This is a genomic window from Streptomyces sp. NPDC059499 (assembly GCF_042749285.1).
In the GTDB taxonomy this organism is placed as follows: domain Bacteria; phylum Actinomycetota; class Actinomycetes; order Streptomycetales; family Streptomycetaceae; genus Streptomyces.
The window spans coordinates 494,484-717,704 of record NZ_JBHYTT010000003.1 but is presented as its reverse complement, the minus strand read 5'-3'; the positions used below and the strand labels follow the sequence as shown (position 1 = coordinate 717,704).

Here is a 223,221-nt window from a genome sequence, read left to right as displayed (position 1 = left end):
CGCCCGGTTACATTCCGAACCCGGAAGCTAAGCCTTTCAGCGCCGATGGTACTGCAGGGGGGACCCTGTGGGAGAGTAGGACGCCGCCGAACAATTATTCCGGGAAAGCCCCGTGCCCTTGTGGCACGGGGCTTTTCTGCGTTCTGGACCTGTTCACGACCCCTTACGGGCCGCGCGGTACCGCACGGGGCACTGCACTAAAGTCGGCCGGCGGCCTTGAGCGCGAGGTAGGCGTCAGCCAGCGCCGGTGCGAGCGCATCCGGAGTGGCATCGACGACCACGACGCCATGACGACGAAGCTGATCCGCGGTCCTGCGGCGCTGAGCCTGAGTTCGGGTGCCGGCAGCGGCGTCGTACACCGCGTCCACTGTGCCCCTGGCGCGAGTCATCTCTTCGATACGGGGATCCGCGACGGCCGCTACCAGGACCGTGTGCCGCTGGGTGAGCTGAGGGAGTACCGGGAGCAGGCCTTCCTCGATGGGCGCGGAGTCCAGGCTTGTCAGCAGGACGATCAGGGAGCGCCGAGGGGCACTCGCCAGCGCGGCTGTGCTCAGGCCACGGGCGTCCGTCTCCACGAGCTCCGGCTCCAGCGGGACCATGGCGTCGACGATCGCCGACAGGACGTCGCCGCCGGCTGCCCTGCCCGCGACCTGGGCGCGGATCCGCCGGTCGTAGGCGAGGAGGTTCACCCGGTCGCCCGCACGTGTGGCCAGGGCTGTGAGGAGCAGTGTCGCGTCCATGGCCGCATCGAGACGGGGCACATCGCCCACTCGTCCCGCTGAGGTGCGACCGGTGTCGAGGACGATGAGGATGTGGCGGTCGCGCTCGGGGCGCCATGTACGCACGGCGACAGCGGACTGGCGTGCGGTGGCTCGCCAGTCGATGGACCGGGTGTCGTCTCCCGGCACGTAGGCGCGCAGGCTGTCGAACTCGGTGCCCTGACCCCGGGTGAGCACGCTGGTGCGGCCGTCGAGTTCGCGGAGCCTGGCGAGCCGCGAAGGCAGGTGCCGTCGGCTGGTGAAGGGAGGCAGGACCCGGACCGTCCACGGGACGTGGTGATTCCCTTGCCGGGCTGCCAGTCCCAGTGGGCCGAAGGAGCGGACCGTGATGCGTTCCGCCCGGCGGTCGCCACGACGGGAAGGGCGGAGGAACGTGGTCAGACGACGCCGCTCGCCGGCGGGAACAGTGAACGCGTGCCGGGATGACGCCTGTTCGGCTTCGGTGCTCCAGGTACTCGGAGGCCAGGCGTCGCGGAGGTGCGCGCGAAGTCGGCGACGCGAGGGATTGGTTACGGTGAGTTGCACTTCTGCGTTGTCACCGAGTCGAACGGATGTATCACCGGATCGGGTGAACTGGAGCGTACGTACTGGCGCGGCCAGGGCGTAGTCGCACAGAATTGCCAAGGAGAGAGGGGCGTTGACCGCGAGCATGCCGGTCCAGCTCGGGGCAAGGATGCCTACGGGGAGTGACCCCAAGGCGGCCAGCAACGCGGTTCGTCCGGTGAGGGCCATGGTCACCGCCTCATCGGGGGACGGGGACGTGGGCGAGGACAGCGGTGATGACGGAGTCGGCGCTGACCCCTTCCATTTCCGCTTCCGGCCGTAGCTGGATGCGGTGGCGGAGTGTGGGGAGTGCCAGGGCTTTCACATCGTCAGGGATGACGTAGTCCCGGCCGGTGAGCCAGGCCCAGGCACGCGCTGTGGAGAGCAGCGCGGTGGCTCCTCGGGGGGAGGCCCCGAGGGTGAGCGAGGGGGATTCACGAGTGGCACGGCAGATATCCACGACGTAGGCGGCGATCTCGGGGGAGACCGTGGTCTTGGCGACGGCGGAGCGGGCGGCTTCCAGATCTGCGGGGCCGGCGACGGGCCGTATGCCTGCCGCCTTGAGGTCGCGCGGGTTGAACCCGTCGGCATGACGCCTCAGGACGCTGATCTCGTCGTCACGTGACGGCAGAGGCACGGTCAGCTTCAGGAGGAACCGGTCCAACTGGGCCTCGGGCAGCGGGTAGGTGCCCTCGTATTCGACGGGGTTCTGGGTGGCTGCGACGAGGAAGGGGTCGGGCAGCGCACGAGGGGTGCCGTCGACGGTGACCTGGCGTTCCTCCATGGCCTCCAGGAGAGAGGACTGCGTCTTGGGAGGCGTGCGGTTGATCTCGTCTGCGAGCAGGAGATTGGTGAACACCGGGCCGGGCTGGAAGGAGAACTCGGCGGTGCGGGCGTCGTAGACGAGTGAGCCCGTGACGTCACTCGGCATGAGGTCGGGCGTGAACTGTACGCGTTTGGTGTCCAGTTCGAGGGAGGCGGCAAGGGCGCGCACCAGGAGGGTCTTGGCGACTCCGGGGACGCCTTCGAGCAGGACATGGCCTCGGCAGAGCAGCGCGACGACGAGTCCGGTGACGGCGGGGTCCTGGCCGACCACGGCCTTGGCGATCTCGGAACGCAGAGCTTCCAGGGATGCGCGGGCGCTGTCGGAAATCACGGGGGCCACAAGGGTCCCTGCGGATGCCGCAGGCTCGTTGGGCTCCGGGGTCGGGGCGCTCATGAAGTGCGTACCTCTCTTTCGAGGGCGTCGAGTTGGTCGGTCAGAAGAACGAGTGCGGTGTCGTCGGCCGGGGCCGGCCCGAAGAGCAGGGTGCGGAGATCCCTGTCCGTGGTGGTGAGACGCGCGGAGACGGCAGACAGGAGGACCTCGGGGGAGTCGGTGTCGCGGGAGGACACACCGAGGAGTGGGGCGATGCGGTTACGGGTGGCGGAGCGCAGGGCGTCGGCGGCCCGGTCGCGGGCGTTCGCCTTGCGGTAGAGGCGGGCCCTGCCCTCGGTGGACTCGGAGGCCCTGATGGCCACGGGCAGCCGTTCGGTGACCAGGGGGCCAAGCCGCCGAGCACGCCAGACGGCTGCGAGGACGGCGGCGACGGCCAGTTGGAGCGTTCCCCAGAGCCAGCCGGAGGGGATGAGGTCGATGAACCCGCTCTCGCCGGCCGACTCGGTCTCGCCGTCCTCGCTTCCGCCGTCGGCGCTGTCGCCCGCATGTCCTTCGGAGGCGGAGGGATCAGTGAGCGAGGGGAGGTACCAGACGAGATGCGGTCGGGAGCCGAGGAGTTGGAGAGCGAGGGAGGCGTTGCCCTCCTGGTCGAGGCGGTCGTTGTGGAGGATGTCGGGGGAGCCGAGCAGGACGGTGTCGCCGGTTCCCCTGTCAGGGAGGAGCAGGAGGGTGGGGAGCCCGTCGTCCGGGTAGCAGGCGGTGGCTCCGTCGGCGTCCGTCGTGTAGCGGATGCCGCCCGTGTCGGCTGTTCCGGACGTGCGTGCGGCCGGGAGTGCGCAGTTCGGCGGTCGTGGGGTCACCCGGCTTGCGGAAACCGCCCGTACACCGGGGGCGAGCCGGGCAACGGACGGTGGGCCGGGAGCGACGAGAACGGTGCGGCCCGTGGCGTCACCGGTCGCCGTCCGGAGCAGGTGCTGCTGGTACGTGGTCAGCACGTTGGGGCCGGCGACGAGGAGGGTGGTGTCGGGTCCCGCCGCGCCGATGGCCTCGTCGAGCGTGGTGACGACGCTGACGGAGACACCACGGTCCTTGAGGAGTTCGGCGACGGCCCGGCTGCCGTACGGGTCCGCGGAGCGGGGATCGAGGCGGCCGTGCTGGTCGCCGGAGCGGAGCGCGGCGAAGGTGATGCCCGCGACGACGAGAATGAGGAGGGCGAGGAGCAGGCCTCGGACCCGGAGCCAGACCTGGTGCGGCGTGCGGGAGGCGGAGGTGGTGGCGATGGTGGTGGCCTCGGTCATCCGGCTGCCCCTGGTGTCGCGGGAGCGGTCAGCAGGGGCTTGGTGTCCTCGAGGTCCTGGTCGAGGGCGCACAGGTTCAGGTACGCGGCCCGGTCGGCCGTACGGCCCCCGTATGTGACGTCGTCGAAGACCCGGGCGGCGGTACGGAGCCGGGTGGCATGGGCGGGCAGGAGCCTGCCCGCGTCGGCGGCTGCCTCGTCGGCGGTGCGGCCCGGTCGCGGGTCGAGTACGGCCCGGTCCTCCAGGGAGCGTACGACTGCTCGCATGCGTTCCTGGACGGCTTCGGTCCAGCGGAGGGCCTCCGCGTGCGCCTCGGCTGCGGTGCGGTGCTCCGCCGCGCTGCGGGCGCCGCTGCCGAACAGGGCGTCCGACGGACGGACGGAGCGCCGGGGTGTGCCGAGCCGCCACCAGAGGGCCGCTCCCAGGGCGATGACGACGAGGGCGATGACGACGAGCCCGAGCGGGCCGCCCGGGGCGGATCCGGTGGCGCCCTCGAAGAGGTCGCCGACCCATTCCCAGAAGCGGTCGAGTGCGCGCTGGAGGAGGTTCGGATCGTGTTCGTGGTACATCGGGTCGGACAGTTCGTCCTGTGCCGCTTCGCGGGCGGGGACGCGTGGGATGTCCACGGGTATGTCCTCGCCCGCCCGGATGAGTCTCTGTGCTGCTGTGGTGCCCCCCGCCCCCGTCACCGCATCAGCTCCTGGGGGTGTCGTAGCCGGGGACGCCCGCGGCCCGGGCGAGGTCGAGGTCGAGCGCTTCGCGGCGGATGCGCTGGTCGACGTAGAGGAGGGCGATCACTCCTGCGGTGAACGGGTAGGTGAGCGTCGAGATGATCACTTCACCGATGCCCGTGATGATCAGGAAGGGCCATCCGAAATCGGTGGAGCTGCTGTTGAGGAACTCGCTCAGGCCGTCGCTGTCCACGGTCACGGCGATGATGCCGAACGGGATCACGATGATCAGGGCGACGACGATGACCAGCAGGTACGTGAGAGCGAGAATGCCGAACGTCCGCCACCAGGTGCCCCTGACCAGCTTCGCCGAACGGCGCAGCGAGGTAAGGACGGACTGCCGCTCCAGCATCAGCGCCGGTGCGGCGAGCGAGAAGCGGACCATCAGCCACACGACGACGACGCAGGCGGCGGCGAAGCCGACGAAGGCGAGGGCGATGCCGGCGCCGCCACCCAGCAGCAGGCCGGGAAGCAGTCCCACCATCAGCACGGCGGCGCTCAACAGACTCATCAGCAGCGTCAGCCCGAGGAGCGGAAGGAGCCGGGGCCGGGCCTCGGCCCAGGCGTCGGAGAGTGTCGCCTTGCGGCCGAGCACGGAGCGGCTGATCACCACGGTGAGCACCGAGGTGATGAAGAGCGTGGCGATCATCGAGATGAGCGTCGCCGGGGCGCTGCTGAGCAGGCTCGACTGCGCCGAGTCGGCGGCCTGGCGGATGGCCTCGGCCCCGACGGCGTTCGAGTCGACCGATGTCGGCTCCGGCAGGAGGTAGCGCTGCAGGAGGATGACGGCGATCTCGGAGATCACGGAGACGGTGAGGCTGATGCCCAGCACGGTGCGCCAGTTGGCGCGCATGGTGGACACGGCGCCGTCGAGGATCTCTCCGACGCCCAGGGGGCGGAGGGGGATGACGCCGGGCTTCGCCGCCATGGGCTGACGGCCCCATCCGGGGCCCGGGCCCTGCGGGGGAGCCGCGCCCCAGCCCTGGGCGGGCGGGGGTGTGCCCGGACCGCTGCCGGGAGCGCTCGGTGGGGACCACTGACCCGGAGGCGGCTGTGCAGGGGACCACTGTCCGCCGGGGCCGCTTCCGTCGACGGGCGAAGAAGGCCGGGGGATGCCCGCCTCCTGGCCGTCGGAGGGTGCAGATCCGGGCGTAGCCCAGCCCGGAGAGTCGTTCATTGTCGCTCCTTCACGGTCCTGACCGCTCATCGGGGCGGCAGGTTGGCAGCCATCGTGCCACGCGGTGCTCCGGTGCGGGCAGGCGCTGTATCTCCTTCTCGCCTTCGTGTGCGGGCGGGTCAGCGGGCAGACTGGGCAGATGGCTGATCAGGACGCGCAATCGCCGGTGGGCATCGAGCCTCCGGCTCTCTCCGTACTCCGTTGGGACGAGCCACCGGAAGGCCCCGCGGTGGTCCTCCTCGACCAGACCCGGCTGCCCTCGGAGGAGGTCGAGCTGGTGTGCGCCGATGTGCCCGAGCTGGTCCGGGCGATCCGGACGCTGGCGGTGCGCGGTGCGCCCCTGCTGGGCATTGCCGGTGGCTACGGCGTGGCACTGGCCGCTGCCCGGGGTGACGACGTGGTGCGGGCCGCGGAGCTGCTGGAGGCGGCGCGGCCCACCGCGGTCAATCTCGGGTACGGGGCGCGGCGTGTGGCCCGGGTGCACGGGACGGCTGTCGCCAACGGTGCCGGTCCCCAGGAGGCCGCCGGGGCCGCCCTGGCGGAGGCGCGGGCCCTGCACCGGCAGGACGCGGCCGCCAGCAGGCGTATGGCGCAGTACGGTCTGGAGCTGCTGGCGGAGCTCCTGCCCGACGGTGGGCATCGGCTGCTGACCCACTGCAACACGGGGGCGCTCGTGTCGGGGGGTGAGGGCACGGCCTTCGCGGTGGCTCTGGGGGCCCACCGGGCGGGTAGCCTGCGGCGGCTGTGGGTGGACGAGACCCGTCCGCTGCTCCAGGGAGCGAGGCTGACGGCGTTCGAAGCGGCACGCAACGGCATGCCGTACAGCTTGCTCACCGACAACGCGGCGGGTTCGCTGTTTGCCGCGGGGGAGGTGGATGCCGTACTCATCGGGGCGGACCGCATCGCCGCGGACGGCTCGGTGGCCAACAAGGTGGGGAGTTATCCGTTGGCGGTGCTTGCCAAGTACCACCATGTGCCGTTCATCGTCGTGGCACCGACCACGACGGTTGATCTGGACACCGCGGACGGCACATCCATAGTTGTCGAGCAGCGTTCTGCGGTAGAAGTGACGGAGCTCACATCGCGACGCAACGTCTCGGCCGAGGGTGAGGGGGGCGGGCAGTCGGTGGCACCCCCCGGAGCCCAGGCGTACAACCCCGCATTCGACATCACGCCGCCCGAACTGGTCACGGCGATCGTCACGGAGGAGGGCATCATTTCCCCGGTAACGGGGGTCGGACTGGCAGAGCTGTGTGCCAGGTCATCGCAGGTAACGATTAGCTAATGGGATGATGTCGTTTATGAAGGGACGCGTCCTTGTCGTCGACGACGACACCGCACTGGCCGAGATGCTCGGCATTGTGCTGCGGGGAGAAGGTTTCGAACCGTCGTTCGTAGCGGACGGCGACAAGGCACTGGCTGCATTTCGTGAGGCCAAGCCGGACCTGGTGCTGCTGGACCTCATGCTGCCCGGACGGGACGGCATCGAGGTCTGCCGGCTGATCAGGGCCGAGTCGGGTGTGCCGATCGTCATGCTCACTGCCAAGAGCGACACGGTCGATGTGGTGGTGGGCCTGGAATCCGGGGCCGACGACTACATCGTCAAGCCGTTCAAACCGAAGGAGTTGGTGGCCCGGATCAGGGCACGTCTGCGGAGGTCCGAAGAGCCCGCGCCGGAGCAGCTGGCGATCGGGGACCTGGTCATCGACGTGGCCGGTCACTCGGTGAAGCGGGAGGGGCAGTCGATCGCCCTCACCCCGCTGGAGTTCGACCTGCTGGTCGCGCTCGCCCGCAAGCCGTGGCAGGTCTTCACCCGCGAGGTGCTGCTCGAGCAGGTATGGGGCTACCGCCATGCCGCCGACACCCGTCTGGTGAATGTGCATGTCCAGCGGCTGCGCTCCAAGGTCGAGAAGGACCCGGAGCGTCCGGAGATCGTTGTGACCGTCCGCGGTGTCGGTTACAAGGCCGGACCGAGCTGACATGACCCTGGGCAGCGCTGCTCCGAAACCCGGGGGGCCGGGAGTCCGTACGGAGCGGGCTGCCGGTCCGGCACGGAGGTCATCCCGGTACAGCCGGTTCCGCCAGGGCGGCCGGTTGTTCCAGGGCCGGACGCCCGGTGGTCCCGTGCTGCGTCTTCTGATGCGGTGGATCCGGCGTCCGCTGCTGCCCGCCGTGCGGCTGTGGCGGCGCAACCTGCAGCTGCGGGTCGTCGCCGGCACCCTGCTGATGTCGATCGCCGTGGTGCTGGTGCTGGGCTTCGTCGTGATCGGGCAGGTCCGCAACGGCCTGCTCGACGCGAAGGGCAAGGCGGCGCAGACACAGGCGGCCGGCGGGTTCGCGGCCGCCCAGGCGAACGCGAACGCGCCGCTCGTCCCGGGTGGTCAGGGCGACGAGGGCGCCGACGGCATGACAGCCAACACCTCGTGGCGTACCGAGCTGGTCGATCAGCTCGCCAGCGGTGGCACGAACGCCTTCAACGTGGTGGCGCTCAGTGCCGACTCCCCTGCGCAGAGCGCGACCAGCCGTGCACCGCGCGGCTCGGGCAGCGTGGAGGCGTCCAGCGTGCCGCAGAGTCTGCGCGAGGCCGTGGACAAGGGGCCCGGGGCGTTCCAGACGTACTCCCTGATCCGCTACTCGTACGGGAAGGATCCGCAGCCCGGACTTGTCGTGGGCAAGCGGCTCTACGACATCGACCACAATCCGTACGAGCTGTACTACCTCTTCCCGCTCACGCAGGAGGAGAAGTCGCTGACGCTGGTCACGACGACTCTGGCCACCGCGGGCCTGTTCGTGGTCGTGCTGCTGGGGGGCATCGCCTGGTTCGTCGTACGCCAGGTCGTCACCCCCGTGCGCATGGCCGCGGGGATCGCCGAGCGGCTCTCCGCCGGCAGGCTCCAGGAACGGATGAAGGTCACCGGCGAGGACGACATCGCCCGGCTCGGTGAGGCCTTCAACAAGATGGCGCAGAACCTGCAGCTGAAGATCCAGCAGCTGGAGGAGCTCTCCCGTATGCAGCGGCGTTTCGTCTCGGACGTCAGTCATGAGCTCCGGACCCCGCTGACCACCGTGCGGATGGCCGCCGACGTCATTCACGACGCGCGCGTCGACTTCGATCCGGTGACCGCGCGTTCCGCGGAGCTTCTGGGTGACCAGCTCGACCGTTTCGAGTCGCTCCTGTCCGACCTGCTGGAGATCAGCAGGTTCGACGCGGGTGCCGCGGCTCTGGAAGCCGAACCGATAGATCTGCGTGCCGTCGTACGGCGCGTGATCGGCGGTGCCGAGCCGCTGGCCGAGCGCAAGGGCAGCCGCATCAGGGTCATCGGCGACGAGCAGCCGGTGGTGGCCGAGGCAGATGCGCGCCGTGTCGAACGGGTTCTGCGCAACCTCGTCGTCAACGCCGTCGAGCACGGTGAGGGCCGGGACGTCGTGGTGCGCATGGGGGTTGCCCAGGGTGCCGTGGCTGTGGCCGTCCGGGACTACGGGGTGGGGCTCAAGCCGGGCGAGGCGACCCGGGTCTTCAACCGTTTCTGGCGGGCCGATCCGGCCCGCGCGCGGACGACCGGAGGGACCGGACTGGGCCTTTCGATCGCCGTCGAGGACGCGCGGCTGCACGGCGGCTGGCTGCAGGCATGGGGCGAGCCCGGTGGCGGTTCGCAGTTCCGCCTCACCCTGCCCCGCACGGCGGACGAGCCGCTGCGCGGGTCGCCGATACCGCTGGAGCCGGAGGATTCGCGCCGCAACCGGGAAAACCGTGAACGGGCCGAGGCGGCCCCGCCGGCGGCCGACCACCGGTTGATGTCCGTACCGAACCAGACCGGGTCCGCGGCGCGGTCGCAGCTGCCCGTTCCGGCGCGCACCCCGGTGGCGCAGCGCTCGGCTCCCGTTTCGGTGCATCCGGCGGCCCTGCCGGGCAGTGGCGCACGCGTGGTGTCGCGTCCGGCCGGGGAGCGGCCGGGCGGGGGTGGCCAGGAGACGCAGGATCCGGACCAGGAGGACACGACTCGTGGAAACTGACCGCCGTCGGGGTGGGCATGGACGTGCGGTGCGGGTTTCCGCCCTGCTGGGCTGCGGCATCGTGGTCCTGTCCGCGTGCGGAGCGATGCCGGTCACCGGTGACGTCAAGGCGGTCGATGCCTCGCAGCCGGGCGATTCCCAGGTGCAGGTGTACGCCGTGCCGCCGAGGGAGGGCGCCGCGCCCCTCGAGGTCGTCGACGGCTTCCTGGAGTCGATGACGAGTGACGACCCCGATTTCAGGACGACCCGCAAGTACCTGACCGAGGAGGCGGCCCGCACCTGGAAGCCGAGCCACGGCACCACGGTGCTCGCCAAGGCACCCAACCGGAACGGTCCCTCGCTCCACGACAAGGAGCGCAGGAGCACGGAGACCACCTACACCCTCACGGGCGACCAGGTGGCAGCCGTCGACGCGCAGAGTTCCTACCGGCCGCTCGCGCCGACGGACTATTCCCAGATGCTGCACCTGGTGCGGCAGAAGGGGGCGGACGGCAAGCAGGAGTGGCGCATCGACATCGTGCCGGACGGTCTGGTGCTCGGGCAGTCCGACTTCAAGCGGCTCTACCGGTCCGTGAACAAGTACTACTTCGCCGCCGGGCGGGCGGACAGCGACTCCGCACTGGTCGCCGACCCCGTCTACGTACGGAACCGGACGGATCCCGTCACGCGGATGGACACGGCGACCCAGACTGTCCGGACGCTCCTCGAGGGGCCGTCCAACTGGTTGAGGCCGGTCGTCGATTCCAGCTTTCCCACCGGTACGGCACTGAAGCGCGGGGTCACCTCGCTCGCGCCCGACGACCAGAACGTCCTGAAGGTGCCGCTCAACAAGAAGGCCGACAAGGTCGGCCGGGGTGCCTGCCGGATGATGGCGGCCCAGGTGCTCTTCACCTTGCGGGACCTGACGTCCGCGCGGGTCGGTCAGGTCGAGCTCCAGGGCGGGCGGGGGCCGCTGTGCTCCCTCGGGGCGGACGAGGCCGACGAGTTCGCTTCGGACGACTCCTCCGGTCCCCCCGACAGCCAGTACTTCGTGGACGACAAGGGGCACGTGCAGCACCTCCCCGGCGTCAACAAGGGCAGCGGTGACCCGGAGCCGGTGATCGGTCCGTTCGGCGCCGGGCCGGTGGCGATGAGCGCCGTCGGCGTCGCCCGGGACGAGCAGCAGGCTGCCGCTGTCTCGGCCGATCAGAAGGATCTCTACGTGTCCTCCCTCGTCACGGAGAGCGAACCGGCCGAACCAGTTGTGAGCAGCCGGGCCAAGAAGGCCGAGGACCGGCTGTCCGCGCCGAGCTGGGACGACCGGGGCGACCTGTGGATCGCCGACCGTGATCCGGCCGGCCCCAGGCTGCTGCGGCTGACGGACGGAGAGGGCGAACCGCAGGAGGTCGAGGTGCCCGGCCTGGACGGCGGGAGGATCGAAGCGCTGCGGATGTCGGCCGACGGGGTTCGGATCGCGCTCAGGGTGTTCGAGGACGGGCATACGACGCTGAAGATCGGGCGGGTCGAGCGGACCGGGTCCGGGGAGGCCGAGCAGGTCTCGGTGCAGGACCTGCGCCAGGCGGCGCCCCAGCTGGCCGATGTGACTGCCGTTTCCTGGTCGGGCCGCAGCCGCCTCGTGGTGGTCGGCAGGGAGGAGGGCGGTGTCCAGCAGGTCCGCTATGTGCAGGCTGACGGTTCGACGTCGGCCTCCGGTGTCCTGCCCGGTGTGAACCAGGTGACGGCGATCGCGGCGGCCGACGACGAGCAGTTGCCGCTGATGGCGGACACCGAGGTCGACGGGATAGTGAAGCTGTCGCCCGGCGACAACTGGCAGACGGTCCTCAAGGACGGATCCTCGCTGGTCTACCCGGGCTGACCAGCTGGACCGGGCGGAGTTCCGGCCGCGCCCGGTCCGAGTTGTCCACAGGCGTTGTCCACAGGGCTGGCCGGGTGTTCGCTGCCCGGGCACAGTGGGGCCGTGCGGGGATGGTGGCGGGAGATCGCGGGCCTGGTCCTGCCGGCGGCCTGCGGTGGCTGCGGCAGACCGCGCACGGAGCTGTGCGGGCAGTGTGCCGCGGCGTTGGCCGCAGGCCCGCGGCGTGTGAGGCCCGATCCCGAGCCCGCGGGACTTCCGGTGGTCCATGCCGCGGCGCCGTACGAGAACGCGGTACGCGCGATGCTGCTGGCCCACAAGGAACGAGGGGCACTCGGGCTCGCAAGGGCACTCGGCGGGGCCCTGGCGGGCGCTGTGAGGGCCGGGGCGGGGCAGTCGGGTGACGAGGGACCCCTGCTGCTGGTGCCCGTACCGTCGGCGCGGCGGGCCACGGCTGCGCGCGGCCACGATCCCGCGCGGCGGATCGCACTGGCCGCCGCGGCGGAGCTGCGGCGCGGCGGGTCTGCGGCACGGGTGGCCGCGGTGCTGCGGCAGCGGCGTGCGGTGGCGGACCAGGCGGGGCTCGGGGCCCGGGCGCGGCAGGTGAATCTGGCAGGTGCGCTGGAGGTCGCGGCCGGTGGGCGCCGGTTGCTCCGGGGCGGCCGGGTGGTGCTCGTGGACGACCTGCTCACGACGGGGGCGTCGCTTACCGAGGCGGCACGCGCTGTCCGTGCGGCGGGAGGCGCCGGACATGGTGCCGCGCCCGTCCTGCGGGCTGCGGTTGTCTCAGCTTCTCCGTCTGCTTTCGAATTAAACCGGAACTGACAGAAGAATTGCATCGTTGCAGGTAGTGAGTGGGTAAAGGGCCCTGATCGGAGGTACGCGCGAGTAGCGGGTGCCGACACGGTGGTGGGCAGGCTATGTTCGGTTGTGAGGAACGGTGAATGCCGCACCTCGATGAATGCACCACCAGGTTTCGGGCAGACAACTCACCGGTAGGCCAGAAGCACGGAAGTTCGGTGGGGTGGAGACCCTGCCGACGGGGGAGGAGGAGGTGGAAGTCACCGAGTCCGAGGCTCCGGCGATCACCGGGGCCTGGTGCAAAAGGGAGATGCTCCGCCGCTGAAGCGGAGCGATCCGGGAACGGAGTTCTGCGTGGACATCGTCGTCAAGGGCCGCAAGACCGAGGTGCCCGAGCGGTTCCGCAAGCACGTGGCCGAGAAGCTGAAGCTGGACAAGATCCAGAAGTTCGACGGCAAGGTGATCAGTCTCGACGTCGAGGTGTCCAAGGAGCCGAATCCCCGTCAGGCCGACCGTGCGGCACGGGTGGAGATCACACTCCGCTCGCGCGGGCCGGTCATCCGGGCGGAAGCTGCGGCAGGCGACCCGTACGCTGCGCTGGACCTGGCCACCGACAAGCTGGACGCGCGACTGCGCAAGGAGCACGACAAGCGCTACAGCAGGCGAGGCAACGGCCGCTTGCCCGCATCCGAGGTGGGCGAGGTCGTTCCGGGCGCCGCATCGTTCAACGGGGACGGCGAGCTGATCCCCGAGGAGACGCCGTCGGCCGTGCCCACCACCAGGATCGGTTCGCTCGAGGTTCAGGGCGAGGGACCGCTCGTGGTGCGCGAGAAGATGCACGTCGCAGCACCGATGACGCTCGACCAGGCGCTCTACGAGATGGAGCTGGTCGGGCACGACTTCTACCTTTTCGTCGACTCCGAGACCAAGGAGCCCAGTGTCGTCTACCGACGGCACGCCTACGACTACGGTGTCATTCATCTGAGGACCGACCCGCTCGCCTCTGACGAAGCGGGCGGCGCGGGCGGTGCGCTCGGCGGCTGACGCCATCCCTTTCGTGGTGCCCCTGGAAGCGCTTGCGCGCCCCCGGGGGCACCCGCGTGCGACGACAGGATCACTGCACCGGCGCCCGGGCATGAAATCATGGCGTCCCAAAAGCCAATCGGTGTTCTGCAAAGTGCCGTTGGCGGGCAGCCTGTGACCTCAGGCCGTGGCCTTCAGGGGGAGGAACGATGGCGGACACCTTCGGGCCCGTGCGTGATACGAACGCCGGCGACGACGCGGCCGGTACGGATGCCGGTGCGGACGACGGCAGTTCCCGCAAGGAACCCATCCGGGTTCTTGTGGTCGACGACCATGCGCTGTTCCGCAGAGGTCTGGAGATCGTCCTCGCGCAGGAGGAGGACATCCAGGTCGTGGGCGAGGCGGGTGACGGTGCGGAGGCGGTCGACAAGGCCGCGGACCTGCTGCCCGACATCGTGCTGATGGATGTACGGATGCCCAAGCGCGGCGGCATCGAGGCCTGCACCTCCATCAAGGAGGTGGCACCCAGTGCCAAGATCATCATGCTGACGATCAGCGACGAGGAGGCCGACCTCTACGAGGCGATCAAGGCGGGCGCCACCGGCTATCTCCTCAAGGAGATCTCCACCGACGAGGTGGCCACGGCCATTCGCGCGGTGGCGGACGGGCAGTCCCAGATCAGCCCGTCGATGGCTTCCAAACTGCTCACCGAGTTCAAGTCGATGATTCAGCGCACCGACGAGCGCCGGCTGGTCCCGGCGCCGCGGCTCACGGAGCGGGAGCTCGAAGTTCTCAAGCTCGTGGCGACGGGGATGAACAACCGCGATATCGCCAAGGAATTGTTCATTTCCGAGAACACCGTGAAGAACCACGTCCGCAATATTCTGGAGAAGCTCCAGCTGCACTCCCGGATGGAAGCCGTGGTCTATGCCATGCGGGAGAAGATCCTCGAGATCAGATAGCGGACCACGCCCGGCCGCCGCCCGTCGGCCTCACGCAAGAATGCGGGCGATTTCCGCCATGAGCGGCTCCCGCAGTTCCGGCGCGTCGACCCGCTCCAGCCGGACATCCGTGCAGCCGACCCAGGAGGCGGCTTCGACGAGCGCCTCGGCCATCGGCGGCACGGTCTTCCCGCTCTCCAGCGACACCTGGCGGGCGACCAGCGTGGTGCCCTCGCGTGCCGGGTCGACCCTGCCCCGCAGGCTGCCGCCCGCCAGCAGGGGCATCGCGAAGTAGCCGTGGATCCGCTTGGGCCTGGGCACATAGGCCTCCAGGCGATGGGCGAAGCCGAAGATCCGCTCGGTGCGTGCCCGCTCCCAGATGAGTGAGTCGAACGGCGACAGAAGCGTCGTACGGTGCCGTCCACGGGGCTCGGAGGCCAGTGCCTCCGGGTCCGCCCAGGCCGGCTTGGCCCAGCCCCGCACCGACACCGGGACCAGCCCCGAGTCCGCCACCACGGCGTCGAACTGCTCGCCCTTGAGCCGGTGGTAGTCGGCGATGTCCGCCCGGGTCCCGACCCCCAGGGAACGGCCCGCCAGGGCCACCAGCCGGCGCAGGCACTCGGTGTCGTCCAGGTCGTCGTGGAGCAGGGGCTCCGGAATCGCGCGCTCGGCCAGGTCGTAGACGCGCTTCCAGCTGCGCCGCTGGGTGCACACCACCTCGCCGTACATCAGGGCCCGTTCGACGGCGACCTTCGACGCCGACCAGTCCCACCACTCCCCGCCGTTCTTCGCGCCGCCGAGCTCGGTCGCCGTCAGTGGGCCCTCGGCACGCAGCTGCTTGATCACCGTGTCGTACGCCCCGTCGGGCAGGTCGTGGTTCCAGTGGGGGCGTGCGCGGTAGGCGCGGCGTCGGAACGCGAAGTGCGGCCATTCCTCGACCGGCAGGATGCATGCGGCGTGCGACCAGTACTCGAAGGAGCGGCCACCCGACCAGTACGCGTCGTCGACCGTGCGCCGGCCGACGGCGCCGAGACGCGCGTAGGGCACGAGCTCGTGCGAGCGGGCCAGGACCGAGATCGTGTCGAGCTGGACGGCCCCGAGGTGACGCAGCACCCCGGGCACTCCGCCCCGGCGGTCGGGAGCCCCCAGGAAGCCTTGCGCCCGCAGGGCGATCCGGCGCGCCTGGTCGGCGGAGAGTTCGAGGACGGGAGGCGGCGCAGACGTCATGCATCGAACCCTAGAGGGCCGCACCGACATCCCGCCCGGGTCTTCGGGTCTGCTCCTACCGCCGGGCCGGAGCGGCTCAGGAACGGGCCGGCAGGTACGGCTGGGTGCCGGGCAGTCCCAGATCTGCCGGGATCAGCGACCCGGTCCATGTGTCGCGCCGTATCCCCTTGTTGACCAGTGCGGACCGCTGCTCGCCCTCCATGCGGAAGCCCGTACGCCGGGCGACGGCCCGGGACGGCTCGTTGCCGACTTCGGCCCGCCATTCGAGGCGGTCCGCTGCGAGGACGGTGAACGCCCAGTGGGCCCCGCCGAGGACCGCTTCCGTCGTGAAGCCGAGGCCGCGGTGCTCCCGGGCCGTCCAGTAGCCCACCTCGTACGTTCCCGGGTGGCTCAGTCGGGTGAGGCCGAGGGCGCCGACGAGCTGCCCGTCGTCCCGCAGCACCACGGCGAAGTTGTACGCCGAGTCCTCCTGCCAGCCGGCCGGGGACAGTTTTCCGGTGAAGAGCTCCGCGTCGGCGCGCGTGTACGGGGAGGGAACGACCGTCCACCGCTGGATGTCCGGATCCTGGCAGGCGATGTACGCCCTGTCCGCGTCCTGGGGCCCGAAGGGCCGCAGGACCAGGCGTTCCGTGGTGAGGGTGATCGGTTCCATGCGGGGATTGTGGTGTTCCGGCGCGCGGGAAGCGAGCACTTTTGGGGCTTCCCGGCACCTTCCGCACCTCTGGGCCGTTGTCCTGGAAGGGTGCGGCGGGGGCAACGCTGTGGCAGCCCTCCCGGCGCGGCGGGGTCCTCGCTTACGATGGCCGTTGCGGTGGGGCCGACCTGCCGTGCCCGCGCCAGAGTCCATAACACGACCCAGTGCCAGGCCCGACCGGCAAGGAGACCAGCCTCAGTGTCCGTCTTCAACAAGCTCATGCGTGCAGGCGAAGGCAAGATCCTGCGCAAACTGCACCGCATCGCGGACCAGGTCAGCTCCATCGAAGAGGACTTCGTCAACCTCTCCGACGCCGAGCTGCGGGCGCTCACCGACGAGTACAAGGAACGGTACGCGGACGGCGAGAGCCTGGACGACCTGCTTCCCGAAGCATTCGCGACCGTCCGTGAGGCCGCCAAGCGCGTCCTCGGACAGCGCCACTACGACGTTCAGATGATGGGCGGAGCCGCCCTGCACCTCGGCTACGTGGCCGAGATGAAGACCGGTGAGGGCAAGACCCTCGTCGGCACCCTGCCCGCTTATCTCAACGCGCTCTCCGGCAAGGGAGTGCACCTGATCACGGTCAACGACTACCTGGCCGAGCGTGACTCCGAGATGATGGGCCGGGTCCACAAGTTCCTCGGTCTCGATGTCGGCTGCATCATCGCCAACATGACCCCGGCGCAGCGCCGTGAGCAGTACGCCTGCGACATCACGTACGGCACGAACAACGAGTTCGGGTTCGACTACCTCCGCGACAACATGGCGTGGTCCCAGGACGAGCTCGTCCAGCGCGGCCACAACTTCGCGATCGTCGACGAGGTCGACTCGATCCTCGTCGACGAGGCCCGTACGCCGCTGATCATCTCCGGCCCGGCCGACCAGGCCACCAAGTGGTACGGGGACTTCGCCAAGCTGGTCAGGCGTCTCACCAGGGGTGAGGCGGGCAACCCGCTGAAGGGCATCGAGGAGACCGGCGACTACGAGGTCGACGAGAAGAAGCGGACCGTGGCCATCCACGAGCCCGGTGTCTCGAAGGTCGAGGACTGGCTCGGGATCGACAACCTCTACGAGTCGGTGAACACGCCGCTCGTCGGGTACCTCAACAACGCCATCAAGGCCAAGGAACTCTTCAAGAAGGACAAGGACTACGTCGTCATCGACGGCGAAGTCATGATCGTCGACGAGCACACCGGACGTATCCTCGCCGGCCGCCGTTACAACGAGGGCATGCACCAGGCCATCGAGGCGAAGGAAGGGGTGGACATCAAGGACGAGAACCAGACCCTCGCCACGATCACCCTGCAGAACTTCTTCCGCCTGTACGGCAAGCTCTCGGGCATGACCGGTACGGCGATGACCGAGGCCGCCGAGTTCCACCAGATCTACAAGCTGGGCGTCGTGCCGATCCCGACGAACCGCCCCATGGTCCGTGCCGACCAGTCGGACCTGATCTACCGCACCGAGGTCGCGAAGTTCGCGGCGGTCGTCGACGACATCGCCGAGAAGCACGAGAAGGGGCAGCCGATCCTGGTCGGCACCACCTCGGTCGAGAAGTCCGAGTACCTCTCGCAGCAGCTCTCCAAGCGGGGTGTCCAGCACGAGGTGCTGAACGCCAAGCAGCACGACAGGGAAGCGCCGATCATCGCCCAGGCGGGCCGTAAGGGTGCCGTCACCGTCGCCACGAACATGGCCGGACGAGGCACCGACATCAAGCTCGGCGGCAACCCCGACGACCTCGCGGAGGCGGAGCTGCGCCAGCGTGGCCTCGACCCCGTCGAGCACGTCGAGGAGTGGGCCGCGGCGCTGCCCGCCGCGCTGGAGAAGGCCGAGCAGGCCGTCAAGGCCGAGCACGACGAGGTCAAGGAGCTCGGGGGGCTCTACGTCCTGGGCACCGAGCGGCACGAGTCGCGGCGCATCGACAACCAGCTGCGCGGTCGTTCCGGCCGTCAGGGCGACCCGGGCGAGTCCCGGTTCTACCTCTCGCTGGGCGATGACCTGATGCGGCTGTTCAAGGCGCAGATGGTCGAGCGCGTCATGTCGATGGCGAACGTTCCCGACGACGTGCCGATCGAGAACAAGATGGTGACCCGCGCGATCGCCTCCGCGCAGTCGCAGGTGGAGCAGCAGAACTTCGAGACGCGTAAGAACGTCCTGAAGTACGACGAGGTGCTCAACCGGCAGCGCGAGGTCATCTACGGCGAGCGTCGTCGTGTCCTGGAGGGCGAGGACCTGCAGGACCAGATCCGTCACTTCATGGACGACACGATCGACGACTACATCCGGCAGGAGACCGCCGAGGGCTTCGCCGAGGAGTGGGACCTGGACCGGCTGTGGGGTGCTTTCAAGCAGCTCTACCCGGTGAAGGTCTCGGTCGCCGAGCTCGAGGACGCCGCGGGTGACCTGGCCGGGGTCACCGCCGACTTCATCGCCGAGTCGGTCAAGGACGACATCCACGAGCAGTACGAGGAGCGCGAGAAGTCGCTCGGCTCGGACATCATGCGCGAGCTGGAGCGGCGCGTGGTCCTGTCCGTCCTGGACCGCAAGTGGCGTGAGCACCTCTACGAGATGGACTATCTCCAGGAGGGCATCGGCCTGCGGGCCATGGCGCAGAAGGACCCGCTGGTCGAGTACCAGCGCGAGGGCTTCGACATGTTCAACGCCATGATGGAGGGCATCAAGGAGGAGTCCGTCGGCTACCTGTTCAACCTGGAGGTCCAGGTCGAGCAGCAGGTCGAGGAGGTTCCGGTGCAGGATGCGGCGGAGCGGACCTCGCTCGCGAAGCAGGGCGCTCCTGTGGCGGCCGCCGCGCGTCCGGAGATCCGGGCCAAGGGCCTGGACGCCCCGCAGCGTCCGGACCGGCTGCACTTCTCCGCTCCCACGGTGGACGGGGAGGGCGGCATCGTCGAGGGCGACTTCTCCAACGGGGACAGTGACCGGTCCGAGGGCGACGGCATGACGCGTGCGGAGCGCCGCAAGGCGCAGAAGAGCGGTGGCGGCGGGCGTCGCCGCAAGAAGTAGCGCTCATCGTTCGAAGGGCCTGGGCCGGACACCACGTGGTGTCCGGCCCAGGCCCGTTTCTCTTCCGGGCCGCTGAGGGTGCGGGGGCCGTGGCGGGCCGCCGAGGCCCCGTGGAGCCCTGCGCGGACACGTGGCGGCCCGGTGGGCCCGCGGTGGACTGTCCGCCTCGCAGGGCGCCGGGTGCGGGTCGTGGCGGCGGGCGGCGCGCGGCGGGCGGCGGGCGGTGCGGCCCGTCGCGGCGTCAGTCGCCGGGCCGGCGAGATCCGGTGCGGGTCATCCGACGGCGGAGAGGCGTTCGCCTCCGAGGTCCACCGCGGCGCAGCGCCAGCGGAGGTCGGGGCCCCGTTCCAGGCGGAAGGCCATGGCGCGCACCTGTTCTCCCGTCGCGATGCTGGCGAAGGCCTCGACGACGCCGGTGGCCGGCTGTGTGCCGTGGCAGGTGCGCACGACGGGGCGCCTGCTCCCCGCTCCGAGCGGGGCGCCCGGAGCGAGTTCGGCCAGCTGGTCGTACGCCTCGCCGATCGTGTGGCCGAGCATCCAGTGCACCGGGCGCTGGCCGCTGAGGACGGCGAGCAGGCGTTCGGCGAACCACTGGTGCGGGCGCAGTGGCTGCCGTGGCCGGTGGGGTGCCCGCTGCGGCGGTACGGTGCCCGGCCTGGACCGGTCGCGTCGTCCGGCGGGCCTGGTCTTGTCCGTGCTCATGGTCGTAGCCCCCGTGCTGTCCGGAGCCCGGTCGCATACCGAGTGATACCGGGCGGTAACTTCTGTTGGGGACCCTTCTACGGGGGCGGCCCCCCGGCCCGCAACCCGCGTCCTGCGCGGAACGGGCCGCCGGAGAGATCACCTATCCGGGTGGCGGGCCCCGTGCCGCAAGGGGACCGGCGGGGGTGACGGCCGTTGCGGGGTGGACAGGAGGGGGTGGCTCGCGAACCCCGATGGGGGACCTCCCACGTATCCTGAGGACGTCGTCGACTACGGAAGCGGTCAGCCATGCGTGTGTACGTCCCTCTGACCCTCTCCGGTCTCGCAGCGGCACACGGGGCGGGCGAGGTCGGTCCCGGACCGCTGACCGCCTATGCGGTGACTCCCGGGCTGCGCGAGTGGTACGTCTCGGACGACATCGAGGAGCTGGAGTACGCGGCGCTCAACCGGGCCGCCTCCGCGTCCCTGCGGATGATCGCCGGGAAGCCGGACGAGTCCCGGCGCCGGGTGGTCGTCGCGCTCGACGTGGCGGACGGGGCGGCGGTCGCCGACCCGGATCACATCCTGGACGCGGCATCGCTCGGAGAGGTGCGCATCACGGACCCCGTGGCCCTGTCCAAGGCCGCCGCCGTGCATGTGGACGCCGATGACGCCGAGAAGGACGTCGCGGCGGCGGCGGCCGCCCTGGGGGCGGCGGACCTCGGTGACGACGACGCGCAGTTCACGGTGGACGGTGCGGAGGACCATGAGCTGCTGTGGTTCGGGATCCAGGAGATCCCCGGCCTGATCGGCTGAATGTCGTACCCGGCGAGTATTTTTCTTTCCATGGCGACTCCGGGTACGCAACACACTCATCTGGTCTGGGACTGGAACGGCACACTGCTCGACGACATCCACGCGGTCATCGGGGCGACGAATGCCGCCTTTGCCGAGATCGACCTGGCGCCGATCACCCTGGAGCAGTACCGCGAGACGTACTGCGTGCCGATTCCCAAGTTCTACGAGCGCCTGCTGGGCCGGCTGCCCACCGAGGCCGAGTGGGACCGCATGGACGGCATCTTCCACCGCCACTACGCCGAACAGCGGGTCGCCTGCGCGCTGACCGAGGGAGTCGAGGAACTGCTGGCGCAGTGGCGGCGGGCGGGCCACAGCCAGTCGCTGCTCAGCATGTACGGCCACGAGCAGTTGGTGCCGGTGGTGCGGGGCTACGGCATCGAGAGCCACTTCGTGCGCGTCGACGGCCGCACCGGGCCGTCCGGCGGAAGCAAGGCGCAGCACATGGAGCGGCACTTCGCGGCCCTGGCGGAGATCTCCCGGATATCGCCCGAGCGCGCGGTGGTCATCGGGGACGCGGTGGACGATGCCGTGGCAGCGGCCCATGTCGGGGCGCGTGCCGTGCTCTACACCGGTGGTTCGCACAGCCGTAGCAGCCTGGAGGCGGCGGGGGTGCCGGTGGTGGACACCCTGGCCGAGGCGGTCGCCCTGGCCGAACTGATGGGGGTCTGACAGGGACCGGCGGGCCCTCGGGGCCTGCGGGATCCGGCGGGCAGGGCATGCCGCGTCGGCCGATACGTACCGGAACGCCCCCGCGCGATGTCCAGAGTGTCAAAGTTCGGGTTCGTATTTTGTACATATGCGGCTCATGACGGTTGTGGGTGCCGGGGGGATAGCCTGGTGCCGTGATCAGCGCGATACGCCTCGGGGGCAGCGAAGCCCCCGGCCTGCGCCCGGAGTGCTACAGCACCCGGGCGATCCGCGATCTCCGCACCCCGGGCCGACTGCCGAAAATGGCCAATACGGTCCCGGGTATCTCCCATGGCGGCATAGCGTCGACCGAGACCGGAAATCCCGTGTCGTGGCGGTACGTCGCCCTTTCTCACCTACGTCACGCAACGGCGCGCGACAGGAGCCAGAGGACATGCAGACCAAGCTGGACGAAGCCAAGGCCGAGCTGCTCGCACGGGCGGCCCGGGTAGCTGACAACAGTCCGGGCGGTGGTGTCGGCGGCCCGGGGGGTACCCCGCGGGTGCGCCTTGCCGAGGCCGGCAGCGGGGCCGATCAGAGTGAGCGGCCGGGCCAGGACATGCTGCTCGCCTACCTCCAGCGCTACTACCTGCACACCGCTCCGGAGGACGTCACCGGCCGCGACCCGGTCGATCTCTTCGGGGCTGCCTCTTCCCACTACCGCCTCGCGGAGAACCGCCCGCAGGGCACCGCGAACGTCCGGGTTCACACCCCGACGGTCGAGGAGAACGGCTGGACGTCCAGCCACTCCGTCGTCGAGGTCGTCACCGACGACATGCCGTTCCTGGTCGACTCGGTCACCAACGAGCTGTCCCGGCAGGGCCGGGGCATCCACCTTGTGATCCATCCGCAGGTCGTCGTCCGCCGCGACCTCACGGGCAAGCTCATCGAGGTCCTCGCCGACGACAGGCACCGGGCCACCGGTGTGAAGAGGGGCAAGGGCCGCAAGGACGCCGAGGCCGAACTGCCGCACGACGCGCTCGTCGAGTCGTGGATCCACGTCGAGATCGACCGGGAGACCGACCGCGCCGACCTGAAGCAGATCACCGCCGATCTGCTCCGTGTCCTGTCCGACGTGCGGGAGACCGTCGAGGACTGGGAGAAGATGCGCGACGCCGCTCTGCGGATCGCCGACGAGCTCCCCGCCGAGCCCCTCGACGAACTCGGTGACGAAGAGGTCGAGGAGGCCCGCGAGCTGCTGCGGTGGCTCGCCGCCGACCATTTCACCTTCCTCGGCTACCGCGAGTACGAGCTCAGGGACAGCGACGCGCTGACCGTCGTCGCCGGCACCGGACTCGGCATCCTGCGCTCCGACCCGCAGCACAGCGAGGACGAGGCGCACCCGGTGAGCCCCTCCTTCGACCGGCTGCCCGCCGATGCCCGTGCGAAGGCCCGTGAGCACAAGCTGCTGGTCCTGACGAAGGCCAACAGCCGCGCGACCGTCCACCGCCCCAGCTACCTCGACTACGTCGGGGTGAAGAAGTTCGACGCCGACGGCAACGTCATCGGTGAGCGGCGCTTCCTCGGACTGTTCTCGTCCGCCGCGTACACCGAGTCCGTACGCCGGGTGCCGGTCGTGCGCCGCAAGGTCGCCGAGGTGCTCGAGGGCGCGGGCTTCACGCCCCACAGCCACGACGGCCGCGACCTCCTGCAGATCCTGGAGACGTACCCGCGCGACGAGCTCTTCCAGACGCCCGTCGACCAGCTGCGCTCCATCGTCACCTCCGTGCTCTACCTCCAGGAACGCCGCAGGCTGCGGCTGTACCTGCGCCAGGACGAGTACGGGCGCTACTACTCCGCGCTCGTCTATCTGCCGCGCGACCGGTACACCACCGGTGTGCGGCTCCGGCTGATCGACATCCTCAAGGAGGAACTGGGCGGCACCAACGTCGACTTCACCGCCTGGAACACGGAGTCGATCCTCTCCCGGCTGCACTTCGTCGTCCGGGTCCCGCCGGGCACCGAGCTGCAGCACCTCACCGACGCGGACGCGGACCGCATCGAGGCCCGACTCGTCGAGGCCGCCCGCTCCTGGGCCGACGGCTTCCAGGAGGCGCTCAACGCCGAGTGCGGCGAGGAACGCGCAGCGGAGCTGATGCGCCGCTACGGGCACTCCTTCCCCGAGGGCTACAAGGCCGACCACTCGCCGCGCGCCGCCGTGGCCGACCTGGTCCACCTCGAAGCGCTCAAGAGCGAGCGGAAGGACTTCGCGCTCAGCCTGTACGAGCCGGTCGGTGTCGGCCCCGGCGAGCGCCGCTTCAAGATCTACCGCACCGGCGAGCAGGTCTCCCTCTCCGCCGTGCTCCCCGCGCTCCAGCGGCTCGGCGTCGAGGTCGTCGACGAACGTCCGTACGAGCTGCGCTGTGCGGACCGTACGCACGCCTGGGTCTACGACTTCGGCCTGCGCATGCCCAAGGCCGCCGGCAACGGCGGTTACCTCGCCGACGACGCACGGGAGCGTTTCCAGGAGGCCTTCGCCGCCGTCTGGACCGGCAGGGCGGAGAACGACGGCTTCAACTCCCTCGTGCTGGGCGCCGGGCTGGACTGGCGTCAGGCGATGGTGCTGCGTGCCTACGCGAAGTACCTGCGCCAGGCGGGTTCGACCTTCAGCCAGGACTACATGGAGGACACCCTCCACAACAACGTCCACACCACCCGGCTGCTGATCTCACTCTTCGAGGCGCGGATGTCGCCGAGCCGCCAGAAGGCCGGCACGGAGCTGATCGACGGGCTGCTGGAGGAACTGGACGGGGCCCTGGACCAGGTCGCCTCGCTCGACGAGGACCGGATCCTGCGCTCCTTCCTCACCGTCATCAAGGCCACGCTGCGGACGAACTTCTTCCAGCTGGCCGACGACCACGAGCCGCACGACTACATCTCGATGAAGTTCGACCCGCAGGCCATCCCGGACCTTCCCGCGCCCCGCCCGGCGTTCGAGATCTGGGTGTACTCGCCTCGTGTCGAGGGTGTCCACCTGCGCTTCGGCAAGGTCGCCCGCGGTGGTCTGCGCTGGTCGGACCGGCGGGAGGACTTCCGTACGGAGATCCTCGGCCTGGTCAAGGCGCAGATGGTCAAGAACACCGTGATCGTGCCGGTCGGCGCCAAGGGCGGCTTCGTCGCCAAGCAGCTCCCGGACCCGGCCGTCGACCGTGACGCCTGGATGGCGGAGGGCATCGCCTCCTACAAGACGTTCATCTCGGCGCTGCTCGACATCACCGACAACATGGTGATGGGCGAGGTCGTGGCGCCCGCCGATGTCGTACGCCACGACGAGGACGACACCTACCTCGTCGTCGCCGCCGACAAGGGGACCGCGAAGTTCTCCGACATCGCCAACGACGTCGCCGTCGCGTACGGCTTCTGGCTCGGTGACGCCTTCGCCTCGGGCGGCTCCGCCGGCTACGACCACAAGGGCATGGGCATCACGGCCCGCGGTGCCTGGGAGTCCGTCGAGCGGCACTTCCGCGAGCTGGGCCACGACACCCAGACCGAGGACTTCACCGTCGTCGGCGTCGGCGACATGTCCGGTGACGTGTTCGGCAACGGCATGCTGCTCTCCGAGCACATCCGGCTGGTCGCCGCCTTCGACCACCGCCACATCATCATCGACCCGAACCCGGACGCCGCCACCTCGTACGCCGAGCGGCGCCGGCTCTTCGACCTGCCGCGCAGCTCCTGGGCCGACTACAACAAGGACCTGCTCTCCGCGGGCGGCGGGATCCACCCGCGTACCGCCAAGTCGATCCCGATCAACGCGCACATCCGTGAGGCTCTCGGCATCGAGTCGAAGGTCGCCAAGATGACGCCCGCCGAGCTGATGCAGAACATCCTCAAGGCGTCGGTCGACCTCGTGTGGAACGGCGGCATCGGCACGTACATCAAGTCGTCCGCCGAGTCGAACGCCGATGTCGGCGACAAGGCCAACGACGCGATCCGGGTCAACGGCGAGGACCTGCGCGCCCGGGTCGTCGGCGAGGGCGGCAACCTCGGGGCCACGCAGCTCGGCCGCATCGAGTTCGCCCGGGCCGGCGGCCGGATCAACACCGACGCGATCGACAACAGCGCCGGTGTGGACACCTCCGACCACGAGGTGAACATCAAGATCCTGCTCAACGGCCTGGTCCGGGACGGCGACATGACCGTCAAGCAGCGCAACAAGCTGCTCGCCGAGATGACCGACGAGGTCGGCCGGCTGGTCCTGCGTAACAACTACGCGCAGAACATCGCCCTCTCCAACGCCAGTGCCCAGGCACCGTCGCTGCTGCACGCACAGCAGCGCTTCATGCGCAGGCTCGGCCGCGACGGGCATCTGGACAGGGCGCTGGAGTTCCTGCCGAACGACCGGCAGATCCGCGAACTGCTCAACCACGGCAAGGGCCTGAGCCAGCCCGAGCTCGCCGTGCTGATCGCGTACACCAAGATCACGGCAGCCGACGAGCTGATCTCCACCAGCCTGCCGGACGACCCGCACCTGCAGAAGCTGGTGCACGCCTACTTCCCCGAGCAGCTGAGCGAACGCTTCCCGGAGGCTGTCGACGGGCACGCGCTGCGTCGCGAGATCATCACGACGGTGCTGGTCAACGACACCGTGAACACCGCGGGTTCGACGTTCCTGCACCGGCTCCGGGAGGAGACCGGGGCGTCGTTGGAGGAGATCGTGCGGGCGCAGTTCGCCGCCCGTGAGATCTTCGGCCTCTCCCAGGTGTGGGACGCCGTCGAGGCGCTCGACAACCAGGTGGCCGCCGATGTGCAGACCCGGATCCGTCTGCACTCCCGTCGGCTCGTCGAGCGCGGTGCGCGCTGGCTGCTCGGCAACCGGCCGCAGCCGGTCGAGATCGCGCAGACCGTCGAGTTCTTCCGCGACGGTGTCGGGCAGGTCTGGAACGAGCTGCCCAAGCTGCTCAAGGGCGCCGACCTCGAGTGGTACCGGTCGATCCTCGAGGAGCTCACCTCGGTGGGGGTCCCCGAGGAGCTGGCGGTGCGGGTGGCCGGGTTCTCCTCGGCCTTCCCGGCGCTGGACATCGTGGCGATCTCGGACCGTACGGGCAAGGACGCGCTGTCGGTGGCCGAGGTCTACTACGACCTCGCGGACCGGCTGGGCATCACTCAGCTGATGGACCGGATCATCGAACTGCCGCGCGCCGACCGGTGGCAGTCCATGGCCCGCGCCTCCATCCGCGAGGACCTGTACGCGGCGCACGCCGCGCTGACGTCGGACGTGCTGTCCGTCGGCAACGGGACGTCGACGCCCGAGCAGCGGTTCACGGCCTGGGAGGAGAAGAACGTGGCGATCCTGACGCGTTCGCGGTCCACCCTGGAGGAGATCCAGGGCTCGGACTCCTTCGACCTGGCGAACCTGTCCGTGGCCATGCGGACGATGAGGACGCTGCTGCGTACGCACGCGTGAGCGGGGGCGGCCGTCGGCCGCCACGACCGCGACCGCCGGACGGGCCGATGGGCCCGTCCGGCGGTCGTGTCATTTCTTGGACTTCGCGGGGGCGGTGAACTTCTCGTACTCCGCCACGACGTCCTTGGCCGGGCCGTCCATCCGCAGCGTGCCCGCCTCCAGCCAGAGCGCCCGGTCGCAGGTGTCGGTGATCGAACGGTTGCTGTGGCTGACGAGGAAGACCGTGCCGGCCTCCTTGCGGAGCTCGAGGATCCGGTCCTTGCTGCGCCGCTGGAACTTCGCGTCGCCCGTGGACAGGGCCTCGTCGATCAGGAGGACGTCGTGGCTCTTGGCGGCCGCGATCGAGAAGCGCAGCCGGGCGCCCATGCCGGAGGAGTACGTCCGCATCGGCAGGGTGATGAAGTCGCCTTTCTCGTTGATGCCGGAGAAGTCGACGATGTCCTGGTAGCGCTCGCGGATCTGTTCGCGCGTCATACCCATGGCCAGCCCGCCGAGCACGACGTTGCGCTCACCGGTCAGGTCACTCATCAGGGCGGCGTTCACGCCGAGGAGCGACGGCTGGCCCTGGGTGTGGACCCGGCCCTTCGTCGGGGGCAGCAGACCGGCGATGGCCTTGAGGAGCGTCGACTTGCCGGATCCGTTGGAACCGATCAGGCCGATGGCCTCACCCCTGTACGCGGCGAAGCTGACGCCCTTCACGGCGTGCACCTGGCGGGCGCCGCGCGGCTGCCCGCGCGACACGATCCGGTTCAGGGCGGAGGTGGCGCTGCCCTTCCCGGTGCGGGCACCGTTGACCGTGTAGGTGATGTGGACGTCGTCGACGACGACGGTGGGGACACGCGTGTCCGTGTCGGGGGTGTCAGCCACGTCCGTACCGCTCCTCGGCCTTCCAGAAGTACACGAAACCGCCGATCCCGCAGACGAGCGCCCAGCCCGTCGCGACGGCCCACACGTGCGGGGGCAGCTGGGCCCCGGTGAAGCTGTCGATGAGCGCGTACCGCATCAGGTCGATGTAGACGGCGGCGGGATTGCACTCGAGGGCCAGCAGGACGAACTGCGGGACCCGGTCGCCCGTCAGCAGGGTGTCGAGGCTCCACATCACGCCCGACGCGTACATCCACGTCCGCAGGACGAAGGGCGTCAGCTGGGCGATGTCGGGAGTCTTGGCGGCCAGCCGTGCCATGACCATGGAGATCCCCGTGTTGAACAGGGCCTGCAGGGCGAGAGCCGGGACGGCCAGCAGCCAGGACGGCCTCGGGTACTGGCCGAACACGAGAAGGATCATGAAGAGCGCGCCCAGCGAGAACAGCAGCTGCTGGAGCTGCTGGATGGCCAGGGCGATCGGCAGGGAGGCACGGGGGAAGTGCAGGGCGCGCACGAGTCCGGTGTTGCCGCTGATGGCCCGGGTGCCCGCCGTGATCGAGCTGGCGGTGAAGGTCCAGATGAAGACGCCGGTGACGAGGAAGGGCACGTAGTCGGGGACTCCGTGCTTGGTGTTCATCAGGACGCCGAAGATGAAGTAGTAGACCGTCGCGTTCAGCAGCGGGGTCATGATCTGCCAGATCTGGCCGAGCTTCGCCTGGCTGTACTGAGCGGTCAGCTTGGCGGTGGCGAACGCGGTGATGAAGTGCCTGCGCCCCCAGAGCTGCCGGACGTACTCCACGAGGGAGGGCCGGGCCCCGCTGACGGTCAGCCCGTGCCGGGCGGCGAGCGCGGCCAGCTCGCCGGGTTCGTGGACGGGGAGGAGGGCGGGAGGAGCGGGGTCCACCGGGGCCGGCGGTGCTGCTGTCTGGCTCACCACGATCGCTTTCGACGGAGGCAGGAGGAACAGGGCGAGCGGGCTCGTCGGATGGGACGGCACCGTATCGTCGCAACGCTGACACTAGGACGTTTGTACGTCGCAACGCAACCGTTTCGTCGTTACGGACTATCATGCGGTCCATGACCACCGAACGGGGAACCAGGCGCCGCACCCCGGCAGGCGCCGCCGTGCTGCGCGAGGACGTGACCGACGCCATCCGCGGTGCCGTCTTCGAGGAGCTCGCCGCGGTGGGTTTCGCGCGGATGTCCATCGAGGGCATCGCCCGCCGCGCGGGCGTCGGCAAGACCGCCGTCTACCGCCGCTGGAAGTCCAAGCTCCACCTCGTCCTGGACCTGGTCGCGGCCGTCGCCGCCCAGGGGATGCCGGCACCGGCGACCGGTTCGCTGTACGGGGACGTGCGCGCCGTGCTCGAACTCGCCGCGTACGCCCTGCGCCACCCCGTCGCCTCGCAGGTGATCCCGGACCTGCTGGTCGAGGCGGCGCGCAGCCCGGAGATCTCGGACGCCATCAAGGCCGCCCTGCTGGATCAGCAGCAGGGGGTGGCCGCCGTCGTCGTACGCGCGGCCGTGGCCCGGGGCGAACTGCCCGAGGGCAGCGATCCGGACCGGGCCCTGGACCTGATCGTCGGGCCGCTCTACTGGCGCCTCGTCGTGGTCCGCGGTGATCTGCCCAAGGGGTATCTCGACGACCTCGCGGCATCGGCGGTCCGGGCGCTCAAAGCCTGAGAGGGCCGCCGGGACGGCCGGCCGTGCTCAGGCGCCGTCGCCGAGCAGGCGGTCCGCGACCCGGCCCGCCGCCCCGCCGTCGTCGAGGTCGCAGTGTTCCCGCCGGAAGCTCTCCCGCGCGTCCGCGTGCAGGGCTGCCGTCGCCGGGGTGGCCCGCAGGGCCCGTGCCACCTCGTTCGTGGTGACGAGCAGGGGGCCCGGCGCACGGGCCTCGAAGTCCAGACAGAAGCCGCGCACGGTGTCCCGGTAGTGCTCCAGGTCGTAGGTGTGGAAGAGCACCGGGCGGCCGGTGAGTGCGAAGTCGAACACCAGGCCCGCGTAGTCCGTGACCAGGACATCGGCGATCAGCAGCAGCTCCGCGGTGCGGAGGTGCGTGGAGACGTCGCGCAGCGCCGGGTCGGCCGGCAGGCTGCCCGTCACCCGCGGATGCCTGCTGACGAGGACCGTGGTGCGACCGTCGAGCTCCCCCACCAGCGCCGGCAGGTCCAGTGCGGGCTCCCAGCGGTACAGCCGGGGCGAACCGGCCGGCAGGCTGCCCGGGGCGTGGGCGAGATGGTCGCGGTACGTCGGGGCGTACAGCACGACGCGGTCGCCCTCCGGGATGCCGAGCTGCCGGCGTACCCGTTCGGCGGTCTTGTCCCGCCCCGCCGCGAACAGCAGGTCATTGGCGGGTGAACCCGCCTCCAGGACCTCCCCGCCGTAGGCCAGGGCGCGCCGCAGGTGCGGGGTGGCGAAGCGGCTGGGGGAGACCAGGACCGACCACTGGGCGGAGCGGTGCGGCAGTGAGGCGAGGTCCTGGTGGTCGGCGTACAGGGTGTCGGCCAGGTCCAGGCCGAACCGGCCCAGCGGGGTGCCGTGCCAGGTCTGCACGACCGTCTGCTCCGGACGGCGCTCGAACCAGGCGGGCAGCGGACCGTCGGTGACGATCCGGCGGGCCCGCGCCAGCGCCTCGTACCAGGCGGTGCCGTGCTCCACGACGGGAGCGGCGGTGGGAGGTACCCGGTCCTCGCCCGCGGCGGATCCGTCGGTGACCCACAGGTGCTCGACATCGGTGCACCGGCGGACGAGCTCGGCGTGCACGGCGCGCGGGGAGTCACCGCCGGCGTACAGGACGGCGTCCCGGAGCGGCATCCCGCGCTGCGCCGGATAGTGCGCCGTACGCAGTCGGCCCTGGCGGTACGCCCCCCGCTCGGACTCTCCGAGCGCAGGTTCCGCGTGCACGGTCAGCCGGTCGCCGTGACGGCGGTCGAGCCGGAAGCCGGGGGCGGACCCGGCCGTCGGCCCGGCGGCGTGGACCGGTAGCCGGGCGGCGAGCGCTGCCCCCACGCGTACGGGCCTGCCGTCCAGGTGTACCTCCCAGTCGCCCTCGCGGGGCGGGCGGGGGAGCAGCGCGGCGAACCTGTCCCCCCGCCGTTCGGCGGGGACGGCCACCGTCCCGCCCAGGGTGCTGTGCCGCAGGACGAGCTCCCCCGGGGTGTGGGGGAACCCCTCGATGAGCAGCCCGCCGCCGGGCGCGGGCTCCGCGTGGTCCACGAGCGGGTGGCCGGCCACATCGACCACCAGGTGGCCCGCCGCGTCCGCGAGGGCCGGTGGCGGCAGGTCCGGGGCAGCGGCGAGCGGGACGTGGACGCCGCCGGTCACGAGGGCGGCGCGCCACCGGGTGCCCGGCTCCTGGGTCACCTCACGGGGGGCGCGGTGCGCACCGGCCGGCTCGGCGGCCAGCCGTGCGAGGGGGATCCGTACGGTGAACCGGCCGTCGTCGCCGTGCCGCACGGGGACGCTGTGCTCGGCCGCTCCGTCCCGGGTCAGTACCAGGGCGGTAGGGCGGGCGGTCCCGTGCAGCAGGCCGGTCAACTCCAGGGTGTCGCGCCCGCCGTCGTGCGTGAGGGCCAGGGCGGGCAGCTGCGTGACGGTCAGTTCGAGCCTGCCGTCCCGGTAGCCGAGCACCGCCCGCCGCCCGCCCTCCAGGTCGTGGACGAGCGGTTGTGCGGAGGCGGCGTCCACCGCGCGCAGGGCCGCCCGCCGCACGACGCCGTGTCCGGCCACCACCACACCCACCAGCCGGCTGCCCGGTCCCAGCCGCTCCGGGTCCAGGACCATGTCGAAGCCCGCGTAGTCGTAGCAGTGCAGCTCCTGACCGGAGTCGGCGGTCGCCCCGGGCATCCGGACCGTGCGTACGGGCACGGCCCGCAGCCGCCTGCTTCCGGCCGTACGGAGCACTCCCGCCTTCAGCGAGTGCCGGGCCGACTCCGCCGGGAGGTTGCGGATGTACGCGTACCCGCGGAGTGTCAGCTTCCCGTCCTCACCCCAGGCGGCCCCCACCAGCCGCGCCACCACGGGGAGATCGCCCCGGCCCAGCCGTGCCCCGGCGCCCTTGCCGCCGGAGACCTCCGGGTGCGTCGCCCGGCGCCGCCCCGGCAGGCCCTTCACCGCGAACGTCCCCACTCCGTTGGTCCGTTCGAAGGCGAGGACGGCCAGCAGTTCGTCCAGCCTGCGCTCGCGCACCAGCTGCCACCTGATGCGGGCCTCGGCCGGCAGCCCGGCCGGCACGGCGCTGTCCGCACGGTCGAGGAAGGCGCCCGCGCCGGCCATGAACGCCGCGCGGTAGGCGGGGCCGCCCATGGTGAGCCCCTCCAGGAAGTACACGAAGTCGTCGCGCAGACAGGACGCGTCGTACCGCCGCTGCTGCACGGGGTCGCGGTCCGCCAGGAACGCGCTGACCTGTTCACAGGCCTCGATCCGGTCCCGTACGCCCTTCACGTCCGTACGCCGCCGGGTGATCGACCCCTCCCGCACCCGCCAGTAGTAGACGTGTTCGCGCAGCACGTCCACCGATCCGGCGAGGTAGTGCGCCGGGATCATCACGGGGGTGTCCTCGTAGAGCTTTCCCACGGGGAAGGCGAAAGCGTGCCGGTCCCAGAAGGAGCGCCGGAACACCTTGTTCCAGGCGACCCGGTCGGACAGCAGCCGGGCGTCGCGGGTGATGTGGGTACGGGGGTGGTCGGCGGTCAGCCACCGGTACTGCCAGGCCTGTTGCCTTCCCTGCTCGTTCAGCCGCCACACGTTGCCCGTCGCCAGGTCGGAGCCGGTCGACTCCAGGGACGCCACCATCCGTTCGTACGCGTCGTGCACGACGATGTCGTCGCTGTCGGCGAACGCCAGGTAGGGGACGCCGGGGGTGGTGCGGGCGACCCCCGTGTTGCGGGCGGCGCTCAGTCCCGCGTTGGGCTGGTGGACGCAGCGGAAGCGCGCGTCCCGGCGGGCGAAGTCCTCCGCGATCCGGCGGCTGCCGTCCGTCGAGCCGTCGTCGACGAGCACCACTTCGAGCGCGTCGAGGGACTGGCCGGCCAGGGAGGCGAGGCACTCCTCCAGGTACTCCTCGACGTTGTGCACGGGGACGACGACGCTGAGGAGTGGCTTCATGTACGGCTCAACCCGGGTGAGCGCCCCGGGTCACCGGCGCTAACCCGAACGGGTGAATGTTCGTCCCGGGGGGTGCGGGGTCCGCACTACGCTCGGCTGCCATGCTCCTCAGTGTTGTCGTGCCCGTCCACCGCGTTCAGGGGTACCTGAGGGCGGCCCTGGAGTCCGTGATCGCCCAGTCGTTACGGGACTGGGAGCTGATCGCCGTCGATACCGGCCCGCCGGACGGCGGCCTGGCCATCGCACAGGAGTTCGCCGATCGGGACTCCCGGGTGCGCGTGCTGCACAGGGACGGTCCCGGAGCGCCGGCCGCTCCCGGAGACCTCGGCGCTCCGGGGGGCCCGGGCGGTCCCGGTGGTCTGGGCGCCGCCCGCAACGCCGGGGCCGCCGAGGCGCGCGGAACCTACCTGCTGTTCCTCGACGGGGACGCCCTGCTGCTTCCGGGCGCGCTGGCGGAGATCGCGGAACGGGTGGCGGCGGACCGGCCGGACGTACTGAGCCTCGGCCACGACCGCGTCGACTGGTGGGGCGAGGTCCTGCCGGGAGACGCTCTTACCGCGGCCCGCAAGCAGCTCTTCCGCCGCGCGTTCTGGACCGCCCACGGGCTGCGCTTCACCGAGGGGCCGTACGACGACGTCGTGCCCGTCCACCGTGCGGCCCTCCTCGCCTCCGACGCGGGCACCCTCGCCGCACTCGACCGGGTCTGTGTGCGCCACCACCTGCGCCGCACCGGCACGTTCGCCACGACACCCGGCCGCGCGCACTTCGCCGTCATCGACGTGTACGGGCATCTGGTCGCCGAGACCGGCGGCGACCCCCGGATCCGGGCCGCCCGCACCGCGTACCTGAGAGCGGTGCTCGACGACCCCGGCCGGATCGCCCCCGCCGACCGCGCGGATTTCTTCCGCGCCGCGGGGCTCCCCGGCCGGTACGCCGCACACCGCGCCAGGGGAGCCGTCCTGGCCCGGCGCACGCGGGCGCGAGCCGCCCTGCGCGCGGGCAGGAAGTCGCTGCGCGCCCGCGTGATGCGGGCCGTCTACCGACTGGACCTGAGGCGGCCGCTGGACCCCGGCCTCGCCGTGTACGGGGCCTACTGGAACCGGGGCGTCGCCTGCAATCCGGCCGCGATCTACGCCAAGGCCCGTGAACTCGTCCCGCACATCCGCGGGGTCTGGGTCGTCTCCTCCCGCCACCGCGACCGGATGCCGCCCGGGGTGCCGTACGTGATCGAGGGCTCCCGCGCCTACTGGCGGACCATGGCCACCGCCACGTACCTCGTCAACAACTCCAGCTTCCCCGGGGGCTTCACCAAACGCCCCGGCCAGATCTACCTGCAGACCCACCACGGGACGCCGCTGAAGACCATGGGCCTGGACCAGCGCCCGTATCCCGCCCTCACCGGCGGTGTCAGCTTCGAGCGGATCGTGGCCCACACCGACCAGTGGGACTTCAGCCTGTCGTCCAACCCGCACACCACCGAGGTCTGGGACCGGGTCTACCCCTCCTCGTACGAGCACCTGCCGCTCGGCTATCCGCGCAACGACATCCTCTTCACGGCCACCCGGGAGCGGACCGAGGAGATCCGGGCCGGTCTCGGCATCGCCCCCGGCCGGACCGTCCTGCTGTACGCGCCGACCCACCGCGACTACCGGAAGGGCTTCGTCCCCCGCCTCGACCTGGAGCGCCTCGCCCGCGCTCTGGGGCCGGAGTACGTGGTGCTGGTGCGGGCCCACTACTTCTACGGGCGCGCGGCCGGACCGGTCGTGGGGGAGCGGGTCGTCGACGTCACCGGACACCCGCGGGTCGAGGAGCTCTTCCTGGCCTCCGACGGGCTGATCACCGACTACTCGTCCCTGATGTTCGACTACGCCTGCCTGGACCGCCCGATCATCACCTACGCGCCGGACTGGGCCGCCTACCGTGCCGCACGCGGCACGTACGTCGATCTGTTTTCCGGCCGCCCCGGCGACGCCCCGGGGGCCGTCGCCACCACGGAGGACGAGCTGCGGGAGCTGCTCCTCGGCGGGGAGTGGCGGTCTCCGGACGCGGCCGTGCTGCGTGCCGCGTTCCGCAGCCGGTTCTGCCCGTACGACGACGGGCACGCGGCGGAACGCGTGGTGCGGCGGGTTTTCCCCGCCGTCCCGGAGTGAACCCCGCACTCACCCGCAGGAGGCGATCCCTCCGTGCCCCTGCGTGCCCCTGCGTCGTTGTGTCCAACAGCGCGCGCACACCGCAACGTTGGGAGAAGGCCATGCACAGGTCCGCCTACGAGCAGATGGAACTCTGCATCCAGGAGTATCTGCCCAAGTCCCGCAGGCACCGCGTGGTCGACCTCGGTTCGCGGATCTCCGGCAAGCAGACCCGTACGCACCGGGGGCTGCTGGCGGGCCATGACATCGACTACTTCGGTGTCGACGTGCTCGACGGGCCCAACGTCGACGCCGTGATGGGGCGGCCCTACCGGATCCCCGCCAAGTCACGCAGTGCCGATGTCGTCCTGTCCGGCCAGGCGTTCGAGCACATTCCGTTCTTCTGGGTGTCGATGCTGGAGATCGCGCGGGTGCTGAAGCCCGGCGGCTACGCCTTCATCACCGCCCCCTCGCGCGGGCACGCCCACGATGCGCAGGACTGCTGGCGCTACTACCCCGACGGGTTCCGTGCGATGGCCGCGCACTCGCGCCTCGAACTCTGCGAGGCGTATACGGACTTCCCGCCCACGAAGGGCATCTGGCACGACTACGGGTCCATCGACACGAAGGCCGCCTACTGGGGCGACTCCGTCGGCGTCTTCCGAAGGCCGCAGGGTCATCCCCGGCCGGTGGCCCGGCTGAGGAACCGGCTGGCGATGTTCGCCGTGCGGGAGACGGCCGTGTGGTGGGCCAACCGGGTCGGTGGAGTGGACCGGGTGCCGCTGCCGCGTCCGCTGGACGGGCGTGAGCGGTGCGGGCGCCCGGAGAGCCGGCCCGTCACATCAACGACAGGTTGACGAAAGATGACATGAGCCGCAAAACGCGCGTACCCTCCGGCGGCATGGCTTGGCGCAACGCCGTCAACGGCGTCCTTCAGCAACTCACCGGGTACCAGCTCAGTCGCGCGGCCGTGCCCGCTCCCCGCTCCGCCCCGGCACCGACGACGGGCGGCACGGCGGACCGGCAGCCGGGGACGGCGGTCCCGACGGACCGGCCCGCGGCGAAACTGCCCGCGGCGGCGAAGAAGCCGGCAGCCAAGGCCGCGCCCCGGTTCCCGGCGGACTACGACGACGAGGCGAAGGACATCATCCGTGCGGTGAAGCCGTACACGATGACCTCGCCGGAGCGGCTCAACGCCTTCGTCCTCGCCACCCGGCACATCGTCAAGCACGACATCCCCGGCGACATCGTCGAGTGCGGTGTCTGGCGCGGCGGTTCCATGCAGGCCTGCGCCAAGACGCTGTTGTCGCTCGGTGAGACCGGTCGCGACCTGTACCTCTTCGACACGTACGAGGGCATGACCCCGCCCACCGCGGAGGACCTGCGGCGTGACGGCCGGCCGGCCCAGGAGCTCCTGGACGCCCAGGGCAGGGACCGGCCGATCTGGGCGGTGGCCTCGCTGGAGGACGTACAGGCGGGGTTCGAGAGCGTCCCGTATCCGAAGGACCGGGTCCACTACGTGCAGGGCAAGGTCGAGGACACCGTCCCGGAGCAGGCGCCCGGGCAGATCTCGATCCTCCGGCTGGACACCGACTGGTACGCCTCGACCAAGCACGAGCTGGAGCACCTCTACTCGCGTCTGGTGAGTGGCGGGGTGCTCCTGATCGACGACTACGGTTACTGGCAGGGTTCGCGCCAGGCCGTCGACGAGTTCCTGGACGAGACCGGCGCACAGCTGCTGCTGCTGCGCATGGACGAGGGCCGGATCGCCGTCAAGCCCTGAGCGGTCCGCCGGTACACGCGAGCCCCGTGCCTCCCCGGCACGGGGCTCGTTCGTTAAGCAGAAGACCTGTTGCAGAAGACCAGTTGAGGTTGTCCGCCCGGAAGGATCGTGCGCAGCGCATGGCACCCCGTCTCACCGTCGTCGTCCCGCTCTACAACGTCGAGGAGTACCTCGGAGCCTGCCTGGACTCGCTGGCCGAACAGACCATGACCGATCTCGAGGTGGTCATGGTCGACGACGGTTCGACCGACAACAGTGCCGGTGTGGCACTGGAGTTCTCCAGGAGGGACTCGCGGTTCCGGCTGATCAGGCAGGAGAACGCCGGGCTCGGCGCCGCGCGCAACGCCGGGGCCGGACAGGCGCACCCGGACGCGGAGTTCCTGGCGTTCGTCGACAGCGACGACATCGTCCCGCCCGGCGCCTACGAGCGGATGCTCGGTGAACTCGACAGTTCCGGCTCGGACTTCGCCACGGGGAACGTGCTCAGGCTGCGTGCGAACGGCGCGCTCGAACAGTCCCCGATGTTCCGCAAGCCGATGGAGAGGGCACGCAGGGCCACGCACGTCACCCGGGACTGGATCCTGCTCGGCGACCGCATCGCCTGCAACAAGGTGTTCCGCAGGTCGTTCTGGGACCTGCACTCCTTCGCCTTCCCGGCCGGAGTCCTGTACGAGGACATCGCGGTGGTCCTCCCCGCGTACTTCCTGGCCCGCTCCGTTGACGTCGTCGAGGAGCCCGTCTACCACTGGCGGGACCGCGACGGTTCGATCACCACCCGGCGCGCGGTGGCCAGGGGCATCCGCGACCGGGTCACCGCGGTCTCCACCGTGAGCCGGTTCCTCGCCGACCGCGGCATGACGGAAGCCCGGCGCCGCTACCACGAGCACGTGCTCTCCGGCGATCTGTGGCTGTTCATCGAGGCGCTCCCGGACGGCGACGCCGCCTTCCGGGAGGCCTTCCTCACGCACGCGAACGCCTTCGCCGACACCGTCGAACAGGCCGTCCTGGACGCGCTGCCCCTGCATCTGCGGGTCAAGTGGCAGCTGATCCGGGAACGCAGGATGACGGAGCTGCTCGCGCTCCTCGGCCATGAGTCACGCGACCGGGACACCTTCCACGTCCGTGGCCTGCTGCGCCCGAGGGCCCAGTACCCGGGCGTCGAGGGAACTCTCCCGCGCCGCGTCACCGCGCTCACCGGCGCGGACCTCCCCGTGCACGCGCATCTCACCGAGGCCGTGTGGCGGGACGGGCAGCTGCACCTCAAGGGGTACGCGTACGTCCGCAACGCCCCGGGGAAGTCGGCCGGGGCCGGCTGGCTCAGGTCGGGCAGACGGCTGATTCCGCTCCGGATGCGTACGACGGCGACGGACGAGGCGGCGGCGGGATCGGGGCGGTCGCTGCACCACTACGAACGGTCCGGATTCGAGACCGTCGTCGACCCTCGCCGGCTCGCCGCCCGAGGGACGGGCCGGGGCACCCGGACGGTCTGGAAGCTGGAGTCCGTCGTCGTCGGCGGGGGACGGCCGCGCCGGGGGCCGATGCGGCTGCTCGGCAATCCGGCGGCACCGGCGGTGCGGTACGTCGACGAGCGCACCCGGATCGTCCCCGTGCTCTCCGGGAACAAGCTGGAGCTGCGGGCCGAGCGGATCGGCGCCGTCCTCGCCGGCCACCGGGCGACGGTCGACGGCGACGGTGTCCGGATCGCGGTACGGCTTCTCAGGGGCGGGGCGCCGACCGCCCTGCGGATCCAGGAGTGGCGCACGAAGGAGACCCGGGAGTTCCCCCTGGTGCTCAGCGAGGAGGGGGCGGGCCCGGACACCGTCTTCGCCGAGGTGCCGCTCGACGCCTTCCGGGGCTCCGACGGCGACTGGGGTGTCCAACTGGTCGGAGGGGGAGGCCGGCTGACGGTGGCCGCCCGCCCGGAGACCGAAGCCGGCCGGTATCCGCTGGCCGGGGGCCGTGAACTGTATGCCGCGGCCAACCCCTCCGGCGACCTGGTCCTCACCGACCGGACCGTGCAGGCCGTCGCCGTACGCCTGTCGTGGACGGACGGCGACGGTCTCGTCGTCGAGGGGAGTCTCCCGGTGGCCGCGGGCCGCCGGGCGGAGCTGTGCCTGCGCCACAGCGGTCACCAGGAGGAGGCCGCCTTCGCCGTGGAGCGTGTGGACGCCGGATTCCGTGCGGTGCTCTCTCCCGCGGCCGTCGAGGGAACCTGGGGCACCCTCCCGCTCGCCGAGGGCCGTTGGCACCCCTTCCTGCGCGAGCAGGGCGAGAGGGACCCGGAGAACTACCTGCCGCTGCGTGTGGCACCCCAGCTCCACGCCGGTCTGCCGATGCACCGGGAGTCCGGGGGGCGCGCCTTCACCGTGGAGCGCCTCTCGCACGACCGGCTCGCACTGCGGTCCGGGAGCGCCCTGGATGTCCGGGACCGGGGCGCCTACGGGCAGCGCCGGCTGCGCGAGCGCTACGCAGCCGCGCGCGGAGGGGACCTGCGTCCGGCCGTGCTGTACTCCAGCTTCGACGGGCGCCAGTACTCGGACTCGCCGCGTGCCGTGCACGAGGAGCTGGCGCGGCGCGCCACCGGTGCCGAGCACCTCTGGGTGGTCCGCGACCAGCAGGCCGCCGTGCCCCCCGGGGTCCGCGCCGTGACCCTGTACAGCGCCGAGTGGTACGAGGCACTGGCCCGCAGCCGCTGGATCGTCACCAACACACAGCTGCCGGAGTGGTTCGAACGGGCCGAGGGCCAGTTCGTCGTGCAGACCTGGCACGGCACCCCCCTCAAGCGCATCGGCCAGGACTTGGCAGGCAGCTCCTGCGCGGACACCGCGTACATGGCGTCCCTGCCGCGGCGGGCCGCCCAGTGGAGTGTCCTCGTGTCCCCGAACAGCTTCTCCACCCCGGTCCTGCGCCGTGCCTTCGGCCACACCGGTGAGGTACTGGAGTGCGGCTACCCGCGCAACGACCTGCTGTACGCCCCCGACCGGGAGAAGGTCGCGGCCTCCGTACGGGAGTCGCTCGGTGTACCCGAGGGCAGGCGCGTCGTCCTGTACGCCCCCACGTGGCGCGAGGACGGGCCCAGACGGAGCGGCCGGTACGGCCTCGATCTCCAACTGGACCTGGAACAGGCACAGAAGGCACTCGGTGACGACCACGTCCTGCTGCTGCGCCGCCACTACATGGTCGGCGGGAGCGTCCCGGAGAGCGACTTCGTCCGCGATGTGTCGCGCTATCCGGACGTCGCCGGACTGATGCTGATCAGCGATGTCCTGGTCACGGACTACTCGTCCCTGATGTTCGACTTCGCGCAGACCGGCCGGCCGATGCTCTTCCACACCTACGACCTGGAGCACTACCGCGACACCCTGCGCGGCTTCTGCTTCGACTTCGAGGCCAGGGCCCCCGGCCCGCTGATCCCCACCTCGGCCGGTGTCGTCGATGCCCTGCGCGACCCGGAGGGTGCGATCGCCGGCCACCGTGACGCGTACGCCCGGTTCCGTGAGTCGTTCTGCGATCTCGACGACGGTACGGCGGCGGCGCAGGTCGTGGACCTGATGCTGAAGGGGGCGCAGGCGTGAACGCCCCCGACTTCAGCTGTGTGGTCACCGCTGCCGCGGACTCCACGGACGCCGCGGCCCTGCGTGCGTCCGTGGAGTCCGTGCTCGACCAGAGCCTCCGTTCCGTCGAGGTTCTCGTCGTCCTGCCCGCGGACGGCGACGCCACCGTCCGCGCGGCGGCCGAATCCCTCACCGGGCTCTCCCCGGACCGGGTCCGTCTCCTCGTCGCCGAGCCGCCGGCCCGCTCCACCGCCGCTCTGCGCAACACCGGCCTGGACGCGGCCCGGGGCACCTACGTCCTCGTGCTCGGCGGCGGCGAACGCCTCCAGCGGCACGCCTGCCGCGCCCTCCTGGAGGCCGGCACGCGCACCCGCGCCGACCTGGTCGCCGGGTGCTGGAGCCGGCTGACCGGGGACGGGGTGAAGGAACAGGAACCGGCCTGGCAGCAGACGCTGTTCGCCCGCTCGCGGACTCTCGCCCGATTCACCGACGCCCCCGAACTCTCCGTGCACGACGCGCTCGTGACGGGCTTCTGCCTGCGCCGCGAGGCCCGGGAGCGGCACGGGCTGCGCTACGACGAGGACCTCACCCACAGCGAGATCATGTTCGGCCCCCTGGCGGCGGCGGTGGTCGGCCGGATCGCGCTGGTGCGCCGCCGGATCGTCTCCGGGCAGGCATTACCCGACCGCGGCCCGGGACTCGCAGGACTCGTCGAGGCCCACCGGCGTGTGTGCCACGTGCTGGTGGCCCAGGGGCTCACCGAGCTGTGCGAGCAGCGCGAGCGGGCCTTTTTGACCGACCGTCTCGTGCCGCTGGTGCGGTTGTTCCCGGAGCTGCCCGCCGCCGAGCGCGACCGGATCGCCCGGAGGGCGGCCAGAGTCCTGCCGGAGTGCGTACCCGAACCCGCCCTGCTCACCCTGGCGCCCGTCGAACGCGTGGGTGTCCGGCTGCTGGAGCGCGGTGACGCGGACGGGGTGCTGGCGGCGGCGTACGCGCTGCGCAGGCGGGGCACGGTGGCCGCACCGCTCACCGCGGGGGACGACGGGCGGGTGTACTGGCAGGGCGAGGAGCGGGATCCCGCACTGGACGTCACCGAACTCGGCCACCAGCACCGTACGTTCGGTGAGCTGAAGCTGATGAACAGACTCACCCGGTACGAGACCGGGGGCGGCCGGGTCCTCCTCGAGGGCCGCCTCGTCCTGCCCGCGCACACGGGCCCGGGGGACTCTCCGAGCGCCCGGCTCGAGTTCCGGGTACGGGACGGCTCCCGCACGTTCGGCCTGCCGGTCGACGAACTCCGGCGCGACGCCACCGGAATCAGCTGGCGGACCCGCGCCGACCTCACCCGGATCCTGCGCCCCCTCGGGGCCCGCGACACCGTGTGGGACGCCAGGATGGTGCTGGAGGACGGCCCGGTGCGCTCGGTCAGCGACCTGTTCGCAGCCCACGACCTCGTGGGCCCGGCGGACCGCTCTCCCGCCCTGCCCCGCCTCGGCCGGGCAGCCGGGGACACCTGGCAGCCCTATGTCACGCTCAAGGACCACCTGGCGCTCCGGCTCGAAGCCCGCCGACGCCCCGCCCGCACGGTGCGGCGACTGGTCCACTACGCGACCCACTTCCGCCCCGCACGCAGGGCGAGGCTCCTGACGCGCGCCCTGGGCAGGCGCCGCGACCGGCTGCACGCCCGGGGGCTGAAGGTCTCCGTCTACCACTCCTGGTTCCTTCGGCTGCCCGTACGCAAGGGGTCCGTGGTCTTCGAGAGCCACATGGGCACGTGTTACGGCGACAGCCCCCGGGCCATTCACGAGGAGGTCCGCGGCAGAGGGCTTCCGCTGCGCTGCGTCTGGTCGTACGAGAGCTCCACGGACGGCTTCCCGGACGGCGCACGGCTCGTACGCCGCTGGTCGTGGCGGTATCTGTGGGCGCTGGCCCGGGCCGAGTACTGGGTCGACAACCAGGGCTTCCCGCAGTCCCTGAGCAAGCCCTCCCGCACCACCTACCTGCAGACCTGGCACGGATCGGCGTACAAGCGCATGGGCTTCGACGAGACCCGGGTGCGCCTGCAGAACGCCCCGCAGCGTGAGCGGCTCCAGGATGCGGTGCACCGCTTCGACCACTTCCTCGTCCGCTCCGAGCACGATGTGCGCACCCTCGCCCGCGCCTACCGGCTCCCGGAGAAGGCGCTGCTGCGCACCGGTTATCCGCGCAACGACGTCCTGGTGGCCGCACGTGCCAGGGACGAGGCGGAGGGACGGCTGCCGCGTCCGGCGCTCGCCGGGGAACTGGGCCTGCCCGACCACCGCAAGGTGGTGCTCTACGCGCCGACGTTCCGGGGCGGTCCGGGGAAGCGCAAACGCCGACGGCTGCTGCTGGACGCCGCGCGTTTCGCGGAACGCTTCGGGGACGAGTACACGCTGCTGGTCCGTGCGCACTACCTGGAGGCGGCGAGTCTGCCTCCGTGCCCGCCGGGGACGGTCGTGGACGTCTCCGACCACCACGACGTCAGCGAGCTGCTGGCGCTCGCCGACGTACTGGTCACCGACTACTCGTCGATCATGTTCGACTACGCCCTCCTGGACCGGCCGGTCGTTCTCTTCGCGCCGGACCTCGACGCGTACGCCGCCGAGCGGGGCAGCTACTTCGACCTGCGGGCCAAGGCACCGGGGCCGGTGGTGGAGACCGAGGACGAGCTGTTCGGTGTGCTGGCGCGCCTGAAGGCGGCGGACACCGGTTTCGAGGCGGAACGCAGGTCCTTCGCGAAGGAGTTCGGCGCCTACGACCGGGGAGACGCGGCACGTGCCGTCGTGGACACCGTGTTCGCCCGCCATGTGTCCGACGCGCGTACCGGGGAGGTCGGCCGATGAGCCGCAGCCGTGATGTCTTCATCGTCGCGAACAGCACGGACGAACTCGGGGGTGTCACCGCGTGGATGCACCGGACGGCCCAGCTGTTCCTGGAGCAGGGCCACCGGGTCCACACCATCGGCATCCACGCGGCCGAGCTGAGGATGGCCCTGCCCGAACCGCCGGGCTACCCCGTCACACCGCTGTACCCGGCCCATCCGCCGACCCCCTGGGCCCCCCGGGGGGTGCGGGACCGTTTCCGGTTCACGGCCCGGCGCGACGAGGCGGCCCGTGCGGCCCGCAAACGGCAGGCGGTGGGCCGGCTCTCGGAGATCTTCCGTGGCGCCCGGCCCGGCGGAGTGGTGATCGTCAGCCAGGTCTGGGCGATGGAATGGGTCGGCGAGGCGGACACCGCCGGACTACGGGTCATCGGGATGAGCCATGAGTCCTACGACTACTCCCGTGCGAGTCACCGCTACCGCTGGATCAAGAACCACTACGCGGGGCTCGACCACTGGCTCGTCCTGACCGAGGAGGACGCCGACATCTGGGCGGGCGACGGGATGAACAACGTCGGCTTCATGCCCAACGCCCTGGCCGCCCTGCCCGAAGTGCCCTCCCCGCGCCGCGAGAAGGCGGTGGCGAGCATCGGCAGGCTCACCGACCAGAAGGGCATCGACATGCTCCTGGACACCTGGGCGCTGGTGGCCCCGCGTCGCCCCGACTGGCGTCTGGACGTGTACGGGGCGGGCGAGGACGAGGCGGAGCTGCGGGCACAGTGCGCGGGCCTGGGCCTGGACGGCTCGGTCGGGTGGAAGGGCCGCACGGACGACGTTCCCGGCGCGCTCGCGGCCTCCTCCGTCTTCGTGCAGTCCTCGCGAGGCGAGGGATTCCCGCTGGCGCTGATGGAGGCCATGGCGAGCGGTGTCCCGTGTGCCGCGTTCGACTGCGCACCGGGAGTGCGGGAGATCGTGCGCGACGGTGAGGACGGGCTGCTCGCGCCCGCCGGGGACATCGGCGAACTCGCCGACCGGCTGCTGCGGCTCACCGGCAATCCACGGATGCGGGACGCGATGGGGGACCGGGCCCGGGCCAACGTCCAGCGGTTCTCCGAGGCGGAGATCGTGCGCCGCTGGGAAGAACTGTTCGCGTTCCTGGAGCGCTGAGCGTTCCAGGAACGCCCAGCGCTCCACGGGTGAGGTGTGCGGAGGCGGGTTCGCCCCCCGCACACCTCACCCGTTGGTGTACTCCCGCACGGTCACCTGCCGGGGCACCCCCGTGGGGCCCCGGCCGCCCGTCGGCAGGGGCAGCGGCAGCCCCGAGGTGTCGCCCAGGAAGACCCGGCGCACCACCCGCTCCGCCGCGTGCCCGTCGTCGTACGGGCAGAACCGGGCCCGGAACGCCGCCCGCCGCTGCGCCGAGCGCGGGCCGCGCCAGTGGTCCGTGGCGAAGATCTCGTGCAGCTCGTCCTGGCTGCGCGCCACCGCTCCCGGCGGGAAACCCTCCAGGTCGAAGTAGGTGCCGCGCGCCGCCTCGTAGGCCTGGCTGTCCTCGAGGTGCAGGACGACCGGCCGGTCCAGGTTGACGTAGTCGAACATCAGCGACGAGTAGTCCGTGATCAGTGCGTCCGAGGCGAGACAGAGTTCCTCGACGGAGGGATGGGCGCTGACGTCGATGATCTGCGGGTGAGGGGTGCGTCCGGCGATGGTGCGGGCCGCGGATTCGGTGTCCAGGTAGTGGGAGCGGGCCAGGATCACGAAGTGCGGGCCCAGGACGCGGACGAGCTGGTCCAGGTCCAGGGTGTGCTCCTGGTCGCGCCGGTAGTCGCGGTGCGTCGGGGCGTACAGGACGGCGGTGCTCCCCGCCGGGACGGCCAGGCTCTCGCGGAGCTGCGCGATCCGGGCGGGGCCGGTGCGGCGGAAGACGTCGTTGCGCGGATTGCCGTACTCCAGCGTGGTGTAGCCGGAGGGGTAGGTCCGCTCCCACACGAGGGTGGAGTGCTGGTTGGCGGAGAGCGAGAAGTCCCACTTGTCGACGTTGCTCAGCAGCGTCCCGAAGTCCATGGAGCCGGCCGCGGCGGGACGGTGCACGAGGTCGATGCCCATCGTCTTCAGGGGCGTTCCGTGATGGGTCTGCAGCAGCACCTGGCCGCGGCGCTTCACCAGCCGCCGGTCGAAGTTGACGTTGTTCACGAGGTACTTGGAGCGGGCCAGGGCCGTCCAGTAGGCAAAGGTTCCCGGGTGCAGCACCTGGGTGGCCGCCGGCACGGTGTGCGCGTCCTCGGGGCGGCAGATCCAGGAGGTGCGCAGCCCGGGGACCAGTGCGCGGGCCGTCTCCTCGACGGCTGCGGGGCTGCAGGTGTAGCCGCGGTTCCAGTAGGCGGCGAACACCGCGTCCGAGGGCCGGACCGGAAGGCGCAGCTGGACGCGGTAGTGCAGCTGGAGGACGGCCCCGCGCACCACCCGGCGCAGCGCCGCCGTACCGCGGCGCAGCCGGCCGCGCAGCTGCTGTGCGGACCACAGAGCGCGGTAGGTGCGGTGGGCGCCCAGCCGGAACAGCGCGTGCCGCAGCCGGGCGCGGCGCGGTACGGGGGCGCCCGGGGTGCGGTAGCGGCGGCAGTGGGCGCGGGCGAGGCGGAAGAACTGGCCCCGTGTGCCGCGGGGGAGCCGGCCGCGGGAGGTGAACAGCGTCGAGAAGTGGTCGAGCATCCGGCGGAACATCACCGGTCGCCAGACGGCGAGTTCGGGCCGTGCGTCGATGAAGTCGAAGACCCGTTCGTACTGCTCGAAGACGTCGAAGTGCCTGCGGGTGGTGGTGGAGAGGATGTTGCCCCGGCGCCGCTGGCGGTATCCGACGCAGACCGCGTCCAGGACGGCGATCGATCCGGCGGCCATCAGCACCGGATAGGTCCAGGGGGTGTCCTCGTAGTAGCCGGGCGGGAAGGTGAAGCCCTCGGCCTCGATGAACTCGCGGCGGTAGGCCTTGTTCCAGACGACCATCAGGACCTTGAGCAGCTCGGGGCGTTCCGCGAGCCGGAAGGAGGCGGGTCCGGTCTCGGCGAGGTGCTGGGCGAAGGTGTTGCGTACGCTCTCGCCCGACCAGTACGTGCGGGCGTAGTCGTAGACCAGGACATCGGGGTCGCCGGTCGCGGTGAGCCGGTCGGCGATGGTCTGCAGCGCTTCGGGGGCGAAGGTGTCGTCGCCGTCGAGGAAGAGCAGGTAGTCACCGTTCGCCCTGGCCACCCCGGCGTTGCGGGCCGGTCCGAGACCGGAGTTGTGCGGGAGGTGGACGGCGCTGACCCGGGGGTCGCGGGAGGCGTACTCGTCGGCGATCGGGCCGCAGGCGTCCGGTGAACAGTCGTCGACCACGATGATTTCGTAGTCCTTGAAGGACTGGTTCAGCACGGAGTCGAGACACGCGTGCAGATACGCCTGGACCCGGTACGCGGGCACGATGACACTGAACCGGGGCACAACACATCCAGGGGTCGCTCGCGGGCGGGCAGGTGGCCCGCAAACGGCCGATGGAGTGACTTGGTTACGCCGGATGTGGCATTCGGGGGAAGTACGAGGTAGGGCGGCCCGGTCAGGAGTGACCGGGCCGTCGCGAGGTTGACGAACGTATGTACGTCGATGGTGTGGTGCCGGGGTGCCGCTACTTGACGGCGCCCGCCATCACGCCGGAGACGAACTGCCGCTGGAAGGCGAAGAACACCGCCAGCGGGATGACCATCGACACGAAGGCGCCGGGCGCCAGGACGTCGATGTTGTTGCCGAACTGGCGGACCTGCTGCTGCAGGGCCACGGTGATCGGCGGGGACTCCGAGTCCGCGAAGATCAGGGCGACGAGCATGTCGTTCCACACCCACAGGAACTGGAAGATCCCCAGCGAGGCGATCGCCGGGCCGCCCAGGGGCATCACGACGCGGGTGAACAGCCGGATCTCGCCCGCTCCGTCGAGCCGTGCGGCCTCCAGCAGTTCGCGAGGGATCTCCGCGAAGAAGTTCCGCAGGAGGAAGATGGCGAACGGCAGGCCGAACGCCGTGTGGAACATGATCACGCCGAAGGTCGTCTCGAAGATCCCGATGGTGCCGAAGAGCTCGGAGACCGGGATCAGCGCGACCTGCACGGGGACCACCAGCAGTCCGACGACCACCAGGAACCACCAGTCGCGGCCGGGGAACTCCATCCAGGCGAAGGCGTATCCGGCGAGCGAGCCGATCACCACGACCAGGAACGTCGTGGGGACGGTGATCAGTACCGTGCTGAGGAGCGAATCGGTGATGACCGAGTTGTCCAGCAGGCGCTGGTAGTTGTCGAAGGTGAGCTCCGAGGGGGCGGTGAAGATCTTCCACCAGCCGGTGGCCGCGATGTCCTCGGCCCCGCGCAGCGAGGACAGCAGCAGTCCGATGGTCGGCATCAGCCAGAACAGGCCCACCAGGACGAGGAAGACCCGCATGACACCGCCGCCCGCGCGGGCCGCTGCCCGCGAGGCGAGGGACGGCCTGGTCCTCACCGGCTCGGCCGTGGCAACGGGGACCTCTGTGGCCCTTACCGGCTCGGTCGTGGTCATCGGCGCCCCTCCTTGCGTATCCGGCGGACATTGAAGAGCATCACCGGAATCACCAGCAGCAGCAGGAGCACGGCGATGGCGCTGCCGACCCCGAGGTCCGCGTCCGTGCCGAACGAGGACCGGTACAGCTGGAGCGCGAGGACGTTCGCGTCGTCCTGGGTGGAGCCGGGCGCGATGATGAAGACCAGGTCGAAGATCTTCAGGACGTTGATCATCAGGGTGACCAGCACCACCGCGAGGACGGGCGCGAGCATCGGGACGGTGATCCGGCGGAACACCTGCCACTCGTTGGCGCCGTCCACCCGGGCCGCTTCGAGGAGTTCGCGCGGCAGACCTGCCAGTCCCGCCGCGATCAGCACCATCGCGAAGCCCGCCCACATCCAGACGTAGCTGCCGATGATCCCCGGTGTCACGAGGGACGGGCCGAGCCAGTCGACCCCGTTGTACGGCTCCCGGAAGTTCGTCGCGGGCAGCCGTAGCTCCGCGCCGTCGGCCGATGCGGGCAGGGTGAACACGCCGTCCGCGCCCGCTGTCGCGGAGGCGACGACCTTGCCGTCCTTGACCGCTTCGACCGTGATGCCCTTCAGGCCGAACTCCTTCGGGTCCACGACGTTGGGTTTTCCGCCGCCTCCCTTGGTGAAGTCCAGCCACGCGGTGCCGGTGATCTTCCCGTCCGCCGCGGTGGCGGCCTTCGCCGGTTCGGCGTCGCCCGGCATCTTCGCGGGTGCCACACCGACCAGCGGCAGCTGGACGGGGGTGCCGGCCCGTACCGGTTCCTTCGTGACGAAGGAACCGCCGCCGCCCGCCTTCAGCGGATGGACGGGCAGCGGATGTGCCTTCGGGAAGCCCGACGACTCGGCGAAGGTGTCGTGCACGCCCACCGCCACGGCGTTGGCGACCCCACGCTCCGGCGCCTGGTCGTACACCAGGCGGAAGATGATGCCCGCGGCCAGCATCGAGATGGCCATGGGCATGAAGACGATCAGCTTGAACGCCGTGCCCCACCGGATGCGCTCGGTCAGCACCGCGAAGATCAGCCCGAGCACGGTGGAGACCGTCGGCGCGAGGACGATCCAGATCAGGTTGTTCCCGACCGCGGTACGGATGGTGTCGTCGGTGAACAGCGACGTGTAGTTGTCGATGCCCGCGAAGCCCGTGCCCGGCTGGTCGAGGAAGGACCGGTAGACGGAGTACACGATCGGATAGACGACGAGTGCGCCGAGCAGTACCAGGGCGGGCAGCAGGAACGCCGCCGCGAACACCCTGCGGGTGCCGGTCACGCTCCTGCGCGTGCGTACGGGCTTCGGCCCGCCGTCAGGACGCTTGTCGGCGGGGGGCACCGCTCCGGCGCCCCCCGCGGTCGCTGTGGTCATCCCGTCAGCTCTTGTACGCCTCGGCCGCGTCGGACTCCAGTTTCGCCTGAGTCCCCGCGATGTCCTTCGGGTTCTTCAGGAAGTCCTGGAGTGTCTTCCACTCACCCTTCCCGGGGGTCCCGCCGAACGACTGGGGCGCCTGGTCGGACATGTCGAACCGGACGTCGTCGCCGGCCGCGATCAGCGCCTCGGCCATCTTGCGCTGCACGTCGTTCGGGTACGCGGCCACGTCCAGGCTCTTGTTGGGCGAGATGAACCCGCCCGCCTCGGCCCAGATCTTCGCCGCGTCCGTCGAGGCCAGCCAGGTCAGCAGCGCCTGGGCGCCCTTGCTGTCCTTGAGCGCCACGGCGGCGTCACCGCCCGTCACCACGGGGGAGTCCGCGCCGACCGCCGGGAACGGGAACACCTTGGCGTCCGTACCGATCTTCGCCTTGGTCTGCGCGATGTTGATGGAGACGAAGTCGCCCTCGAACACCATCGCGCCCTTGGGCTGGTCCCCGCCGGTGAAGGTCTGGGTGACGGACGCCGGGAACTCGGTCTGCAGCGCGCCGTCGGCGCCGCCCGCGATCAGGCTCGGCTTGCCGAAGAGCTCGGCGAGCGTGGTCAGCGCGTCCTTGACGGACGGGTCCGTCCACTTGATCTCGTGCTTGGCCAGCTGGTCGTACTTCTCCGGGCCGGCCTGCGAGAGGTAGATGTTCTCGAACCAGTCGGTGAGCGTCCAGCCGTCCGCGCCGCCGACGGAGACGGGGGTGACACCGGAGGCGGAGACCGTCTCGGCGGTGGCCAGGAAGTCCTTCCAGGTCTTCGGCTCACTCGCGCCCGCGTTCTCGAACGCCGCGGCGTTGTACCAGATGAGGGACTTGTTGGCGGCCTTGAAGTAGACGCCGTACTGGGTGCCGTCCACCGTGCCGAGGTCCTGCCAGACCTTCGCGTAGTTCTTGCTCAGCTGGGCCTTCGCCTCGGCCCCCACCGGCTTCGCCCACTTCTTCGCGACCGCCTGCTGGATGGCGCCGACCTGCGGGATCATCGCCACGTCCGGGGGCTGGCCGCCCGCGATCTTCGTACCGAGGAAGTTGACGATCGGGTCCTGCGCCGGAACGAAGGTCACCGTCGCGCCCGTGCGCTTCTCGAACTCGTCGAGCACCTTGGTGAAGTTGGCCTGCTCCGGCCCCGTCCAGACCGCGGCGACCGAGACCTTCTCGCCGTCCAGTTTCGGCAGTTCGACGTTCGACGGACTTTCCTTGCCCGAGCCCTCGCCCGCCTTGTCCTTGGCGCCGTCGCCGTCACCGCATCCGGTGAGGGCCAGTGCCCCGATCGCGGTGAACACCAGTGCGGCCCTACGCATTCGAAGGGTTGTGCGCATTCCGTCCCCGTCTCTCCTGCGCGCATGTGCGCGGACCGGCACCAACGGTGGGACTTGCGGGTGCTGCTCACGTCACACATCGTGCGGTTCACATCGTCCGTGCGCACAGTCCTACGCCGGGTGTACGGGCGCCGCAATACCACCCTCCGCCTCAACCGGTTGATCGTGATGGGCTCGTGACGTGAGGCCAATGCGCTTGAAGGGGTGCGGAGTTCAGGACTGCGACACGGGGACGGGGTCCAGACGGGTGACGTGGGGACGGGGTTCAGGACGGCGATGCGGGGAACGGGATCAGCGGGGGCAGCCGCTCGGCGTTCACCGAACGGGCCGCCCGCTCGAGGGCGCTGGCCAGCAGAGCCAGGTCCGTCGGCCCGTTGCCCAGCTCACGGACCGGGCGCCGGGTCGGCGGATCACCCATCCGCTCCCACTCCAGCGGGACGACGGTGGGCCGCAGCGTCGCCGTCCGCGGGATGCGGCCGGTGACCCGGCCGCCCTGGAACGGGGTGACCCTCCCGTCCGGATGGCCCAGTCGGCCACGGCCCGGTGAGGCCTCGTCCGGTGACGGCGGCACGACGGGCGGGTCGAGCACGATGCGCAGCCTGGCCCCGCGGGCCAGCTCCGTGTCCTCGGTGCGGTCGGGGCGGGCGGAGGTGGCCACCAGATGGACACCGAGCCGTCCGCCGTCCCTGGCCACGGCCTCCAGCGCCCGTACGACGGATCCCGCTGCCGGGCGGCCGGGGCTGCCGAGCGCGGGGGCGACCAGGGCGTCGAAGTCATCGGCCAGGACGACGAGCCGGGGCAGCGGAGAGGGGCCGGGATCCGTGGACCGGGCGGTGGTCCGCAGCCGCAGGGTGCCGCTGGCGGGTGATTCGATGTCGCCGCGCTGTTCGACGATGTCGGCGGGGCGGCGGCCGACGAGTGCCTGCGCCTCCTCGTACCGCGTGTGCCACGCGGTGAAGTCCAGGGGGCCGAGCAGCTCGGCCCGGCGCTTCAGCTCGCCGCCGAGCGCCTGGGCGAACTCCCGCATCCGTACGGGGTCGGAGGCGACCAGGTGCGTGAACACGTGCGGCAGCTCCGTGCAGGGGCGCAGACCCTCGCCGCGCTCCCCGTGCTCACCGCCCGCCCCGTCGATCAGCAGGATGCCGAGCCGGTCGGGCCGGGCGGCGGACGCCAGCGACGCGGCGACGGCCCGCAGCAGTTCCGTACGGCCGCTGCCGGCCGGTCCCTCGACCAGCAGGTGCGGCCCCTCGTCGGCCAGATCGACGGAGAGGGGGCCGCGGGGCCCGGCGCCGAGCACGATCACGGGCCGCCCGGCATAGCCGGAGGACACGGCCGCGGCGGACGCCTGCGCCTCGCGCCGCTGTTCGGGCACGCCGGTCGCCTGGGAGTACGCGGAACGCCCCGACCCGGAGCTGGTGGGGCCGCTGCCCCGGAACGGCGTGTGCCCGGGGTCGGAGGCCGCACGCTGCTGCCCCACCCGGGGGCCGGTGCTCAGGGTGCGGCCGGAACCCGTCGGGTCCAGGTCCGCGCCCGCGGGGGCGGCCGTGCGCACCGTGGCACCCGGTTGCTGCTCCGCCGTGGACGCCCATCGGGCCATCAGGGAGGCCGGGGTGGCCCTGGCGAGGCCCAGCTCGTCCAGCAGCCGGGCGGACGGGGGCAGCGCGGCCGCCGCCACGGGCCTGCCCGGCAGCGCGGCCGAACCCTCGTCGCGCAGCGGGGCCAGGGCGCGTCCGAACCGCTCCGCCCAGGCCGCCGACACCGCGTCCACCGCGGCGACGGTGCCGTGCCCGGCGGCCTGGCCGCCCGCCGTACGCAGCAGCCGCAACGCCGTCGCCACGTCGCCGCTCAGCATGCCGACCGCCCCGCACTCGCGGAAGGCGATCGAGGCCCGGCACGCGGTGTCGTAGGTCGCGGCCACCGGAGAGGTGGGCGAAGCCGCCGGGGTCTCGGCCAGGCAGATCAGATGGATCCCGGCCGCCGCCCCCGCACCGGCCATTGCGGCCGTGCTCTCGCGCAGCGCCGCCGATCCCGGGTCGCCGTCCACGATGACCACCGTGTACGGCCCCGTGTGGTGGCGGGCGGCCTCGGCCACCGCGGCGCGGTCCGCGCTCGCCCAGCCGGGGCCGAGGGGCCCCTCGTACAGGCGGCGCACCAGCTCGGCCGTACGCGCTTCGGCCTGTTCCCTGTCGTAGGCGAGGAGCAGCCTGCAGTCCTGGCCGTGCATGGGGCGCAGATGCGGCAGCCAGCCGAGCCAGGACCACTCCCGCCGCCGCTCGTCGGTGCCGCGGGTCCGGTCCGTGCTGATCAGCACGATCTCCAGGTCGAAGGGGGAGTGCAGCGCGGCGAGCTGCGCCACCGTCGAGCGGACGAGTCCGGACAGTCGTGCCCTGGGGCCCGCGAGCCCGAGCGAACCGGCCTCCCGCAGTCCCACGGTGACCGGCACGGCAGGCAGGTCGGCCCGCTCCGTCGTCCCCAGCCGGACGACCAGGGCCTCCGGGTGGGCCGCGTCGCGCTCCCACAGGCGCGGGCCGGGGCCGAGCGCCGTGAGGAGAACGGTCGCGGGGTCGGGCCAGGTGCCTGCCGGGGCCGAGGGAACGCGTGGGCCCACGGAGGGGCCGAGAAGGTCCTGCTCGGCGCCGTGGGCCGGAGGCGGCCCACCGGCCGCCCCGTTGCCCGGGTCGCCCTTGCCGCCGGTCAGTCGCCGCGCCCAGGCACCTATGCCGGCGCGGCGCGGGGCGTCGCCCTCGGGGAGGGCGTCGCCGCGGCCGTGGGCGGGCTGCGGCCGGGCGACGGCCGGTCCGCTGCGGTGTTCGCCGTGTCCCGCGGGGGTGTCGCCGTACGTCTCGTCCGCGCCGTGGCCGGAGTTGTCGGCGGCGGGGCCGTAGGCATGGCTGTGCCCTCCGCGGCCGCCGTGCTCCTCCCGGTCCCCGTCCCCATGGATGCCCGCACCGGCTCCCGCCGTGCCCCGGGGGTCCGCCCGGGTGACCCTCAGATGGCCCTCGCCGTCGGGTGCCGTCGCCAGCGCCGGCGTACGGGTGCCCGCGGTGAGCCGGAGCGTCGACTCGCCGAGGCGCAGCAGTGCGCCCGGGGTCAGTGGGACCGGGCGCTCGCCGATCTCCGTACCGTCCAGGGCGGTGCCGTTGGTGGAGCGGAGGTCGGCCACCGATACGCGGCCGTCCTCGGAGACCGTCACCGCGCAGTGCAGCCGGGACACGTCCGGGTCGTCGAGCGGCACGTCGGCGTCGGCGGAGCGGCCGATCCGGATCTGCCCGCCGTGCAGCAGATGGACCCCGCCCGCGTCGGGCCCCGCGATCACGTGCAGCTGCGCGGGGACGGCGTCGTCCGCCGTCTCGTCCTCACCGGGCACCTGGAGGGAGAGCACCGCGCCGTCGACCAGGGGCGGCTCACCCAGGGCGCAGCGCTGCGAGTCGAGCCGCTCGCGCCCGGCGTACAGCACGACGGCGCCGCCTCCCAGGGAGCCCTCGGGCCCGGACACCGCCGAGGCCAGGCTGGAGGCGACAGCCGCGAGAGCCGTCCCCGCGGGGGCGGTGACGAGCACGTCGCAGGCGCGCGTGGGGGTCTGGCCGCTGCGCGGCGCGAGGACGGTCAGCCGGATCTGCATCGCCGTCATCGGTCCCTTCTGCGCGGGTGCCCGGCAGGGGGTGGTGCGCTGTGATTCCCCCCACCCGGCACGGACGCGTCGTCCGGTACAGGTCGTCACGGAGCGCGAGGTTCCCAACCTCACAGGTCCGTGCTCGAGGCATCCTCGCACCTGCCACTGACAACACGCCCGGGGGTGACCGCTTAGTGATCTTGAATGGCCGACTGTGCGTGCAAAAGTGACTGCTTGGTCCTGCCCGCGGTGTGCTGCACACTCGTTCGGCAACCAACTGTCCCGCCTGTGCGTCTTCCCCGGACACGGCGGCGGCCACGACCTGAGGACGACCCGCCGGTGCCCCGTACGGCGGCACTAGAGTGGGCCGGAACATCCGGGCGGGCCCGGGGACCGCAAGCACAACGATCAGCAGGGAGCGCGTGACGTGCGGCCAGTCGGCAGCAAGTACCTGCTCGAGGAGCCGCTCGGACGCGGCGCCACGGGCACCGTCTGGCGAGCCCGCCAGCGGGAGACCGCGGGTGCCGAGGCGGCTGTCGCCGGGCAGCCCGGCGAGACCGTCGCGATCAAGGTCCTCAAGGAGGAGCTCGCCAACGACGCGGATGTCGTGATGCGGTTCCTCCGTGAGCGCTCCGTGCTGCTGCGGCTCACCCACCCGAACATCGTGCGGACCCGGGACCTCGTCGTCGAGGGCGATCTGCTCGCCCTCGTGATGGATCTGATCGACGGCCCGGACCTGCACCGTTACCTGCGCGAGAACGGCCCGCTCACCCCGGTCGCCGCTGCCCTGCTCACCGCACAGATCGCGGACGCGCTCGCCGCCAGCCATGCCGACGGCGTCGTGCACCGCGACCTGAAGCCCGCCAACGTGCTGCTCGACGAGCGGGACGGTGCGATGCACCCGATGCTCACCGACTTCGGCATCGCGCGCCTCGCTGACTCCCCGGGCCTGACCCGGACCCATGAGTTCGTCGGCACGCCCGCCTACGTGGCGCCCGAGTCGGCCGAGGGCCGTCCGCAGACCTCCGCCGTGGACATCTACGGCGCGGGCATCCTGCTGTACGAACTGGTCACCGGACGCCCGCCGTTCGCCGGGGGCACCGCCCTCGAGGTGCTGCACCGGCACCTCAGCGAGGAGCCCAGGCGGCCCGGCAACGTTCCCGAGCCGCTGTGGACGGTCATAGAGCGCTGCCTGCGCAAGAACCCCGACCAGCGGCCCAGCGCCGTGAGCCTGGCGCGCGCCCTGCGTACCGTCGGCGCGGGTGTCGGGGTGCACGCGAACTCGGCGCAGATCGCCGCGGCCGAGGGCGTCGGCGCCCTGCTCGCGCCCGATCCGGCGCCCGCCGCCGTACCGGAGACCCCGGGGGCGGCCGATGCGACGCAGGTGCTGCCGAGCAACGCCGGGTCCTACGACCCGGCCGCCCCGACCAGCGTGATGCAGCAGACCCCGGGAGGCGGCCACGCCGACCCGACCGCGGTCATGCCTCCCGTGCCCCCGCGTCCCGCCGGCGCCCCGTCCCCCGACGAGCCGCATCCCTGGCAGTCCCAGCTCAGGGCCGCCCGCGACCGCAACGAGCAGACCCAGGTCCAGTACCTCGACCCGAGCCAGGACCCGCTGCGCCGCCGCCCGCAGCGCCAGCAGCAGCCCCCGCAGCGCCAACAGTCCCCGCAGCCTCAGCAGCAGCGCCCGCAGCCCCAGCGCGCCCAGCAGTACCCGCAGCAGCAGCCTCAGCGCTACCAGCCGCAGCAGCACCAGCCGCAACACCAGCCTCAGCGCCAGCAGTACGCGCCCCCGCAGCAGCCGGCGCCCCAGCCGCCGGCCCCGCGCCAGCCCAGGCAGCGCAGCTCCAACCCGATGCGGATCCCCGGACTCGGCTGCCTCAAGGGGTGCCTGTTCACCCTGGTGCTGCTGATCGTGGCCGGCTGGCTGGTCTGGGAACTGACGCCCCTGCAGGACTGGGTGGCCCAGGGCAAGGGGTACTGGGAGGCGATCGGGGACGGGATCTCCAAGGTCTCCGGCTGGTTCGAGGATCTGGGCGGCAGCAGCGGTGACGTGCCGCCCAGCGGCCAGTAACGTCACCCACTCTGTGCCTTTGTCGACTTCTGCGGGCCTATTTGGCCCGCAGAAGTGAAGGTTGGCGCCATCCAGGGCACGCAACACCCCGGTAGCCGCGTAACTTTGTCGACCGGGGGGTCAACGCCAGCCGCTGAGGGAGCAGTCTTGGCACGGAATATCGGCAGCCGGTACACCGCCCACCAGATTCTGGGGCGCGGCAGCGCCGGCACGGTGTGGCTCGGCGAGGGGCCCGAGGGGCCCGTCGCCATCAAGCTGCTCCGTGAGGACCTCGCGTCCGACCAGGAGCTCGTGGGCCGGTTCGTGCAGGAGCGCACAGCCCTGCTCGGGCTCGATCATCCGCACGTGGTCGCCGTGCGCGACCTCGTCGTGGACGGCAACGACCTGGCGCTGGTCATGGACCTCGTACGGGGCACCGATCTGCGCACCCGCCTCGACCGGGAGCGCCGCCTCGCGCCCGAGGCCGCCGCGGCGATCATCGCGGACGTGGCCGACGGTCTCGCGGCCGCTCACCGCGCCGGGGTGGTCCACCGCGACGTCAAGCCGGAGAACATCCTGCTCGACATGGAGGGCCCCCTGGGCCCCGGGGGCTCGCACCCGGCACTGCTCACGGACTTCGGTGTCGCCAAGCTGATCGACACCCCGCGCCGCACCAAGGCCACCAAGATCATCGGTACGCCGGACTATCTGGCGCCCGAGATCGTCGAGGGCCTCCCGCCGCGCGCCGCCGTGGACATCTACGCCCTCGCGACGGTGCTCTACGAGCTCCTGGCGGGCTTCACGCCCTTCGGTGGCGGCCACCCGGGCGCGGTGCTGCGCCGCCACGTCACCGAGACGGTCGTCCCCCTCCCGGGCATCCCCGAGGAGCTCTGGCAGCTGCTGGTCCAGTGCCTGGCCAAGGCCCCCGCGTCCCGGCTGCGCGCCTCCGAGCTCGCGGTCCGCCTGCGCGAGCTGCTCCCGCTGCTGTCCGGGATACCTCCGCTGGACGTGGACGAGCCGGACGCCGAGGCCGAGCCGCAGATGTACGACGAGCAGCAGTACACACCCGCCCAGGACGAGCCGCGCCGCCGCGGCGCGGTCCCGCTGGTTCCCGGTTCCTCCCCGGACTCCAACCGGGACACCCATACGAGCATGCGCGTCCCCGCCCCCGACGAGCTGGCCGGCGGCCCCCTGGGCACGGCCCGCGCCCCGCGCTCCCCGGGACGTCCGAGGCCCGGATCCGCACGCAACAAGTCCGCGGCCGTCCGCAAGCGCCGCATCACCCTCGGTGCCGCGGTGGTCGCCCTGTGCCTGGCCATAGGGGTGGGCGGCTGGCTCGCCACGAGCGGTGACGACGCGGGCGCGACCCCCCAGGACACCGAGAATTCGGCGCCGGCGGCGCCCTGAGGACCACCCCCGGGACGGCCCGGTCACGGGGGAGGAACAGGTTCACCCGTCCAGCCGTTAGGCTGGACCCGTGGCAGTCGTCGATATTTCCGAAGAGCTGAAGTCCCTCTCCTCGACCATGGGGTCGATCGAGGCCGTCCTGGACCTGGATGCGCTGAGGGCCGATATCGCCGCGCTCGAGGAGCAGGCGGCGGCGCCGTCCCTCTGGGACGACCCGGAGGCGGCGCAGAAGATCACCAGCAAGCTTTCGCACCTCCAGGCAGAGGTCCGCAAGACCGAGGCCCTGCGCGGACGCATCGACGACCTCTCCATCCTCTTCGAGCTCGCCGAGGACGAGGGCGACGCCGACGCGCTGGCCGAGGCCGAGTCCGAGCTGGAGTCGGTCCGCAAGGCGCTGGACGAGATGGAGGTCCGCACGCTCCTCTCCGGTGAGTACGACGCGCGCGAGGCCCTCGTCACCATTCGCGCCGAGGCCGGTGGCGTCGACGCCGCCGACTTCGCCGAGAAGCTCCAGCGCATGTACCTGCGCTGGGCGGAGCGTCACAACTACAAGACCGAGGTCTACGAGACCGCCTACGCCGAAGAGGCCGGCATCAAGTCGACCACCTTCGCGGTGGAGGTGCCGTACGCCTACGGCACGCTCTCCGTCGAGCAGGGCACCCACCGCCTCGTCCGGATCTCCCCGTTCGACAACCAGGGCCGCCGCCAGACGTCCTTCGCGGGTGTCGAGGTGCTGCCCGTGGTCGAGCAGACCGACCACGTCGAGATCGACGAGTCCGAGCTCCGCGTCGACGTGTACCGCTCCTCGGGCCCCGGCGGCCAGGGCGTCAACACCACGGACTCCGCGGTGCGCCTGACCCACCTGCCCACCGGCATCGTCGTCTCCTGCCAGAACGAGCGTTCGCAGATCCAGAACAAGGCGTCCGCCATGAACGTCCTCCAGGCGAAGCTCCTCGAGCGCCGCCGCCAGGAGGAGCAGGCGAAGATGAACGCGCTCAAGGGCGACGGCGGCAACTCCTGGGGCAACCAGATGCGTTCGTACGTCCTGCACCCGTACCAGATGGTCAAGGACCTGCGTACGGACTTCGAGATGGGCAACCCGGAAGCGGTGTTCAACGGCGAGATCGACGGCTTCGTCGAGGCCGGGATCCGCTGGCGCAAGCAGAGCGAGAAGTAGCCGTACCCGTACGGCAGTCGGGCCCGGGGCAGGGAAACCTCCCCCGGGCCCGTTCTCGTTCTCCCGTCACGTGAAGGTGAGTTGAGGGGACCGTGTGGTGAATGCGTCACAGTCGTGGTCCCGAATAGCCGTCAAGAACCCCCATAGCGACGCTTATCCCCCGGAACGGCCTTGACGTAGTCCTTAACTCTGGCCAGGCTGCTGGAGCAGCATGCGTATGTCTGGGACAGGTGTGATCGGGGGCGGGCGGGATGACCACGGTACGGCGTGGCCCCGCGGAGTGTGACCCCGCAGGGCCGCGGACCGCATACGGCTGCTCCATCGACAAGATCAGCTACTGGGGGTAGCAACAGATGACCAAGAAGACGCGACTCCTCGTCGCGCGGATAGCCGCCGGCGCGGTTATCGCCGCGGGAGCCTCGCTCACCGCTGCGGGTGCGGCTCAGGCCTCGGGCCTCGGCCTCGGAATCGGTATCGGTGTGGACGCCGACGAGACCGGCGTCAGCGCCAAGGCGACTGCCCGTGATGCTGCCGACGGCGGTCTCCTCGGCGGGGTCGACGGCGGTGCCGATGGCGGTGTTGACGGCGGTGCTGACGGCGGTGCTGACGGTGGCGCCGACGGCGGTGCTGACGGCGGTGCCGATGGTGGCGCTGACGGCGGTGCCGATGGTGGCGTTGACGGTGGCGCCGATGGTGGCGTTGACGGTGGCGCCGATGGTGGCGTCGACGGCGGTGCCGATGGTGGCGTTGACGGCGGTGCCGATGGTGGCGTTGACGGCGGTGCTGACGGTGGCGTCGACGGCGGTGCCGATGGTGGCGTTGACGGCGGTGCTGACGGTGGCGTCGACGGCGGTGCCGATGGCGGTGCTGACGGTGGCGTTGACGGCGGTGCCGATGGCGGTGCTGACGGCGGTGCTGATGGTGGCGCTGACGGCGGTGCTGATGGTGGCGCTGACGGCGGTGCCGATGGTGGCGCCGACGGCGGGACCACCGGTTCCGCGACCGGTGACACCGACGGAACCGGCACGGACACCGACAGCGTCGGCAACCAGCCGGTCGAGCAGGGCAAGGGCAAGGACGAGCTCGCCGAGACCGGTGCGGCCGAGACCACGTTCCTGCTGCTCGGCGCCGCGACGATGATCGCCGGTGGTATCGGCTTCCGCATCCTTCCGCGCCTGGTGAACGGCCGTACGGTCGCCTAGCCACCGCTGACGGTGCACGTACGTACAGAGGGGCCCGGTCCGCTTCCCGCGGACCGGGCCCCTCTGCGTGTGGGTGGCGGGGGCGTCGGGTCGTGGCGCCGGCTGCCGTATGGGCTTCCTCGGGCGCGGCAGGAGTCGCCGTACGCGCCCCTGGAGGCCTGTGAGGCGCTGCGGACGCACCCGTGGGGCCCGTCAGGCGCGGCTCCGGCTCCGTGGCGCGACTACGGAGTGCCAAGGGGCCCCGTCGGCCCGGGGGCGTGCATGGCGGCCGGGAGGGGGCCGCGTAGGGAGTTCTCGCCCCGGCCCGCCTGTCAGGCAGCGTTCGGCCGGGCGGAATGGATCGGGGCGCACAGCCGGGCCTGAAGGGATCACTCCGCGCCGGTATGTCTACGCTCAGTGATCAGCTGTCGCTTGCTTGCGCATGGCCCGCTCTTTACACGGCCTGGTGCGCCAGCAGTGCCAGGGCGGCCACCAGGATCACCATCAGGGCGATCAGCATCGCCGGATTCAGCCCCGCGAACGGGCCCTCCTCCTGCATGCGCTCCCGGCTCGCCCGGCAGACTCGGCAGCGGCCCTCGCTGATGGGAGCCGCGCAGTTCGCGCACACCAGTCGGTCATAGGTCATGCGCTTTCCTCCTCCCGCGCGGCGGAGCCGCATACGCTTTCTCTCCGCACAACGCTCCGGGAAACGCAACCGTTCCCCCTACCACTGTGCCAGCTCGCGGCGGTTTCGGCGCGGCCCGCCGGACAAGGCCCGGCACGCCCCGATTCGTACCCGGTCGCGTTCCGTTACATATCGCCCATTGCTGGACGCCGACTGCACGCGTCAGCCCGGTTCGCGTATGGTCACGCACACCTACTCCCGGCCGACCGTGGTGCATCCGTGATCCGATTCGACAACGTCTCCAAGACCTACCCGAAGCAGAGCCGTCCAGCTCTCCGGGATGTCTCTCTCGATATCGAGAAGGGTGAGTTCGTCTTCCTGGTGGGCTCCTCAGGCTCCGGCAAGTCCACCTTCATGCGGCTCATCCTCCGTGAGGAGCGCGCCAGCCAGGGCATGGTTCATGTGCTCGGCAAGGACCTTGCGCGGCTGTCCAACTGGAAGGTGCCGCAGATGCGTCGCCAGCTGGGCACGGTCTTCCAGGACTTCCGGCTCCTCCCCAACAAGACCGTGGCCGAGAACGTGGCCTTCGCGCAGGAGGTCATCGGCAAGCCGCGCGGCGAGATCCGCAAGGCCGTGCCGCAGGTGCTCGACCTCGTCGGTCTCGGGGGCAAGGAGGACCGGATGCCCGGTGAGCTCTCCGGTGGTGAGCAGCAACGCGTCGCGATCGCCCGTGCGTTCGTCAACCGCCCCATGCTGCTGATCGCGGACGAGCCGACCGGAAACCTCGACCCGCAGACCTCCGTGGGCATCATGAAGCTGCTGGACCGGATCAACCGGACCGGCACCACCGTGATCATGGCGACCCACGACCAGAACATCGTCGACCAGATGCGCAAGCGCGTCATCGAGCTCGAGCAGGGCCGTCTCGTACGTGACCAGGCGCGCGGCGTCTACGGCTACCAGCACTGAGCACCTGCACGAGCATCGAGTACTGAAAGGACGCCATGCGCGCCCAGTTCGTCCTGTCGGAGATCGGCGTCGGTCTTCGTCGCAACCTCACGATGACCTTCGCGGTCGTGGTCTCCGTCGCCCTCTCGCTCGCCCTGTTCGGCGGTGCGCTGCTGATGCGCGAGCAGGTCAGCTCGATGAAGACCTACTGGTACGACAAGGTCAACGTCTCGATCTTCCTCTGCAACAAGAGTGACGCCAAGGACGTACCCAAGTGCGCCAAGGGTGCTGTCACCGCGCAGCAGAAGAAGGAGATCAAGGCCGATCTCGAGAAGATGGAGGCCGTCGAGAAGCCGGTCCTCTTCGAGACGGTCGACGAGGCGTACAAGCACTACCAGGAACAGTTCGGCGATTCGCCGATGGCCGGCAACATCACGCCGGACCAGATGCAGGAGTCGTTCCGGGTCAAGCTGAAGGACCCGCAGAAGTACAAGGTGGTCGCGACGGCCTTCGCGGGCCGTGACGGGGTGCAGTCCGTCCAGGACCAGCGCGGCATCCTGGACAACCTCTTCGAGATGATGAACGGCATGAACATGGCGGCGCTGTTCGTGATGGCGCTGATGCTGGTCATTGCGCTGATGCTCATCGTGAACACCGTGCGTGTCTCGGCGTTCAGCCGGAGACGGGAGACGGGCATCATGCGCCTCGTCGGCGCCTCCGGCTTCTACATCCAGATGCCGTTCATCATGGAGGCGGCGTTCGCCGGACTGATCGGCGGTCTGCTCGCCTGCGTGATGCTGCTCGCCGGCCGGTACTTCCTGATCGACGGCGGTCTCGCGCTCCAGGAGAAGCTGAACCTGATCGACTTCATCGGTTGGGAAGCGGTGCTCAGCAAGCTCCCGCTGGTCCTCGCGATCGGCCTGCTGATGCCCGCAGTTGCGGCTCTTTTCGCATTGCGCAAGTACCTCAAGGTGTGACGAGCGCCCCGTGCGGCATGCGGCCAACGAGCCGTGTGGCGCCGGGGCGTTGTCCTAGACTCGGCGCCATGCCGGGCCTCACGCACCGATTGAACCCCCGCGGTGTCTACCGCGGGGCGGCCCTGACATTGGTTTTCGCGAGCGTGCTCGCCACTGCCGCTGCCACCGGGTCCCTGCCGCGGGAGGAAGGCACCGCGGCGGAGATAAAGACCCGTTCCGTCTCCTCCACCGTCGGTTCCGTCGACCGTGAGGAGATCGCGGAGGCGGCGGCCGACGCCGAGGCCGACGGGAAGTCCGGGACGGACGCCGCGGCGGAGGTCGTCAGCCGCAGCGGGGACCGCTGGGGCGCGGTGTACGACGAGCGCGAGTACAAGGACTTCGAGCAGGCACTGGACGGCTCGTACACCGGAGTGGGTATCTCCGCGCAGCGCTCGGCCCGCGGGGATGTCGTCGTGACGGGCGTCCAGCCGGGCGGACCCGCGGACCTGGCCGGTGTCCGCAAGGGCGACCTGCTGCGTACGGTCGACGGCCGCCGGGTCGAGAAGCGCCCTGTCGCCGACGTCGTCGCCCTGCTGCGCGGCGACCGCTCGGGAGCGGTCGAGGGCACCTCCGTGGTCCTCGGGCTCCGGCGAGGTGCGCGCTCCTGGACCGAGACCCTGTACCGGGCCCGGCTCGCCACGCAGGCCGTCACCGTGCGGCGGCTGGGCGGGGAGCCCTCCTCCGCCGTGCTGATCAAGGTCGCCGCCTTCACCAAGGGCGCGGGCACCGCGATCCGCGACGCCGTGCGCACGGCCCCGGGGGAAGCGGGGATCCTCCTGGACCTCCGGGCCAACTCGGGCGGACTGGTCACCGAGGCCGTCACGGCCTCCTCGGCCTTCCTGGACGGCGGGCTCGTCGCCACCTACGACGTGCACGGCGAGCAGCGCGCCCTCTACGCCGACCCCGGCGGCGACACCGACCGGCCCGTGGTCGTCCTCGTGGACGGCGGCACGATGAGCGCGGCCGAGCTGCTGACCGGTGCCCTGCAGGACCGGGGCAGGGCCGTGACCGTCGGATCGCGCACCTTCGGCAAGGGCTCCGTGCAGATGCCCAGCAAGCTGCCGGGCGGCTCGGTCGCCGAGCTGACCGTAGGGCAGTACCGCACTCCGGCGGGCCGCAGCGTCGAAGGACACGGCATCACACCGGACGTCGGGGCGGGTTCCAGGGCCCAGCAGCGGGCCGAGACAGTATTGATTGGCCTCGGGGGTGGGTCGTAGTGCGAAAATGACCGCACTATGGCCAAGGAAAAAGACACAGGGCGCAAGATGATCGCGCAGAACAAGAAGGCGCGGCACGACTACCTCATCATCGATACCTACGAGTGCGGACTCGTGCTCATGGGCACCGAGGTCAAGTCGCTGCGGATGGGCCGGGCCTCGCTGGTGGACGGTTTCGTCCAGATCGACGGCAATGAGGCGTGGCTGCACAACGTCCATGTCCCGGAGTACGTGCAGGGGACCTGGACCAACCATGCGGCCAAGCGGAAGCGCAAGCTGCTGCTGCACCGGGCCGAGATCGACAAGCTCGCGTCGAAGACGCAGGAGACGGGCCACACCATCGTGCCCCTCGCGCTGTACTTCAAGGACGGCCGGGTCAAGGTCGAGATCGCGCTCGCGAAGGGCAAGAAGGAGTACGACAAGCGCCAGACGCTGCGGGAGAAGCAGGACACGCGGGAGACGAACCGCGCGATCTCCGCGGTCCGCCGGCGCCAGCGGAGCGCGTAGTACGGGCTCCCGCCCCGGAGCCGTCGTAATAGGGTGGCCCCGGCATGCGTCGGTCACGTACGATGGGCCGTGCACCTCACAGAGGGTGCGCGCATTTGAAAAAACAACATGGGGATGATCGGTTTCGACAGCGGATGTCGAGGCAGGGGAAGCGAGTCGAGGAAGCGGCAATGATCTCGTTAACCATATGTCGCAACCAATAATCGCCAATTCCAAGAGCGATTCCCAGTCCTTCGCCCTCGCTGCCTAATAAGCAGTGAGTGAGGGACCCTTAATGGGTGTCAGCCCGGGAGTGTTCCCGACCCGGATCCTGGCATAATCTAGGGGACTAAACCACTGAGTCCGGTCACGGGGCTCGGTGGGAAATCAAACAGTGACTGGGCCTGTCGGAGACTTGTTCGCGAGATCTCCGGGGCCGAGAAAAGCGTAGCGAACTGCACTCGGAGAAGCCCTGGTTCTGCACCGTTGGACGCGGGTTCGATTCCCGCCATCTCCACAATTCCCATGTGAACGAGGACCCCGTTGCCGCTGGCAGCGGGGTCCTCGTTTTTTCTGTGTGCGTCCGCGTTCAGGCCCTGCGTGTCCCGGCCGCCGCCACCACCAGCGCCAGCGCCGCCGCACACATCGGCACCGCGTAGCCGGTCACCGTCCCGGAGTGCTCCACCAGCCGGCCGCCGACCGCGGCGCCCACGGCCACTCCGCCCAGCAGTGCGGTGACCGAGAGCGTCATTCCCTCGTTGAGCTGCGCCTGCGGGGTGAGCCGCTGCACCAGTGTCATCACGGTGACCATGGTGGGTGCCGTCGCCGCACCCGCCAGCAGCATGCAGCCCGCGAGGACGAGCAAGGAGCCGGACGTGGCCGCGGCTATCAGGGGGAGCGACATCAGCGCGGTCATCGCGGCGAGGCAGACCATCAGCCGGCCCCGGACGTCCACGGCGGGGCGCAGCGACCCGTACAGCAGTCCCGCCACGCAGGAACCGCCCGCCTGGAGGGCGAGGACCGCACCCCCGGCGTGGGCGATCGTCACGAGCTCCAGGGCGCCGAACACCGCACCCGTCGCGAGGAAGGTCGCGAGCAGGGCGGGCATGCCGGGGGTCCGCAGCGGAGAGGCCGCGCGGATGCGGGGCGCCACCGGGGGCTCGGTCGCCCGTTGCGCGGCGAAGATCAGGACGCCGGCCATCATGAGGATCGCGCCGGTGAGGGTGCCGGCCTCGGGGAACAGCGCCCCGCACAGAGTGGCGGCCAGTACCGGGCCGAGCATGAAGCACAGCTCGTCGGCGGCCTGTTCGAAGGAGTTCGCGGTGTGCAGGGTTGCCGGATCTCCCTGGTGCAGATGAGCCCAGCGGGCCCGGGACATGCCTCCGGTGTTGGGGGCGGTGGACGTGGCGGCGTACGCGGCGAAGAGCGTCCATACCGGGGCGTCGTAGTGCACGCAGAGCAGCAGGGCGAGTGAGCCGAGTGCGGCGATCGTGGTGGCGGGCACGGCGATCCTGGCCTGGCCGTGCCGGTCGACGAGCCGAGCGGTCCAGGGGGCGACCACGGCGGTCGCGGCGAGGCCGGTGGCGGTGACGGCACCCGCGAGGGCGTACGAACCGTGCGCCCCGGCGATCATGATGATGGCGCTGACGCTGAACATCCCCATGGGCAGCCGGGCCAGGAGGTTTCCCGCGGTGAAGGCGCGGGCGCCGGGGGTGGCGAGCAGACGGAGGTACGGGTTGCCTGCGGGGGAGGCAGCGGTTTTCTGGAGCACGGATCAACCCTCACCGCGTGTGGTCCGTGCCGTCCAACACCTGCTCCGCACAGATTCACGCACCGCTGTTGTAAATTCCGACGTGTGTCCGTCTCCTCGACCTCCGATACCGATCCCCGGCTGCTGCGCGCCTTCGTCGCGGTGGCCGAGGAGCTGCACTTCACCCGTGCCGCAGCCCGGCTCTACGTCGCGCAGCAGGCGCTGAGCCGGGACATCCGCCGACTGGAGCGCGAGCTCGGCACGGAGCTCTTCGAGCGCACCACCCGCCAGGTGTCGCTCACCCCGGACGGGGAACGTCTCCTCCCGTACGCCCGGCGTGTGCTCGACGCCCACGCGGAGCTTGCCGCCGCCTTCGACGACCCGGCGGCCCGCCCGCTGCTCGTCGACCTCAACATCGACGGGATGACCGCGGCGCGGGTCCTGGCCAGGGCGCGGGAGCTCGCGCCGGAGTGCGAACTGATGGCCCGCTTCGAGAGCGGTCTGACCTGGGCGGCGGGCGAGGTGCTCGCGGGGCGGCTCGATGCCTCCTTCGGCCGCGCGGCCGGGCTCGAGCCCGCCGTCCTCTCCCGGCTCTCGGTACAGCCGGTGCGGTACGAGCCGATGGCCGTCCTGCTGCCGCACGATCATCATCTCGCAGGGCACCGGGTCGTCGCGTTGGACGAACTGTCCGGGGAGACCGTCTACGCGGGGGCGGGCAATACGCGCACCCGGGAGTGGACCGAGCTCGCCGCCCGGCTCTTCGGTGAGTGGGGCATCGAGCTGGCCCCACCGGCTCCGCTCGCCGTCGGAGTGGCTGAATTTCAACGGGTGATGGCCAAGTCCAGGCATCCCGTCCTGACCGTCGTCGACTTCCCGCCGCTGCCGGGGGCGGTGGTGCGCCCGTTGGTCCGTCCCGTTCCGCTGTCTCCGCTGCTGCTGGTGTGGCGCACCGGGGCGAGGCACCCCGGTCTGGACGCGCTACGGGCTGCCGCGGCCGAACTGGCTGCGACAGAAGGATGGATGGTCAGGCCACCCGATTCGTGGCTGCCCGAAGCCGATGTGTCACTCATGCGTCACCGTTCATGAACAACACCTCACAGGGGAGCCTGACGGTCACCGGCGTGCGCTACATTCAATGTTTCCGGGTGCACCGCGTGGGGGCGTACGGACAGGGTGGGGGCCCGGTCCGACGGCAGAAATCCAGTCATTCGCGCGCACCCGACTCATTGAGTGGGGGAAGTGCGAACACCTGTGGAAAATTGGCGCGAAGGTACCCGTACCGGGCACACGCACGAGCCGAACGACGTCACGGTCCAGCTGGACGGACTCGGCCGGCAGCTTTCCGAACTGCCTGTTGAACCGACTCCGCCGGACAGTGCCGACGGTCCGGTCTTCGTCGACGAGAGCGGCCGGCGCAGCAAGACGTACCGGCGCCTGGGCTGGATACTCGCCGCGATCTGCGCCGTCTACGCGGTGACCCTGGTCGTCGCGGTGATCGGCGGCAACTCCAGCGCTCCCTGGCTCCCTCTCTCCGGACAGGAGGAGAAGAAGTCGGGCGAGGTGGAGGTCCGGCCCGCCCCGAGCGACGGCACGGGATCGGTGGCCGGGACACCCGGGCCCACGCCCAGCTCCACCGCTTCCGGTCCCGGCCCCAGTACGACTGCGACCGCCTCCGGCGGCGCGTCCGCCGGTCCGGCCTCGTCCGGTGCGGCTGCCTCGGCCTCCGCGAGCAAATCCCCGTCCAGGGGCAACGGCGTCGCCACGCAGCCCGCTCCCGGGACGTCGGCCTCCGAGACACAGCCCGCCAGCCCCCCGCCGTCGACCGACCCCGGGCCGGCCGAGTCGAGCCCGCCCCCGCCCGAAGAGTCCTCGGCCCCACCGGTGGTCCAACAAGAAGGCGCACAGTAGAAAATGACAACCCCCGTCCCGCGGGGCAGGCACAACCGGAAGAAGAAGCGGACCGTACGGCGCAGGCTTCCCATGCGCTACCTGCTTCCGTCGCTCCTCCTTGTCGCCCTGCTCGCCATGCTGATGCTGCGCGGATACGTGCACAGCGAGATCCTCGCCGACCACCGCATCCAGGCCCCGGCCCCCACCACCCAGGTGCCGGACAGTGTTCTCGAAGGCGGTCCGGTCATCGACGCCCGGGCCCGGGGCGGGGCCGCGAAGACCCTGCGCATACCCGATCACAAGATCGTCCTGACCTTCGACGACGGCCCCGACCCGGTCTGGACCCCGCGTGTCCTGGACGAGCTCAAGAAGCACCACGCGCACGGCGTGTTCTTCGTCACCGGCACCATGGCCTCGCGCTACCCCGACCTCGTGGAACGCATGGTCGACGAGGGGCACGAGGTCGGGCTGCACACGTTCAACCACCCGGACCTGTCGTTCCAGTCCACCAGCCGCATAGACCGGGAACTCTCCCAGAACCAGCTGGTGCTGGCGGGCGCCGCCGGTATCCGTACGTCGCTGTTCCGGCCGCCGTACTCCTCGTTCTCCGACGCCATGGACAACAAGTCGTGGCCGGTCACGCAGTACATCGGCAGCCGCGGCTACCTCACCGTCGTGAACGACACCGACAGTGAGGACTGGAAGCGCCCCGGTGTGGACGCGATCATCGAGCGAGCCACGCCCAAGCACGGCAAGGGCGCCATCATCCTGATGCACGACTCCGGCGGCAACCGTGCCCAGACCGTGGCCGCCATCGGGAAGTTCCTGCCGCAGATGCAGGAGCGGGGCTACGCCTTCACCAACCTCACCGCCGCTCTCGGCGCACCCAGCGCGCACACCCCGGTCACCGGATTCGCGCTCTGGAAGGGCAAGGCGTTCGTCACCGCCGTGGACATCTCCGAGCAGGTCACCAGCGTGCTGGTGGTCGGCCTCGCGGTGATCGGCGCGCTGGTCCTCGCCCGCTTCGGTCTCATGCTGCTGCTGTCCTTCCTGCACGCCAGGCGGGTGCGCCGCAAGGACTTCAGCTGGGGCGAACCCTTCACCCGCCCGGTGACGGTCCTCGTTCCCGCGTACAACGAGCGCGAGTGCATCGCCGCGACCGTGCGCTCGCTGGTGGCGAGCGACTACCCGATCGAGGTCATCGTCATCGACGACGGCTCGACGGACGGTACGGCCGACCTCGTCGACGAGATGTGGATCCCGAACGTCCGCGTCGTCCGCCAGCGCAACGCGGGAAAGCCCGCGGCGCTGAACAACGGCATCGCGAACGCCCGCTACGACATCGTCGTGATGATGGACGGCGACACGGTGTTCGAACCCTCCACCGTGCGCGAGCTCGTACAGCCCTTCGCCGACCCCCGGGTCGGAGCGGTCGCGGGCAACGCCAAGGTCGGCAACCGTGACTCGCTGATCGGCGCCTGGCAGCACATCGAGTACGTGATGGGCTTCAACCTCGACCGCCGCATGTACGACATGCTGCGCTGCATGCCCACCATCCCCGGTGCGGTCGGCGCGTTCCGCCGGGACGCGCTGGACCGGATCGGCGGCATGAGCGAGGACACCCTCGCCGAGGACACCGACGTCACCATGGCCCTGCACCGCGACGGCTGGGACGTCGTCTACGCGGAGAACGCGCGGGCCTGGACCGAGGCCCCGGAGTCCGTGCAGCAGCTGTGGTCGCAGCGCTACCGGTGGTCGTACGGCACGATGCAGGCCATCTGGAAGCACCGCCGCGCCGTCATCGAACGGGGCCCCTCGGGCCGCTTCGGACGGGTCGGACTGCCGTTCGTCTCCCTGTTCATGGTCGTCGCCCCGCTGCTGGCGCCCCTCATCGACGTCTTCCTGCTGTACGGACTGGTCTTCGGCCCGACGGGGAAGACGGTCGCCGCCTGGTTCGGCGTCCTGCTGGTGCAGGCGGTCTGCGCCGCGTACGCGTTCCGGCTCGACCGGGAGCGCATGGTCCACCTGATCTCCCTGCCGCTCCAGCAGATCCTCTACCGGCAGCTCATGTACGTGGTGCTGCTCCAGTCCTGGATCACCGCTCTCACCGGCGGCCGGCTGCGCTGGCAGAAGCTGCGCCGTACCGGAGCGGTGGAAGCGCCCGGTGCGACGCAGAGCCGCCGCAACGACGCGGGCAGGGACCGGAGGCCGGTCGCATGACCTACCCGAACCAGCCCCGGCAGGACGGCCCGTACCCGCCGGACGGCGAGTACGGCCACACCGGCGAGACCGGCCGGCACGGTGAGTACGTTCAGTACCCGCCGGCCGGCAGGCCCTTCGCCGCGGAGCCCGCCGTCCCCGCACAGACCGTTCCCGCACCGACCGCCCCCGGCGCCCGCCCGGCGCACACCGGAGCGTTCCCGGACCCGACGCGGACGGCCCGCCATGCCGCCCCGCCCACCGCTCCGTCGCCCGTGCCCGGCCGGGCGGCCGGCGCCGGGGCCGCCCCGGCCGCCAAGCCGGGACGGGACCGCTACCTCGACGTCCTGAGGGCCGTGGCCCTCGTCCGCGTCGTCTTCTTCCACCTCTTCGGCTGGGCCTGGCTGACGGTCCTCTTCCCGTCCATGGGCGTGATGTTCGCCCTGGCCGGTTCGCTGATGGCCCGCTCGCTCGCCCGCCCCGCGGGAAGCGTGATCCGCAGCCGGCTGCGCAGGCTGCTGCCGCCGATGTGGGCGTTCTCGCTCGTCGTCGTGCCGGTGATGTTCGCGCTGAGCTGGAAGCCCGTCCGCGAGGAGGGGGTGTGGTGGTTCATCAAGATCGCCTACTACATCTTCCCGGTGGGCACCCCGCCGTACCCGGAGGAGAGCGGCTCGACCGGCGGCTGGCTGGAGCTGACCTGGGCCGACCAGGCGGCGGGCCCGCTCTGGTACCTCCGCGCCTACCTCTGGTTCGTGCTCGCCTCGCCCCTGCTGCTGAAGGCGTTCCGCAGGCTGCCGTGGGTGACGCTGCTCGCCCCGATCGGCCTCACGGCCGTGATCGGCACCGGCCTGGTGACGGTCCCCGGCACGTTCGGTGAGGGTCTCATCGACTTCGCCGTCTTCGGCTCCTGCTGGATCCTGGGCTTCGCCCACAACGACGGGCTGCTGAAGGAGATCCCGCGCTACCTGGCGGTGTCGTCCGCCGCGATCGTCATGGGCTTCGGCCTGTGGTGGGCGTCCGGCCACCTCACCGAGGAGGGCTGGAACCTGGACGAGATCCCGCTGGCCCAGGCCACCTGGTCCCTCGGCTTCTGCGCGATCCTGCTCGTGTACGCGCCGTCCTGGCAGAAGCTCCCCGGAAGGCTCGCCGGGTGGGACAGCCTGGTCACGCTGGCCAACAACAGGGCCGTGACGATCTACCTGTGGCACAACATGCTGCTGATGGCCGCCGTGCAACTCGTCGACGAACTCTGGTCCGTCCCGTGGTTCGGCGACACGTTCGGTACGTACATAGAGCAGTCGTACGAGGTGCTGGTCCTCATCGTGATCTGGCCGCTGATAGGGCTGGCGATCCTGGCGTTCGGCTGGGTCGAGGACGTGGCCGCGAAGCGCCGGCCCCGCCTGTGGCCCAACGGGGCGGACAAGCGCCGGGCCTGAGGCCGGTGACAGGGGTGCGGCGGGCCCGGCTCACCGCACCCCCGACGGCCGAGTGAGAGCAAGGTTGCGCACCGGTCACCTCACGGCACCGCACCGAAACGCGGCTTCCATAACGTCGGCAGGACAACACCCCGACCCCTGTGGAGGCGCGTGATGGCCGGTCGTTGGATCGAACAGTGGGAGCCGGAGGACGAGACCTTCTGGCGCGAGTCCGGCGAGCGTGTGGCACGGCGGAACCTGTGGTTCTCCGTGCTCTCGGAGCACATCGGATTCTCGATCTGGTCCCTGTGGTCCGTCATGGTCCTGTTCATGGGACCGGAGTACGGGATCGACCCGGCCGGGAAGTTCTTCCTGATCTCCACGGCCACCCTGGTCGGTGCCATCGTCCGGGTGCCGTACACGTTCGCGGTCGCGCTGTTCGGAGGGCGCAACTGGACCGTCTTCAGCGCGCTGACGCTCCTGGTGCCGACCGTCGCCGCCTTCATGGTGATGGAACCCGGGACCTCGTACACCACCTTCCTCGTCGTCGCGGCGCTCACCGGCATCGGCGGCGGCAACTTCGCCTCGTCGATGACGAACATCAACGCCTTCTTCCCGCTCCGGAAGAAGGGCTGGGCCCTCGGGCTCAACGCGGGCGGCGGAAACATCGGCGTCCCCGTCGTCCAGCTCATCGGCCTGCTGGTGATCGGTACGGCGGGCGCCGCGCACCCGCGGATCGTGCTCGGGGTCTACGTACCGCTGATCATCGTCTCCGCAGTCTGCGCCGCCCTCCGGATGGACAACCTCCGGCCCGTCCAGAACGACACCGGGGCCGCTCTCCAGGCCGTACGTGAGCCGCACACCTGGATCATGGCGGTGCTCTACATCGGCACCTTCGGCTCGTTCATCGGCTACAGCTTCGCCTTCGGCCTCGTCCTGCAGACGCAGTTCGGCCGTACCCCGCTGCAGGCCGCCTCGCTCACCTTCATCGGACCGCTGCTCGGCTCGCTGATCAGGCCCGCGGGCGGCTGGCTCGCCGACCGCTACGGCGGCGCCCGGATCACCCTGTGGAACTTCGCGGCGATGGCCGCGGCGACCGGAGTCGTCGTCTACGCCTCCGGGATCGAGTCGCTCTCCGTCTTCCTCGTCGGATTCATCGCCCTGTTCGTGCTGACGGGACTCGGCAACGGCTCGACGTTCAAGATGATCCCGGGCATCTTCCACGCCAAGGGGATCAGCCAGGGCCTGCGCGGCGAGGAGGCAGCGGCGTACGGACGGCGGCTGTCCGGCGCGGCCATGGGGCTCATCGGGGCGGTCGGCGCCCTGGGCGGCCTCGCGATCAACCTCGCCTTCCGCCAGTCCTTCGCGACCTCGGGCGCCGGGACGGCCGCCTTCTGGTCCTTCCTGCTCTTCTACGCCGTCTGCTTCACCCTCACGTGGGCGGTATACCTTCGCCGGACCGCGCCCGTGCCCGCGAAGCCCCAGCTCAGCTATGCCGAGGTGTGAGGATGGCCACAAGGCGTCAGGCGACGTAACGGGCGGGAAATACAGGTGAACCGAGACTGTCACGCAGGGTTGGCAGTCTCGGTCCTCCGCACCATCGAGCAGCAGCGGGACGAGAGCCGGGTATCACGCCATGCACGACGACGCACAACACGGGCCCCTCGCGGGCTTCACGGTCGGGGTGACCGCCGCCCGTCGCGCCGAGGAGCTCGGAACGCTCCTCCAGCGGAGGGGCGCCGCGGTCCTGCACGCCCCCGCCCTGCGGATCGTGCCGCTCGCCGACGACAGCGAACTCCTGGCCGCCACCAAGGAACTGATCGACGACGCACCCGATGTCGTGATCGCCACCACGGCGATCGGCTTCCGGGGCTGGGTGGAGGCAGCCGACGGCTGGGGCATCGGGGACCAGCTCCTGGATCTGCTGCGCGGCGTCGAACTGCTCGCCCGCGGCCCCAAGGTCAAGGGCTCCATCCGGGCCGCCGGACTCACGGAGGCATGGTCGCCCGGGTCCGAGTCGATGGCCGAGGTGCTCGACCGGCTGCTCGGCGAGGGCGTCGACGGACGCCGGATCGCCCTCCAGCTGCACGGCGAACCGCTGCCCGGCTTCGTCGAGGCGCTCCGGGCGGCGGGCGCGGAGGTCGTCGGCGTACCCGTCTACCGGTGGATGCCCCCGGAGGACATCGCCCCGCTCGACCGGATGCTCGACGTCACGGTCGCCCGCGGTCTGGACGCCCTCGCCTTCACCAGCGCCCCCGCCGCCGCCTCGTACCTGAACCGGGCCGAGGCACGAGGAATGCTCCCCGAGGTCCTGTCCGCACTGCGGCACGACGTCGTCACGGCCTGCGTGGGGCCGGTCACCGCGCTGCCCCTGCAGGCCCGGGGCATCGACACCGTCCAGCCGGAACGCTTCCGGCTCGGCCCGCTCGTCCAGGTGCTCTGCACCCAGCTGCCCGCCCGTGCCCGCACGCTCCCGGTCGCCGGGCACACGCTCGAGATCCGCGGGCAGGCCGCGCTGGTCGACGGCGCCCTGCGCCCGGTGCCGCCCGCGGGCATGGCCCTCCTGCACACACTGGCCCGCAGGCCGGGCTGGGTGGTGTCACGCGCCGATCTGCTGCGGGCGCTGCCCGGCAGCGGCACGGACGAGCACGCGGTGGAGACGGCGATGGCCCGGCTCCGTACGGCGCTGGGCGTGGCCAGGCTGATCCAGACGGTCGTCAAGCGCGGCTACCGGCTGGCGCTGGACCCGTCCGCCGACACCAAGTACGCGGATTCCTGACGGGTCGCTACCGTGCGGGGATGATCAACGACATCCATCCCCTGGTCGCGGGCGTCCGGCTGAGGCCTGTGACGCCCGGTGACGCCGAGTCCCTGGCCGAGACCCTGACCCGCAGCCGCGCCTACATGCGCCGCTGGGAGCCCGTGAGGCCGGAGGCCTTCTACACCCCGCGGGGCCAGGCCCAGCGTCTGGCCGGACTGCTGGCGGACCGGGACGCAGGGCGTGCCATGCCCTGGGTACTGGCCGACGAGGAGGACCGCGTGGTGGGCGCGATGACGCTCGCGTCGATCGAGCGGGGTCCGTTCCGCAACGCCAGGCTCGGCTACTGGGTCGACGTCGGCCGGGCGGGCCAGGGGCTGGCGACCGCCGCCGTCGGCCGGGTCTGCGAGGTGGCGCGTGACGGGCTCGGTCTGCACCGGATCGAGGCCGGGACGGTCGTGGACAACACGGCCTCGCAACGGGTGCTGGCGAAGGCCGGGTTCGAGCTCATCGGTACGGCGTCGCGCTATCTCCACATCAATGGCGCGTGGCAGGACCACCGGATGTTCCAGCGGATCCTGCACGACGGACCGCCGCAGCACTGAACGGTGCGTGCCGGACGTGCCGGTGGCCGTCGAGCGGGTACTGCGGCGGCAGGGCGGGGATGACCTCGGCGAGCGGGTAGCCGGCCTTCTCCGCGACCCTGCACGACGCCTCGTTGTCCACCTGGTGGAGCAGCTCCAGCCGCCGCAGGCCCTCCGCGGCGAACGTGGTGAACGCCCAGTCGGTGAGCGCCTGGAGGGCCCGTGGGGCCACGCCGCGGCCGCGTGCCGCCGCCGTGGTCCAATAGCCCGCCTCGGCGCTCTCAGCACCCGGTACGGGGCGTTTCAGGGCGAGGTTGCCGACGAGCCGGCCGCCCCGCTCCGTATCGGTCACGGCGAAGCTGAAGCGGCTGGCCGGACGCCCAGCCGTCCCGCTGGGCCGCCAGCCACCGCTCAGCGTCCGCGACTTCGGTCACCTGGGTGAGCAGCCACTGTCGCATCGCCGGGTCGTCGTACGCCGCGAGAAGCGCCGGGATGTCGTCCGGGCGCCAGGGGCGCATCAGCAGCGGTCCGGCCGTCAGGGTGACCGTCTCCTCGTTCACGGGGACACGGTACGTCGGTGGCCCGGGCGGCAGGAGGGGTTCCGGGCGGGGCCGGGGACGGGCACTCTGGAGGCGACTCCCACGGTGACCCCAGGGCGGTGACAGGCGCATGGCGGCGGGCACGAGCTCGTACGGCTGGCGTTTCGACGCGGGCCGAATCTGTCTGGATCTGGTGGCGACGGGGGTGGGGAGCTCCGGAACCTGTGAGCAGCTGGACCGTCCCGCCCGGCTCGCCGACTGGCTGGTGGCGTCCGGGCTGATCCCGAGGGGGACGCCACTGACCGCCGTGGACGACGACTGGGTGGCGCGCTTCTGGGAGTTACGGGCGGGCATCGACCTGCTGGTGACGGCCGAGCTGGCCGGCCGCGGCGACGACGGCGCCCTGGACCGGATCAACGCGCTCGCGGCCGTGCCGACCCCCGGATTGCGGGCCGTACGGGGCAAGGGCGGCGTTCTCGTACGGGCGCTGAGCGCCGGCCCCGCGTGCGACGGGCTCCTTGCGGCGGTGGCCCGGGACGCCGTGGACCTGCTGACGGATCCGGTGGCCAGGGAGGGGTTGCGCCGCTGCGAGGGCGATGCCTGCCGGCGGCTCTACCTGGACACGTCGCGGGGACGGCGACGGCGCTGGTGCTCCAGCGAGGTGTGCGGCAACCGGGAGCGGGTGGCCCGGCACCGCCGCCGGGTCAAGGCCGTTCCCCAGGACGCGAGTCGCAAAAGAAAGTTGTGAGTTCGTTGAATGAACCGGAACCCGCGTGCGTATCGATGGTCACAGAGCTCGACAGGGTCTCGACCAGGAGGATCGTGTGCGCAAGGATGCGGCCGTGGCCGATGACCGTCCGCACAGGGCTCGACATCGCAGTGAACCGCCCCGATCTCCCTCCGACGTCCCCGACGAGGAGCTGATGCGGGCGCTCTACCGCGAACACGCCGGTCCCCTGCTCGCCTACGTACTCCGCCTTGTCGCGGGTGACCGCCAGCGGGCCGAGGACGTTGTGCAGGAAACGCTCATCCGTGCCTGGAAGAACGCCGGTTCGCTCAACCGGGCCACCGGCTCAGTCCGCCCCTGGCTGGTGACGGTCGCCCGGCGCATCGTCATCGACGGCCACCGCAGCCGGCAGGCCCGGCCCCGCGAGGTCGATCCGTCGCCGCTGGAGGTCATTCCCGCGGAGGACGAGATTGACAAGGCGTTGTGGCTGATGACGCTCTCGGACGCGCTCGACGATTTGACCCCGGCTCACCGGGAAGCATTGGTCGAGACCTACTTCAAGGGCCGTACGGTCAACGAGGCCGCCGAGGTACTCGGCATCCCCAGCGGGACTGTGCGATCCCGGGTTTTCTACGCACTTCGTTCGATGAAGCTCGCACTCGAAGAGAGGGGGATCACGGCATGAGCGACCGCGAGTGGCAGCCGTTCGGGCCCCGGCCGACGGGCCCCCGCGGCCCCTCGGGGCCGTCAGGCCCCCCACGCCCGTCCGCGGGCCCCTTCGAGTTCCCCGTGGAAGGCCCGGAGCACGACGCCGCCGGTGCCTACGTCCTGGGCATCCTGGACGACGCCGAGGCGAGCGCCTTCGAGGCGCATCTGGCCGGCTGTGCGCTGTGCGCCGCCCACCTCGACGAATTCGCCGGGATGGAGCCCATGCTGGCGATGCTCGCGGAGGCCCCCGCGGCCCTCCCCGGTGCCCGTCCCGTCCCGCACGTCCCCGACAGGCCGGCTCCGCGACTGCTGGACAGCCTGGTCGACGAGGTCGCGCAGAAGCGGGCGCAGCGGCGCAGGCGCAGCAGGTATCTGATCGCGGCGGCCGCGGTTCTGGTGATCGGCGGCCCCGTGGTCGCGGTCACCGCCACGGGCGACGACACCGCCGGGAAGTCGGTCCAGGCAGCCGATCCCCATCCGACGAGCCCGGCCGAGGACGCCTTCTTCCACCACATGACGGAGAAGCTGCAGGCGACGGATCCCACCACCCGGGTCGACGCCACGGTCGGAATGGAGCCCAAGGCCTGGGGGACGCACACGGTCCTGCAGCTGAAGAACGTCAAGGGCCCGCAGAAATGCAGCCTGATCGCCGTGTCCAAGACCGGCGAGGAGGAGATCGTCACTTCCTGGTCCGTTCCGAAGTGGGGATACGGAATCGAGAATTCCACCCACGCGAGTGCGAAGGACCCGCTGTACGTGCACGGCGGCGCGGCGATGGCGCGCAACGACATCGACCACTTCGAGGTGCGGACCTTCGACGGCGAGCGGCTGGTGGAGATCGACGCGTAAACGCAATACGGGCGGCAGGTGCGCCGGGGGCCCCTCTTCGCGTACGGTTGACGGCTGCCCAATGCACGTCAGAAGGGGGCCTCGGTGGCCGCGCAGGATGCCGCTGTCGATTCGTTGCGGGACCGGGAAATCGGTGTCGAACAAGTACATCTGGACCGGGTCTACCACCGTCTCGAAGAGAAGATCGACGAGGCGGAATTTCTCATGCACGACGCCGGTAAGCGGGGGCAGGTCGGTACGCCGGGCGCGCTCGCGGAGCGGGACGCCCAGGTCTTCCGTGCCGGGGTCCACCTCAACCGGCTGAACAGTGAGTTCGAGGACTTCCTCTTCGGGCGGATCGACCTCCTCCACGGGAAGGACGGCGAACGCGGCCCGGACGGCGCCTTCACCTCGGTCGAGCCCGCCGACGACGCCGTACGGGAGGACAGCACCGCCGATGTCGCCGAGACGCTGCACATCGGCCGCATAGGAGTACTCGACTCCGACTACGCGCCCCTGGTGATCGACTGGCGTGCTCCGGCCGCCGCGCCGTTCTACCGGTCGACGCCCAAGGACCCGGGCAGGGTCGTACGCCGAAGGGTCATCCGCTCCAAGGGCCGCAAGGTCCTCGGGGTCGAGGACGACCTGATGCGTCCGGAGCTGACCGCGTACCTGGGCGGCGACAAGCTGCCCGTCATCGGCGACGGTGCCCTGATGGCCGCGCTGGGCCAGGCACGGAGCCACACCATGCGGGACATCGTCTCGTCGATCCAGGCCGAGCAGGACATGGTGATCCGCGCCCCCGCCGCCTCCGTCACGGAGGTCTCCGGAGGACCCGGGACGGGCAAGACCGCGGTCGCCCTGCACCGGGCCGCGTATCTGCTCTACCAGGACCGGCGCCGGTACGCGGGCGGCATCCTCGTCGTCTCGCCGACGCCGCTCCTGGTCGCGTACACCGAAGGGGTGCTGCCCTCGCTCGGCGAGGAGGGCCAGGTCGCGATCCGTGCCGTCGGCTCGCTGTCCGACGAGGCGGCGGGCATCGAGGGCGCCACCACGTACGACGAGCCGGCCGTGGCCCGGATCAAGGGCTCCTCCCGGATGCTGCACGTGCTGCGCAAGGTCGCCCGCGGGGCGCTGGAGCAGCCCGCGCCCCGGCCCGCCTCCCAGGAGGGGCAACTGGCGTTCGGAGAGGCGGAGGCCCCGGACGCGGCCGCCACCCCCACCCAGCTGAGGGTGGTGGCCTTCGGCGCCCGCGTCGAGCTGAACGGGGACGAGCTCCGGCGCATCCGGCACAACGTGCTGGGCGGCACCGCTCCCGTCAACCTGCTGCGCCCGCGCGCCCGCAAACTGCTCCTGGACGCCCTGTGGAGCAAGTCGTCGGGCCGGGGCCGCTACACCGACCCCGAGCTCGCCGCGGAGCTCCGTTCGTCCTTCGACGAGGACGTCTCCACGGAGACACCGTTCCTCACGTTCCTGAACGCCTGGTGGCCGGAACTCACCCCTCGTGGGGTGCTGGCCGCGATGGCCGACGAGCGGCGGCTGGGCCGTTGGGCGCGCAGGATCCTCAATCAGGGCGAGGTGCGCCGTCTCGCCCGTTCGCTGAAGCGGCTGGACGGGGACGGCAAGGGTCCGCTCTCCGTCCATGACGTGGCGCTCCTGGACGAGCTGCAGACGCTGCTGGGAACTCCGCACCGCCCGAAGCGGAAGCGTGAGCTCGACCCGCTGGACCAGCTCACGGGTCTGGAGGAGCTGATGCCGCAGCGCGAGGAGACCCAGCGCGAGCGGGCCGAGCGGCTGGCGGCGGAGCGCACGGAGTACGCGCACGTCATCGTCGACGAGGCGCAGGACCTGACGCCCATGCAGTGGCGCATGGTCGGCCGCCGCGGGCGGCACGCCACGTGGACGATCGTCGGCGACGCGGCGCAGTCCTCCTGGTCCGATCCGGACGAGGCGTCGGCGGCCCGTGACGAGGCGCTCGGCAACCGGCCCCGGCGCCGGTTCACCCTCACGGTCAACTACCGCAACCCGGCGGAGATCGCCGAACTCGCGGCGAAGGTGCTGGCACTCGCCATGCCGGGAATGGAATCCCCGACCGCGGTCCGCTCGACGGGGGTGAAGCCGCGCTTCGAGACCGTGCGGGGCGGGGATCTCGCCGGGACCGTCCGCGAGGAGGCGCGCAGACTCCTCGGCGAGGTGGACGGCACCGTGGGCGTGGTCGTGGCGATGGACCGGCGCGCGGAGGCCCGTGCCTGGCTGGCGGAGCTCGGTGAACGGGTGGTGGCGCTGGGCAGCCTGGAGGCGAAGGGCCTGGAGTACGACGCCACGGTCGTCGTCTCGCCCGCGGAGATCGCGGACGAGTCCCCGGCCGGCCTGCGGGTGCTGTACGTGGCGCTCACCCGCGCGACGCAGCAGCTGACCGTGGTCTCGGGGGAGCGTGATCTGCCGGATGCGGACGGCGTTCCCGACCTGCTGAGGGACTGAGGGGAAGCCGGTTCCTGCGGGCGGCGGTACTTTTCCGAGTCAACCCGTCGCGCAGGAATCACTTCTCCAGGGTGTTTGTTAGCCTGGTGTTGGCACCGGCTCGATCCAAGCCCCCGGGCCCAACCTTCGTCGCTACGAGCGACCACTTGCCGCGAGGCGAGCATGGCGGGTCGGTGCCACCTGAGTGAAGAGACAGACCCGCGTCACCCGAGGGTGGCGCGGGTCTGTTGTCGTTTCCACGGGGTGCGCGGCACCGGCAGGGGTTCCCTCGAACGAGTAGCTTCTCGTATGGTGGAAAAAACTTTCCGAAAGGTGGCAGTCATTACCGGCTACCGGCCGGTAGGTGCGACGATCGGAACGCGCGTACGGGGTGGATCCCATGTGCGCGCGACAGCAATGAAGCTCAGGAAAGCGAAGGACTCGGCCATGGCAACGGCGCCCAGCGTCTCGTACTCGATGACGGTCAGGCTGGAGGTGCCCGCGAGCGGCACAGCGGTCTCCCAGCTCACCACGGCCGTGGAGTCCTCCGGCGGTTCGGTCACCGGCCTCGATGTGACCGCTTCCGGCCACGAGAAGCTGCGGATCGACGTCACCATCGCGGCCTCCTCGACCTCGCACGCGGACGAGATCGTCGAAGGTCTGCGCGACATCGAGGGCGTCGTCCTCGGCAAGGTCTCCGACCGTACGTTCCTGATGCACCTCGGCGGCAAGATCGAGATGGCGTCCAAGCACCCCATCCGCAACCGTGACGACCTCTCGATGATCTACACCCCGGGTGTGGCCCGGGTCTGCATGGCGATCGCCGAGAACCCCGAGGACGCCCGCCGCCTGACCATCAAGCGGAACTCCGTCGCGGTGGTCACGGACGGCTCCGCGGTGCTGGGCCTCGGCAACATCGGCCCGATGGCGGCGCTCCCCGTGATGGAGGGCAAGGCGGCCCTGTTCAAGCGTTTCGCCGGCATCGACGCCTGGCCGATCTGCCTGGACACCCAGGACACCGACGCCATCGTCGAGATCGTCAAGGCGATCGCCCCGGGCTTCGCGGGCATCAACCTCGAGGACATCTCCGCCCCCCGCTGCTTCGAGATCGAGGCACGGCTGCGCGAGGCGCTGGACATCCCCGTCTTCCACGACGACCAGCACGGCACGGCGATCGTCGTCCTCGCCGCGCTGACCAACGCGCTGCGCGTGGTCGGCAAGTCGATCGGTGACGTACGGGTCGTCATGTCGGGCGCGGGCGCCGCCGGTACGGCCATCCTGAAGCTGCTCATCGCCGCGGGCGTCAAGCACGCGGTCGTCGCCGACATCCACGGAGTGGTGCACGCGGGCCGCGAGGACCTCGTGTCCGCCGACCCCGACTCGCCGCTGCGCTGGATCGCCGACAACACCAACCCCGAGGGTGTCACCGGCACCCTCAAGCAGGCCGTCGTGGGCGCCGACGTCTTCATCGGTGTCTCCGCCCCCAACGTGCTGAACGGTGACGACGTCGCCGCGATGGCCGACGGTGCGATCGTGTTCGCCCTCGCAAACCCGGATCCCGAGGTGGACCCGGCAATCGCCCGCGAGACGGCGGCAGTTGTGGCCACCGGCCGCTCCGACTTCCCGAACCAGATCAACAACGTCCTGGTCTTCCCGGGCGTCTTCCGCGGTCTGCTGGACGCTCAGTCCCGCACCGTCAACACGGAGATGATGCTCGCCGCCGCGCGCGCCCTCGCGGGCGTCGTCGCCGAGGACGAGGTGAACGCGAACTACATCATCCCGTCGGTCTTCAACGACAAGGTCGCGGGAGCGGTCGCGGGCGCGGTCCGCACCGCCGCGAAGGCGGCCGGAGCCGCCGCGGCGACGCCGGATCCCGTCTAGCACACGCCGTCCGCGGGGGTCGGCCACGGCTCCTGCGGACGGTGCCGTACCTCACGTCCGCGCGCCCCGTACGGCGCGTCGTGGGTCGCGACGTCCCAAACGCCCCTTTAGGGTAGGCGGGCAGCGAGCCCCACAGGCCCGGCATCCGCTGCGGACCGCTTCAAGAAGTCGACGGAACGTCACCACGGGCAATCAGTGGTGCTTTTCGTGTGGCGTCGAGGGGTTCCGGATTGGCGTTACCGCCGCAGGTGGGGGCAGGATGCGTATTCGGGCGCGAGGGTCTGACATCAGACCCGGGTCCGGGGACTGTCAGAGGGCCCTGGCAGCATCGGCTTCGATCTCACGCCTCACAGGCAAGAAGAACACGGGAGTAACAACATGAACCGCAGTGAGCTGGTGGCCGCCCTGGCCGACCGTGCCGAGGTGACCCGCAAGGACGCCGACGCCGTTCTGGCCGCCCTCGCCGAGACCGTCGGCGAGATCGTCGCCAAGGGCGACGAGAAGGTCACCATCCCCGGCTTCCTGACCTTCGAGCGCACCCACCGTGCCGCTCGCACCGCTCGTAACCCGCAGACCGGCGACCCGATCAACATCCCGGCCGGCTACAGCGTGAAGGTCTCCGCGGGCTCGAAGCTCAAGGAAGCCGCCAAGGGCAAGTAAGCCCCGTAGGCATCAAGAAGGGCGGCCGTCCTGACCAGGACGGCCGCCCTTCGGCATGCCCGGAGCGGAGCGTGGCACCTGCGGCGCCCGCACAGGGCCCGTACGGCCGCTGTGAGCCCCAGGTGTACGGAGTTGGGCGGTTGGGGCCCGTACGGGCCTGTACGGGCGCCCTGGGGCGTCTGTGAGGCGGCGCGTCCGGGGCCCGGCAGGGCGGGGCCGCGAACAGACCGCCGCCCCGGACCCTTGTGCGGGGCCGGGGCGGCGGACTGTGGTGCGCGGGGTGCGCAGTGTTGTGTGCGGCAGCACTGTGCGTGCGCCGGAGCGCGTCCGGCGCGGTGTCAGACGAGTGAACCGCCCGGCAGCTCGACCTTCGCGCCGAGCTTCTCGAGCTTGTCCATGAAGTTCTCGTAGCCGCGGTTGATCAGGTCGATGCCGTGCACCCGGGACGTTCCCTGCGCCGCCAGGGCGGCGATCAGGTACGAGAAGCCGCCCCGCAGGTCCGGGATGACCAGATCCGCGCCCTGGAGCTTCGTGGGCCCCGACACGACCGCGGAGTGCAGGAAGTTCCGCTGCCCGAACCGGCAGTCGGAGCCCCCGAGGCACTCGCGGTAGAGCTGGATGTGCGCACCCATCTGGTTGAGCGCCGAGGTGAAGCCGAGCCGGGACTCGTACACCGTCTCGTGGACGATCGACAGGCCGGCGGCCTGCGTCAGGGCGACCACGAGCGGCTGCTGCCAGTCGGTCTGGAAACCGGGGTGGACGTCCGTCTCCAGCGCGATGGCGTTGAGAGCGCCGCCGGGGTGCCAGAAGCGGATGCCCTCGTCGTCGATCTCGAAGGCGCCGCCGACCCGGCGGAAGGTGTTGAGGAACGTCATCATCGAACGCTGCTGGGCGCCGCGCACGTAGATGTTGCCCTCGGTCGCCAGCGCCGCCGACGCCCAGGAGGCCGCCTCCAGGCGGTCCGGGATCGCCCGGTGGGTGTATCCGTCGAGCTTGTCGACACCGGTGATCCGGATGGTCCGGTCGGTGTCCATGGAGATGATCGCGCCCATCTTCTGCAGTACGCAGATGAGGTCCTCGATCTCCGGCTCGACGGCCGCGTTGGACAGCTCGGTGACGCCCTCGGCGAGGACGGCGGTCAGCAGGACCTGCTCGGTGGAGCCCACCGACGGGTACGGCAGCCGGATCTTCGTGCCGCGCAGCCGCTGCGGGGCCTCCAGGTACTGGCCGTCCGCCCGCTTCTCGATGGTCGCGCCGAACTGGCGCAGCACCTCGAAGTGGAAGTCGATCGGCCTGCCGCCGATGTCGCAGCCGCCGAGCCCCGGGATGAACGCGTGGCCCAGGCGGTGCAGCAGCGGACCGCAGAAGAGGATCGGGATGCGCGACGAGCCCGCGTGGGCGTCGATGTCGGCGACGTTCGCGCTCTCGACGTGCGAGGGATCGAGGATGAGTTCGCCCGGCTCGTCACCGGGGCGGACGGTCACACCGTGCAGCTGCAGCAGTCCCCGGACCACCCGCACATCGCGGATGTCGGGCACGTTGCGGAGCCGGCTGGGCCCGCTGCCGAGCAGCGCGGCGACCATTGCCTTCGGCACCAGGTTCTTGGCGCCTCGGACGCGGATCTCGCCCTCCAGCGGGGTGCCGCCGTGGACAAGCAGGACATCGTCTGTGCCGGTCATGTATCTCGCGTTCCGGAGTGGTCGGGCAGGGGGCCATCGAAAAGGGTAATGGCCCCCCACCCCCCTTTCGTAAGTCACAGGGGGGTGTACGAACGTCATGAATCCGCCACAACACGTTCTGCCCCACAAGCCTTGCGGAGGGTTACCGTCCGCGAAGCGGTCCGATCCGGTCGGATTCGTGCGCTCCCCGTGCGCCTGTGCCGTGCCTGTGCGCCCCTGAGCTGCGGGGCACGGCCCGCGGCGGCCGGGCGGGCCCGTTGGTCCCCACGGAGGGCGAAGATGCGGGATCATTTCTGCCATGACCGAGGTGTCCTCGCTCACAGGGCGGCTGCTCGTGGCCGCACCCGCCCTGGCGGACCCGAATTTCGACCGCGCGGTGGTGCTTCTCCTCGACCACGACGAGGAGGGTTCGCTCGGCGTGGTCCTGAACCGCCCGACCCCGGTCGGCGTCGGTGACATCCTCGAGTCCTGGGCCGGTCTGACCGGTGAGCCGGACGTGGTGTTCCAGGGCGGTCCGGTGTCGCTCGACTCGGCGCTGGGTGTGGCGGTGATCCCCGGGGACGAGGGCCCGCTGGGCTGGCGGCGGGTGCACGGGGCGATCGGCCTGGTGGACCTGGAGGCGCCGCCGGAGCTGCTGGCCGCGGCCCTCGGTTCGCTGCGGATCTTCGCGGGGTACGCGGGCTGGGGCCCCGGGCAGCTCGAGACGGAGCTGACGGACGGCGCCTGGTACGTGGTCGAGTCGGAGCCGGGCGATGTGTCGTCGCCGCGTCCGGAGAGCCTCTGGCGGGCCGTCCTGCGGCGCCAGCGCAGTGAGCTCGCCATGATCGCGACGTATGCGGACGACCCTTCGCTGAACTGATGCCCCGGGCTTTCAGTACGCTTGGCAGTTATGAGCACTCTTGAGCCCGAGCGCGGGGCAGGTACGGGGACCCTCGTAGAGCCGACGCCACAGGTGTCGAACGGCGACGGCGACCACGAGCGCTACGCCCATTACGTCCAGAAGGACAAGATCATGGCGAGCGCCCTGGAGGGCACTCCCGTGGTGGCACTGTGCGGCAAGGTCTGGGTGCCGGGGCGCGACCCCAAGAAGTACCCGGTCTGTCCCATGTGCAAGGAGATCTACGAGTCCATGGGCGCCGGCGGCGACAAGGACAAGGGCAAGGGCGGCAAGGACAGCAGCAAGAAGTAGTCCGCGGCCTTCTTCACCCTCCGGGACCTGACCCCCGGGGCGCGCACCATGCGCGCCCCGGGGGTCTTTCGTCTGCCCGGTGTCTTTCGCGTGCCCGGGAGGGGTAGGCGCGTGCGGTGTGCGTCGCACGGACCGCGCCGGGTGGTCACAGAGTGGTTGAGACCACTTGTCGGCGTCCGGGTGCGCCCTTACTCTCCTGCAAGTTGTGCAGAACGAAACGTGCGTTGCACAGGATGCAACGACTGACCGGTAAGGGTTCCGGATGAAGCTTTCTGCCCGAATTGCCGCCCCGGCCGCGGCGCTTGTGCTGGCGGGGCTCACCGCCACCGCCTGCGCGCCCCAGACATCCGACACCGGTGCCGACGGGGACAAGAAGAGCGGCACGCTTCGCGTCTGGCTCTTCCAGGAGGTCGGCAACAAGCCCAAGGAGAAGGTCGTCGACGCGGCCGTCGCCGCATTCGAGAAGTCCCACGAGGGGGCGAAGGTCGAAGTCGAGTACATACCCGTCGACACCCGGGCCCAGCGCATCAAGGCCGCCTTCAACGACCCGAAGAGCGCCCCCGACCTCATCGAGTACGGCAACACGGACACGGCCGGCTACGTGAAGGACGGCGGGCTGGCCGATGTGAGCAAGGAGTTCGCGGCCTGGGACGACGCCAAGGACACCGACCCGACCGCCAAGCAGTCCGTGACGGTCGACGGCCAGGTGTACGGGGCGCCGCTCTTCGTCGGCGTACGGGCGCTGTACTACCGCACCGACATCTTCCAGGACCTCGGCATCGAGCCCCCCAAGTCCCAGGCCGAGCTGATCTCCACGGCCAGGAAGGTCCACAAGGAGAAGCCGGACCTGTACGGCCTCGCGGTCGGCGGCGCCTACACCTACGGCGCGATGCCCTTCATCTGGGCGCACGGCGGCGAACTGGCCGACGAGACCGGGGTGACCTACGCGTCGGCCGTCAACAGCGAGAAGGCGCGCAAGGGCATCGAGGCCTACACCTCGCTCTTCGGCGACGACAACTGCCCCGCCGCCAAGTGCGCCTCCATGGGCGGCAACGCGACCGTCACCGCCTTCGCGTCCGGCAAGGCGGCCATGGCGATCGGCGGCGACTTCAGCCACGCGGCCGTCGAAGCGGGCAGCGTGAAGGGCAGGTACGCCGTCGTGCCGCTGCCCGGCGTGGCGGAGGGCTCGATCGCCCCGGCGTTCGCCGGCGGCAACAACATCGGTGTGCTGAAGAGCAGTTCGCACCGCACCCTCGCCGTCGACCTGATGAAGTCGCTGACCGGCAAGAAGACCCAGGCCGAGATGTTCGACGCGATGGGCTGGCTGCCGACGTACACGGACGTCCGGGCCTCGGTCGCGGAGAAGGAGCCCTTCGTCGCGCCGTTCGTCACCACGCTCGGCTCCGGCGCCAAGTTCGTCCCCGCCTCCTCGGCCTGGGGCCAGATCGACGCCTCGCTGGTCCTGCCGACGATGTTCCAGGAGATCGTCAGCGGCCGTAAGGACGTGGCAGCCGCCTCCGACGACGCGGCGAAGAAGATGGACGCGGCGTTCGCCGACGCGGGCTGACGATGACCGCGAACACGACGGCGTACGAAGCCCCCGAGAAGACCGGGGCGGGCGGCACACCGGCCCGCCCGCCCCGGCGCCGCCCGGCATCTCCCGCGCGGCGCTCCGGCTGGACCCCCTGGCTGTACCTGCTGCCCGCGCTGGTCCTGCTCGGCGGACTCCTCGTCTACCCGATCTACCAGCTGGGCCTGATCTCCTTCCTGGAGTACACCCAGGCCCAGGTCAGCGGCGGCGAACCGACCACCTTCCAGGGCTTCGGCAACTACGCGACGCTCTTCCGCGACAGCCAGTTCTGGCAGGTGCTCCTCGCGACCGTGCTCTTCGCCACGGCCTGCGTGCTCGCCACCCTGTTCGTCGGCTGCGCCCTGGCCGTCCTGCTGACCCGGATCCGGGCCCTGCCCCGGCTCGCGCTCATGATGGCCGCACTGGGTGCCTGGGCGACCCCGGCGATCACGGGCTCGACCGTCTGGGTCTTCCTCTTCGACCCGGACTTCGGACCGGTCAACAAGGTGCTGGGACTCGGCGACTTCTCCTGGACGTACGGGCGCTACAGCGCCTTCGCCCTGGTGCTCCTCGAAGTGCTCTGGTGCTCGTTCCCGTTCGTGATGGTGACCGTGTACGCGGGCATCCGGGCGATCCCCACGGAGGTGCTGGAGGCGGCCTCGCTGGACGGCGCCTCGCAGTGGCGGATCTGGCGGTCGGTCATGGCGCCGATGCTGCGGCCGATCCTGACCGTCGTCACCATCCAGTCGATCATCTGGGACTTCAAGGTCTTCACCCAGATCTACGTCATGACCAACGGCGGTGGCATAGCCGGGCAGAACCTGGTGCTGAACGTGTACGCGTACCAGAAGGCGTTCGCGTCCTCGCAGTACAGCCTCGGATCGGCGATCGGTGTCGTGATGCTCGTGATCCTGCTGGCCGTGACGCTGGTCTATCTGCGCCTGGTGCGACGCCAGGGGGAGGAACTGTGAGCACGCCGATGACCACCCGTCCGCGCATCCGGCGCCCCGGCAGGCTGGCGGCGGAGGCGGCCGCCCTCGTCATCGCCGTCGTGGTCGCCTTCCCCCTGTACTGGATGGTGCTCTCCGCGTTCAAGCCGGCGGGCGAGGTCCAGTCGACCGAAGCGCGGCCCTGGACGCTGTCCCCGTCCCTCGACTCGTTCCGCCGGGTCTTCGAACAGCAGGATTTCGGCCGGTACTTCCTCAACAGCCTGCTCGTCGCCGGCACGGTCGTCATCGCGTCCGCGCTGATCGCCTTCCTCGCCGCGACGGCGGTGACGAGATTCCGCTTCAGGTTCCGGACGACGCTGCTGATCATGTTCCTGGTCGCGCAGATGGTGCCCGTCGAGGCGCTGACCATTCCGCTGTTCTTCCTCATGCGTGACTTCGGGCAGCTGAACACCCTGGGCTCGCTGATCCTCCCGCATCTGGCCTTCTCGCTCCCGTTCGCGATCTGGATGCTGCGCGGTTTCGTCAAGGCCGTTCCCGACGCGCTGGAGGAGGCCGCCTATATCGACGGGGCGAGCCGCACGCGCTTCCTGTGGCAGATCCTCTTCCCGCTCGTCTTCCCCGGACTCGTGGCGACGAGTGTCTTCTCGTTCATCTCGACCTGGAACGACTTCCTGTTCGCGAAATCGTTCCTCATCAGCGACACCTCGCAGTCGACGCTCCCCATGGCGTTGCTGGTCTTCTTCAAACCCGATGAGAACGACTGGGGAGGGATCATGGCCGCCTCGACGGTGATGACCGTTCCCGTGCTGGTCTTCTTCGTACTCGTACAGCGCCGTCTGGTCTCGGGACTGGGCGGAGCGGTTAAGGACTGACGTGCACAACCTGATTCCGGCGCCCGTACACATCGGCGACCAGGGCAGCTGCGGATTCCTCCTGGACCCGTCCACCACCATCACCGCGCGGGAAGGCACCGGGACCGCGGAGCGCTGGCTCCGGGCCACCCTGGGCGCCGCGTTCGGCCTGCCGCTCGCCCCCGGGACGGGCGAGGGCGGGAACACCGTCGAGCTGCGCGTCGACCCCTCCCTGGAGCCGGAGGGATACCGGCTGGGTGTGTCGCCCACCTGGGGCGTACGCATCACCGGAGGGAGCGCCGCCGGAGTGTTCTGGGGTGCGCAGACCCTGCGTCAGCTCCTGGGTCCCGAGGCCTTCCGCCGGGCGCCCGTCAGCCCCGGTACGCAGCGGGGCGTCCCGTACACGGAGATCGAGGACAGCCCCCGCTTCCCCTGGCGGGGCCTGATGCTCGACGTGGCACGGCACTTCATGCCGAAGGACGACGTCCTGCGCTATCTGGACCTCCTGGCCGCGCACAAGCTCAACGTGTTCCACTTCCACCTCACCGACGACCAGGGCTGGCGCATCGAGATCAAGCGCCATCCCCGTCTCACGGAGACCGCTTCCTGGCGCGCCCGCACCAAATACGGTCATCGGGCCTCCGCGTTGTGGGACGAGACCCCGCACGGCGGTTTCTACACCCAGGACGACATCCGTGAAATCGTCGCCTACGCCGCCGAGCGGCATATCCGGGTCGTCCCCGAGATCGACATCCCGGGGCACTCGCAGGCAGCCATCAGCGCGTATCCGGAACTGGGCAACACGGACGTCGTCGACACCTCCGCGCTCTCCGTGTGGGACACCTGGGGCATCAACCCGAACGTACTCGCCCCCACCGACAACACCCTGCGCTTCTTCGAGGGGGTCTTCGAGGAGGTGCTCGACCTCTTTCCCGCCGCCACATCGCCGTTCATCCATATCGGTGGCGACGAATGCCTCAAGGACCAGTGGAAGGAGTCACCGGCCGCCCGGGCCCGGATGGCCGAACTCGGCCTGGCGGACGAGAACGAGCTCCAGTCCTGGTTCATCCGGCACTTCGACTCCTGGCTCACCGCCCGGGGACGTCGCCTCATCGGCTGGGACGAGATCCTGGAGGGCGGACTCGCCGAGGGCGCCGCGGTGTCCTCGTGGCGGGGTTACGCGGGCGGCATCGCCGCCGCCGAGGCCGGACACGACGTCGTCATGTGCCCCGAGCAGCAGGTGTACCTGGACCACCGTCAGGACGGCGGCCCCGACGAACCGATGCCCATCGGATTCATCCGCACCCTGCAGGACGTCTACCGCTTCGAACCCGTACCCCCGGGGCTCTCCGAGGAGGCGGCCGGCCACATCATCGGCACCCAGGCCAACGTCTGGACCGAGGTGATGCAGAACCGGGCCCGCGTCGACTACCAGGTCTTCCCGCGGCTCGCCGCCTTCGCCGAGGTCGCCTGGTCCCGGCTCCCGGCCCCCGGCGAGCGGGACTTCGCCGACTTCGAACGCCGCATGGGCACGCACTACGCGCGGCTCGACGCCCTGGGTGTCGACTACCGCCCGCCGGGCGGCCCGCTGCCGTGGCAACGGCGCCCCGGAGTCCTGGGCCGCCCGATCGAGGGAGCGCCCCCGAACGTATGAGTCCCGTCCGGGCCGTGCCGGCGCGAAACGAACAAGTCGTACGAACTCGCTGAAGAGTGTCAATTCGTGCGCAGAGCAAAAGTTGTGCGAAAGGTTATTTTTCCGCTGGTCAGGGACAGATACACCCTTCGTGGACCCTCGCGCCGGTCCGCCCGGAAGATGTGCCAGAGTTGCCACGTCCCGGCCGTGAGCACGTACCGTACGGCGGACAGGCGGGACTGCCGGGACACCGGGAAGGGGCAGCTGGGTTGACCACGCACGCACCGCAGGCGATGCAGTCGGTAACGCTGCCGGCCTCGCTCGACGAGGCCGTGGCGGCTCTCGGCGCCATGCCTGCAGCCGTACCTGTGGCCGGTGGCACGGATCTGATGTCGGCCGTCAACAAGGGGCTCCTGCGCCCCTCGGGACTGGTCGGCCTGGGCCGGATCAGCGAGCTGCGCGGCTGGCACTACCAGGACGGCCATGCCCTCCTCGGGGCCGGTCTCACCCACGCACGCATGGGGCGGCCCGACTTCGCCGCCCTCATTCCCGCGCTGGCCGCGTCCGCCCGCGCCGCGGGCCCGCCCCAGATCCGCAACGCCGGCACGCTCGGCGGCAACATCGCCACCGCGGCCCCCACCGGCGACGCCCTGCCGGTGCTGGCGGCCCTGGAAGCCGAACTGGTTATCGCGGGACCGGACGGCTCGCGTCGTGAGATCCCCGTGTCGCACCTGCTGGCCGGCCGCGCGATGCTCGGGCCCGCCGAGCTGATCGGCTTCGTCCGCGTACCGCTGCTGCACGCCCCCCAGGTCTTCCTCAAGGCGACCGGCCGCACCGGCCCCGGCCGTGCCACCGCCTCCGTCGCGATCGTCCTCGATCCGGCCCGCCGCGGGGTGCGCTGCGCTGTCGGCGCGATCGCCCCGATGCCGCTGCGGCCGCTGGAGGCCGAGCGCTGGATCGCCTCCCTGATCGACTGGGACGGCGAGCGGGGTCTGGCCGCCGACGCGCTGGCCGCCTTCGGCGAGTACGTCGCCGCGGCCTGCATCCCTGACCAGGCACCACCGGACGACGGGGGAGAGGCACCGCCGCTGCCCCCGGCCGTACTCCACCTGCGGCGCACGGTCGCCGCGCTCGCCCGACGCGCGCTGGGGAGGGCACTGTCGTGAGCAATGAAGAGAACCCCGAGCAGCAGCACGGGCAGCCCGACCCCTACGGCGGCTGGCAGCCGACCCCGCAGAGCGGTGAGTACGACGCGGAGGCGACCGCCTTCGTCCAGCTGCCCCCGGACGGCCTCGCCAACCTCGGGAACGACCCGCTGGCCGCCCCCGGCCAGGGCTACGTACCGCCGATGATCCTTCCGCTGACCCCGGCGGCCGGGCTGGACCCCGCCGCGACGGGCAGCTGGGTCGTGCGGACGCAGAGCCGGCAGGAGCGGACCGACCGCGAGGGGGGTACGGAGCCGGCACCGGACGCGGTCCACTGGCCGGACCCCAACCAGCAGGAGCCGTACCCGCAGCAGTACCCGGAGACCTCGCAGTACGGGCAGACGTCGTCGACGACCGCCCAGTGGAACTTCACCGAGGCCATCCCGCAGGACGCCGCCGCTTCGGACCCCACCCCCGTCCCCGCCGAGCCCGCGGGGCACACCGGCCAGTGGACGATCCCGGTCGCGGGCGGTGACCTCCCGGAGGAGTCCGGCGAGTTCGCGGCTTCGGCGCTCGCGTCCCAGTGGTACGCGGAAGCGCCCCCCGCCACGCTGCCCGGCGGTGCGCCCGCACCGTGGGCCACGCAGCCGCACGAGCCGCAGCCGCACGAGCCGTCGCCCGCCGACCCGGCCACGCCGTCGCCGGAGCCCGAGGCCGCCGCGCACGACCTGGCAGCCGAGGTCGAGCACGAGGCCGCGCCGCAGACTCCCGGGGAGGACACCCTCGCCGGTATGCCCGGGGCTCCGGGCAACGAGCACGACGACTCCCACGGCGCACCCGGTGAGCCCGAGGAGGCCCCGGAGGGGGCCGAGGTGTCCGACGACGCCACCGCGCACGCCTCGGCGTTCGACGAGCCCGCAGCGGCCCTCTCGGACGCCCCCAGCGAGCACCCCGCCGCCTCGTACGTCCTTCATGTGAACGGCGTGGACCGCCCCGTCACCGACGCCTGGATCGGCGAGTCCCTCCTGTACGTGCTCCGGGAGCGCCTCGGCCTCGCCGGTGCCAAGGACGGCTGCTCGCAGGGCGAGTGCGGCGCCTGCAACGTCCAGGTGGACGGCCGGCTCGTGGCCTCCTGCCTGGTCCCCGCAGCCACCACCGCGGGCAGCGAGGTCCGTACGGTCGAGGGCCTCGCGGTCGACGGGGAGCCGTCCGACGTGCAGCGTGCCCTGGCCGAGTGCGGGGCCGTCCAGTGCGGCTTCTGCATCCCGGGGATGGCCATGACCGTCCACGACCTCCTGGAGGGCAACCACGCCCCCAGCGAGCTGGAGACGCGACAGGCCCTGTGCGGCAACCTCTGCCGCTGTTCCGGCTACCGGGGCGTGCTCGACGCCGTACGCGAGGTCGTTGCCGGCCGGGAGGCGACCGCGGAAGCGGCACACGCCGCCGACGCCGAGGAGCCGCGGATCCCGCAGCAGGCAGCCCCCGGCGCGGGCAGCGTCCGGACACACCCCCACGAGGGAGACACCCGGTGAGCACCGCGCCTCCCTCAGCACCGGTCACCCACACCACCCACACCTCCACCATCAGCTGCTGCCGCAGCGGGGCGAACGACAAGGAGGCGGCGTGAGCAACGACGCAGCCACCGCGACCAGCACCACCCGCACGAACCCCCCGCCGACCGAGGGAACCGGCCCGGACGAGGAAGTGCCCGCGCTCGGTCTGGGCGCGTCGCTCCCGCCCGCCGACGCCCGCGCCAAGACCGAAGGCACGTTCCCGTACGCGGCGGACCTCTGGGCGGAGGGGCTTCTGTGGGCGGCCGTGCTGCGTTCCCCGCACCCCCATGCGCGCATCCTGTCGATCGACACCTCGGCCGCCGCCGAGATGCCGGGTGTCCGGGCCGTCGTCACCCATGAGGACATTCCCGGCGACGGGTCGTACGGCCGCAGTGTCGTCGACCGACCCGTCTTCGCCTCCGACCTGGTACGCCACCACGGGGAGTCGATCGCGGCGGTCGCCGCCGACCATCCCGACACCGCCCGCCTGGCCGCCGCGGCGATCGCCGTCGAGTACGAGGTGCTCGAACCGGTCACCGACCCGGAGAAGGCCTTCGCGGCCGAACCGCTCCACCCCGACGGCAACCTCATCCGCCACATCCCGCTGCGCTACGGCGACCCGGACACCGTGGGCGAGGTCATCGTCGAGGGCCTGTACCGCATCGGCCGCCAGGACCCCGCCCCGATCGGGGCCGAGGCCGGACTCGCCGTGCCCCGCCCGGACGGCGGCGTGGAGCTGTACACGGCGTCCACCGACCCGCACACCGACCGCGACCTCGCCGCCGCCTGCTTCGGCCTGGAGCCCGACCGGGTCAAGGTCGTCGTCACCGGCGTCCCCGGGGCGACCGGCGACCGGGAGGACCCCGGCTTCCAGATCCCGCTCGGGCTCCTCGCCCTGCGCACCGGATGCCCGGTCAAACTGGCCGCTACGCGCGAGGAGTCCTTCCTCGGCCACGCCCACCGCCACCCGACCCTGCTGCGCTACCGCCACCACGCGGACACGGAGGGCAGGCTGGTCAAGGTCGAGGCCCAGATCCTCCTGGACGCCGGCGCGTACGCCGACTCCTCGTCCGAATCGCTGGCCGCCGCCGTGGCCTTCGCCTGCGGTCCGTACGTCGTTCCGCACGCCTTCATCGAGGGCTGGGCGGTCCGTACGAACAACCCGCCCTCCGGCCATGTGCGCGGCGAGGGCGCGATGCAGGTCTGCGCCGCCTACGAGGGCCAGATGGACAAGCTGGCGGCGAAACTGGGCATCGACCCGGCCGAACTCCGCCTCCGCAACGCCCTGTCCACCGGCGACATCCTTCCCACCAGCCAGACCGTGACGTGCCCGGCCCCGGTGGCGGAACTGCTTCGCGAGGTCCGGGACTACCCGCTGCCCGCACTCCCGAAGGACGCCCCCGAGGACGACTGGCTGCTCCCGGGCGGCCCCGAGGGCGCGGGCGAGCCCGGAGCCGTACGCCGTGGCGTCGGCTACGCGCTCGGCATGGTCCACATGCTCGGTGCCGAGGGCACGGACGAGGTCTCCACGGCCACCGTCCGGGTCCACGACGGCGTCGCCACGGTCATCTGCGCGGCCGTCGAAACCGGCCAGGGCTTCACCACGCTCGCCCGCCAGATCGTCCAGGAGACCCTGGGCATCGAAGAGGTCCACGTGGCGGCGGTGGACACCGACCAGCCCCCGGCGGGCCCGGCGACGCACGGCCGTCACACCTGGGTCTCCGGCGGTGCGGTCGAGCGCGCGGCCAAGATGGTCCGCACCCAGCTCCTCCAGCCCCTGGCCCACAAGTTCGGCATGTCCACGGAGCTCCTCCAGATCGCCGACGGCAAGATCACCTCGTACGACGGTGTGCTCTCCACGACGGTCATGGAGGCCATGGACGGCAAGGAACTCTGGGCCACGGCCCAGTGCCGCCCGCACCCCACCGAACCCCTGGACGATTCGGGCCAGGGGGACGCGTTCGTCGGCCTGGCCTTCTGCGCGGTCCGCGCGGTCGTCGACGTCGACATCGAACTCGGCTCGATCCGTGTCGTCGAGATGGCGGTGGCCCAGGACGTCGGCCGGGTCCTGAACCCGTCCCAGCTGGTGACCCGTATCGAGGCCGGAGTCACCCAGGGCATCGGCGCGGCCCTCACGGAGAACCTCCGCACGGCCCGCGGTCTGATCCGCCACCCGGACCTCACGGGGTACGCGCTTCCGACGTCCCTGGACGCTCCGGACATCCGCATCGTCAAGCTGATCGAGGAACGCGACGTGGTCGCCCCCTTCGGTGCCAAAGCGGCCTCGGCGGTGCCGGTGGTGACGTCCCCCGCAGCGGTGGCCGCGGCCGTCCGCGCGGCCACGGGCCGCCCGGTCAACCGCCTCCCCATCCGGCCCCAGGCGGCGGTGGCCACACCCAAGTCCTGACCCCGGCGGCGCCTGCCGGCTCAGCAGGCGCCGTCGTCGACGGTGGCGGTCAGGTCGTACTCGGCGATGGAACTGCCACCGCCGTCCGCCCCCGGGACGAAGACCCCGCCCTCCGCGGACTCCTCCTCGGTGACGTGCATGCAGACGGTGGTGTCGGCACCGCCCCCGGACACCTCGTAGTCGTGCCCGCTTCCGGCCCGCTCCACGGAGATGCGGTACGAGGGCCCCTGGTCCTCACCCGCCCTCAGGACGTCCGCCTCGATCAGCGAGGTGTAGCCCTGCGTCGGGTCCCGGCGGATCTGCGTGTCGGCGGCCATGGACTCGGCCGCGTCCTCGGCGGCCTCCCGGACCTCGCTCGCGCTCCACGTCCCCCTGTCGATGCCTGCCTGCACCGAACAGCCACCGAAGACGAACACCCCGGCGACCCCGAACGCCGCCACCCGCCCGAACGCGAGCGCCCCGTCCGACGGCTGCCGCGCCGCGTGCGGCCGGGCCCGCCGGTAGAGCCGGTAGGGGCCGACGAGCGCCACGGCGAGAAACGCCGCGGCTATGACGAACAAGAAGACGACGACACCCATGCATGCACTCCCCGCGCCGCTCCCGACAAGGCGCCAGATCCTACGCTCCGGCCCTTGGGCAACCGTGTGAGCACACAGGAACGGCCGCCCCCGCACCATGGGGGCGGCCGTTCCCTTTCGGGTTCTCCCGCTGGAGGCCGTGACCGGAATCGAACCGGTGTAACTCGAGTTGCAGTCGAGCCCCTAAACCACTCGGGCACACGGCCATGTGCCTCTTCTTCGTTCTGGTGTCGACGTTAGGCGCGGGACGCACGGGCCTCAAGGGTGCCGGTCCCGCCGCAACGCGACTGCCATACCGCGTTCATGTTCCGCGGGCGGGTCCTACGACCAAGGGACGAGTGGGACCCCGCCCACCGACAGGGTTCAGTTGGTTGTTTGCCCCTTACCCTGGCTCCATGAGCGCCCTGGAACCGCGTGACGCCGACGTCACGATCCCCTTCGAAGACAGCGTCGACGCCGCTCCGGAGGAAGGCGTGCTGGGCCGGACCCACCGGGCGCTCAGCATCGGCATCGTCTCCGTCGTGCTGCTGATCGCCTTCGAGGCGACCGCCGTCGGCACCGCGATGCCGGTCGCCGCCCGTGAGCTGCACGGCATTCCGCTGTACGCGTTCGCGTTCTCCGCGTACTTCACGACCAGCCTCTTCGCCATGGTGCTGTCCGGGCAGTGGGCCGACCGGCGTGGCCCGCTCGCGCCGCTCGCCACCGGGATCGGTGCCTTCGGGGCCGGGCTGCTGCTCTCCGGGACGGCCGGGAGCATGATGATGTTCATCCTGGGGCGGGCCGTCCAGGGCGTAGGCGGCGGGCTCGTGATCGTGGCGCTGTACGTCGTCATCGGGCGCGCCTACCCGGAGCGGATCCGCCCGGCGATCATGGCCGCGTTCTCGGCGGCCTGGATCGTCCCGTCCGTCGTCGGGCCGCTCGCGTCGGGGTCGGTGACCGAGCACCTGGGCTGGCGCTGGGTCTTCGTCGGGATCCCGGTGCTCATCGTGCTGCCGCTGGGCCTGGCGCTGCCCGCGATCCGGCGGATGGCGGCCGGACCCACGGACGCCGCGGCGGGGGCCGAGCCGTTCGACGGGCGGCGCATCCGGCTCGCGCTGGGGATCTCCCTGGGTGCGGGGCTGCTCCAGTTCGCCGGGCAGGAGCTGCGCTGGCTCTCGCTGGTCCCGGCCGTGACCGGTGCCGCGCTCCTCGTGCCCGCCGTGCGCGGCCTGCTGCCCCGGGGGACGATGCGGGCCGCGCGGGGGCTGCCCGCCGTGATCCTTCTGCGCGGGGTGTCGGCAGGGTCGTTCATCGCCGCCGAGTCCTTCGTACCCCTGATGCTGGTGACCCAGCGCGGGATGTCCCCGACGATGGCCGGGCTGTCGCTCGCGGCCGGGGGGCTGACCTGGGCGCTCGGCTCGTACGTGCTGGCCCGGCCCCGACTGGAGGCGCGCAGGGAGTCCCTCATGGTCGTGGGCATGGTCCTCGTCGCCCTGGCGATCGCGGCGGCGCCGACCGTGCTGATCGAGTCCGTGCCGGTCTGGATCGTGGCCGTGGCGTGGGCCGTCGGGTGCTTCGGCATGGGCATGGTGATCGCGTCGACGAGCGTGCTGCTGCTGAAGCTGTCGGCCCCGCAGGAGGCGGGCGGCAACTCCGCCGCCCTGCAGATCTCGGACGGGCTGTCCAACGTGCTGCTGCTCGCCGGCGGCGGTGCGGCGTTCGCCGCGCTCGGCGGGGGTGCGGTGGGGGCGGCCGCGCACGGGGCGGTGGGGAGCGGGACCGCCGGGTCGCACCCGGGGGCGTTCGCGGCGGTGTTCCTGCCGATGGCGGGGGTCGCGCTGGTGGGGGCGTGGGTGGCCACGCGGGTGCGGACCGACGCGTAGTACCGCGTGGTACTGCTCGGTACCATTCATCCATGGCTGGTCTGAATCTGCGGTTCACCGAGGAAGAGCTGGACGCCCTGCGCGCGCGTGCGGAGGCGGAGGGGCGAAGCATGCAGTCCTTCGCCCACGACGCCGTGATCACTGCCATAAACGAACACTCACGCCTCTTCAACGAGGCGGCGGACCATGTGCTGAAGGCGAGTGAGGAGCTCAACCGGAGGCTCGCCTGATGCAGTACCTGACACTGCCAGAGCTGCTCAACCTCGCGGAGCGCCTCGGCACGGCAGACGTGCGTGACTACGGGTTGCTCGATTCGGCACTGGCGCGCCCGCAGGCGAGCGTTTTCGGCCAGGACGCCTATCCGGACGTGTGGCAGAAAGCTGCGGCGCTCATGGAGTCCCTGGCCCGCAATCGTGGTCTCGTGGACGGCAACAAGCGCATCGCCTGGTACGCGACCTGGGTGTTTCTGCACATGAACGGGCATCCGCTCGACGCCGGGTTCGACGTGGACGACGCCGAGCGGTTCGTGCTGGACGTGTGTCAGGGGGCGCTGGACATGCCCAAGATCGCGGAGCGGCTGCCCGGGTTCGCCAGGTAGCCGTCTCCTGTGAAGCGGGTCTCAGCCGTGCCGAACCACGGCTGATTCGTACGGGGTTCCGCGCCGGCCCCCGGTAGGGTGGCCCGGTTGTCGTATCGCGTACGGGCCCCGTCCGGCCCCGTACGGGCAGCGCCCCCACGTACCCGAGTGCCCCGAACCGGAGACCGTGACTACTACCGCCTCCCACCACCTCTCACCCGCCTTTCCCGGCCGCGCCCCCTGGGGTACGGCCGGCAAGCTGCGAGCCTGGCAGCAGGGCGCCATGGAGAGGTACATCCAGGAACAGCCGCGCGACTTCCTCGCCGTCGCGACCCCCGGCGCCGGGAAGACCACCTTCGCGCTGACCCTCGCGTCATGGCTGCTGCACCACCACGTCGTGCAGCAGATCACCGTCGTCGCGCCCACCGAGCACCTCAAGAAGCAGTGGGCGGAGGCAGCGGCGCGCATAGGCATCAAGCTCGACCCCGACTACAGCGCCGGGCCCCTGAGCAAGGAGTACCACGGGGTCGCGGTCACGTACGCGGGAGTCGGTGTGCGTCCGATGCTGCACCGCAACCGGTGCGAGCAGCGCAAGACGCTCGTGATCCTCGACGAGATCCACCACGCCGGTGACTCGAAGTCCTGGGGCGAGGCGTGCCAGGAGGCGTTCGACCCGGCGACCCGGCGGCTCGCGCTCACCGGTACGCCGTTCCGGTCGGACACCAACCCGATCCCCTTCGTGGCGTACGAGGAGGGCAACGACGGCATCCGGCGGTCCTCGGCCGACTACACGTACGGCTACGGCAACGCGCTCGCCGACGGCGTCGTGCGGCCCGTGATCTTCCTCAGCTACAGCGGCAACATGCGCTGGCGCACCAAGGCCGGTGACGAGATCGCCGCCCGGCTCGGCGAGCCGATGACCAGGGACGCCATCGGGCAGGCCTGGCGCACCGCGCTGGCGCCCACCGGCGACTGGATCCCCAATGTGCTGAGCGCCGCCGACAAGCGGCTGACCGAGGTGCGCAAGGGCATTCCGGACGCGGGCGGCCTCGTCATCGCGACGGACCAGGAGTCGGCGCGCGAGTACGCCAAGATCCTCAAGCGGATCAGCGGCGAGAAGGTGACCGTCGTCCTCTCCGACGAGAAGGCGGCCTCGAAGCGGATCGACCAGTTCACCGAGGACGGCTCGCGCTGGATGGTCGCGGTGCGGATGGTGTCGGAGGGCGTCGACGTGCCGCGCCTCGCGGTCGGCGTGTACGCCACCACCATCTCGACGCCGCTCTTCTTCGCGCAGGCCGTCGGCCGTTTCGTACGGTCGAGGCGGCGCGGCGAGACCGCATCGGTGTTCGTGCCGACGATTCCGATGCTGCTCGACTTCGCGAACGAGATGGAGGTCGAGCGCGACCACGTACTCGACAAGCCGAAGAAGGGCAGCGACGAGGAGAACCCGTTCGCCGAGGAGGACCAGCTCCTCGCGGACGCGGAGAGGCTCGAGGACGAGGAGACCGAGGAGCAGTTGCCCTTCGAGGCGCTGGAGTCCGACGCGGTCTTCGACCGGGTGCTGTACGACGGTGCCGAGTTCGGCATGCAGGCGCACCCGGGCAGTGAGGAGGAGCAGGACTACCTGGGCATCCCGGGACTGCTCGAACCCGACCAGGTGCAGCTGCTCCTCCAGAAGCGGCAGACCCGGCAGATCGCGCACAGCCGACAGAAGCCGGCCTCGGAGGCCGACCTCCTGGAGAAGGCGGCCGAGAACCGGCCGGTGGTCACGCACAAGAAGCTGCTGGAGCTGCGCAAGCAGCTCAACACGATGGTGTCGGCGTACACGCATCAGAGCGGCAAGCCGCACGGTGTGATCCACACCGAGCTGCGGCGGGTGTGCGGCGGGCCGCCGAGCGCGGAGGCGACGGCCGGGCAGATCCAGGACCGGATCAAGAAGGTCCAGGAGTGGGCCACCCGGATGCGGTGAGCGGCCGCCGGTGAGATGGGCCGGACGGCAGGAGCGACGGCGCGGGCCGGTGCGGGGGAGCGTGCCCCGTACCGGCCCGCGCCGGTCTCGTGCGCCGGCGCGCGGGGGATGACGTGCGTGCGCCGGAAATTTTGAAACTTTTATTTACGATGGGTTAACAACCGTTCACACGTGGTGTAGGGGCCGTCGTGCCGACGTCAGTCGACTAGAACGCGCGTAGATGTTCGCGTTCCGGACGGTTCCGCGCTGACCGGCGGTTATGTCATCGCGTTTTTGGGGGCGCCCGGATTCTGGACGAGGGCTTCCGCTGAGCGGACCCGGTCGCTAATGTCCCCGAAACATGAAACGCCCCGTGGCAGTGTGGCCGCGGAGCGCAGCCGGTGCCATGGCCAGTCGGCGGCCTCTCCGTGCGTCGCCGCTGGGACCGGCGTCTCACTTCCGGGAGAACCGCCCCGCTCACCAAGAGGGAGAGGGCGTCGTGACCGCGGAGACTTCTCAGACGCTCGACCGGGGACTGCGTGTCCTCAAGCTGCTCGCCGATACCGATCACGGCCTGACCGTCACCGAGTTGTCCAACAAACTCGGCGTCAATCGCACCGTGGTCTACCGACTGCTCGCCACTCTGGAACAGCACGCGCTCGTCCGCCGTGATCTGGGTGGCCGGGCAAGAGTCGGCCTGGGCGTGCTGCGCCTGGGCCGCCAGGTGCACCCCCTCGTCAGGGAGGCGGCGCTCCCCGCGCTGCGTTCCCTGGCCGAGGACATAGGGGCGACCGCCCACCTCACGCTCGTCGACGGGGCCGATGCGCTCGCGGTCGCGGTCGTCGAGCCGACCTGGACCGACTACCACGTCGCCTACCGGGCCGGTTTCCGTCACGCACTGGACAGGGGCGCCGCGGGCCGGGCGATCCTCACCGCCCGGCAGAAGACGGTCGCCGACCATCCCGGCTACACCCTCACCCACGGCGAGCTCGAAGCCGGCGCCTGCGGCGCCGCTGCGCCGCTGGTCGGGGTGTCCGGGGTGGAGGGCAGCGTGGGTGTGGTGATGCTCGCCGACGCCGTACCGGAGCGGGTGGGCCCGCGCGTGCTCGACGCGGCCCGGGAGGTCGCGGACGCGCTGCGCTGAGAGCGAGCGGGGGCCGAGCCGCCTTCGCCCCGGGACTGCGCCGGGGGACGGGGAGACCCGGACCCCGGCGCAGTCCTGCGGATCGGGGGGCGTGCGGCGGCGGATAGATTGGGCGGGTGCTCACTCGTCTCTCGCGCCCCCGCGTCCTCGCCCTCTGCGCGCTGCCGGTCCTCGCCCTGCTCGGTACGGCCGCCTTCGCGCCGCTGCCGTTCACCCTGGCGCAGCCCGGGACGACCGCGGACGTCCTCGGGGACGACCAGGGGAAGCCGGTCATCACGATCAAGGGCGCGCCGACCCGCCCCACGGACGGCGAGCTGCGGATGACGACCATCGTCGCCACCGGGCCGACGGCCGACGTCGGGATCGGTGACGTGGTCGACAGCTGGTTCAGGACGGACCGGGCGGTCATGCCCCGCGACTCCGTCTACCCGACCGGTGGCTCCGAGAAGGAGATCGAGGAGCACAACCTCCAGGACATGGAGGAGTCCCAGGACGTCGCCGTCGACGCGGCCCTGAAGTACCTCGGCAAGGCCCCCGGTTCGGTCGACATCACCCTGCACCTCGCGGACGTCGGCGGCCCCAGCGCGGGCCTGTTCTTCTCGCTCGGCATCATCGACAAGCTCGCAGGTGACGGCTCCGGCGGTGACCTGACCGGTGGCCGCACGGTCGCCGGTACGGGGACGATCGAGGCCGACGGCACGGTCGGCGCCGTCGGCGGGGTCTCCCTGAAGACGCAGGCCGCGCGGCGCGACGGTGCGACCGTCTTCCTCGTTCCCGGAGCCGAGTGCAAGGAAGCGAAGGCGGAACAGCCGAAGGGCCTGAGGCTGATCCCCGTCACGACACTGAAGAACGCGGTGTCCTCGCTGAAGGCTCTGGAGCAGGGGAAGAAGGTACCGAGCTGCTGACCGGTTCCCCGGGCCCCTCCATCGTCCGCCAGGCCGGGAACACCACAGGGCTCAGCGTCGCCAGGAAGTACACCCCGCCCATCGCGAGCAGCGCCCCCGTCGCTCCCATGCCCTCGACCAGCAGGCCCGCCGCGAGACCGCCCACCGGCATGGCGAGCTCGCAGCCCGCGGTGAGGGCACCGGACACCCGGCTGCGCAGTTCCTCGGGTACGCGTTCGTAGGTCATCGTCGTCAGGATCGGGTTGAGCATGCCGCCCGCGACGCCGCCCAGCGCCATGGTGACCGCCAGCGGCAGCGTCGTCCCGGTCAGTGCGGCGACCAGGAACCTGGGTGCCCCGCACAGCACCGCGCACACCGTGAACACGGCCCGCCGCGAGAAGCGGTGCCCCACCGCCCCGTACAGCAGTGCGCCCGTGAGCCCGCCGGCGCCGAACAGTGCGGTGAGCAGTCCGAGATCGGTGGCCCCGTTCAGCTCGCCCTCGGCGTGCACGGGCAGCAGGACGGCGTTCCAGCCCTGGTCCGTGCCGTTCATGAACATCACCATGACCACCACGGCGAGCAGCAGCCGGTTGCCGAGCAGGTAGGCGTAGCCCTCGCGGAGTTCGGCGCGGTACGTGCGCGGCGAGACGGGGGCCGCGGCCTTGCGGGGCTCGGCCGCCCGGACCCCCCGTACGCCGGCTGCGACCAGCAGTGCGGACAGCGCGAACGTCGCCGCGTCCAGCAGGAGTACGGTCTCGGCGCCGACGACCGCGATCAGTACGCCCGCAAGCGCCGCGCCGACCATGCGGGCCCCACGCGACACCGCGTCGAAGAGGCTGGCGGCGCGGGCGAGCGTGGTGCCGGCGTGCTCGGCGAGATCGGGTACGAGGACGTAGCGCGCGGTGTTGCCCGGCGTGTGGGCCAGCCCGTTCAGCGCCATCAGCGCGCACAGCATCCAGAATTCGAGTGCGCCCGCGTGGTGCAGCAGCGGGATCGTGGCGATGGCCGCGCCGCAGACCGTGTCGGAGGCGACGGCGACCCGGCGCCGGCCGATCCGGTCGATGACGGGCCCGCCGATCAGCGCGGCGACGACGATCGGCAGAGTCGCGCAGAAAGCGACGACACCGGCCCGGCCGGCGCTCCCGGTGGTCTCCAGGACGAACCACGGGACCCCGATGAGGGTCAGCGAAGTGCCGGCTGTGGAGATGGAGTTGGCCGCCAGGACGGCGGTGAGCGGGATGCGGTCCCGGGTCGGTTTCCCCCCGTCCACGTCAGGCCGTTCGCGCGGCGCGTGCCGGAGGCGGGGTGCACTGGGCCAGGCGCAGGCCCAGCTCGACCATCGTCCAGCCCATGCGCTGGCGCAGTGCGGGGCGCACGGGGGAGAACTCGGCCGCCTCGCACCGGAGTTCGGTGGCGCGGTAGGCGTGGAGCAGATGGTGGACGTCGCTGTGCATGACGGTGATCCCCTCAGTCGGTGGGACGCGGGAACATGTGCAGGTGGGTGCGGACGACGGCCGACCCCTCGGTGTCCTCGGGGACGCGGCCCCGGTAGCTGTTCACGAGCTCGAGCATCTTCTCCGCGAGCTCCATGGACAGTTCGGGAGTGAGACGCAGCTTGAAGTCGCTGATCTCGAAGGACCGACGCCATTCCTCGGGCCATTCGTGCATCGTCCCGAGCCAGGTGTTCAGCTCCTGGGCGTGCGTGGTCGCCACCTCGTGCAGCACGACTCCGATGGCGCCGCGCACCTCGGGGTCCGGGTGCTGCATGAAGTTCTCGCTGCGCCCGAAGATCGTGCCCGCGTGGACGGCCTTCCACCACCGCTCGCGCCCCTTGCCGCGCTCGGGATCGTCCTCGACGAAGCCGTACGAGGCGAGTTGGCGCAGGTGGTAGCTGGTGGCACCGCTCGATTCGCCGAGCCGGTCGGCGAGACCGGAGGCGGTGGCGGGACCGAACTCCCGCAGGGTGTTCAGCAGCCGGATGCGCAGGGGGTGGGCGAGGCCGCGCAGGGTGCGGGCGTCGACGTGGTGGATCTTCGGGTCGTCGGCGTACGGAACCGGCCGGTCTTCGGGCTCGTTCGGTGGCATGACACGACCATAGAGTTGCAAAGACTGCTTTGCAACACGTTTTTTGCAACGACTTCTTTGTAAGTCTCCGCGCCCTGCTCAGCCCTCCCGGATGAACCCCTCCTCCACCAGCCAGTCCTTCGCCACCTCGTGCGGGTCCTGCCCGTCCACGTCGACCTTGGAATTGAGCTCCTGCGCGAGCTGCGTCGTCAGCATCTCGGTGACCGGGGCCAGCAGCCCGGCGATCTCCGGGTACTTCTTCAGGGTCGCCGTGTGGATGGCGGGGGCCGCGTTGTAGTTGGGGAAGAACTGCTTGTCGTCCTCCATGACGTCCAGATCCATCGCCTTGATGCGGCCGTCCGTGGTGTACACCTCGCCGAGCAGGCAGGAGTCCGACTTCGACACCTGGGTGTAGATGATCCCGGCGTCCATCTTCTTGATGTTCGCGGCCGGCAGGTCCATCCCGTACAGCTTCTGCATGCCCGGCAGCCCGTCGTCGCGGGAGGCGAACTCGTTCTCGACACAGACCGTGACGGCCTTCGGGTCCTTCTTCGCGAGTGCGGCCACGTCCGACAGGGTCTTCAGGTGGTACTTGGCGTTGTTCTTCTTGCTGATGGCCAGGGCGTACGTGTTGTCGAGCGTGGACGGGGGCAGCCAGGTCACCCCGTTGCCCTTGTCCTCGTCGCGGACGACCTCCCACTGCTTCTGCGGGTCGACGACCGGCTTGGCATGGCCCAGATAGGTGATCCATGCCGTGCCCGTGTAGTCGTACAGGGCATCGGCCTCGCCCTTGACGACGGCCTCGCGCGCGCTGATCGACCCCGGCAGGTTCGTCCGGTCCAGCACCTCGGCACCGGCCGCCTTGAAGATCAGGCCCATGATCTGCCCGAGGATGATGTTCTCGCTGAAGTTCTTCGAGGTCACGGTCAGAGACGCGCCCCTGAGCGGCTGCCCCTGCCCGACCGACCCCGGTTCGACCTCATCCACCAGCGGCGAACCGCTCTTCAGCCCGCACCCCGTGAGCAGCAGGGCGAGCGCGGCGGCCGACGCCAGGCCCGTACGTACCCTCACGCTTCCTCCAGTCCGCGCGGTGTGAGCGCCAGTTCGACCAGCGAGGCCAGCCAGTCCACCAGCAGTGCCAGCACCACCGTCAGTACGGAACCGAGGATCAGCACGGGCATGCGCTGCGTCTGGATCCCCGAGGTGATCAGGTCGCCGAGTCCGCCGCCGCCCCCGAAGGTGGCCAGGGTCGCCGTGCCCACGTTGAGCACCAGGGCCGTCCGTACGCCCGCCAGGATCAGCGGGACGGCGAGCGGCAGCTCGACCCGGGTCAGCGTCCCCATGGGCGACATCCCGATGCCCCGGGACGCCTCCACGAGCGTCGGTTCGATCCCCTTCAGGCCGGCCACCGTGTTGGAGAGCACCGGCAGCACCGCGTAGATCACCATTCCGACGATCGCCGTGGAAGGGCCGATGCCCAGCCAGATCACCAGCAGTGCCAGCAGCCCGATCGCGGGGGTCGCCTGGCCGATGTTGGCGAGGACCGTGACCCCGGGGGCGGCCCTGTTCAGACCGCGCCGGGTCAGTGCGATGCCGAGGGGGATGGCGATGATCAGCACCCAGAAGGTGGAGATCGCGGTCAGTCTGACGTGCTGCCACCAGCGCACTTCGACGATGTCGCCGGCCAGCGAGTTCTCCGCGATCGAGTCGAGCTCGACGTTGGAGATCCACAGGTACGTCGCCACGAGGACGACCGCGCAGACGGCCGGAACCACCACGAGCTTCTGCCAGGTGATCCGGCGTGCCGGACGGGGCGGCGCGGGGGAGGGCTCCGCCTCCTCGTCACGGAAGTCTTCGCTTCTCCCATCCTGCTCCCCGGGCGGCCGCGTCCCCTCGGGGGGTGCCTGGTGACTGGGGGTCATAGTCCGCTGCCACCCCCCTCCAGCTCCTGTTCGGTCCGATGGACCCGCAGGTGCTCCAGATCGTGCTGGTGCTCCATCGCGGTGAGCCGGTCCGCCTCCAGGAGCTCCTGCACGGAATTCATCAGCGTCTGCATGTCGACGACACCGATGAACTCCCCGCGCCGCCCCGTCACGGCGACCCGCCCGCTGCTGTCGGTCAGCACGGCCTCCAGCGCGTCGTGGAGTGTCGCGTCCCGGGTCACGGTGTCGTGCACCAGCTGCCCGGCCCGGGCCAGCGAGCCCTTGGCCCGCATCAGGTCGCCGCGCCGCAGCCACTTGTACGGGCGGTTCCTGCGGTCCAGCATCAGCAGCTCGTTGTGCCCGCCGTCGCGCAACTTGTCGAAGATCGACTGGAGCGGGTCCTCGACGGTCACCGTCGGGAAGTCGGCGATCCCCACATCCCGTACACGGGTGAGGTTGAGCCGCTTCAGCGCCGCGCCCGCCCCCACGAACCCGGACACGAAGTCGTCCGTCGGATTGGTGAGGATGGCCTCCGGGGTGTCGAACTGGGCGATGTGCGAACGCTCCCGCAGCACCGCGATGCGGTCGCCCAGCTTGATCGCTTCGTCGAAGTCGTGCGTGACGAAGACGATCGTCTTGTGCAACTCGTGCTGGAGCCGGATCAGCTCGTCCTGGAGGTGGTCGCGGGTGATGGGGTCGACCGCGCCGAACGGCTCGTCCATCAGCAGCACCGGCGGGTCCGCGGCAAGCGCCCGTGCCACACCGACCCGCTGCTGCTGGCCGCCGGAGAGCTGGCGCGGATACCGTCCGTGGAACTCCCGCGGATCGAGACCGACCAGGTCGAGCATCTCCTCGACGCGGTTCTTCACCCCGGACTTCGACCACCCGGTCATCTTCGGTACGAGGGCGATGTTCTCCGCGACCGTCATGTGCGGGAAGAGTCCGGAGGACTGGATCGCGTAGCCGATCTTGCGCCGCAGCTTCACCCCGTCCATGTCGGTGACGTCCTCGTCGTTGATCCTGATCCGCCCGGACGTCGGCTCGATCAGCCGGTTGATCATCTTCAGCGTGGTGGACTTCCCGCAGCCGGAGGGCCCCACGAGGATCACGGTCTCGCCGGCCTTGATGTCCATGGAGACGTTGTCGACGGCCGGAGCGGGGCTGCCGGGATAGGACTTGGTGAGGTTCTCCAGCCGGATGGTGGCACCCGAGGTCGTGCCGGACGCGGGAGTCTCCGTCGGTCCGGTGACGGTTTCAGACACGGATCCCCCTCGGGATGGTGAGCCGTCCGAGCAGGACGTAGGCGGCGTCGAAGAGCAGGGCGAGGATGACGATGCCGAGCGTGCCCGAGAGGACCTGATTGATCGCGTTGGCACTGCCGAGCGAGGCGAGACCGCGGAAGATCTCGTTGCCGAGACCGGGACCCGAGGCGTACGCGGCGATGGCCGCGATGCCCATCAGCATCTGGGTGGAGACCCGGATCCCGGTGAGGATGGGCGGCCAGGCGAGCGGCAGTTCCACCCGGCACAGCTGCGCCGTACGTGACATCCCGATGCCCTTCGCCGCGTCGACGAGGGCAGGGTCCACACCACGCAGCCCGACGATGGAGTTGCGGACGACGGGCAGCAGCCCGTACAGGGTCAGGATGATCACGGTCGGCGGGACCCCGAGGCCGACCAGCGGGATCAGCAGGCCGATCGCCGCGAGCGACGGGATCGTGAGGATCATGGCCGTGGACGTGACGGCCAACGACCCTCCCCAGCGGCTCCGGTAGCTGACCACACCGATCAGGACGCCGAGCAACGTGGCGATGACCATGCACTGGAAGACGGCGCTGACGTGCTGGAACGCGTCGGTGAGCAGCTGCTGGTGCCGGGTGCTCACGTACTCCCAGAAGTTCACATGACGCTCCTCGGCTCAGTCGGTGTCCTGTGCAGCCTGCTCGACGAGCGGGAGAATACGCAGGGGGACCGGGTTTTCCATGACGATGGCCGTGGAAGCCCGGACAATGCCATCCAAACCGACAACCCGGTCGATCACCCGCTGGAGATCGGCGTTGGAACGGGCGACGAGCCGGCAGAGCATGTCCCCCTGCCCGGTGGTGGTGTGCAGTTCGAGCACCTCGGGCACGCCACTCAAATGGGCCCGTACATCGGCACCTTGGCCCTGCCTGATCTCCAGCGTGGCGAACGCGGTGACGGGGTAGCCGAGCGCCGCCGGATCGACGTCGGGGCCGAAGCTGCGGATGACGCCATTCGACTGAAGACGGTCCAGCCGGGCCTGCACGGTCCCACGTGCCACCCCCAGCCGCCGGGAGGCCTCCAGTACGCCGATACGGGGCTCACGGGCCAGCAGCACGATGAGCCGGCCGTCCAGATGATCGATCGCCATGATCCGCCTCCTGATGGGCACCCTGTACGGATAGCCCGCCCATCATCGCCATCTGCTGTACAGATTGACCAGCGATTACGCGAACTGTTGCGCACCTTGCGAAGCGGCGGGAACCTTCGGACATGACTGAGACTCTGCACACCACCCCCGACACCGCCCGGCAGGCCGATCCCTTCCCGGTCAAGGGAATGGACGCGGTGGTCTTCGCCGTGGGCAACGCCAAGCAGGCGGCGCACTACTACTCGACCGCCTTCGGCATGAAGCTCGTCGCCTACTCCGGACCGGAGAACGGCAGCCGCGAGACCGCGAGTTACGTCCTGACCAACGGTGCCGCCCGCTTCGTCCTCACCTCCGTCATCAAGGCGTCCACCGAGTGGGGAACCTTCCTCGCCGACCATGTGAACGCCCACGGCGACGGCGTGGTCGACCTCGCGATCGAGGTCCCCGACGCCCGCGCCGCGTACGCGTACGCGGTCGAGCACGGTGCGCAGGGCATCACCGAGCCCTACGAGCTGAAGGACGAGCACGGCACGGTCGTCCTGGCCGCCATCGCCACGTACGGGAAGACCCGCCACACGCTGGTCGACCGCTCCGGCTACGACGGCCCGTACCTGCCCGGCTTCACCGCCGCGGCCCCGATCGTCGAACCGGCCGCCAAGCGCACCTTCCAGGCCATCGACCACTGCGTCGGCAACGTCGAGCTCGGCCGGATGAACGAGTGGGTGGCGTTCTACAACAAGGTCATGGGCTTCACCAACATGAAGGAGTTCGTGGGCGACGACATCGCCACCGAGTACTCCGCCCTGATGTCGAAGGTCGTCGCCGACGGCACGCTGAAGGTGAAGTTCCCGATCAACGAGCCGGCGATCGCGAAGAAGAAGTCGCAGATCGACGAGTACCTGGAGTTCTACGGCGGCGCGGGCGTCCAGCACATCGCGCTCGCCACGAACGACATCGTCGCCTCCGTGAAGGCGATGCGGGCGGCCGGCGTGCAGTTCCTGGACACCCCGGACTCGTACTACGACACCCTCGGCGAGTGGGCGGGCGAGACCAGGGTCCCCGTGGAGACGCTGCGCGAGCTGAAGATCCTGGTCGACCGCGACGAGGACGGCTACCTGCTGCAGATCTTCACCAAGCCCGTCCAGGACCGTCCGACGGTCTTCTTCGAGATGATCGAGCGCCATGGCTCGATGGGCTTCGGCAAGGGCAACTTCAAGGCGCTGTTTGAGGCGATCGAGCGCGAGCAGGAGAAGCGCGGCAACCTCTGATCCACCGGGCCGCGGCGGGGCCTTCCGGCAGTCGGAGGGCCCCGCCCGCCGCGCGGTGCCGCGTACGGCCGACGGGGACACGCTGTGGCCGGCGGGGTCCTTGACCGTGTTGATCGGGTGAGGTAATGGCGCGGCGGGAGTTGTTCCGGCCGGGCGTGGGACGGATGAGGGAGCCGCGGCATCGCGGTCTGCGGCCGAGCGTGCCGCAGCTTCCGATGGGAGCCCCCACTCGATGAACCGCCTCACCGCGTCCGTCTCCGCCGCTGCAGTGGCCGCGGGCGCATCCCTCGCCATGCTCGCCCCCTCCGCCGTGGGCGCGGCGGCAGCGAACGTCGTACAGCAGGTCAGGGCCGCCGACCTGGGACCGGGGAGGCCCTGGATCCGGCTCCAGGACGACCGGAACAACGAGAACAGGCAGCCCGGCATCCAGGAGGTCTCACCCTTCGCCGACCCGGTCAGGTTCAACGGCAGCCTGCACCTCTCGATCGCGGGCGGGCAGCAGGCCCAGGCGGCGCACTACTACACGGCCCAGGTCCCGCTGAGCACCGTCGCGGCTGCCGAGCTGTCCTACGACTCCTACGTGAGGACCGTGGAGGACGGTGCCACCGGCACCGCCGCGAACCTCCAGCTCCCGATGGTCTGCCAAGGTGCCTTCACCACCCTCAGCTTCCAGCCGCAGCTCGCCACCGACAGCCAGGGCCGCGCCGGCGTGGTGCCGGACACCTGGCAGCACTTCGAGTCCACCGGCGCCTCGCTCTGGCGCACCTCACAGGCGCTGTCGACCGACCCCGCGCTGCCCGCCGGATCCGACTCGCCGCTGAGCACCTACGTCGCCGGGTGCGACGCCCCCGGCGACGGGATCATCGGCCTCATCGCGAACGTCGGCAGGCTCGGTGCCGTCGACGCCTCGCTCGACACCTACGTCGACAACCTGACCGTGAACGGAACCACGTACGACTTCGCCGTCGAAGGGCTCGCCCAGGGCCGCGTCGTGCTGAACCGGGGCAACCAGGACCGGCCCTGCCACCACGCGAGCCATCCCTGCCCGCGCACGCGGGGCGGCGCGTCGGGCGGGGGCGGCACGGCGGGCGGCTTCGTCTCCTTCACCGACCCGGCGGACGGCCCCCGGTACCGGGCCGTCGGCACCCGCCTGGTCTTCTCGAACGGACGGGCACTCGCCCCCGATGACCTCACCGTGACGGCGAACGGCCGGCCCCTCACCCTCACCCCGGGTCCGGGCGGGACGGTCACCGGGGTCGTGTCGCCCACGCCGAGCGTCGACCTGAACCCGGGCGGTACCTACCGCACCGCGCTGGTCGTCACCCACCGCGGCCACCCGTGGCGTGACGGCGGGGACGACGGTACGGGCGGGCGCGACAGGCTGAAGGTCGGCGCCGAACTCCTGGCCACGGGCTACGAGCCCCTCCAGCCGACCGGTGTGCGCGCCGGCACCGCGGTGCGATGACACCCGCACGCCACTGATCGCGACGACGGGGCGCGGAACCGGTGAGAACCGGCTCCGCGCCCCGTCCGTGACCCCGGACGTGCCGGGCGGCCCCTCTAGGGGAGCGCGGAGGACGCTGCCGTCCCCGGGGAGGCGGAGGGTGCGGGCCTCGCCGGCGCCTGCCGCCGTGCGGGAGCCGGTTCGGGCTTCACGGCCTCGGGTTCCGACGCTTCGCCGCTCGACGTCCCGCCCGTCGCGGCTTCGCCCGTCGCGGTGTCGTCCTTCGCGGCTTCGGACGCGGGGGATTCGGGCTTCGCCGGTTCGGGCTTCTCCGGTTCCGGCTCCGGGACGGGTTCGGGGTCCGGCTGCATGTCCACGGGGCCCCCCGGAGCTGGTTCACCCAGGGAGTCCAGGGCGGCCTGCGCCAGGGGAGCGGCCAGCGGGGAGAACACCGGGTTCGTACGGACGGACTCCTCCAGATGGATGCGGGCCGGGCCGTTCTGGGAGAGGGCGCTCTCGATCACGCCCAGGTGGTACGTGTACGAGGCGTTCCGGACGCCCGTCTCCACCGCTTTCTCCGCGTACAGCAGTGCCTCCTCCGACCGGCCCGCGCGGTGCAGCGCCCAGCCGAGCGCGTCGGCCGCCGCCGAGCTGCGGTGCAGGGCCGACCACTCGGCGCGCATCAGCTCCACCGCCGCCGCCGGGTCGCCGTGGTCGGCCTCGTAGCGGGCCTCGGTCAGGGACTCGTTCACCCCGGCCTTCTTCGCCTGTGCGAGCAGCTTGCGGAGCTCCGAGTACTGGGTGCGGGCGTCGCCGTCCAGGCTCAGGGACTCGTACAGCTCGCCCAGTTCGAGCGCGTACTCGGGGCGGGGAAGCTTCGTCGTCACCGTCTGGTAGTCGGCCAGCGCCTCGTCCGTGCGGTCCAGGGCCACCAGGGCGCGGGCCCGGCCCGCGCGGGAGGCCAGGTGGCTGCCGTCGGTGCGCAGGGCCGCCTCGTACTGGGCGACGGCCTCCGCGGGCTCGCCGCGCTCCCAGGCCAGATCGCCCAGGCGGTGCAGGGCCTCCGCCTTCTCCGCGGGGGCGGTGGCACGGTCCGCCGCCTCCTGGGCGGTGGCGAGGGCGTCCTCGCGCCAGCCCTGGCCGCGGTACATATCGGCGGTCCTGGCGAGTGCGGGAACGCCCTTGCGCAGCGACCCGAACTTCTCCGTGGCTTTGCCCGCGGCCTCGTACTCGCCGAGACCGTTGTACGCGTCGATCAGGACCGGGTAGGCCGTCCAGTTCTTCGGCTGCCGGGCGCGTACCGTCTCGCCCCACTTCTTCGCGGCGAGGTAGTCGTGCCGTGCGTTGGCGAGCGCTCCCAGCCCCACCCAGGCCTCCGCGTTGCCGCGTTCACCGGGCCGCGCGGCCAGCGAGCGCTGCAGGGCCTGTTCGGCCCGCGTGTAGTACGCCGCGTCCGCGGAACGCCGGCCCCATTCCACGTACGCCGTACCGAGCACCGCCCAGGACGGCGCGTCGGAGGGATGCGTGTCCACCCACTCCTGCCGGTCCCCGATCAGTGCCGTGAGGTCGGAGAGGGACGCCGGGGAGCCGGCCGCCGCCGCGGCCTCCGCCCGTGCGACGGGTCCGGGCAGGGGCGGCCCCGCTTCCTGGTCGCCGTCCGGTACGGCGACCACCGCGCCGGCCACGAGCACGGCGCCCGCCACCGCGCCGAACGCCGCCCTGCGCAGTGTCGTGCGCATCGACGTGGGAGGAGGTGGTACGGCCGTCGCGCCCTCCGGCGGCAGTGTGGAGGGGGGTGGCTCCGGATTCTGCTGCGGCATGGCATCCATGCGCCTCACTCTGCGTCAGTGCGAAGATCACATCGCGCTGCGCGATCGCTGGCGCATACGGGTTCACACCATTGGCCCCGGGTGTCACGCTTGGATCATGAACGATCTTCTCGAGCAGCTGCGCGCGGGCCTGCCGGCCGATGCCCTGATCACCGACCCGGATGTCACCGCCACGTACGCCCATGACATGGCGAGCTTCTGCGACGCGGGCGCCCCGGCCGTCGTCGTGCTTCCGCGCACGGTCGAGGAGGTCCAGCACGTCATGCGGACCGCCACGGCGCTGCGCGTCCCCGTGGTGCCGCAGGGTGCCAGGACGGGCCTGTCGGGTGCGGCCAACGCCTCCGACGGGTGCATCGTGCTCTCCCTCGTCAAGATGGACCGGATCCTGGAGATCAGTCCGGTCGACCGGATCGCGGTCGTCGAGCCGGGTGTGATCAACGCCGTGCTGTCCCGCGCCGTCAACGAACACGGGCTGTACTACCCGCCGGACCCCTCCAGCTGGGAGATGTGCACCATAGGCGGCAACATCGGCACCGCGTCCGGCGGGCTGTGCTGCGTGAAGTACGGCGTCACGGCCGAGTACGTCCTCGGTCTGGAGGTCGTCCTCGCCGACGGGCGACTCCTGAACACCGGCCGCCGTACCGCCAAGGGTGTCGCCGGATACGACCTGACCCGTCTCCTCGTCGGCTCCGAGGGCAGTCTCGGCATCGTTGTCAAAGCCGTCCTCGCACTGAGGCCCCAGCCCCCGCAACAGCTTGCCCTGGCCGCCGAATTCCCCTCCGCGGCGGCCGCCTGCGACGCGGTCTGCCGGATCATGGAACGCGGCCACACCCCGTCACTCCTCGAACTGATGGACCGTACGACCGTCCATGCCGTCAACGCGATGGCATCCATGGGGCTCCCCGAATCCACCGAGGCGCTGCTGCTCTGCGCCTTCGACACCCCTGACCCGGCGGCCGACCTCACCGCTGTCGGCGAACTGTGCACCGCGGCCGGCGCCACCGAGGTCGTGCCCGCCGAGGACGCCGCGGAGTCCGAACTCCTGCTGCAGGCCCGTCGGCTGTCGCTCCCGGCGATGGAGACGATCAAGTCCGCCACGATGATCGACGACGTGTGCGTGCCGCGCTCCAGGCTCGGCGCGATGATCGAGGGAACCGCCGCCATCGCGGAAAGGTTCGGCCTCACCATCGGCGTCGTCGCCCACGCGGGGGACGGCAACACCCACCCCGTCGTCTGCTTCGACCACACCGACGCCGACGAGTCCCGCAGGGCCCGCGAATCCTTCGACGAGATCATGGCCCTGGGCCTGGAACTGGGCGGCACCATCACCGGCGAGCACGGTGTCGGCGTGCTCAAGAAGGAATGGCTCGCCCGTGAACTGGGCGAGGTAGGAGTCGAGTTGCAGCGCGGCATCAAGGCCGCCTTCGACCCGCTGAACCTGCTCAACCCGGGCAAACTGTTCTGACCCGCCCCACCGCTGCCCGCCGCGCTCCCGGCCGCCGTACTCCTGCCCCGCCGGCACTCCTGCCCCGCCGGCACTCAGGCCTCGCCGTCCTGGGACTCGTCGGAGGGCCAGGGGTCGCTCAGCCACAGGTCGTCGGCAGGCAGCGGGGTGAGCAGCTCGGCGAGCGCGCCGTCCAGACCGAGCAGCGCGCTCTCCGACCCGGGGGGCACCACCCGAAGGGTGCGCTCCACCCAGGCGGTGACGGCGGCCGACGGCACCTCCAGGAGGGCGTTGCCGTCGGGCGAGGTGAGCGCGACACAGATGACGCTGTGCTCGTCGACCTTGGTCGGCCAGATCCGTACGTCCCCGTGCCCGCACGGCCTGAACACCCCTTCCACCAGCAGTTCACGGGCGAACGTCCAGTGCACGGGCGACTCGGATCCGATGTGGAAGGTGATGTGCACGGCGTACGGGTCGTCGGTGAGGTAGGACAGCCGGGCGGGTACGGGGACGGAGCGCTCCGGCGAGAGGACCAGCTTCAGTTCCAGTTCACGTTCCACGATGTTCTGCATGAGGGTGCACGACCTTCCGATGCTCGTAGGGCCGGTCCCTCGACCGGTCCGCACAAGGAGAGAGCGCCCTCCCGGCCATCCATGACGCGACTTCCCAGAAAAACTTCCGCGGACCCGGAAAGTGGTCCAAACGGCAGGACCGGCCCGGGGGTACGCGGCGGTCTGATAGATGTGGACCCTTGTATTGAGGCCGGCCGGCGATCGGACGGTGGAATGCCACCCTCCGACCGCCGGCCGGTCTGAGGCCTCGAAGAGATACGGGACCACGGTGATGAGCGCCCCAACCCCGGCACCCGGTGACGAAAGCCCTCGCGAGGGCTACTACCCCGACCCGTCCATTCCCGGATACGTCCGGTACTGGAACGGTGCGTCTTGGGTTCCCGGTACGAGCCGGCCCGCACCCAGGCAGGGCGAGGCGACCCCTGCGCCGCCGCCTTTCCCGGCGGAGGACGCGGCCCCGCAGCCGACGGCGCGGCGGACCGCCCCGGTGGACGAGACCGGGCCGATGTTCTTCGACGAGGACGGGCTGGGCGCGGGCGGTGAGGCGGGTGCCACCGGCGGCCGCCCGGAACCGGCTACGGCCTGGCAGGCCGACTCGTCGCGGCAGACGGGTTTCGGTGGCGACCGCGACCGGCGGGTCTCGTGGGGCGGACCGGATCCCCGTACGTCCGACGGCGGCGCACCGTCGTCCCCCGCTGTCCCGGCGGACCGCTCCGACCGTGCGTCCGAGGATCCGCGCCGACCCGGGACGCCGGACCCGACGCGCGGCGCCCTTCCCGGCATGCGGGACGGCAACAGCGATGTGACCGGCGGCAGCGGCGCCGGAGACCGTCCGCCGACCGACGGCACGGTCACGATCCGTGCCGTGGGACGGGACGACGGCGGCCGTCCACCGCGTCCGCGCGAGGAGGGACCGGTGCCCGCCGACGGCACGATGGCGATCCGCGCCGTGCAGCCCGGTGCCGCGTCCCCGCCGCAGGCCCCCACCCCGCCCCGGGCGCAGGCCCCTGAGCAGCCCCGGACGCAGGCCAGGTCCCAGCCCCAGGCGCCCGCACAGGCACAGTCACCCCAGCTGAACACGCCCCTGACTCCCGGTCCCGGCGGCGGGTCCGCGTCCTGGGCGCAGCAGGCGCATCCGCTCGGCCGGCCCGAGCAGACGGCCCGCCCGCAGCAGCAACAGCCGCCGCGGCAGCACCAGCCGCAGCGCCCGGCGCCCGCACAGCAGCAGAGCGCCCGGCCCGAACAGCAGCAGCCCGTCGCGCCCTGGAAGCCTCCGGTCGACGACCCCTTCCAGCAGCTCGCCCGGGCCCAGGCGTCCGCCCGGCCCGCAGGGCTCGGCAAGCGGCTGGCCGCCCGGATCCTGGACACGGTCCTGCTCGGCGCGGTCGTGGGAGCGATCGGATTCCCGCTGGTCACACAGGCGATGGACCACATCGACGCGAAGATCGAGGCGGCCAAGCAGTCCGGCGAGACGGTCACCGTCTGGCTGCTGGACTCCACCACGGCCGGGCTGTTCGGTGCCGTACTCGGCGTGTTCCTGGTGCTCGGCTTCGTCATGGAGGCGCTGCCCACCGCCAAGTGGGGCAGCACGCTGGGCAAGAAGCTCTGCGGGCTCGAGGTGCGGGACATCGAGTCGCACGGACCGCCCACGATCGGGGCGGCGCTGCGCCGCTGGCTCGTGTACGGGGTGCTGGGCCTTCTCGTCATCGGTGTCGTCAACGTGCTGTGGTGCCTGTTCGACCGCCCGTGGCGTCAGTGCTGGCACGACAAGGCGGCGCGTACCTTCGTCGCCGGCTGAGGGCGGGTCAGCCGTCGGGGGACGGCCCGGCTTACGCCGTGTGCCGCCCGCCCGTCCCCCGAAAGCACCTGAGCCGTTGCGGGCCTCTGCGGGGCGGGGTGCACTGCCCCCATGAGCAACGAACCGCCGCCGCCACCCGGACAGCCGCCTGAGGACGATCCCTTCTCCAAGAGGCCGCCGCACGGTTCCGAGCCGCCGTCCGGCGGCTCGCCCTACGGCAGCGGGCCGCCGCCACCGCCGCCGCACGACCGGGATCCGTTCGGTGGCAGCGGGCAGCACGGCGGTACGGATCCGCTGGCCGGGATGCCGCCGCTCGCGGAGCCGGGCAAGCGGATCCTGGCGCGGCTGATCGACTTCCTCATCATCTCGATCCCGCTGTACCTGATCTCGCTGCCGTTCGGCGGCGCGGTCGACGTCACCTCGGACGGCGACGACGACTTCGGTGACGCCCTCGGCAACACCTACAGCGGGCACCAGCTGCTCTGGTCGCTGATCGGCCTGGTGGTCTACGTCGCCTACGACACGTATCTGACGCACAAGGACGGGCGGACGCTCGGCAAGCGGCTGCTGAAGATGCGCGTGGCGATGCTCAACGACGGCTCGGTGCCCGACACCGGCTCCGCGCTGATGCGGGCCGTCGTGCTGTGGGTCCCGGCACTGCTGTGCTGCCCCTGCCTGTGGTGGCTGATCAACATCGTCCTGATGTTCACGGACAAGCCGTACAGGCAGGCGCTGCAGGACAAGGCGTCCAAGACGGTCGTGGTCGCCATCCAGTGAGGCCGGGGCCGTTCAGCGGTGCAGTGAATGCTCGCTGACGCGCTCCGTGTGCGCGGTGGCGATCTCGATGTCCTCGATCGTGCGGCGGGTGCGGGCAGCGGCGGGCGCCGGTGCCGTCCGGGCCTTCGGGCGCTTGGGCAGGGGTACGGTCACGGCCACCAGCAGACCGAGCCCCAGGGCCGCGGCGCAGATGACGGCCACACCGATGCCCGAACTCGTGCGGGACAGCAGCAGCATGGCGAGGGTCGCGAAGACGACGGTGACCGAACCGTAGGAGAACTGTGCGGCAGTCGGACGCGGCATGGCGGTATCCGTCCTCGGGGCATCGGCGGGGGGAGTCTCTCAACACGGTCGCACTGTCAATCGACTCTACGACGGTGGATGCCCGGGAGGAACACGTAGTAAGCGTGACCTAACCCACGGTACCGGTGCACGGGGGGCGCACTGAGTCACGCTGTCGCCGATCGGGCGGCGCGGCGCGCCGGTTGTGCCGGACGACGGTAAAGCCTTGAACGTCCGCATAGCGGAATTCGGCTCCTGCATAGTGCAGTTGGCCTGTGCAAGTCAAGATCTGTCTTTTCTCTCATACTTCCGATCGAATGTCGTCACTTGTGACGCGTTGACGCGCGCGGCATCTCTCAACCCCCTTGCCGCGAACGCGAAACGCCGGGGAGGACTGCATCAAGTGATCACTCAGAGACGGGCGCTACGCGCCACCGCGGTAGCCGTGGCGCTGGCCGCCACCGCCGCGACGGCGTCGGTTTTCGCCACCGCGCAGGCGGATGACAAGGCGTCGGGATCCGGCGCCTCCATCGTTGACCGACGGGATCCCGCACCGGTCAAGGCGACCGAGCACGACCTGGAAGGCCCCTTCAGCAAGGAGCAGGACGCCCAGCGTCAGGCCGCGCTGGAGCAGGTGCTGGCCGGTGACAAGAAGGTCTCCACCCGTGGCGGCTCCAAGGTCGTCAAGCTCGGCAGCAACAAGTACGTCGAGCTCGGCCGGGAGAAGACCGACAAGATCTTCACCATCCTCGTGGAGTTCGGCGACCAGGTCGACGACACCACGATGTTCGACCCGGACGGCGAGGGCCCCAAGCCGCCGGTCAAGAAGTACGGCGGCACGCCCGGCCCGCAGCACAACCAGATAGCCGAGCCGGACCCGGCGAAGGACAACAGCACCGCCTGGCAGGCCGACTACGACCAGGCGCACTTCCAGGACCTCTACTTCGGTGAGGGCAAGGGCAAGGAGTCGCTGAAGACGTACTACGAGAAGACGTCCTCCGGGCGCTACTCGGTCGACGGCGAGGTCTCGGACTGGGTCAAGGTCCCGTACAACGAGGCCCGTTACGGTTCCAACTACTGCGGTTCCTCCAACTGCGCCAACGTGTGGGACACGGTCCGCGACGGCGTCAACGCCTGGGTCGCCGACCAGAAGGCCAAGGGCCGCACGCTGGAGCAGATCAAGGCGGACCTCGCCGCGTACGACCAGTGGGACCGCTACGACTTCGACGGCGACGGCAACTTCAACGAGGCCGACGGCTACATCGACCACTTCCAGCTGGTCCACGCCGGTGAGGACGAGTCGGCGGGCGGCGGCGCACAGGGCACCGACGCACTCTGGGCGCACCGCTGGTACGCGTACGGCACCAACGCCGGCGCGACCGGCCCGGCCGGCAACAAGGCCGGTGGCGCCGAGATCGGCGACACGGGCATCTGGGTCGGCGACTACACCGCGCAGCCCGAGAACGGCGGCCTGGGTGTCTTCGCCCACGAGTACGCCCACGACCTCGGCCTGCCGGACCTGTACGACACCTCCGGCGGCGGCGAGAACTCGGTCGGCTTCTGGTCCCTGATGTCGGCGGGCTCCTGGCTCGGCACCGGCAAGGGCGAGATCGGCAACCTGCCGGGCGACATGACCGCCTGGGACAAGCTGCAGCTCGGCTGGCTCGACTACGCCACGGCCAAGGCCGCGACGAACTCCGTCCACAAGCTGGGCGTCTCGGAGTACAACACCAAGAACAAGCAGGCGCTCGTCGTCGAGCTGCCCCAGAAGGAAGTCACCACCACCGTCACGAAGCCCGCCGAGGGCTCGAAGCAGTGGTGGAGCGACATGGGTGACGACCTCTCGAACACCCTGACCCGCTCGGTCGACCTGACCGGCAAGACGTCCGCCTCGCTGGACCTGTCCGGCTGGTACGACATCGAGGCCGACTACGACTACCTCTACACCGAGGTGTCCGAGAACGGCGGCTCCAGCTGGACCGCGCTCGACGGCAAGGCCGACGGCCTGGCCATCCCGCGCGACGCCAGTGACAAGCCGGCCCTGACCGACGTCTCGGGCGCGTACAAGAAGCTCACGTACTCGCTGGACGCGTACGCGGGCAAGAAGTTCGACCTCCGCTTCCGCTACCAGACGGACGGCGGCGCGGGCGGCAAGGGCTTCACGGCCGACGCCATCACGGTCAACGCCGACGGTGCCGCGCTCTTCACGGACAACGCCGAGGGCGACGACAACGGCTGGACGGCCAAGGGCTTCTCGCGGATCGGTGAGTCGTTCACCAACGACTACCCGCAGTACTACATCGCCGAGAACCGCCAGTACGTGTCGTACGACGAGACCCTCGAGGTCGGCCCGTACAACTTCGGCTTCTCCACCACCCGCCCCGACTGGGTCGAGCACTACTCGTACCAGAACGGCCTGATGGTGTGGCTCTGGGACACCTCCCAGAAGGACAACAACACCTCGCAGCACCACGGCCGGGGCCTGATCCTTCCGGTGGACTCGCACGCCAAGCCGCTGAAGTGGACGAACGGCTCGCTCCTGCGCAACAAGATCCAGCCCTTCGACGCGCCGTTCAGCTGGTACCCGAACAAGGGCTTCACGCTGCACAACGCGGACGTGGCGCTCAAGATCAAGCCTTCGCTGGGCGTCCCGGTCTTCGACGACCGCAAGGGCACCTACTGGTACGCGGAGAACCCGACGGGAAGTGTCAAGGTCTCTGACACCAACACCCGGATCTCGATCATCAGCGAGCCGCTCAGCGGCTCCACGATGACCGTGAAGGTCGGACCCTCGACCAAGTAGTCAGCAACACCGCAGGTCAGAACATGATCGGCCGTCGCCCTCTAGCGGGCGGCGGCCGATCGTGTTTAGGTGCGTCTTGTCCGATCCTTATTGACGCGATGTCTCACGGGGGAGCGCACAGCATGGCAGGCGGAGGTTTCTGCAGGTTGCCCAACGGCACGGTGGTGGTGGCGGTCGCCCTCAACCGGCCGGCGGACGGAACGGGGCCCGGAGGCCCGGTACGCGTACTGGTGCACGCGGCCACCCGGGCGCGTGCCCTGACCAGGCTGCGGAACCTGGGACTGCGTGCGGTCTACCTCCGCGGAAACTCCCAGCCGCCGACCGAGGACGAGGTCACCGCGGTGCTGCACCACCCGGACGGGCTGCTCTGGCGGACCGCGCCGCAGACCGGCCAGGAGCTCTGGCAGCCGATCCGGGCCCTGCTGGGACCCACCGGATACGCGGGACCGGTCCGCCCGGCCGCCTGAGGGCCCCGGGAGCGGTCAGACGACCGGCTTGCCGGACAGTTCCACGCCCGCGGTGCGGAGCTCCTCCAGCGCCCGCTCGGTGGTCCCCTCGGCGACACCGGCCGTCAGGTCCAGCAGCACGTGCGTGGTGAAGCCCTCACGGACGGCGTCCAGCGCCGTGGCGCGCACACAGTGGTCCGTGGCGATGCCGACGACGTCGACAGCGGTCACGGAGCGGTCCCGCAGCCACTGGGCGAGACCGACGCCGTTCTCGTCGAGGCCCTCGAACCCGCTGTACGCGGCGGCGTACGCACCCTTGTCGAAGACGGTGTCGATCGCTCCGGAGGCGACGGCGGGAGCGAAGTTCGGGTGGAAGCCCACGCCCTCCGTACCTGCGACGCAGTGCACCGGCCAGGAGTGCTCGAAATCGGGCTGCGCGGAGAAGTGCTCACCCGGGTCGACGTGGTGGTCGCGGGTGGCCACCACGTGCCGGTAACCGGGCTGGGCGGCACCGATCAGGTCGGTGATGGCGGCGGCGACATCGGCGCCGCCCGCCACCGCGAGGCTGCCGCCCTCGCAGAAGTCGTTCTGAACGTCAACGACGATCAAGGCGCGATGCATGACGGGTGTCCTTCGGTGGGGGTTCGGCGGGGATCCGGCGGGCGAAACGGGACAGTGGGGACGCCAACGAGCCTAGAGACTCGACGGAGCGTGCGGGAGGGGTCGCGCCCGGCCGGTATGGGCCCCGTACCCCGCCCGGCCGCGCCCGGGCCCCCGCCCGTCCCGCCTCACACGTACTCCGTAGGGATCACCGGCTCCCCCCGGGACAGCTGGATCGCCGACATGGGCAGCCCCTTGCGCGCCGCGACGTGCCGCTCACGCGCGGCCTCCAGCGGCTCGCGGGCGACCACCTCGCCGCCCCTGACCAGCTCGACCAGCAGCTGCCGGTCCGCGAGCTCCTCCGGGACGGGCCCCGTGCCGATCACCTCGGCCTCGGCCACCCCGTACCCGTCCAGCCGGCGCGCCGCCCACTTGCGGCCGCCCCTCGACGACTTCGCGCCCAGCGACTTCTTCACGACGGGCAGCAGCGGATCGGCCGGATCGGCGGAGCCCGCACGGGCCACCAGCTTGTAGACCATCGAGCACGTCGGGTGCCCGCTCCCGGTGACCAGCTGCGTGCCGACCCCGTACGCGTCGACGGGCGCGGCGGCCAGCGAGGCGATCGCGTACTCGTCCAGGTCCGACGTCACCACGATCTTCGTCCGCGTGGCGCCCAGCTCGTCCAGCTGCTGCCGCACCCGGTGGGCGACCAGCAGCAGGTCCCCCGAGTCGATCCGTACGGCTCCGAGCTCCGGCCCCGCGATCTCCACCGCGGTACGGACCGCCTCGGTCACGTCGTACGTGTCGACCAGCAGTGACGTCCCGCGGCCGAGCGAGTCCACTTGCGCCCGGAACGCGTCCCGCTCGCTGTCGTGCAGCAGGGTGAAGGCGTGCGCGCTCGTCCCGACGGTCGGGATGTTGTACCGGAAACCGGCCGCGAGGTCCGATGTGGTGTGGAAGCCGCCGATGTACGCGGCACGGGCCGCCGCCACCGCGGACAGCTCGTGGGTGCGCCGCGCGCCCATCTCGATCAGCCGGCGGCCACCGGCCGCGGCCGACATCCGGGAGGCGGCCGCGGCGATCGCCGAGTCGTGGTTCAGGATCGAGAGGATCACGGTCTCCAGCAGCACGCACTCGGCGAAGGAGCCCTCGACCCGCAGGAGCGGCGAGCCCGGGAAGTACACCTCGCCCTCCGGGTAGCCCCAGATGTCGCCGCTGAACCGGTAGTCGGCCAGCCAGTCGATCGTGGCGGCGTCGACGATGTGCTGGTCGCGCAGGAAGGTGAGCATCTCGTCGTCGAAGTGGAAGTTCTCCACGGCGTCCAGCACCCGCCCGGTGCCCGCGACGACGCCGTAGCGCCGCCCTTCGGGCAGCCGCCGGGTGAAGGCCTCGAAGACGGAGCGCCGGTCCGCGGTGCCCGCCTTCAGTGCGGCCTGCACCATCGTGAGCTCGTACTGGTCGGTGAAGAGTGCGGTCGACGGCACACCGACCCGTCGCCCAAGGTCCGCTGAGTTCATGGCAGGGATGCTACCCCCTATTCGTCAAAGTGACGAGATCTAGGGGTGTCGGGGCGGCGGCGGGGCTCCGTTTGTGCGTCGGGCCCCTCCTGGTGGCAGCATGGGGTAGGTGAGCGTTGCTGCCCCCGTAGAGATCGAACGTCCCGAATCGGCCGAGGAGACCTTCGCCGTCCCCGAGCCCGATGTCCCCTGGGTGACGCTGGTGCACAACGACCCGGTCAACCTCATGAGCTATGTGACGTATGTCTTCCAGGCCTACTTCGGCTACTCCAAGGACAAGGCGCACAAGTTGATGCTGGACGTCCATCAGAAGGGCCGCGCGGTCGTCTCCAGCGGCAGCCGCGAGGAGATGGAGCGCGACGTCCAGGCCATGCACGGCTACGGGCTCTGGGCCACGCTGACCCAGGACCGCAACTGACCTGACCGCTGTCCCTCCGCCCGACCCATCCATCGGAGAACCCATGGCCGGCCATTTCGAGGCCACCCCCGGCGGCGGCGCGGCCGTCGCTCTCGACGAGGTCGAGATCGCGATCCTGCGCTCCCTCGCCGTCCAGCTCCTGGAACTGGTCGGCCCCGGCGACGAACCCGCCGACGGCGAGGACCCGCTCGCCTCCCTCTTCGCCGAGGGCCCGAGCGAACCGCCCACCGACCCGGCCCTCGCCAGGCTCTTCCCGGAGGCGTACGGGGACGAGGACAAGGAACTGCGCGAGGCGTCCGCGGAGTTCCGCCGCTTCACCGAGAACGACCTGCGCACCCGCAAGCGCGAGGACGCCCTCCTCGTCGTGCGGACGCTCGACGCGCTCACGCCGACCGGGGACGGCGGCGCGGTGCTCACCCTCACCGCCGACGAGTGCCGCAGCTGGCTGGGCTCCCTCAACGACCTCAGGCTGACGATCGGCACCCGTCTGGAGGTGTCCGACGAGGACGAGGGGCAGGACGGCTCGCTCTACCGCCTTCCCGACAGCGATCCGCGCAAGCCGATGGTGATGGCCTATCTCTGGCTGGGCGCCCTCCAGGAAACGCTCGTCGAAACGCTGATGCCTCACTGAGGCGTTCCGTGCCGGTGCCGTGTCCGGTGCCGCGCCGGTGCCGTGTCCGGAGCTGTGTTCCGGGCGGCCGAACCCGGGCGGTCCTCCTCATGCGGCCGCCTTCCGGCGGCCTTGTTCCGGCCGTGCCCCGTTCGCTCAACGGATGCTCAAATCCGAATAACGATCCCGTCACCTGAATAGCCTTCTTTGCAGCGGCTGGAAACCCTTGTCCGCTTTTTCCTGTGGCGTGCGCCACATAATGTCCGATGGCTCGCCCGGGCGCCCGTGATAAATCTTCACGACCGCCCGGGGACGCCACCCCTGTCCCCGGGGGCGCTACAAGCCGGCCGAACGCCGGCGGCACTCCATCCATATCCGGGGGGATCAGGACCTGATCCGACGCCTACGAGGGCGCGGATCAGCGTGGAGAAAGGCGCAACACCATGACATCGGCGCAGGTCGACGACAAGGGACAGCCCGGCCGCCAGGCCGTGGACACGGTTACGACGGGTGAGGGCTACCAGCGTGGTCTGGGAGCCCGGCAGATCCAGATGATCGCCATCGGCGGCGCCATCGGCACGGGGCTCTTCCTCGGCGCCGGCAAGGCCATCGACCGGGCAGGGCCCAGTCTGATCCTGGCGTACGCCATCGCGGGTCTGGTCATCTTCTTCATCATGCGGGCCCTGGGCGAACTCCTCATGTACCGCCCGGTATCCGGCTCCTTCTCGGAGTACGCACGCGAATTCCTCGGCCCCTTCTTCGGATTCGTGACCGGCTGGACGTACTGGCTGTTCTGGGTGGTCACCGGAATCACCGAAGTCACCGCGGCGGCCACCTATATGACGTACTGGTGGGATATCCCGCAATGGCTGTCCGCGCTGGTGTTCACCATCATTCTGTACGGCGCGAACCTGATCTCGGTGAAGCTCTTCGGTGAGCTCGAGTTCTGGTTCTCGATGGTCAAGGTCACCGCTATCGTCGGCATGATCCTCATCTGTGCCGGAGTCCTCACGATCGGCTTCTCCGACGCCGGGGACACCGCGACCGTGGCCAACCTGTGGAACGACGGCGGCTTCTTCCCCGAAGGCATCGGCGGCACGCTGATGACCCTCCAGATCGTGATGTTCGCCTTCCTCGCGGTCGAGCTGGTCGGTGTCACCGCCGGCGAGTCCAAGGACCCCAAGACCGTTCTCCCCAAGGCCATCAACACCGTGCCGTGGCGCATCGCCGTTTTCTACGTCGGCGCGCTGATCATGATCCTGTCCGTGGTGCCGTGGAGCACGTTCGAGCCGGGCGTCTCCCCGTTCGTCGCCGCGTTCGAGCAGATGGGCCTCGGCGTCGGCGCCGCGATCGTCAACTTCGTGGTCCTCACCGCCGCGCTCTCCTCCTGCAACTCCGGCATGTACTCCACCGGACGCATGCTGCGGGACCTCGCGCTCAACGGTCAGGGACCGAAGTCCTTCACCAAGCTGACGAAGAACGGCCTCCCGCTCGTCGGGACCACCTTCTCGGCCGGGCTGATGCTCGTCGGCGTGTGGATCAACTACCAGTGGCCGGGCGAGGCGTTCAACTACGTCGTCTCCTTCGCGACCATCTCCGGCATGTGGGCCTGGATCATGATCCTCGTCTGCCAGCTCCGCTACCGCGCCAAGGCCGACCGCGGCGAACTGCCGCAGTCCACCTTCAAGGCTCCCGGTGCCCCGTTCAGCAGCTGGTTCGCGCTCGCCTTCATCGGCCTGGTGATCGTGATGATGGCCGTCGACAAGGACGCCCGGATCTCGCTGTACTGCGCACCGCTGTGGGGCCTCATCCTGGGCGTCTCGTATCTGGTGCTCAAGTCCCGCAATCCCGAGAACACCTCCTTCGCAAAGCGCTGACCTGCGCGAAGGTAACCCCAGGACATCGGCTGCCCCAACGGCCCGTCCAGCATCCGGGCCCCTGCGTACCGCTCCTCGGTACGCGGGGGCCCGTCTGCTTATCCTGGCGCCATGCTGACCCTTACCCAGGCGCTCTACGACCAGATCGTCGCGCACTCCCGCGCCGACCACCCCGACGAGGCGTGCGGCGTGGTCGCGGGACCGGCCGGAACGGGCCGCGCGGAACGCTTCATCCCCATGCTCAACGCCGCACGCTCGCCCACGTTCTACGAATTCGACTCGACGGACCTGCTGAAGCTCTACCGCGAGATGGACGACCGGGACGAGGAGCCGGTGATCATCTACCACTCGCACACGGCGACCGAGGCCTACCCCTCCCGTACCGACGTCACGTACGCCAACGAACCGGGCGCCCACTACGTCCTGGTCTCCACCGCGGACGCCGACGGGTCGGGCCCCTTCCAGTTCCGCTCGTACCGCATCGTGGAAGGCGAGATCACGGAGGAGGACGTCGAGGTCGTCGAGGCGTACGCCCCGGCTCCCTGAGCTCCCCCTGGGGCGGTGCCAGGAGCACCGCCCCAGCCCCTTGTCCACATGGCGAACGCTCACCATCCACGATGTGGGATCACACTCCGGATTCCCGGTCGGGAATCGATACGATGACCGCATGGTTCCCCATGACGTGAGCGACAAGACGCCGGGCATGCTGCTCGTCGCGCGGCTGCACGTCGACCTGTGCAGGCTGTGCAGCGCGATCTGTCCCGCTGCGGCCTGCCCGTGAGCCGCCCGACGGCCTGAGCCGCGGCCCCGAGCGCCACCACAGACGCACCACCCCCAGCGCGGGGGCACAAACGCGCGCCCCACGCCACTCCCCGCTTTCGACAGGAGCCCACGCCATGGCCATCGAGGTCCGCATCCCGACCATCCTCCGCACCTACACCGACGGCGCCAAGGCGGTCGAAGGCAGCGGGGAGACCCTCGCCGACCTCTTCGCCGACCTGGAGAGCCGCCACAACGGCATCCGTGAGCGCATCGTCGACGGCGGCCAGCTCCGCCGCTTCGTGAACGTCTACCTCAACGACGAGGACGTCCGCTTCCTCGACGGCATCTCCACCAAGCTCGCCGACGGCGACAACGTCACCATCCTCCCGGCCGTCGCCGGCGGCATGCGCTGATGAGGTACGACTCCCCGCTGGCGGCCGTGGGCAACACGCCCCTGGTCCGCCTGCCGCGGCTGTCCCCGTCCGAGGACGTCCGTATCTGGGCCAAGCTGGAGGACCGGAACCCGACCGGCTCGATCAAGGACCGCCCCGCGCTCCACATGGTCGAGCAGGCGGAGAAGGACGGCCGCCTGACGCCCGGCTGCACCATCCTGGAGCCGACCAGCGGCAACACCGGCATCTCGCTCGCCATGGCGGCCAAGCTCAAGGGCTACCGCATCGTCTGCGTCATGCCGGAGAACACCTCGCAGGAGCGGCGCGACCTCCTCGCCATGTGGGGCGCCGAGATCATCTCCTCCCCGGCGGCGGGCGGCTCCAACACGGCCGTCCGCGTCGCCAAGGGACTCGCGGCCGAGCACCCCGACTGGGTGATGCTCTACCAGTACGGCAACCCGGACAACGCGGGCGCCCACTACGCCACCACCGGCCCGGAGATCCTCACCGACCTCCCGTCCATCACGCACTTCGTGGCGGGCCTCGGCACCACCGGCACGCTCATGGGAGTGGGCCGCTACCTGCGGGAGCACAAGCCGGACGTCAAGATCGTCGCCGCCGAGCCGCGCTACGACGACCTCGTGTACGGCCTGCGCAACCTCGACGAGGGCTTCGTCCCCGAGCTCTACGACGCGTCCGTCCTCACCACCCGCTTCTCCGTCGGCTCCGCCGACGCCGTCACCCGCACCCGCGAACTCCTCCAGCAGGAGGGCATCTTCGCGGGCGTCTCCACCGGCGCCGCCCTCCACGCGGCGATCGGCGTCGGCAACAAGGCCGTCAAGGCGGGGGAGCAGGCCGACATCGCCTTCGTCGTCGCGGACGGCGGCTGGAAGTACCTTTCGACAGGCGTCTACACGGCCCCCACGACGGAGGCCGCCATCGAAACCCTGCACGGCCAGCTCTGGGCGTAGCCGCCCGGCCGGTATCCCCTGAGCGCCGGAAACGGGCTGGAATCCCCAGCCCGTTTCCGGCGCTCAGGCATGTCGGGGGGAAGACCATGCCGGGGGGCAGACCCCGCACGCACCCGGCCTCACCCCAGCCCGCGCACCCGCCCCCACACCCCCGGGTCCACCTCGCCCGCCTTCCTGCGGAACCCCGACACCGCCACATCACGCAGCTCGTCCGTCTCCAGGAAGCTCCGCCGCCCCCGTGCGTCGCCCACCGCCCCCGGCGGCAGCGCGATCACCCCCGGCCGCTCCTCGTGATGCTTACTGGTGATCTTGGCGACGACCGCCGTGCCACCCCGTACCGACAGCACCAGACACGGCCGGTCCTTCGACCCGGGCCCGTCCTCGTACGGCACCTCCGCCCACCAGATCTCCCCGGGCCGCGGCACCGCGTCCGGCCGGGGCCGCCGCTCCCGCTCCGGCGCCCGCCCCGGCGGCCGGGTCCGCCCACCCGGACGACGCGGCCCGCGGCCACCGCGCCCCCGCGCATCGGTGACCGTCACGACGAGAGCGAGCAGGACAACGGCGGCCAGCGCCACCCACCACCACGTGTTCATATCCCGACCGTACCGGCGCCCGGAGACACGCGGGCTTCCATCGAACCGGTGACAGCACAGGTGAGTTCCCCCACAACGGCAGGCTGCGGAGGAGCGACCAGCGGTTTCGCGCCTTACGCTCGACGCACCGCACGAACCCTCCCCGTTCCCACGTCTCGGAGGTTCACGCTCCATGAAGCTCACCGTCGTCGGCTGCTCCGGCTCGTTCCCGTCCGCGGGTTCGGCATGCTCGAGCTACCTCGTAGAGGCCGACGGCTTCCGGCTGCTCCTCGACATGGGCAACGGCGCCCTCGGCGAGCTGCAGCGCCATGTCGGTCTCTACGACCTCGACGCCATCTTCCTCAGTCATCTCCATGCCGATCACTGCATCGACATGTGCGCGTACTTCGTCGTCCGCTACTACCCGAACGACGGGGGACGGCCCGCCTCCATCCCCGTGTACGGCCCCGAGGGAACCGAGCAGCGCCTGACCACCGCGCACGCCGACACTCCGTCCGACCACGCGATGGGCGAAGTCTTCGACTTCCACACGCTCAAGTCCGGCTCGTTCGAGATCGGCCCCTTCTCCGTCCGTACGGAGAAGCTCCGCCACCCCGTCGACGCCTTCGGCATCCGCGTCGAGCACGACGGCCGCGCGCTCGCGTACTCCGGGGACACGGGCACCTGCGACGCCCTGGCCGAACTCGCCGAGGGCGCGGACCTGTTCCTCTGCGAGGCGTCGTTCGTCGACGGCAAGGAAGACATCCCGGACCTCCACCTCAACGGCCGCGAAGCCGGCGAGTACGCCGCAGCCGCCGGAGCGGGACGGCTCGTCCTCACCCACATCCCGCCGTGGACCGACGCGGAACGCAACCTCGCCGACGCCCGCGAGGTCTACGACGGCCCGGTCGAGCTGGCCGTTCCGGGGGCGGTGTACGAGGTCTGATCCCCGGCCCCACGCACGATGAAGCCCCCACCTCCCGGCGCGGGAGGTGGGGGCTTCATCGTGTGCCTGCCAGGGCTTATGCCTTGGTGAGGTCCTCGACCTCTTCCTCGGGCTCACGGCCCGGGGTGGTGAGGTTGAACTTCGTGATGGCGAAGCGGAAGACCGCGTAGTAGATCACCGCGAAGACCAGACCGATGGGGATGATCATCCACGGCTTCGTCGCCAGGTTCCAGTTCAGGAAGTAGTCGATCGCACCGGCGGAGAAGCTGAAGCCGTGGTGCACGCCCAGGCCCCACGTGACGGCCATCGACACGGCGGTCAGCACCGCGTGGATGACGTACAGCAGCGGCGCGATGAACATGAACGCGAACTCGATCGGCTCCGTGATGCCGGTGACGAACGAGGTCAGCGCCAGGGACATCATCATGCCGCCGACGGCCTTGCGCCGCTCGGGGCGGGCGCAGTGCGTGATCGCCAGGGCGGCGGCAGGCAGCGCGAACATCATGATCGGGAAGAAGCCCGACATGAACTGACCGGCCGAGGGGTCACCGTGGAAGAAGCGCGGCAGGTCGCCGTGCCACATCCCACCCGCGGAGTCCTTGAAGGAACCGATCTCCTGCCAGGCCACCGTGTTCACGAACTGGTGCATGCCGACCGGCAGCAGCGCACGGTTGACGACACCGAAGATGCCGGCGCCGACGGCGCCCAGGCCGGTCATCCACTCACCGAAGTTGGTGATGAGGTCACCGATCGGCTCCCAGAGCAGACCGAAGAGAACACCCATGACGGTGCCCACGAAGGCCATGATGATCGGGACGAGACGGCGGCCGTTGAAGAAGCCGAGCCAGTCCACCAGCTTGGTGCGGTGGTAGCGCTGCCAGATGACGGCGGCCAGGAGGCCCATGATGATGCCGCCGAAGACCTTGGGGTCGTTGTACGTCGCAGCGACGTCGACACCCTTGTTGGCCGTGGTGTTCACGACGGCGTCGGAGGTCGGGAACGCGGTCAGCACGTTCTTGTAGACCAGGAAGCCGACCAGGGCGGCGAGTGCGGTGGAGCCGTCGGCCTTCTTGGCGAAGCCGATGGCTATACCGACGCAGAACAGCAGCGGCAGGTTGGCGAAGACCGCGTCACCGGCGGTCGCGAAGACCGTGGCGACCTTGCCCCAGCCGAGGCCCTCCGCCCCGAAGACATCGGGCTGGCCGAGGCGGAGCAGGATGCCCGCCGCAGGCAGGACGGCGATCGGCAGCTGGAGGCTGCGCCCGATCTTCTGAAGGCCCTGGAACACGCCGGCGCCCCGCTTCTTCGCGGGAGCCGCCGGGGCAGCGGTGTCCGTACTCATGAACTTCCTCCGGTATGGCAAGGCGTCGCCTGGGACGGATACCGGGGAGGCGACGACTCGAGGAACGCGGCGGCAGAAACAGCCGCGTGGTCTGGACCACTCAGTGGTGTAGACCAGTTTTAGCACGGTGAGGGTTAGATAAGGAACCTTCAATTTGTGCAGTAGTTCGGCCACCACCCTGGGTGACACGAAAAGGCCCCCGGACCAGCAGGTCCGAGGGCCGTACCGAGCCGGGTCCGAAGCCCGGCGGGGGCTACTTGGTGAGATCCTTCTCGATCTGTTCCTCCAGCTCGTCGGGCTCCCGCCCCGGCGTCTGGAGGTTGAACTTCGTGATCGCGAACCGGAAGATCACGTAGTAGACGACCGCGAAGGCCAGCCCGATCGGAATGATCAGCCATGGTTTGGTCGCCAGGCTCCAGTTGATGACGTAGTCGATCAGACCCGCCGAGAAACTGAAGCCGTCCTTCGTCCCCAGCGCCCAGGTCACCGACATCGAGACGCCGGTGAGGAACGCGTGGATCACGTACAGCAGGGGTGCGACGAAGAGGAACGAGTACTCGATCGGTTCGGTGATGCCCGTGACGAACGACGTCAGGCCGACCGAGACCATCAGGCCGCCGACCGCCTTGCGCCGGTGCGGCTTCGCGCAGTGCGTGATCGCCAGCGCCGCCGCCGGAAGCGCGAACATCATGATCGGGAAGAAGCCCGTGGTGAACTGGCCGGCCGTCGGGTCGCCCGCCAGGAACCGGTTGATGTCACCGTGCACGACCGTGCCGTCAGGCTTCGTGTAGTCGCCGAACTGGAACCAGACGAACGTGTTCAGGAACTGGTGCAGACCGAAGACGAGCAGGGCGCGGTTGGCGATACCGAAGATGCCCGAGCCCAGCCAGTCCAGGTCCACGAGCCACTCGGAGAAGCTGGTCAGGCCGTCACCGACCGGCTGCCACAGCCAGGCGCACAGGCTTGCGAAGAGCAGGCCGATGAACGCCATGATGATCGGGACGAGCCGGCGGCCGTTGAAGAAGCCCAGCCAGTCGACCAGCTTGACCCGGTGGTACCGCTGCCAGAACCAGGCCGACAGCAGCCCCAGCACGATGCCGCCGAACACCCCGGGGTTCTGGTAGGCGGCCGCGGTCACGGTGGTGTCGTCGGCGACACAGACGCCGCCCCACGTGCCTGCCCCGGCGAAGTCCGAACCCTCCGCACAGTCGACCGGGAACGCGTGCAGGACCGCGTAGTAGACGAGGAACCCCGTAACGGCCGCGAGCGCGGTCGAGCCGTCCGCCTTCTTCGCCATCCCGATCGCGACACCGACACAGAAGAGCAACGGCAGGCCGAGCCCGGAGTCCAGCAGGGCACCGCCCGCCGCCGCGAAGACCTTGGCGATGTTCGTCCAGCCGAGGCCGTCGTCGCCGAAGACGTCCGGCTGGCCGAGCCTGTTGAGGATGCCCGCCGCCGGGAGGACGGCGATCGGCAGCTGAAGGCTGCGACCCATCTTCTGCAGCCCTTGGAAGGCGCTGTTCCACCACTTCTTCTGCGGCACTGCTGCGCCTGCTGCGCTGCTGGAGCTCATCGGCATCCTCCTGGAACACGCCAGGTTCGGCGGTCGTTGCAAACTGGTGTAGACCAGTTGCGATACGGTGCGGAGCCCGCCCGGAAGGCAGGGCACCGGTGATCGTCATCATTGAGGACAGTGCGGTTACCCGCCCGTGAAGTTGGGCCAACCGTGCGTTACCGTGACGAAACGGACCCACGGTGGGCCGCCCCCACACGCACAGACCAGGGAGAAGGACATGGCCAGCAAGGCTGAGAAGATCGTCGCCGGCCTCGGCGGTATCGAGAACATCGACGAGATCGAAGGCTGCATCACCCGCCTCCGCACCGAGGTCCACGACCCCAGCAAGGTCGACGAAGCCGCACTGAAGGCCGCCGGCGCCCACGGCGTCGTCAAGATGGGCACCGCGATCCAGGTCGTCATCGGCACCGACGCCGACCCCATCGCCGCCGACATCGAAGACATGATGTGACCGGCTGACCCCCCGGCCGGCCCCGGCCGGCCCACCCAGGTCCGCGCCGCACCCCGCAGGCCCCGCCACCCCGGCCCCCGACGGCCCCGGAGCGGGGCCTGCGGTGCACCCGAACGGAGCCACCCCCGGCAGCCGATAGGCTCGGCGCCATGTCTCGCATCGACGGCCGCACCCCCGAACAGCTCCGCCCCGTCACCATCGAACGCGGATGGAGCAAGCACGCCGAAGGCTCCGTACTCATCTCCTTCGGCGACACCAAGGTCTTCTGCACCGCCTCCGTCACCGAAGGCGTCCCGCGCTGGCGCAAGGGCAGCGGCGAAGGCTGGGTCACCGCCGAGTACTCCATGCTGCCCCGCTCCACCAACACCCGCGGCGACCGCGAATCCGTACGCGGCAAGATCGGCGGCCGCACCCACGAGATCAGCCGCCTCATCGGCCGCTCCCTGCGCGCGGTCATCGACTACAAGGCCCTCGGCGAAAACACGATCGTCCTGGACTGCGACGTCCTCCAGGCCGACGGCGGCACCCGCACCGCCGCCATCACCGGCGCCTACGTCGCCCTCGCCGACGCCATCACCTGGGCCCAGGGCAAGAAGATCATCAAGCCCGGCCGCAAGCCGCTCACCGGCACCGTCGCCGCGATCAGCGTCGGCATCGTCGACGGCACCCCCCTCCTCGACCTCTGCTACGAGGAGGACGTCCGCGCCGAGACCGACATGAACGTCGTCTGCACCGGCGACGGCCGCTTCGTCGAGGTCCAGGGCACCGCCGAGGCCGAGCCCTTCGACCGCGCCGAACTCAACGCCCTCCTCGACCTCGCCACGGGCGGCTGCGCCGATCTGACGAAGATCCAGGAAGCGGCACTCGCGCGTACCCTCGGCGAGTAAAGAAGCAACCAAGTACGCACCACACAGCGTCGTAACGGATACGGGCGCACGGGTCGAACCGTGCGTCCGTCCACGTATCAACCCCCGGGGAGGGACCGCTCCATGGCCTCGCGCCGCCACCACCGCACCGCACTCGCCGTCACGGCCACTCTGCTCACCCTCACCGCAGCCGTCGGCTGCGGAGCCGTTGACAAGGCCCTGGACTGCGTCCGCACCGCCGACGCCATCGCCACCAGCGTCAACAACCTCCAGCAGGCCATCTCCAACGCCTCCAACGACCCGACGCAGGCCTCCGAGGCCCTGGACGAGATCGACAAGGAGCTCAAGAACCTCGGCGACACCACGGACAACGCCGACCTCAGCAAGGCGGTCGACGACCTCCAGGCAGGCGTCACCAGCGTCCGCGGCTCCATCGAGAAGGGCGACGCCACCCCCGACATCACCCCGGTCACCGATGCCGCGAGTGAGATCGGCAAGGTCTGCTCCCCGTGACCGTGCGGCGATAATCGACGCATGACGCGCCTGATCCTCGCCACCCGCAACGCCGGGAAAATCACCGAACTCCACGCGATCCTCGCCGACGCGGGTCTCACCCACGACCTCGTCGGCGCGGACGCGTACCCCGAGATCCCCGACGTCAAGGAAACCGGCGTCACCTTCGCCGAGAACGCCCTCCTCAAGGCCCACGCCCTGGCCCGCGCCACCGGCCACCCGGCCATCGCCGATGACTCCGGCCTCTGCGTCGACGTACTCGGCGGCGCCCCCGGAATCTTCTCGGCCCGCTGGTCCGGGACCCACGGCGACGACCGCGCCAACCTGGACCTGCTCCTGGCCCAGCTCGGCGACATCGACGCCCCCCATCGCACCGCCTACTTCGCGTGCGCGGCCGCCCTGGCCCTCCCTGACGGCACGGAACGCGTGGTCGAGGGCCGCCTGACGGGCACCCTGCGCCACACCCCCGCGGGTACGAACGGCTTCGGCTACGACCCGATCCTCCAGCCGGACGGCGAGACCCGGACCTGCGCGGAGCTCTCACCCGCGGAGAAGAACGCGATCAGCCACCGCGGCAAGGCGTTCCGGGCGCTGGTGCCGGTGGTGCGGGAGCTGGTGGGCTGACGCAACGATGCCCGGCCCCTCGGAAGGGACCGGGCATCGCCGTGCTGGGTGCGCCCGATCGGATTCGAACCGACATACACGACCACCTAAAGATCGCCGCTCAAACCAGATGGCGTACAGGCGCGTAGCAGCCCTTAGCTTACTGCCCTCTGTGAAGCGAGGGCAGTGGGTCCGGGGAAGCGGCTTCCCGGCGCATGTCAGAGGGCGTGTGCTTATTGCCGCCTCTGCACCATGTGCGGGTGACAGCGTGACAGTTCGGGCACAGCAGGCGGAGATTCTCCCTGCGGTCGTCGCTCCAGTCGCCGTTGATGTGATCCACCTCAAGTGTCATGGGCTCGCCCAGCCAGGCTGCGCCGGTTCCGCACTCGGCGCACTCCTCCGGGAGGCCGACTTCCCGCAGCGCGCGGCGCAGTAGCGCTGTCTTCGTGCGGCGCTTGCCGTCGTGCTTCACCAGAATCTGTTCGGCAGCCTTCGCCGGGGTGGTTCCGATCTGTCCCCTCTGATGTCCCTGACCCAGGAAGTGTGCGGTGGTGAGCCCGTCCTCGGAGATCCAGGCGCGCAAGTCTTTCCGCTGGCTCGTGTTGTCCGTCCGGCCCAGTCGCCTGAGCGTGTCGGCGATGGAAACGGCAGCGGCGACGGCCTCTGCGAGTTCTGTGGGGGAGGGCCGTTTCCCGGCCCTGCGGTAGGCGCGGCGGGGGAGGTGGGACACATCGATCCCGAAATGCTCGAAGCGATCGAACAGGTAACGGCTGAGCCGGCCGTACGGGCGGGTGCCCAGGAAGGCGATGACCTCTTGGATGTTGGCGCACTTACTGGCCGCCTCGGCCAGCCGCTCCCGTGTGTAGTAGCTGCCGGTGCTCATCGACCGTCACCCCGCTCCGAGGTGCGACGCCCTTTGCCGCGACCTCGATACGTGTCGGTCGTCGAGTGGCAGTTGGGACAGAGCAGCCGAAGATTTTGCTGTTGATTGTTTCGCCAATTGCCATCGATGTGATCGACCTCGAGTGGCAGAGGCCGGTCCCGCCAGATGGGACCTGTGCCGCACCGGGCGCAGTGCTCGGAGGCACCCATAGTGATCATGGCGCGCTTGAGTCGCTCGCCAGGTACGCGGCGTGCGAGGGTCTGGCTTTGGTCGACCAGCAGTTCCTCCGGACGCCGACGGCGCACCTCGCCTTTCCTCGGCGGTGCCACGAAGTGCGACGTGTCGATCCCCAGTGCCTTGACGCGGCGGCTGATGTGAGTGTGTTGACCCCCCACCACCTCAAGGCCGAGTCGACGCAGTACTTCGCACATGCTGGTCGACGACGCGACGGCCCCCTGAAGGACTTCCTTTGTCCAGCGCACGCCTTCGCTCTCGAAATGGCTAGTGCCCACGCCGAGTTTTCGCATGCGGTCGAGGAGATAGCGCCGTGTCGAACTCTTCGGGTCGACCCCGAGCTTTGTCAGTGCCTCCGAAAGCGTCCGTGACGACGAGGCCGCCTCCGTGAGGCGCTCGCGTGTGTACGGGCTTGCCGGCATGTCCCCTCCGTATCCGGCCGCGCGTTCGCGGCCTCGTACGGAGCAACGAACCGTTAATCGGATGGTCACGTCCGTAATGCGATGAGATGCGGAAGGGTCCGTACCACTTCGTGCGGTACGGGCCCTTCCGTGAGGAACGTGCGTCAGAACTTCGGGTCCGGGCTCTGTGCGTGGACCAGTTCCGCCGCCTCCTCCGCCGTCTCCACGGAAGGCGGGGAGCCGGCCAGCGGCTGGTTGGCGGTTTCCTTCATGCAGGCCACCGCGATCACGCCCACCAGTGCCGCCGCCATCGCGTAGTACGCGGGCATCAGGTTCGAGCCGGTCCAGCTGATCAGGGCCGTGATCACCAGCGGGGTCGTGCCGCCGAAGAGCGAGGCCGAGATGTTGTAGCCGACCGACAGGGAGCCGTAGCGCACGTTGGTCGGGAACAGGGCCGGGAGCGCGGCGGACATCGTGCCCAGCATGCAGACGAGGGAGAGGCCCATCATCAGCATGCCGATGGTGATCGCCGGGATGCTGCCCTGGCGGATCAGGAGGAAGGACGGCAGGGACAGGAAGAGGAACCCGAGCATGCCGGCCATCAGGAGCGGTTTGCGGCCGAAGCGGTCGGAGAGCTTGCCGAACCGGCTGATGACCAGCATCAGGAAGACCATGACGGCGAGCAGGATGAGCAGGCCGTGGGTCTCGCTGTAGCCGAGTTCGTCGGAGAGGTACGTCGGCATGTACGACAGCAGCATGTAGTCGGTGATGTTGTACGCGCCGACCAGGGCGATGCAGAGGATCAGCGTCGGCCAGTACTGGCGGAAGATCTTGGCGAGGTCGCCCTTGGCGGTGGACTCGACGTGGTCGGCGGCCTCCGTGGCGTGGGCGGTGCCGCCCTCCAGCTTCTGGAACGCGGGGGTCTCGTCCAGGCGCAGTCGCAGGTAGAGGCCGACGAGGCCGAGGGGTCCGGCGACGAGGAACGGGATGCGCCAGCCCCAGGACTCCATCTGTCCGGTGTCCAGGAGGGCGTACAGGGCGGTGACCAGCCCGGCGGCGCCGACGTATCCGGCGAGTGTGCCGAATTCGAGGAAGCTGCCGAAGAAGCCGCGGCGCTTGTCGGGGGCGTACTCGGCGATGAACGTGGAGGCGCCGCCGTACTCGCCGCCGGTGGAGAAGCCCTGGAGCATCCGGAAGAGGATCAGCAGGGCGGGGGCCCAGAGTCCGATCGTGTCGTGGGAGGGGATGACGCCGATCGCGAAGGTGCCGATCGCCATGAGGATCATGGTGAGGGCGAGGACCTTCTTCCGGCCGATCTTGTCGCCCATGGGTCCGAAGAACATTCCCCCGAGTGGCCGAACGAGGAAGGCCACGGCGAAGGTCGCGAAGGAGGAGAGGAGCTGGGTGGTGTCGTTCCCGGAAGGGAAGAAGACATGTCCGATGGTGACGGCGAGGTAGGAGTAGATACCGAAGTCGAACCACTCCATGGCGTTACCGAGCGATGCCGCTTTCACCGCGCGCTTGACCGCCTGGTCGTCGGTGACGGTGATGTCGGTCCGACGGAGCCGGGGGTTCTTGCGCTTCCTGATGGCGCGGAAGAGCGCGGGGTGGCGTTTGACCGCGTCCGGGTCGGCCGCCTGGTGGGGGTCGGGGGCCGCCATGGCCGGTTCCTTTCCTCGAGAGGTGTTCCAGGAAAGGCTTCTGCGCGGTCATGGCGGTTGCAAACCGAATCAATGGCCGAATGCGACGTCGCTCACATGTTCCCGGCCGGGTGGTGGGGTGGAACCCGGTCAGATGCCGAGATCTTTGATGATCTTCGCTACGTGGCCGGTCGCCTTGACGTTGTAGAGGGCGCGCTCCACTTTGCCCTCCTCGTCGACGACGATCGTCGACCTGATGACGCCCGTCACCACTTTGCCGTAGAGCTTCTTCTCGCCGTAGGCGCCGTACGCCTCAAGGGTCTCCTTGGAGGGGTCTCCGACGAGGGTGACCTTGAGGTTCTCCTTCTCGCGGAACTTGGCGAGCTTCTCCGGCTTGTCGGGCGACACGCCGATGACGTCGTATCCGGCCCCCGTGAGGAGTTCCAGGTTGTCGGTGAAGTCGCAGGCCTGCTTGGTGCAGCCGGGGGTAAGCGCGGCGGGGTAGAAGTAGACGATGACCTTGCGGCCCTTGTGGTCCGCGAGCGAGACCTCGTTGCCGTCGGCGTCCGGAAGGGTGAAGGCGGGGGCGGTGTCGCCGGTCTGGAGTCGCTCGCTCATGTTTCTCCTCGAGTGGCACGCGGGGTGTGTGGCACCGAGCGTAATAGGGGGTGCCGCCGGGTGTAGGGGCGGTCGAGCTGACAGACTGTCGATGAAGGTTTACCGGACGACGACCACGGAGGCGGCGCAGTGTCGGATACGAGGACCCCTGCGCAGATCGAGGCGGACATCATCAGCAGGCGTGAGCAGCTTGCGATGGTGCTGGACGAGATCGGGGTGCGGGTGCACCCGAAGACGATCATCGGTGACGCGAAGGCCAAAGTGGCGTCGTCGGTGGACCGGACCGCCGGGCGGGCGTTCGTCGCGGTGAATCGGTCGGTGTCGGATGTGAAGGCGCAGTTCGTGTCGGCGGAGGGTTCGCCGCGGTTGGAGCGGGTCATTCCGGCGGCGCTGCTGGTGGTCGGTGCGGTGGCGCTGCTGACGGTTTCGGTGCGCGGCCGGAAGCGCTGAGGGCGGATTGCGGGTGGCCCCGGGGGCGTGTGGAGCGGTTCGGGGCAGGTAGGTTTCGGGGCGTGAGCAACGACACCGACGACAAGCTGCCCATCCGGATGCTGCACGACCGTGTGCTGGTCCGGTCCGATTCGCCCGAGGGTGAGCGGCGTTCGGGCGGCGGCATCCTGATTCCGGCGACTGCGGCTGTGGGTCGGCGTCTGGCGTGGGCCGCGGTGGTCGCGGTCGGTCAGAACGTGCGGACGGTGGAGCCGGGGGACCGGGTGCTGTACGACCCCGAGGACCGTGCCGAGGTCGAGGTGCGGGGTGTGGCGTACGTGCTGATGCGGGAGCGGGATCTGCATGCGGTGGCGGCGGACCGGTTCGAGGGTTCCGAGGATTCGACCGGCTTGTATCTGTAGTCCGGCAGGTGGGGTGTGAAGGCCTGGTGACCGTTGTCACCAGGCCTTTTGGCTGTGTTTTGTTAGGCTGGTCCGACCCCGACGAGACGCGCCGTACCGGGTTTCCGTAAAGACGACGCACCCGTGTTGTTCGCGTGTTTCGTTTCGGAGGTGCCGTCGTGGCGTGGGTTCTGTTGATTGTTGCCGGTCTGCTGGAAGTGGGCTGGTCGATCGGGATGAAGTACACCGAGGGGTTCACACGGTTGTGGCCGAGTGTGTTCACGGGCCTGGGGATCGTGGCCAGCATGGTGCTGTTGTCGCATGCGGCGAAGACGCTGCCGATCGGTACGGCGTACGGCGTGTGGGTCGGGATCGGTGCGGCGGGTGCGGCGGTGCTGGGCATGGTGGTGTTGCACGAGCCGGTGACCGCCGCCCGTATTTTCTTCGTCTGTCTGCTGCTGGTGGCTGTCGTGGGTCTGAAGGCGACTTCCGGCCACTGAGTGTCAGCGGCGGGGCAGGCCGTGGCCGCGGGCTCCTTCGATGAAGCCCTCGTCCTCCGGGTTGCCGGGGTGGTCGCCGTCGGGGGTGTCGGGAGTTCTGGTGGCCGAGGTGCGTGAGGGGGCGTCGGCAGGGGTGGCGGTCCTGGGGGCTTGCGGGGCCCGGGAGGTCTCCGTGCCGACGCCGGAGGGGGTGTCGGACTCGGGGTAGCCGGTTTCGCGCCGGTCGTCGCCGGGTTCTTCCGATTCCTCGTCGCGTTCCTCGTTCCCTTCCTCGTTTCCTTCCTTGTCCGGGTCGGCTTCCTCCGGTCCTTCCTCGGCTTCGAGTTCGAACTGCCGCACTTCGTCGTCCTCGAGTGCGGCGGCGGTGTAGGCGGCCCAGGTCTGCGCGGGTGCCCCGCCGCCGTTGATGCGGGCGAGGCCGAGTGCTCCGTACAGGGGTTTCTGTACGCCGGTGTCGGGGTCCTGGCCCATCACGGCGATGACGGTCGCGAGGTCGGGGGTGTAGCCGGCGAACCAGGCGGCCTTGTCCTCCTCGGCGGTGCCCGTCTTGCCTGCGGCGGGGCGGTTCGCCGCCTGGGCCGCGGTGCCGGTGCCGCCGTCGACGACGCTCCGCAGGACGGAGGTGGTGGTGTCGGCGGCTTCGCGGCTGACGGCCTGCCGGGTCTTCCTGGCGGGGAGTGCGAGGTCGGCGCCGTTCTTGCTGATCTTGGCGACGAGGGTGTGTTCGCGTTGCTTGCCGTGGTCGGCGAGGGTGGCGTAGGCCTCGGTCATGTCGAGGACGCTGGCGGTGGCGGGGCCCAGGGCGATGGAGGGGGAGGCGGTGAGGTCGGGGGTGTTCAGCGGGATGCCGAGGGAGACCGCGGTGTCCTTGACGGCGTCGGGGCCGACGTCCTGGGCCATCTGGGCGTAGACGGCGTTGACGGATTTGTCGGTGGCCTCGCGGACGGTGAGGGAGCCGTAGTCGACGTCGTCCTCGTTGGCGGGGGAGTATCCGGTGGAGCCGCGGGCGCTCTGGACGGTGCGTTTGTTGGTGCCGTCGTAGCGGGTGTTGGGTGTGATGCCCCGGCCGTCCTGGGTGGTGGATCCGTTGGCCACGGCGGCGGTGAGGACGAACGGCTTGAAGGTGGAGCCGACTTGGTAGTCGCGGCGGGTCGCGTTGTTGACGTACTGCTTGGTGTAGTCGATGCCGCCGTACATGGCGAGGACGTGTCCGGTGGCGGGGTCGATGGAGGCTCCGCCGACGCGGACGTTGCGGTCGGCCTTGCGGTCGTCGCTGGTCTTGGCCAGGACGTTGTCCTCGACGGCTTCGACGAGGGCGTCCTGCTTCTTCTTCTCGAGTGTGGTGGTGATGCGGTAGCCGCCGGTGGCGAGGGTGTTCTCGTCGAGGATCCTGTGGGCGGCGAGGTAGTCGTCGACGGCTTGGACGAGGTAGCCGCGCTGTCCGGAGAGTGCGGTGGGGGGCTTGGCCTTGCCGGGGACGGGGAAGGTCATGGCGGCGCGGTCGGAGGGGCTCAGCCAGTGCTCCTTGACCATGCCGTCGAGTACGTAGTTCCAGCGGGCGAGGGCGGCGGCCTTGCTCTCGGGGTGGGCGACGACGTCGTAGGCGCTGGGGGCGTTGAGGAGGGAGGCGAGGTAGGCGCCCTCGGCGGTGTCGAGGTCTTCGGCGTCCTTGCCGTAGTAGGCGTGGGAGGCGGCCTGGATGCCGTAGGAGTTGCGGCCGAAGTAGCTGGTGTTGAGGTAGCCCTCGAAGATCTCGTCCTTGCTCTGTTCCCGGCCGAGCTTGATCGAGATGAAGAATTCCTTGGCTTTGCGTACGACGGTCTGTTCCTGGCCGAGGTAGTAGTTCTTGACGTACTGCTGGGTGATGGTGGAGCCGCCCTGGCGGCCCTTGCCGGTCAGGGTGTTCCAGCCGGCGCGGGTCATGGCTTTGACGTCGATGGCGGGTTCGGAGTAGAAGTCCCGGTCCTCGGCGGCGAGTACGGCGTGCTGGACGGTGCGGGGGATCTTGTCGAGCCGGATGTTCTCCCGGTTGATCTCGCCGTCGCGGGCGATGACGCTGCCGTCCTTGTAGAGGTAGACGTTCGACTGCGCGGTCGCGCTGGCGTTCGCGGCGGGGATGCCGACGAGTTTGTATCCGGCGATGAATCCGCCGATGAGCAGGAGCGCGATGAGGAGTGTGCTGCCGAGCACCATGCGCCAGGTGGGTACGGCGCGGCGCCAGCCGGTGCGCTTGGGCCGCTTGACGCGTTTTGTGCGCCCCTTGCCGCCTTGTGCGCCGTCCGTGGGCGGCGGTTTCCGGTTGGTCTTCGCGGTGGTGGGGTCTCGGGGCGGCCAGCCGGCGGGACCCTTCCGACCTGGCTCTCCGTGGTCTCCGCCGGGCTGCGGTGGCTCGTGGCTCATGGCTGTGGAGGCTCCTCGGCTGCGGGCAGTTATCCCATAGTGCACTTTTCGGAGTGATAACCACCGGATCCTCCCCGGATAAAGGGTCGCGGCGGCCGCCGGTCGTGAACTAGGGTCGTGCGCTTTGGCCCGACGAGCGGGGGGAGGGGGCGCGGTGCGGCTCTATGCGGTGGTGGCGGCCGGTGGGTTCCGGCGGCATGCGACGTACCGGATGGCGACGGCGGCGGGAGTGTTCACCAACACCGTCTTCGGTTTCATCATGGCCTACACCTACATCGCCCTGTGGGACGAGCGTCCGCAGCTCGGTGGATACGACCAGTCCGAGGCCGTGACGTACGTGTGGCTGGGGCAGGCGCTGCTGATGACCTGTGCCATGTTGGGCGGCGGCTTCGAGGGCGACCTGACGGAGCGGATCCGCACGGGCGACATCGCCGTGGATCTGTACCGGCCCGCCGATCTCCAGCTGTGGTGGCTGGCGGGGGACCTGGGCCGGGCGGCGTTCCACCTGCTGGGGCGCGGGATCGTGCCGATGGTGCTGGGGTCCCTGGCCTTCGACCTGGCGTTGCCGGGGTCGGCGTGGATGTGGCCGGCCTTCCTGGTGTCGGTGCTGCTGGGTGTCGTGGTGAGTTTCGCGTTGCGCTTCCTGGTCGCGCTGTCGGCGTTCTGGCTGATGGACGGGGCGGGGGCCCTGCAGATGGCCATGCTGGCGGGGCTCTTCTTCTCCGGGATGCTGCTGCCGCTGAATCTGTTCCCGGGTGTGCTGGGTGAGGTGGCGCGGGCGTTGCCGTGGTCGTCGTTGTTGCAGGTCCCGGCGGATGTGTTCCTGGGCAGGCGCACGGGGTGGGGTCTGGTGCAGGCGTACGCCTTCCAGGCCGGATGGGCGGTGGCGCTGCTGCTGGCGGGGCGTCTGCTGCAGTCCGTGGCGACGAGGAGGGTGGTGGTGCAGGGTGGCTGAGGCCGGGGCGGAGAGGCTGGCCGCCAGGGAGCCGGAGCGGCCGGGGAAGGGGGCGGTGGGGGAGCCGGAGCGGCCGGGGATCGCGTTCGCCGACCGGTCGCGGCTGGTCGAGGGGGTCCGGGCGTACGGGCTGATCGTGGCGATGTGGCTGCGTTCGACGCTGGCGTACCGGGCGTCGTTCGTGATGACGACCATCGGCAACTTCGTGATGACCGGGGCGGACTTCGTCGCGGTCATGATGATGTTCTCGCACGTCGACGCGCTGGGCGGCTACACGTTGCCGGAGGTCGCGCTGTTGTACGGGGTGTCGGCGACCGCGTTCGGGCTGTGCGATCTGCTGGTGGGGTCGGTGGACCGGCTGGGGCAGCGGGTGCGGGACGGGACGCTCGACACGCTGCTGGTGCGGCCGGTGCCGGTGCTGGCGCAGGTGGCGGCGGACCGGTTCGCGTTGCGCCGGCTGGGCCGGATCACGCAGGCGCTGCTGGTGCTGGGCTATGCCCTGGTGACGCTGGACATCGCGTGGAGCCCGCTGAAGGTCCTGATGCTGCCGCTGATGGTGCTGAGCGGGGCGGCGATCTTCGCTGCGGTGTTCGTGGTGGGTGCGGCGTTCCAGTTCTTCGCGCAGGACGCCTCGGAGGTGCAGAACGCGTTCACGTACGGGGGGACGACTCTGCTCCAGTACCCGCCGTCGGTCTTCGCGCGGGACCTGGTGCGCGGGGTGACGTTCGTGGTGCCGCTGGCGTTCGTGAGCTGGCTGCCCGCGCTGTATGTGCTGGGCAGGGACTATCCGTTGGGGCTGCCGGAGTGGGTGGCGTTCCTCCCGCCGCTGGTGGCGGGGTTGTGCTGGGTGCTCGCGGGGCTGGCGTGGCGGACGGGGCTGCGGGCGTACCGCAGTACGGGAAGCTGAGGGAGGAGTGGGCATGGACATGGACTTCATCGAGCTCGACGGGGTCGAGAAGGTCTTCGACGTACACCGTAAGACGGGTTTCCTGCGCCGGGAGCGGCACGAGGTGCGTGCGGTGGACGGCATCAGCTTCCGGGTGCCGCGTGGCGAGATGGTCGGGTACATCGGCCCGAACGGGGCGGGCAAGTCGACGACCATCAAGATGCTGACGGGGATCCTCACCCCGAGCGGCGGCCGGCTGCGGGTCGCGGGCATCGATCCGTCGCGGGAGCGTACGAAGCTGGCGCACCGGATCGGTGTGGTGTTCGGGCAGCGGACGACGCTGTGGTGGGATCTGCCGTTGCGTGACTCGTACCGGCTGATGCACCGGATGTACCGGATCCCGGACCGCCGTTTCCGGGAGAACCTGGATCGTTGTGTGGAACTCCTCGATCTGGGTGAGTTGTTGGAGACTCCGGTGCGGCAGTTGTCGCTGGGGCAGCGGATGCGGGGCGATATCGCGGCGGCGCTTCTGCACGATCCGGAGGTGCTGTACCTGGACGAGCCGACGATCGGGCTCGATGTGGTCTCCAAGGCCAAGGTGCGTGAGTTCTTGCGGGATTTGAACGCGGAGCGGTCCACGACGGTGTTGCTGACCACGCATGATCTGACCGATATCGAGCAGCTGTGCAAGCGGGTGATGGTGATCGACCACGGCCGTCTGGTGTACGACGGTGCGCTGTCCGGGCTGCATGAGGTGGGGGAGAGCGAGCGCACGCTGGTGGTCGATCTGGAGCGGGTGCTGCCGCCGATCGAGCTGGCGTCGGAGCTCTCGGTGCGGGTGGTGAAGGTGGAGGGCCCCAGGCAGTGGCTGGCGTTCCCGGCGTCCGCGTCGGCGGCTCCTCTGGTGGCGCGCATCGCGGCGGACTATCCGCTCGTGGACCTGTCGGTGCGGGAGCCGGACATCGAGGCCGTGATCGCGAAGATGTACGTGTCGGATTCGCGTCTCTAGGCCGGTCTTCGGGTTGCTCTATAGGCTGCGCGGTATGACAAGTGAACGTCCGGACATGCGTGCTTCCGATGCGGAACGTGAACGGGTCGCCGAGACCTTGCGGGAGGCCGTGGCCGAGGGCCGGCTGGAGATGGACGAGTTCGAGCAGCGGCTCGACGCGACGTACAAGGCGCGTACGCACGGGGAGTTGGAGCCGCTCGTACGTGATCTCCCGGTACCGGGTACGGCTGTTGCGCCCGTGGGCGCGGCCTCGCCCGCCCGCGCCCCCGGGACGTCCGTCGACTGGTCGAGGCGTATCGGTGGCCCCGCGACGTCCTCGGGAGGGTTCGCCTTCTGGGGCGGGTTCAGCCGCAAGGGCCGTTGGACGGTGGGGCGGACGTTCACCGCGTTCGCGATGTGGGGCGGGGGCGAGATCGATCTGCGCGAGGCGGACTTCGAGGAGCGCGACACCGTGATCCGGTGCTTCACGATCATGGGCGGGCTGCAGGTGAAGGTCCCGCCGAACGTGCACCTCCATGTCAACGGCATCGGCGTCATGGGCGGTTTCGACGAACAGACGAAGGACGCCGACTTCGGCGATCCGGCTCCGGACGCGCCGCGGGTGCGGGTGACCGGGTTCGCCCTGATGGGCGGGGTCGGTGTGGACCGCAAGTGGAGCAAGGCGCAGCGGCAGCGCCTCAAGGAGGCGGAGCGGCTGCGCCTGGAGAAGCCGGACGGTTCCTGACGACGGGCGCGGTCAGAAGGCTCCGGCCTTCGGTGTTCCGGTCACCGTCGCGAGGTCGACGAGGCGGCCCAGCGTCCGGTAGCCGGCGTCGTTGAAGTGGAGCCGGTCGCCGGAGTCGTACGCGGGCAGGAGCCGGTTGGGGGCGTAGGGGTCGCGTACGGCCCGGTCGAAGTCGATGACGTCGTCGAAGATCCGGCCTGCCCGGATCTGTTCGTTGACCGCCAGGCGTACGTCGTTGCGTTCGGGTGTCCAGGTGCCGAAGCCCTGGAAGGGCGTCAGCGTCGCCCCGACGACCCGCAGTCCGCGGGCGTGGGCGCGTTCCGTGAGGGTGCGCAGTCCGGCCACGATGTGCCGGGGGTCCTCCTCCTGGGGGGCCTGCTGCACGTCGTTGATGCCCAGCGCGATGATCACGGTCCTGGCTCCGGCGACGGACAGCACGTCACGCTCGAAGCGGTGGGTTCCGCCGACGCCGCCCCGGCCGTTCCTCTCTGGGGCGCTGTCGCGCAGCAGGCGGTTGCCCGCGATGCCCTGGTTGGCGATCCCGTAGCGGTGCTCCAGCCGGTCGGAGAGCACGTCAGGCCAGCGGTTGTTGGCGTCGGTGGTGGAGCCGCTGCCCGCGGTGAGCGAGTCGCCGATCACGACGATCGTGCCCGGTGAGGTCTCGTTGCGCACGTCCACCGCGGTGAGGTAGCGCCAGCTGTCGGTCCGCCAGGTGCCGCGGTCGTCGGCCAGGTACGACGTCTGCAGGGCGTGGCCGTGATGGGTGACGGGGCCGCTCCGGTACGGGGTGCGCAGGGTGACGACGAGATCGGCGTCGGGTGCGACGGGCACGACCACGGGGTCGCTGATGATCTGACGGCCGGCGGCGACGGTGACGACGGGCAGGCCGCGGAAGGTCACCGGGCGGGTGTTGACGGTGGCTTCGTCGATGACGAGCGGGGCCGTGCCGAAGAGGTTGGAGAGGGTGATGCGGGCGGCGTCGCCGCCGACGCTGGTGTGCACCGTGTTGCGGATGGTGCGTCCGGGGAGGCCCTGTTCCGTGTCCGGTTCGCCGCTGACGGGTGCTCCGGTCCAGGTGGCGACCCAGGTGCCGGTGGAGTTGGCCGGCGCGGCGGGATTGCGCGCGGCCGTGTGCGCCTCGGGTCCGGGGAGCGGTGCCCGGCGCTCCCCGGCGATCAGTGTCGTACCGAACGCGAGTGCGGCGGCGAGCGCGGCGGTGCCTGCTACGAGGGCGATGAGCAGGGCATACCCCTGGCGCCTGGGCATGTGCGGTGATTCTCCTTGTGATGATCGGGCTGGTCTCATGATGCGACAGGCCGCGGGGAACTCGACGTGCGGCCCGGGAGTAGGTGAGGTAGGGACAATGCGTACGGCACTGGGTGACGCGTACGCGGACGGGTGGAGCGGATGGAACACGACGCGGGACAGGGAACGGGGTCCGGCCCGGACTCCGGGGCGGGACCGGGGCCGCACGGTCCCGCGTCCGGGCGGCCGGGGCTGATGCCCGGGGCCGCGGCAGGTGGCGCCGGGGCCGACGCCGGGACGGCCGGATCCGCGGCCGGGGCGGGCGGCCCGGGTGCCCGGCGGACCGCGGCGCCGCTGGCCGGTTTCGCGTACACCGCCGCCGACGAGGAGAAGCAGCGCGGAGTGCGCCGTATGAAGACCACCGCCACGGGTCTGCTCCTGCTCGTCGCGCTCGTCTACGTCCTCGCCACCTGGGCGAAGAACGAGGGTGTGGGTGGCTGGCCGGGCTACGTCGCAGCGGCTGCCGAAGCGGGCATGGTGGGTGCGCTGGCGGACTGGTTCGCGGTCACGGCGCTCTTCCGCCGCCCGCTCGGACTCCCCATCCCCCACACGGCCATCATCCCCACCAAGAAGGACCAGCTCGGGGCGTCACTCGGTTCCTTCGTGGGCGAGAATTTTCTCTCCGGAGACGTGGTTCGTGACCGAATTCACGCTCTGGGCGTCGGCGCGCGGCTCGGGGCGTGGCTGGCGGAGCCGGATCACGCGGACCGGGTGACCGCGGAGCTCGCGACCGCGCTGCGCGGTGCGCTGACGGTGCTCAGGGACTCCGATGTGCAGGCGGTCGTCGGAGAGGCGATCACCCGGCGGGCGAACGCTGCGGAGGTCGGCCCCGGCATCGGCAAGATGCTGGAGAAGGTCGTTGCCGACGGCGGGCACCGCAGGGTCGTCGACCTCGTCTGTGTGCGGGCTCACGACTGGCTGGTCGAGCACGGCGAGTCCGTGATGGACGCGGTGCAGGGCGGGGCTCCGGGCTGGACGCCGCGCTTCGTCGACAAGCGGGTGGGGGAGCGGGTCTACAAGGAACTGCTGCGTTTCGTCACGGAGATGCGGGACATGCCGGGGCACCCGGCGCGCGGCTCGATCGACACCTTCCTGACGGACTTCGCCGCCGACCTCCAGACGGACTCGGACACCCGGGCGCGGGTGGAGCGGCTCAAGTCGGAGATCCTGGGGCGCGGCGAGGTGCAGGACGTCATCGCGTCGGCCTGGTCCTCGGTACGCACGATGATCATCGCGGCGGCGGAGGACGAGCGGAGCGAGCTGCGGCTGCGTGCCAGGGCCTCGCTGATGTCGCTGGGCGCCCGGCTGGCGACGGACGAGCGGCTGCAGGCCAAGCTGGAGGGCTGGCTGGAGGACGCGGCGGTGTACGTCGTCACGACGTACCGCACGGAGATCACGTCGCTGATCAGCGACACCGTCGCCGGCTGGGACGCGCACCAGACGTCGAGGAAGATCGAGGCGCACATCGGCCGCGACCTGCAGTTCATCCGGATCAACGGCACGGTGGTGGGTGCGCTGGCCGGTCTGGTGATCTATTCGGTCTCACGGGCACTGGGTGCCTGACGGCGCTCGACGGCACCGGGCGGCGTCGGGGCTCCGGCGCGGGCCGTAGCGGGCGGGGCGTCGTGGAGGGAAGGCTCCGGGGGTGCTCCCGTCCTGTCGTACGGGAGCACCCCCGGGTCACGCGGGGGAGTTGTCGTTCAGTACGCGCCCCGCGCCGCCGGTGTTCATCGCCCGGCGCACCTTTTCTCAGGCGCTGCGCCGTGTGACCGCCCACGAGGCCGCGGCGACCCCGCCCGCGACGGTGAACACGGCGGGCCAGGCGCCGACCTTCTTGGCGAGCGGGTGCGATCCGGCGAACGCGGCGACGTAGGCGACGGTCAGCCCGACGGCCGCCCGGGTTCCGGCCTGGCGGTTCCACTCGTACGCGGCGAGGGAGCCGGCGGCGGCGAGCGCGACACCGCCGAGCGGCCGCTTCCCGGTCCACCGGGCGACCCCGTACCCCCCGAGGAGTCCGCTCGCCGCCACTGCCGCCGCCGGGACCTTCGCCATCGCAGCCACCTTCGCTTCCTTCGTACAGGTCGAGGTTCCGAGGCTAACGCGCTGCTTCGAACTCCAGTGGCACCCAGGGGGTGCACAAGCGTTTACCCTGAAGGTGAACGCTTGTGCACCCCCTGGCGTACGGAGACCGCATGACCGCCCCTGCCACCGCCCCGGACCATCCCCGCTTCGCCGTCGGCGTGCTGGCCTTCTGCGGTGTCGTGGTCGCGGTCATGCAGACGATCGTCGTCCCGCTCCTCCCGCACATCCCGGCCCTCACCGGGGCCACCCCCGCCGCCGCGAGCTGGCTGGTCACCGTCACCCTCCTCACCGGCGCGGTGTTCACCCCCGTCCTCGGCCGGGTCGGCGACATGTACGGGAAGCGGCGTGTGCTCGTCGCGTCCCTCGGCGTCCTCGTCGTCGGCTCGGTGCTGTGCGCCGTCAGCTCCCACATCGGAGTGCTGATCACCGGCCGTGCCCTGCAGGGAGCGGCGATCGCCGTCGTCCCCCTGGGCATCAGCATCCTGCGGGACGAACTGCCGCCCGAGCGCGTGCTGTCCGCGGTCGCCCTGATGAGCTCGACGCTCGGCATCGGGGCGGCCGTCGGCCTGCCGGTCGCGGCGCTCGTCATCGAGAACTTCGACTGGCACACGATGTTCTGGGTCTCCGGGGCCATCGGCGTCCTGGACATCGTCCTGGTGCTCCGCTGCGTACCGGAGTCCCCGCTCCGCTCCGGTGGCCGCTTCGACGCGATCGGTGCGCTCGGCCTGTCGGCCGCGCTGGTCTGCATGCTGCTCGCGGTCACCCAGGGCGGCGCCTGGGGCTGGACGTCGGCGCGCACCCTCGGGCTGCTCGCCGGCGCCGTGGTCGTCGCGCTGCTCTGGGGCGCGTACGAGCTCCGGATGCCCACCCCCATGGTCGACCTGCGGGTCTCGGCCCGCCCCGCGGTGCTCCTCACGAACGTCGCCGCCCTGCTGATCGGCTTCGCCTTCTACGCGAACTCCCTGGTCACCGCCCAGATGGTGCAGGAGCCGAAGGCCACCGGTTACGGGCTCGGCGCCTCGCTCGTCGTGAGCGGCCTGTGCCTGCTGCCGGGTGGTCTGGCGATGGTGGCGCTCTCGCCCGTGTCGGCGCGGATCTCCGCCGGGCGCGGCCCGAGGACCAGCCTCGCCCTGGCCGCCGGGATCATCGCCGTGGGCTACGTCGTGCGGTACTTCACCAGCCACAGCCTGTGGCTGATCATCGCGGGCGCGACGGTCGTCGCCGCGGGCACCGCCATCGCGTACTCGGCGCTGCCCGCGCTGGTCATGCGCGGGGTCCCGGTCGGCGAGACGGGCGCCGCCAACGGTCTGAACACCCTCATGCGCTCGATCGGCCAGGCGTTCTGCAGTGCCACGGTCGCGGCGGTGCTCGCCAACATGACCTTCCTGGCCGGTGGCCGTACGGCTCCGACGCTCCAGGCCTACCGGCTGGTCTTCCTGATCGCGGCGGGCGCCGCACTGCTGGCCCTGGCGGTGACGCTGTGCCTGCCGGGAGGGCGCGCGGATACGGGTACGGTCGGGGGGAACCGCAGGAGGAACCGTACGCGGGCGATGCCGATCCAGGAGGGCGCATGACCGCCCGAGCCACCGCAGCAGCGACACCCGCACCGTCCGCACCGGATGTCCCCACGGGCAAGGACGCGATTCTGCGTGCGGCGCGCAGGGCGTTCACGCAGCGTCCGTACGCGGAGGTGACCATCCGGGGCATCGCGGCCGATGCCGGTGTGAGCGCGTCCCTGGTGGTGAAGCACTTCGGCCGCAAGGAAGAACTCTTCAACACCGTCGCGGACTTCGGCCCGGCCGCCGAGGAGCTCTTCGACGCCCCGCTCGACGGGCTCGGCCGCCATATGGTGCTGACGCTCGTACGCAGCCGCAGGGCACACCAGAGCGACCCACTGCTGCGCGTCGTCTTCTCCCTCGGCAACCACGACGAGCGCTCCCTGCTGCGCACCCGCTTCCACGAGCAGGTCACCGGGCGCCTGACGGCCCGTCTCCCCGGCCGCGAACGCGCCCTGCGCGCCGAGCTGATCGCCGGCCACCTGATCGGCCTGGGCGCCACGCTCAGCCTTCACCGCGAGGGCGCCGGCTCCCGCGCCACCCCGGAACACCTCGCGGACCTGTACGCTCCCGCGCTCCAGAGCCTGGTCGCGGGCTGACCGGTCGTCGGCCGGCCGCAGGCAGTAAGGTCTGGGCCAAACGACGAGGGGGGCCTCATGTTCATCCGCAGCGCTCTGCGTGCCGCCATACCGGCCGTGATCCTGGGAGCGGGCCTGGTCGGCTGCTCGGAGGCGACCACCACGAACGGGCCGGGCAGCGACGTCCCGCAGGTGGCGCCGGAGGCGAACGCCGCGGCGGCGAGCGCGGCGGTCGAGCGGGCGGAGGCGGAAGCATCTGCCTCGGAGAGCCCGGACGAGCTCACCGAAGCGGACCTGAACAGGCCCGTGCTGGTCCGCGACGCCTTCGCCGGCCTGCAGGCGACTCTGTACGACAACTGCACCCCGGGCGACGGGAACTGCGCCTACTTCCTGGGCAGGGTCAACGAGGAACTGAACACCCTGGACGCGGCCATGAAGGCGGACGCGAAGGGTCCGGGCCACTTCAAGAAGCCCCTGGCCTGGATGGGCACCCTGCGCATGGAGCTGAAGAACGACACCTCCACGGCCAACCTGGAGAAGCACCGCACCCAGCTGATCGGCACCCGCGACCGCATCAACACCTGGATGCAGGGCCACCCGGACGACTACCGCTGACCCGCCACGGCCGGGACGTCACACGCGCAGCACGTCGATGCCGAGGCCGGTGAACTCCTCGACGGTCTCCTCGGGCGCGTCCTTGTCCGTCACCAGGATCGACACGGCGCTCGTCTCGCACACCTGGGCGAACGCCCGGCGGCCCAGCTTGGAGGAGTCGGCCACCACGATCACCGTGCCCGCGCACTCGGCGAGCGCCCGGTTGGCGCCGGCCTCCGACTCGTCGTGGGTGGCCGCTCCGAAGGTCGGATGGACGGCGTCCACGCCGAGGATCGTGTAGTCGAGTGCGAGCGTGCGCAGGACCGAGTCGACCAGCGGGCCGACGAGTTCGTACGAGTTCGGGCGGGCCACCCCGCCGGTGACGACGATCTTCACCTGGGGGCGGACCGCCAGTTCGTTGGCGATGTTAATCGCGTTGGTGACCACGGTCAGCGCGATCCCGCCGCCCGCGGGCTCCGGCCGCACGGCCAGTTCCCTGGCCACCTCCGAGGTGGTCGTGCCCCCGTTGATCCCCACCGTGGAGCCCGACGGGATCAGTTCGGCCGCGGCCTTCGCGATGCGCTGTTTCTCGTCCGCCCTGCGGGCCGCCTTGTAGCGCAGCGGCAGGTCGTAGGCGACGGTGCTGACCACGGCGCCACCCCGGGTGCGGGTCAGCAGGTTCTGCCGGGCGAGCTCGTCCAGGTCGCGCCGTACGGTGGCGGCGGAGCAGTCCAGTCGCGCGGCGGCGTCGAGGACGTCGAGATGACCCTGTTCGCTGAGGATCTCCAGCAGCCGGGTCCATCGGGTGTGTGCCGCCACCTGTTCCTCCTTGTTTCGCCGCCGAACCCTATCGCGCCTGGCCGGGGACGGTCCGGGCCAGTACGTGCAGCAGGCGCGTCACCTCGGTCGTGACCGCCTCGCGGGCCGGGCCGAGGTACGTGCGGGGGTCGGCCGCCTCGGTGTGGGTGTCCAGATAGGTGCGGACGGCCTGGGTGAACAGCTTGTTCAGATGGGTGGAGATGTTCACCTTCGTCATACCCGCGGCGACGGCCCTCGCGAGGCCCGTGTCCCCGACTCCGGACGAGCCGTGCAGGACGAGCGGGACGTCCACCGCGTCGCGCAGCCGGGAGATGAGCCCGAAGTCGAGCGCGGCGTCGCGGGTGAGCATCGCGTGCGAGCTGCCGACGGCGACGGCGAGGGCGTCGACGTCCGTGGCGCCGACGTACGCCCGTGCCTCGTCCGGGTCGGTACGGACCCCGGGGGCGTGGGCCCCATCCTTGCCGCCGACCTCGCCGAGCTCGGCCTCCACCCATACGTCGTGGAGGTGGCAGTACTCCGCGACGGCACGGGTCGCGGCGACGTTCTCGTCGTACGGGAGCGTGGACGCGTCGAACATGACGGAGGTGAAGCCGAGCCGGACGGCCTCGCGTACGAGGCCGTCCGTCTCGGCGTGGTCGAGGTGGACGGCCACGGGCACGCTCGCGGCCCGGGCGAGGGCGAGCGAGGCGAGCCCGATCGGTTCGAGGGAGCCGTGATAGCGGGCCGTGTTCTCGCTGATCTGCAGGATCACCGGCAGCCCGGCCGCCTCCGCCCCGCCGACGATGGCCTGCGCGTGCTCGATCTGCACGACGTTGAACGCCCCGACACCCGTCGTGTTCGTCCTGGCGCGGTGTGCGAGGTCACCGGTGGATATGAGCGGCATGGGGCTTCCTTCGTGGGTACGACGGCGAGCAATGCTCGAAGTTGCTCGATTATTGCGCACTTGGAGCAACTTCAAGCGTCCCGGGTCCCATGCGCTCACATCTGCCCGCGCGATGCCCTCGGCTCCCTCGGCTCGGCGCCCTCCGCGCGCTCCCGTTCCGTTCGCTCTACTCGCAGGCGACGCCGTCGCCGTCCCGGTCGAGGTGGGAGCCGTAGCCGGGGTCCCCGCGGTGGATGGGCGCGGCCCCTGCGGCGCGCACGGCGGAGCAGTTGGCGTAGTAGGTGTCGCCACCGCCGCCGGAGGAACCTCCGTCCGCCGAACCGCCGCCTGTCGAACCGCCGCTGGAGGATCCTGTGCCGGACCCGGCCCCGTACGGCTCGCAGCCGACCCCGTCGTTGTCGCGGTCCAGGTGGGCCGCGTAGCCCGGGTCCCCGCGGCGGACGGGCGCGGCCCCGGCCGCCCGTACCGCGTCGCAGTTGCTGTAGTACACCGAGGGCTCGGTGGAAACCTTCACCTTCGGTTTCGGCGTGGGTGTGGGCGTGGGGGTAGGGGACGGGGCGGGCGCGGCCACGGTGATCCGTACGACGGCGCTGCCGCTGGGCGCCGCCTTCCCGTCGACCAGGACGTGGTAGACGAACTCGTCCTCGCCGCCGTAGTCGGCCGCGGACGTGTACACGAGCGAGGTCCCCATGACGGTGACGGTCCCGTGCGGGGTCGGGCTCTCGACGGAGAAGGTGAACTCGGCCGTGTCGTAGGTGCCGAGGAGCGGGGCGTCCCTGCCGTCCTCCAGGGTCACGGCATCGTTGGCGAGCGCCTCGATCACGATCTCCGTGCCGGCGTCCGCGCTCGCCTCGTCGTCCACGAGTGCGAGCGCCCGCTCGCCGGAGGCGGTCCTGGACGAGTCGGCCACCGTCTTCGCGTCACTGCCGCTTCCTCCGCACCCCGCCAGGGTCATCGCCAGGACGGCGATCCCTGCCGAGATCCGGACCGGACCGCTCTTCACTCTCGAAGTCATGTGCCCCCCAAGGCATTTGCGCAGTATTTCTGTGCAGGTGGAGCGGCGATGCTCGCAGTGGTGGGGAGCGGGGAGGCGGGCTTCGGCGAAAGGAAGCGGAATTGTGATGAAAGCATGGAGGAGATGTGGAGAGTCTGTCGCGCGGCGCCTCGCCGCCCCGTGCGTACCGGCGCCCGGCGCCCCGTTCCACCGGTATTCGGTGGCCCGGCCGACGGAGGAGTCCGTACGGTGCCCGCATGAATGCGCAGCTCCGCCTGGAGAAGATCACCCCCGACAACGTGCTGGACGCCTGCCGCCTGACGGTCGCCCCCGAACAGGAGCGTTTCGTCGCTCCGGTCGCGCGGTCGCTGGCCGAGGCGTACGCGCAGCCCGAGACGGCTTGGCCGCGGCTGATCGTCGACGGTGACCGGCCGGTGGGCTTCGTGATGGCCTTCCTGGACGTGCGGTTCAATCCGGAGATCCCGGACGACCGGGCCCGCTCCGGACTCTGGCGGCTGGCCGTCGCCGCCGGTGAACAGGGCCGCGGGTACGGGCGCTTCGCGGTGGACGCCGTGTGTGAGGAGCTCGCCCGGCGCGGGCAGGAGCGCGCGACGGTGACCTGGCTGCCGGGGGAGCACGGGCCGGAGGACTTCTATCTGCGGCTCGGTTTCCGCAGGACGGGCGAGATGAGCGGCGACCAGGTGGTCGGCGAGCTGGACCTGCCCCGGGTGTGACGTACCCGCGGTGATCCACATGCGGTCCCGGGGCCGTGGAGCGAGGATCGGGAGTACGGGCGGTGGCCCGGTCGCGCCCAGGCCCTCTCGGGCCGGTTCTCCCTTCCGGGCGCTCCGGTCCGCCTCCCGGCCCAGCCGACAGGGGGGTCTGGAGGTACTGGATGCCGCGGCCCCTGTGGACCGGAGCGATCAGCTTCGGGCTGGTCACCATCCCGATCAAGGTGGTGTCCGCCACCGAGAACCACTCGATCTCCTTCCACCAGTACCACCTCGAGGACATGGGCCGTATCCGCACCCGCAAGGTGTGCGAGCTCGACGGCGAGGTCCTCTCCCAGGACGAGATCGGCAAGGGGTACGAGATCGCCAAGGACCGGACCGTTCCCGTCACGGACGAGGAGCTCGACCGGATGCCGTTGCCGACGGCGAAGGCGATCGAGATCGTGGCGTTCGTCGACGCGGATCAAATCGATCCGGTACGGATCAGCGACAGCTACTACCTCGCGACCGACGGCCAGGTCGCGGCGAAGCCGTACACCCTGCTGCGCAAGGCGCTGGAGCGCAGCGACAAGGTCGCCGTCGCCAAGTTCGCCTGGCACAACCGCGAGCGCCTCGGTCTGCTGCGGGTGCGGGACAACGCCATCGTGCTGCACTCCATGCGGTGGCCGGACGAGATCCGCAGCCCCGAGTCCCTGGCGCCCGGCGACGTCGAGCTGGACGAGGACGAGATCGAGCGGGCCGTCCAGCTCACCGACACGATGGCCCTCGACGACATCTCCGGCTTCCGGGACCGCTACCGGGACGCCCTGGAGGAGCTGATCGCGGCCAAGTCCGAGGGCAAGGAGCTGCCGGAGCCGCGCGGGGGCGAGGAGGAGGAGCCGGGGAAGGTCATGGACCTGATGGCCGCGCTGAACGCCTCGGTGAAGGCGGCGAAGGAGACGCGCGGCGAGGCCACCGGGACGGAGGGCGAGCACGCGACCGTGCACGAGATGAAGTCCGGCACCCGCAAGCGGGCCGCGAAGAAGACGGCGGCAAAGAAGACGGCGGCCAGGAAGACGACGGCCGGGAAACCGGCACGGAAGACGGCCGCCAGGAAGCGCACGGCGTCCTGAGACCCGCGCGTTCCCTCACCCGGGGCCGTCCGGGGAGAGGTCGGGCCGCAGCCGGTGCCAGGAGGGCTGGCGCAGCCGCCCCGCCCTGGTCCGGGTCGCGTACCGCACCTCGCCGACCAGCCGCGGCAGCACCCATCGGGCACCCGCGATCGGAGGCACCTCGTCGAACGGACAGGTGTCGATCTCGGCGACCCGGAGCAGCTCGCCGAGGGTGGTCCGCTCCGCGTCGCTCCACCCCGTCCCGACGTTGCCCGCGTAGCGCAGCCCGCCCTCGTGCCGTTCGCCGACGAGCAGCGCTCCGGGCAGCCCGTCCAGCCGGCCGCGACCGGGCACCCAGCCGCCCACGACGACGTCCACGGTGTGAACGTGGCGGATCTTGATCCAGGTACGGGAGCGGACTCCCGGCTCGTACGCGGAGGAGAGCCGCTTGGCGATCAGTCCCTCCAGTCCGGCCTCCCGGGTCATCCCGAGGGCCTCCTCGCCGTGCCCGACGACGACCGAGGGCGTCGACCAGTGCGCCCCGCCGAGCCCCAGTCCCTCCAGGGCGGCACGGCGTTCCGTGTAGGGCAGCGGGAGGAGGCTGGTGCCGCGGAGGAACAGGGCGTCGAACAGGACGAGGTGGGCGGGGACCCGCTCCGCCATGCGGGCGGCCCTGGCGGGTGACCCGGACAGGCCCATGCGGGACTGCAGCCGCTCGAAGTCGCTGCGCCCCTGGCTGTCCAGTGCGACGATCTCGCCGTCCAGTACGGCCGGTACGCCGTCGAGTGCGGGGCCGAGTGCCGCGAGTTCCGGATAGGCGGCCGTGATGTCGGCGCCGGAGCGGGCCAGCAGTTCCACGGTGCCGTCTCCCGGCAGATACACGACGGCCCGCTGACCGTCCTGCTTCACCTCGAACGCCCACCGGTCGTCGGTGGCCGCGGGCGGCAGGGTGCCGGGTGTGGCGAGCATCGGGGCGATCCGGGGCAGAGTGGCCATGAATCCACCTTCTCAGCCCACAGCGGTACTTTCCCAGCCGTCTGAGTAGAGTGAGCAGGTCGCGGCAAATCCGGCATATCGGATCCAGGGTTCACTCTCCGGGAGACAAGACATGAAGGTCGCAGTGATCGGCGGAACGGGACTCATCGGTTCACAGGTGGTGAAGATCCTGAACGCGGAAGGGCATGACGCGGGTTCCCACTCGCTGTCCACCGGCGTCGATCTCCTCACCGGTCAGGGACTGCCCGAGGCGCTCGAAGGGGCCGATGCAGTCGTCAACCTGACGAATTCGCCCACCTTCGACGACCTCTCCCTCGAATTCTTCCGGATCACGATGGACAACCTCCTCGCGGCAGCTGAGCGGGCGGGGGTCGGTCACGCGGTCGTGCTGTCCATCGTCGGCGCGGACCAGGTGCCCGGCCTCGACTACTACCGGGCCAAGGTCCTCCAGGAGGACGTGCTCAAGGCCGGGCCCGTCCCGTACTCGATCGTCCGCGCCACGCAGTTCTTCGAGTTCATGGACGCGGTCCTGTCCTGGACCGACGACGGGGAGACCGTCCGCCTGCCGTCCACCCCGCTGCAGCCCATGGCCGCGGCCGACGTCGCCCGGGCGGTGGCCGACGTCGCCGTGGACAGCCCTCTCGGCGGCACCCGCGACGTCGCCGGCCCCGACGTCTTTTCGCTGGACGAGCTCGGCAGGATCACGCTGGCCGCCCGCGGTGACGGGCGCACCGTCGTCACGGACGACAGCGCCGGAATGTTCGCGGCCGTCCCGGGCGACGCCATCATCGCCAAGAGCGATGTGCTCATCGCGCCCACCCACTACCGCGACTGGCTCGCCTCGGCCTGACCGGCGTCGCCCGGCCCGGCGGCAGCACTGCCCCGCCGGGCCGGACGGTGCGCGTGGCCCGCTCAGGCGCGGGCGAAGGCCAGCAGGTCCGCGTCGAAGACGTCCCTGAACGGGGCCACCATCGACAGGCCGTGCGGGGCCCCCTCGTACACCTTGAGCGTGGCGTCCTTGACGATCTTGGAGGACTTCTCCGCCGAGGCCACGATGGGGACGATCTGGTCGTCGCTGCCGTGGGCGATGAGGGTGGGGATGTCGAACGCCTTCAGATCCTCGGTGAGGTCCGTCTCGGAGAACGCCTTGATGCAGTCGTACGCACCCTTGATCCCGACCTGCAGCGACCACTGCCAGAACGCGTCGCGGGTGCCCCGGGAGACCTCCGACCCGGGGCGGTTGGCGCCGTAGAAGGCCTCGCTGAGCTCCTGGTAGAACTGGGAGCGGTCGCCCGCGACACCCTTGCGGATGCCGTCGAACACCTCGCGCGGCAGCCCTTCGGGATTCGCCTCGGTCTTCAGCATCAGCGGCGGGATCGCACCGAGCAGGACGGCCTTGGCGACCCGGCCCGTGCCGTGGCGGCCGATGTAGCGCGCCACCTCGCCGCCGCCCGTGGAGTGGCCGACCAGGATGATGTCCCGCAGATCGAGTTCCTCGATCAGCGCCGCCAGGTCGTCGGCGTACGTGTCGAGGTCGTTGCCGTTCCACGGCTGTCCGGAACGCCCGTGACCGCGCCGGTCGTGGGCGATCGCGCGGAAGCCGTTCTCCGCCATCAGCCGGGCCTGCGGATCCCACGCGTCGGCGTTCAGGGGCCAGCCGTGACTGAACACGACAGGCTGTCCCGTTCCCCAGTCCTTGTAGAAGATCGGCGTCCGGTCCTGCGTGGTGATGAACGGCATGACGGGTCCTCTCGAACGAGTCGGTACGGACTGTGCGCACCCGTCGGATCGGGTGCGCCCACCGGATCGGCTGCGCCGCAGTCGGCCGTGCCGCGGGTCTGCCGGGCCGCGCTCGGCCCGGCACGGGTCCGGTGCGCTGATGTCGACAATTTACCGCCGCTGCGTGGATGTCGCGATCGGCGCCGCGGCGCGCACAGCGGCGCCGGGCACCCGTGGCGCCGGGCTTACGGGCGCTCAGGCTTCCGGGCCACGATGCAGACGTCGGGTCGTTTCGCCCGCCCGGACGCCGCCTGCTCCAGGCGCGCCGCGACGACGAGCCCCGCCCCGCGCAGCAGCTCCGCGAGGCGGTCCAGCGGCAGGAAGTAGGAGCGGTAGGACACCGGGTGGCCGTAGGCCTCGGCGGGGCTCAGGTGTTCGTCCTCGCCGATGTAACCACCGAGGAGCACATGTCCGCCGGGCGCCAGGGTGCGGTGGAACTCGGCGAACACACGCGGCAGTTCTTCCGGTGGGGTGTGGTGGGTGGAGTACCAGGCCAGGATGCCGCCCAGTTCGTCGTCCGCGACGTCCAGGGCGGTCATCGAGCCCTCCGCGAACCGCAGACCGGGGTGGCCCTCCCGGGCGATCCCGACCATCGAGGGGGACAGGTCGATACCGAACGCGTCCAGTCCCAGCGAGGCCAGGTGTGCCGTCACCAGGCCGGGCCCGCAGCCGAGGTCCGCGACCCGGCTGTTTCCCCCGGCCCGCACCAGCTCGGCGAAGCCGGCCAGCATCGCCCGGTTCAGCGGGTCGAGTTCGGAGGGCCGCGGGACCCGTACGGCGTAGGTGGTGGCGACGGTGTCGTACGAGTCCCGGACGGCGGCGAGGTGCGAGTGATCGGTCATGCCCCCGACCCTAGGCAGTGGTCAGTTGTAGCCGAAGCCCCGGGGAAGCGGAGCCTGTTGGAACAGCCGGGTCGGGACCGCGTCGGCCAAGGCCTGGTAGCCCGCGGGGTTGAGGTGGAGGTGGTCGCCGGTGTCGAACGAGGCCCGGAGCCGGGTGGGGGCGAGCGGGTCGCGCACCGCCCGGTCGAAGTCGAGCACGCTGTCGAAGCGGCCGCTCGTGCGGATCCACGTGTTGACGGCCTGCCGTGCCTCCTCGCGGTAACCGTCGGGGTCGTCGTACCCGGTGTTGGCGCCGATGGGGGTGAGTGTCGCCCCGTACACGCGGATGCCCTGGGTGTGGGCCCGGGTGATGATCTGCTCGTACGCGGCGATGACGTCGGCCGCGACCTGCTTCTGCGCTGCCGGTGACGCCTCGGCGGTGCCGATGTCGTTGACGCCTTCGAAGACGACCAGCCAGTCGACGCCGCTCTGTGCCAGGACGTCACGGTCCAGGCGGGCCAGGCCGTTGGGGCCCAGGCCGTCGTTGAGCAGCCTGTTGCCGCCGGCCGCCTGGTTGACGATCGCGGCCTTCGCGGTCGCGGGCCCGGACGCGAGACGCTTCTGCAGGAGGTTGGGCCAGCGGTCGTTCATGTTGGTGGTGGAGCCGCGCCCGTCGGTCAGCGAGTCACCGAGCACGACGGCGGCCGAGGTGGTGTTCCTGGACCAGACCTCGACGCCGCTGAGGAAGTACCAGTGGTCGGTGGGCGTCGCCCCGGTGAGGTCCGTGTCGCCGACGTGGTTCCCGGCCTGCAGGTAGGAGGTCGTACGGGAGCCGGGGTGCGAGGTGATCGCGGTGGACGCCTGCCCGTTGGCCAGGTAGGCCGTCGCGGTGAGGTTGGAGCCCGGCTCGAGCCGGAAGTCCAGCGGGTCGGAGACCGCCTGCGCACCGGCCGGCACCGAGACCGAGGAGCGCCCCTGGAAGGTCACCTCGTGCGTGGTTCCCGGTTGGACCGCGCTGGTTCCGGCCTTGCCGTCGCGGGGAAGGGCCACGGTCACCTTGGTGATCGGCAGCACCGCGCCGCCGAACGCGTTGGAGAAGCGCAGCCGGATGTGCTCGCCGCCGGCCGAGACGTGGACGGTCTGCCGCAGGGTGGCGTCCGTCAGTACGGAGCCCTCCTGGGTGAACGGCGCCGGAGGCATGTTGCCCGGCTCCGTCAGCTGCGGCATGGACGTCCAGGTGCTCACCCAGCGGGCGTTCCGTTCGGTCGGCCTCGGGGAACTGCCCGGCCCGTGGCCGCCTTCCCCGGCTCCGATCGCGGGGGTGGCGACGGTGGCGGCGAGTGCTGCGGTGGCGAGCAGGCCGATGATCGCTGATCTTCGGTTCACGGTGGTGCTCCCTCTGGGCGGGTGGGGGAAGCAGGGCATGAAGACGTAGGGGCAAGCGGGGAGTTGGTCCATGTACATGGACCGTGTCCTCACTTGCGCCCAGGGATTCAGGCGGCAGGCTAGCTCTCCGACAGATTTCGGTCAACGCTTCGAAAGTTTTCGTTCGTTGCCCCCGGTGCGTCGAGGGACGCGTACGGTCAGGCGCCCGCAGGGGAGTTGGGCCGGGGTGGTGCCGTGAAGCCGACGTCCGAGGCCTGCGTCGTGACGTCGGCGCCCCCGCTGATGGCCCACGCGGCAACCCGTGAGACCACCGCGGCCGGGATCACTCCGCTGATTCCGGGGGCCGCCGGGATGTCATGTGTGGCGTGGGCGTCGTACGGGAGGACGACCCGGTGGCCGAGCGCCAGGGCGGTGCGGGCCGTCGCCTGGACGCACATCTCGGACATCAGTCCGCAGACGGCGAGCGATCGCACTCCCGCACCGGCCAGCACGTCCCCCAGTGCCGTCTCCTTGAACCCGTCGTCGTGACTTTTGCGGATCACGGTCTCCGTGGGGCCGGCCTCGACGGGGAGGTGGAGCTCCCAGCCGGGTGTGTGGGGCTCGTCGTCCGCTCCGGGCTGCCCGTCGTTCTGCAGGTGGACGACGAGTGCCCCGTCCTGCCGTGCCCGGGTGATCAGGTCCGTCGTCCGGTCCAGGAGTCCGGCGGCGTCCGGCAGGGCTCCGTCGCCGACGACGGAGGCCGACTGGACATCGACGACAAGCAGGGCCTCTACGGGAGTTGTGTGGGTGCTCATCCCGTCATCCTCATGGCCGGCGCCGTACTCCTCCACGCGATTTTCCTCTTCATGCTCAAACGTATGACTAGACAATTTATTGAGTAAGGTGGAGGGCGGACCAGAAACGGGAGAAGGAGCGCTTCGATGGCCTTGCGGCATGCCGTGCTGGCAGCACTGCTGGACGGTGAGTACAGCGGATATCAGTTGGCGAAGGCGTTCGACATCGGCGTCGCGAACTTCTGGCACGCCCTGCCCCAGCAGCTGTACATGGAGCTGGCCAGGCTGGAGAAGGACGGGCTGGTCGCAGGGCGGCAGGTGATCCAGGAGACCCGGCCCAACAAACGCCTCTTCCACGTCACCGACGCCGGCCGCGCCGAGCTGGAACGGTTCGCCGCGGACGTGTCGAAGCCGTCGTTCATCCGCGACGACCTGCTCGTCAAGGTCCAGGCCGCCGACCGCATCGGCACCGAACCGGTGATCGAACAGCTGGAGGAGCGGGCGTCCGCGGCCGAGGCCAAGATCGAGCTCCTCGGCAATCTGCTGCGGCAGTTCCGCGGCGACATGGACGAGGAGGAGTACCTGCGCACGGGCGAGCGGGTCGGTCCGTACCTGACGTGCCTGCGCGGCCTCGCCTTCGAGGAGGGGCACCGGGACTGGTGCCTGCGGATCGCGAACGTACTGAGAGAGAGGCGGACGACCCGTGCCGAGCGGTGAGTACCTGCGTTACGTCGCACTGGGCGACAGCCAGACCGAAGGGGTCGGCGACGGCGACGACGCCACCGGCCTGCGCGGCTGGGCCGACCACTTCGCCGCGCACGTCGCGGCCGCCAACCCCGGTCTCCAGTACGCCAATCTGGCGGTACGGGGACGGGTCGCCGGCCAGGTCCGCGCGGAACAGCTGGGCCCCGCGCTGGCCCTGCGCCCCGACCTCGCCACCGTGCTCGCCGGGGTCAACGACCTCCTCAGGCCCGGTTTCGACGCCGAGGAGGTGGCGGGGCACCTGGAGGAGATGTTCGCCGCGCTCACGGCGGCCGGGGCCCATGTGGTGACGATGACCTTTCCCGACGTGGGGAAGATCGCCCCGATCGCCCGGCCGGTCAGGTCCCGTGTCTTCGACATGAACGCCCGGATCCGCGAGGCGGCGGCCCGGCACGGTGTCACGGTCGCCGACATCGCGCCGCAGGCCGTCGCCACCGACCCGAGGATGTGGAGCGAGGACCGGCTGCACGCGAGCCCGCTCGGCCACGAGCGGATCGCCGCAGCCGTCGCCCGCGCCGTCGGCCTGCCCGGGAGCGACGACAGCTGGACGCTCCCGCTGCCGCCGCAGCCCGTTCCTTCGGGCCTGCAGGCCGCGCGGGCAGAACTGCGCTGGGCGGCCGGGTTCCTCGGCCCCTGGCTCGGACGGCGTCTGCGCGGCAGGTCCTCCGGCGACGGCCGGACCGCGAAGCGCCCCGAGCTCCTGCCCCTGATTACCGCACCGCCCGCCGCCCCGGCGGACACGGGCCTCCTGGAGCCCTCGTAGTCCGGTCCGCTGTCCTGGCCTCGTTCCGGGCGGCGGTGTGCCCAAGTGCCGCCGCCACGGGTCGACTTCCGTGGCGGCGGCACGTCCGGTTCAGCGCAGCCAGGTCGAGGCGTACGCCTCGATGGCGTCCCGCTGGTACGCGGCCAGGCCGGGCGCGATCGCCTCGTACGCCGCGCGCCACTGCGCGTTCTCCACACACGAGCGCCCGATCGCGCGGTACTCCTCGGCGGAGACCGCACGCAGCTCGGTGAGCGCCCGGTACTGGCCGTCGATCTCGGCGAGCACCGCGTCGTCGTCCGCGGGAGTGCCGGCGGCCAGCAGTTCGGCCAGGCGGATCATCTGCGCCGTGCGCTCCCGGTGCCCGGCCTCGATCTCGTCCTGGCTCATCCCGGCTGTGTGCTGTTCGACCTTCCCGGCCAGCTCCGGGAAGTCACGCAGACTCTCCCTGTACTGGGCGGGCCGGACGCCCTCGAAGAGGTTCTCGGGCCGGCTGATGGCGGTCATGGGTTTACCGTCCTTTCTGGACTGTTCCAGTTCGGTGATCGTGCGGGACACGGTCCCGGCCAGCGCGTCGAGCCGGTCACGCTCGGCGAGCAGCCGACGACGGTGGCCGCGCAGGGCTTCGAGCTCGTCGACCTGCTCGGCCAGGATCCGGCCGACCTCGGACAGACCGACGCCCAGTTCCCGCAGGACGAGGATCTGCTGCAGCCGCAGCAGCTGGCGCTCCTCGTAGTAGCGGTGGCCGTTGGTCCCGATCCAGGCAGGCGGCAGCAGTCCGACTTCGTCGTAGTGCCGCAGCGTGCGGGCCGTCACCCCTGACATCCGGGCGACCTCCGCAATCGGCCAGGCCATCGCCCGCCTCCCTCGTTGGTGCTTCACCTGGGCCGGTCTCTCCGGCCCTGTTCACGACGGTAGGAGCTGCCGCTGCGGCAACCGCAAGCCCGGCGATCGGGGTCTCCGCCCGTCGTCCACCGCGCCCCACTCGACCGGCGGACAAAGAATCTTGGAAGGGCGTGTCGATACGGCGGGGTCCCGTACGTCGTCATGGTGTACACGGAGAACGTGTACCGGACGCAGTACAGAGCATGACGAAGCACGACAGGAGCCGGACCATGAAGTACATGTTGCTGATCCACAGCGGTGCGACCGACGAGAGCGGTGGCGCAGCCGAATGCACGGTCGAGGACTGGATGGCCTACGACAAGGAGGTCAAGGACGCCGGGATCCTCGTCTCCGGTGAGTCGCTCGCCGACCTGGTCACCGCCACGACGGTCCGTGTCGGGCCCACCGGGGAGCGGACCGTCACGGACGGGCCCTTCGCCGAGACCCGTGAGGTCCTGGGCGGCTTCCTCGTCATCGACGTACCGGATCTCGATGTCGCCCTCGACTGGGCCGCCCGGTGCCCCGGCGCGCGCGGCAGCGGGTCGGTCGTCGTGCGGCCGGTCGCCGACTTCGGGGCCTGACCGTCATGGACGAGGGAGCCACCGGACCCCGGGCGCCGCAGGACGGGCCGCCCGCGGTGTCCTCCGTCGCGTCGGTCTTCCGCGAGGAGCACGGCCGGCTGCTGGCTTCCCTCGTCCGTCGCTTCGGCGACCTGGACCTGGCCGAGGAGGTCACCTCCGACGCCATCGAGGCGGCCCTGGTGCACTGGCCGGTCGACGGCGTACCGGCCAGGCCCGGCGCCTGGCTGCTGACGACGGCCCGGCGCAAGGCCGTCGACCGGCTGCGCCGCGACCAGGCGTACGCCGCACGGCTGGCCGTCCTGCAGGTGGAGGCGGAGCGGGCCGGACATGCACCGCCCGCCGACGTGGACGGTGGCCTCCCCGACGAGCGGCTGCAGCTCTTCTTCACGTGCGCCCACCCGGCGCTCGGCGCCGAGGACAGGAGCGCGCTGACCCTGCGCTGCCTGGCGGGCCTGACGACCCCCGAGGTCGCGCGGGCCTTCCTCGTACCGCCGACGACGATGGCGCAGCGGATCGTGCGGGCCAAGAAGAAGATCCGCGAGGCCCGCATCCCGTTCCGTGTGCCCGGCGCGGACGAGCTGCCGGAGCGCCTGCCGGGGGTGCTCCAGGTCCTCTACTCGATCTTCACGGAGGGGTACGCGGCCTGCTCGGGCCCGCAGCTGCAGCGGATCGCCCTGGCGGAAGAGGCCGTCCGGCTGGCCCGGATCCTGCACACGCTGCTGCCCGCCGAGCGGGAGACGGCCGGGCTGCTCGCGCTGATGCTGCTGATCCATGCCCGACGTGACGCCAGGACCGGTCCCGACGGGGACATCGTCCTGCTCGACGAACAGGACCGGGGCCGCTGGGACGCCGCGATGATCGAGGAGGGCACCCGCCTGGTGGTCACGGCGCTGGAGGGCGGCCCGCCCGGCCCGTACGGGGTGCAGGCGGCCATCGCGGCACTGCATGACGAGGCCGGTTCCTTCGCGGCCACCGACTGGCCGCAGATCGTGGCGCTCTACGACGTACTGCGGGCACTCGACCCGTCCCCGGTCATCGCCCTGAACCGGGCCGCGGCCGTGGCGATGCGCGACGGGCCCGAGGCCGGGCTGGCCCTCCTGGACGAACTGGCCGACGAGCCGAGGCTGCGCGCCTACCACCCCTACGCGACCGCGCGCGCCGATCTGCTGCACCGTCTCGGCCGCCTCGCGGAGGCTGCGGATGCGTACCGGGAGGCGCTGGGGCTGGCAGGCACGGAGCCCGAACGCGCGCATGCGCGGAAGCGGTTGGACGAGATCGAGCGCCCGTCATGAGTGCCGCAAGATCACATCGCGGGTCGAGGAGCGCGCCGCAAGGGAACCCGAATCGTGTTGCCGACGTCGGATCGCGGAACACGAAGGCCTCACCACGGGCACGGTCTCACCCCGTGCTGAGCGAAGGCGAGGTTGTTCGGCGAAGAGGAGGCACTTCTCTCCTTTGCCACATCCACTGAGGGGGATACGTATGAGCTGGACCGGGCGATCCATCGGCTTGCTGGGGGCGGCGGCCATGGTGATGTCGGTCGCCGCGTGCACGGCCGACAGCGGTGGCGGCGGGGCCTCCTGCGCCAATGTGTACACCTACCAGGACAGTTCGTATCGGGACGTGGCGAACGTGGAATTCACGCTCGGGAAGAAGCTGGGCGTCGCGACCCAACCGCCCTGCGACGACACCGGTGGCCGGGACGAGAGCGAAGAGGCGGTGACGACGCAGACCGCCTACGAAGTGGACGGCATTTCTCCCGAGGTCGCCATCGCCATCGGGGACACACCGAAGACGGCCACGTTCTTCGCCGTCGGCTCCGGCTCGGAGCTCCCGCCCGAGGTGCAGAAGATGATCGACGGCTCCTGATCCGAAACGCGGGCTCGGTGTGGATCCGGGGCTCTGGTTCCGGAGCTGACGCCACACCGAACCCGCGCACCGGACCGGGCAGCCACGTGACGGCCGTTCGCTGCTCGGCCGTACGACCTGTCAGACCGCCGCGAGCCGGTCCACCAGCAGCTCGGCCCTCCGCCCGGCATCCCCCGGGGGCAGCCGTCCCGCCCGGGTCAGGGTCGCCAGGCCGTGCAGGGACGCCCAGAACACCTCGGTGAACAGCCCCGGGTGGACGCCGTCCCCGGCGACCTCGGTGAGAGTCTCCAGCAGGGCGGCGAATGCGTCCTTCAGGGGCTCCGGGGTCTCCTCGGCCGCGAACGCCAGGCCGCCGTCGAGCTGGAACATGGCGTCGTAGACCGCCGGATTGCGCGCGGCGAAGTCGAGGTAGGCGCCGGCGAGAGCGGTGACCCGGGCGCGCGGGCCGTCCGCGGCGGAGGTCGCGGCCCGCAGCGCTACGGCCATCTCGGCGGCGCCGTCCAGGGCGACGGCGCCGATGATCTCGCGCTTGCCGCGGAAGTGGCTGTAGAGGACGGGCTGGCTGTACTCGATGCGCTCGGCGAGCCGACGGGTGGTGACCGCGTCCCAGCCCTGCTGCTCGGCGAGTTCGCGGGCCGTCGCCACGATGAGGCGCTGGCGGACCGCACGTTCGCGTTCCTTGCGTTCCTGTACCGACATGACTCGATCCTAGCACCGCTAGACATTCAAGCGGCATTAGCGCTAGCGTTGCCTCAACAGCTAGCAACGCTAGATTTCGGGAGAGGTCATCATGATCAACGCACTCCAGGTCTTCACCGTCGTGAGCGTCGGCGTGATGGTGGGGGTCGAGTTCTCCGTCGCCTTCGTCATCAACCGGATCCTCGACGCACTCCCCGGCGACAATGGCCAGCTCGGCCGCGCCCACGGGGGTCGGATGCTCGGTGCCGTGATGCCGGTCTGGTACATAAGCTCGCTCGTCCTCGTCGCGGTGTGGGCCGTCGCCGGATGGGACCGCCACGGCACCGGCCTCGTGATCACCGCAGGCGGGCTGCTGATCCTCAGCGTGATCATGTCGGTCCTGCTGCTCGTCCCGATCAACAACCAGGGCAAGACGTGGACCCCTGAGAACAGGCCCGCCGACTGGAAGCAGCAGATGAACCGCTGGGACCGCTACCACTACGTGCGCGTCGCCGTCATCGTCGCCGCCTTCGCCCTGCTGGTCGCCGCCCTCGTCTGAACCGCGCGTGCCGACACGAGGTGCAACCGCAAGGTTGCATTCAAATGGTCGCTGTGCAACTCTGGGGTTGCAAGTGATGGCGGCGATGAACGGAGTCAGCTCATGAGCGAGGACCGGATCGAACGCGAAACCCTCATCGAGGCTTCCCTGGAACGGGTCTGGTCGCTGGTTGCCCAGCCCGGGTTCTGGGTCGCCGACAAGGCGAGCCTGCCCGGCACGGTGGCCGAGGAAGGGGCAGTGATGATCGCGAAGCACCCCGAGCACGGAGACTTCCCGGTGCGCGTGGAGAAGGTCGAGCCGCCGACGTACCTGGCGTACCGCTGGACCAGCGCTTTCCCGGGGGAGGAGCTGCGCGAGGACAACAGCACCCTCGTGGAGTTCACCTTGGCCCAGGAAGGCGACCGGACGCGGCTGCGTGTCGTCGAGAGCGGGTTCGCGGCGCTGGCGGGTTCCCAGGAGCTGCGCAGCCAGAACCTCAAGGACCACAGCGGAGGCTGGCCCCTGGAGCTCGACGCGCTCAAGGCCCGCGCGGAACAGCCCTCCACGTGACGGAAGAACGTCCCGGCGCGGCCGAGGTCGTCGACAGCGTCCTCGGCGCGTTGGCCGACCCGACGCGACGCCGGCTGCTCGATCTGCTCGCCGCGCAGGGGGAGGCCACCGCGACGACGCTCGCCGAGGGGCTCCCCGTCTCACGCCAGGCGGTGGTCAAGCACCTCGCCGTTCTGGACGCGGCAGGTCTGGTGACCGGCGGCCGGGTCGGACGCGAGGTCCGCTACACGGTGCGGCCGGCGGCGCTGGACGCGACGGCGCGGTGGATGGCCACGCTCGCCACCGACTGGGACCGGCGGTTGGCCGACATCAAACGCGTCGCAGAGGCGGCCGAGGCGGCCGAGCGGGATTCACCCCCGGCGCAACCCGACTGAGGAGGCACCCATGGACACGACAGAACTGCGCAGCGCCTACGGCAGGTTGCTCGATGCGGCGGCGATCCCCGACCTCGGGGACGCCGACGACGGCGGGTGGGACGCCGACCAGGTCCTGGCCCATCTCCTCAGTGTCGATGCCGCGACCGCGGCGGTCGCTCTCGGAGTGGTGGCCGGCGCGCGGCCCGCCTTCGACAACCGGGTCTCCCTCGACACCTGGAACCTCGGCCGGATCATCGCCGAGCACTCGGGCAGGGCGGACCTGATCGATCACGTCCGCAGCCAGGCCGCCGTCCTCTGCGACATCGCCGATCGGCTCGACGAGCAGGCCGCCTCGGTTCTGGTGCCGACGCTCCTCCTGTCCGACGACGAGTTGGTGCTGGACGCGCCGATCCCGCTGTCGAGCCTCATCGACGGCCTCGCCGGGAGTCACGTGCCGGGGCATACCCAACAGCTCCTCGACCTTCGCACTGCTCCCGGGAATCCCTGACGGGACCAGGTTCCGGCGGACTGCTGAGGCGGGAGTGTGTGTCTGCTGCGCGTCGGTCCAGGAACCTGATCGGATCGGTTCGCAACGGTCGGGTGCGGCCGGGGTACCTGCTGCCAGGGTTGGAGTCGAAAGGGAGGCCTTGTGATCTCGGCACTCAACCAGCTCGTCGACCTTGTCGAGGAGCACCTCGTGGAGGAGCTCGACGTCGACGGGTTGGCCGGGGCGCTCGGCACGACCGAGTACCACCTGCGCCGGATGTTCTCGTCGTTGGCAGGCATGCCGCTGTCGGAGTACGTGCGGCGGCGTCGTATGACCGTCGCCGCCGCCGACGTCGTCCGGGGCGAGGAGGACCTGCTGGGCATCGCCGTCCGGCACGGATACGGCTCGAGTGAGGCGTTCGGGCGCGCGTTCCGAGCGGTCCACGGTGTCGGCCCCGGTGATGTGCGCCGTGACGGAGGCCCCTTGCGCACACAACCACAGCTCAGGTTCCGCCTGACCGTCGAAGGGATTCTCCCCATGGACACCCGCCTCACCGACCGCCCCGCGTTCAGGCTGGTAGGACACGCAGCCCGAGTTCCGCTCATCCACCGGGGCGTCAACCCGCATATCCAGGAACACATCACCGCGCTGCCCCTGGAGGAGCATGGGCGACTGAAGGCCCTCAGCGACGCCGAACCGGCGGGCCTGCTGCAGGTCAGCGACGACCTCGACCCCGACGGCACGGAGGGCAGCGAACTGACCTACCTGCACGGAGTGGCTGTCGGCCGGGACACGCCGGTCCCGGACGGGCTCGACACCATCGAGGTACCGGCCGGGATGTGGGCGGTCTTCCGTACGAGCGGACCGCATCCGCAGGCCCTGCAGACGGCCTGGGCCGCGACCGCGACCGAGTGGTTCCCCTCCAACCCGTGGCGGTCGCGGCCGGGACCTTCGGTCGTCGCGGTCCTCGAGCGCGCGGACGACTTCAGCACCGCGACCTGTGAGCTGTGGCTTCCGGTCGAACCCGCGTGACGCGCCGCGCGGTCCTGGGCAGGACCGCGATGCGGATCCGGCGGACCTGAGGGTGCCTGGGCGCCATACTGGGCCGCCGGAGCACGGAGGGGGACACACAGCGCATGAGGCACGGGGCAGACGGTAGGGACCTGCCGGAGCACATCGGCGGGTACGCCGTGGAGCGGGAGCTGGGGGCCGGCGGGATGGGCACCGTGTACCTGGCGCGTTCGCGCGGCGGGCGGGCGGTGGCCGTGAAGGTGGCCCGCTCGGAACTCGCGGCCGACCCGCACTTCCGGGAGCGGTTCCGCGCCGAGGTCGCGGCCGCGCGCAGCGTGGGCGGCTTCCACACGGCCCAGGTGGTGGACGCGGACCCGGCGGCTGCGGCGCCCTGGCTCGCCACGGCGTACGTTCCCGGGCCGACGCTCTCCGCGCTGCTCGAGGCGGAGGGGCCGATGGGCGAGGCGCGGATTCGGCAGCTGGGTGCCGCGCTCGCCGAGGCGCTGGTGGCGATCCACAGCTGCGGTCTGGTGCACCGTGATCTGAAGCCCGGGAACATCATCATGGCCGCGGACGGCCCGCGGGTCCTGGACTTCGGGATCGCGCGGGCGCTGGAGTCGACTCGCCTGACGGCCACCGGTATGGCCTTCGGGACGCCGGGGTTCCTGGCGCCCGAGCAGGCGGAGGGGCTGGAAGTCGGTGGCGCCGCCGATGTGTTCGCTCTGGGTGCCGTGCTCGTCGCGGCGGCGGGCGGCAGCGCGTTCGGGGCGGGTACGCCGATGGGCCTGATGTACCGGTCCGTGCACGCGCCGCCGGATCTGACCGCGGTGCCGGAGGGCATGCGGCCGGTCCTGGAGTCGTGTCTGGCCAAGGATCCGGCACAACGGCCCACGCCGGGGGAGTTGTTGGATCTGCTGGCCCCGGCGGTCGCGGGCGGCTCCCCGACGGTGGTGGTACCCGCACCGACGGTGGTGGTACCCGCACCGCCGTCCTATGCCCCGTTCGGCGCCGTCCCGCTGCACCAGGCCCCGACCGAACTCGCCACCGTGGCCGCTGCTCCGGAGGACACCGACCTGGTCTTCGTCGCGGTTTCCGCGGAGAGTTCCCTTCTGATCGACGCCATGGGCGTCACGTTCGAATCGGAGGCAGGGGAACTGCAGTTCACCTGGACCGAGATCAGCACGGTCGAGTACGCGGCCGACGGCTCCAAGCACCTCAGGGTCACGGTCCGCCTCCACAGCGGCGCCACCCACCTGTGCCTGATCGCCGCCCGCAGGCGGGCGCGCCTCAAGGAGTGGCTGGAGGACCTGCCGCTGATCCTGGAGTGCTTCCTCTGACGCCCGTCTCCGGCGGTCACGAGGGCATGCGGTGCTTGCCGCGCAGTACGTCGACGTAACTGCGGACATCGCGCTCGGTGGGCAGCCCGGCCGGGGACTCCTGCTCCGCCGGGGCCGGGCCGGGTGTGCGGCAGGGGCGGCAGAGACCGTCGGGCAGCGACTCGGCGGGTCCCGGGCGGCCGCATTCGGTGCACTCGACCAGCAGGCGGCGTGCCGGGGTGTCCGGTGCGGGTGCGGCGTCGGGCAGCCGGGCCGGGATCTTGTCGAGGAGCCGGCGGCGTACGAATCCGACGGGGGAGCCGACCTGGGCCGGGAGCCCGGAGACGAGTGCCTGGGTGAGGTAGTCGGCGCTCACACCGCGTACGAACCAGGCCGCGGCCAGGTCTTCGAGGGCGCCGCAGTCGGAGGCGGAGAGCGCGAGCCGGGGTTCGGTGCGGCCCAGTCGGGCCAGGGTGAGGTACGCGGGGGAGGGGCCGTCGACCGGCGCCGGTGCCGGAGTGCGTTGCTGCGGTACGGAGACGGCGACGGCGACCGTGGGCTCGGCCGCGTCGGCCGGTTCCGAGGTGACCGGGGAAGCGGTCGCGGTCGTCGTCCCGGCTGCCCGGCCGCTCTCGGCGTCGAGGTGGGCGGCCCACCATTCGTTGTCGCGGGCGGTGCGCGACCAGAAGGTGAGGGTGACCCAGCGGCTCTGCCCGAGAGCCTCGACCCGGCACCGTACGTGGCGCAGATGCCCGGCCACGCCCAGGGCGCGCAGGGCGGTGCCGATGGCCATCTGCCCGTACAGGGGAAGGTCCTTGGCCAGCGACTTGATGTCCATGGCCGCACCGTCGGGCAGGAGGTCGACGTATCCGGCGATGTAGCGTTCCCGCTCCGGCAGCAGCGCGAAATCGGCGGCTCCGGGCGGGCGTTGGCCGGGTGCGGAGCGCTTGCCGTAGCCGCGGTGGGCTTTGCGGTACGGGCGGGAGGGGCGTGCGGGTGCGCGCACGGCGGAGTTAGGCTGCTCGGTAGCCACGAGATCGCTCTTTTCGATCTTGGGGTGAGACCCCGGCATGGTGCGCTAACACCGCGTCGGGGTCGTTCAGTTGTGGGAACCGTAAGCAGGCGCGACACTCCGCCGCAAGTCGGTCACGATTAGTCATACTTGCTGGCCGTGACGGGTCGGGGAGGGTGGTGAGGTTCTTCCCCACCCTTCTTTCACCTGCCGGGTGAAAGACACGGCTCGAATCCCGGACCTCGGATCCCGACCCCCGGATCCCGAAGCTCGAGCGCCGGGCCGGGGCCTCTCTCCGTACCCTCGAAAGAGCGAACGGACCACTCCGAAGCTCGGGACTCGGGACCCGAGTCCCGAGCTTCGGGCCGGTACGGAGATCAGATGCGTACCGCGGCCTGGTAGCTGCCGATGGTGCTCATCGATTCGTAGCGGACGTAGGCGCCCGGGTACGGGGCGTGCAGCACGGTGTTGTTGCCCGCGTAGAGGCCCACGTGCGAGGTGTTGCTGAAGAACACCAGGTCGCCCGGCTTCAGCTGGCTGCGCGCGATGTGGGTGCCCCTGTTGATCTGGGTGAACGTGGTGCGGGTGATCTCGACACCGGCCTGGGCGTAGGCCCACTGGGTCAGACCCGAGCAGTCGAACGAGTTGGGGCCCGTGGCCGTACGGACGTAGGGCATGCCCACGCGCGTGTCGGCGGCCCGGAGAGCGGCGGCACCGAGGGCGGACGCGGGAACCTCGTTGCCGAGTTCGACCCGGTCACCGGCGGCGCGGCTGGCGCGCTGCTCCCCCTCGGCCATCGTGGCGCGTTCGGCGGCGGTCAGGGTGTTCAGCAGACGCTGGGCCTCGCCGAGCTTGCTCTGGAACTTCTGCTTGTTCTTGCCGAGCGCCTCGCGTACGTCGGCGAGGGTGCCGAGCTTCTCCTGGGCCTCCTTGCGCTGCTGCGCGAGGGTCCGCTGCTTGGCCTTGATCTTCTGGAGCGACTCGGCCTGCTTGGCCGTCAGCTGGTCGAGCGCGGAGGCCTGGTCGAGGAAGCTGTCCGGGTCCGAGGCGAGGAAGAGCTGCACCGAGGGGTCGATTCCGCCGGACCGGTACTGCGCGGTGGCGATCGAACCGAGCTCGCGCCGCAGGGTGTTGAGGTCGGCCTGCTCGCGGGCGACCTTGTCCTGGATCGCGTCGACCTGCTTCTTGAGCTTGTCCTGCTTCTCCTTGGCCCCGTTGTACTTCTCGGTGGCGTTCTCGGCCTCGTGGTAGAGCTTGTCGACCTTCGCCTTGACCTCGCTCTTGGTCGGCTTGGGGTCGGCGTGGGCTGCCTGGGAGGTCAGTGCGACGGCAGCGGCGGCGGTCGCGGTGAGCACGGTCACGCGGGTGCGGCTCGGCGTTTTGGGACGACGGTGGGACGCCACGAAGGCGACTCCTTCCTCCTCGAGCCGCCTGCCGGGCTGTGGGGACGGTGAATCCCGGCTCCGTGCACGTCACGGACTCGACGGTGTCTTCGCTGCCACCCCGGATGGGTGATCAATCGTGCGAAGATCCGAAGCCGACCCTAGTGAACATCTTGTGCCCAGTTCAATCAGAACCGAAGGAATATCGACACACCAGGCACATCCTTTACCCACATCACACGGTGTGTAGACCGCACTTGACGGTACGTTCCGAATCGCGTGACGTTCCGGGGCTACGGGCCCTGCGTGCCGGGAAGCCGGACCGTGACGAGGAGACCGCCCGCGGGTCGGGGGACGAGTTCGAGAGTTCCGTCATGGGCCCGGACGATGCTCCGCACGATGGCCAGGCCGAGGCCCACCCCGGTGTACTCGTCGGTGCGTACGCGTTCCGTTCCGCGCTGGAACGGCTCGGTGAGGGTCGGCACCAGGTCCGGTGGGATCCGGCGGCCCGTGTTCTCCACCCGCAGCACGCTCGTGTCGCCGTGCGTCTCGGTGCGGACCGTCACGGTGCCTGCGGAGGGGACGTTGTGGACGATGGCGTTCTGGACGAGGTTCGTCACCATCCGCAGCAGCAGCTCCTCGGAGCCGCTGGTCCGGGCCGCACCGCCGGTGACGTCGAGCGTGATCCGGCGCCGCTCGGCGAGGGGGAACAGCGTCTCGGCGGCCTCCTCGCAGAGGAGGGAGAGGTCGACGCTCTCGCGGGTGAAGTGTCCGCGGTCGCCGCGGCCGAGCAGCAGGAGGGCCTCGGTGAGGTCGATCGCCCGCGTATTGACAGCGTGCAGGCGTTCGATGAGTTCGTCCCGGTCCCGCGTGGGGTCCTTACGGGCGACGTCGAGGAGGGTCCGTGAGATCGCCAGCGGGGTGCGCAGTTCGTGGGAGGCGTTCGCGGCGAACCTCCGCTGCTCGGCGACGTGGGACTCGAGTTGTTCGAGCATTGAGTCGAATACGTCGGAGAGTTCACGGAACTCGTCCTGGCGGCCCTCCAGGCGGATCCGGTGGGACAGCGACCCGTTCCCGGCCATCCGTGCCGCATCCGTGATCCGGGTGAGAGGCGCGAGCATCCGGCCGGCGAGGATCCATCCCCCCAGGAGACCGAGTACCAGCAGGAACACCATGACCGCGGCCGCCCTCGGAGCGAAGACGCGCAGGAGGTTGGAGCGGACGGGAAAAACGCCCTCGGTGGGGTTGCCGGTGGAACCGGGCACGATGAGCGCCTGCTCGGGGACGTAACGCAGGAGGAATACCCATACCGCGGCGAGCAGCAGGGCTCCGGCAATCATGAGGAATGCGGCGTAGCTGAGGGTGAGCTTGAGACGGACACTCGGACCGGGCGCCCTATCCACGGTCTCCTCCCGCGCGGCCCGCCACCGGCTGGATGTCGATGCGGTAGCCGACGCCCGGCACCGTGGCGATGATCCAGGGTTCACCGAGCCGTTTGCGCAGCGCGGAGACGGTGATGCGCACGGCGTTGGTGAGGGGGTCGGCGTTCTCGTCCCAGGCCCGTTCCAGCAGCTCCTCCGCGCTGACGACCCCGCCCTCGGCGGCGACGAGTACTTCCAGCACGGCGAACTGTTTGCGGGTGAGCGCCACGTAACGGCCGTCGCGGAAGACCTCCCGGCGGAACGGATCGAGCCGCAGGCCCGCGATCTCACGGACCGGGGGCCGGGCGTACGCGCGCCTGCGGTCGAGCGCCCGCAGCCGCATCACCAGCTCCCTCAGCTCGAACGGCTTGGTGAGGTAGTCGTCGGCACCGAGCGCGAACCCGGAGGCTTTGTCGTCGATCCGGTCGGCGGCGGTGAGCATGAGGATCGGGATGCCGCTGCCGGACGCGACGATGCGCCGGGCGACCTCGTCGCCGGAGGGGCCGGGGATGTCGCGGTCGAGGACCGCGAGGTCGTAGGAGTTGACCCGGAGCAGTTCCAGGGCGGTTTCGCCGTCACCGGCGATGTCGGCGGCGATCGCCTCCAGCCGCAGGCCGTCACGGACGGCTTCGGCCAGGTAGGGCTCGTCCTCCACGATCAGTACGCGCATGTCCGAAGCCTAAGCAGCGGACCGTGCCGCCGGCGCAGGCGACGTCGCGTGCCCACCGGCCGCACGCCTCAGCCCACCAGTTCCGGCTCGGGGCGGGGCCGGTCCGACGGCGCCTGCGCCCTGGTGCGCCACCAGCGGCGCGAGGCCAGCGCGGCCAGTACGGCACCGGCGGCATTGACCAGTACGTCGTCCACGGAGGACACCCGGTCCAGGTCCAGGGCGTACTGCGCGGTCTCGACCAGGGCCGAGCAGCCCGCCCCGAGGGCCAGTACCCGAGGCAGGGAAGCCAGTGCCGCGAACCGCATCGGGGCGAAGAACCCCAGCGACGCGAAGACCAGCAGGTTGCCGACGATCCCGAGCGGCCCCATCGTGACCAGGTCCCGCAGCGGAACCAGGCTCACCCGGGCGGGGACGATGCCGGCTCCGCCGCCCGGCATCATGGTCAGCCAGAGGAACGGCACCGTCCCGTGGACCATGCCCACCTCGGCCACCGACCTCCGCCACGCCGACGGGACGCCGGCGGCACCCCGACGGCGCGCCAGGACCCACACCACCAGCGCGGACAACGGCAGCGCGACCAGCGTCATGAGCACCACACCGTTGAACGTGTCCCAGCAGCCGTGCCACCGCCCGGCCGCGCACCTCGGAGCGGCCATGAACAAGGGCCCCCGAATGACGAACAGGACGCATGCCACGCCGAGGATCGCCAGGCCGGAGAACACGACCCTGCGCGTGCGGCGGGGCGGTGCTGTCGGAGATGCGTTGTGGACCATGGCAGCCATTGAAGGCGGAGGCCTGTTGCCACGGCGTATGCGATTTTCGATATGCCCGCGATACACGGAGCCCCCGGCACCGGGGCAGGACCTCCTCCGGCCGGGCTACAGCAGTGCGTTCGGCCCGTCGGCGTCGAGGGCCGAGAGGCGTTCCCGTACGGCGGTGACGAGCGCGTCGTCATCCGCGAGGTCCCGCGCCCCCAGTACGGCGAGCAGCCCGCGCACCGGTTCGTCGCCGGACCCTGTCCAGGCCGCACGGATGCGGTCGGCCGCGGGGTCGTCCAGCGACTGGTCCCGGGTGTGGCGCATCCACGCGGCGAGGGCGCCGGTGAGGACCGTACCGGGCCTGCCCGCGACCCGGATCTCGCGCAGCGGCGCGAGCCACCGTTCGGGGATCTTCTGCGAGCTGTCCGTGGCGATCTGCCGCAGAAGGTGCCGCATGGCGGGATTGGAGAAACGCAGGACGAGTCCGTCGACGTACCCCTCGACATCGAGGCCGGCGGGCAGGCTGCCGGCGACCTCGGCGGCGTAGGCGCGCAGGACCGGCTCTCCCCACGGGGCGGTCATCGCATCGGCGACGCTCTCCCGGCCGTCCGCGATGCCCAGGCAACTCAGCAGTGTGTGCGCGCCGTTGAGCAGACGCAGCTTCATCACCTGGTAGGGGGCGACATCCGGGACGAAGAGTGCTCCGGTGTCCTCCCAGCGGGGCCGGTCGGCGGCGAACGTGTCCTGCAGTACCCATTGCGTGAACGGCTCGCCGATGACGGCGCTCTCGTCGCGGACACCGAGGACAGCGCTCGCGGCGTCGCGGTCGGCCGCCGTCGTCGCGGGGACGATGCGGTCGACGACCGTGGACGGGAAGGCGACCGCGTCCTGGATCCACATCAGGAGCGCGTCGCGGTCCGCCCATCCGGAGGCTTCGACGTACTCGCCGACCAGCCGGGCGACGACGGCGCCGTTGTCGGCCATGTTGTCGCAGGGCACCACTGACAAAGGTGCCCCGGACGTGATCCGACGGGTCCGCAGGCCGTGCGCCAACTGGCCGACCACGGTGGCCGGGACGGGGGCGCCTGCCAGGTCGGCGGCGACCAGCGGGTCACGCGTGTCGAGGCTGCCGTCGGCGGCCCGCCGGTAGCCCTTCTCGGTGACCGTGGTCGTCACGACCGTCACGTCCGGTGAGGCGAGCAGTTCCCGCAGCCGGGCCGCGTCGTCCACGGCGTGACGGACCTCCGTGAGCTGCCCGACCACGCGGGTGCGGGGGCCCTCGGGGGCGCGCAGGGTCAGCGAGTACAGCCCGTCCTGCGGAGCGAGTTGCCCGACGACGGAGCGGCCGCGCTGGGAGAAGCCGGCGATGCCCCACCCTCCGCCGTGAAGGGCCTCCGCCTGCTCGGTGTGAACGGCCTGATGGGCCCGGTGGAAGGCACCGAGTCCCAGGTGGACGATCCGGGTGCGCAGTGTCCCCGGGTCGACGAGCGGTCCGGTTCCGGCGGGCAGGGCGCCGAGCGTCGCGTACGAGAGCCTGGTCACCAGTCGTGCACCGATCCGTCCGAACGACGGCCCACCGGCAAGTACTTGGGGTCGTACGGGAAGCGGGCCGCGGCCTCCTCGTCCAGCTCGACACCGAGGCCGGGGGCGGCGGAGGGGTGCAGGGCGCCGTCGCGGAGCTCGTAGGTGGGGCGGAACACCTCGTGGGTGACCGGGGCGTGCTCCATGTACTCCTGGATCCCGAAGTTGGGGACCGTCACGTCGAGGTGGACCGCTGCGGACATGCTGACCGGCGACAGGTCGGTCGCGCCGTGCGAGCCGGTACGGACCTGGTACAGCTCGGCGAGGTTGAAGATCCGCCGCAGATGGGTGATGCCGCCGGCGTGGGCGACCGAGCAGCGGATGTAGTCGATGAGGCGCTCGGTGATGAGCTGCTGGCAGTCCCAGATCGAGTTGAACACCTCGCCGACGGCGATCGGTGTCGTCGTGGCCTGCCTGATCTGCCGGAAGCTCTCCTGCAGTTCGGCCGGGGACGGGTCCTCCATCCAGAACAGCCGCAGGTCCTCCAGACGCGCGCCGAGGCGGCCGGCCTCGGTGGGGGTGAGGCGGTGGTGGACGTCGTGCAGCAGGTGGAAGTCGAAGCCGAACTTCTCCCGGATCTCACCGAGATAGCGGGGAGCGAAGTCCAGATACCGCTCGGTGTCCCAGAGCTGCTCCTCGGGGAGGGCCGTCGCGGCCGGCTCGTAGACGGCACCCTTGCGGACGCCGTACGTGCCCGCCACACCCGGCACCGCGGCCTGGGCGCGGATCGCGCGGTAGCCGTCCTCCCTGAACCGGGCGACATCATCGATGAGTTCACCGACGGTGGCACCGCTCGCGTGACCGTAGACCAGGGCGCCCTCGCGGGCCTTGCCGCCCAGCAGGTCGTAGACCGGCATGCCGGCGACCTTGCCCTTGATGTCCCAGAGCGCGGTGTCGACGGCGGAGATCGCCGTCATGGTGACCGGGCCGCGACGCCAGTAGGCACCCTTGTAGAGGTACTGCCACATGTCCTCGATGCGGTCGGCGTCACGGCCGATGAGCAACGGCACGAGGTGGTCGTTCAGGTACGACGCGACGGCGAGTTCACGGCCGTTGAGGGTGGCGTCGCCGAGGCCGGTCACACCGTCGGAGGTGGTCAGCTTGAGGGTGACGAAATTGCGGCCCGGCGAGGTGATGATGACCTTCGCCTGGGTGATGGTGGCCATGGTGCAGCCCTTCGGGGAGCGAGGTGGTGGATCAGTTGCGGGCGAGGGACTCGGCACGCGGGGCGGCGGTCTCGGCGCCCGGGGCTGCGGTCTCCCCCCGGCCCCAGTCGGCGTACTCGACGCCGCCGCGCTTGTTGGGTGCCGTCTCCGGCATGAAGAACAGGGCCACGATGCTGACCGTGATGAGTGCGGTCACGTAGAGCGCGACCCAGGTGTAGGAGCCGTCACCGGCGATCAGCAGAGCGGTGGCGACGACGGTGAACGGGCCGCTGGCGATCATCGAGCCGAACTGCCAGACCACCGAGACGCCGCTGTAGCGGGCGCGGGCCGGGAACAGCTCGGGGAAGTAGGACGCCTGCGGCGCGTAGGTGCCGGCGTGGCCGAGCGCGAGGCCGGCGATCAGCAGGAGCACGACGAGGACCATGCTGCCGCTCTCGATCGCCTTGAACGCGGGGACGACGAGCACCAGGTTGAGGACCGCTGCGGCCAGGTAGACCGGGCGGCGGCCGACCTTGTCGGTGAGCCTGCCGATCAGCGGGATCGCGACCAGTTCGCAGGCGATGGCGATCATCACGGCATTCAGGACCATGCTGTCGTCGATGCCGTGTTCCTTCGCGTAACTAACAAGGAAGACGGTGTAGAAGGGGAAGACCGCGGCCTCGACGAACTTGGTGAACAGACCGCCGAACACCTCCCGCTTGTGGTCGCGGGCGAGCAGCTTCAGCGGAGCGACCTGGTGGGCCTGCGTCTCCTTGGCGGCCTTGAAGGTCTCCGACTCGTTGACGCGCATGCGCACGAACAGGCCGATGAGGACGACGAACGCGCTCAGCAGGAAGGGCACGCGCCATCCCCAGGAGACGAACGCCTCCTCCGAGAGCAACGAGGTGAGCAGGGCGAACAGCCCGGTCGGGATCAGGTACGCGGCCGGCGAACCGAGCTGCACGAAACTGGCGAACATGCCGCGCCTGCCCGGTGGTGCGGCCTCCGCGGTGAGCAGGACGGCGCCACCCTGTTCACCGCCCACACCGAATCCCTGGATCAGGCGGACCAGGACGAGGATGACGGCGGCCCAGATGCCTATCTGGTCGTACGTCGGCATCAGGCCCACCGCGAAGGTGCCGAGGCCGGTGAGGAGCAGGGTGAAGACGAGAGCCTTCTTGCGACCGACACGGTCACCGATGTGACCCCACACCAGGCCGCCCAGCGGTCGCGCGAAGAATCCGACGGCATACGTCGAGAACGCGGCCAGGGTGCCCACCGCGGGGTCCACCTCGGGGAAGAACACCTTGTTGAACACCAGCGCGGACGCGGTGCCGTAGATGAAGAAGTCGTAGTACTCGGCGATGGTGCCGACCACGGAAGCGCCCACGGTCCGGCGCAGCTCCTTGGGCGAAGTCTCGCCGGGTGCGGTCGTCCTCCCGGGGGTGGTCCCCTTGGGGGTGTGCTCGCTCATCTGCCTGCCTCCTTGCAGGTAAAAGATCAGGTGGTCCGTTGCGTGAAGGACCACACAATCTAGATCGCGTCGGCTACCATACAAGTACTTCAGGCAACGTCAAGAGGGGGAGGGGCAACGATGGTCTTGTCCACAGGACTGCACGCCGCCCGAGCGCAGGGCCGCAACACCCGGCAACTGGTGCACGAGCTCCTGCGCACACGGATCGTGCTGCTGGAGATCCTGCCGGGCGCGGCCCTGTCGGAGAACGACCTGGCCGCCGAGCTCGGCGTCAGCCGCACCCCCGTAAGAGAGAGCCTGATCCTCCTGGCGGAGGAGGGGCTGGTCGACGTGTATCCCCAGCTCGGCACGTTCGTGGCGCTGATCAAGGAGCGGGACATCGCCTCCGCCCAGTTCGTCCGCGAAGCACTGGAGCTGGCCGCCCTGCGGGACTCCGTGACACGCGCCGGTGCACGGGACGTGCTGGAACTGCGCGCGCTGCTCGCCGCGCAGTCCGAGGCGGAAGAGCAATCCGACCCGGAGGCCTTCTTCAAGCTCGACGAGGAGTTCCACGCCCGCCTCATGACGGCCGGCGGACACCCCGAGGTGTGGTCCGTCGTCAGCCACGCGAAGGCGCACCTCGACCGGGCACGGCGCCTGTCACTGCCGCTCGAGGACCAGCTGCCGCTCCTCATCCGCCAGCACACCGACGTCGTCGACGCGCTGGAACGCCGGGACATCGACGGTGCCGATGCCGCGCTGCGGGGACACCTGCGGCAGGTCTTCGCCGACGTCGACACGATCCGCACGCGCCACCCCGACCTCTTCGGCGACACCGACGCACCGCCGCGCCCACGCCGCGAACCACGCCGACGCACGGAGGGGTGACGGCCGGGCCCGGGGCGCGCGCTGCGGAACGGAGACATGCAGGCAGTGAGCGGCCGGCTGGCCCTCGTGCCCGCGTACCGATCGCAGACGGGCAGCCGGTGGTGCGAGTGCCCACCGCTTCACCGCAGTTCAGGCTGATGAGCACGCGCTGGCTAGGATCCCGGCCTATGGACACCATGGGCGGGGATTCTTCTCAGCAGGACATAGACCGCGGCGCGGCCGCGGAGTTCGTCTACCGGCCGACGGCCGCGGACTTCGAGGAGGCGCTCCGCGCACGAGCGCGCCGCACACCGGCGGGCCGGGCCCAGGCACTGCTGGCACCGGCGACGGCGGCTGTCGCCGTGGTCGTCTTCGCCGCGCTCCGCGATGCCGGGCCGATCGTCTGGATCATCTCGCTGCTCATTTCCGTGGGAGCCGCGTGCTGGGGCACCGCAAGGGGGCTGCGCACGATGGCCCGCCGGATGTTCAGCATCGTGGAGCCGTACGGTGAATGCCGCATGGTGGCCGACGACCGCGGCGCGGTCAGCACCGGCGAGCGGGTGTCCTTCACCACCGACTGGACGGTGTACCGGGAGTTCCTCGAGACGCCCGGGCTCTTCGTGCTGCTGGGCGGCGAACGCGCGGCCGGCATCGCGGTGCTGCCCAAGCGGGGGGCGCAGGACCCCGCGGACGTGGACCGGCTCAGGGCGATCCTGGACCGGAACCTGAAGCGGCTCTAGGTTCCGGTCCCGCCGGATCGCCAACGCGTGACGCACATCGGAGACAACGAGGCCGTCCTAACGGGCGTGATCTCTTGGCCCGATGAGCTGTCGGAACCATCAGAGCTTCGGTACGACCGCGAACGGAAGCCTGTCCGCCCACTCGGCCAGTGCTCCGGCCGCGTCCTTGCGTAGTTGGCCTCCTGCTGGCACCTCTTCCAGCAAACCGCGATCCCTGTTGGGCAGTGCCAACTCCCGGTAAAACTGAAGGTCTTCGAAACCATTCACCGCCACATCGTGGCTGGTGGCTGCATAAACGAGGCGTGGGATGCGGGCCCAGTAGCACGCGACGAGGCACATAGGACAAGGCTCGCTGCTGGAGTACATGACGGCGTTTTCCATGAGGTGGTTCTGCAGCGCGCCACCGGCCGCTCGGAGCGCCATCATCTCGGCGTGGGCTGTCGGGTCGTGAAGCTCCACCACGGAACTTGTGCCAGTACCCACGACGATGCCGTCAACCACGACCACGGCTCCGAAGGGTGTTTTCCCTTCGTCGTCCAGCGCGTGGCGCGACACCGAAATGGCCTTCTCCAGAAAGGCGTGATCCTCTGGCGACTCCTTGGTGTACGGCATGGGCTCTCCTCCACGTCACATGTGAATCGATGGATCACTGTCGCTGAACGGCCCTGACAGATTGATGTCGTAACCAGTCAGTGGAGTTGTCATCCCAGCAGCCCCGATGATTCGCAGTGCGGATTCAGCCTGTTCCGCATCGGACCACTGGCCGTTCTCCAACACGGCGACCATATCCGGCATCGGTGGCCCAGGCTCGTCACCTCGGATGATGAGCCGGTGGATCTGTGGTGCGGGCGATGACAGCAGTGAGCAGGCCGTGGCCAGCCTGAACTGCCACTCGTCGAAGGATGCCGTTACGGACCGGAAGTCGGGCTCCCGGCTGACGACAACCGGCAGGTTATGCAGGACGATCCTGTTGATTCTGAGATGCTCGCCACGTCTGACCTGGGCAGTCAACACGGCCTCATCGAGGGCGTTGCGCAACGCCAACCGTTCCGGCCGCAGCCATCCGATGCCGCACTGAACCATGACTGCGGCTCGCACGGAGGGCCTCAGCAGCCGAGCTGTCTGGTTTCGCCAGAGGTCACTATCCACGTGATGCCCGAGTGTGTGCGCCGACGAGTTGCATGACCTTGAGCCCATGGACAACTGCGTCTCCCGGCTCACCCTCATGCGTGCCGCCCGGCAGTACCCGTGCGGCCAGCTCGTCAGTCGCGGCCAGGGCTTGCACGGGAAGGCCGGCAAGAAATGCGCGCAGTTCCGTTTCGGAGCCGTCCGGCTCGAGGGGTGCGAGTCGGCATGCAATGGACAGCACCATGGCGGCAGGCCGCTCCCGTGGCTCGGTGCGCGGGGCGGGTGTTCGCAGCGCCTGAAGAGTTGTGCGGTGGCTGGCGAGCTGCCAAGGAGACGTAGAGCCCTCCGACCGGCTCACAAGTGAGAGGAGCGCTTCGTGGGCATCGGCTGCCGAGTCGAACCACCGGTGTGTTGCGAAGGAGCGCAAGTAGGCGCCCAACAGTTGCGGGTCCGGTGTGAACTCAGGACGGATGAGCTCCGGTGGATGCCCAACCCGAGTGTCACGAAGCGTTGCGACGGCGTTGACTGAGACAAGCGCCCAGAACCGGTCGAACTCCTCGGGGCTACCGAAGAGCTGCCGGGCCGCATCTGCGTCCGGACCCGCCGTCCGCTCGCCATGGCTGAAGAGAGAGACGCGCAACGCACCGATGACGGAGTCCCCATCCCAGTAGTTGCCCATGAACTTGGTGCCGGTAAGTAACTGGAACACGCTGTAGAGCGCGTTCGCCTGGTGGGCACCTTGGAACTCGGTGAAATCGCGCGCCCAGACGAGTACACCGACAGGGTCGGTGATGGCGGAGCCGACCTGGTCGGCGCTGTCGAACATCTTGGGGTCAGGGTCGACGGCCAGAAGGATACGCAGGCGGCTGTCGACGCTCATGGCGATGAGCTCGCGCGCGGCACGGCCGGAGGCAATTCCTCGTACTGACATGAGGCGAGAGGTGCTGCCGAGCCAGGCCAGATACCTGCTGAGCTCGCCGAGTACGACGGATGGCTCCGGAAGGTTGCGCGCCTGCTGAAGTACGGAGTCGATCAACGATTCCCCGCAGCTGACGACGACGACCGGATCGGCACCCCGGACCAGCGCTGCCCGTGTAAGGCGGTGCAGGACCTCCATCCGCAGGGCTACAGATGAGGCGCTTTCCGCAGGAGACACCCGGGCATCGACAAGTTGGGCGACGAGATGGCGGATGCCGGTCGGGTCGTTTGTGCTGATGGCCTGATCGAGTGCGCCGAGATAGGCGGCGATCACGGGGTCGTCCAGGGCCGCCTGAGGTTGGGGGCCCGCCAGGGCCGAGGTAAGGGTCTGCCGTAGAAGGCGATTCCGGCCGCCGATGCTAGCGAGGCCGAAGAGTCGTATGAACGAGAAGACGCCGAAGATGTTGGCCAGAATGAACAGCTCCGCACCGTACGTCAGGCTTATGCCGCTCTTGCCGAGTAATCCGCAGGCAGTGAACAGTGCGGCGATCCAGCCGATGAAGACCCACTCGCGGAATGCGATGTGGCTGTCGATGGCGCGCAGGGACGGCCAGGAGCTGGCTGCGGAGAATGTGAGTGCGAAGATCACCGCTTCACCGGTGAGGAGCGTCGCGAAGAACGCCACCGTGAACTGCGTGGCGTCGACCGCATCGTCACGCTCAACTGGGTGGTGCACAGCGAGCGGGATCAGCAGGAGAACGCATAGCGCAAGGGCAGCCTCGCGACGTACGTGCGCCACTGAACATGCCCCCCGAGAGCCGCTGATCCGGGCAACTGTGCCAGGGGTAACCAGTGTTGCCAAGGAGGGCGTTCGGCCATTGGCCGGTGTGCACAGCCGGGCGGCGCCAAGCGCCCGCCCACACACCATGAACTGTGGCGGGCGTAGGCCGTCAGAGGTCTAGCTCAGATCTCCCTGGCGCACCGAGCCAATGAAGTCGGCCCAAGCAGCGGCACCTATGTGGAAGTGGCCTTCGTGTGGCCGCTTGCTGTCGCGTACGGAGGCGCCGATGGGGGAGACGGCTGTCTCCACGCACTCGGTCTCGTTGCCTCCGCTGTAAGACGACTTGAACCAGGCAGAGTCTGGAACCTCAATGTTCGTCCTTGGCATCCTTCAGGTCCTCCTTAGCACGGCTGATCAGCTCCCGTGAGGCTTCGATGTCCAACGCTTGTGCGCGCAGGTATTCGAACGCAAGTCGGTAGCGATCCAGTTCCGCTTCCTTCTCCATGAAGACCGATCCGACGTGAAGGTCGACGTACACCACATCAAGTGTCGGTTCGGCACCGCCGAGGATGACGAAGCTGCCCAGGGCAGCGCAGTGAGCACCCCGGGAGAACGGCAGGACCTGCAAGGTCACGTTCCCCGAGTCGCAGCTGGCGAGCAGGTGACTGAGCTGCTCACGCATGATGTCCGGGGAGCCCATCACCCGCCGGAGGACTGACTCGTCGAGGATGGCCCAGAGGTGCGGCGCGTCGGGGCGGTTGAGGATCGCCTGGCGCCGCATGCGGATATCGACGAGGCGCTCAATCTCCTCGGGGGAGCGGCGCATCTCGTTAGCCTGCTGCAGTGCGGTGGTGTAGCTCCGGGTCTGGAGCAGCCCAGGTACGTACACGCAGGAGAAGTGGTCCTCACGCACAGCCTCGTCTTCGAGGGTGAGCATGAGGTTCATGGTCTCGGGGATGTGGTCGGCGAACGAGCTCCACCACCCCTGCTGTTTGGCGTCCTTGGCCAGTCCCACGACGACCAGGCGCTCAGCTTCGCTGGCGCCGTACTCGCGGCAGAGCGCGTCGATCACCAGCCACTTGACCGGCCCCTCAGTCGTTTCGTAACGGCTGACAGTGGCCTTGGATACCCCGACGAGCTGGCCGGCCTCCTCCAGGGTCATTCCCGTGCGGGCGCGCAGCTTGCGCATAGTTGCACCGAGGTGGCGTCGGCGGGTGGTGGCCCTCGCTGGCATGTGGATCCCTTCCGGGTGGTACCGGGGTGCCGGCCCAACGAGGCTAGATCGACGTCGAGTTGCTGCACCACCAGATTCACTCGATGGATAGTCGTGAGAAGTTACACAGCGAGATATCTCAGTGCCATACTCGCATCCAGGCGCTACACAGTGCACTCGTGTGGGCACGGTGGGTTCAGCGCTGTCTGGCTTACGAGGGAGTACCTGACATGGCAGGTTGCAGCAAGCCTCAGACTCCGTACCGGTATGTTCTGCCGTTCAAGGCGTGCCCCGAGAGCATGTGCGGGCTGCGGAGAGCCGTGCGTGCGGAGCTGTCACCCTGGGGGCTGGCTGGTCTGGCCGACGAGGCTGAACTCGTAGTGACCGAGCTCGCTACCAACGTGGTCAAGCACGTTGGTGTGGGAACAGCTGCCGCACTCGTGGTCGAGATTCGCACCGATGCCATCCACGTGGAGATTCACGACACAAGCCACGAGACCCCGGCCCTTGCTGAGACTGGATGTGCCTCAGAGTGTGGTCGTGGGCTCCACCTTCTTGCAGGCATGACACGTGACTGGGGAACTCGCGTCACTGCGTCGGGAAAGGCGGTCTGGTGCGAGCTGGCTCTGCATGGCGATGGCGGGCCTGCCCGAGTCCAGCGCGCCAGGGTGGTTCTTGGTGAGTATCGGGAGCTGGTGGGGGCGGTTGCTGTTCCACTCAGCCATTCGCGAGCGCAAGAGGAGGCAGCGACCGCTCTGATTGTCGATCTGCTCCATTGGATGGTCTCTCAGGGGTATGACCCCGATGACGTCCTCGATCGCGCCCAGCAGCGTTACGAAGCCGGGCTGGGTGCAGCCGCGTGATCTTCCGTGCAGGCAAGGTCTCTGGTCAGAAATCCGGGAGTGAACTGTGCGATCTCGGCCCGCAGGGCGGCGGGTGTGCGCCAGGATTCACCGGGGCGGCTCCTGTGGCACATCCGGTGGCAGTTAGAGCAGAGGACGGCCAGGTCGTCCAGCTTGGTTTCTCGGGGTCCGGATAGATGGAGGGGCAGTCGGTGATGAACCTCGATGTAGCCCTGCCCGAGGGGCCCGTAGAACTGGCCGAAATCGAAGGTGCAGACCTCGCACTGCAACGGGTGGCCCAGCTTCACCGCCCGTGCGATCTTGCTAGCCCTGAGACCCCGGTCACGTTCGCGATGCAAGGCCCAGCGGGCAAGGAGGCGGCCCTCGATCGCCGAGTTTCCCTCACTGTCGACTTCGTCTGGATCCTCTGGAATCTTGTACAGCTCACCCGTGCTGATCCCCAGCCGCAGAGCTTCGGCAGCCTCAAGCATCTCGGAGGGCCGCGTGATGAAGGCTGTGATCACTTCCTTGTCCAGGCGCCCTCCCTTGGTAGGAGTGCCGACGTAGGCAGGATGGTTCGTCGCCAGGTCGGTGGTCTTGTGGCTGACACTTCCTGTGGACCTGAATTGCGGGGTCACCTGCGCGACACCTTTGTGGATGGGCAAGGAACGAAGCAGGTCGGAGAGGTCGAGCACCCGAGGGTCGCCCTCCCGGAGCTCACTCCAGCCGTTCTCGACCACGAGTGCGCAGGCCAGCAGCAGCTCGTCGTGGGTCCACGTAGGGATTCTCGGCATGGGCCATATCGTATGAGTGTTCGCTGTCACGTGTGGGGCGGTCGGAGTGCATTGATGCGTGACGCACACTTGAAGGCGGTCGCGTTGTCAGTGGGGTCTGTCACCCTCTGTGAGGACTGGTGGGGAACCGTGCCAGTCGGGCTCGTTTGGAAGGAGGGTGCATGACCAGCACCGAGAGGACGTTCACTTCGGTCGAGATCTGCGCTGGGGCGGGTGGGCAGGCGCTAGGCCTGCACAATGCGCTGTTCCGGCATCTGGCGCTGATCGAGATCGATCCCCATGCGGTGGAAACCCTCCGAGAGAATGTGGAGGGGAACCCGGAGTGGGAAGGCTGCCTGGTCAAGCAGGCCGATCTGACGGAGCTCAAGCCGCTGGATCTGCGACTTGAGCTGGGGCTGGAGCCGGGGGAGCTTGATCTCCTGGCCGGCGGCGTGCCCTGCCCGCCGTTCTCGGTGGCAGGCAAGCAGTTGGGTCGGGACGATGAGCGGGACCTGTTCCCGGTCATGCTCGAGCTGGTCGACGAGCTTGAGCCCAAGGCCGTAATGATCGAGAACGTCCGAGGGCTTTTGGAGCCCGTGGAGAAGTTCCAGGGGTACCGGGAGGAACTGCTGGAACGCCTGGAGCTCATGGGCTACGAGAAGTGCTACTGGACGGTGCTGGAGGCCAAGGACTACGGCGTTCCGCAGCTGCGCCCTCGCGCTATTCTGGTGGCCATGAAGCGGGACTGCATCCCCTATTTCGTTGCTGCCAAGCCAGAGAAGCGCGAGCTGCGCACGGTGCGGGCAGCACTGGACAAGACGATGACTGCCCGCTTCGCTGCCGTCGATGACCCGCGAGCCGCGAGCACGCTGAAGACCTGGCAGGAGAAGGCGCTCAAGGGCGTTGCCCCCACGCTCGTTGGCGGATCTAAGAAGCACGGTGGAGCCGACCTCGGTCCGACCCGGGCTAAGAAGGCATGGGAGGCGCTTGGCGTCTGCGGGCTGGGAGTAGCAAATGACTCAGCAGAAATGGAGCGACAGGAAAGCCAGGAGCGTGACCTCTTTGCCGCTGCCGGACCGAAGCTAACTGTCGAGCAGGCCGCGATCATCCAAGGCTTCCCGCAGAGCTGGAAGTTCAAGGGCAAGAAGACTGCTGCCTACCGGCAAGTGGGCAACGCCTTCCCCCCGCCGGTCGCCCAAGCGGTTGGTGAGCAGATCCTCGCCGCACTCAAGGCTGCCAAGGAGGCCGACGTTATTGTCAGCGTCCGGGAGCAGCGGACCAAGGCTGGCAAGCGGGACAGCGAGCAGCTCTTCACGCGGGCTGAGATTTCAATGCCTGCAGTTCCGAGTCCGGCTGACCGCAGTGGCGATCGTGTGGGCGCAGTCGTCGGGTGACTCGTGTTCCCAGAACCGGAGCACCGTCCAGCCCGCGGCCTGGAGCCGCTCGTCTGTGTCCCGGTCGCGGGTGACGTTTCGCAGGACCTTTGCGGACCAGTAGCCGGAGTTGGTCTTCGGTGGGACGTAGTGGTCTGGGCAGCCGTGCCAGTAGCAGCCATCGACGAAGACAGCCAGCTTCGCCGGACGGAAGACGATGTCCGCCGTCCGGCGAAGGTCCGGCAGAGGCTTCGCAGCCACTCGGTAACGCAGGCCCTGGGCGTGCAGGAGTCGTCGGATCAGCAGTTCCGGCTTGGTGTCGCGGCTGCGGATCGCCTGCATGTTGCGGCGCCGGGCGGCGGATGAAGCCCAGGAGCCTTCTGGAGCTTGCCAGGTATCGTCGTTGCTAACCATTTTCGGGAATGCCAGCGTCCCTGAGGATGCGCTTCTTCTCGTCCTTCGTGTAGGACTTCGTGCGCCGTGCATTGTTTCTTACGATGGAGGGGATCATGTCGAAATCCAGCTCAAGTGAGCGAAGTTCATAGATGCTGATCTCTTCTTCCTCATGCCAGTGTAGGTCGAATCCGAGCTCGCGGAGTTCGCGAGCTCGTCGTTCGGTGTGAACATTATCCCCCGTTACGATGCGAAGCATCGCTGCTTGGACCGGCCGTTCAAGGTTCTCCTGAAGCAAGGAGAAGAGACGTTCGTGCGTCTTGCCGCCGTACGGAGTTCTTAGAAGGACTTCCGGGACCACGTCTTGATAACGTGAAAGCATTTCCTGCCGTATTTCCCTGTGAAGGGCCCGAAATTTATGATTCTCCGCAGGGAGGTGATCCAGCATTCGAGACTGGAGGGCGCGCGCGGAAATTTCCTTCGCGTAGGTGTAAGCCTCGAAAAGTGATTGCGGATCTCGATGGTTTGAGATTTCTGACAGCAGGATACCCAGGGCGTGTTCGGCATTCTGCCTGAGCTGCTGCCACTCTTCATCGGGGGACTGTTGAATGGTCATTGAGTGAATCCGTTCTCCGGTAAGTGTTTCATTGATCGGGCATCCTGTCCGTCGTCTCGAAGGCCAGCTGCTGAGCAGCCAGAGTCTGCAGAACCTTCCTGTCGCGGCGAGACGCATTGTTGACTGCCTGGGCAAACCATGGGGCGATCCATGATGAGCTCCGGTAGGGCCATTCGCCGAGATGGAGGCGGGTCCCCGGAACCCAGCTGGGGTCAGGCTGTGACGTCGAGCGAGTCGCCGGCGCGACTACGACATCTGGTTCGTCATCGAAGCAGGGCCGCCGCTTCAGTTGTGCGGTGGCGCCGATCAGCCACCACAGCAGAAGCATGCGATGCTCGGCATCGTTCATGTCGCTGAGCAGGGACTCTTCCAGCCCGGCTGCGTCGAGCGACGCAGCGACAAGGTCAGCGGGAGGTTGCTTGCTAACAGCATCCTGTTCCGTGATCACTGCCTCGACGGGGTTCACGGCAGCCCGGTCGATCTCGGCGTACGTTGCCTCTGTGATTTCCACGTGAAGGAATCGATTGATGCCTCGATAGAAATCTCCTGGAGTCTCCATCCTCAACTCTGCCCCGGTGCGCAGCCTCAATTCATTGGCCAGAGCAGGCCAGGGGCGGGCAGAATTTCGGCCTTCCCCCTTTGGCTGATACCAGTCTTCTTTCGTGTCGTTTGAGACGAAGAGGAGATGTGAGCGTTCTGTCGAGGCGGCCATGTGTGCCATGGTCTCCTCCCAGAGCAGGAAGTCGCCAGAAGATGCAAGGGAAGTACCTTTCCCGGCGTCCATGAAGCCGGGAGGGATGAGATTAGGAAACCTATATTCTGAGGCTTCCTCGACACGCTTCCGGATCTCTTCTGGATGGGGCGGGTCTGAGATCTGGTCTCCGAAGAGTGCGGCAACCTGGGACAGGACATCGTCGCCCTCACCGCCAGGCGATATGGTGACGTCGTAGTCTGACAGCTTGGAGATCTGTTCTCCTAGAGCCGTACTCCAGTCTTTGAAAAGTTCTTCAATGGCTTGGTTGGAGATCTGTGTGTCTAGCTCGTTGGATGCCTGGATGTCCTGTGCGTACTTCATCAACATCCGCTGAGTGTGTGACCGGGCTTCTTTCACTGCCGTCTTGGCGTCGCGCAGCTTGTTCTGAAGGATCCGGCGACCTTCTTCGAGCGCCTTCTTTCTGCCGGTGATCACACGATGGCGATTCTGTACGAATTCGAGCCCGACCTGGTGTGGAAGCCATAGCTGCGACTGGACGTTCTGGAGGGCATCCAGCACCTGTTGGCGTGCGGTGGGGGTGTACTCGTAGAGGCTGAGCAGGACATTCGTATCGAGTACGACGACTCCGTCTGTGAAGAACCGATCCCGGTCCGGATCGTTCTCAGACGGGCTCTTCTGGATCCAGTCCCGGTACTGCTTGATCAACGGGAGATCGCCCTCAAGACTGGCCACTGCTCAACTCCTGCCCTCGGTTAGGTGCTGAAGGTGATGATCTCTGCTTCAGGCGGGGGGCGCTACTGAACTGATCTGGCCCTGCTCTCCTGAGCCTCTGGTAGCTGCGGTGCCGTCTCCACCGCGTCACCAGGCTTGGCCACGACCCAGAACTCCCCGTCGATCTCGGCCTGTGGGCGACTCTCGTACTCGGGCCGGGCGCGCACGACGCGGTGTGCGACGAACTCGCCTTCCTCTGGGACCGGGCCACCAAGGTCTCTGGCCACTGCCTGGTGGCTTTGGTAGTCGCCCAGAACAATGATTCCTTCGGGGCGCAGGGCGGGGCGGGCGCGCCCTTTGCTCCCCTCTCGTACGCGTGCCATGTAGTCGAGCTGCTGGGCAGCAGTGCGTACGACGCCGCGGCCGATTCGCTTGCCGTGGACCGCCCGGAACAGCTCACGTACGCGTGCCTGCCCTTTGTTCTTGCCAGGAATCAGGATGCGCGCCCGCGTTGACGGGGGAAGGTGGAGCAGAATGTTCTCTGGCAGAGCAGCGTCCTTCCAGAGCCATGTGATCTTGCTTCTGTGCTCTGCCTTGACAGTGAACTTCATGTCCCGGTTGGTGCCGCCATTGAGCCACTCGCGTTTTATCCGCATGAGACCGGCGCTCCAGAGGCTTTTATAGTCATCAGCCCAGACGAGCAGGCACAGATGGCCTTCCGCCTCAGGGGGAATCATCCAGGAGCCGAACGTCTGCGAGTACTTGCAGTCGACGTCGATGTCCTCGATGCGGTAGTCCATGTCAACGCCGTCGTGGAACTCGAACTCGCGCTGCAGGTTGATCTCAACAAGAGTTCCCGCGTGGGTCTTCTCGGTCTTGAACAGAGTGGCCCAGTCATAGCGGCCAGTCGCCTCACCGTTCAGGAGCTGGTCGATAGTGTCCCGCAGCACCCGGGCGAAGCGGTCGCCATCAGGATCGACCCGGATCAAGTGCTGGTGCACCAGCATCAGTTCAGGATCATCGCAAACGCCGGGTACCGGCCCCGGAGGGTCAAACAGAGTCACCTGGCACTCTTTCGTGAAGCGGCGCGGACGGGGTACCTGCTTGACTACCGGGGTGATCGCCGAGTTCCCGTCAGAGGGAAGTTGACGTCACGAAGACGTCCCGTGCGTGGCTGGAGTCCTTGGCCTGGAAGCGAAGAAGCTGTCGCGTGGAGTCGATCGCAGACTTCGGCGGAATCAACGTGAAGGCCATCGTGACCTTCGACGGGTCAGCAACTCCGTGGGGTGCTGCCGAGGCTGTCTCTGCATCATTCTGACCCTCAACCACCGGGTAGAGGAGCATCACTCCGGTGGTCGGGCTGATCGAGAGATCCTCGCTGCCCGGTCCGTCGATGATGCGCTGGGCTGAAGTCCGATGCTCTACACCTGAAATGCGTCCGAAGACAGTCTTCCCTGCTTGACGGCTTCGACGGGCAAGCGAAAGGGGCACTGAACCCAGGATGCTTGCCTCGGTTCGGTTCGAGCGGGACAGCTGGGGAACGATGACGAGCCAGTCGTCCACCTTGGCCAGCCGTCCATCGAGCTGTGAGAGGTAGGTCAGATGGGGCCGGAAGAGCTCAGGCCGCTCCCACTCGAGCGCACTCAGAATAGAGACAAGTTCCGCGTGGGAGATGGTCGATGTGAGGGCAGAGAAGCTGCGCGACAGTGAACTCGTGCTGTCTGAAGGGTTGGTGAGTGTGACAGGTGCCGAGGTGAGGGTGCTGAGCAGAGGCTCCCAACGTTCAGTGTTTCGCCCCGTCGCTGCTGCGTCCGCAGGGTAGGCGGCGGGTTCGATCGGCTGCCCCGGCGACCGGATCTCCACCAGCTCCGCGTTGAACATCTTGTTGCGGGCCGCCGGCTTGAGCCACGACAGGTGCTGCGAGACCAGTGGTGGGATCTGGGCCGGGGTGACCTGGGGCTTGCCGTCCACCAAGGCGGCGTAGCGGGTGAGCTGGGCGCGGAAGGTTTCCTCGTCGCGGCAGATCGCCTCGAAGGCCTCGTACAGGTCGACGGTCTTGGACTTGCCCAGGGCCTCCTCGCGCCCGATGTACAGGCGGACCAGGTCCCGGTAGTTGGGGCGGAAGCCGAACCAGCGGCCCATCTGCATGAGGGTGTCGGCCTGCTGGGTGGTGCGGCGGTAATACGTGATCGTGAGGCCCTCGATCGTGAAACCGCGGGAGAGCTTGGTGCCGCCGACCAGGATCTTCCACACGTGCGGCGTGCGGTCGAAGTCCAGTTCCGGCTGCTCGTAGTCCCGTTCGGTGTCACCGTTGACGATGATGACCGGTTCGCCGCCCGAGTTGATGAGCTGGCGTGCACGGGAGACGTACGGCTTGAGGTCGTCGTACGACGTGGGCGTGGGCAGGCCGTCGTCCGCGAACCGCTGGAAGTCGTCGGCGAGGAGGGCGGCGAGGCGGGCGTGACCCTCCTGGCCGGTGTAGGCCGACCGGTGCCACATCGAGTTGATGCGCAGGGCGAGAATCGCGTGTTCACGCTGCCGTACGGACTCGTGGACGAGCATCGTGTGGTGGCGGAACGGTCCTTCGGGAACGCCGTTGGCCGCTCGGTACAGCTTCAGAGCGCCCGTGAGGACGAAGGCATCCAGGGCTTCCTGGAGACGGTCGGTGGTGCCGTCGTAGATCCCGCGTACGTGAGTCTCTTCGGCGGTTCCTTCGGACTCGAGGTCGTGGAAGTCCTGCACGCCCATGTAGCCGGTCGGGCGGGGCAGTGAGATCAGGAAGTCCCGCGGGAAGATGTCCTCCTCGTCGCCCGGATCCACGAAGACGTTGGCGAAGGGCGTCGCCGTGTAGCCGACGTACTGGGCGCGCGGAAGCAGGCTGAGGAGCTGCGTGATCTGGCTGTTGATGGCCTTACGCGTGACCTTGCCGTCCTCCCACTTCTTCGGGTCCGTCGTGTTCACCGATGCCTGGTCGGACTCGTCGTCGATGATCAGAGCGGGGATCTCGGAGAGGATCGGGCCGATCTTCTTCAGGTCCTTGAGCAGCTTGGCCAGGACCAGCGAGTTCTTCTTCACCACCATCACGCGCGCGGCCGCGTGGTGCAGGTTGTCCGGGACGTACAGCGGCTGGGTGCGGTCCTGCTTGTCGAATTCGAGGGCCCGGATGCCGGTTTCCAGGCTTTTGTAGTCGTTGTCCCGTGTCGTCAGGCGCTCGATGTCGAAGGAGCCCAGCGTCGACGGACGGCCGCCGTGGCTGACGAACTTCGCCGGCCAGTCCTCGTCGTCCTGGTAGTCGACGCCGACGAGCGCGTCCGTGTCCGCCGGGTCGGCGCCGCGCAGGATGTTCTCCTGGCCGATCAGCTCCATGTCCAGACGGCGTTGGGTCTGGCCGCGGAGAAGGTTCAGGGTGCCGCCGAGCACGATGACCAGGCGGTAGCCGGCGTCGATGGCTTTCGCCGTGACCCCGGTGAAGTTGGCGGTCTTGCCCGACTGGACGTACCCGACGACCAGGCCCCGTGCGCCGTACGCCTCGGTCCGGGTGGGGTCGGACAGACGCTCGACCACGGCGTGGCTCGCCTCGTCCAGGCTCGAAACCGCCGCGTCCGACCAGCCCTTGCGGCGCAGTGTCTGCTCGTAGGAGTTCCAGTAGAAGGCGCGTGCCGCCGCCGTGTCCCGGGAGTACCAGGAGGTGAACTCCTTGCTGATGACCGTGGCCCCGGGCTCCTTGAAGACCGGGACGGCCACGTCGAGTGCCTTACGAAGATCGGCGCCGAAGCCGAGACGGTCGTACGTGTCCGAGCGCCGGGCGTCCGTGCGCGCGGGGGCGTCGGACCAGTCGGCCTGTTCGGTGAGGTCCCAGGACGTCAGCGTGCGATGCCAGAGCGCGGTGAGCTCGTCGCCGGGGCCCGCTGCCACTATCCGGTCCTGGAAGTGACCGAGGGCGGTGTCGGCAGGTTCCTCCGCGTCGGACAGTGCGAAGGCCAGCTTCGAAAAGGCCTTGGGGCCCCGGCGCATGGCCGCCAGGACGTCGCCGTGCAGGTTGAACAGGTGATCGGTCATCGTCGGCGTGGCTTCCTCAGGCGTGGCGGAGTACGGGGCGGTGGGTGTCAGCGGGCGAGTTCGCAGCGGGCCGCTTCGACCAGGACGCTGTTCCACAGGGCGACGTTGTCGGTGTGGACGGCCCGGACGCGCTCCTTCTGGAAGATCTCGTTGACCATCAGGTAGAGCATGCTCTTCACCACCGGGGCGTCGTTCAGACCACCGCGCCGGCCGCCGTTGAACACCTGCCGGTACTCCTTGTTGAGCTTGATCACGCGCTCGTCGCGGTCGAGTTCGAAGAACAGCTCCGACGGCAGCGTGTCCCACCGGAACGTGAGCGGGTCCTCGCCCTCCAGCTCCGGCAGTTCGTCGCGGAGCGTGCGCTTCAGACGCGGGTCGAGTCCCTTGCCTGCGGGGATCACCGCCTTGCGCTGCGGCTCGGAGGCACGCTTGGCGGCTTCCCGGTAGGTCGCCTGCGCCTCCTGGACGTACTCGGCGAAGGAGTGGCCCGCCGCATCCGTGGCCTGCTCAAGCCCCCGTGCGAAGGCCGGGGTGACGGTCACGCCGTCCTTCTTGACCGTGAGGCTGAAGACGTCGTTCGGCTCGGCCGGAAGATCGATCGCGATACGGGCGAGGGCCAGGTGCCCCTCCCCGGTGCGGGTGCTGTTCCAACCGCCCGCCTGGACGAGCCGGTTGTTGCGGTAGATGTAGAAGCCCTGGCGCTCGGCGAGTGAACCGATACCACGGAAGCTGACGAGCGGGGACTTCGGCGGCCAGATGTGAGCGGTCAGAGCCACTTCGCCGACACCCTCGACGGGGGCGGTGTACGTACGCGGGTAGCCCGCCCGTCCCGGGATGCGGTAGCCGAACGGGTCGATCGGCTCGACACCGCGGTGATCCAGCTCCTCCTTCGTCGCCACGTCCTCGACGACGATGTCGACGTTGAAGTGCTCGTCGGCCAGGAAACGGTGCAGGTGGAGCCCCAGATGGGTTTCCAGCTTCTCGATCGCGTCGTTGAGGTAGCGGTCCGCCTGCCCTGCGGTGATCGTGTCGAAAGCACGGACCCGGTCCCAGCGGACGATCGTGCCGTGCCACTCGATCAGTCCGTCGTAGCGGTCGACCAGGTCCTGGCAGTAGCCGGGGTCGACGATGTCGCAGGTGAAGTCGGCCTGCGCGCGGGCCGTCAGCCAGCGGCGGCCGGTGGACGGGCTGCGCTTGGTCCGGCTGATCACGGTGAGCGAATCGGCGTGGGAGAGGGACGCCGCCTTGAGGCCGGCACCGAAGTGGCCGAGCGCCTGCGCCTCGTAGTCCTGCCTGCCGCCGACCGTCATGGCGGTGTCGAGCGCCTCGTCGTTCATGCCGGAACCGTCGTCGACGACAAGGAGACTGACGAGGCGGTCCTCGTCCCGGAGGAAGCTGATGACGACATTGCGGGCGCCCGCGTCGATGGAGTTGTCCACGAGGTCGGCTATCGCCGCCTCGAATCCGTACCCCTGGTGCGTCAGCGATTCGACGTAACGGGGCGCCGGCGGGAGGCGCTTGCTGCCGGTCGTCGGGATCTCGTACTGCCAGTCCGCGGAAGGCTGGTAGGGCGGCATGGGAACTTCCTCGCGCAGACAGAACGGGGCCTGTGTGGGGACGGGCGGCCCGGGGACGATTAGTTGAATGTGATCGTATTGCAAAGATGCGACATAGGGGAGTCCTGGTGAATTCCGGTCGTCCCGGCCTGGGGAGCGGGGGATTTGTGGCGCGTTACCGCTGTTCGTGAACCCCGCACAACGGAGGCGCAGACCACGCCCACGCAGCCGAGCGCCCCCGTGCGGGCGCGGAGGCGCTTCGTACGGGGGTCGCGGTGAGGTGTCAGGCGCGTACCGCGGTGATCAGCAGGCCGTTCCCCGCCTGGATCCGGAGTGTGGTGCCGTCCCAGACGACGGGGAGCGGGGTCGGTGTGGTGTCCACCGGGGAGCCGGGATCGACGGGGCCGGATTCCGCGTCGTGTCCCCATTGCAGGGTGAGCGACTCGCTGTCGCCGACCGTGCCGGGCATGCCGGTAGCGGCCCAGACGTTGTCCGAGCTCCTGCCGTCGACCCGGACCACGAGCTCGTTCCCGGTGAGCTCGAAGGAACCCGTCAGGTCACCCCCGTCGAGGCTCCAGGTGCGGCCCGTGATGTCGATCCGTGGGTACTCGCTCCCGGCGTTGACCTGCCCCTGCGGGGCGTAGGCGAGGTTCCATGAGCCGGCTGCGAAGGCCTGGATCGCGGCCCCCGTGACTGTCGGCCTGGCGGGCTTGCCGCCCGCGCCCGGCGCCTCGTCGCCGTCCTTCTTCCCGCCGCAGGCCGCCAGTGCGACGGAGAGCAGGCCGAGGCCGCCGTACCTGAGCATGTCCCGCCTTCGGACGGACTTCCCCAGCTGCCCGAGTCCGTTCAGCACCGGTGTGCCTGCCTTCCCCTTGCGCGGCCGACCGGGCCTGTCATCCGGCCACCCGTCCGCTCTGTCATTGATTCGGGAGCCAGAGTGTGGCGCAGGTATGACCCTGATGTCAGTGAATTGCGCGTATGTGGATGTACTCGTCCTTCGGGGTGAGGAAAGTGGTAGTGGGGTGCGTGGCGTCCTATCTGCCGGACCGGCCGGTGGTCCCCCGGCAGGCCGAGCGTCCTCTACTCGGCCTTGTCCTCGGCGAGCGTGTGCGCGACCAGGGCGTTGGCGTGGCCGTGGCCCAGGCCGTGCTCCGCCTTGAGCCAGGAGACGAGCTCCATGTGCTTGGTCAGGGGGGAGGTGCGGATGAGGGCCTTCCACTCCGCGATCGGACGGCCGTGCTTCTTCTCGATCGAGGGGAAGTAGCTCGCGGGGCCCTTTACCGGTTCGGTCATGTCGTCGCGTCCTGTTCGTTTCCGTATGTCGTCGGGTGAGATCGCGTTCTGTTGCGTCTATGACTGCGGCCGCGCCCGAAAGTGATCGGTGGCCCGGGTCGGTCTTTCAGAATCCGATGTCCGGGCCCGTACCGCGTCCGGCTCAGGCTCCGGTCGCGGGCGTCGGGCAGGGGGCCGATCCTGGGGTCGTCGATATCGGTGTACGGCGACTCGCTCCCGGGTCCCGTGAAGGGGGCCGAAGGAGCTGGGTTGATGGCTGACACGCCCCTGATGGCCGTGGACAGCGCCGGCGTGGTCACCGGGTGGAGCCACGGAGCCGAGCAGCGTTTCGGGCTCGCGGCTGCCGCCGCGGTGGGGCAGCACGTCATGGCGGTTCTCGACCGCGCGGCGCCGCAGGAGGCGGGTGCCGGGCGGGGGACCGCGCTGCGGCTGCGGCCGCTGCCGGGGCCGGAGGGGGGCTGGGGCATCTGGCCCGACGCGGAGGGCGGGCCGGATGAGGACGCCGTGGGACCGGCCGTGCTGAAAGCACTCTTCACGCAGTCGCAGGTCCGTGTCCTCGCGCTCGACCCGCAGCTCCACGTCATGCGCGTCAGTGGTCCGCCCGAGGACGAGGCGGCTGCCGCGCGCCTTCGCGGGCGGCCGTTCTCCGAGGCGTGCGGCTTCGTGGACGCGGAGGGCGTGGAGTCCTTCGTACGTGAGGCACTGGACGCCGACACCGACACCGACGGCCGCGGCACGGAGCGTACGTTCCGGGTCCGGCCGTCCGACGGGTCGGTGGGGCTGCGCACCCTTTCCGTATCGGCGTTCCGGTTGCAGGACCCTCAGGGGGAGGTCCTGGGGGTCGGGGTGGCCATGGTCGATGCCACCGACCGGATGAGGTCGAGGGCGCGGAAGGCGGCTCTGGCCTCGGTCCGCCAGGGCGTGGGGCGCACGCTGGATGTCGAGGCCACCTGCCACGAACTCGTCGACGCGCTGGTTCCCGGCTACGCGGACATCGCCGTGGTCGAGGTCGTCGACGGGGTGCTGCGCGGCGAAGATCCCGATCCGTTCCCGCTGGCCCCCGGTATTCCGCTGCGCCGTGCCGCCGCCGGCGGCAACAGCACCGATCCGGCCCACCCGGTGGGAGACGTGCGCGCCGTCGCACCGGGTACGCCCTACTCGCTGGTGCTGTCCGATCTGCAGCCGCGCCTGGTCCCCCTGAAGGACGCCCCGTGGGCCGACGCCGACCCCGCGCGTGCCCGCTCGATCCGTTCGGTTGGTGCCCACACCCTCCTGGTGGCGCCGCTGACCCTGCGCGGAGCGATTCTGGGCATGGTGAGTCTCTACCGGTGCAACGACTCCGAACCGTTCCGCGACGAAGACCTCCCGGTCGTCTCGGCACTGGCCTCGCGGAGCGCCCTCAGCATCGACAACGCCCGCCGCTACGTGCACGAGCACACCATCGCCAGCACCCTCCAGCGCCGGCTCCTTCCCCGGTACCCGGCCACACGCACCGGCGTCGACACGGCCCATCTGCTGATGCCCGGCGGAGGAAGCGGCTGCTGGTTCGACACGATCGCCCTCTCCGGTGCCCGCACCGGAATGGTCGTCGGCGAAGTGGCCGAGGGCGGCATCCACGCGGCCACCACCATGGGCCAGCTGCGCACCGTCGTCCACGCGCTCGCCGCACTCGATCTGGAACCGGACGAGCTGCTCGCGCGCCTGTACGACACCTCGCGCCGACTGGCGCGGGAGCGCGCGGAACTGCCGCTCAGCGACCCGCTGCACAGGAGCCCGCTCGCGGCGACCTGTGTGTACGCCACGTACGACCCCTTCAGCCGTACGTGCACGGTCGCGTCGGCCGGGCATCCGGCCCCGCTCGTGATCGGCCCGGACGGCTCCGCGTCGGTGGTCGGGCTGCCCGAAGGACCCTCGCTCGGATCCCCCGAGCAGACACCGTTCGCGACCTCCTCGTTCACGCTGAGCGAGGGCAGCATGCTGGCGTTCTACAGCCGGGCCATGCAGAGCCATGCCGAGTCCTCGTCCGGCGCCCTGCGCCGTGCGCTCACCGCACCCGACCACTCCCTGCGGGAGCTGTGCGACGCGGCCGCCTACGCGCTCCCCGACACGTTCGACCTCCAGGGGGCCACCCTGCTCCTGGCGCGGACCCAGAGCATGCCCGCGGACCGTTTCGCCGCGTGGGAGCTCCCGCACGACAAGTCCGCCCCCGCGGAGGCACGCGGTCTGACGACCCGGAAGCTCGCCGAGTGGAACCTCGACGAGGACACGCGCTACGCGGCCGAGCTCATCGTCAGCGAACTCGTGACCAACGCCGTGCGCTACGGCAGCCCGCCGCTCCACCTGCGTCTCATCCACGACCGGGGACTGACGTGCGAGATCCGCGACACGAGCCCGGTGGCTCCGCACCTGCGACATGCCCGGACGGTCGACGAGGGCGGGCGGGGCCTCTTCATCATCTCCCAGCTCGCCAGCCACTGGGGTGCCCGGTACGCGCCCGACGGCAAGACCGTCTGGGCCGAGCAGACACTGCCGCCCGACCCCGCCTGAACGGTCCGGGCCCGCCGGGCGCGGTCGCCCCGGGCTTCAGCAGCCCGGGGCGAGCACTCCCGGCGTGTTACGCGGTGCCGTGGCACTCCCGGTACGTGCGTGCCGAGCCGCACCAGCACTCCGCACTGCGCGCCGGGGGCCACGGGACCGCACGGCCGCGGGCCGCGAGCGTGGTGGCGTACTGGGGGAGCAGGTCCGGGTCGGACGGGGAGGCGGCCTCCGACGCGGCGAACGCCTCGTACGAGGGGACCGTCCCCGTGACGATGCCGAGGTTCGGGGTGCCGGTGGCGTGCAGGTCCCGCAACGCGGCCTCCAGGCGCGCCAGGTGGTCGGCGTGGCCGAGGTACTCCTGGGTCAGCTCCGGATACGCGGTGAGCAGCTCACGCAGCTCGTCCTCGGGCCAGTGCAGCACCGCGACGGGGAACGGGCGGGAGAGCGCCGTGCGGTAGGTGCCCAGCTCGGCGCGGATGCGGTTGATCTCCGCCCGCAGCTCGCCCGGATCCGAGGAACCCAGGGCCCACAGCCGCTTCGGGTCGTGGAGTTCGTCGAGCGGCACGGCCGCCGTGTGGAGGGTGTCGGCCAGCTCGTCCCACGCGTCGTGACCGACCCCCATCAGTCTGCGCACCCGGTGGCGTCCGGTCAGCAGCGACTGGGTGGCGTACGGCACCTCCTCGCCCGGAGACAGCAGGAGCCTCAGCGCGGCCGAGAAGAAGTCGTGGGCCGCCTCCAGCTCGTCGTGGGCCTCGAGCGTCTCCGCGATGATCTCCCACGGTGCCGCGTCGAGCGGTCCGGCGGCGCGGATGCCGTCGATGATCGCGCGGGCCTCCGCCTCGTGGCCGTACTCCCAGAGGTTGGCCGCCTTGAGCGCTTTGACCAGATGCGGGTTGTCGACGGCGGATTCGGAGGACGCGAGGAGCTCGTCGTACAGAGTGGCGGCGCGGGCGCGGTCGCCGGCGAGCTCCAGGTGGGCCGCGGCCTGGAGGAACAGCGGCTCGTGGTCCTCGGGGTACTGCGCCGCGGTGCGGAGCAGGCGCTCGGCTTCGGTGGTGTGGTCGGCAGGCGTGTCGGGGCGCATGAACCACACCGTACTGCGGTACAGGGGCTGGGTGAGAGAGCAACGGATGCAGCCGTGGTGGAGGCCACAGCGCAGGCGGCGCCCGGCGAATCAGGACGGCCGTGCCCCGCTCCCGCCCGGCCGGATTCCGCAGCCGCCCGGGGCAGGCCGTGAGGCCGATCGTGTATAACGGCTGAGGGACATGAAGGACCAGCAGGACAGACCGGGCCAGGCGCGCACGCGTCGCACGACAAGGAGAGGGAGGGACCGATGAACGACATGAACCGTCTGCGTCGCACGGTCGCCCGACTGCTCCGGCCCGCCGCGTTCCTCGTCCTGTTCCTCACCGAGGTCCTGCTCGCCGAAGGCGGCAGCTTCTCCGCCGCGGTCGCGCTCGCCGCCACCGCCGCGGCCGGCTCGGCACTCCTCGTCTGCTCCGTCATCAGCGCACGCTGCGCCGCCCCCGTGCCCCGTACCCGGGTGCGCACCGCGATGCGCGACAGGGAGAAGCGCACCGCGTTCCTTCCGCAGCGGGATCCCGACGCCAGGGGGCGCACCAGGCCCCGAGCGCCCGGGTCCGTCCTCCTGACGGCCGCGTAGGGACCAGTTCCTCCTCGTACTCCCCGCGCGGGTCGTCCTGCCGAGTTCCACTCTTCCCGGCACGACGAGACCCCCGGAGGGCTCACCCATGTCCGCATTCATGTCCGCCTTCGCGAGCCTGGTCGGCGCGCTCGCCGATCTGCTCCAGCCGTTCTTCCAGACCGCGTCCACCGCCGCCGCGATCGTCCTGTTCACCGCCCTCGTACGGCTGGCCGTGCACCCCCTGTCGCGGGCCGCGGCGCGCGGGCAGAAGGCCCGCACCAAGCTCCAGCCGCAGATCACCGAGCTGCGCAAGAAGCACGCGAAGAATCCCGAGCGCATGCAGAAGGCGCTCATGGAACTGCACGCCAAGGAGAAGGTCTCGCCGCTCTCCGGCTGCCTGCCCAGCCTGCTCCAGATGCCGGCCTTCTTCCTGCTCTACCACCTCTTCTCCAGCCAGAGGATCGGCGGTGACCCGAACTCGCTGCTCGGCCACGAGCTCTTCGGCGCACCTCTCGGCGAACGCTGGCACGACGCGCTCGCCGACGGCGGCCCCTTCGGTGCGCAGGGGCTGGTCTACCTCGCGCTGTTCGTGATCGTCGCCGCGGTCGCCACGTTCAACTACGGCCGCACGAAGCGCCAGATGGCGGCGAACCCGGTGACCCCCGCGACCGGCCCCGACGGGCAGCCGATGCCGGGCATGGGCGCGATGACGAAGGTGATGCCGCTGATGTCGTTCCTGACGCTGTTCTCCGTGGCCTTCGTGCCGCTGGCCGCGGCCCTGTACATCGTCACCAGCACCACCTGGACCGCGATCGAGCGGGCGTACCTCTACCGGGACACCCCGGCCGCCGAGGCCGCGCCGGCCCTCGCGCTCTGAGCGGCGGTCCAGTGTGTGAACAGGGTATTGCTGGGTGATCGGATGTCTTGGAGGATCAGCCAAGCCCTTCGCTGGCCGCAACCCATCGGCGGGCTCGATCTCGACCAAGGGGAGATGGACCGTTGAAGCTGCTTCGAGTAGGTACGGCTGGAGCGGAACGCCCCGCGCTGCTGGACCGTGACGGCACGCTGCGCGACCTTTCCGGACTCGTCGACGACATCGACGGCGAGCTGCTCGGCGACGCGTCGGCGCTGGCCCGCGTGCGGGAGGCGGCGGCGACCCCCGATGTGCTGCCGCCGCTCGACGCGGACGGGCTGCGGATCGGGCCCCCGGTCGGCCGGATCGGCAAGATCGTGTGCATCGGGCTGAACTACCACGACCACGCCGCCGAGACGGGCGCGGCGATCCCGGAGGAGCCGATCCTGTTCTTCAAGGCTCCGGACACCGTCGTCGGGCCCGAGGACACGGTGCTCGTGCCGCGCGGCAGCCGCAAGATGGACTGGGAGGTCGAGCTCGCGGTGGTGATCGGCCGCACCGCCCGCTACCTGGACTCCGCCGAGGAGGCACTCGGCCATGTCGCCGGGTACGCGACGGCGCACGACGTCTCGGAGCGCGAGTTCCAGATCGAGCGCGGCGGCACCTGGGACAAGGGAAAGAACTGCGAGACGTTCAATCCGCTGGGGCCGTGGCTCGTGACGGTGGACGAGGTCCCGGACCCGCAGGCGCTGCCGCTGAAGCTGTGGGTCAACGGGGAGCTGAAGCAGGACGGCACCACGGCCGCCCAGATCTTCCCGGTGGGGGAGGTCGTGCGCTACCTCAGCCACTTCATGACGCTGTACCCGGGGGACGTGATCAACACGGGTACGCCCGCGGGGGTCGCCATGGGCCGGCCGGAGCCGAAGCCGTACCTGCGGGCGGGGGACGTCGTCGAGCTGGAGGTCGAAGGGCTGGGACGGCAGCGGCAGGCGCTCAAGGACGCGTAGGTCCGGGGCGGGCGTGTCGCCGGGCCCGCCCGGCCGACGGTTTGCCCCCGATGGCCCGGCGGACCCGCTCTCGTGCGACCCGCCGCCGGGTCACCGACGGTGTTCATACGGCATACACAATCCGCCGCAGTCGCTGAACTAGGCTCGGCAGTGATGTGTTCAGGCAGCTCTTTCCGCTTGGGGACCCGCGTCCTGGAAGGGAGAACCGCCCTATGAGTCGATACGCCGAGGTGGCGTTCACCGAGAACGTCCGGCGTGTGCAGGAGGAGCTGGGGAGCGCCACGGCCATGGAGCGACTGCTCGCCGGGGACGGCGGGCAGGCCGATCGGATCGGACCCCACGAGGCCGAGTTCATCGGGGCGCGGGACGGGTTCTACCTGGGCACGGTGGGCGAGGGCGGCTGGCCGTACATCCAGTTCCGAGGAGGTCCGCCCGGGTTCGTGCACGTCGTGGACGAGGGAACGCTGGCGTTCGCCGACGTGCGGGGGAACCGGCAGTACATCACCGCCGGCAACCTCCGGGGCAACGACCGTGTCGCACTCTTCTTCATGGACTACGCGCACCGGGCGCGGCTCAAGGTGTTCGGCCGTGCCGAGGTCAGGGACACCGGCGACTTCACCGGACTACCCGAACGGGTCGGGCGGATCAGTACCGACGGGCATCAGGAGCGGCTGATGGTCATCCGGGTCGAGGGTCTCGCGTGGAACTGTGCCAAGCACATCACGCCGCGCTTCTCGCAGGCCGAACTCGCCGACTCGCTGGAGCAGGTCTCCGAGCGCCTCGCCGAGCTGGAGGCGGAGAACCGGGAGCTGCGGGCACAGCTGCGGCAGCGGCACTGAACCCGGAATCGTAGGTCCGGCGCCGCACCCGCCATCGCCGGTGCGGCCCGGGAGCGGTGCCGATTCCGCGTCCCGGGCCGCCGCCGTCCCACAGCGGCCCGGTCAGTCCGCCACGGCCAGCCGCCGTGCGGCCAGGTCCGCGAGGAGCCGGGCCCCGTCGCCGAGGACCTCGTTGCCGAAGACGGCGTCGGGGCTGTGGTTGAAACTCGCCGTCCCGGGGTCGCGGTCCGGCGGGCAGGCGCCGAGGAACAGCATGGCTCCGGGCACCTCGTCGAGTACGAAGGAGAAGTCCTCCGACGCACTGAGCGGGGTCGGCGCCCAGAGAAGCCGGCCCGGCCCCAGCGTCTTCTCGACCGTCTCGGCCGCGAAGTCCGCCTCCGCCGGATCGACGACGGTGACCGGGTAGTCCATGGAGTGGTCCACCGTCACCGTCACGTCGTGGGCCGCCGCGACCCCCTCCAGAACCCTGGTCACCCCGGACAGGACCTGCGCCTTGGCGCCCGGCCCGAAGGTGCGGATGCCGATCTTCAGCTCGGCCTCGTCCGGGATGATGTTCGCCGAGGTGCCGGCGTGGATGCTGCCGACCGAGAGCAGGACCGGGTCGAAGGGATCGAAGCCCCGGCTCGCGTACGTCTGCAGGGCGAGGACCATCTCGCACGCGGCCGGGACCGGGTCCCTCAGCAGATGGGGCTGGGAGTCGTGGCCGCCCCGGCCCCGGACCGTCACCCGCAGCGCGTCGCCCCCGGCCAGCAGCGGCCCCTTGCGGGTGAGCACCAGGCCGGCCGGCAGCATCGAGGACGCCACGTGGAGCGCGTACGCGGCAACGGGGCGACGGCCCTGTCCCGCCGCGTCCAGTACCCCTTCCTCGATCATCAGCCGCGCGCCGTGGTGACCCTCCTCCCCCGGCTGGAACATGAAGATCACGTCCCCGGCCAGTTCGTTCCGCTCCTCCGCGAGCAGCCGTGCCGCGCCGACCAGCATGGCCGTGTGCAGATCGTGCCCGCAGGCGTGCGCCCGGCCCTCGAACCCGGAGGCGTACGGGAGGCCGGTGGCCTCCGTCAGCGGCAGCGCGTCCATGTCGGCCCGCAGGAGCACGGCGGGAGCGTCGCCCTTTCCGCCCCCGCCGCGCAGCACGGCCGTGACGGACGACAGGCCGCTGCCCGTCGTGATCTCCAGAGGCAGCCCGTCGAGCGCCGCGAGGACCTTCGCCTGGGTCCGCGGAAGGTGAAGGCCCAGCTCCGGCTCCCGGTGGAGGTCCTCACGCAGTCGTACGAGGTCCTCGACCGGCCCGGACGCGGGCACCGTGCCCGTCACTTGGTCGCCGTGATGATGCCGTGCGGGGTGATGGCGTCGGTGCAGCGCGTACGCAGGACCGACGCGAACCCGACCTCCTTCAGGGACTCCTCGTACTTCTCCCAGGCGTAGAGCATCCCGCCGTCACCCGCCACCGCGGCGAAGAAGGGGCTGGCGAGTGCGGCCATCAGAGGGCCGTCGTAGTTGTCCTCCGACATGGAGTTGAGGATCATCACCCGGCCGCCGTCGGGCAGCACCGAGTGCGCGTGTCCCAGCAGCACGCGAATGCGGTCCTGCGGCCAGATCTGCAGTTGGTGGACGAACATCACCGTGTCGTGACCCTCGGGGTAGGCGTCCTCGAAGATGTCCCCCTCGACGACCTTGACGCGGTCGCTCACCCCCGCTTCCTCCACCCGCTTGCGGGCCAGTTCGACCACCTTCGGGATTTCGAGGACGGTGACCTCGACCTCGGGATGCGCCTTCGCCACCGCGATGGCCATCGTGGCGTCGCCGCCGCCGACGTCCAGGATGCGCCGGGACGAACTGAAGTCGCCGTAGTTGATCAGGTGCTTGGAGGCGGCGGCCGACCAGGCGCCCATGAAGTGGTAGAAGACCCGCAGCAGTTCGGGGTCCTCGCTCAGCCGGTGGTACACCGTGGCGCCGTCGCCCGGGTACCTGCGCAGGCCGACGTTGGTGTTGTCCCGCAACGACTCGGTGAAGTCGACGAGCCCGGGGTACGTCACGTACGCCTCGAACCCGACGACGGCCTTGACGAGTTCCCAGTGGCCGCCGGTGAACAGGTCGGAGACGGCCTCGGTGTTGAAGTAGCCCTCCTCGGTGCGCCGGACGAGCTTCAGCGAGCTGACGCCCAGCACCAGGATGTCCAACGCCCGCTCCTGCAGACCCAGTTCGTCCTGGATCTGCTGGCGGCTGGCGCCCGGGCTGCGCTCCAGCAGGTCGAAGAGACCGAGTTCGACTCCGGCACGCATGAACTGGAAGGCGTTGTGTCCGAGCAGCACCGTGGTCAGGGCGTCGGGGATGACGCTCTCGTGCGGGGTGAACGGGTTCTGTACCTCGGTCATGATGTGTCTCCCTGATATGAGGGGGTGTCGATCGTTTCGTCGAGGTCGAGCGACCGCAGCGACCGCAGGCCGGAGGCGGCGGGGGAACAGGGGACGGCCGGGGGACCGGGGGCGGCGACCGCGACGGCCACCGCGGCGATCACCCCGGACGGGACGTCGGCCAGGTCGTACAGGTCGTACGAGCGACGCGAACCGTGCGGCCCCGGTACAGGGGCCCGGTGCGGGCGGTCCGGATCAGCCCGGCCGGGGGGCAGGTGGGAGAGGTCGAGGAGGGCCATCGCGGGCAGGCCCGCACCGGTCGCCTTGACCAGCGCCTCCTTCCGGACCCAGGTGCGCAGGAGAGCCTCCCGGGGAGTGGCGGATCCACGGATCCGGTCGGCCTCAGCGGAGGTCAGGAAGCGCCGGAGCGTACGGAGTCCGGGCGCCCCGCGGCGGTGCAGCCGCTCCACGTCGACGCCGACCGGGCGGTCGGCCGCCGCGGCAGCCACCACCCCGTCCGCGTACGAGAGGCTGACCTCGGGCGCCGTACCTGGGCCCCCGACGACCCTCGGCCTGCCGTGCGGGCCGCCGCAGTCCGCGCACCGCTGCTCCAGGACGACGTCCCGGGGCGAGCCTCCCCTCCGGTCGGCGGCGCAGAGCCGGGCCAGGAAGCGTGCCGCGACGAAGTCCGCCCGCGCCCCGTCCGTGCGGGCCGCCGCGAGGCGGAGCGCCTCGGCCGGTGTCAGGACCGAGGAGTCGGCCCCGGGCCTGGCCAGTACCTCGCGGGTGTCGGCGACCACGACGGTGACGGCGGTGACCGCCGGGCCCGTTCTCACTTCTTGCGCTGGCTGAAGACGACGCCGCCGAGCGACAGCGCGCCGCCGACGACCGCCAGCCACGGCGGCGTCTCGGCGAGGATCAGCCAGGCCAGGGTCACGGCGATCGGCGGGGAGAGGTAGGTGAGCGCGCCCATCTTCCCGGCGGTCGAGCGGGCGAGCGCGTACCCCCAGGTGGTGAAGGCCACCGAGGTCGGGAAGACACCGAGGTAGATCGTCCAGGCGATCGACTCGCCGCTCGCGTGCGAGAGGTTGTCGATGAGCTGCGGCAGGAACGGCAGGCACAGCACGGCGCCGACGACGCAGGCGAGCCAGGTGACCACGAGCGCCGAGCTGTTGGCGAGCAGCGGCTTCTCCGTGACGACGCCGGCCGCGTACGCCACGGCGGCCAGCAGCGCCAGCGCGCTCCCCGTCCCGGCGTCCAGGCCCTCGCTGGACGTGGCCAGGCCGATCAGCAGGACGCCGGCGAGCGCCACGGTGCCACCCACGACCAGCGAGCGGGGGAACCCCTCCTTGAGCAGCAGCCCGGCCAGTACGGCGATGAGCACCGGACCCAGACTGATGATCATCGAGGTGGTGCCCGCGTCGATGCGCTGCTCGGCGGCGTTGAGCGCGACGTTGTAGACGCCGAACCACAGGAATCCGCAGAGGATCAGTCGCGGCGCGTCGGAGCGGGGCGGCATGGGGACCCGGCGGATCAGGACGACCGCGCCCAGCAGGACGGCCCCGATGAAGAGCCGTGCCAGGGTGAGGGCGCCCGGGTCGATGTCGTCACCGGCCGCACGGATGCCGATGAACGCGGAAGCCCACAGGACGACCGTGACGACCCCCGCCACCACGGCCAGCCGGGGCGTGCCCGTGGCGGGGGCGGAGGTCTCGGGCGGCGGAGTGGTCCCCTGATTGGCTTGCGCGGAGGTCACAGCTGTTCACTTCCTTCTCGTTCTGTTTCGTTGCGGGCTGACGGTCGTTCTTGTGCCGGAGCCGCCGAAGGGTCCAGGGCGGACGCCAGTCGCCGTGCCACCTCGGCGACGTGCGGCGGGCGCAGCAGGGTGAAGTGGTTGCCGGGGAGGGTCGCTTCCTCGCGGATTCCTCCTCGCGTCAGTGGGGCCCAGGAGGTGCGGGGTTCACGGAGCCGCTCGCGGGCCCACCACACGGTGAGCGGGGCGTCGACCGCCGAAGGCCGGTGGGTCAGCACCAGGTGCTCGTGCTGCTCGGCCAGTTGGGCCTGGAGCAACAGGGCCTCGGTGGGTGCCGCCGGAAAGCCGCGCTCCTCGGCCCAGGTGATCAGTTGCTTCAGCCGCTCCTGCAACGGCAGCCCGCGTAGCCGCTCGCGGAGGGCGGCCGCCTCGTCGAGCGTCATGGCCGGCCCGGGGAGGGAGCCGGCGAGGGCCACGGCGGGGGCGAGCAGCGGATCTGGGTCGCCGGCCCCGGGGACGGACGAGTCGAGCAGGGCTACCGAAGCGACGTGTTCGCCCGCCGCCTCCAGCACGGCCGCCACCTCGACGGCGAGGGCGCCGCCCATCGACCAGCCCGCGAGGTGGTACGGCCCGGTGGGCCTGCGGTCACGGACGAGGTCGGCGTACTGGGCGGCCATCGCGGCGAAGGTCTCCGCCTCCGGCTCACCCGACAGGGCACGGGACCGGATGCCGAGCACCTCCCGCCCCTCCGGCAGCAGCCGTACCAGTTGCCGGTACGCCATGACGTCGCCGCCCGCCGGATGCAGCAGGAAGAGCGGCGCCGGCGTGACGGGAGCCCGCAGCGGGAGGACCTGGGCGTGCGCGGACCCGACGGATATCAGCTCGGCGAACCGCTCCACGGTGGGCGCCTCGAAGAGGGAGGTGAGCGGCAGCCGCACCCCGAAGCGGCGGGTCACCGCGGAGACGAGACGGGCCGCCAGGAGCGAGTGGCCGCCCAGTTCGAAGAAGTCGTCGTCGAGGCCGATCGTGGCCGGGTCGCGCCCGAGGAGTTCGGCCCACAGCGCGGCGACGGCCCGGTGGACCGTCGTCCGCGTGGTGCGGACCGTGCCGCCGTGACCGGACGGCCTGCCCGGCGCCGGCAGGGCCGCACGGTCGAGCTTGCCGTTGGCGGTGACGGGGAGGGCGTCCAGTGCGACGTACACGGGCGGCACCATGTGGTCGGGCAGCGAGCGCGCGAGGAAGGTCCGCAGTTCGTCCCGGCCCGGCACCCCGCCGGTTCTGCCGGCCGCGACGACGTACGCCACGAGGCGGTCCTCCCACACGCGCACGGCGGCGGCCCGCACGCCCTGGTGGGCGGCCAGCCGGGTCTCGATCTCGCCGAGTTCGACGCGGAATCCGCGCAGCTTCACCTGCCCGTCCGCCCGGCCGAGGAACTCGATCGCCCCGTCGGGGCGTCGGCGTACGAGGTCGCCGGTCCGGTAGAGCCGCCCGCCCGGCCGGCGTGGGTCCGGGACGAACCGTTCGGCGGTGAGGGCGTCGCGGTTCCGGTAGCCGGTGGCGAGCTGGACGCCGCCGATGTGCAGTTCGCCGACGATCCCGAGCGGCACCGGGACCAGCCTGTCGTCGAGAACGTCGAGCGTGGTGTTGGCGACGGGACGGCCGATGGGGACCGGGCCCTCGGCGTCCTGCGGCCCGCACTGCCATGCCGACACGTCCACGGACGCCTCGGTGGGGCCGTAGAGGTTGTGCAGTTCGACGCCCGGATGCGGGTGGTGCGCGAAGAACTGCCCGACGAGGTCCGCGGGCAGGGCCTCGCCGCTGGCGAAGACGCGACGCAGCGACCCGCCCCGGCCGGCGGTCGGACCGGATGCCGTGGCGGCGAGGAAGACACGCAGCATGGACGGCACGAAGTGGACGGTCGTCACCGATTCGCGGCGGATCAGCTCGGCCAGATACCCGGGGTCGCGGTGGCCCCCGGGGCGGGCCACCACGAGCCGCGCGCCCGTCGTCAGCGGCCAGAAGAACTCCCACACGGAGACGTCGAACGTGAACGGGGTCTTCTGGAGCACCGCGTCGGCGGCCGTGAGCCCGTAGGTCTCCTGCATCCACAGCAGCCGGTTGCAGATGCCCCGGTGGGTGAGCTCGACGCACTTGGGTGTGCCGGTGGAACCCGACGTGTAGATGAGGTACGCCGCCTGGTCGGGACCGACCACCGGGTCCGGGCTCCCCGTCGGCCCCGGTTCCTCCTCCCGCTCCGACGCGGCACCGGCCACCCGCAGTACGGGTATGCCGTCCGGGAGCGCGCCCGCAGGGAGCGGCCCGGCGGTGAGGACGAGGTCGGCGCCGGCGTCCGACAGCATGAACGCCATGCGCTCGGCGGGTGTGGCCGGGTCCACCGGGAGGTAGGCGCCGCCCGCTTTCAGGACCGCCAGCAGGGAGACGACGAGTTCCGTCGAACGGTCCAGGTGTACCGCCACCGTGGCACCGGGTCGCAGGCCACCGGCCCGTGACGCGCGTACGGCCCCGCGGATGCGCCGGGCCAGTCGGTCGGCCGCCGCGTCCAGCTCGGCGTAGGTGAGGGTGCTGCCCTCGAAGACGACCGCCGGAGCGTCGGGGGTGCGGCGCGCCTGGTCCTCGACCCGCATGTGCAGCGGGGTGTCGAGGTCGTAGGGCCGTGCGGTGTCGTTGTACGAGTCGAGCTGCCGCACCTCCTCGTCGGACAGCATCGCCGCGGCGGCCACCGGTTCGTCGGGGCTCTCCAGCAGGGTGTCGAGCAGCGCGAGGTAGTGGCCGGTGGTGCGTTCCCGCTCGGTCTCGCCGAAGAAGGCGGTGCCGAAGTCGAAGTCGAGTACGAAACGGGGCGGGGCGGCCGCGTCCGGGCGCAGTTCACGGACCTGGAGGGTGAGTCGGTCCGGTGAGTGACCGGTGTCGACGAGGTCGAACCCGGCCGGGGAGCCGAAGCCTTCGAAGACGGCGTTCTGGTAGTTGAGGTAGACGTCGTAGAGGCGGGCGCCGCCGCGGTGCCGGGGTACGTGGTCCTGGTGGCGGGCGGCGTCGAGGAAGGAGCGCTGGACCTCCCGGGCGAGCAGCCGGAAGGTGGTGTCACCGCCGATCCGCAACTGAAGCGGCAGCACGTTCATGAACAGCCCTACGGTGGACCGGAATTCAGGCCCCCTGCTGGCGAACGGCGTCCCGACACGCAGGTGTTCGCCGCCCCCGATCCGGTGGAGATAGGCGAAGAGCGCAGCCCCGAACGCGGTGGCGGGCGAGGCGTACCCCTCCGTCCGGGCGAACTCCGTGATGCGGGTGCTGCGTTCGATGCCGAGGTCGATGCTCAGGCGGGCGGTCCGGGTGGTGCCCCCAGGGGTGTCCTCCCGGCCGTAGAAGGCGAGTCGTTCGACGGGCCGTTCCAGGGTTCCGCGCCAGTGGCGTTCGGCCCGGAGGCGGCGCTCCGAACCACGCAGTGAACGCTCGTGGTCGACGTACGCCTGGAAAGGCGGCAGGGGTTCGGCCTCGTCGAGCCGCCCCTCCCCGTCCAGGTCGTAGTACGTGGACAGGGTGCGCAGGATCAGCGCCATGGACCAGGCGTCGCAGACCAGGTGGTCCACATTGAGGTACCAGGCGCAGTCGGCGGGCCCGAGCCGGAGCAGGGCGGAGTCGAAGACGGCCCGGGCGGGGTCGAGCCCGCTTGCCGAACGCTTGCGCGCCCAGCTCAGGGCCGCGGCACGGGGGTCGGGCTCGTCCGTCAGATCCACCAGGTCCACCGGGGCGGCGGCTGCCTCGCTCACCCGTCGTACCGGGACACCGTCGACCTCGTGGAAGGTGCTGCGCAGCGCGTCGCTGTGGTCCACCAGCTTCTGGAAGGCCCGCTGGAACCGCTCGTGGTCGAGCGGTCCCGCGAGGGTGAAGAGCGCGGTGACGTTCTCGTAGTAGAGACGCACGTCGCCGGAGGTCTTCTTGCCGAAGTACAGCGCCAGTTGGCTGTCCGTGAGGTTGGTCTCGGGGGCCGGGGTGCCCGTCGGCCCCGAGGCTTCGGCCGTGGCGGGCGCCTGCGGGGAACGGACGGCCCGGCGGACGACCCGCTGGAACTCCTCGGCCCACGCGGCGACCGTCGCGGCGTCGAAGAGACCGGTGCGGTATTCGAGGCAGCCGAGCAGTTCGCCGTCCTGCTCGCGCAGATGGAGACCGAGATCGAGGGGCGAGACTCCGAGGTGGAAGTCGTCGGGGGCGGCCGGGGTGAAGGCCAGCCCGCCCGCCCGGAGCCTGCCGGCGACAGCGGGCTGGAGGGAGAAGGCGGTCTGCCGCAGCACGGTGCGCCCGGCCGGCCTGGGCGGACCGACCTCGCGCACGATGTCCCCGAAGGGGATGTCATGGCTCAGCGCCCCGCCCAGCACCTCACCGGCGTGCCGGGCCGCTCCGGCGAACGTCATGCCCGGCCGCAGTCGTACCCGCAGCGGCAACGTGTTCACGTGGAAGCCGATGAGCCGCCCCTCGTCCGCGCCACGGCGCTCGTCCACGGGGGCGCCGATCACGAAGTCCAGCCCGCCCGTGATGCGGTGCAGCGTCGCGGCGTAGGCGGCGAGCAGGAAGCCGTAGGTGGTGGCACGGTCCCGTCCGGCGGCCGCGCGCAGCTTGTCGTGGAGGGCGGCGGGGATACGGAAGCCGTGCCGGGCGCCTTCGACCGTCTCCAGGGCGGGCCGCGGACGGTCGGTGGGGAGGTCGAGGACCGGGAGGCCGTCGGCGAGCTGCGCACGCCAGTACGCGGCCGAGCTGTCGTACTCCGCCGCGCGATACTCCTCGGGACGGGTGGCCGCCGCGACGGTCGGCGGCGGCAGCGGGGATGGGCGTCCCTCGCTCAGAGCGCCGTAGAGCGCGGCCAGTTCCTCGGCGAAGACACCCACCGACCAGCCGTCGCAGACCAGGTGGTGCGCGACGACCGTCAGCACATGCTGCTCGGCCGTGAAGCGGTAGAGGGCGAACCGGACGAGCGGCGGCCGCTCCAGGTCGAAGGGACGGGTGCCGAACTCCCGGTGCTTCTCGCCCGCCCGCCGCTCGCGCTCCCGCGGTGCGAGCTCGCGGAGGTCCACGAGCACCGGCTCGACGGCCGCGGGCTCCACGACGTGGGGCACCGGCCGGCCCTCGTGCTCGCGGAAGCCCGTACGCAGCGAGGGATGGCGTGCGGTGATCTCCGTCAGTGCGGCGTTCAGCGCCCCGGTGTCGAGGGGCCCCGTCAGACGGAACGCGGCGGAGAGGTGGTGAGCCGGGCTCGCGGGGTCGAGCCGCTGGAGCAGCCACAGCCGCTCCTGCGCGTCTGAGGCGGCGACGGGCCCGGCGGAGACCGGTGGCGACCCGGCGGAGACCCCTGCCGACCCGGCGGAACGCGACGTCGGACCGGCGGTATCCGGTGACGCTGCTCCGGGTCCCGGGACCTCCGGCGCCGTCATCGCGCCAGGCTGCTGCCGCAGCCGGGCCATGAGCCGGGCCCGCTCCGCCTCGGGTAATGCCGCCAGCCGGCCCAGGAGGCCGCTCACGAAGTGGCCTCCGCGACCCGTTCGAGGATGTCGTCGACGTTCGAGTGCGTCTCAAGGAGTGCCGCGATCCACCGTTCCAGGCCGAAGGCGACACAGCCGGTGTAGGCGGGCCCCCCGTCGGCGAGGGAGATGTCGCAGCGTTCCCCGAAGAAGTTGCGGTGGAAGTTCAGGGAGCCGATGGCCAGGGTGGAGCCGTGCACGAACTCCTCCTTCACCGGGAAGAGCTGGGCCAGCAGCGCGCGCCCGCCGTCCTTCTCGAAGAAGGGGTCCGAGGCCGCCTCGACCGACAGGGCGAGGCCGAGAACGGCCGCGAACTCGACCACCTTCGTACGGAACGCGGCGAGGTGTTCCAGGACCGCCTCCCGGGGGCCCAGACAGACGATCTCGCGCATGGTGAAGCCCCGCAGCCGGCGCAGCCCGTCGTAGTAGTCCTCGTTGCGGAAGCACTTGGCGACGGTGGTCACGAACCGGGGGCCGGCGAGGCTGCTGGAGCGGTGATGGAGGTAGACGTTGTAACAGGCCGCGGACACCAGACCGTACTCACTCGGGCCGAGACGGTCCGCCGCGACCGCCGGGCCGTCCAGCAATGCCCCGGCCTTTGGTCCCCCTTCGGCCGGAAGTCTCAACGGAGCGGTCATCAAAGCGAGTTGCGGGAAGTTGTCGAAGTAGTCGATGGATGCCAGGTCGGCGGCGCCGATCACGGTCGGGAAGAGCATCGGAGCTGCTCCTGCCTCCCGTGCCCAGGTCCGGAAGTGCCCGTCCAGCAGGTCCATGAGGCGGACGAGCTCCGGTCCGAGAGAGACGAGTCCGCCGCGCGCCGTGTAGAGGTCACTCATGGCGCACCGCCGCCGAGTGAGTCCACCAGCACCTTGTCCCGGATGCCGCGCAGGGTCCGGAAGCCGACGACATTCTCCGCGGTCAGTTCCAGCTCGCGGCCGGCCACGTCCTCCAGCAGGAAGAGGAGATGGGGAAAGTCGAGGGAGTCGATGAGCCGGCTGTCGATGAGGTCCTCGTCCCAGCCGATCGCCGTCACCTCGGGGTTGCGCGCCAGCAGCCAGGCCCGCACGCGCTCGATCTCGTCGCCCGCCATCAGACCCTGCTCCCTTCGAACGGAGAGCCGCTGATGATCTCCTGGCTCGACAGGAACCCGGTGATGCGCTTGAAGAACGTCTCGTGATAGGCCGTCCGCGCCGGGTCCTTCAGCAGCTCCTCGCGGAAGGCGAAGGGTTCGGCGATGCCCGCGTCCCGGTACACCGAGGGGTTGTAGAGCGACTGCACGCTCGCGGTGATGTAGCGCCGCAGGTACAGGTCCAGGCGGTCGCGCAGGTCCTGGTCGCCGCGCTCGCGCAGCGGCTCGTAGAGCAGACCCACGAGCTTGCGGCCCATGATGATGTGGCGCCACTCGTCGTCGTGGTGCACCTGGTTCACCTCCCGGATCAGGGGGTGGAGCGTCGCGTCGCGTCCCATCCGGAGATTGAAGTGGTCCACCAGTTCCTCGAAGACGAGGATGCGGGCGAAGACGAGGAAGTGCGCAACATCGGTGTCCTCCTCCGTCGTCGTGACGGGGAGCGACTTGTCCGGGTAGATCTTGTCGCCGTAGCGCAGGCAGAACTGGGCGAAGAACCACATGTGCCCGTTCTCCTCGCCCAGGAAGCGGTGGAAGAACTCGGACGGCAACTCGAACCCGGGGGTGTGGATGCGGCGGGTCACCTCGATGAGCAGCTCGCGTATGCCGTGGATGTTCAGGCTGAAGAAGTTGACGGCTTCCCACTTGCTGAGCCGCATGAGCTGCTTCTCGTCCAGCTCCCGCGCGTGGCGGGTGCCGGCCACGCTGAGCAGGTCGGGCGTCATCCACCACTGCTGCTCGTCGAGTTCGTCGACCCAGTCGAAGCGCGTGTACGGGCTGTAGTGGTGATCGGTCGCGTCGGCGACCAGATGGTCGAGCGTTTCCGCCACGTCTGACGTGTCCATGGTTTCCCCTGCCGGTTCGGCGTACGTAGGAGAGGTGCGGAGCGAGCGGTCGGGCGACGTGCGGCCGGCCTTCGGGCCGACGGGGGAGCCTGTTCCGGGTGGGACCCCGGTTCAGCCGTCGCCGCCCGCGAGGAGGCCGGCGGCGTGCGTCTCGTCGACGTCCAGCGGGCGGCTCTCCAGCAGCTCGGCCAGCTTCGCGACCGTCGACGCCTGGAAGAGGTCCCCGGCCGTGACGCGCACCGGCAGCTCCGCCTCGATCCGCACGGCGAGCCGGGCGAGGAGCAGGGACTGCGCCCCCGAGGCGAAGAAGTCCTCGTGGACTCCGACTTCGGGCCGTCCCAGCAACTCTGCCCAGACTCCGGCTATCAGTGACTCCAGGGCCGTCCGCGGAGGTGTGCGGTCCGGCCCCCCGGGCGTGGCCGCCGCGGCGTCGGCCCGCAGACCGCCGATCCGGGGCAGGTCGCCGGAGAGATACGCCTCCCGGGTCGCGCGTCGCTGGATCTTCCCGCTGGAGGTCTTGGGGATGGTGCGGGGCGGAATCAGTACCAGTTCGTGCAATTCGGCCTGGCACTCCTCCCACACCGCGCCGCGGCACTGGAGAGTGACGGCTTCGAGGTCCGCTCCGTTGACGACCTCGGCCACCAGGACCAGCCGCTCCTCGCCGTCGACGGGGACGGTGAACGCCGCTGCGCAACCGGGCCGCAGGGCGTGGCCCTGCTCGGCGGCGTTCTCCACGTCGTGCGGATAGAGATTGCGCCCGCGCAGGACGAGGAGATCCTTCAGCCTTCCGGTGACGGCGAGCCCACCGCCCGCGTCCAGCGCTCCCAGGTCGCCGGTGCGCAGGTAGGGGCCCCGGCCGTCCGGCAGGGTGGCGCCGAACAGTGCCGCGCTCTCGATGGGGCGCCCCCAGTAACCGGTGGAGACGCTGGGGCCGGACACCCAGATCTCGCCGACCTGCCCGGGGTCCGCCGGTTCGAGTGTCGCGGTGTCCACGACGACGACGGACTGGCCGCCCCGGGGGGTCCCGCAGGCGATCCTCGGCACTCCCTCGACCGGGAAACGCCGCACGCTCTCGCCCAAGGGGTCCGCCGTCACCAGCAGGGTGGCCTCCGCGAGGCCGTAGCTGGGGCGGCAGGCGGCGGGGTCGAAGCCCGCAGCCGCGAACCGTTCCGCGAACCGTTCGACCGTCTCCACCCGTACCGGCTCCGCGCCGTTCACCGCCGCACGCCAGGAGGAGAGGTCGAGCGAAGCCAGCTGCTCGTCGTCGATCTTGCGGATACATAATTCGTAGCCGAAATTCGGGGCCGGACTGATGGTGCCGCGGTGTACCGAAATTGCTTTCAGCCAGCGATAAGGTTTCTGGAGGAAATGTAACGGCGACATCAGAACGGCGGGGAATCCACCGTAAAGGGGAGAGAGTATTGCCCCGATGAGTCCCATGTCGTGGTAGGGAGGAAGCCAGCTCACCATGACATCGTCGGGCGTTCCGGCAAAGGCGTGATAAATGGCCTCAGCGTTGTGCATGAGGTTCGCGTGGGTGAGTACCACCCCGCGCGGCAGCCGGGTGGAGCCCGACGTGTACTGGAGGAACGCGACCTGGTCGGCCGTCGGTCCCGCGGGATCCGTCCGCCCTTCGGTCGCGGGGCGGGCGTCCGGCGCGGGGGCCGCGTCCTTCGCCTCCGCGTCCGTCGCGATCCACGCCAGCGGGGCGTCCAGCGCCGACCTGCCGACCGGCAGCAGATCTGTCGTGGTCAGAGCGATGCTCGCGCCGGCGTCGGCGACGATCGCGTCCAGCCGGCCCAGGCTGCGTGCGTCCTGCGGAGGGTAAGCCGGGACCGCCACGATTCCCGCGAGCAGGCATCCGTAGAACGCGATGACGTAGTCCGGCCCCGGCGGGAAGAGGAGCAGCGCCCGCTCGCCCGGCCGGTGCGCGCCCAACGCTCTCGCCACACCGTCCGCGGCCTCCAGGAGGTCCCGGTACCCGATGCGCAGCTCGTCCTCCTCGCCGTCGGCGAGGAGGACGTAGGCGGTGGCGTCGGGCTGCTTTTCCGCCCTGTGCCTGAGTACATGGACGAGTGTGGGGAATTCTTGTGCCGATAATGCCGATATTGCTTCTGTTTCGGACATACTCACCGCTCCCCGTGGATGCGATAAGACCAGAATTTCAGCCACCGGCTGGTCGCACGAGACGCAACGCTAAAACAGGCCCCATCCGACGTCAACGGGGCCGATAGATTCATCGGTCAATGGTGGATGAAATCCTGCCACCGCGGCCCAATCGTCGATCGTTTCGGGATCATTGCCGCTATGTGTCGCCGTATACGTACGGGCGCCACCGGGGTCCCTGCCGACCCGTACGGCGCGCGGGCGGGATGATCGTCGATCTCCGTTCCCGCAGGCAGCGACCCCGCTCACGGCGCGGACCGCGAAATCCTCCGTCGCCCTTGCTCCGGCCGCGCCCCGGTCGGGACGCCGGCGAGGGCCGCCCCGCAGGGCGGCCCCCACGGGCGAACGTCTCGGATGTTGTCCGAAACATGACATGTGCCTGTGCGGTGCGCCTGTGCGGTCCGCCTGTGCGGTCCGCCTGTGCGGTCCGCAGGGCACCGTCACGTCGACCGGCCCGGTGGGCTCGATCTCAGGACGGGCGGCGCGTCGCGAACTGTTCCAGTGCCTCGACCACCAGTGCGTGGTCCTCGGCCTGGGGCAGGCCCGACACCGTGACCGTACCGATCACGCCCGCGCCCTCGACCGAGATCGGGAACGATCCGCCGTGCGCCGCGTACGTGTCCGGGTCCAGGCGGGAGGACTCCTCGAAGGTGGTGCCCTTCGCCCGGAAGCGGGTGCCCACCAGGTAGGAGCTCTCCCCGTACCGCTCCACGACCTTGCGCTTGCGGTCGATCCACGCGTCGTTGTCCGCACTCGAACCCGGCAGCGCGGCATGGAACAACTGCTGCGCGCCGCGCCGGATGTCGATCGCGACCGGGGCGTGCCGGTCGCGGGCCAGCGCGACGAGGAGGCCGCCCAGCGCGTACGCGTCGTCGTAGCTGAAGTGCGGCAGCGTCAGGCGCCGCTCCTGCGCGATGAGCTCGGAAATGGTCGGAGCGCTGGGGCTCATGCGTGCTGCTCCTCGTCGTGGTGGGGAAGAAGGGTGACCGAGACGCCCTCGCGGGCCGAGCGGCGCGCCGCCTCCAGGACGTCCAGCGCCGCGGCTGCCTGCAGAGCGGTCACCGGGTTCTCGCCGGTGCCGCGCAGGGCCGCCGCGACGGCCGCGTAGTACGCGGGGTAGTCGCCCGGGAGGGTACGGACCGGCTTGCCGCCGCCGGTCAGCGGCGACTCACCGGCGCCGAGCCGGCCCCACAGCTCCTCCGGCTCCTCGCCCCAGGGCTCGCCGGCCGACGGGCGGACACCGTCGCGCAGGGCCGCCTCCTGCGGGTCCAGGCCGTGCTTCACATAGCCGGCCTTCGAGCCGAGCACCCGGAAGCGCGGGCCCAGCTGGGCCGTCGTGGCACTGACGTACAGGTGCGAACGGATGCCGTTCGCGTGCGTGATCGCGATGAACGTGTCGTCGTCGGCCGCCGCACCGGCCCGGCGCACGTCGGACTCCGCGTACACCTGCACGGCGGGCCCGAACAGCGTGAGCGCCTGGTCGACGACGTGGCTGCCCAGGTCGAACAGCAGCCCGCCGATCTCCTCCGGGTCGCCCGACTCGCGCCAGCCGCCCTTCAGCTCCGGACGCCACCGCTCGAAACGGGACTCGAAGCGCAGTACGTCGCCGAGCTCGCCGTCCTCGATCAGCTGCGCCAGCGTGCGGAAGTCGTTGTCCCAGCGACGGTTCTGGAAGACCGAGAGCAGCAGCCCCCGGCCGTCCGCCAGCGCCGCCAGCTCGCGGGCCTCGGCGGCCGTGCCGGCGAGGGGCTTGTCCACGACCACGGACAGACCGGCCTCGAGCGCGGCCGTCGCGATCGGGACATGGGTCCTGTTCGGGGAGGCGATCACGATGAGGTCCAGCTCGTCCGCGCGCGAGAGGAGCTCGTCGGGCGAGGCCGCGAACCGCACACCGGGGAACTCGGCGCGGGCCTGCGCCTGCCGCTCCTCGTTCGAGGTGACGACCGTGTCGAGGACGAGGCCCTCGGTCGCGGCGATCAGCGGGGCGTGGAAGACGGAGCCCGCCAGGCCGTAGCCGACGAGTCCGACGCGGAGAGGGGCGTTGGCAGTCATGCAAACCACTTAAGCAACGCTGTTGCCAAAGTGCAAGCTATGGGGACAATGGTCGGGTGAACAGGAGCAACACCAGGGGCGGCGGCGGTGCGAACCTGCCGACCCTGCGCCACCACAACGCCTCGCTCGTGCTCGACCTGCTGCGCGTGGCCGGTGAGCGCGGGATCAGCAGGCTGGAGCTCGCCGAGCGCACCGGACTCACC

General features: G+C 70.3%; 195 protein-coding genes, 2 tRNA genes, 1 rRNA gene, 1 other RNA gene, 1 pseudogene and 1 riboswitch (1 of these 201 cut by a window edge). Of the genes and pseudogenes, 109 read left to right on the top strand and 91 right to left on the bottom strand.

The features are described 5' to 3' along the window. Window positions 1-92: ribosomal RNA gene (gene rrf, locus ACFW9O_RS11910) — 5S ribosomal RNA — on the top strand; the annotation flags it as partial. Window positions 93-197: 105 nt separating this feature from the next. Here the strand turns inward: rrf and ACFW9O_RS11905 are convergent. Genes ACFW9O_RS11905 through ACFW9O_RS11885 form a run of 5 tightly spaced genes read right to left on the bottom strand, consistent with a single transcriptional unit; the run spans window position 198 to window position 5,687 of the window. Beyond that, window positions 198-1,511 (bottom strand): DUF58 domain-containing protein, encoded by a 1,314-nt coding sequence (locus ACFW9O_RS11905; RefSeq protein WP_384607826.1) that lies wholly within the window; start codon window positions 1,509-1,511, stop codon window positions 198-200. 10 nt (window positions 1,512-1,521) lie between these two features. Beyond that, window positions 1,522-2,541 carry an AAA family ATPase gene (locus ACFW9O_RS11900; RefSeq protein WP_384607824.1) on the bottom strand — a complete coding sequence of 340 codons (1,020 nt, stop codon included), beginning with the start codon at window positions 2,539-2,541 and terminating at the stop codon, window positions 1,522-1,524. After that, on the bottom strand, window positions 2,538-3,779 hold the full coding sequence (locus tag ACFW9O_RS11895; protein WP_384607821.1) for a DUF4350 domain-containing protein: 1,242 nt from the start codon (window positions 3,777-3,779) through the stop codon (window positions 2,538-2,540). Before ACFW9O_RS11895 ends, ACFW9O_RS11900 begins: the two co-directional genes overlap by 4 nt. Continuing rightward, the gene (locus ACFW9O_RS11890; protein WP_384607819.1) at window positions 3,776-4,468 is read right to left on the bottom strand and encodes a DUF4129 domain-containing protein; all 693 of its coding nucleotides are present in this window, start codon (window positions 4,466-4,468) and stop codon (window positions 3,776-3,778) included. The genes ACFW9O_RS11895 and ACFW9O_RS11890 overlap by 4 nt, the downstream gene beginning before the upstream one ends. A gap of 4 nt (window positions 4,469-4,472) precedes the next feature. After that, complete coding sequence (locus ACFW9O_RS11885; RefSeq protein WP_384607816.1) at window positions 4,473-5,687, bottom strand: hypothetical protein; 1,215 nt, start codon at window positions 5,685-5,687, stop codon at window positions 4,473-4,475. A 139-nt stretch (window positions 5,688-5,826) separates the two neighbouring features. Here ACFW9O_RS11885 and mtnA point away from each other — a divergent pair, with 139 nt between their 5' ends. The 7 genes from mtnA (at window position 5,827) to ACFW9O_RS11850 (ending at window position 14,339) form a co-directional block, all read left to right on the top strand. Next, a complete protein-coding gene (gene mtnA, locus ACFW9O_RS11880; protein ID WP_384607814.1) occupies window positions 5,827-6,972 on the top strand; it encodes an S-methyl-5-thioribose-1-phosphate isomerase in 1,146 nt (381 codons plus the stop codon). A gap of 4 nt (window positions 6,973-6,976) precedes the next feature. Then, a complete protein-coding gene (gene mtrA, locus ACFW9O_RS11875; RefSeq protein WP_187281934.1) occupies window positions 6,977-7,666 on the top strand; it encodes a two-component system response regulator MtrA in 690 nt (229 codons plus the stop codon). Between the two features lies 1 nt (window position 7,667). Continuing rightward, window positions 7,668-9,701 carry an MtrAB system histidine kinase MtrB gene (mtrB, locus tag ACFW9O_RS11870; RefSeq protein WP_384607811.1) on the top strand — a complete coding sequence of 678 codons (2,034 nt, stop codon included), beginning with the start codon at window positions 7,668-7,670 and terminating at the stop codon, window positions 9,699-9,701. A gap of 28 nt (window positions 9,702-9,729) precedes the next feature. Then, the gene (locus tag ACFW9O_RS11865; protein WP_384607808.1) at window positions 9,730-11,556 is read left to right on the top strand and encodes an LpqB family beta-propeller domain-containing protein; all 1,827 of its coding nucleotides are present in this window, start codon (window positions 9,730-9,732) and stop codon (window positions 11,554-11,556) included. A 102-nt stretch (window positions 11,557-11,658) separates the two neighbouring features. Then, window positions 11,659-12,378: a ComF family protein gene (locus ACFW9O_RS11860; RefSeq protein WP_384607805.1), complete on the top strand. Its 720-nt coding sequence runs from the start codon at window positions 11,659-11,661 to the stop codon at window positions 12,376-12,378. Window positions 12,379-12,708: 330 nt separating this feature from the next. After that, entirely contained in the window at window positions 12,709-13,398 is a 690-nt protein-coding gene (hpf, locus tag ACFW9O_RS11855) for a ribosome hibernation-promoting factor, HPF/YfiA family (protein ID WP_351178130.1), read from the top strand. 188 nt (window positions 13,399-13,586) lie between these two features. Beyond that, complete coding sequence (locus tag ACFW9O_RS11850; protein ID WP_351178133.1) at window positions 13,587-14,339, top strand: response regulator transcription factor; 753 nt, start codon at window positions 13,587-13,589, stop codon at window positions 14,337-14,339. A gap of 30 nt (window positions 14,340-14,369) precedes the next feature. Here ACFW9O_RS11850 and ACFW9O_RS11845 read toward each other — a convergent pair whose 3' ends face one another. Together ACFW9O_RS11845 and ACFW9O_RS11840 are read right to left on the bottom strand one after the other, a co-directional pair. Beyond that, on the bottom strand, window positions 14,370-15,545 hold the full coding sequence (locus tag ACFW9O_RS11845) for a DNA glycosylase AlkZ-like family protein (RefSeq protein ID WP_351178136.1): 1,176 nt from the start codon (window positions 15,543-15,545) through the stop codon (window positions 14,370-14,372). 76 nt (window positions 15,546-15,621) lie between these two features. Then, window positions 15,622-16,197, bottom strand: a complete 576-nt coding sequence (locus tag ACFW9O_RS11840; RefSeq protein ID WP_351178138.1) for a GNAT family N-acetyltransferase — start codon at window positions 16,195-16,197, stop codon at window positions 15,622-15,624. A 240-nt stretch (window positions 16,198-16,437) separates the two neighbouring features. On the opposite strand from ACFW9O_RS11840, the gene secA reads away from it, so the two are divergent. Beyond that, window positions 16,438-19,260 carry a preprotein translocase subunit SecA gene (secA, locus tag ACFW9O_RS11835; RefSeq protein ID WP_351178140.1) on the top strand — a complete coding sequence of 941 codons (2,823 nt, stop codon included), beginning with the start codon at window positions 16,438-16,440 and terminating at the stop codon, window positions 19,258-19,260. A 273-nt stretch (window positions 19,261-19,533) separates the two neighbouring features. Here the strand turns inward: secA and ACFW9O_RS11830 are convergent, their stop codons facing one another. Then, entirely contained in the window at window positions 19,534-19,962 is a 429-nt protein-coding gene (locus ACFW9O_RS11830) for an Rv3235 family protein (RefSeq protein WP_384607800.1), read from the bottom strand. Window positions 19,963-20,250: 288 nt separating this feature from the next. On the opposite strand from ACFW9O_RS11830, the gene ACFW9O_RS11825 reads away from it, so the two are divergent. The 3 genes from ACFW9O_RS11825 (at window position 20,251) to ACFW9O_RS11815 (ending at window position 26,893) form a co-directional block, all read left to right on the top strand. Continuing rightward, window positions 20,251-20,757, top strand: a complete 507-nt coding sequence (locus tag ACFW9O_RS11825) for a DUF6912 family protein (protein WP_384607798.1) — start codon at window positions 20,251-20,253, stop codon at window positions 20,755-20,757. Between the two features lie 30 nt (window positions 20,758-20,787). Then, window positions 20,788-21,468 carry an HAD family hydrolase gene (locus tag ACFW9O_RS11820; RefSeq protein ID WP_384607796.1) on the top strand — a complete coding sequence of 227 codons (681 nt, stop codon included), beginning with the start codon at window positions 20,788-20,790 and terminating at the stop codon, window positions 21,466-21,468. A gap of 412 nt (window positions 21,469-21,880) precedes the next feature. Then, window positions 21,881-26,893, top strand: coding sequence for an NAD-glutamate dehydrogenase (locus tag ACFW9O_RS11815; protein ID WP_384607794.1), 5,013 nt, complete (start codon window positions 21,881-21,883; stop codon window positions 26,891-26,893). Between the two features lie 69 nt (window positions 26,894-26,962). Here ACFW9O_RS11815 and ACFW9O_RS11810 read toward each other — a convergent pair whose 3' ends face one another. Continuing rightward, window positions 26,963-27,760 (bottom strand): ABC transporter ATP-binding protein, encoded by a 798-nt coding sequence (locus ACFW9O_RS11810; protein WP_351176339.1) that lies wholly within the window; start codon window positions 27,758-27,760, stop codon window positions 26,963-26,965. Beyond that, window positions 27,753-28,694: an ABC transporter permease gene (locus ACFW9O_RS11805; protein ID WP_384607791.1), complete on the bottom strand. Its 942-nt coding sequence runs from the start codon at window positions 28,692-28,694 to the stop codon at window positions 27,753-27,755. The genes ACFW9O_RS11810 and ACFW9O_RS11805 overlap by 8 nt, the downstream gene beginning before the upstream one ends. A 140-nt stretch (window positions 28,695-28,834) precedes the next feature. Here ACFW9O_RS11805 and ACFW9O_RS11800 point away from each other — a divergent pair, with 140 nt between their 5' ends. Further along, window positions 28,835-29,440: a TetR/AcrR family transcriptional regulator gene (locus tag ACFW9O_RS11800; RefSeq protein ID WP_351176335.1), complete on the top strand. Its 606-nt coding sequence runs from the start codon at window positions 28,835-28,837 to the stop codon at window positions 29,438-29,440. Window positions 29,441-29,467: 27 nt separating this feature from the next. On the opposite strand, the gene ACFW9O_RS11795 is transcribed toward ACFW9O_RS11800, so the two are convergent. After that, window positions 29,468-32,863 carry a CDP-glycerol glycerophosphotransferase family protein gene (locus ACFW9O_RS11795; protein ID WP_384607788.1) on the bottom strand — a complete coding sequence of 1,132 codons (3,396 nt, stop codon included), beginning with the start codon at window positions 32,861-32,863 and terminating at the stop codon, window positions 29,468-29,470. Between the two features lie 101 nt (window positions 32,864-32,964). On the opposite strand from ACFW9O_RS11795, the gene ACFW9O_RS11790 reads away from it, so the two are divergent. The 6 genes from ACFW9O_RS11790 to ACFW9O_RS11765 all read left to right on the top strand — a co-directional run bounded on the left by ACFW9O_RS11790 (window position 32,965) and on the right by ACFW9O_RS11765 (window position 44,338). Then, on the top strand, window positions 32,965-35,013 hold the full coding sequence (locus tag ACFW9O_RS11790; RefSeq protein WP_384607786.1) for a CDP-glycerol glycerophosphotransferase family protein: 2,049 nt from the start codon (window positions 32,965-32,967) through the stop codon (window positions 35,011-35,013). 101 nt (window positions 35,014-35,114) lie between these two features. Beyond that, window positions 35,115-35,849: a methyltransferase domain-containing protein gene (locus ACFW9O_RS11785; protein ID WP_351176329.1), complete on the top strand. Its 735-nt coding sequence runs from the start codon at window positions 35,115-35,117 to the stop codon at window positions 35,847-35,849. An 11-nt stretch (window positions 35,850-35,860) separates the two neighbouring features. Continuing rightward, window positions 35,861-36,775 (top strand): TylF/MycF/NovP-related O-methyltransferase, encoded by a 915-nt coding sequence (locus tag ACFW9O_RS11780; RefSeq protein ID WP_384607783.1) that lies wholly within the window; start codon window positions 35,861-35,863, stop codon window positions 36,773-36,775. Between the two features lie 119 nt (window positions 36,776-36,894). Then, a complete protein-coding gene (locus ACFW9O_RS11775; RefSeq protein ID WP_384607780.1) occupies window positions 36,895-40,350 on the top strand; it encodes a CDP-glycerol glycerophosphotransferase family protein in 3,456 nt (1,151 codons plus the stop codon). Further along, entirely contained in the window at window positions 40,347-43,193 is a 2,847-nt protein-coding gene (locus ACFW9O_RS11770) for a CDP-glycerol glycerophosphotransferase family protein (protein ID WP_384607777.1), read from the top strand. Before ACFW9O_RS11775 ends, ACFW9O_RS11770 begins: the two co-directional genes overlap by 4 nt. Then, window positions 43,190-44,338: a glycosyltransferase gene (locus tag ACFW9O_RS11765; protein WP_384607774.1), complete on the top strand. Its 1,149-nt coding sequence runs from the start codon at window positions 43,190-43,192 to the stop codon at window positions 44,336-44,338. The genes ACFW9O_RS11770 and ACFW9O_RS11765 overlap by 4 nt, the downstream gene beginning before the upstream one ends. Before the next feature lie 66 nt (window positions 44,339-44,404). On the opposite strand, the gene ACFW9O_RS11760 is transcribed toward ACFW9O_RS11765, so the two are convergent. The 5 genes from ACFW9O_RS11760 to ACFW9O_RS11740 form a co-directional block, all read right to left on the bottom strand. Further along, window positions 44,405-46,645 carry a CDP-glycerol glycerophosphotransferase family protein gene (locus ACFW9O_RS11760; RefSeq protein ID WP_384607771.1) on the bottom strand — a complete coding sequence of 747 codons (2,241 nt, stop codon included), beginning with the start codon at window positions 46,643-46,645 and terminating at the stop codon, window positions 44,405-44,407. 181 nt (window positions 46,646-46,826) lie between these two features. Next, a complete protein-coding gene (locus ACFW9O_RS11755; RefSeq protein ID WP_384607769.1) occupies window positions 46,827-47,744 on the bottom strand; it encodes a carbohydrate ABC transporter permease in 918 nt (305 codons plus the stop codon). Continuing rightward, window positions 47,741-49,117: a carbohydrate ABC transporter permease gene (locus tag ACFW9O_RS11750; protein ID WP_384607767.1), complete on the bottom strand. Its 1,377-nt coding sequence runs from the start codon at window positions 49,115-49,117 to the stop codon at window positions 47,741-47,743. The genes ACFW9O_RS11755 and ACFW9O_RS11750 overlap by 4 nt, the downstream gene beginning before the upstream one ends. Before the next feature lie 4 nt (window positions 49,118-49,121). Next, complete coding sequence (locus ACFW9O_RS11745) at window positions 49,122-50,480, bottom strand: ABC transporter substrate-binding protein (RefSeq protein WP_384607765.1); 1,359 nt, start codon at window positions 50,478-50,480, stop codon at window positions 49,122-49,124. A 265-nt stretch (window positions 50,481-50,745) separates the two neighbouring features. Continuing rightward, entirely contained in the window at window positions 50,746-54,102 is a 3,357-nt protein-coding gene (locus tag ACFW9O_RS11740) for an FHA domain-containing protein (RefSeq protein ID WP_384607864.1), read from the bottom strand. A 418-nt stretch (window positions 54,103-54,520) separates the two neighbouring features. On the opposite strand from ACFW9O_RS11740, the gene ACFW9O_RS11735 reads away from it, so the two are divergent. The 3 genes from ACFW9O_RS11735 to prfB all read left to right on the top strand — a co-directional run bounded on the left by ACFW9O_RS11735 (window position 54,521) and on the right by prfB (window position 58,730). Continuing rightward, on the top strand, window positions 54,521-56,167 hold the full coding sequence (locus tag ACFW9O_RS11735) for a serine/threonine-protein kinase (protein ID WP_384607763.1): 1,647 nt from the start codon (window positions 54,521-54,523) through the stop codon (window positions 56,165-56,167). A 147-nt stretch (window positions 56,168-56,314) separates the two neighbouring features. Further along, a complete protein-coding gene (locus tag ACFW9O_RS11730) occupies window positions 56,315-57,553 on the top strand; it encodes a serine/threonine-protein kinase (RefSeq protein ID WP_351178709.1) in 1,239 nt (412 codons plus the stop codon). Window positions 57,554-57,623: 70 nt separating this feature from the next. Beyond that, entirely contained in the window at window positions 57,624-58,730 is a 1,107-nt protein-coding gene (gene prfB / locus ACFW9O_RS11725; RefSeq protein ID WP_329210451.1) for a peptide chain release factor 2, read from the top strand. A 131-nt stretch (window positions 58,731-58,861) separates the two neighbouring features. Here prfB and ACFW9O_RS11720 read toward each other — a convergent pair whose 3' ends face one another. Continuing rightward, window positions 58,862-59,950 (bottom strand): hypothetical protein, encoded by a 1,089-nt coding sequence (locus ACFW9O_RS11720; protein ID WP_384607758.1) that lies wholly within the window; start codon window positions 59,948-59,950, stop codon window positions 58,862-58,864. A gap of 415 nt (window positions 59,951-60,365) precedes the next feature. Beyond that, window positions 60,366-60,557, bottom strand: a complete 192-nt coding sequence (locus ACFW9O_RS11715; protein WP_329210455.1) for a hypothetical protein — start codon at window positions 60,555-60,557, stop codon at window positions 60,366-60,368. A 258-nt stretch (window positions 60,558-60,815) separates the two neighbouring features. Between ACFW9O_RS11715 and ftsE the strand changes: the two genes are divergently transcribed. The 5 genes from ftsE to ssrA all read left to right on the top strand — a co-directional run bounded on the left by ftsE (window position 60,816) and on the right by ssrA (window position 64,723). Further along, window positions 60,816-61,505 carry a cell division ATP-binding protein FtsE gene (ftsE, locus tag ACFW9O_RS11710; protein ID WP_014046319.1) on the top strand — a complete coding sequence of 230 codons (690 nt, stop codon included), beginning with the start codon at window positions 60,816-60,818 and terminating at the stop codon, window positions 61,503-61,505. A 35-nt stretch (window positions 61,506-61,540) separates the two neighbouring features. Then, window positions 61,541-62,461 carry a permease-like cell division protein FtsX gene (gene ftsX, locus ACFW9O_RS11705; RefSeq protein WP_351176902.1) on the top strand — a complete coding sequence of 307 codons (921 nt, stop codon included), beginning with the start codon at window positions 61,541-61,543 and terminating at the stop codon, window positions 62,459-62,461. Window positions 62,462-62,529: 68 nt separating this feature from the next. After that, a complete protein-coding gene (locus ACFW9O_RS11700; protein ID WP_384607754.1) occupies window positions 62,530-63,717 on the top strand; it encodes a S41 family peptidase in 1,188 nt (395 codons plus the stop codon). Between the two features lie 18 nt (window positions 63,718-63,735). Next, window positions 63,736-64,224, top strand: coding sequence for an SsrA-binding protein SmpB (gene smpB / locus ACFW9O_RS11695; RefSeq protein ID WP_351176908.1), 489 nt, complete (start codon window positions 63,736-63,738; stop codon window positions 64,222-64,224). Window positions 64,225-64,334: 110 nt separating this feature from the next. Beyond that, window positions 64,335-64,723: a transfer-messenger RNA gene (gene ssrA, locus ACFW9O_RS11690) on the top strand. 69 nt (window positions 64,724-64,792) lie between these two features. On the opposite strand, the gene ACFW9O_RS11685 is transcribed toward ssrA, so the two are convergent. Beyond that, the gene (locus tag ACFW9O_RS11685; protein ID WP_351176911.1) at window positions 64,793-65,974 is read right to left on the bottom strand and encodes an MFS transporter; all 1,182 of its coding nucleotides are present in this window, start codon (window positions 65,972-65,974) and stop codon (window positions 64,793-64,795) included. A gap of 84 nt (window positions 65,975-66,058) precedes the next feature. Between ACFW9O_RS11685 and ACFW9O_RS11680 the strand changes: the two genes are divergently transcribed. The 7 genes from ACFW9O_RS11680 (at window position 66,059) to ACFW9O_RS11650 (ending at window position 74,820) form a co-directional block, all read left to right on the top strand. Further along, the gene (locus ACFW9O_RS11680) at window positions 66,059-67,039 is read left to right on the top strand and encodes a LysR family transcriptional regulator (protein WP_384607749.1); all 981 of its coding nucleotides are present in this window, start codon (window positions 66,059-66,061) and stop codon (window positions 67,037-67,039) included. Between the two features lie 165 nt (window positions 67,040-67,204). Further along, window positions 67,205-67,861, top strand: a complete 657-nt coding sequence (locus ACFW9O_RS11675; RefSeq protein ID WP_384607747.1) for a hypothetical protein — start codon at window positions 67,205-67,207, stop codon at window positions 67,859-67,861. 72 nt (window positions 67,862-67,933) lie between these two features. Further along, window positions 67,934-70,063, top strand: coding sequence for a glycosyltransferase (locus ACFW9O_RS11670; protein WP_384607861.1), 2,130 nt, complete (start codon window positions 67,934-67,936; stop codon window positions 70,061-70,063). Next, window positions 70,060-71,478, top strand: coding sequence for an acyltransferase family protein (locus ACFW9O_RS11665; protein ID WP_384607744.1), 1,419 nt, complete (start codon window positions 70,060-70,062; stop codon window positions 71,476-71,478). Before ACFW9O_RS11670 ends, ACFW9O_RS11665 begins: the two co-directional genes overlap by 4 nt. Window positions 71,479-71,631: 153 nt before the next feature. Continuing rightward, a complete protein-coding gene (locus ACFW9O_RS11660; RefSeq protein ID WP_384607742.1) occupies window positions 71,632-72,963 on the top strand; it encodes a nitrate/nitrite transporter in 1,332 nt (443 codons plus the stop codon). A gap of 130 nt (window positions 72,964-73,093) precedes the next feature. Then, on the top strand, window positions 73,094-74,236 hold the full coding sequence (locus ACFW9O_RS11655) for a uroporphyrinogen-III synthase (protein ID WP_384607740.1): 1,143 nt from the start codon (window positions 73,094-73,096) through the stop codon (window positions 74,234-74,236). A gap of 20 nt (window positions 74,237-74,256) precedes the next feature. Beyond that, a complete protein-coding gene (locus ACFW9O_RS11650; RefSeq protein ID WP_384607737.1) occupies window positions 74,257-74,820 on the top strand; it encodes a GNAT family N-acetyltransferase in 564 nt (187 codons plus the stop codon). Here the strand turns inward: ACFW9O_RS11650 and ACFW9O_RS11645 are convergent. After that, window positions 74,753-75,317 (bottom strand): annotated as a pseudogene (locus tag ACFW9O_RS11645) (GNAT family N-acetyltransferase). The gene ACFW9O_RS11650 and the pseudogene ACFW9O_RS11645 sit on opposite strands and share 68 nt — an antisense overlap. 151 nt (window positions 75,318-75,468) lie before the next feature. On the opposite strand from ACFW9O_RS11645, the gene ACFW9O_RS11640 reads away from it, so the two are divergent. From ACFW9O_RS11640 to ACFW9O_RS11615, 6 genes are all read left to right on the top strand, one after another. Further along, window positions 75,469-76,086: a CGNR zinc finger domain-containing protein gene (locus ACFW9O_RS11640; RefSeq protein WP_384607734.1), complete on the top strand. Its 618-nt coding sequence runs from the start codon at window positions 75,469-75,471 to the stop codon at window positions 76,084-76,086. Between the two features lie 76 nt (window positions 76,087-76,162). Beyond that, complete coding sequence (locus tag ACFW9O_RS11635; RefSeq protein WP_329210482.1) at window positions 76,163-76,750, top strand: sigma-70 family RNA polymerase sigma factor; 588 nt, start codon at window positions 76,163-76,165, stop codon at window positions 76,748-76,750. Beyond that, window positions 76,747-77,622 (top strand): anti-sigma factor family protein, encoded by an 876-nt coding sequence (locus ACFW9O_RS11630; protein WP_384607730.1) that lies wholly within the window; start codon window positions 76,747-76,749, stop codon window positions 77,620-77,622. Before ACFW9O_RS11635 ends, ACFW9O_RS11630 begins: the two co-directional genes overlap by 4 nt. Before the next feature lie 84 nt (window positions 77,623-77,706). Continuing rightward, window positions 77,707-80,082 carry a HelD family protein gene (locus tag ACFW9O_RS11625; protein WP_384607726.1) on the top strand — a complete coding sequence of 792 codons (2,376 nt, stop codon included), beginning with the start codon at window positions 77,707-77,709 and terminating at the stop codon, window positions 80,080-80,082. 426 nt (window positions 80,083-80,508) lie between these two features. Beyond that, window positions 80,509-81,942, top strand: coding sequence for an NAD-dependent malic enzyme (locus ACFW9O_RS11620; protein WP_351176945.1), 1,434 nt, complete (start codon window positions 80,509-80,511; stop codon window positions 81,940-81,942). A 378-nt stretch (window positions 81,943-82,320) separates the two neighbouring features. Beyond that, window positions 82,321-82,602 carry an HU family DNA-binding protein gene (locus tag ACFW9O_RS11615; protein WP_003968811.1) on the top strand — a complete coding sequence of 94 codons (282 nt, stop codon included), beginning with the start codon at window positions 82,321-82,323 and terminating at the stop codon, window positions 82,600-82,602. A 338-nt stretch (window positions 82,603-82,940) separates the two neighbouring features. Here the strand turns inward: ACFW9O_RS11615 and murA are convergent, their stop codons facing one another. Continuing rightward, window positions 82,941-84,281, bottom strand: a complete 1,341-nt coding sequence (murA, locus tag ACFW9O_RS11610) for a UDP-N-acetylglucosamine 1-carboxyvinyltransferase (protein WP_015608864.1) — start codon at window positions 84,279-84,281, stop codon at window positions 82,941-82,943. Window positions 84,282-84,579: 298 nt separating this feature from the next. Here murA and ACFW9O_RS11605 point away from each other — a divergent pair, with 298 nt between their 5' ends. The 9 genes from ACFW9O_RS11605 (at window position 84,580) to ACFW9O_RS11565 (ending at window position 95,579) form a co-directional block, all read left to right on the top strand. Then, a complete protein-coding gene (locus ACFW9O_RS11605; RefSeq protein WP_351182396.1) occupies window positions 84,580-85,140 on the top strand; it encodes a YqgE/AlgH family protein in 561 nt (186 codons plus the stop codon). A gap of 30 nt (window positions 85,141-85,170) precedes the next feature. After that, window positions 85,171-85,470: a DUF3039 domain-containing protein gene (locus tag ACFW9O_RS11600; RefSeq protein WP_329210492.1), complete on the top strand. Its 300-nt coding sequence runs from the start codon at window positions 85,171-85,173 to the stop codon at window positions 85,468-85,470. Between the two features lie 262 nt (window positions 85,471-85,732). Next, window positions 85,733-87,037: an extracellular solute-binding protein gene (locus ACFW9O_RS11595; RefSeq protein ID WP_384607720.1), complete on the top strand. Its 1,305-nt coding sequence runs from the start codon at window positions 85,733-85,735 to the stop codon at window positions 87,035-87,037. A 2-nt stretch (window positions 87,038-87,039) separates the two neighbouring features. Continuing rightward, complete coding sequence (locus ACFW9O_RS11590) at window positions 87,040-88,011, top strand: carbohydrate ABC transporter permease (RefSeq protein ID WP_384607718.1); 972 nt, start codon at window positions 87,040-87,042, stop codon at window positions 88,009-88,011. 8 nt (window positions 88,012-88,019) lie between these two features. After that, entirely contained in the window at window positions 88,020-88,862 is an 843-nt protein-coding gene (locus ACFW9O_RS11585) for a carbohydrate ABC transporter permease (protein ID WP_384607858.1), read from the top strand. Window position 88,863: 1 nt separating this feature from the next. Next, the gene (locus tag ACFW9O_RS11580; RefSeq protein WP_384607715.1) at window positions 88,864-90,495 is read left to right on the top strand and encodes a beta-N-acetylhexosaminidase; all 1,632 of its coding nucleotides are present in this window, start codon (window positions 88,864-88,866) and stop codon (window positions 90,493-90,495) included. A 248-nt stretch (window positions 90,496-90,743) separates the two neighbouring features. After that, window positions 90,744-91,640 (top strand): FAD binding domain-containing protein, encoded by an 897-nt coding sequence (locus ACFW9O_RS11575; RefSeq protein WP_351175559.1) that lies wholly within the window; start codon window positions 90,744-90,746, stop codon window positions 91,638-91,640. Continuing rightward, window positions 91,637-93,151, top strand: a complete 1,515-nt coding sequence (locus ACFW9O_RS11570; RefSeq protein ID WP_384607711.1) for a 2Fe-2S iron-sulfur cluster-binding protein — start codon at window positions 91,637-91,639, stop codon at window positions 93,149-93,151. Before ACFW9O_RS11575 ends, ACFW9O_RS11570 begins: the two co-directional genes overlap by 4 nt. A 91-nt stretch (window positions 93,152-93,242) precedes the next feature. After that, window positions 93,243-95,579, top strand: a complete 2,337-nt coding sequence (locus ACFW9O_RS11565; RefSeq protein WP_384607709.1) for a xanthine dehydrogenase family protein molybdopterin-binding subunit — start codon at window positions 93,243-93,245, stop codon at window positions 95,577-95,579. A 20-nt stretch (window positions 95,580-95,599) separates the two neighbouring features. On the opposite strand, the gene ACFW9O_RS11560 is transcribed toward ACFW9O_RS11565, so the two are convergent. Together ACFW9O_RS11560 and ACFW9O_RS11555 are read right to left on the bottom strand one after the other, a co-directional pair. Then, complete coding sequence (locus tag ACFW9O_RS11560; RefSeq protein ID WP_384607706.1) at window positions 95,600-96,157, bottom strand: hypothetical protein; 558 nt, start codon at window positions 96,155-96,157, stop codon at window positions 95,600-95,602. Window positions 96,158-96,288: 131 nt separating this feature from the next. After that, window positions 96,289-96,363 (bottom strand) — tRNA-Cys (locus ACFW9O_RS11555). Window positions 96,364-96,552: 189 nt separating this feature from the next. Between ACFW9O_RS11555 and ACFW9O_RS11550 the strand changes: the two genes are divergently transcribed. From ACFW9O_RS11550 to ACFW9O_RS11525, 6 genes are all read left to right on the top strand, one after another. Further along, on the top strand, window positions 96,553-98,019 hold the full coding sequence (locus tag ACFW9O_RS11550) for an MFS transporter (RefSeq protein WP_384607703.1): 1,467 nt from the start codon (window positions 96,553-96,555) through the stop codon (window positions 98,017-98,019). 32 nt (window positions 98,020-98,051) lie between these two features. Continuing rightward, on the top strand, window positions 98,052-98,249 hold the full coding sequence (locus ACFW9O_RS11545; RefSeq protein WP_384607700.1) for an Arc family DNA-binding protein: 198 nt from the start codon (window positions 98,052-98,054) through the stop codon (window positions 98,247-98,249). After that, window positions 98,249-98,617 (top strand): type II toxin-antitoxin system death-on-curing family toxin, encoded by a 369-nt coding sequence (locus tag ACFW9O_RS11540; RefSeq protein ID WP_384607698.1) that lies wholly within the window; start codon window positions 98,249-98,251, stop codon window positions 98,615-98,617. Before ACFW9O_RS11545 ends, ACFW9O_RS11540 begins: the two co-directional genes overlap by 1 nt. A gap of 166 nt (window positions 98,618-98,783) precedes the next feature. After that, window positions 98,784-100,565, top strand: coding sequence for a DEAD/DEAH box helicase (locus ACFW9O_RS11535; RefSeq protein ID WP_384607695.1), 1,782 nt, complete (start codon window positions 98,784-98,786; stop codon window positions 100,563-100,565). 478 nt (window positions 100,566-101,043) lie between these two features. Next, window positions 101,044-101,688 (top strand): IclR family transcriptional regulator, encoded by a 645-nt coding sequence (locus ACFW9O_RS11530; protein ID WP_069173008.1) that lies wholly within the window; start codon window positions 101,044-101,046, stop codon window positions 101,686-101,688. 116 nt (window positions 101,689-101,804) lie between these two features. After that, the gene (locus tag ACFW9O_RS11525; protein ID WP_351175567.1) at window positions 101,805-102,593 is read left to right on the top strand and encodes a S16 family serine protease; all 789 of its coding nucleotides are present in this window, start codon (window positions 101,805-101,807) and stop codon (window positions 102,591-102,593) included. On the opposite strand, the gene ACFW9O_RS11520 is transcribed toward ACFW9O_RS11525, so the two are convergent. The 8 genes from ACFW9O_RS11520 to ACFW9O_RS11485 form a co-directional block, all read right to left on the bottom strand. After that, the gene (locus ACFW9O_RS11520; protein ID WP_384607691.1) at window positions 102,523-103,842 is read right to left on the bottom strand and encodes an MFS transporter; all 1,320 of its coding nucleotides are present in this window, start codon (window positions 103,840-103,842) and stop codon (window positions 102,523-102,525) included. The two genes, ACFW9O_RS11525 and ACFW9O_RS11520, sit on opposite strands and share 71 nt — an antisense overlap. A 1-nt stretch (window position 103,843) precedes the next feature. After that, the gene (locus ACFW9O_RS11515) at window positions 103,844-104,026 is read right to left on the bottom strand and encodes a hypothetical protein (RefSeq protein ID WP_384607689.1); all 183 of its coding nucleotides are present in this window, start codon (window positions 104,024-104,026) and stop codon (window positions 103,844-103,846) included. Window positions 104,027-104,039: 13 nt separating this feature from the next. Continuing rightward, window positions 104,040-104,657 (bottom strand): helix-turn-helix domain-containing protein, encoded by a 618-nt coding sequence (locus ACFW9O_RS11510; RefSeq protein ID WP_351175541.1) that lies wholly within the window; start codon window positions 104,655-104,657, stop codon window positions 104,040-104,042. A gap of 78 nt (window positions 104,658-104,735) precedes the next feature. Further along, window positions 104,736-105,707 (bottom strand): glycine betaine ABC transporter substrate-binding protein, encoded by a 972-nt coding sequence (locus ACFW9O_RS11505; RefSeq protein ID WP_351175539.1) that lies wholly within the window; start codon window positions 105,705-105,707, stop codon window positions 104,736-104,738. Then, window positions 105,704-106,558 (bottom strand): ABC transporter permease, encoded by an 855-nt coding sequence (locus ACFW9O_RS11500; RefSeq protein WP_384607685.1) that lies wholly within the window; start codon window positions 106,556-106,558, stop codon window positions 105,704-105,706. The genes ACFW9O_RS11505 and ACFW9O_RS11500 overlap by 4 nt, the downstream gene beginning before the upstream one ends. Next, window positions 106,555-107,820 (bottom strand): betaine/proline/choline family ABC transporter ATP-binding protein, encoded by a 1,266-nt coding sequence (locus tag ACFW9O_RS11495; RefSeq protein WP_351175535.1) that lies wholly within the window; start codon window positions 107,818-107,820, stop codon window positions 106,555-106,557. Before ACFW9O_RS11495 ends, ACFW9O_RS11500 begins: the two co-directional genes overlap by 4 nt. Then, window positions 107,813-108,460 carry an ABC transporter permease gene (locus tag ACFW9O_RS11490; RefSeq protein WP_351175533.1) on the bottom strand — a complete coding sequence of 216 codons (648 nt, stop codon included), beginning with the start codon at window positions 108,458-108,460 and terminating at the stop codon, window positions 107,813-107,815. The genes ACFW9O_RS11495 and ACFW9O_RS11490 overlap by 8 nt, the downstream gene beginning before the upstream one ends. 15 nt (window positions 108,461-108,475) lie before the next feature. Further along, a complete protein-coding gene (locus tag ACFW9O_RS11485; protein WP_351175531.1) occupies window positions 108,476-108,949 on the bottom strand; it encodes an Lrp/AsnC family transcriptional regulator in 474 nt (157 codons plus the stop codon). A gap of 122 nt (window positions 108,950-109,071) precedes the next feature. On the opposite strand from ACFW9O_RS11485, the gene hppD reads away from it, so the two are divergent. Together hppD and ACFW9O_RS11475 are read left to right on the top strand one after the other, a co-directional pair. Further along, window positions 109,072-110,217: a 4-hydroxyphenylpyruvate dioxygenase gene (gene hppD / locus ACFW9O_RS11480; protein ID WP_351175529.1), complete on the top strand. Its 1,146-nt coding sequence runs from the start codon at window positions 109,072-109,074 to the stop codon at window positions 110,215-110,217. Window positions 110,218-110,449: 232 nt separating this feature from the next. Further along, the gene (locus tag ACFW9O_RS11475; RefSeq protein WP_384607681.1) at window positions 110,450-111,682 is read left to right on the top strand and encodes a hypothetical protein; all 1,233 of its coding nucleotides are present in this window, start codon (window positions 110,450-110,452) and stop codon (window positions 111,680-111,682) included. Window positions 111,683-111,777: 95 nt separating this feature from the next. Here the strand turns inward: ACFW9O_RS11475 and ACFW9O_RS11470 are convergent, their stop codons facing one another. Further along, window positions 111,778-113,490, bottom strand: coding sequence for a tetratricopeptide repeat protein (locus ACFW9O_RS11470; RefSeq protein WP_384607678.1), 1,713 nt, complete (start codon window positions 113,488-113,490; stop codon window positions 111,778-111,780). 97 nt (window positions 113,491-113,587) lie between these two features. Between ACFW9O_RS11470 and ACFW9O_RS11465 the strand changes: the two genes are divergently transcribed. Next, window positions 113,588-114,955, top strand: a complete 1,368-nt coding sequence (locus tag ACFW9O_RS11465) for an FAD-binding oxidoreductase (RefSeq protein WP_384607675.1) — start codon at window positions 113,588-113,590, stop codon at window positions 114,953-114,955. Between the two features lie 74 nt (window positions 114,956-115,029). On the opposite strand, the gene ACFW9O_RS11460 is transcribed toward ACFW9O_RS11465, so the two are convergent. Beyond that, window positions 115,030-115,506, bottom strand: coding sequence for an SsgA family sporulation/cell division regulator (locus ACFW9O_RS11460; protein WP_351175521.1), 477 nt, complete (start codon window positions 115,504-115,506; stop codon window positions 115,030-115,032). A gap of 271 nt (window positions 115,507-115,777) precedes the next feature. Here ACFW9O_RS11460 and ACFW9O_RS11455 point away from each other — a divergent pair, with 271 nt between their 5' ends. Together ACFW9O_RS11455 and ACFW9O_RS11450 are read left to right on the top strand one after the other, a co-directional pair. Next, window positions 115,778-117,304, top strand: a complete 1,527-nt coding sequence (locus ACFW9O_RS11455) for an RDD family protein (RefSeq protein ID WP_384607672.1) — start codon at window positions 115,778-115,780, stop codon at window positions 117,302-117,304. Window positions 117,305-117,415: 111 nt separating this feature from the next. Continuing rightward, entirely contained in the window at window positions 117,416-118,081 is a 666-nt protein-coding gene (locus ACFW9O_RS11450; protein WP_384607668.1) for an RDD family protein, read from the top strand. A 12-nt stretch (window positions 118,082-118,093) separates the two neighbouring features. Here ACFW9O_RS11450 and ACFW9O_RS11445 read toward each other — a convergent pair whose 3' ends face one another. Further along, window positions 118,094-118,384 (bottom strand): hypothetical protein, encoded by a 291-nt coding sequence (locus tag ACFW9O_RS11445; RefSeq protein ID WP_384607665.1) that lies wholly within the window; start codon window positions 118,382-118,384, stop codon window positions 118,094-118,096. A gap of 382 nt (window positions 118,385-118,766) precedes the next feature. Between ACFW9O_RS11445 and ACFW9O_RS11440 the strand changes: the two genes are divergently transcribed. Both ACFW9O_RS11440 and ACFW9O_RS11435 read left to right on the top strand, forming a co-directional pair. Continuing rightward, complete coding sequence (locus ACFW9O_RS11440; RefSeq protein ID WP_351180659.1) at window positions 118,767-121,166, top strand: immune inhibitor A domain-containing protein; 2,400 nt, start codon at window positions 118,767-118,769, stop codon at window positions 121,164-121,166. A gap of 122 nt (window positions 121,167-121,288) precedes the next feature. Further along, the gene (locus ACFW9O_RS11435) at window positions 121,289-121,633 is read left to right on the top strand and encodes a hypothetical protein (protein WP_384607662.1); all 345 of its coding nucleotides are present in this window, start codon (window positions 121,289-121,291) and stop codon (window positions 121,631-121,633) included. 15 nt (window positions 121,634-121,648) lie between these two features. Here the strand turns inward: ACFW9O_RS11435 and ACFW9O_RS11430 are convergent, their stop codons facing one another. Both ACFW9O_RS11430 and ACFW9O_RS11425 read right to left on the bottom strand, forming a co-directional pair. Further along, window positions 121,649-122,233 (bottom strand): isochorismatase family protein, encoded by a 585-nt coding sequence (locus ACFW9O_RS11430; protein WP_351180653.1) that lies wholly within the window; start codon window positions 122,231-122,233, stop codon window positions 121,649-121,651. A 167-nt stretch (window positions 122,234-122,400) separates the two neighbouring features. Beyond that, the gene (locus tag ACFW9O_RS11425) at window positions 122,401-123,729 is read right to left on the bottom strand and encodes a nicotinate phosphoribosyltransferase (RefSeq protein ID WP_384607657.1); all 1,329 of its coding nucleotides are present in this window, start codon (window positions 123,727-123,729) and stop codon (window positions 122,401-122,403) included. Between the two features lie 109 nt (window positions 123,730-123,838). On the opposite strand from ACFW9O_RS11425, the gene clpS reads away from it, so the two are divergent. From clpS to ACFW9O_RS11390, 7 genes are all read left to right on the top strand, one after another. Then, entirely contained in the window at window positions 123,839-124,147 is a 309-nt protein-coding gene (clpS, locus tag ACFW9O_RS11420; RefSeq protein WP_031100168.1) for an ATP-dependent Clp protease adapter ClpS, read from the top strand. 43 nt (window positions 124,148-124,190) lie between these two features. Next, on the top strand, window positions 124,191-124,778 hold the full coding sequence (locus ACFW9O_RS11415) for a DUF2017 domain-containing protein (protein ID WP_351180647.1): 588 nt from the start codon (window positions 124,191-124,193) through the stop codon (window positions 124,776-124,778). A gap of 422 nt (window positions 124,779-125,200) precedes the next feature. Next, window positions 125,201-126,634, top strand: a complete 1,434-nt coding sequence (locus ACFW9O_RS11410; RefSeq protein WP_351180644.1) for an amino acid permease — start codon at window positions 125,201-125,203, stop codon at window positions 126,632-126,634. Between the two features lie 111 nt (window positions 126,635-126,745). After that, window positions 126,746-127,180 carry a Mov34/MPN/PAD-1 family protein gene (locus ACFW9O_RS11405; protein ID WP_384607653.1) on the top strand — a complete coding sequence of 145 codons (435 nt, stop codon included), beginning with the start codon at window positions 126,746-126,748 and terminating at the stop codon, window positions 127,178-127,180. A gap of 121 nt (window positions 127,181-127,301) precedes the next feature. Then, window positions 127,302-127,415 (top strand): putative leader peptide, encoded by a 114-nt coding sequence (locus ACFW9O_RS11400; protein ID WP_351175194.1) that lies wholly within the window; start codon window positions 127,302-127,304, stop codon window positions 127,413-127,415. 115 nt (window positions 127,416-127,530) lie between these two features. Further along, window positions 127,531-127,809 (top strand): MoaD/ThiS family protein, encoded by a 279-nt coding sequence (locus ACFW9O_RS11395; RefSeq protein ID WP_329210557.1) that lies wholly within the window; start codon window positions 127,531-127,533, stop codon window positions 127,807-127,809. Beyond that, a complete protein-coding gene (locus ACFW9O_RS11390) occupies window positions 127,809-128,759 on the top strand; it encodes a cysteine synthase (protein ID WP_351175192.1) in 951 nt (316 codons plus the stop codon). Before ACFW9O_RS11395 ends, ACFW9O_RS11390 begins: the two co-directional genes overlap by 1 nt. Before the next feature lie 119 nt (window positions 128,760-128,878). Here ACFW9O_RS11390 and ACFW9O_RS11385 read toward each other — a convergent pair whose 3' ends face one another. Further along, complete coding sequence (locus ACFW9O_RS11385; protein ID WP_384607651.1) at window positions 128,879-129,352, bottom strand: type II toxin-antitoxin system PemK/MazF family toxin; 474 nt, start codon at window positions 129,350-129,352, stop codon at window positions 128,879-128,881. Between the two features lie 172 nt (window positions 129,353-129,524). Between ACFW9O_RS11385 and ACFW9O_RS11380 the strand changes: the two genes are divergently transcribed. Next, entirely contained in the window at window positions 129,525-130,277 is a 753-nt protein-coding gene (locus ACFW9O_RS11380) for an MBL fold metallo-hydrolase (protein ID WP_384607648.1), read from the top strand. 76 nt (window positions 130,278-130,353) lie between these two features. Here ACFW9O_RS11380 and ACFW9O_RS11375 read toward each other — a convergent pair whose 3' ends face one another. Further along, window positions 130,354-131,619 (bottom strand): PTS transporter subunit EIIC, encoded by a 1,266-nt coding sequence (locus ACFW9O_RS11375; protein WP_351175186.1) that lies wholly within the window; start codon window positions 131,617-131,619, stop codon window positions 130,354-130,356. A 253-nt stretch (window positions 131,620-131,872) separates the two neighbouring features. Next, window positions 131,873-133,192: a PTS transporter subunit EIIC gene (locus ACFW9O_RS11370; RefSeq protein WP_384607645.1), complete on the bottom strand. Its 1,320-nt coding sequence runs from the start codon at window positions 133,190-133,192 to the stop codon at window positions 131,873-131,875. Between the two features lie 220 nt (window positions 133,193-133,412). Here ACFW9O_RS11370 and ACFW9O_RS11365 point away from each other — a divergent pair, with 220 nt between their 5' ends. From ACFW9O_RS11365 to rdgB, 4 genes are all read left to right on the top strand, one after another. After that, complete coding sequence (locus ACFW9O_RS11365) at window positions 133,413-133,646, top strand: glucose PTS transporter subunit EIIB (protein WP_014156020.1); 234 nt, start codon at window positions 133,413-133,415, stop codon at window positions 133,644-133,646. A gap of 149 nt (window positions 133,647-133,795) precedes the next feature. Beyond that, window positions 133,796-134,533 (top strand): ribonuclease PH, encoded by a 738-nt coding sequence (gene rph / locus ACFW9O_RS11360; RefSeq protein ID WP_351175182.1) that lies wholly within the window; start codon window positions 133,796-133,798, stop codon window positions 134,531-134,533. A 102-nt stretch (window positions 134,534-134,635) separates the two neighbouring features. After that, window positions 134,636-135,025, top strand: coding sequence for a hypothetical protein (locus ACFW9O_RS11355; RefSeq protein WP_351175180.1), 390 nt, complete (start codon window positions 134,636-134,638; stop codon window positions 135,023-135,025). A 21-nt stretch (window positions 135,026-135,046) separates the two neighbouring features. Beyond that, the gene (gene rdgB / locus ACFW9O_RS11350; RefSeq protein ID WP_384607641.1) at window positions 135,047-135,649 is read left to right on the top strand and encodes an RdgB/HAM1 family non-canonical purine NTP pyrophosphatase; all 603 of its coding nucleotides are present in this window, start codon (window positions 135,047-135,049) and stop codon (window positions 135,647-135,649) included. A 49-nt stretch (window positions 135,650-135,698) separates the two neighbouring features. Here rdgB and ACFW9O_RS11345 read toward each other — a convergent pair. The 5 genes from ACFW9O_RS11345 to bcp form a co-directional block, all read right to left on the bottom strand. Beyond that, a tRNA-Leu gene (locus ACFW9O_RS11345) sits at window positions 135,699-135,773 on the bottom strand. A gap of 15 nt (window positions 135,774-135,788) precedes the next feature. After that, a complete protein-coding gene (locus ACFW9O_RS11340; protein ID WP_384607638.1) occupies window positions 135,789-136,511 on the bottom strand; it encodes an HNH endonuclease in 723 nt (240 codons plus the stop codon). Continuing rightward, on the bottom strand, window positions 136,508-137,167 hold the full coding sequence (locus ACFW9O_RS11335) for an HNH endonuclease (protein ID WP_384607635.1): 660 nt from the start codon (window positions 137,165-137,167) through the stop codon (window positions 136,508-136,510). Before ACFW9O_RS11335 ends, ACFW9O_RS11340 begins: the two co-directional genes overlap by 4 nt. Before the next feature lie 143 nt (window positions 137,168-137,310). After that, a complete protein-coding gene (proP, locus tag ACFW9O_RS11330) occupies window positions 137,311-138,807 on the bottom strand; it encodes a glycine betaine/L-proline transporter ProP (protein ID WP_384607631.1) in 1,497 nt (498 codons plus the stop codon). Window positions 138,808-138,936: 129 nt separating this feature from the next. Next, window positions 138,937-139,404: a thioredoxin-dependent thiol peroxidase gene (gene bcp, locus ACFW9O_RS11325; protein ID WP_384607628.1), complete on the bottom strand. Its 468-nt coding sequence runs from the start codon at window positions 139,402-139,404 to the stop codon at window positions 138,937-138,939. 129 nt (window positions 139,405-139,533) lie between these two features. Here bcp and ACFW9O_RS11320 point away from each other — a divergent pair, with 129 nt between their 5' ends. From ACFW9O_RS11320 to ACFW9O_RS11310, 3 genes are all read left to right on the top strand, one after another. Then, window positions 139,534-139,854, top strand: coding sequence for a DUF3618 domain-containing protein (locus ACFW9O_RS11320; RefSeq protein WP_351175172.1), 321 nt, complete (start codon window positions 139,534-139,536; stop codon window positions 139,852-139,854). Window positions 139,855-139,916: 62 nt separating this feature from the next. Continuing rightward, window positions 139,917-140,255 (top strand): co-chaperone GroES, encoded by a 339-nt coding sequence (locus ACFW9O_RS11315; protein ID WP_329210585.1) that lies wholly within the window; start codon window positions 139,917-139,919, stop codon window positions 140,253-140,255. Window positions 140,256-140,315: 60 nt separating this feature from the next. Further along, a riboswitch (guanidine-III (ykkC-III) riboswitch) is annotated at window positions 140,316-140,377 on the top strand. Between the two features lie 36 nt (window positions 140,378-140,413). Then, on the top strand, window positions 140,414-140,734 hold the full coding sequence (locus tag ACFW9O_RS11310) for a multidrug efflux SMR transporter (protein ID WP_329210587.1): 321 nt from the start codon (window positions 140,414-140,416) through the stop codon (window positions 140,732-140,734). Window positions 140,735-140,737: 3 nt separating this feature from the next. On the opposite strand, the gene ACFW9O_RS11305 is transcribed toward ACFW9O_RS11310, so the two are convergent. Continuing rightward, the gene (locus ACFW9O_RS11305; RefSeq protein WP_384607623.1) at window positions 140,738-143,134 is read right to left on the bottom strand and encodes a transglycosylase domain-containing protein; all 2,397 of its coding nucleotides are present in this window, start codon (window positions 143,132-143,134) and stop codon (window positions 140,738-140,740) included. Between the two features lie 154 nt (window positions 143,135-143,288). Between ACFW9O_RS11305 and ACFW9O_RS11300 the strand changes: the two genes are divergently transcribed. From ACFW9O_RS11300 to ACFW9O_RS11285, 4 genes are read left to right on the top strand one after another with little or no spacing between them, the layout of a single operon-like run. Beyond that, window positions 143,289-144,089, top strand: coding sequence for an ABC transporter permease (locus ACFW9O_RS11300; RefSeq protein ID WP_384607621.1), 801 nt, complete (start codon window positions 143,289-143,291; stop codon window positions 144,087-144,089). 55 nt (window positions 144,090-144,144) lie between these two features. Next, window positions 144,145-144,996, top strand: coding sequence for an ABC transporter permease (locus ACFW9O_RS11295; protein WP_384607855.1), 852 nt, complete (start codon window positions 144,145-144,147; stop codon window positions 144,994-144,996). A gap of 13 nt (window positions 144,997-145,009) precedes the next feature. Beyond that, entirely contained in the window at window positions 145,010-145,984 is a 975-nt protein-coding gene (locus tag ACFW9O_RS11290) for an ATP-binding cassette domain-containing protein (protein WP_351175165.1), read from the top strand. A gap of 55 nt (window positions 145,985-146,039) precedes the next feature. Beyond that, window positions 146,040-146,708, top strand: coding sequence for a DUF1707 domain-containing protein (locus tag ACFW9O_RS11285; protein ID WP_351175198.1), 669 nt, complete (start codon window positions 146,040-146,042; stop codon window positions 146,706-146,708). Window positions 146,709-146,720: 12 nt separating this feature from the next. Here ACFW9O_RS11285 and ACFW9O_RS11280 read toward each other — a convergent pair whose 3' ends face one another. Beyond that, entirely contained in the window at window positions 146,721-147,974 is a 1,254-nt protein-coding gene (locus tag ACFW9O_RS11280) for an SGNH/GDSL hydrolase family protein (protein WP_384607617.1), read from the bottom strand. A 141-nt stretch (window positions 147,975-148,115) separates the two neighbouring features. Between ACFW9O_RS11280 and ACFW9O_RS11275 the strand changes: the two genes are divergently transcribed. Further along, window positions 148,116-149,576 (top strand): DUF445 domain-containing protein, encoded by a 1,461-nt coding sequence (locus ACFW9O_RS11275; protein ID WP_351175161.1) that lies wholly within the window; start codon window positions 148,116-148,118, stop codon window positions 149,574-149,576. 186 nt (window positions 149,577-149,762) lie between these two features. On the opposite strand, the gene ACFW9O_RS11270 is transcribed toward ACFW9O_RS11275, so the two are convergent. Then, the gene (locus ACFW9O_RS11270; protein ID WP_351175159.1) at window positions 149,763-150,065 is read right to left on the bottom strand and encodes a hypothetical protein; all 303 of its coding nucleotides are present in this window, start codon (window positions 150,063-150,065) and stop codon (window positions 149,763-149,765) included. 140 nt (window positions 150,066-150,205) lie between these two features. Here ACFW9O_RS11270 and ACFW9O_RS11265 point away from each other — a divergent pair, with 140 nt between their 5' ends. Genes ACFW9O_RS11265 through ACFW9O_RS11255 form a run of 3 tightly spaced genes read left to right on the top strand, consistent with a single transcriptional unit; the run spans window position 150,206 to window position 152,844 of the window. Next, complete coding sequence (locus ACFW9O_RS11265) at window positions 150,206-151,669, top strand: MFS transporter (RefSeq protein ID WP_351175157.1); 1,464 nt, start codon at window positions 150,206-150,208, stop codon at window positions 151,667-151,669. Next, a complete protein-coding gene (locus ACFW9O_RS11260; RefSeq protein WP_384607613.1) occupies window positions 151,666-152,250 on the top strand; it encodes a TetR family transcriptional regulator in 585 nt (194 codons plus the stop codon). The genes ACFW9O_RS11265 and ACFW9O_RS11260 overlap by 4 nt, the downstream gene beginning before the upstream one ends. A gap of 57 nt (window positions 152,251-152,307) precedes the next feature. Continuing rightward, window positions 152,308-152,844 (top strand): hypothetical protein, encoded by a 537-nt coding sequence (locus tag ACFW9O_RS11255; RefSeq protein ID WP_384607610.1) that lies wholly within the window; start codon window positions 152,308-152,310, stop codon window positions 152,842-152,844. An 18-nt stretch (window positions 152,845-152,862) separates the two neighbouring features. Here ACFW9O_RS11255 and ACFW9O_RS11250 read toward each other — a convergent pair whose 3' ends face one another. The 3 genes from ACFW9O_RS11250 to ACFW9O_RS11240 form a co-directional block, all read right to left on the bottom strand. Continuing rightward, window positions 152,863-153,642 carry a DeoR/GlpR family DNA-binding transcription regulator gene (locus ACFW9O_RS11250; protein ID WP_384607607.1) on the bottom strand — a complete coding sequence of 260 codons (780 nt, stop codon included), beginning with the start codon at window positions 153,640-153,642 and terminating at the stop codon, window positions 152,863-152,865. Window positions 153,643-153,670: 28 nt separating this feature from the next. After that, window positions 153,671-154,525: a ketose-bisphosphate aldolase gene (locus ACFW9O_RS11245; RefSeq protein WP_384607604.1), complete on the bottom strand. Its 855-nt coding sequence runs from the start codon at window positions 154,523-154,525 to the stop codon at window positions 153,671-153,673. A gap of 166 nt (window positions 154,526-154,691) precedes the next feature. Continuing rightward, window positions 154,692-155,540, bottom strand: a complete 849-nt coding sequence (locus tag ACFW9O_RS11240; RefSeq protein WP_384607602.1) for an excalibur calcium-binding domain-containing protein — start codon at window positions 155,538-155,540, stop codon at window positions 154,692-154,694. A gap of 236 nt (window positions 155,541-155,776) precedes the next feature. On the opposite strand from ACFW9O_RS11240, the gene ACFW9O_RS11235 reads away from it, so the two are divergent. After that, on the top strand, window positions 155,777-156,253 hold the full coding sequence (locus ACFW9O_RS11235) for a GNAT family N-acetyltransferase (protein ID WP_384607601.1): 477 nt from the start codon (window positions 155,777-155,779) through the stop codon (window positions 156,251-156,253). 161 nt (window positions 156,254-156,414) lie between these two features. After that, window positions 156,415-157,362, top strand: a complete 948-nt coding sequence (locus ACFW9O_RS11230; protein ID WP_384607598.1) for a Ku protein — start codon at window positions 156,415-156,417, stop codon at window positions 157,360-157,362. A 15-nt stretch (window positions 157,363-157,377) separates the two neighbouring features. Here ACFW9O_RS11230 and ligD read toward each other — a convergent pair whose 3' ends face one another. Then, window positions 157,378-158,337, bottom strand: coding sequence for a non-homologous end-joining DNA ligase (gene ligD, locus ACFW9O_RS11225; protein WP_384607596.1), 960 nt, complete (start codon window positions 158,335-158,337; stop codon window positions 157,378-157,380). A 112-nt stretch (window positions 158,338-158,449) separates the two neighbouring features. On the opposite strand from ligD, the gene ACFW9O_RS11220 reads away from it, so the two are divergent. After that, complete coding sequence (locus ACFW9O_RS11220) at window positions 158,450-159,187, top strand: SDR family oxidoreductase (protein WP_384607594.1); 738 nt, start codon at window positions 158,450-158,452, stop codon at window positions 159,185-159,187. A 62-nt stretch (window positions 159,188-159,249) separates the two neighbouring features. Here ACFW9O_RS11220 and ACFW9O_RS11215 read toward each other — a convergent pair whose 3' ends face one another. The 4 genes from ACFW9O_RS11215 to ACFW9O_RS11200 all read right to left on the bottom strand — a co-directional run bounded on the left by ACFW9O_RS11215 (window position 159,250) and on the right by ACFW9O_RS11200 (window position 163,117). Beyond that, entirely contained in the window at window positions 159,250-160,077 is an 828-nt protein-coding gene (locus tag ACFW9O_RS11215; RefSeq protein ID WP_384607591.1) for an alpha/beta fold hydrolase, read from the bottom strand. Between the two features lie 224 nt (window positions 160,078-160,301). After that, a complete protein-coding gene (locus ACFW9O_RS11210) occupies window positions 160,302-160,958 on the bottom strand; it encodes a class I SAM-dependent methyltransferase (RefSeq protein WP_384607589.1) in 657 nt (218 codons plus the stop codon). A gap of 21 nt (window positions 160,959-160,979) precedes the next feature. Then, the gene (locus ACFW9O_RS11205) at window positions 160,980-162,362 is read right to left on the bottom strand and encodes an SGNH/GDSL hydrolase family protein (protein WP_384607852.1); all 1,383 of its coding nucleotides are present in this window, start codon (window positions 162,360-162,362) and stop codon (window positions 160,980-160,982) included. A gap of 158 nt (window positions 162,363-162,520) precedes the next feature. Continuing rightward, window positions 162,521-163,117, bottom strand: a complete 597-nt coding sequence (locus ACFW9O_RS11200) for an isochorismatase family protein (protein ID WP_384607586.1) — start codon at window positions 163,115-163,117, stop codon at window positions 162,521-162,523. Between the two features lie 126 nt (window positions 163,118-163,243). On the opposite strand from ACFW9O_RS11200, the gene ACFW9O_RS11195 reads away from it, so the two are divergent. Together ACFW9O_RS11195 and ACFW9O_RS11190 are read left to right on the top strand one after the other, a co-directional pair. After that, window positions 163,244-163,813, top strand: a complete 570-nt coding sequence (locus ACFW9O_RS11195) for a PadR family transcriptional regulator (protein ID WP_351181895.1) — start codon at window positions 163,244-163,246, stop codon at window positions 163,811-163,813. Then, entirely contained in the window at window positions 163,800-164,621 is an 822-nt protein-coding gene (locus ACFW9O_RS11190) for an SGNH/GDSL hydrolase family protein (RefSeq protein WP_384607582.1), read from the top strand. The genes ACFW9O_RS11195 and ACFW9O_RS11190 overlap by 14 nt, the downstream gene beginning before the upstream one ends. A 90-nt stretch (window positions 164,622-164,711) precedes the next feature. Here the strand turns inward: ACFW9O_RS11190 and ACFW9O_RS11185 are convergent, their stop codons facing one another. Then, window positions 164,712-165,473 (bottom strand): MerR family transcriptional regulator, encoded by a 762-nt coding sequence (locus ACFW9O_RS11185; protein WP_384607579.1) that lies wholly within the window; start codon window positions 165,471-165,473, stop codon window positions 164,712-164,714. A gap of 260 nt (window positions 165,474-165,733) precedes the next feature. Here ACFW9O_RS11185 and ACFW9O_RS11180 point away from each other — a divergent pair, with 260 nt between their 5' ends. The 3 genes from ACFW9O_RS11180 to ACFW9O_RS11170 all read left to right on the top strand — a co-directional run bounded on the left by ACFW9O_RS11180 (window position 165,734) and on the right by ACFW9O_RS11170 (window position 167,953). Continuing rightward, a complete protein-coding gene (locus ACFW9O_RS11180) occupies window positions 165,734-166,084 on the top strand; it encodes a YciI family protein (protein ID WP_384607576.1) in 351 nt (116 codons plus the stop codon). A gap of 5 nt (window positions 166,085-166,089) precedes the next feature. Beyond that, window positions 166,090-167,376: an RNA polymerase sigma factor gene (locus tag ACFW9O_RS11175; RefSeq protein ID WP_384607573.1), complete on the top strand. Its 1,287-nt coding sequence runs from the start codon at window positions 166,090-166,092 to the stop codon at window positions 167,374-167,376. A gap of 190 nt (window positions 167,377-167,566) precedes the next feature. Continuing rightward, window positions 167,567-167,953 carry a DUF6281 family protein gene (locus tag ACFW9O_RS11170; RefSeq protein ID WP_384607570.1) on the top strand — a complete coding sequence of 129 codons (387 nt, stop codon included), beginning with the start codon at window positions 167,567-167,569 and terminating at the stop codon, window positions 167,951-167,953. Window positions 167,954-168,073: 120 nt separating this feature from the next. On the opposite strand, the gene ACFW9O_RS11165 is transcribed toward ACFW9O_RS11170, so the two are convergent. Continuing rightward, on the bottom strand, window positions 168,074-168,652 hold the full coding sequence (locus ACFW9O_RS11165; protein ID WP_384607567.1) for a TetR/AcrR family transcriptional regulator: 579 nt from the start codon (window positions 168,650-168,652) through the stop codon (window positions 168,074-168,076). 91 nt (window positions 168,653-168,743) lie between these two features. Between ACFW9O_RS11165 and ACFW9O_RS11160 the strand changes: the two genes are divergently transcribed. The 6 genes from ACFW9O_RS11160 to ACFW9O_RS11135 all read left to right on the top strand — a co-directional run bounded on the left by ACFW9O_RS11160 (window position 168,744) and on the right by ACFW9O_RS11135 (window position 172,930). Continuing rightward, window positions 168,744-169,190 carry an anthrone oxygenase family protein gene (locus ACFW9O_RS11160; RefSeq protein WP_384607564.1) on the top strand — a complete coding sequence of 149 codons (447 nt, stop codon included), beginning with the start codon at window positions 168,744-168,746 and terminating at the stop codon, window positions 169,188-169,190. A 102-nt stretch (window positions 169,191-169,292) separates the two neighbouring features. Then, complete coding sequence (locus tag ACFW9O_RS11155) at window positions 169,293-169,739, top strand: SRPBCC domain-containing protein (RefSeq protein WP_384607561.1); 447 nt, start codon at window positions 169,293-169,295, stop codon at window positions 169,737-169,739. Next, the gene (locus tag ACFW9O_RS11150; protein ID WP_384607559.1) at window positions 169,736-170,113 is read left to right on the top strand and encodes an ArsR/SmtB family transcription factor; all 378 of its coding nucleotides are present in this window, start codon (window positions 169,736-169,738) and stop codon (window positions 170,111-170,113) included. Before ACFW9O_RS11155 ends, ACFW9O_RS11150 begins: the two co-directional genes overlap by 4 nt. 10 nt (window positions 170,114-170,123) lie before the next feature. Next, window positions 170,124-170,603, top strand: a complete 480-nt coding sequence (locus tag ACFW9O_RS11145) for a hypothetical protein (RefSeq protein ID WP_384607556.1) — start codon at window positions 170,124-170,126, stop codon at window positions 170,601-170,603. 141 nt (window positions 170,604-170,744) lie between these two features. Then, window positions 170,745-171,614, top strand: a complete 870-nt coding sequence (locus ACFW9O_RS11140; protein ID WP_384607554.1) for a GyrI-like domain-containing protein — start codon at window positions 170,745-170,747, stop codon at window positions 171,612-171,614. 104 nt (window positions 171,615-171,718) lie between these two features. Continuing rightward, window positions 171,719-172,930 (top strand): serine/threonine-protein kinase, encoded by a 1,212-nt coding sequence (locus tag ACFW9O_RS11135; RefSeq protein ID WP_384607552.1) that lies wholly within the window; start codon window positions 171,719-171,721, stop codon window positions 172,928-172,930. A 16-nt stretch (window positions 172,931-172,946) separates the two neighbouring features. On the opposite strand, the gene ACFW9O_RS11130 is transcribed toward ACFW9O_RS11135, so the two are convergent. The 8 genes from ACFW9O_RS11130 to ACFW9O_RS11095 form a co-directional block, all read right to left on the bottom strand. Next, window positions 172,947-173,942 (bottom strand): MarR family transcriptional regulator, encoded by a 996-nt coding sequence (locus ACFW9O_RS11130; RefSeq protein WP_384607549.1) that lies wholly within the window; start codon window positions 173,940-173,942, stop codon window positions 172,947-172,949. Window positions 173,943-174,298: 356 nt separating this feature from the next. Next, window positions 174,299-175,324, bottom strand: coding sequence for an NlpC/P60 family protein (locus ACFW9O_RS11125; protein ID WP_384607546.1), 1,026 nt, complete (start codon window positions 175,322-175,324; stop codon window positions 174,299-174,301). Window positions 175,325-175,596: 272 nt separating this feature from the next. After that, entirely contained in the window at window positions 175,597-176,706 is a 1,110-nt protein-coding gene (locus ACFW9O_RS11120; protein WP_384607543.1) for a sensor histidine kinase, read from the bottom strand. Continuing rightward, window positions 176,699-177,394, bottom strand: coding sequence for a response regulator transcription factor (locus tag ACFW9O_RS11115; protein WP_384607541.1), 696 nt, complete (start codon window positions 177,392-177,394; stop codon window positions 176,699-176,701). The genes ACFW9O_RS11120 and ACFW9O_RS11115 overlap by 8 nt, the downstream gene beginning before the upstream one ends. A 68-nt stretch (window positions 177,395-177,462) precedes the next feature. After that, window positions 177,463-178,167, bottom strand: coding sequence for a VanZ family protein (locus tag ACFW9O_RS11110; protein ID WP_384607538.1), 705 nt, complete (start codon window positions 178,165-178,167; stop codon window positions 177,463-177,465). 105 nt (window positions 178,168-178,272) lie between these two features. After that, window positions 178,273-179,694 (bottom strand): mannitol dehydrogenase family protein, encoded by a 1,422-nt coding sequence (locus ACFW9O_RS11105; RefSeq protein WP_384607537.1) that lies wholly within the window; start codon window positions 179,692-179,694, stop codon window positions 178,273-178,275. Beyond that, a complete protein-coding gene (manD, locus tag ACFW9O_RS11100; protein ID WP_384607534.1) occupies window positions 179,691-180,899 on the bottom strand; it encodes a D-mannonate dehydratase ManD in 1,209 nt (402 codons plus the stop codon). The genes ACFW9O_RS11105 and manD overlap by 4 nt, the downstream gene beginning before the upstream one ends. A gap of 31 nt (window positions 180,900-180,930) precedes the next feature. Next, window positions 180,931-182,352 carry an MFS transporter gene (locus ACFW9O_RS11095; RefSeq protein ID WP_384607532.1) on the bottom strand — a complete coding sequence of 474 codons (1,422 nt, stop codon included), beginning with the start codon at window positions 182,350-182,352 and terminating at the stop codon, window positions 180,931-180,933. A gap of 120 nt (window positions 182,353-182,472) precedes the next feature. Between ACFW9O_RS11095 and ACFW9O_RS11090 the strand changes: the two genes are divergently transcribed. Beyond that, the gene (locus tag ACFW9O_RS11090; RefSeq protein WP_384607529.1) at window positions 182,473-183,219 is read left to right on the top strand and encodes a GntR family transcriptional regulator; all 747 of its coding nucleotides are present in this window, start codon (window positions 182,473-182,475) and stop codon (window positions 183,217-183,219) included. Between the two features lie 167 nt (window positions 183,220-183,386). Further along, window positions 183,387-183,938: a YcxB family protein gene (locus ACFW9O_RS11085; protein ID WP_384607527.1), complete on the top strand. Its 552-nt coding sequence runs from the start codon at window positions 183,387-183,389 to the stop codon at window positions 183,936-183,938. Window positions 183,939-184,037: 99 nt separating this feature from the next. Here ACFW9O_RS11085 and ACFW9O_RS11080 read toward each other — a convergent pair whose 3' ends face one another. The 5 genes from ACFW9O_RS11080 to ACFW9O_RS11060 all read right to left on the bottom strand — a co-directional run bounded on the left by ACFW9O_RS11080 (window position 184,038) and on the right by ACFW9O_RS11060 (window position 187,999). Beyond that, window positions 184,038-184,550 (bottom strand): nucleoside deaminase, encoded by a 513-nt coding sequence (locus ACFW9O_RS11080; RefSeq protein ID WP_384607525.1) that lies wholly within the window; start codon window positions 184,548-184,550, stop codon window positions 184,038-184,040. Window positions 184,551-184,565: 15 nt separating this feature from the next. Then, window positions 184,566-185,036: a hypothetical protein gene (locus tag ACFW9O_RS11075; RefSeq protein ID WP_384607522.1), complete on the bottom strand. Its 471-nt coding sequence runs from the start codon at window positions 185,034-185,036 to the stop codon at window positions 184,566-184,568. A gap of 43 nt (window positions 185,037-185,079) precedes the next feature. Then, on the bottom strand, window positions 185,080-186,783 hold the full coding sequence (locus ACFW9O_RS11070; protein ID WP_384607519.1) for a hypothetical protein: 1,704 nt from the start codon (window positions 186,781-186,783) through the stop codon (window positions 185,080-185,082). Window positions 186,784-186,942: 159 nt separating this feature from the next. Next, window positions 186,943-187,152 (bottom strand): DUF397 domain-containing protein, encoded by a 210-nt coding sequence (locus ACFW9O_RS11065; protein ID WP_384607516.1) that lies wholly within the window; start codon window positions 187,150-187,152, stop codon window positions 186,943-186,945. After that, window positions 187,133-187,999 (bottom strand): helix-turn-helix domain-containing protein, encoded by an 867-nt coding sequence (locus ACFW9O_RS11060; protein WP_384607513.1) that lies wholly within the window; start codon window positions 187,997-187,999, stop codon window positions 187,133-187,135. Before ACFW9O_RS11060 ends, ACFW9O_RS11065 begins: the two co-directional genes overlap by 20 nt. An 83-nt stretch (window positions 188,000-188,082) precedes the next feature. Between ACFW9O_RS11060 and ACFW9O_RS11055 the strand changes: the two genes are divergently transcribed. Further along, window positions 188,083-188,841 (top strand): ATP-binding protein, encoded by a 759-nt coding sequence (locus ACFW9O_RS11055; protein ID WP_384607511.1) that lies wholly within the window; start codon window positions 188,083-188,085, stop codon window positions 188,839-188,841. Here the strand turns inward: ACFW9O_RS11055 and ACFW9O_RS11050 are convergent. After that, complete coding sequence (locus ACFW9O_RS11050) at window positions 188,811-189,614, bottom strand: HNH endonuclease (protein WP_384607508.1); 804 nt, start codon at window positions 189,612-189,614, stop codon at window positions 188,811-188,813. The genes ACFW9O_RS11055 and ACFW9O_RS11050 overlap by 31 nt on opposite strands. A 161-nt stretch (window positions 189,615-189,775) precedes the next feature. On the opposite strand from ACFW9O_RS11050, the gene ACFW9O_RS11045 reads away from it, so the two are divergent. Beyond that, window positions 189,776-190,987, top strand: a complete 1,212-nt coding sequence (locus ACFW9O_RS11045; protein WP_384607505.1) for a DNA cytosine methyltransferase — start codon at window positions 189,776-189,778, stop codon at window positions 190,985-190,987. On the opposite strand, the gene ACFW9O_RS11040 is transcribed toward ACFW9O_RS11045, so the two are convergent. The 8 genes from ACFW9O_RS11040 to ACFW9O_RS11005 form a co-directional block, all read right to left on the bottom strand. Next, the gene (locus ACFW9O_RS11040; protein ID WP_384607502.1) at window positions 190,922-191,380 is read right to left on the bottom strand and encodes a very short patch repair endonuclease; all 459 of its coding nucleotides are present in this window, start codon (window positions 191,378-191,380) and stop codon (window positions 190,922-190,924) included. The genes ACFW9O_RS11045 and ACFW9O_RS11040 overlap by 66 nt on opposite strands. Continuing rightward, window positions 191,373-191,975: a hypothetical protein gene (locus ACFW9O_RS11035; RefSeq protein ID WP_384607499.1), complete on the bottom strand. Its 603-nt coding sequence runs from the start codon at window positions 191,973-191,975 to the stop codon at window positions 191,373-191,375. The genes ACFW9O_RS11040 and ACFW9O_RS11035 overlap by 8 nt, the downstream gene beginning before the upstream one ends. A 28-nt stretch (window positions 191,976-192,003) precedes the next feature. Then, a complete protein-coding gene (locus ACFW9O_RS11030) occupies window positions 192,004-193,422 on the bottom strand; it encodes a PIN-like domain-containing protein (protein ID WP_384607496.1) in 1,419 nt (472 codons plus the stop codon). A gap of 62 nt (window positions 193,423-193,484) precedes the next feature. Then, a complete protein-coding gene (locus tag ACFW9O_RS11025) occupies window positions 193,485-194,465 on the bottom strand; it encodes a NaeI family type II restriction endonuclease (protein ID WP_384607494.1) in 981 nt (326 codons plus the stop codon). Between the two features lie 70 nt (window positions 194,466-194,535). Next, complete coding sequence (locus tag ACFW9O_RS11020; RefSeq protein ID WP_384607491.1) at window positions 194,536-197,460, bottom strand: Z1 domain-containing protein; 2,925 nt, start codon at window positions 197,458-197,460, stop codon at window positions 194,536-194,538. A gap of 47 nt (window positions 197,461-197,507) precedes the next feature. Continuing rightward, window positions 197,508-199,037 (bottom strand): ATP-binding protein, encoded by a 1,530-nt coding sequence (locus tag ACFW9O_RS11015; protein ID WP_384607488.1) that lies wholly within the window; start codon window positions 199,035-199,037, stop codon window positions 197,508-197,510. 262 nt (window positions 199,038-199,299) lie between these two features. Continuing rightward, a complete protein-coding gene (locus ACFW9O_RS11010; protein WP_384607486.1) occupies window positions 199,300-199,821 on the bottom strand; it encodes a hypothetical protein in 522 nt (173 codons plus the stop codon). A gap of 275 nt (window positions 199,822-200,096) precedes the next feature. Beyond that, window positions 200,097-200,309 (bottom strand): DUF4287 domain-containing protein, encoded by a 213-nt coding sequence (locus tag ACFW9O_RS11005; protein WP_351167709.1) that lies wholly within the window; start codon window positions 200,307-200,309, stop codon window positions 200,097-200,099. A gap of 252 nt (window positions 200,310-200,561) precedes the next feature. Between ACFW9O_RS11005 and ACFW9O_RS11000 the strand changes: the two genes are divergently transcribed. Further along, window positions 200,562-202,856, top strand: coding sequence for a SpoIIE family protein phosphatase (locus ACFW9O_RS11000; RefSeq protein ID WP_384607484.1), 2,295 nt, complete (start codon window positions 200,562-200,564; stop codon window positions 202,854-202,856). Between the two features lie 67 nt (window positions 202,857-202,923). Here the strand turns inward: ACFW9O_RS11000 and ACFW9O_RS10995 are convergent, their stop codons facing one another. Then, window positions 202,924-203,931 (bottom strand): SEC-C domain-containing protein, encoded by a 1,008-nt coding sequence (locus tag ACFW9O_RS10995; protein WP_351167705.1) that lies wholly within the window; start codon window positions 203,929-203,931, stop codon window positions 202,924-202,926. A 249-nt stretch (window positions 203,932-204,180) separates the two neighbouring features. On the opposite strand from ACFW9O_RS10995, the gene ACFW9O_RS10990 reads away from it, so the two are divergent. The 4 genes from ACFW9O_RS10990 to ACFW9O_RS10975 all read left to right on the top strand — a co-directional run bounded on the left by ACFW9O_RS10990 (window position 204,181) and on the right by ACFW9O_RS10975 (window position 207,191). Further along, complete coding sequence (locus tag ACFW9O_RS10990; RefSeq protein WP_351167703.1) at window positions 204,181-204,510, top strand: DUF6412 domain-containing protein; 330 nt, start codon at window positions 204,181-204,183, stop codon at window positions 204,508-204,510. 88 nt (window positions 204,511-204,598) lie between these two features. Next, window positions 204,599-205,369 carry a YidC/Oxa1 family membrane protein insertase gene (locus ACFW9O_RS10985; RefSeq protein ID WP_384607481.1) on the top strand — a complete coding sequence of 257 codons (771 nt, stop codon included), beginning with the start codon at window positions 204,599-204,601 and terminating at the stop codon, window positions 205,367-205,369. Between the two features lie 122 nt (window positions 205,370-205,491). Continuing rightward, window positions 205,492-206,352 carry a fumarylacetoacetate hydrolase family protein gene (locus ACFW9O_RS10980; RefSeq protein ID WP_384607479.1) on the top strand — a complete coding sequence of 287 codons (861 nt, stop codon included), beginning with the start codon at window positions 205,492-205,494 and terminating at the stop codon, window positions 206,350-206,352. Window positions 206,353-206,564: 212 nt separating this feature from the next. Next, the gene (locus ACFW9O_RS10975) at window positions 206,565-207,191 is read left to right on the top strand and encodes a pyridoxamine 5'-phosphate oxidase family protein (RefSeq protein ID WP_384607478.1); all 627 of its coding nucleotides are present in this window, start codon (window positions 206,565-206,567) and stop codon (window positions 207,189-207,191) included. A 102-nt stretch (window positions 207,192-207,293) separates the two neighbouring features. On the opposite strand, the gene ACFW9O_RS10970 is transcribed toward ACFW9O_RS10975, so the two are convergent. The 11 genes from ACFW9O_RS10970 to ACFW9O_RS10920 form a co-directional block, all read right to left on the bottom strand. Continuing rightward, window positions 207,294-208,505, bottom strand: coding sequence for a M20 family metallopeptidase (locus ACFW9O_RS10970; protein ID WP_384607475.1), 1,212 nt, complete (start codon window positions 208,503-208,505; stop codon window positions 207,294-207,296). Next, entirely contained in the window at window positions 208,502-209,566 is a 1,065-nt protein-coding gene (locus ACFW9O_RS10965; RefSeq protein WP_384607472.1) for a methyltransferase, read from the bottom strand. The genes ACFW9O_RS10970 and ACFW9O_RS10965 overlap by 4 nt, the downstream gene beginning before the upstream one ends. After that, on the bottom strand, window positions 209,563-210,381 hold the full coding sequence (locus ACFW9O_RS10960) for a 4'-phosphopantetheinyl transferase family protein (protein ID WP_384607470.1): 819 nt from the start codon (window positions 210,379-210,381) through the stop codon (window positions 209,563-209,565). Before ACFW9O_RS10960 ends, ACFW9O_RS10965 begins: the two co-directional genes overlap by 4 nt. After that, window positions 210,378-211,301, bottom strand: a complete 924-nt coding sequence (locus tag ACFW9O_RS10955) for a DMT family transporter (RefSeq protein ID WP_351167689.1) — start codon at window positions 211,299-211,301, stop codon at window positions 210,378-210,380. Before ACFW9O_RS10955 ends, ACFW9O_RS10960 begins: the two co-directional genes overlap by 4 nt. Continuing rightward, on the bottom strand, window positions 211,298-216,829 hold the full coding sequence (locus tag ACFW9O_RS10950; protein ID WP_384607467.1) for an amino acid adenylation domain-containing protein: 5,532 nt from the start codon (window positions 216,827-216,829) through the stop codon (window positions 211,298-211,300). Before ACFW9O_RS10950 ends, ACFW9O_RS10955 begins: the two co-directional genes overlap by 4 nt. Further along, the gene (locus ACFW9O_RS10945; RefSeq protein WP_384607466.1) at window positions 216,826-217,665 is read right to left on the bottom strand and encodes a hypothetical protein; all 840 of its coding nucleotides are present in this window, start codon (window positions 217,663-217,665) and stop codon (window positions 216,826-216,828) included. The genes ACFW9O_RS10950 and ACFW9O_RS10945 overlap by 4 nt, the downstream gene beginning before the upstream one ends. Beyond that, complete coding sequence (locus ACFW9O_RS10940) at window positions 217,662-217,919, bottom strand: acyl carrier protein (protein WP_351167683.1); 258 nt, start codon at window positions 217,917-217,919, stop codon at window positions 217,662-217,664. The genes ACFW9O_RS10945 and ACFW9O_RS10940 overlap by 4 nt, the downstream gene beginning before the upstream one ends. After that, window positions 217,919-218,800, bottom strand: a complete 882-nt coding sequence (locus ACFW9O_RS10935) for a diiron oxygenase (protein WP_384607463.1) — start codon at window positions 218,798-218,800, stop codon at window positions 217,919-217,921. The genes ACFW9O_RS10940 and ACFW9O_RS10935 overlap by 1 nt, the downstream gene beginning before the upstream one ends. Window positions 218,801-218,911: 111 nt before the next feature. Beyond that, window positions 218,912-220,927 carry an AMP-binding protein gene (locus ACFW9O_RS10930; RefSeq protein WP_384607460.1) on the bottom strand — a complete coding sequence of 672 codons (2,016 nt, stop codon included), beginning with the start codon at window positions 220,925-220,927 and terminating at the stop codon, window positions 218,912-218,914. Between the two features lie 508 nt (window positions 220,928-221,435). Then, window positions 221,436-221,915: a heme-degrading domain-containing protein gene (locus tag ACFW9O_RS10925; RefSeq protein WP_384607457.1), complete on the bottom strand. Its 480-nt coding sequence runs from the start codon at window positions 221,913-221,915 to the stop codon at window positions 221,436-221,438. Further along, window positions 221,912-223,018: a Gfo/Idh/MocA family oxidoreductase gene (locus ACFW9O_RS10920; RefSeq protein WP_384607454.1), complete on the bottom strand. Its 1,107-nt coding sequence runs from the start codon at window positions 223,016-223,018 to the stop codon at window positions 221,912-221,914. The genes ACFW9O_RS10925 and ACFW9O_RS10920 overlap by 4 nt, the downstream gene beginning before the upstream one ends. 56 nt (window positions 223,019-223,074) lie before the next feature. Between ACFW9O_RS10920 and ACFW9O_RS10915 the strand changes: the two genes are divergently transcribed. Then, window positions 223,075-223,221 carry the 5' end (the start) of an ROK family protein gene (locus ACFW9O_RS10915; protein ID WP_384607453.1) on the top strand. 984 nt of this gene lie beyond the right edge of the window, so the window shows 147 of its 1,131 coding nt (coding positions 1-147); it begins with the start codon at window positions 223,075-223,077; its stop codon lies off the right edge, out of view.

Bases quoted from the DNA above. Each gene is read 5' to 3' on its own strand.
- ACFW9O_RS11840 (WP_351178138.1), bottom strand. From the start codon at position 16,197: ATGGAACCGATCACCCTCACCACGGAACGCCTGGTCCTGCGGCCCTTC.
- ACFW9O_RS11545 (WP_384607700.1), top strand. From the start codon at position 98,052: ATGGCTGGTCTGAATCTGCGGTTCACCGAGGAAGAGCTGGACGCCCTG.
- ACFW9O_RS11380 (WP_384607648.1), top strand. From the start codon at position 129,525: ATGAAGCTCACCGTCGTCGGCTGCTCCGGCTCGTTCCCGTCCGCGGGT.
- ACFW9O_RS11905 (WP_384607826.1), bottom strand. From the start codon at position 1,511: ATGGCCCTCACCGGACGAACCGCGTTGCTGGCCGCCTTGGGGTCACTC.
- ACFW9O_RS11405 (WP_384607653.1), top strand. From the start codon at position 126,746: ATGCTGACCCTTACCCAGGCGCTCTACGACCAGATCGTCGCGCACTCC.
- ACFW9O_RS11050 (WP_384607508.1), bottom strand. From the start codon at position 189,614: ATGCCGAGAATCCCTACGTGGACCCACGACGAGCTGCTGCTGGCCTGC.
- ACFW9O_RS11285 (WP_351175198.1), top strand. From the start codon at position 146,040: ATGCGTGCTTCCGATGCGGAACGTGAACGGGTCGCCGAGACCTTGCGG.
- ACFW9O_RS11175 (WP_384607573.1), top strand. From the start codon at position 166,090: ATGGACGAGGGAGCCACCGGACCCCGGGCGCCGCAGGACGGGCCGCCC.
- ACFW9O_RS11005 (WP_351167709.1), bottom strand. From the start codon at position 200,309: ATGACCGAACCGGTAAAGGGCCCCGCGAGCTACTTCCCCTCGATCGAG.
- ACFW9O_RS11660 (WP_384607742.1), top strand. From the start codon at position 71,632: ATGGCCGGTCGTTGGATCGAACAGTGGGAGCCGGAGGACGAGACCTTC.
- ACFW9O_RS11795 (WP_384607788.1), bottom strand. From the start codon at position 32,863: ATGAAGCCACTCCTCAGCGTCGTCGTCCCCGTGCACAACGTCGAGGAG.
- ACFW9O_RS10935 (WP_384607463.1), bottom strand. From the start codon at position 218,800: ATGGACACGTCAGACGTGGCGGAAACGCTCGACCATCTGGTCGCCGAC.
- murA (WP_015608864.1), bottom strand. From the start codon at position 84,281: ATGACCGGCACAGACGATGTCCTGCTTGTCCACGGCGGCACCCCGCTG.
- ACFW9O_RS11340 (WP_384607638.1), bottom strand. From the start codon at position 136,511: ATGAGCACCGGCAGCTACTACACACGGGAGCGGCTGGCCGAGGCGGCC.
- ACFW9O_RS10925 (WP_384607457.1), bottom strand. From the start codon at position 221,915: ATGAGCCCCAGCGCTCCGACCATTTCCGAGCTCATCGCGCAGGAGCGG.
- ACFW9O_RS11825 (WP_384607798.1), top strand. From the start codon at position 20,251: ATGCGTGTGTACGTCCCTCTGACCCTCTCCGGTCTCGCAGCGGCACAC.
- ACFW9O_RS11000 (WP_384607484.1), top strand. From the start codon at position 200,562: ATGGCTGACACGCCCCTGATGGCCGTGGACAGCGCCGGCGTGGTCACC.
- ACFW9O_RS11245 (WP_384607604.1), bottom strand. From the start codon at position 154,525: ATGCCGCTCATATCCACCGGTGACCTCGCACACCGCGCCAGGACGAAC.
- ACFW9O_RS11410 (WP_351180644.1), top strand. From the start codon at position 125,201: ATGACATCGGCGCAGGTCGACGACAAGGGACAGCCCGGCCGCCAGGCC.
- manD (WP_384607534.1), bottom strand. From the start codon at position 180,899: ATGGCCACCATCACCCAGGCGAAGGTCATCATCACCTCGCCGGGCCGC.
- ACFW9O_RS11605 (WP_351182396.1), top strand. From the start codon at position 84,580: ATGACCGAGGTGTCCTCGCTCACAGGGCGGCTGCTCGTGGCCGCACCC.
- ACFW9O_RS11035 (WP_384607499.1), bottom strand. From the start codon at position 191,975: ATGACCATTCAACAGTCCCCCGATGAAGAGTGGCAGCAGCTCAGGCAG.
- rdgB (WP_384607641.1), top strand. From the start codon at position 135,047: ATGACGCGCCTGATCCTCGCCACCCGCAACGCCGGGAAAATCACCGAA.
- bcp (WP_384607628.1), bottom strand. From the start codon at position 139,404: ATGAGCGAGCGACTCCAGACCGGCGACACCGCCCCCGCCTTCACCCTT.
- smpB (WP_351176908.1), top strand. From the start codon at position 63,736: ATGGCCAAGGAAAAAGACACAGGGCGCAAGATGATCGCGCAGAACAAG.
- ACFW9O_RS11080 (WP_384607525.1), bottom strand. From the start codon at position 184,550: ATGCCGTACACCAAGGAGTCGCCAGAGGATCACGCCTTTCTGGAGAAG.
- ACFW9O_RS11790 (WP_384607786.1), top strand. From the start codon at position 32,965: ATGCTCCTCAGTGTTGTCGTGCCCGTCCACCGCGTTCAGGGGTACCTG.
- ACFW9O_RS11430 (WP_351180653.1), bottom strand. From the start codon at position 122,233: ATGCATCGCGCCTTGATCGTCGTTGACGTTCAGAACGACTTCTGCGAG.
- ACFW9O_RS11115 (WP_384607541.1), bottom strand. From the start codon at position 177,394: ATGCGCGTACTGATCGTGGAGGACGAGCCCTACCTGGCCGAAGCCGTC.
- ACFW9O_RS11265 (WP_351175157.1), top strand. From the start codon at position 150,206: ATGACCGCCCCTGCCACCGCCCCGGACCATCCCCGCTTCGCCGTCGGC.
- ACFW9O_RS11230 (WP_384607598.1), top strand. From the start codon at position 156,415: ATGCCGCGGCCCCTGTGGACCGGAGCGATCAGCTTCGGGCTGGTCACC.
- ACFW9O_RS10940 (WP_351167683.1), bottom strand. From the start codon at position 217,919: ATGGCGGGCGACGAGATCGAGCGCGTGCGGGCCTGGCTGCTGGCGCGC.
- ACFW9O_RS10975 (WP_384607478.1), top strand. From the start codon at position 206,565: ATGAGTCGATACGCCGAGGTGGCGTTCACCGAGAACGTCCGGCGTGTG.
- ACFW9O_RS11600 (WP_329210492.1), top strand. From the start codon at position 85,171: ATGAGCACTCTTGAGCCCGAGCGCGGGGCAGGTACGGGGACCCTCGTA.
- proP (WP_384607631.1), bottom strand. From the start codon at position 138,807: ATGGCGGCCCCCGACCCCCACCAGGCGGCCGACCCGGACGCGGTCAAA.
- ACFW9O_RS11110 (WP_384607538.1), bottom strand. From the start codon at position 178,167: ATGGTCCACAACGCATCTCCGACAGCACCGCCCCGCCGCACGCGCAGG.
- ACFW9O_RS11900 (WP_384607824.1), bottom strand. From the start codon at position 2,541: ATGAGCGCCCCGACCCCGGAGCCCAACGAGCCTGCGGCATCCGCAGGG.
- ACFW9O_RS11375 (WP_351175186.1), bottom strand. From the start codon at position 131,619: ATGAGTACGGACACCGCTGCCCCGGCGGCTCCCGCGAAGAAGCGGGGC.
- ACFW9O_RS11290 (WP_351175165.1), top strand. From the start codon at position 145,010: ATGGACATGGACTTCATCGAGCTCGACGGGGTCGAGAAGGTCTTCGAC.
- ACFW9O_RS10995 (WP_351167705.1), bottom strand. From the start codon at position 203,931: ATGCGCCCCGACACGCCTGCCGACCACACCACCGAAGCCGAGCGCCTG.
- ACFW9O_RS11395 (WP_329210557.1), top strand. From the start codon at position 127,531: ATGGCCATCGAGGTCCGCATCCCGACCATCCTCCGCACCTACACCGAC.
- ACFW9O_RS11590 (WP_384607718.1), top strand. From the start codon at position 87,040: ATGACCGCGAACACGACGGCGTACGAAGCCCCCGAGAAGACCGGGGCG.
- ACFW9O_RS11485 (WP_351175531.1), bottom strand. From the start codon at position 108,949: ATGGCGATCGATCATCTGGACGGCCGGCTCATCGTGCTGCTGGCCCGT.
- ACFW9O_RS11355 (WP_351175180.1), top strand. From the start codon at position 134,636: ATGGCCTCGCGCCGCCACCACCGCACCGCACTCGCCGTCACGGCCACT.
- ACFW9O_RS11475 (WP_384607681.1), top strand. From the start codon at position 110,450: ATGAACCGCCTCACCGCGTCCGTCTCCGCCGCTGCAGTGGCCGCGGGC.
- ACFW9O_RS11045 (WP_384607505.1), top strand. From the start codon at position 189,776: ATGACCAGCACCGAGAGGACGTTCACTTCGGTCGAGATCTGCGCTGGG.
- ACFW9O_RS11595 (WP_384607720.1), top strand. From the start codon at position 85,733: ATGAAGCTTTCTGCCCGAATTGCCGCCCCGGCCGCGGCGCTTGTGCTG.
- ACFW9O_RS10965 (WP_384607472.1), bottom strand. From the start codon at position 209,566: ATGACCGAGGTACAGAACCCGTTCACCCCGCACGAGAGCGTCATCCCC.
- ACFW9O_RS11650 (WP_384607737.1), top strand. From the start codon at position 74,257: ATGATCAACGACATCCATCCCCTGGTCGCGGGCGTCCGGCTGAGGCCT.
- ACFW9O_RS10985 (WP_384607481.1), top strand. From the start codon at position 204,599: ATGTCCGCATTCATGTCCGCCTTCGCGAGCCTGGTCGGCGCGCTCGCC.
- ACFW9O_RS11275 (WP_351175161.1), top strand. From the start codon at position 148,116: ATGGAACACGACGCGGGACAGGGAACGGGGTCCGGCCCGGACTCCGGG.
- ACFW9O_RS11655 (WP_384607740.1), top strand. From the start codon at position 73,094: ATGCACGACGACGCACAACACGGGCCCCTCGCGGGCTTCACGGTCGGG.
- ACFW9O_RS11165 (WP_384607567.1), bottom strand. From the start codon at position 168,652: ATGTCGGTACAGGAACGCAAGGAACGCGAACGTGCGGTCCGCCAGCGC.
- ACFW9O_RS11515 (WP_384607689.1), bottom strand. From the start codon at position 104,026: ATGCACAGCGACGTCCACCATCTGCTCCACGCCTACCGCGCCACCGAA.
- rph (WP_351175182.1), top strand. From the start codon at position 133,796: ATGTCTCGCATCGACGGCCGCACCCCCGAACAGCTCCGCCCCGTCACC.
- ACFW9O_RS11800 (WP_351176335.1), top strand. From the start codon at position 28,835: ATGACCACCGAACGGGGAACCAGGCGCCGCACCCCGGCAGGCGCCGCC.
- ACFW9O_RS11240 (WP_384607602.1), bottom strand. From the start codon at position 155,540: ATGACTTCGAGAGTGAAGAGCGGTCCGGTCCGGATCTCGGCAGGGATC.
- ACFW9O_RS11185 (WP_384607579.1), bottom strand. From the start codon at position 165,473: ATGGCCTGGCCGATTGCGGAGGTCGCCCGGATGTCAGGGGTGACGGCC.
- ACFW9O_RS11615 (WP_003968811.1), top strand. From the start codon at position 82,321: ATGAACCGCAGTGAGCTGGTGGCCGCCCTGGCCGACCGTGCCGAGGTG.
- ACFW9O_RS11215 (WP_384607591.1), bottom strand. From the start codon at position 160,077: ATGCCGTTCATCACCACGCAGGACCGGACGCCGATCTTCTACAAGGAC.
- ACFW9O_RS11850 (WP_351178133.1), top strand. From the start codon at position 13,587: ATGGCGGACACCTTCGGGCCCGTGCGTGATACGAACGCCGGCGACGAC.
- ACFW9O_RS11060 (WP_384607513.1), bottom strand. From the start codon at position 187,999: ATGCCAGCGAGGGCCACCACCCGCCGACGCCACCTCGGTGCAACTATG.
- ACFW9O_RS11145 (WP_384607556.1), top strand. From the start codon at position 170,124: ATGGACACGACAGAACTGCGCAGCGCCTACGGCAGGTTGCTCGATGCG.
- ACFW9O_RS11455 (WP_384607672.1), top strand. From the start codon at position 115,778: ATGAGCGCCCCAACCCCGGCACCCGGTGACGAAAGCCCTCGCGAGGGC.
- ACFW9O_RS11885 (WP_384607816.1), bottom strand. From the start codon at position 5,687: ATGAACGACTCTCCGGGCTGGGCTACGCCCGGATCTGCACCCTCCGAC.
- ACFW9O_RS11170 (WP_384607570.1), top strand. From the start codon at position 167,567: ATGAGCTGGACCGGGCGATCCATCGGCTTGCTGGGGGCGGCGGCCATG.
- ACFW9O_RS11280 (WP_384607617.1), bottom strand. From the start codon at position 147,974: ATGCCCAGGCGCCAGGGGTATGCCCTGCTCATCGCCCTCGTAGCAGGC.
- ACFW9O_RS11700 (WP_384607754.1), top strand. From the start codon at position 62,530: ATGCCGGGCCTCACGCACCGATTGAACCCCCGCGGTGTCTACCGCGGG.
- ACFW9O_RS11620 (WP_351176945.1), top strand. From the start codon at position 80,509: ATGGCAACGGCGCCCAGCGTCTCGTACTCGATGACGGTCAGGCTGGAG.
- ftsX (WP_351176902.1), top strand. From the start codon at position 61,541: ATGCGCGCCCAGTTCGTCCTGTCGGAGATCGGCGTCGGTCTTCGTCGC.
- ACFW9O_RS11780 (WP_384607783.1), top strand. From the start codon at position 35,861: ATGAGCCGCAAAACGCGCGTACCCTCCGGCGGCATGGCTTGGCGCAAC.
- ACFW9O_RS11640 (WP_384607734.1), top strand. From the start codon at position 75,469: ATGGCGGCGGGCACGAGCTCGTACGGCTGGCGTTTCGACGCGGGCCGA.
- ACFW9O_RS11550 (WP_384607703.1), top strand. From the start codon at position 96,553: ATGAGCGCCCTGGAACCGCGTGACGCCGACGTCACGATCCCCTTCGAA.
- ligD (WP_384607596.1), bottom strand. From the start codon at position 158,337: ATGGCCACTCTGCCCCGGATCGCCCCGATGCTCGCCACACCCGGCACC.
- ACFW9O_RS11425 (WP_384607657.1), bottom strand. From the start codon at position 123,729: ATGAACTCAGCGGACCTTGGGCGACGGGTCGGTGTGCCGTCGACCGCA.
- ACFW9O_RS11435 (WP_384607662.1), top strand. From the start codon at position 121,289: ATGGCAGGCGGAGGTTTCTGCAGGTTGCCCAACGGCACGGTGGTGGTG.
- ACFW9O_RS11745 (WP_384607765.1), bottom strand. From the start codon at position 50,480: ATGCGCACAACCCTTCGAATGCGTAGGGCCGCACTGGTGTTCACCGCG.
- ACFW9O_RS11220 (WP_384607594.1), top strand. From the start codon at position 158,450: ATGAAGGTCGCAGTGATCGGCGGAACGGGACTCATCGGTTCACAGGTG.
- ACFW9O_RS11135 (WP_384607552.1), top strand. From the start codon at position 171,719: ATGAGGCACGGGGCAGACGGTAGGGACCTGCCGGAGCACATCGGCGGG.
- ACFW9O_RS10945 (WP_384607466.1), bottom strand. From the start codon at position 217,665: ATGAGTGACCTCTACACGGCGCGCGGCGGACTCGTCTCTCTCGGACCG.
- ACFW9O_RS10930 (WP_384607460.1), bottom strand. From the start codon at position 220,927: ATGTCCGAAACAGAAGCAATATCGGCATTATCGGCACAAGAATTCCCC.
- ACFW9O_RS11370 (WP_384607645.1), bottom strand. From the start codon at position 133,192: ATGAGCTCCAGCAGCGCAGCAGGCGCAGCAGTGCCGCAGAAGAAGTGG.
- ACFW9O_RS11085 (WP_384607527.1), top strand. From the start codon at position 183,387: ATGGACACCATGGGCGGGGATTCTTCTCAGCAGGACATAGACCGCGGC.
- ACFW9O_RS11160 (WP_384607564.1), top strand. From the start codon at position 168,744: ATGATCAACGCACTCCAGGTCTTCACCGTCGTGAGCGTCGGCGTGATG.
- ACFW9O_RS11715 (WP_329210455.1), bottom strand. From the start codon at position 60,557: ATGACCTATGACCGACTGGTGTGCGCGAACTGCGCGGCTCCCATCAGC.
- mtrA (WP_187281934.1), top strand. From the start codon at position 6,977: ATGATGTCGTTTATGAAGGGACGCGTCCTTGTCGTCGACGACGACACC.
- ACFW9O_RS11585 (WP_384607858.1), top strand. From the start codon at position 88,020: ATGACCACCCGTCCGCGCATCCGGCGCCCCGGCAGGCTGGCGGCGGAG.
- ACFW9O_RS11750 (WP_384607767.1), bottom strand. From the start codon at position 49,117: ATGACCACAGCGACCGCGGGGGGCGCCGGAGCGGTGCCCCCCGCCGAC.
- ACFW9O_RS11815 (WP_384607794.1), top strand. From the start codon at position 21,881: ATGCAGACCAAGCTGGACGAAGCCAAGGCCGAGCTGCTCGCACGGGCG.
- ACFW9O_RS11205 (WP_384607852.1), bottom strand. From the start codon at position 162,362: ATGCCCTGCTTCCCCCACCCGCCCAGAGGGAGCACCACCGTGAACCGA.
- ACFW9O_RS11195 (WP_351181895.1), top strand. From the start codon at position 163,244: ATGGCCTTGCGGCATGCCGTGCTGGCAGCACTGCTGGACGGTGAGTAC.
- ACFW9O_RS11270 (WP_351175159.1), bottom strand. From the start codon at position 150,065: ATGGCGAAGGTCCCGGCGGCGGCAGTGGCGGCGAGCGGACTCCTCGGG.
- ACFW9O_RS11015 (WP_384607488.1), bottom strand. From the start codon at position 199,037: ATGCCGCCCTACCAGCCTTCCGCGGACTGGCAGTACGAGATCCCGACG.
- ACFW9O_RS11670 (WP_384607861.1), top strand. From the start codon at position 67,934: ATGCGCTACCTGCTTCCGTCGCTCCTCCTTGTCGCCCTGCTCGCCATG.
- ACFW9O_RS11665 (WP_384607744.1), top strand. From the start codon at position 70,060: ATGACCTACCCGAACCAGCCCCGGCAGGACGGCCCGTACCCGCCGGAC.
- ACFW9O_RS11755 (WP_384607769.1), bottom strand. From the start codon at position 47,744: ATGACCACGACCGAGCCGGTAAGGGCCACAGAGGTCCCCGTTGCCACG.
- ACFW9O_RS11775 (WP_384607780.1), top strand. From the start codon at position 36,895: ATGGCACCCCGTCTCACCGTCGTCGTCCCGCTCTACAACGTCGAGGAG.
- ACFW9O_RS11385 (WP_384607651.1), bottom strand. From the start codon at position 129,352: ATGAACACGTGGTGGTGGGTGGCGCTGGCCGCCGTTGTCCTGCTCGCT.
- ACFW9O_RS11820 (WP_384607796.1), top strand. From the start codon at position 20,788: ATGGCGACTCCGGGTACGCAACACACTCATCTGGTCTGGGACTGGAAC.
- ACFW9O_RS11235 (WP_384607601.1), top strand. From the start codon at position 155,777: ATGAATGCGCAGCTCCGCCTGGAGAAGATCACCCCCGACAACGTGCTG.
- ACFW9O_RS11785 (WP_351176329.1), top strand. From the start codon at position 35,115: ATGCACAGGTCCGCCTACGAGCAGATGGAACTCTGCATCCAGGAGTAT.
- ACFW9O_RS11500 (WP_384607685.1), bottom strand. From the start codon at position 106,558: ATGACCCCCAGTCACCAGGCACCCCCCGAGGGGACGCGGCCGCCCGGG.
- ACFW9O_RS11095 (WP_384607532.1), bottom strand. From the start codon at position 182,352: ATGAGCGAGCACACCCCCAAGGGGACCACCCCCGGGAGGACGACCGCA.
- ACFW9O_RS11630 (WP_384607730.1), top strand. From the start codon at position 76,747: ATGAGCGACCGCGAGTGGCAGCCGTTCGGGCCCCGGCCGACGGGCCCC.
- ACFW9O_RS11335 (WP_384607635.1), bottom strand. From the start codon at position 137,167: ATGCCGGCAAGCCCGTACACACGCGAGCGCCTCACGGAGGCGGCCTCG.
- ACFW9O_RS11040 (WP_384607502.1), bottom strand. From the start codon at position 191,380: ATGGTTAGCAACGACGATACCTGGCAAGCTCCAGAAGGCTCCTGGGCT.
- ACFW9O_RS11830 (WP_384607800.1), bottom strand. From the start codon at position 19,962: ATGAGCACGGACAAGACCAGGCCCGCCGGACGACGCGACCGGTCCAGG.
- ACFW9O_RS11305 (WP_384607623.1), bottom strand. From the start codon at position 143,134: ATGAGCCACGAGCCACCGCAGCCCGGCGGAGACCACGGAGAGCCAGGT.
- ACFW9O_RS11055 (WP_384607511.1), top strand. From the start codon at position 188,083: ATGGATAGTCGTGAGAAGTTACACAGCGAGATATCTCAGTGCCATACT.
- mtnA (WP_384607814.1), top strand. From the start codon at position 5,827: ATGGCTGATCAGGACGCGCAATCGCCGGTGGGCATCGAGCCTCCGGCT.
- ACFW9O_RS10920 (WP_384607454.1), bottom strand. From the start codon at position 223,018: ATGACTGCCAACGCCCCTCTCCGCGTCGGACTCGTCGGCTACGGCCTG.
- ACFW9O_RS11765 (WP_384607774.1), top strand. From the start codon at position 43,190: ATGAGCCGCAGCCGTGATGTCTTCATCGTCGCGAACAGCACGGACGAA.
- ACFW9O_RS11180 (WP_384607576.1), top strand. From the start codon at position 165,734: ATGAAGTACATGTTGCTGATCCACAGCGGTGCGACCGACGAGAGCGGT.
- ACFW9O_RS11390 (WP_351175192.1), top strand. From the start codon at position 127,809: ATGAGGTACGACTCCCCGCTGGCGGCCGTGGGCAACACGCCCCTGGTC.
- ACFW9O_RS11560 (WP_384607706.1), bottom strand. From the start codon at position 96,157: ATGGGTGTCGTCGTCTTCTTGTTCGTCATAGCCGCGGCGTTTCTCGCC.
- ACFW9O_RS11260 (WP_384607613.1), top strand. From the start codon at position 151,666: ATGACCGCCCGAGCCACCGCAGCAGCGACACCCGCACCGTCCGCACCG.
- ACFW9O_RS11090 (WP_384607529.1), top strand. From the start codon at position 182,473: ATGGTCTTGTCCACAGGACTGCACGCCGCCCGAGCGCAGGGCCGCAAC.
- ACFW9O_RS11465 (WP_384607675.1), top strand. From the start codon at position 113,588: ATGAACGATCTTCTCGAGCAGCTGCGCGCGGGCCTGCCGGCCGATGCC.
- ACFW9O_RS11415 (WP_351180647.1), top strand. From the start codon at position 124,191: ATGGCCGGCCATTTCGAGGCCACCCCCGGCGGCGGCGCGGCCGTCGCT.
- ACFW9O_RS11845 (WP_351178136.1), bottom strand. From the start codon at position 15,545: ATGACGTCTGCGCCGCCTCCCGTCCTCGAACTCTCCGCCGACCAGGCG.
- ACFW9O_RS11740 (WP_384607864.1), bottom strand. From the start codon at position 54,102: ATGCAGATCCGGCTGACCGTCCTCGCGCCGCGCAGCGGCCAGACCCCC.
- ACFW9O_RS11200 (WP_384607586.1), bottom strand. From the start codon at position 163,117: ATGAGCACCCACACAACTCCCGTAGAGGCCCTGCTTGTCGTCGATGTC.
- ACFW9O_RS11400 (WP_351175194.1), top strand. From the start codon at position 127,302: ATGGTTCCCCATGACGTGAGCGACAAGACGCCGGGCATGCTGCTCGTC.
- ACFW9O_RS11010 (WP_384607486.1), bottom strand. From the start codon at position 199,821: ATGCTCAGGTACGGCGGCCTCGGCCTGCTCTCCGTCGCACTGGCGGCC.
- ACFW9O_RS11020 (WP_384607491.1), bottom strand. From the start codon at position 197,460: ATGACCGATCACCTGTTCAACCTGCACGGCGACGTCCTGGCGGCCATG.
- ACFW9O_RS11065 (WP_384607516.1), bottom strand. From the start codon at position 187,152: ATGCCAAGGACGAACATTGAGGTTCCAGACTCTGCCTGGTTCAAGTCG.
- mtrB (WP_384607811.1), top strand. From the start codon at position 7,668: ATGACCCTGGGCAGCGCTGCTCCGAAACCCGGGGGGCCGGGAGTCCGT.
- ACFW9O_RS11470 (WP_384607678.1), bottom strand. From the start codon at position 113,490: ATGGATGCCATGCCGCAGCAGAATCCGGAGCCACCCCCCTCCACACTG.
- ACFW9O_RS11365 (WP_014156020.1), top strand. From the start codon at position 133,413: ATGGCCAGCAAGGCTGAGAAGATCGTCGCCGGCCTCGGCGGTATCGAG.
- ACFW9O_RS11155 (WP_384607561.1), top strand. From the start codon at position 169,293: ATGAGCGAGGACCGGATCGAACGCGAAACCCTCATCGAGGCTTCCCTG.
- ACFW9O_RS11540 (WP_384607698.1), top strand. From the start codon at position 98,249: ATGCAGTACCTGACACTGCCAGAGCTGCTCAACCTCGCGGAGCGCCTC.
- ACFW9O_RS11210 (WP_384607589.1), bottom strand. From the start codon at position 160,958: ATGACCGATCACTCGCACCTCGCCGCCGTCCGGGACTCGTACGACACC.
- ACFW9O_RS11510 (WP_351175541.1), bottom strand. From the start codon at position 104,657: ATGCCACCGAACGAGCCCGAAGACCGGCCGGTTCCGTACGCCGACGAC.
- ACFW9O_RS11255 (WP_384607610.1), top strand. From the start codon at position 152,308: ATGTTCATCCGCAGCGCTCTGCGTGCCGCCATACCGGCCGTGATCCTG.
- ACFW9O_RS10990 (WP_351167703.1), top strand. From the start codon at position 204,181: ATGAACGACATGAACCGTCTGCGTCGCACGGTCGCCCGACTGCTCCGG.
- ACFW9O_RS11895 (WP_384607821.1), bottom strand. From the start codon at position 3,779: ATGACCGAGGCCACCACCATCGCCACCACCTCCGCCTCCCGCACGCCG.
- ACFW9O_RS11460 (WP_351175521.1), bottom strand. From the start codon at position 115,506: ATGCAGAACATCGTGGAACGTGAACTGGAACTGAAGCTGGTCCTCTCG.
- ACFW9O_RS11450 (WP_384607668.1), top strand. From the start codon at position 117,416: ATGAGCAACGAACCGCCGCCGCCACCCGGACAGCCGCCTGAGGACGAT.
- ACFW9O_RS11445 (WP_384607665.1), bottom strand. From the start codon at position 118,384: ATGCCGCGTCCGACTGCCGCACAGTTCTCCTACGGTTCGGTCACCGTC.
- hppD (WP_351175529.1), top strand. From the start codon at position 109,072: ATGACTGAGACTCTGCACACCACCCCCGACACCGCCCGGCAGGCCGAT.